Annotated in this window: 178 protein-coding genes, 3 pseudogenes and 1 riboswitch (1 of these 182 running past the window's edge); of the genes and pseudogenes, 72 read left to right on the top strand and 109 right to left on the bottom strand. The window is 72.3% G+C overall.

Annotated features, from left to right (window positions below; translation table 11 throughout):
- Positions 1 to 300: 300 nt before the first annotated feature.
- Entirely contained in the window at positions 301 to 945 is a 645-nt protein-coding gene (locus ACZ46W_RS15230) for a DNA-3-methyladenine glycosylase (RefSeq protein ID WP_468336919.1), read from the bottom strand.
- Positions 946 to 1,047: 102 nt separating this feature from the next.
- Here ACZ46W_RS15230 and ACZ46W_RS15225 point away from each other — a divergent pair, with 102 nt between their 5' ends.
- The 3 genes from ACZ46W_RS15225 (at position 1,048) to ACZ46W_RS15215 (ending at position 3,100) form a co-directional block, all read left to right on the top strand.
- Complete coding sequence (locus ACZ46W_RS15225; protein WP_468336916.1) at positions 1,048 to 1,830, top strand: sporulation protein; 783 nt, start codon at positions 1,048 to 1,050, stop codon at positions 1,828 to 1,830.
- 61 nt (positions 1,831 to 1,891) lie between these two features.
- On the top strand, positions 1,892 to 2,428 hold the full coding sequence (locus ACZ46W_RS15220) for a YbhB/YbcL family Raf kinase inhibitor-like protein (RefSeq protein WP_468337052.1): 537 nt from the start codon (positions 1,892 to 1,894) through the stop codon (positions 2,426 to 2,428).
- A gap of 165 nt (positions 2,429 to 2,593) precedes the next feature.
- Entirely contained in the window at positions 2,594 to 3,100 is a 507-nt protein-coding gene (locus tag ACZ46W_RS15215; RefSeq protein WP_366129927.1) for an HNH endonuclease, read from the top strand.
- Between the two features lie 139 nt (positions 3,101 to 3,239).
- On the opposite strand, the gene ACZ46W_RS15210 is transcribed toward ACZ46W_RS15215, so the two are convergent.
- The 4 genes from ACZ46W_RS15210 to ACZ46W_RS15195 form a co-directional block, all read right to left on the bottom strand.
- The gene (locus tag ACZ46W_RS15210) at positions 3,240 to 4,010 is read right to left on the bottom strand and encodes a sulfite exporter TauE/SafE family protein (RefSeq protein WP_468336913.1); all 771 of its coding nucleotides are present in this window, start codon (positions 4,008 to 4,010) and stop codon (positions 3,240 to 3,242) included.
- An 83-nt stretch (positions 4,011 to 4,093) separates the two neighbouring features.
- Positions 4,094 to 5,044 carry an SPFH domain-containing protein gene (locus tag ACZ46W_RS15205; RefSeq protein ID WP_031072403.1) on the bottom strand — a complete coding sequence of 317 codons (951 nt, stop codon included), beginning with the start codon at positions 5,042 to 5,044 and terminating at the stop codon, positions 4,094 to 4,096.
- Positions 5,045 to 5,188: 144 nt separating this feature from the next.
- On the bottom strand, positions 5,189 to 5,617 hold the full coding sequence (locus tag ACZ46W_RS15200; RefSeq protein ID WP_468336909.1) for an NfeD family protein: 429 nt from the start codon (positions 5,615 to 5,617) through the stop codon (positions 5,189 to 5,191).
- A 66-nt stretch (positions 5,618 to 5,683) separates the two neighbouring features.
- Entirely contained in the window at positions 5,684 to 6,475 is a 792-nt protein-coding gene (locus ACZ46W_RS15195) for an ABC transporter ATP-binding protein (RefSeq protein WP_366129930.1), read from the bottom strand.
- 187 nt (positions 6,476 to 6,662) lie between these two features.
- Here ACZ46W_RS15195 and ACZ46W_RS15190 point away from each other — a divergent pair, with 187 nt between their 5' ends.
- Complete coding sequence (locus tag ACZ46W_RS15190) at positions 6,663 to 7,466, top strand: hypothetical protein (protein WP_468336906.1); 804 nt, start codon at positions 6,663 to 6,665, stop codon at positions 7,464 to 7,466.
- Positions 7,467 to 7,917: 451 nt separating this feature from the next.
- Here ACZ46W_RS15190 and ACZ46W_RS15185 read toward each other — a convergent pair whose 3' ends face one another.
- The 3 genes from ACZ46W_RS15185 to ACZ46W_RS15175 all read right to left on the bottom strand — a co-directional run bounded on the left by ACZ46W_RS15185 (position 7,918) and on the right by ACZ46W_RS15175 (position 10,105).
- Entirely contained in the window at positions 7,918 to 8,163 is a 246-nt protein-coding gene (locus ACZ46W_RS15185; protein ID WP_468336903.1) for a chaplin, read from the bottom strand.
- A gap of 147 nt (positions 8,164 to 8,310) precedes the next feature.
- Entirely contained in the window at positions 8,311 to 8,955 is a 645-nt protein-coding gene (locus tag ACZ46W_RS15180) for a response regulator (RefSeq protein ID WP_468336900.1), read from the bottom strand.
- Positions 8,948 to 10,105, bottom strand: coding sequence for a GAF domain-containing sensor histidine kinase (locus ACZ46W_RS15175; protein WP_468336897.1), 1,158 nt, complete (start codon positions 10,103 to 10,105; stop codon positions 8,948 to 8,950). Before ACZ46W_RS15175 ends, ACZ46W_RS15180 begins: the two co-directional genes overlap by 8 nt.
- Positions 10,106 to 10,278: 173 nt before the next feature.
- Between ACZ46W_RS15175 and ACZ46W_RS15170 the strand changes: the two genes are divergently transcribed.
- The 3 genes from ACZ46W_RS15170 (at position 10,279) to ACZ46W_RS15160 (ending at position 13,093) form a co-directional block, all read left to right on the top strand.
- Positions 10,279 to 10,980: an SDR family NAD(P)-dependent oxidoreductase gene (locus ACZ46W_RS15170; protein WP_468336894.1), complete on the top strand. Its 702-nt coding sequence runs from the start codon at positions 10,279 to 10,281 to the stop codon at positions 10,978 to 10,980.
- Complete coding sequence (locus ACZ46W_RS15165; RefSeq protein ID WP_468336891.1) at positions 10,977 to 12,029, top strand: S-adenosylmethionine:tRNA ribosyltransferase-isomerase; 1,053 nt, start codon at positions 10,977 to 10,979, stop codon at positions 12,027 to 12,029. Before ACZ46W_RS15170 ends, ACZ46W_RS15165 begins: the two co-directional genes overlap by 4 nt.
- 317 nt (positions 12,030 to 12,346) lie before the next feature.
- Positions 12,347 to 13,093 carry a transglycosylase SLT domain-containing protein gene (locus ACZ46W_RS15160; RefSeq protein WP_468336888.1) on the top strand — a complete coding sequence of 249 codons (747 nt, stop codon included), beginning with the start codon at positions 12,347 to 12,349 and terminating at the stop codon, positions 13,091 to 13,093.
- Positions 13,094 to 13,190: 97 nt separating this feature from the next.
- Here ACZ46W_RS15160 and ACZ46W_RS15155 read toward each other — a convergent pair whose 3' ends face one another.
- Complete coding sequence (locus ACZ46W_RS15155) at positions 13,191 to 15,863, bottom strand: ABC transporter ATP-binding protein/permease (protein WP_468336884.1); 2,673 nt, start codon at positions 15,861 to 15,863, stop codon at positions 13,191 to 13,193.
- Between the two features lie 267 nt (positions 15,864 to 16,130).
- Between ACZ46W_RS15155 and ACZ46W_RS15150 the strand changes: the two genes are divergently transcribed.
- Together ACZ46W_RS15150 and serB are read left to right on the top strand one after the other, a co-directional pair.
- Positions 16,131 to 17,714 carry a streptophobe family protein gene (locus ACZ46W_RS15150; RefSeq protein ID WP_468336881.1) on the top strand — a complete coding sequence of 528 codons (1,584 nt, stop codon included), beginning with the start codon at positions 16,131 to 16,133 and terminating at the stop codon, positions 17,712 to 17,714.
- A 91-nt stretch (positions 17,715 to 17,805) separates the two neighbouring features.
- The gene (serB, locus tag ACZ46W_RS15145; RefSeq protein ID WP_468336877.1) at positions 17,806 to 19,011 is read left to right on the top strand and encodes a phosphoserine phosphatase SerB; all 1,206 of its coding nucleotides are present in this window, start codon (positions 17,806 to 17,808) and stop codon (positions 19,009 to 19,011) included.
- A gap of 147 nt (positions 19,012 to 19,158) precedes the next feature.
- Here serB and ACZ46W_RS15140 read toward each other — a convergent pair whose 3' ends face one another.
- From ACZ46W_RS15140 to ACZ46W_RS15125, 4 genes are all read right to left on the bottom strand, one after another.
- Positions 19,159 to 19,677, bottom strand: coding sequence for a SixA phosphatase family protein (locus tag ACZ46W_RS15140; protein WP_366129943.1), 519 nt, complete (start codon positions 19,675 to 19,677; stop codon positions 19,159 to 19,161).
- 58 nt (positions 19,678 to 19,735) lie between these two features.
- Entirely contained in the window at positions 19,736 to 19,948 is a 213-nt protein-coding gene (locus ACZ46W_RS15135; protein ID WP_468336874.1) for a hypothetical protein, read from the bottom strand.
- A gap of 151 nt (positions 19,949 to 20,099) precedes the next feature.
- On the bottom strand, positions 20,100 to 20,219 hold the full coding sequence (locus tag ACZ46W_RS15130; protein WP_468336871.1) for an SGM_5486 family transporter-associated protein: 120 nt from the start codon (positions 20,217 to 20,219) through the stop codon (positions 20,100 to 20,102).
- A 17-nt stretch (positions 20,220 to 20,236) separates the two neighbouring features.
- Positions 20,237 to 21,586 (bottom strand): CynX/NimT family MFS transporter, encoded by a 1,350-nt coding sequence (locus ACZ46W_RS15125; protein WP_468336868.1) that lies wholly within the window; start codon positions 21,584 to 21,586, stop codon positions 20,237 to 20,239.
- A 230-nt stretch (positions 21,587 to 21,816) separates the two neighbouring features.
- Between ACZ46W_RS15125 and ACZ46W_RS15120 the strand changes: the two genes are divergently transcribed.
- Complete coding sequence (locus tag ACZ46W_RS15120; RefSeq protein ID WP_468336866.1) at positions 21,817 to 22,506, top strand: FadR/GntR family transcriptional regulator; 690 nt, start codon at positions 21,817 to 21,819, stop codon at positions 22,504 to 22,506.
- Here ACZ46W_RS15120 and ACZ46W_RS15115 read toward each other — a convergent pair.
- The 3 genes from ACZ46W_RS15115 to fabG all read right to left on the bottom strand — a co-directional run bounded on the left by ACZ46W_RS15115 (position 22,475) and on the right by fabG (position 24,520).
- Positions 22,475 to 22,828 carry a hypothetical protein gene (locus ACZ46W_RS15115; protein ID WP_468336862.1) on the bottom strand — a complete coding sequence of 118 codons (354 nt, stop codon included), beginning with the start codon at positions 22,826 to 22,828 and terminating at the stop codon, positions 22,475 to 22,477. The genes ACZ46W_RS15120 and ACZ46W_RS15115 overlap by 32 nt on opposite strands.
- Positions 22,829 to 23,042: 214 nt before the next feature.
- Positions 23,043 to 23,810 (bottom strand): enoyl-ACP reductase FabI, encoded by a 768-nt coding sequence (gene fabI / locus ACZ46W_RS15110; RefSeq protein WP_468336859.1) that lies wholly within the window; start codon positions 23,808 to 23,810, stop codon positions 23,043 to 23,045.
- A 5-nt stretch (positions 23,811 to 23,815) separates the two neighbouring features.
- Positions 23,816 to 24,520 (bottom strand): 3-oxoacyl-[acyl-carrier-protein] reductase, encoded by a 705-nt coding sequence (fabG, locus tag ACZ46W_RS15105; RefSeq protein WP_468336856.1) that lies wholly within the window; start codon positions 24,518 to 24,520, stop codon positions 23,816 to 23,818.
- Positions 24,521 to 24,717: 197 nt separating this feature from the next.
- Between fabG and ACZ46W_RS15100 the strand changes: the two genes are divergently transcribed.
- The 3 genes from ACZ46W_RS15100 (at position 24,718) to tyrS (ending at position 28,986) form a co-directional block, all read left to right on the top strand.
- Positions 24,718 to 26,241, top strand: coding sequence for a TldD/PmbA family protein (locus ACZ46W_RS15100; protein ID WP_468336853.1), 1,524 nt, complete (start codon positions 24,718 to 24,720; stop codon positions 26,239 to 26,241).
- On the top strand, positions 26,238 to 27,629 hold the full coding sequence (locus tag ACZ46W_RS15095; RefSeq protein WP_468336850.1) for a metallopeptidase TldD-related protein: 1,392 nt from the start codon (positions 26,238 to 26,240) through the stop codon (positions 27,627 to 27,629). The genes ACZ46W_RS15100 and ACZ46W_RS15095 overlap by 4 nt, the downstream gene beginning before the upstream one ends.
- 88 nt (positions 27,630 to 27,717) lie before the next feature.
- Positions 27,718 to 28,986: a tyrosine--tRNA ligase gene (gene tyrS / locus ACZ46W_RS15090; RefSeq protein ID WP_468336847.1), complete on the top strand. Its 1,269-nt coding sequence runs from the start codon at positions 27,718 to 27,720 to the stop codon at positions 28,984 to 28,986.
- Positions 28,987 to 29,248: 262 nt separating this feature from the next.
- Here the strand turns inward: tyrS and ACZ46W_RS15085 are convergent, their stop codons facing one another.
- On the bottom strand, positions 29,249 to 29,524 hold the full coding sequence (locus tag ACZ46W_RS15085; RefSeq protein ID WP_084901306.1) for a GlsB/YeaQ/YmgE family stress response membrane protein: 276 nt from the start codon (positions 29,522 to 29,524) through the stop codon (positions 29,249 to 29,251).
- A gap of 215 nt (positions 29,525 to 29,739) precedes the next feature.
- Between ACZ46W_RS15085 and ACZ46W_RS15080 the strand changes: the two genes are divergently transcribed.
- Both ACZ46W_RS15080 and ACZ46W_RS15075 read left to right on the top strand, forming a co-directional pair.
- A complete protein-coding gene (locus tag ACZ46W_RS15080) occupies positions 29,740 to 30,171 on the top strand; it encodes a DUF3099 domain-containing protein (RefSeq protein WP_468336844.1) in 432 nt (143 codons plus the stop codon).
- Between the two features lie 201 nt (positions 30,172 to 30,372).
- Positions 30,373 to 30,600, top strand: a complete 228-nt coding sequence (locus ACZ46W_RS15075) for a hypothetical protein (RefSeq protein WP_468336841.1) — start codon at positions 30,373 to 30,375, stop codon at positions 30,598 to 30,600.
- Between the two features lie 48 nt (positions 30,601 to 30,648).
- Here ACZ46W_RS15075 and moaA read toward each other — a convergent pair whose 3' ends face one another.
- From moaA to ACZ46W_RS15060, 3 genes are all read right to left on the bottom strand, one after another.
- Positions 30,649 to 31,638, bottom strand: coding sequence for a GTP 3',8-cyclase MoaA (gene moaA / locus ACZ46W_RS15070; RefSeq protein ID WP_468336838.1), 990 nt, complete (start codon positions 31,636 to 31,638; stop codon positions 30,649 to 30,651).
- A gap of 163 nt (positions 31,639 to 31,801) precedes the next feature.
- Positions 31,802 to 33,436 (bottom strand): solute symporter family protein, encoded by a 1,635-nt coding sequence (locus ACZ46W_RS15065; protein WP_468336835.1) that lies wholly within the window; start codon positions 33,434 to 33,436, stop codon positions 31,802 to 31,804.
- Positions 33,433 to 33,798, bottom strand: coding sequence for a DUF485 domain-containing protein (locus ACZ46W_RS15060; RefSeq protein WP_468336832.1), 366 nt, complete (start codon positions 33,796 to 33,798; stop codon positions 33,433 to 33,435). Before ACZ46W_RS15060 ends, ACZ46W_RS15065 begins: the two co-directional genes overlap by 4 nt.
- 273 nt (positions 33,799 to 34,071) lie before the next feature.
- Between ACZ46W_RS15060 and ACZ46W_RS15055 the strand changes: the two genes are divergently transcribed.
- Complete coding sequence (locus tag ACZ46W_RS15055) at positions 34,072 to 35,613, top strand: S8 family peptidase (RefSeq protein WP_468336830.1); 1,542 nt, start codon at positions 34,072 to 34,074, stop codon at positions 35,611 to 35,613.
- A gap of 140 nt (positions 35,614 to 35,753) precedes the next feature.
- Positions 35,754 to 37,181 carry a CoA transferase gene (locus ACZ46W_RS15050; protein WP_468336827.1) on the top strand — a complete coding sequence of 476 codons (1,428 nt, stop codon included), beginning with the start codon at positions 35,754 to 35,756 and terminating at the stop codon, positions 37,179 to 37,181.
- A 3-nt stretch (positions 37,182 to 37,184) separates the two neighbouring features.
- Here the strand turns inward: ACZ46W_RS15050 and ACZ46W_RS15045 are convergent, their stop codons facing one another.
- Genes ACZ46W_RS15045 through ACZ46W_RS15025 form a run of 5 tightly spaced genes read right to left on the bottom strand, consistent with a single transcriptional unit; the run spans position 37,185 to position 42,119 of the window.
- Positions 37,185 to 37,895 (bottom strand): VIT1/CCC1 transporter family protein, encoded by a 711-nt coding sequence (locus ACZ46W_RS15045; RefSeq protein WP_468336824.1) that lies wholly within the window; start codon positions 37,893 to 37,895, stop codon positions 37,185 to 37,187.
- A 24-nt stretch (positions 37,896 to 37,919) separates the two neighbouring features.
- On the bottom strand, positions 37,920 to 39,137 hold the full coding sequence (locus tag ACZ46W_RS15040; protein WP_468336821.1) for an amidohydrolase family protein: 1,218 nt from the start codon (positions 39,135 to 39,137) through the stop codon (positions 37,920 to 37,922).
- Entirely contained in the window at positions 39,130 to 40,419 is a 1,290-nt protein-coding gene (locus ACZ46W_RS15035; protein ID WP_468336818.1) for an amidohydrolase family protein, read from the bottom strand. Before ACZ46W_RS15035 ends, ACZ46W_RS15040 begins: the two co-directional genes overlap by 8 nt.
- Positions 40,420 to 40,431: 12 nt before the next feature.
- On the bottom strand, positions 40,432 to 41,316 hold the full coding sequence (locus ACZ46W_RS15030) for an SDR family NAD(P)-dependent oxidoreductase (protein ID WP_468336815.1): 885 nt from the start codon (positions 41,314 to 41,316) through the stop codon (positions 40,432 to 40,434).
- Positions 41,313 to 42,119: an acetoacetate decarboxylase family protein gene (locus ACZ46W_RS15025; protein WP_468336812.1), complete on the bottom strand. Its 807-nt coding sequence runs from the start codon at positions 42,117 to 42,119 to the stop codon at positions 41,313 to 41,315. Before ACZ46W_RS15025 ends, ACZ46W_RS15030 begins: the two co-directional genes overlap by 4 nt.
- A gap of 108 nt (positions 42,120 to 42,227) precedes the next feature.
- Here ACZ46W_RS15025 and ACZ46W_RS15020 point away from each other — a divergent pair, with 108 nt between their 5' ends.
- The 6 genes from ACZ46W_RS15020 (at position 42,228) to ACZ46W_RS14995 (ending at position 48,045) form a co-directional block, all read left to right on the top strand.
- Positions 42,228 to 42,869 (top strand): TetR/AcrR family transcriptional regulator, encoded by a 642-nt coding sequence (locus ACZ46W_RS15020; RefSeq protein WP_468336809.1) that lies wholly within the window; start codon positions 42,228 to 42,230, stop codon positions 42,867 to 42,869.
- Positions 42,870 to 43,254: 385 nt separating this feature from the next.
- Positions 43,255 to 44,241, top strand: a complete 987-nt coding sequence (locus tag ACZ46W_RS15015; RefSeq protein WP_468336806.1) for a DEDDh family exonuclease — start codon at positions 43,255 to 43,257, stop codon at positions 44,239 to 44,241.
- A gap of 53 nt (positions 44,242 to 44,294) precedes the next feature.
- Entirely contained in the window at positions 44,295 to 44,531 is a 237-nt protein-coding gene (locus ACZ46W_RS15010) for a hypothetical protein (RefSeq protein ID WP_064071372.1), read from the top strand.
- A 71-nt stretch (positions 44,532 to 44,602) separates the two neighbouring features.
- Positions 44,603 to 45,418: an SURF1 family cytochrome oxidase biogenesis protein gene (locus ACZ46W_RS15005; RefSeq protein WP_468336803.1), complete on the top strand. Its 816-nt coding sequence runs from the start codon at positions 44,603 to 44,605 to the stop codon at positions 45,416 to 45,418.
- A 76-nt stretch (positions 45,419 to 45,494) separates the two neighbouring features.
- Positions 45,495 to 47,285, top strand: coding sequence for a glycoside hydrolase family 15 protein (locus ACZ46W_RS15000; RefSeq protein WP_468336800.1), 1,791 nt, complete (start codon positions 45,495 to 45,497; stop codon positions 47,283 to 47,285).
- 4 nt (positions 47,286 to 47,289) lie between these two features.
- A complete protein-coding gene (locus tag ACZ46W_RS14995) occupies positions 47,290 to 48,045 on the top strand; it encodes an SDR family oxidoreductase (protein WP_468336797.1) in 756 nt (251 codons plus the stop codon).
- Positions 48,046 to 48,162: 117 nt separating this feature from the next.
- Here ACZ46W_RS14995 and amaP read toward each other — a convergent pair whose 3' ends face one another.
- Genes amaP through ACZ46W_RS14970 form a run of 5 tightly spaced genes read right to left on the bottom strand, consistent with a single transcriptional unit; the run spans position 48,163 to position 50,442 of the window.
- Positions 48,163 to 48,726, bottom strand: a complete 564-nt coding sequence (gene amaP / locus ACZ46W_RS14990; RefSeq protein WP_468336794.1) for an alkaline shock response membrane anchor protein AmaP — start codon at positions 48,724 to 48,726, stop codon at positions 48,163 to 48,165.
- Between the two features lie 6 nt (positions 48,727 to 48,732).
- Entirely contained in the window at positions 48,733 to 49,347 is a 615-nt protein-coding gene (locus ACZ46W_RS14985; protein WP_468336791.1) for a DUF6286 domain-containing protein, read from the bottom strand.
- A complete protein-coding gene (locus ACZ46W_RS14980; RefSeq protein WP_468336788.1) occupies positions 49,344 to 49,736 on the bottom strand; it encodes a hypothetical protein in 393 nt (130 codons plus the stop codon). The genes ACZ46W_RS14985 and ACZ46W_RS14980 overlap by 4 nt, the downstream gene beginning before the upstream one ends.
- Positions 49,711 to 49,902, bottom strand: coding sequence for a hypothetical protein (locus ACZ46W_RS14975; RefSeq protein ID WP_366129975.1), 192 nt, complete (start codon positions 49,900 to 49,902; stop codon positions 49,711 to 49,713). Before ACZ46W_RS14975 ends, ACZ46W_RS14980 begins: the two co-directional genes overlap by 26 nt.
- A 21-nt stretch (positions 49,903 to 49,923) precedes the next feature.
- The gene (locus ACZ46W_RS14970; protein ID WP_468336785.1) at positions 49,924 to 50,442 is read right to left on the bottom strand and encodes an Asp23/Gls24 family envelope stress response protein; all 519 of its coding nucleotides are present in this window, start codon (positions 50,440 to 50,442) and stop codon (positions 49,924 to 49,926) included.
- 91 nt (positions 50,443 to 50,533) lie between these two features.
- Here ACZ46W_RS14970 and ACZ46W_RS14965 point away from each other — a divergent pair, with 91 nt between their 5' ends.
- Entirely contained in the window at positions 50,534 to 51,325 is a 792-nt protein-coding gene (locus ACZ46W_RS14965) for an Asp23/Gls24 family envelope stress response protein (RefSeq protein WP_468336781.1), read from the top strand.
- Here ACZ46W_RS14965 and ACZ46W_RS14960 read toward each other — a convergent pair.
- The 3 genes from ACZ46W_RS14960 to ACZ46W_RS14950 form a co-directional block, all read right to left on the bottom strand.
- Complete coding sequence (locus ACZ46W_RS14960) at positions 51,283 to 52,083, bottom strand: enoyl-CoA hydratase/isomerase family protein (RefSeq protein WP_468336778.1); 801 nt, start codon at positions 52,081 to 52,083, stop codon at positions 51,283 to 51,285. The two genes, ACZ46W_RS14965 and ACZ46W_RS14960, sit on opposite strands and share 43 nt — an antisense overlap.
- A gap of 146 nt (positions 52,084 to 52,229) precedes the next feature.
- The gene (locus ACZ46W_RS14955) at positions 52,230 to 52,451 is read right to left on the bottom strand and encodes a helix-turn-helix domain-containing protein (protein WP_006123601.1); all 222 of its coding nucleotides are present in this window, start codon (positions 52,449 to 52,451) and stop codon (positions 52,230 to 52,232) included.
- A gap of 337 nt (positions 52,452 to 52,788) precedes the next feature.
- Entirely contained in the window at positions 52,789 to 54,387 is a 1,599-nt protein-coding gene (locus ACZ46W_RS14950; RefSeq protein ID WP_468336775.1) for an ABC-F family ATP-binding cassette domain-containing protein, read from the bottom strand.
- Between the two features lie 537 nt (positions 54,388 to 54,924).
- Here ACZ46W_RS14950 and ACZ46W_RS14945 point away from each other — a divergent pair.
- Positions 54,925 to 55,326 (top strand): VOC family protein, encoded by a 402-nt coding sequence (locus ACZ46W_RS14945; protein ID WP_468336772.1) that lies wholly within the window; start codon positions 54,925 to 54,927, stop codon positions 55,324 to 55,326.
- 6 nt (positions 55,327 to 55,332) lie between these two features.
- Here ACZ46W_RS14945 and ACZ46W_RS14940 read toward each other — a convergent pair whose 3' ends face one another.
- From ACZ46W_RS14940 to ACZ46W_RS14930, 3 genes are all read right to left on the bottom strand, one after another.
- A complete protein-coding gene (locus ACZ46W_RS14940) occupies positions 55,333 to 56,619 on the bottom strand; it encodes a hypothetical protein (protein WP_468336769.1) in 1,287 nt (428 codons plus the stop codon).
- Between the two features lie 223 nt (positions 56,620 to 56,842).
- A complete protein-coding gene (locus ACZ46W_RS14935) occupies positions 56,843 to 57,970 on the bottom strand; it encodes an alpha/beta hydrolase (RefSeq protein WP_468336766.1) in 1,128 nt (375 codons plus the stop codon).
- Between the two features lie 128 nt (positions 57,971 to 58,098).
- Positions 58,099 to 58,749, bottom strand: a complete 651-nt coding sequence (locus ACZ46W_RS14930) for a class II aldolase/adducin family protein (protein ID WP_468336763.1) — start codon at positions 58,747 to 58,749, stop codon at positions 58,099 to 58,101.
- A 365-nt stretch (positions 58,750 to 59,114) separates the two neighbouring features.
- Between ACZ46W_RS14930 and ACZ46W_RS14925 the strand changes: the two genes are divergently transcribed.
- The 8 genes and pseudogenes from ACZ46W_RS14925 to cobC form a co-directional block, all read left to right on the top strand.
- On the top strand, positions 59,115 to 60,371 hold the full coding sequence (locus ACZ46W_RS14925) for an inorganic phosphate transporter (protein WP_468336760.1): 1,257 nt from the start codon (positions 59,115 to 59,117) through the stop codon (positions 60,369 to 60,371).
- A 12-nt stretch (positions 60,372 to 60,383) separates the two neighbouring features.
- Positions 60,384 to 60,605, top strand: coding sequence for a hypothetical protein (locus ACZ46W_RS14920; RefSeq protein WP_468336757.1), 222 nt, complete (start codon positions 60,384 to 60,386; stop codon positions 60,603 to 60,605).
- 159 nt (positions 60,606 to 60,764) lie between these two features.
- Positions 60,765 to 60,844, top strand: a riboswitch (cobalamin riboswitch).
- A 141-nt stretch (positions 60,845 to 60,985) separates the two neighbouring features.
- Complete coding sequence (locus tag ACZ46W_RS14915; RefSeq protein WP_468336754.1) at positions 60,986 to 61,936, top strand: cobalamin biosynthesis protein; 951 nt, start codon at positions 60,986 to 60,988, stop codon at positions 61,934 to 61,936.
- Entirely contained in the window at positions 61,933 to 63,447 is a 1,515-nt protein-coding gene (locus ACZ46W_RS14910; RefSeq protein ID WP_468336751.1) for a cobyric acid synthase, read from the top strand. The genes ACZ46W_RS14915 and ACZ46W_RS14910 overlap by 4 nt, the downstream gene beginning before the upstream one ends.
- Entirely contained in the window at positions 63,444 to 65,462 is a 2,019-nt protein-coding gene (locus ACZ46W_RS14905; RefSeq protein ID WP_468336748.1) for a putative cobaltochelatase, read from the top strand. The genes ACZ46W_RS14910 and ACZ46W_RS14905 overlap by 4 nt, the downstream gene beginning before the upstream one ends.
- Positions 65,462 to 66,070, top strand: coding sequence for a cob(I)yrinic acid a,c-diamide adenosyltransferase (gene cobO / locus ACZ46W_RS14900; protein WP_468336745.1), 609 nt, complete (start codon positions 65,462 to 65,464; stop codon positions 66,068 to 66,070). Before ACZ46W_RS14905 ends, cobO begins: the two co-directional genes overlap by 1 nt.
- A complete protein-coding gene (locus tag ACZ46W_RS14895; protein ID WP_468336742.1) occupies positions 66,064 to 67,401 on the top strand; it encodes a cobyrinate a,c-diamide synthase in 1,338 nt (445 codons plus the stop codon). The genes cobO and ACZ46W_RS14895 overlap by 7 nt, the downstream gene beginning before the upstream one ends.
- Positions 67,389 to 68,969, top strand: a pseudogene (gene cobC / locus ACZ46W_RS14890) (Rv2231c family pyridoxal phosphate-dependent protein CobC); the annotation flags it as partial. The gene ACZ46W_RS14895 and the pseudogene cobC, both read left to right, overlap by 13 nt.
- 21 nt (positions 68,970 to 68,990) lie before the next feature.
- On the opposite strand, the gene ACZ46W_RS14885 reads toward cobC, so the two are convergent.
- From ACZ46W_RS14885 to ACZ46W_RS14875, 3 genes are all read right to left on the bottom strand, one after another.
- Positions 68,991 to 70,841 (bottom strand): caspase family protein, encoded by a 1,851-nt coding sequence (locus ACZ46W_RS14885; protein ID WP_468336739.1) that lies wholly within the window; start codon positions 70,839 to 70,841, stop codon positions 68,991 to 68,993.
- 14 nt (positions 70,842 to 70,855) lie between these two features.
- Positions 70,856 to 71,230 (bottom strand): hypothetical protein, encoded by a 375-nt coding sequence (locus ACZ46W_RS14880; protein ID WP_468336736.1) that lies wholly within the window; start codon positions 71,228 to 71,230, stop codon positions 70,856 to 70,858.
- 148 nt (positions 71,231 to 71,378) lie between these two features.
- Positions 71,379 to 72,350 carry an SCO1860 family LAETG-anchored protein gene (locus tag ACZ46W_RS14875; protein WP_468336733.1) on the bottom strand — a complete coding sequence of 324 codons (972 nt, stop codon included), beginning with the start codon at positions 72,348 to 72,350 and terminating at the stop codon, positions 71,379 to 71,381.
- Between the two features lie 343 nt (positions 72,351 to 72,693).
- Between ACZ46W_RS14875 and ACZ46W_RS14870 the strand changes: the two genes are divergently transcribed.
- Positions 72,694 to 74,751, top strand: a complete 2,058-nt coding sequence (locus tag ACZ46W_RS14870; protein WP_468336730.1) for a penicillin acylase family protein — start codon at positions 72,694 to 72,696, stop codon at positions 74,749 to 74,751.
- Positions 74,752 to 74,762: 11 nt separating this feature from the next.
- Here the strand turns inward: ACZ46W_RS14870 and ACZ46W_RS14865 are convergent, their stop codons facing one another.
- Positions 74,763 to 75,848: an amidohydrolase family protein gene (locus ACZ46W_RS14865; protein WP_468336727.1), complete on the bottom strand. Its 1,086-nt coding sequence runs from the start codon at positions 75,846 to 75,848 to the stop codon at positions 74,763 to 74,765.
- Between the two features lie 75 nt (positions 75,849 to 75,923).
- Between ACZ46W_RS14865 and ACZ46W_RS14860 the strand changes: the two genes are divergently transcribed.
- The gene (locus ACZ46W_RS14860) at positions 75,924 to 77,027 is read left to right on the top strand and encodes a pyridoxal-phosphate-dependent aminotransferase family protein (protein WP_468336724.1); all 1,104 of its coding nucleotides are present in this window, start codon (positions 75,924 to 75,926) and stop codon (positions 77,025 to 77,027) included.
- Between the two features lie 124 nt (positions 77,028 to 77,151).
- On the opposite strand, the gene ACZ46W_RS14855 is transcribed toward ACZ46W_RS14860, so the two are convergent.
- Positions 77,152 to 78,264, bottom strand: a complete 1,113-nt coding sequence (locus tag ACZ46W_RS14855; RefSeq protein ID WP_468336721.1) for a LysR family transcriptional regulator — start codon at positions 78,262 to 78,264, stop codon at positions 77,152 to 77,154.
- Positions 78,265 to 78,740: 476 nt separating this feature from the next.
- On the opposite strand from ACZ46W_RS14855, the gene ectA reads away from it, so the two are divergent.
- Genes ectA through thpD form a run of 4 tightly spaced genes read left to right on the top strand, consistent with a single transcriptional unit; the run spans position 78,741 to position 81,931 of the window.
- Complete coding sequence (ectA, locus tag ACZ46W_RS14850) at positions 78,741 to 79,286, top strand: diaminobutyrate acetyltransferase (RefSeq protein WP_468336718.1); 546 nt, start codon at positions 78,741 to 78,743, stop codon at positions 79,284 to 79,286.
- A 57-nt stretch (positions 79,287 to 79,343) separates the two neighbouring features.
- Positions 79,344 to 80,612 carry a diaminobutyrate--2-oxoglutarate transaminase gene (gene ectB, locus ACZ46W_RS14845; protein WP_468336715.1) on the top strand — a complete coding sequence of 423 codons (1,269 nt, stop codon included), beginning with the start codon at positions 79,344 to 79,346 and terminating at the stop codon, positions 80,610 to 80,612.
- Between the two features lie 32 nt (positions 80,613 to 80,644).
- Positions 80,645 to 81,043, top strand: coding sequence for an ectoine synthase (locus ACZ46W_RS14840; protein WP_468336713.1), 399 nt, complete (start codon positions 80,645 to 80,647; stop codon positions 81,041 to 81,043).
- A gap of 3 nt (positions 81,044 to 81,046) precedes the next feature.
- A complete protein-coding gene (thpD, locus tag ACZ46W_RS14835) occupies positions 81,047 to 81,931 on the top strand; it encodes an ectoine hydroxylase (protein ID WP_468336711.1) in 885 nt (294 codons plus the stop codon).
- Positions 81,932 to 82,005: 74 nt separating this feature from the next.
- Here thpD and ACZ46W_RS14830 read toward each other — a convergent pair whose 3' ends face one another.
- Positions 82,006 to 83,553, bottom strand: coding sequence for a glycoside hydrolase family 53 protein (locus ACZ46W_RS14830; RefSeq protein WP_468336708.1), 1,548 nt, complete (start codon positions 83,551 to 83,553; stop codon positions 82,006 to 82,008).
- 44 nt (positions 83,554 to 83,597) lie between these two features.
- Positions 83,598 to 85,619: a beta-galactosidase gene (locus tag ACZ46W_RS14825; RefSeq protein WP_468336705.1), complete on the bottom strand. Its 2,022-nt coding sequence runs from the start codon at positions 85,617 to 85,619 to the stop codon at positions 83,598 to 83,600.
- A gap of 221 nt (positions 85,620 to 85,840) precedes the next feature.
- Here ACZ46W_RS14825 and ACZ46W_RS14820 point away from each other — a divergent pair, with 221 nt between their 5' ends.
- The 4 genes from ACZ46W_RS14820 to ACZ46W_RS14805 are packed head-to-tail and all read left to right on the top strand — an operon-like array spanning position 85,841 to position 90,054.
- Positions 85,841 to 87,169, top strand: coding sequence for an ABC transporter substrate-binding protein (locus ACZ46W_RS14820; protein WP_468336702.1), 1,329 nt, complete (start codon positions 85,841 to 85,843; stop codon positions 87,167 to 87,169).
- Positions 87,166 to 88,068, top strand: a complete 903-nt coding sequence (locus ACZ46W_RS14815) for a carbohydrate ABC transporter permease (RefSeq protein ID WP_468336699.1) — start codon at positions 87,166 to 87,168, stop codon at positions 88,066 to 88,068. The genes ACZ46W_RS14820 and ACZ46W_RS14815 overlap by 4 nt, the downstream gene beginning before the upstream one ends.
- Positions 88,065 to 89,003, top strand: coding sequence for a carbohydrate ABC transporter permease (locus ACZ46W_RS14810; protein WP_468336696.1), 939 nt, complete (start codon positions 88,065 to 88,067; stop codon positions 89,001 to 89,003). Before ACZ46W_RS14815 ends, ACZ46W_RS14810 begins: the two co-directional genes overlap by 4 nt.
- A gap of 22 nt (positions 89,004 to 89,025) precedes the next feature.
- Positions 89,026 to 90,054 (top strand): LacI family DNA-binding transcriptional regulator, encoded by a 1,029-nt coding sequence (locus tag ACZ46W_RS14805; RefSeq protein ID WP_468336693.1) that lies wholly within the window; start codon positions 89,026 to 89,028, stop codon positions 90,052 to 90,054.
- A 10-nt stretch (positions 90,055 to 90,064) separates the two neighbouring features.
- On the opposite strand, the gene ACZ46W_RS14800 is transcribed toward ACZ46W_RS14805, so the two are convergent.
- Entirely contained in the window at positions 90,065 to 91,144 is a 1,080-nt protein-coding gene (locus tag ACZ46W_RS14800; protein WP_468336690.1) for an alkene reductase, read from the bottom strand.
- Between the two features lie 123 nt (positions 91,145 to 91,267).
- On the opposite strand from ACZ46W_RS14800, the gene ACZ46W_RS14795 reads away from it, so the two are divergent.
- On the top strand, positions 91,268 to 91,876 hold the full coding sequence (locus ACZ46W_RS14795) for a MarR family winged helix-turn-helix transcriptional regulator (RefSeq protein ID WP_468337049.1): 609 nt from the start codon (positions 91,268 to 91,270) through the stop codon (positions 91,874 to 91,876).
- Between the two features lie 192 nt (positions 91,877 to 92,068).
- Here ACZ46W_RS14795 and ACZ46W_RS14790 read toward each other — a convergent pair whose 3' ends face one another.
- Positions 92,069 to 93,112: an aminotransferase class V-fold PLP-dependent enzyme gene (locus ACZ46W_RS14790; protein WP_468336687.1), complete on the bottom strand. Its 1,044-nt coding sequence runs from the start codon at positions 93,110 to 93,112 to the stop codon at positions 92,069 to 92,071.
- Between the two features lie 131 nt (positions 93,113 to 93,243).
- On the opposite strand from ACZ46W_RS14790, the gene ACZ46W_RS14785 reads away from it, so the two are divergent.
- Positions 93,244 to 94,161, top strand: a complete 918-nt coding sequence (locus ACZ46W_RS14785; protein ID WP_468336684.1) for a nuclease — start codon at positions 93,244 to 93,246, stop codon at positions 94,159 to 94,161.
- A gap of 27 nt (positions 94,162 to 94,188) precedes the next feature.
- Here ACZ46W_RS14785 and ACZ46W_RS14780 read toward each other — a convergent pair whose 3' ends face one another.
- From ACZ46W_RS14780 to ACZ46W_RS14770, 3 genes are all read right to left on the bottom strand, one after another.
- Positions 94,189 to 94,752: a dihydrofolate reductase family protein gene (locus ACZ46W_RS14780; protein WP_468336681.1), complete on the bottom strand. Its 564-nt coding sequence runs from the start codon at positions 94,750 to 94,752 to the stop codon at positions 94,189 to 94,191.
- A gap of 3 nt (positions 94,753 to 94,755) precedes the next feature.
- A complete protein-coding gene (locus ACZ46W_RS14775) occupies positions 94,756 to 95,826 on the bottom strand; it encodes a class I SAM-dependent methyltransferase (RefSeq protein ID WP_468336678.1) in 1,071 nt (356 codons plus the stop codon).
- A gap of 120 nt (positions 95,827 to 95,946) precedes the next feature.
- A complete protein-coding gene (locus tag ACZ46W_RS14770; protein ID WP_468336675.1) occupies positions 95,947 to 96,933 on the bottom strand; it encodes a GlxA family transcriptional regulator in 987 nt (328 codons plus the stop codon).
- Between the two features lie 71 nt (positions 96,934 to 97,004).
- Here ACZ46W_RS14770 and ACZ46W_RS14765 point away from each other — a divergent pair, with 71 nt between their 5' ends.
- The gene (locus ACZ46W_RS14765; RefSeq protein ID WP_468336672.1) at positions 97,005 to 98,420 is read left to right on the top strand and encodes an MFS transporter; all 1,416 of its coding nucleotides are present in this window, start codon (positions 97,005 to 97,007) and stop codon (positions 98,418 to 98,420) included.
- Here ACZ46W_RS14765 and ACZ46W_RS14760 read toward each other — a convergent pair.
- Entirely contained in the window at positions 98,371 to 99,285 is a 915-nt protein-coding gene (locus ACZ46W_RS14760) for an AraC family transcriptional regulator (RefSeq protein WP_468336669.1), read from the bottom strand. The two genes, ACZ46W_RS14765 and ACZ46W_RS14760, sit on opposite strands and share 50 nt — an antisense overlap.
- Positions 99,286 to 99,386: 101 nt before the next feature.
- On the opposite strand from ACZ46W_RS14760, the gene ACZ46W_RS14755 reads away from it, so the two are divergent.
- Positions 99,387 to 100,388, top strand: a complete 1,002-nt coding sequence (locus tag ACZ46W_RS14755) for a zinc-dependent alcohol dehydrogenase family protein (RefSeq protein ID WP_468336666.1) — start codon at positions 99,387 to 99,389, stop codon at positions 100,386 to 100,388.
- A gap of 12 nt (positions 100,389 to 100,400) precedes the next feature.
- Here the strand turns inward: ACZ46W_RS14755 and ACZ46W_RS14750 are convergent, their stop codons facing one another.
- On the bottom strand, positions 100,401 to 101,930 hold the full coding sequence (locus ACZ46W_RS14750) for an aldehyde dehydrogenase (NADP(+)) (protein ID WP_468336663.1): 1,530 nt from the start codon (positions 101,928 to 101,930) through the stop codon (positions 100,401 to 100,403).
- Between the two features lie 119 nt (positions 101,931 to 102,049).
- Here ACZ46W_RS14750 and ACZ46W_RS14745 point away from each other — a divergent pair, with 119 nt between their 5' ends.
- From ACZ46W_RS14745 to ACZ46W_RS14715, 7 genes are all read left to right on the top strand, one after another.
- The gene (locus tag ACZ46W_RS14745) at positions 102,050 to 102,820 is read left to right on the top strand and encodes an IclR family transcriptional regulator (RefSeq protein ID WP_468336660.1); all 771 of its coding nucleotides are present in this window, start codon (positions 102,050 to 102,052) and stop codon (positions 102,818 to 102,820) included.
- Entirely contained in the window at positions 102,820 to 103,290 is a 471-nt protein-coding gene (locus ACZ46W_RS14740; RefSeq protein WP_468336657.1) for a GNAT family N-acetyltransferase, read from the top strand. The genes ACZ46W_RS14745 and ACZ46W_RS14740 overlap by 1 nt, the downstream gene beginning before the upstream one ends.
- A gap of 80 nt (positions 103,291 to 103,370) precedes the next feature.
- Positions 103,371 to 104,321 carry a hypothetical protein gene (locus tag ACZ46W_RS14735; RefSeq protein WP_468336654.1) on the top strand — a complete coding sequence of 317 codons (951 nt, stop codon included), beginning with the start codon at positions 103,371 to 103,373 and terminating at the stop codon, positions 104,319 to 104,321.
- The gene (locus ACZ46W_RS14730) at positions 104,318 to 105,568 is read left to right on the top strand and encodes a sensor histidine kinase (RefSeq protein ID WP_468336651.1); all 1,251 of its coding nucleotides are present in this window, start codon (positions 104,318 to 104,320) and stop codon (positions 105,566 to 105,568) included. The genes ACZ46W_RS14735 and ACZ46W_RS14730 overlap by 4 nt, the downstream gene beginning before the upstream one ends.
- Before the next feature lie 29 nt (positions 105,569 to 105,597).
- Positions 105,598 to 106,230: a response regulator gene (locus ACZ46W_RS14725; RefSeq protein ID WP_468337046.1), complete on the top strand. Its 633-nt coding sequence runs from the start codon at positions 105,598 to 105,600 to the stop codon at positions 106,228 to 106,230.
- 77 nt (positions 106,231 to 106,307) lie between these two features.
- A complete protein-coding gene (locus ACZ46W_RS14720; RefSeq protein WP_468336648.1) occupies positions 106,308 to 107,756 on the top strand; it encodes a peptidoglycan D,D-transpeptidase FtsI family protein in 1,449 nt (482 codons plus the stop codon).
- 121 nt (positions 107,757 to 107,877) lie between these two features.
- Positions 107,878 to 108,273 carry a hypothetical protein gene (locus ACZ46W_RS14715; protein ID WP_468337043.1) on the top strand — a complete coding sequence of 132 codons (396 nt, stop codon included), beginning with the start codon at positions 107,878 to 107,880 and terminating at the stop codon, positions 108,271 to 108,273.
- A gap of 6 nt (positions 108,274 to 108,279) precedes the next feature.
- On the opposite strand, the gene ACZ46W_RS14710 is transcribed toward ACZ46W_RS14715, so the two are convergent.
- A complete protein-coding gene (locus tag ACZ46W_RS14710) occupies positions 108,280 to 109,785 on the bottom strand; it encodes an FAD-dependent monooxygenase (protein WP_468336645.1) in 1,506 nt (501 codons plus the stop codon).
- Between the two features lie 275 nt (positions 109,786 to 110,060).
- Between ACZ46W_RS14710 and ACZ46W_RS14705 the strand changes: the two genes are divergently transcribed.
- Entirely contained in the window at positions 110,061 to 110,933 is an 873-nt protein-coding gene (locus ACZ46W_RS14705) for an AraC family transcriptional regulator (RefSeq protein WP_468336642.1), read from the top strand.
- Here the strand turns inward: ACZ46W_RS14705 and ACZ46W_RS14700 are convergent.
- The 14 genes from ACZ46W_RS14700 to ACZ46W_RS14635 form a co-directional block, all read right to left on the bottom strand.
- A complete protein-coding gene (locus tag ACZ46W_RS14700) occupies positions 110,930 to 112,357 on the bottom strand; it encodes an NCS2 family permease (RefSeq protein WP_468336639.1) in 1,428 nt (475 codons plus the stop codon). The two genes, ACZ46W_RS14705 and ACZ46W_RS14700, sit on opposite strands and share 4 nt — an antisense overlap.
- 103 nt (positions 112,358 to 112,460) lie before the next feature.
- Positions 112,461 to 114,590 carry a cellulase family glycosylhydrolase gene (locus ACZ46W_RS14695; RefSeq protein ID WP_468336636.1) on the bottom strand — a complete coding sequence of 710 codons (2,130 nt, stop codon included), beginning with the start codon at positions 114,588 to 114,590 and terminating at the stop codon, positions 112,461 to 112,463.
- Positions 114,591 to 114,691: 101 nt separating this feature from the next.
- Positions 114,692 to 115,960: a pectate lyase family protein gene (locus ACZ46W_RS14690; protein WP_468336633.1), complete on the bottom strand. Its 1,269-nt coding sequence runs from the start codon at positions 115,958 to 115,960 to the stop codon at positions 114,692 to 114,694.
- A gap of 2 nt (positions 115,961 to 115,962) precedes the next feature.
- Positions 115,963 to 116,739 carry a rhamnogalacturonan acetylesterase gene (locus tag ACZ46W_RS14685; RefSeq protein ID WP_468336630.1) on the bottom strand — a complete coding sequence of 259 codons (777 nt, stop codon included), beginning with the start codon at positions 116,737 to 116,739 and terminating at the stop codon, positions 115,963 to 115,965.
- 201 nt (positions 116,740 to 116,940) lie between these two features.
- Positions 116,941 to 118,281 (bottom strand): ABC transporter substrate-binding protein, encoded by a 1,341-nt coding sequence (locus ACZ46W_RS14680; RefSeq protein WP_468336627.1) that lies wholly within the window; start codon positions 118,279 to 118,281, stop codon positions 116,941 to 116,943.
- Positions 118,282 to 118,307: 26 nt separating this feature from the next.
- The gene (locus ACZ46W_RS14675) at positions 118,308 to 120,290 is read right to left on the bottom strand and encodes a pectinesterase family protein (protein ID WP_468336624.1); all 1,983 of its coding nucleotides are present in this window, start codon (positions 120,288 to 120,290) and stop codon (positions 118,308 to 118,310) included.
- 28 nt (positions 120,291 to 120,318) lie between these two features.
- On the bottom strand, positions 120,319 to 121,896 hold the full coding sequence (locus ACZ46W_RS14670) for a glycoside hydrolase family 43 protein (RefSeq protein WP_468336621.1): 1,578 nt from the start codon (positions 121,894 to 121,896) through the stop codon (positions 120,319 to 120,321).
- The gene (locus ACZ46W_RS14665; protein WP_468336618.1) at positions 121,893 to 122,723 is read right to left on the bottom strand and encodes a DUF6807 domain-containing protein; all 831 of its coding nucleotides are present in this window, start codon (positions 122,721 to 122,723) and stop codon (positions 121,893 to 121,895) included. Before ACZ46W_RS14665 ends, ACZ46W_RS14670 begins: the two co-directional genes overlap by 4 nt.
- Entirely contained in the window at positions 122,720 to 123,844 is a 1,125-nt protein-coding gene (locus ACZ46W_RS14660; protein WP_468336615.1) for a Gfo/Idh/MocA family protein, read from the bottom strand. The genes ACZ46W_RS14665 and ACZ46W_RS14660 overlap by 4 nt, the downstream gene beginning before the upstream one ends.
- A gap of 6 nt (positions 123,845 to 123,850) precedes the next feature.
- On the bottom strand, positions 123,851 to 124,765 hold the full coding sequence (locus ACZ46W_RS14655; RefSeq protein WP_468336612.1) for a carbohydrate ABC transporter permease: 915 nt from the start codon (positions 124,763 to 124,765) through the stop codon (positions 123,851 to 123,853).
- Complete coding sequence (locus tag ACZ46W_RS14650) at positions 124,762 to 125,700, bottom strand: carbohydrate ABC transporter permease (protein ID WP_468336609.1); 939 nt, start codon at positions 125,698 to 125,700, stop codon at positions 124,762 to 124,764. Before ACZ46W_RS14650 ends, ACZ46W_RS14655 begins: the two co-directional genes overlap by 4 nt.
- Before the next feature lie 96 nt (positions 125,701 to 125,796).
- A complete protein-coding gene (araD, locus tag ACZ46W_RS14645; RefSeq protein ID WP_468336606.1) occupies positions 125,797 to 127,512 on the bottom strand; it encodes an L-arabinonate dehydratase in 1,716 nt (571 codons plus the stop codon).
- On the bottom strand, positions 127,509 to 128,411 hold the full coding sequence (locus ACZ46W_RS14640) for a dihydrodipicolinate synthase family protein (RefSeq protein WP_468336603.1): 903 nt from the start codon (positions 128,409 to 128,411) through the stop codon (positions 127,509 to 127,511). The genes araD and ACZ46W_RS14640 overlap by 4 nt, the downstream gene beginning before the upstream one ends.
- 20 nt (positions 128,412 to 128,431) lie before the next feature.
- Complete coding sequence (locus ACZ46W_RS14635; protein WP_468336600.1) at positions 128,432 to 129,079, bottom strand: GntR family transcriptional regulator; 648 nt, start codon at positions 129,077 to 129,079, stop codon at positions 128,432 to 128,434.
- A 190-nt stretch (positions 129,080 to 129,269) separates the two neighbouring features.
- On the opposite strand from ACZ46W_RS14635, the gene ACZ46W_RS14630 reads away from it, so the two are divergent.
- On the top strand, positions 129,270 to 130,472 hold the full coding sequence (locus ACZ46W_RS14630; RefSeq protein WP_468336597.1) for an MFS transporter: 1,203 nt from the start codon (positions 129,270 to 129,272) through the stop codon (positions 130,470 to 130,472).
- Here ACZ46W_RS14630 and ACZ46W_RS14625 read toward each other — a convergent pair.
- Complete coding sequence (locus ACZ46W_RS14625; RefSeq protein ID WP_468336594.1) at positions 130,441 to 131,622, bottom strand: hypothetical protein; 1,182 nt, start codon at positions 131,620 to 131,622, stop codon at positions 130,441 to 130,443. The genes ACZ46W_RS14630 and ACZ46W_RS14625 overlap by 32 nt on opposite strands.
- Positions 131,619 to 132,548 (bottom strand): 5-dehydro-4-deoxyglucarate dehydratase, encoded by a 930-nt coding sequence (locus ACZ46W_RS14620; protein WP_468336591.1) that lies wholly within the window; start codon positions 132,546 to 132,548, stop codon positions 131,619 to 131,621. Before ACZ46W_RS14620 ends, ACZ46W_RS14625 begins: the two co-directional genes overlap by 4 nt.
- Before the next feature lie 257 nt (positions 132,549 to 132,805).
- On the opposite strand from ACZ46W_RS14620, the gene ACZ46W_RS14615 reads away from it, so the two are divergent.
- The 3 genes from ACZ46W_RS14615 to ACZ46W_RS14605 all read left to right on the top strand — a co-directional run bounded on the left by ACZ46W_RS14615 (position 132,806) and on the right by ACZ46W_RS14605 (position 135,679).
- The gene (locus ACZ46W_RS14615; protein ID WP_468336588.1) at positions 132,806 to 133,615 is read left to right on the top strand and encodes an NAD-dependent epimerase/dehydratase family protein; all 810 of its coding nucleotides are present in this window, start codon (positions 132,806 to 132,808) and stop codon (positions 133,613 to 133,615) included.
- Between the two features lie 71 nt (positions 133,616 to 133,686).
- Positions 133,687 to 134,901: a TerD family protein gene (locus ACZ46W_RS14610; RefSeq protein WP_468336585.1), complete on the top strand. Its 1,215-nt coding sequence runs from the start codon at positions 133,687 to 133,689 to the stop codon at positions 134,899 to 134,901.
- 10 nt (positions 134,902 to 134,911) lie between these two features.
- Entirely contained in the window at positions 134,912 to 135,679 is a 768-nt protein-coding gene (locus ACZ46W_RS14605) for an SDR family NAD(P)-dependent oxidoreductase (RefSeq protein ID WP_468336582.1), read from the top strand.
- A 212-nt stretch (positions 135,680 to 135,891) separates the two neighbouring features.
- On the opposite strand, the gene ACZ46W_RS14600 is transcribed toward ACZ46W_RS14605, so the two are convergent.
- Positions 135,892 to 137,355: a hypothetical protein gene (locus tag ACZ46W_RS14600; RefSeq protein ID WP_468336579.1), complete on the bottom strand. Its 1,464-nt coding sequence runs from the start codon at positions 137,353 to 137,355 to the stop codon at positions 135,892 to 135,894.
- 195 nt (positions 137,356 to 137,550) lie between these two features.
- Between ACZ46W_RS14600 and ACZ46W_RS14595 the strand changes: the two genes are divergently transcribed.
- Positions 137,551 to 139,446: an endonuclease/exonuclease/phosphatase family protein gene (locus ACZ46W_RS14595; RefSeq protein ID WP_468336576.1), complete on the top strand. Its 1,896-nt coding sequence runs from the start codon at positions 137,551 to 137,553 to the stop codon at positions 139,444 to 139,446.
- Positions 139,447 to 139,455: 9 nt separating this feature from the next.
- Here the strand turns inward: ACZ46W_RS14595 and ACZ46W_RS14590 are convergent, their stop codons facing one another.
- From ACZ46W_RS14590 to ACZ46W_RS14575, 4 genes are all read right to left on the bottom strand, one after another.
- Complete coding sequence (locus ACZ46W_RS14590) at positions 139,456 to 140,169, bottom strand: antibiotic biosynthesis monooxygenase (protein ID WP_468336573.1); 714 nt, start codon at positions 140,167 to 140,169, stop codon at positions 139,456 to 139,458.
- 123 nt (positions 140,170 to 140,292) lie between these two features.
- Positions 140,293 to 140,577 (bottom strand): DUF4235 domain-containing protein, encoded by a 285-nt coding sequence (locus ACZ46W_RS14585; RefSeq protein ID WP_468336571.1) that lies wholly within the window; start codon positions 140,575 to 140,577, stop codon positions 140,293 to 140,295.
- A gap of 9 nt (positions 140,578 to 140,586) precedes the next feature.
- Positions 140,587 to 140,844: a DUF3618 domain-containing protein gene (locus tag ACZ46W_RS14580; RefSeq protein ID WP_468336568.1), complete on the bottom strand. Its 258-nt coding sequence runs from the start codon at positions 140,842 to 140,844 to the stop codon at positions 140,587 to 140,589.
- Positions 140,841 to 141,230 carry a phage holin family protein gene (locus ACZ46W_RS14575; protein ID WP_468336565.1) on the bottom strand — a complete coding sequence of 130 codons (390 nt, stop codon included), beginning with the start codon at positions 141,228 to 141,230 and terminating at the stop codon, positions 140,841 to 140,843. The genes ACZ46W_RS14580 and ACZ46W_RS14575 overlap by 4 nt, the downstream gene beginning before the upstream one ends.
- 144 nt (positions 141,231 to 141,374) lie before the next feature.
- Here ACZ46W_RS14575 and dapA point away from each other — a divergent pair, with 144 nt between their 5' ends.
- Positions 141,375 to 142,301 carry a 4-hydroxy-tetrahydrodipicolinate synthase gene (dapA, locus tag ACZ46W_RS14570; protein WP_468336562.1) on the top strand — a complete coding sequence of 309 codons (927 nt, stop codon included), beginning with the start codon at positions 141,375 to 141,377 and terminating at the stop codon, positions 142,299 to 142,301.
- Here dapA and ACZ46W_RS14565 read toward each other — a convergent pair.
- From ACZ46W_RS14565 to ACZ46W_RS14495, 15 genes are all read right to left on the bottom strand, one after another.
- The gene (locus ACZ46W_RS14565; protein ID WP_468336559.1) at positions 142,277 to 142,483 is read right to left on the bottom strand and encodes a hypothetical protein; all 207 of its coding nucleotides are present in this window, start codon (positions 142,481 to 142,483) and stop codon (positions 142,277 to 142,279) included. The two genes, dapA and ACZ46W_RS14565, sit on opposite strands and share 25 nt — an antisense overlap.
- Before the next feature lie 91 nt (positions 142,484 to 142,574).
- Positions 142,575 to 143,558: a 2,3,4,5-tetrahydropyridine-2,6-dicarboxylate N-succinyltransferase gene (gene dapD / locus ACZ46W_RS14560; RefSeq protein WP_468336556.1), complete on the bottom strand. Its 984-nt coding sequence runs from the start codon at positions 143,556 to 143,558 to the stop codon at positions 142,575 to 142,577.
- A 180-nt stretch (positions 143,559 to 143,738) separates the two neighbouring features.
- On the bottom strand, positions 143,739 to 144,653 hold the full coding sequence (locus ACZ46W_RS14555; protein ID WP_468336554.1) for a hypothetical protein: 915 nt from the start codon (positions 144,651 to 144,653) through the stop codon (positions 143,739 to 143,741).
- Complete coding sequence (locus ACZ46W_RS14550; protein ID WP_468336551.1) at positions 144,646 to 145,245, bottom strand: RNA polymerase sigma factor; 600 nt, start codon at positions 145,243 to 145,245, stop codon at positions 144,646 to 144,648. Before ACZ46W_RS14550 ends, ACZ46W_RS14555 begins: the two co-directional genes overlap by 8 nt.
- A gap of 61 nt (positions 145,246 to 145,306) precedes the next feature.
- Positions 145,307 to 145,855 (bottom strand): TetR/AcrR family transcriptional regulator, encoded by a 549-nt coding sequence (locus ACZ46W_RS14545; RefSeq protein WP_468336548.1) that lies wholly within the window; start codon positions 145,853 to 145,855, stop codon positions 145,307 to 145,309.
- Positions 145,855 to 146,175 (bottom strand): DMT family transporter, encoded by a 321-nt coding sequence (locus ACZ46W_RS14540; RefSeq protein WP_366130056.1) that lies wholly within the window; start codon positions 146,173 to 146,175, stop codon positions 145,855 to 145,857. The genes ACZ46W_RS14545 and ACZ46W_RS14540 overlap by 1 nt, the downstream gene beginning before the upstream one ends.
- 24 nt (positions 146,176 to 146,199) lie before the next feature.
- A complete protein-coding gene (locus ACZ46W_RS14535; protein ID WP_468336545.1) occupies positions 146,200 to 146,565 on the bottom strand; it encodes a VOC family protein in 366 nt (121 codons plus the stop codon).
- A 69-nt stretch (positions 146,566 to 146,634) separates the two neighbouring features.
- Positions 146,635 to 146,949, bottom strand: coding sequence for a metal-sulfur cluster assembly factor (locus tag ACZ46W_RS14530; RefSeq protein WP_366130256.1), 315 nt, complete (start codon positions 146,947 to 146,949; stop codon positions 146,635 to 146,637).
- A 125-nt stretch (positions 146,950 to 147,074) separates the two neighbouring features.
- Positions 147,075 to 147,539, bottom strand: coding sequence for a Fe-S cluster assembly sulfur transfer protein SufU (sufU, locus tag ACZ46W_RS14525; RefSeq protein WP_366130058.1), 465 nt, complete (start codon positions 147,537 to 147,539; stop codon positions 147,075 to 147,077).
- Between the two features lie 8 nt (positions 147,540 to 147,547).
- Positions 147,548 to 148,804, bottom strand: a complete 1,257-nt coding sequence (locus ACZ46W_RS14520; RefSeq protein ID WP_468336541.1) for a cysteine desulfurase — start codon at positions 148,802 to 148,804, stop codon at positions 147,548 to 147,550.
- On the bottom strand, positions 148,801 to 149,565 hold the full coding sequence (sufC, locus tag ACZ46W_RS14515) for a Fe-S cluster assembly ATPase SufC (protein WP_468336538.1): 765 nt from the start codon (positions 149,563 to 149,565) through the stop codon (positions 148,801 to 148,803). Before sufC ends, ACZ46W_RS14520 begins: the two co-directional genes overlap by 4 nt.
- Before the next feature lie 7 nt (positions 149,566 to 149,572).
- Complete coding sequence (locus tag ACZ46W_RS14510; RefSeq protein WP_073752594.1) at positions 149,573 to 149,890, bottom strand: non-heme iron oxygenase ferredoxin subunit; 318 nt, start codon at positions 149,888 to 149,890, stop codon at positions 149,573 to 149,575.
- A complete protein-coding gene (gene sufD, locus ACZ46W_RS14505; protein ID WP_468336534.1) occupies positions 149,890 to 151,071 on the bottom strand; it encodes a Fe-S cluster assembly protein SufD in 1,182 nt (393 codons plus the stop codon). Before sufD ends, ACZ46W_RS14510 begins: the two co-directional genes overlap by 1 nt.
- A 142-nt stretch (positions 151,072 to 151,213) precedes the next feature.
- A complete protein-coding gene (sufB, locus tag ACZ46W_RS14500; protein WP_468336531.1) occupies positions 151,214 to 152,629 on the bottom strand; it encodes a Fe-S cluster assembly protein SufB in 1,416 nt (471 codons plus the stop codon).
- Positions 152,626 to 153,354, bottom strand: a complete 729-nt coding sequence (locus ACZ46W_RS14495; RefSeq protein ID WP_468336528.1) for a helix-turn-helix transcriptional regulator — start codon at positions 153,352 to 153,354, stop codon at positions 152,626 to 152,628. The genes sufB and ACZ46W_RS14495 overlap by 4 nt, the downstream gene beginning before the upstream one ends.
- A gap of 296 nt (positions 153,355 to 153,650) precedes the next feature.
- On the opposite strand from ACZ46W_RS14495, the gene ACZ46W_RS14490 reads away from it, so the two are divergent.
- The 3 genes from ACZ46W_RS14490 to ACZ46W_RS14480 are packed head-to-tail and all read left to right on the top strand — an operon-like array spanning position 153,651 to position 156,386.
- The gene (locus ACZ46W_RS14490) at positions 153,651 to 154,577 is read left to right on the top strand and encodes an ABC transporter ATP-binding protein (protein ID WP_468336525.1); all 927 of its coding nucleotides are present in this window, start codon (positions 153,651 to 153,653) and stop codon (positions 154,575 to 154,577) included.
- Positions 154,574 to 155,359 carry an ABC transporter permease gene (locus tag ACZ46W_RS14485; protein WP_468336522.1) on the top strand — a complete coding sequence of 262 codons (786 nt, stop codon included), beginning with the start codon at positions 154,574 to 154,576 and terminating at the stop codon, positions 155,357 to 155,359. Before ACZ46W_RS14490 ends, ACZ46W_RS14485 begins: the two co-directional genes overlap by 4 nt.
- A gap of 46 nt (positions 155,360 to 155,405) precedes the next feature.
- Positions 155,406 to 156,386, top strand: a complete 981-nt coding sequence (locus ACZ46W_RS14480; protein WP_468336519.1) for a COX15/CtaA family protein — start codon at positions 155,406 to 155,408, stop codon at positions 156,384 to 156,386.
- 86 nt (positions 156,387 to 156,472) lie between these two features.
- On the opposite strand, the gene ACZ46W_RS14475 is transcribed toward ACZ46W_RS14480, so the two are convergent.
- From ACZ46W_RS14475 to ACZ46W_RS14465, 3 genes are all read right to left on the bottom strand, one after another.
- A complete protein-coding gene (locus ACZ46W_RS14475; RefSeq protein WP_468336517.1) occupies positions 156,473 to 157,552 on the bottom strand; it encodes an amidohydrolase family protein in 1,080 nt (359 codons plus the stop codon).
- Between the two features lie 81 nt (positions 157,553 to 157,633).
- Positions 157,634 to 157,969 (bottom strand): hypothetical protein, encoded by a 336-nt coding sequence (locus ACZ46W_RS14470; RefSeq protein WP_468336514.1) that lies wholly within the window; start codon positions 157,967 to 157,969, stop codon positions 157,634 to 157,636.
- Positions 157,970 to 158,026: 57 nt separating this feature from the next.
- Positions 158,027 to 158,968, bottom strand: a complete 942-nt coding sequence (locus ACZ46W_RS14465) for a heme o synthase (RefSeq protein ID WP_468336511.1) — start codon at positions 158,966 to 158,968, stop codon at positions 158,027 to 158,029.
- 357 nt (positions 158,969 to 159,325) lie between these two features.
- On the opposite strand from ACZ46W_RS14465, the gene tkt reads away from it, so the two are divergent.
- From tkt to pgl, 5 genes are read left to right on the top strand one after another with little or no spacing between them, the layout of a single operon-like run.
- Positions 159,326 to 161,428, top strand: coding sequence for a transketolase (gene tkt, locus ACZ46W_RS14460; RefSeq protein WP_468336508.1), 2,103 nt, complete (start codon positions 159,326 to 159,328; stop codon positions 161,426 to 161,428).
- A gap of 35 nt (positions 161,429 to 161,463) precedes the next feature.
- The gene (gene tal, locus ACZ46W_RS14455) at positions 161,464 to 162,582 is read left to right on the top strand and encodes a transaldolase (protein ID WP_468336505.1); all 1,119 of its coding nucleotides are present in this window, start codon (positions 161,464 to 161,466) and stop codon (positions 162,580 to 162,582) included.
- Positions 162,583 to 162,585: 3 nt separating this feature from the next.
- Positions 162,586 to 164,118: a glucose-6-phosphate dehydrogenase gene (gene zwf / locus ACZ46W_RS14450; RefSeq protein WP_468336502.1), complete on the top strand. Its 1,533-nt coding sequence runs from the start codon at positions 162,586 to 162,588 to the stop codon at positions 164,116 to 164,118.
- Positions 164,115 to 165,161: a glucose-6-phosphate dehydrogenase assembly protein OpcA gene (gene opcA, locus ACZ46W_RS14445; RefSeq protein WP_468336498.1), complete on the top strand. Its 1,047-nt coding sequence runs from the start codon at positions 164,115 to 164,117 to the stop codon at positions 165,159 to 165,161. The genes zwf and opcA overlap by 4 nt, the downstream gene beginning before the upstream one ends.
- Entirely contained in the window at positions 165,158 to 165,940 is a 783-nt protein-coding gene (gene pgl, locus ACZ46W_RS14440) for a 6-phosphogluconolactonase (RefSeq protein WP_468336496.1), read from the top strand. The genes opcA and pgl overlap by 4 nt, the downstream gene beginning before the upstream one ends.
- Before the next feature lie 118 nt (positions 165,941 to 166,058).
- Here pgl and ACZ46W_RS14435 read toward each other — a convergent pair whose 3' ends face one another.
- The 17 genes and pseudogenes from ACZ46W_RS14435 to ACZ46W_RS14355 all read right to left on the bottom strand — a co-directional run bounded on the left by ACZ46W_RS14435 (position 166,059) and on the right by ACZ46W_RS14355 (position 186,409).
- Entirely contained in the window at positions 166,059 to 166,907 is an 849-nt protein-coding gene (locus ACZ46W_RS14435; protein WP_468336494.1) for a poly-gamma-glutamate hydrolase family protein, read from the bottom strand.
- 57 nt (positions 166,908 to 166,964) lie between these two features.
- Positions 166,965 to 168,521 carry a PH domain-containing protein gene (locus ACZ46W_RS14430; RefSeq protein ID WP_468336492.1) on the bottom strand — a complete coding sequence of 519 codons (1,557 nt, stop codon included), beginning with the start codon at positions 168,519 to 168,521 and terminating at the stop codon, positions 166,965 to 166,967.
- Positions 168,518 to 169,018, bottom strand: a complete 501-nt coding sequence (locus ACZ46W_RS14425) for a PH domain-containing protein (protein ID WP_468336488.1) — start codon at positions 169,016 to 169,018, stop codon at positions 168,518 to 168,520. The genes ACZ46W_RS14430 and ACZ46W_RS14425 overlap by 4 nt, the downstream gene beginning before the upstream one ends.
- 4 nt (positions 169,019 to 169,022) lie before the next feature.
- A complete protein-coding gene (pgi, locus tag ACZ46W_RS14420) occupies positions 169,023 to 170,675 on the bottom strand; it encodes a glucose-6-phosphate isomerase (RefSeq protein ID WP_468337039.1) in 1,653 nt (550 codons plus the stop codon).
- A gap of 210 nt (positions 170,676 to 170,885) precedes the next feature.
- Positions 170,886 to 171,965, bottom strand: a pseudogene (locus tag ACZ46W_RS14415) (MFS transporter); the annotation flags it as partial.
- A 181-nt stretch (positions 171,966 to 172,146) separates the two neighbouring features.
- Positions 172,147 to 172,482 (bottom strand): RNA polymerase-binding protein RbpA, encoded by a 336-nt coding sequence (locus ACZ46W_RS14410; RefSeq protein WP_003957010.1) that lies wholly within the window; start codon positions 172,480 to 172,482, stop codon positions 172,147 to 172,149.
- Between the two features lie 110 nt (positions 172,483 to 172,592).
- Positions 172,593 to 172,823, bottom strand: coding sequence for a preprotein translocase subunit SecG (gene secG, locus ACZ46W_RS14405; RefSeq protein ID WP_064073089.1), 231 nt, complete (start codon positions 172,821 to 172,823; stop codon positions 172,593 to 172,595).
- 173 nt (positions 172,824 to 172,996) lie between these two features.
- Positions 172,997 to 173,773 carry a triose-phosphate isomerase gene (gene tpiA / locus ACZ46W_RS14400; protein ID WP_468336485.1) on the bottom strand — a complete coding sequence of 259 codons (777 nt, stop codon included), beginning with the start codon at positions 173,771 to 173,773 and terminating at the stop codon, positions 172,997 to 172,999.
- Between the two features lie 6 nt (positions 173,774 to 173,779).
- Positions 173,780 to 174,991, bottom strand: a complete 1,212-nt coding sequence (locus ACZ46W_RS14395; protein ID WP_468336482.1) for a phosphoglycerate kinase — start codon at positions 174,989 to 174,991, stop codon at positions 173,780 to 173,782.
- A gap of 123 nt (positions 174,992 to 175,114) precedes the next feature.
- Positions 175,115 to 176,119, bottom strand: a complete 1,005-nt coding sequence (gap, locus tag ACZ46W_RS14390) for a type I glyceraldehyde-3-phosphate dehydrogenase (protein WP_366130082.1) — start codon at positions 176,117 to 176,119, stop codon at positions 175,115 to 175,117.
- Between the two features lie 271 nt (positions 176,120 to 176,390).
- A complete protein-coding gene (locus tag ACZ46W_RS14385; protein ID WP_468336479.1) occupies positions 176,391 to 179,357 on the bottom strand; it encodes a M14 family metallopeptidase in 2,967 nt (988 codons plus the stop codon).
- Positions 179,358 to 179,777: 420 nt separating this feature from the next.
- Positions 179,778 to 180,767, bottom strand: coding sequence for a DNA-binding protein WhiA (gene whiA / locus ACZ46W_RS14380; protein WP_366130084.1), 990 nt, complete (start codon positions 180,765 to 180,767; stop codon positions 179,778 to 179,780).
- Entirely contained in the window at positions 180,758 to 181,780 is a 1,023-nt protein-coding gene (locus tag ACZ46W_RS14375; protein WP_468336476.1) for a gluconeogenesis factor YvcK family protein, read from the bottom strand. The genes whiA and ACZ46W_RS14375 overlap by 10 nt, the downstream gene beginning before the upstream one ends.
- The gene (gene rapZ / locus ACZ46W_RS14370) at positions 181,777 to 182,745 is read right to left on the bottom strand and encodes an RNase adapter RapZ (protein WP_468336473.1); all 969 of its coding nucleotides are present in this window, start codon (positions 182,743 to 182,745) and stop codon (positions 181,777 to 181,779) included. Before rapZ ends, ACZ46W_RS14375 begins: the two co-directional genes overlap by 4 nt.
- A complete protein-coding gene (gene uvrC / locus ACZ46W_RS14365; protein ID WP_468336470.1) occupies positions 182,738 to 184,735 on the bottom strand; it encodes an excinuclease ABC subunit UvrC in 1,998 nt (665 codons plus the stop codon). The genes rapZ and uvrC overlap by 8 nt, the downstream gene beginning before the upstream one ends.
- Positions 184,736 to 185,003: 268 nt before the next feature.
- Positions 185,004 to 185,792, bottom strand: coding sequence for a hypothetical protein (locus tag ACZ46W_RS14360; protein WP_468336467.1), 789 nt, complete (start codon positions 185,790 to 185,792; stop codon positions 185,004 to 185,006).
- Between the two features lie 5 nt (positions 185,793 to 185,797).
- Complete coding sequence (locus tag ACZ46W_RS14355) at positions 185,798 to 186,409, bottom strand: papain-like cysteine protease family protein (RefSeq protein WP_468336464.1); 612 nt, start codon at positions 186,407 to 186,409, stop codon at positions 185,798 to 185,800.
- Positions 186,410 to 186,633: 224 nt separating this feature from the next.
- Here ACZ46W_RS14355 and ACZ46W_RS14350 point away from each other — a divergent pair, with 224 nt between their 5' ends.
- Positions 186,634 to 187,563, top strand: a complete 930-nt coding sequence (locus tag ACZ46W_RS14350) for a hypothetical protein (protein ID WP_468336461.1) — start codon at positions 186,634 to 186,636, stop codon at positions 187,561 to 187,563.
- Between the two features lie 71 nt (positions 187,564 to 187,634).
- Here ACZ46W_RS14350 and ACZ46W_RS14345 read toward each other — a convergent pair whose 3' ends face one another.
- The gene (locus tag ACZ46W_RS14345; protein ID WP_468336458.1) at positions 187,635 to 188,063 is read right to left on the bottom strand and encodes a Rieske (2Fe-2S) protein; all 429 of its coding nucleotides are present in this window, start codon (positions 188,061 to 188,063) and stop codon (positions 187,635 to 187,637) included.
- A gap of 123 nt (positions 188,064 to 188,186) precedes the next feature.
- On the opposite strand from ACZ46W_RS14345, the pseudogene ACZ46W_RS14340 reads away from it, so the two are divergent.
- Positions 188,187 to 189,074, top strand: a pseudogene (locus ACZ46W_RS14340) (carbohydrate kinase family protein); the annotation flags it as partial.
- Positions 189,075 to 189,458: a DUF4180 domain-containing protein gene (locus ACZ46W_RS14335; RefSeq protein WP_468337035.1), complete on the top strand. Its 384-nt coding sequence runs from the start codon at positions 189,075 to 189,077 to the stop codon at positions 189,456 to 189,458.
- 370 nt (positions 189,459 to 189,828) lie between these two features.
- Here ACZ46W_RS14335 and uvrA read toward each other — a convergent pair whose 3' ends face one another.
- Positions 189,829 to 190,985 carry the 3' end of an excinuclease ABC subunit UvrA gene (uvrA, locus tag ACZ46W_RS14330; RefSeq protein WP_468336455.1) on the bottom strand. The gene runs 1,840 nt beyond the window's last position, so only the last 1,157 of its 2,997 coding nucleotides appear in the window; the start codon falls outside the window, past its right edge; its stop codon occupies positions 189,829 to 189,831.

Here is a 190,985-nt window from a genome sequence, read left to right as displayed (position 1 = left end):
TTTCCTCCGGGCGCTTCCCTTCGTTGTTTCCAACCTTACCAGATTCTTTTTCCGTTCCGTTTCCGGTTCGGATTCAGTTTCCGGTGGCCGTTGGAAGGCCTTTGCCTTTCGGCGCTCCACCACTTTAGACCATTTCCCTGACGACTCATAATCGAGTCGCTGGATTGAATTCCGGACACGCCGGAAGCCGACCCATTCGGGAAGTCGATCTTAGGTGGTGGATGGCTGCTCCGGGGGTGCCTCGAACGGCAGGCCCATCTCTTGCAGCTCGGTAGACGTTAGACGCTTCGGGCCCCTGAGTCAAGTCCTCCTCCGGCGGCGTGGTGTGTGGGCCCGGTACGGGCTCACCGTGGGGTCGCCGTCGATCCAGAAGCGCCAGGGATGGGTGGCCCCGTCGCCGCCCACTCCCGTACGGGGGCCGGTGCGGACCTGGTCGGGGCGGACCGGGGTTCCGTGCAGGACGGAGAGGGGGGACGCCGGGCCGGAGCAGGCGTCGGTGCCGTCGAGAGTGCGGTCGACGTCGAGGGCGGTGGCGAGGCGGGCGGGGCCTTTGGCCAGTTCTTTGTCGTATCGGGCCGAGAGTCGGCGTTTGCGGGCGAGCTCCTGGCCGACCCGGACCTCGCCGGCGCGCAGCAGGACACCGCTCGCGGCGCCCTCGGGGCCGCAGACCAGATTCAGGCAGTGCCACATGCCGTAGGTGAAGTACACGTACGCGTGACCCGGCGGGCCGAACATCACGGCGTTGCGGGCGGTGCGGCCACGGTAGGCGTGCGAGCCCGGGTCGGCCTCGCCCGCGTACGCCTCCACCTCGGTGAGGCGGAGCTCGATGGGGCCGTCGTCCGTCATGCGCACGAGTGTGCGGCCCAGGAGGTCGGGGGCGACCTCCAGTACGGGGCGGTCGAAGAAGGCCCGTGGCAGCGGCGTACGGTCGGAGCTCTCGATCATGTCGTACGAGCGTACTGGGAACCGGCCGCGGGCCTTCCGCGTATGCGCGTATGTAGGGGTCAGGATCAGATCCGGTCCGTGAAGGTCCGTAAAGGAGTGAACATGGGGTTCAAGAAGCTGCTGGCGAGCCTGGGCGCGGGGGGTGCGTCCGTGGAGACGGTGCTCACCGAGGCGAACGTGGTGCCCGGTGGCGTCGTCCAGGGTGAGGTGCGCATCCAGGGCGGCTCGGTGGATCAGCGGATCGAGGGGCTGTCGGTCGGTCTCCAGGCGCGCGTCGAGGTCGAGGGCGGTGACCAGGAGGTCAAGCAGGACATCGAGTTCACGAAGGTGCGGCTCGGTGGGGCCTTCGAGGTGAAGGCGGGGGCGGTGCACGTGGTGCCGTTCGGCCTCGACATTCCGTGGGAGACGCCGGTCACGACCATCGCAGGGCAGCAGCTTCGCGGGATGGACATCGGTGTGTCGACGGAGCTGGAGATCGCGCGGGCCGTGGACTCCAGTGACCTGGACGCGATCAATGTGCATCCGCTGCCGGCCCAGCAGGCGATCCTGGACGCCTTCATCCAGCTCGGCTTCCGCTTCAAGAGCGCGGACATGGAGCGCGGGCACATCCGGGGAACGCGGCAGCGGCTGCCGTTCTACCAGGAGATCGAGTTCCTGCCGCCGCAGCAGTACCGGGGGCTGAACCAGGTCGAGCTCACGTTCGTCGCGGATGAGCACGAGATGGACGTCGTCCTGGAGATGGACAAGAAGCCGGGCCTGTTCAGTGAGGGCAGCGACTCGTACCGGGCCTTCAAGGTGGGGCTGAACGACTTCCAGAACACCGACTGGGCCGCGTACCTCAACCAGTGGCTCGCCGATGTCGGCGGCCGGCGCAACTGGCTCTAGGCTCGTCGAAGCTCATCCCAACCCTGCGAAAGAACAGTGAGACGGAGGTTCTGACGTGACCGTGGCCGAGGAGAAGAGGGCGCCGCTCCCCCACGACTTCCATCCGCAGGTGCCGTCGTTCACCGTGGTGAGCGATGACGTCGCGGCGGGGGCCGTGCTGGCGGACGCTCAGGTCTACGCGAAGGGCAACACCTCGCCGCATCTGCGGTGGGAGGGCTTCCCGGCGGAGACCAAGAGCTTCGCCGTCACGTGCTTCGACCCGGACGCGCCGACCGGGAGCGGGTTCTGGCACTGGGTGCTGTTCGACATCCCGGCGTCGGTCACCGAGTTGCCGGCGGGTGCGGGCAGCGGGAAGTTCGATGGGCTGCCCGAGGGGGCGGTGCACGTCCGCAACGACTACGGGTCGAAGGACTTCGGCGGGGCGGCTCCGCCGGCGGGCGAGGACCACCGTTATGTCTTCACCGTGTACGCGGTGGACACGGAGAAGCTCGGGCCGGACGCGGACGTGTCGCCCGCCGTGGTCGGGTTCAACCTCCGGTTCCACACGCTGGCGCGTGCTCAGCTCATCGGTCATTACGCGGAGCCGGCGGAGAGCTGATCGTTCGCTTTTTGTTTGCCCGTTCCTGGTCTTGGAGAGATCAGGAACGGGCATCTTTCGTTGCGCACGGATATTGCGTTGTCCAACCCGGCGCGCCCGGCCAGAGTTGATCCCAGCCCAAGGCCCGCCGAACAGGGCCGGGCCGGCATACGGGAGGTGGGCAGGATGCGGGACACGCTGGTACTCAACGCGAGCTTCGAGCCGCTGTCGACGGTGACACTGAACCGTGCGGTGGTGCTTGTGCTTCAGGACAAGGCCGTTGTCGAGCAGGAGCATCCGCGTCTGCGTATGCGGGCGGCAGCCGTGGAACTTCCGGTGCCCCGGGTGATCAGGCTCTGCCGGTACGTCAGGGTGCCGTTCCGAAGACAGGCCCCGTGGTCGCGGCGGGGTGTGCTGGTACGGGACCAGCACAGATGCGCGTACTGCGGGAGGCGCGCGACGACCGTGGACCACGTCGTGCCACGGGCGCAGGGTGGCGGGGACGACTGGCTGAACACGGTGGCGTCCTGCGCGGAGGACAACCACCGCAAAGCGGACCGTACGCCGGAGCAGGCGGGGATGCCGCTGCTCCACCAGCCGTTCATCCCGTCGCCGGCCGACGCGATGCTGCTCGCGCTCGGGGTACGGGGCCGGGAGGAACTGCCGGAGTGGCTGTCCTCGGCGGCCGCGTGAACCGCACCGCCCGCGTGAACGGCATCCGGTGAGCTGCGCCGGGTGAGCTGCGCCCGGTGAGCTGTGCCGGGTGAGCGGAAGCCCGTCTCGTTGTCCGACTCGTCGTCGGACCGGGGCGGGCTTCCGGTGTGCTGCGAGGTCAGTCCCTGAGGGTGAGTTGGACGATCGCGAGGACGCCGACCACGATGATCACCGCGCGCAGCACGGCCGGTGGGAGGCGACGGCCGACCTTGGCGCCGATCTGGCCGCCGATGGTGGAACCGACGGCGATCAGCAGCACGGCCGTCCAGTCGAAGTGGGCGACGAAGAGGAAGAAGAGCGCGGCGATGGTGTTGACGACCGCCGCGAGGATGTTCTTCGTCGCGTTGAGGCGCTGCAAGGTGTCGTGGAGCAGCATGCCCATGAGGGAGAGATAGATGATCCCCTGGGCGGCGGTGAAGTAGCCGCCGTAGACGCTGGCGAGGAGGAGGCCGGCGAAGAGGAGCGGGCCGCCGTCGGGGTTGCCGTGGGTGCCTTCGCGGTCGCGGCGGCGCTGGACGGCTCGCGAGATGCGGGGTTGCAGGAGGACCAGCACGAGGGCGAGGCCGACCAGGACCGGGACGATGGTCTCGAAGGCGGTGGCGGGCAGCAGGAGGAGCAGTATGGCTCCGCCGAGCCCTCCGGTGGCGGCGGCGGTGCTCAGGCGCAGGATGCGGCGGCGCTGGCCGGTGAGTTCGGCGCGGTAGCCGATGGCGCCGCTGATGGAGCCGGGGATCAGGCCGAGGGCGTTGGAGACGGTGGCGGTGACCGGTGGGAGGCCGGTGGCGACCAGGACCGGGAAGGTGATGAGCGTTCCCGATCCGACGATGGTGTTGATCGTGCCGGCGCCGATGCCTGCGGCGAAGACGGCGAGCATCTCCCAGATGGTCACGCGGTGCCCTCGCCCTTCGTACAGGATCAGTGCTTGCCGGATCGGTGCTTGATGCACTGATCATGCACGAAGGGGTGGGCGTTTCAGTCGACCGGGGGCTCTTCGCGGCGCTGTTGCGGCGGCTGCTTGGCGGCGCCGCCGGTGTTGAAGCCGGGGGTGCCGTTGCCGATGTTGCCGAAGGCGCCGGAGAGGCCCTTGAGGGCGTCGCCGATCTCGCTGGGGACGATCCAGAGCTTGTTGGCGTCGCCTTCGGCAATCTTCGGGAGCATCTGGAGGTACTGGTACGAGAGGAGCTTCTGGTCGGGGTCGCCGGCGTGGATGGCTTCGAAGACCGTGCGGACGGCCTGGGCCTCGCCCTCGGCGCGGAGGGCGGCGGCCTTGGCCTCGCCTTCGGCGCGGAGGATCGCGGACTGCTTCTCACCCTCGGCGGTGAGGATCTGGGACTGCCGGATGCCCTCGGCGGTGAGGATGGCGGCGCGCTTGTCGCGGTCGGCGCGCATCTGCTTCTCCATCGAGTCCTGGATGGAGGTGGGCGGCTCGATGGCCTTGAGCTCGACGCGGTTGACGCGGATGCCCCACTTGCCGGTGGCTTCGTCGAGGACGCCGCGGAGGGCCGCGTTGATCTCCTCGCGGGAGGTGAGGGTGCGCTCCAGGTCCATGCCGCCGATGATGTTGCGGAGGGTGGTGACGGTGAGCTGCTCGATGGCCTGGATGTAGCTGGCGACTTCGTAGGTCGCGGCGCGGGCGTCGGTCACCTGGTAGTAGATGACGGTGTCGATGTTCACGACCAGGTTGTCCTGGGTGATCACCGGCTGGGGCGGGAAGGGGACGACCTGTTCGCGGAGGTCGATCCGGTTGCGGATCGAGTCGATGAACGGGACGACGATGTTCAGCCCCGCGTTGAGGGTGCGGGTGTAGCGGCCGAAGCGCTCGACGATGGCGGCGCTGGCCTGCGGGATGACCTGGATCGTCTTGATCAGGGCGATGAAGACGAGCACCACCAGGATGACCAGGACGATGATGACTGATGGCATCGTGTGTTCCCCGTGCCCTTCGCTGCCGGTTGTCTGCCGGTTCGTTGCCGGTTGGTTCGATGATCGAGTTTCGCAGACGGCGGGCTCTCGCGTGCGCCGTTCGGCGGGAGTTGACCAGGTTGCGGTAGCTGACCGCAGGTCACATCACATCACTACGGCGGTCGCGCCGTCGATCTCGACCACGTCGACCTGCTGTCCCGGTTCGAATGTCTGGTCGGCGTCGAGGGCGCGGGCGGACCAGACCTCGCCGGCCAGCTTGATGCGGCCGCCGGTGCCGTCGACGCGTTCGAGCACGACGGCTTGCCGGCCTCTCAAGGCGTCGACGTTCGTGGCGAGTTGTGGCCGCCCGTCGCGGTGGCGGGCCGCGATCGGGCGTACCACCGCGATGAGCGCGACGGATACGGCGGCGAAGACGACCACTTGGGCCACGACGCCGAAGCCGAGGCCCGCGGTGACGGCTCCCGCGATCGCTCCCACGGACAGCATTCCGAATTCCGGCATCGCGGTCAGGACGAGCGGGATGCCGAGTCCCACCGCGCCGATCAGCCACCAGACCCATGCGTCGATGTCCACCTGGTCATGGTAGGACCGGGGGTCGGGTCGCGGACAGGGCGCGGTGGAGCACTTACGGGCAGGGCGTCAGGACAGGGGAAGGCCCTGGGCCGTGTAGCGGTCGCCGACGCGCTCGACGACGAGCGGCAGTCCGAAGCAGTGCGAGAGGTTGCGGGAGGTCAGTTCCGTCTCGACCGGCCCGGCGGCGAGCACCTTGCCCTGACGGATCATCAGGACGTGGGTGAAGCCCGGCGGGATCTCCTCGACGTGGTGGGTGACCATGACCATCGAGGGGGCGTACGCGTCGCGGGCGAGGCGGCCGAGGCGGCGCACCAGGTCCTCGCGGCCGCCGAGGTCGAGGCCGGCGGCCGGCTCGTCGAGGAGGAGCAGCTCGGGGTCGGTCATCATCGCGCGGGCGATCAGGGTGCGCTTGCGCTCGCCCTCGGAGAGGGTGCCGAAGGTGCGGTCCAGGAACTCGGTCATGCCGAGGCGGTCGAGGAAGGCGCGGGCGCGGTCCTCGTCGACGGCGTCGTAGTTCTCGTGCCAGGTCGCGGTCATGCCGTACGCGGCGGTGAGGACCGTCTGGAGGACGGTCTGGCGCTTGGGCAGCTTGTCGGCCATGGCGATGCCGGCCATGCCGATGCGCGGGCGCAGCTCGAAGACGTCGACCTTGCCGAGCTGGTCGCCCAGGATGCGGGCGGTGCCGGTGCTCGGGAAGAGGTAGCTGGACGCGACGTTGAGAAGGGTGGTCTTGCCGGCGCCGTTGGGGCCGAGGATGACCCAGCGCTCGCCCTCCTTGACCGACCAGGAGACGTCGTCCACCAGAGCGCGTCCGTCGCGGACCACGGATACGTCCACCAGCTCCAGTACATCGCTCATGAGCGCGTTGTCTCCCCTATGCGGTCGAGTCTCGTCGTCGCTTGCGCCTGTGGGCGAAGCTCCCAGGGGAAAACCTACGCCACCGGTGGCGGGAGCCGGTCGTTAGGTCTCCCCTGTCCGGTTCTCCGCGGTGGGCTCGGGTCCGGTTCGGGGACGGTGTGTCGGTGGCAGTGCCTAGGGTGGGGGGATGCTTTCGGAACCACGTTCAGGACGGTTGGCCGCATGGGGGAACGCCCTGCTGGCCGGGTTGGTGTCGCCGGATGAGGCCGTGCTCGCGATCGTCGGGGACGACGCCGTGCACCGGGTGGAGGGCCTGCCGGGCGAGGAGGGGCCGGTCGGTTTGACGCTGGCGCTGGGGCGGCTGCGGGCGCTGGGCGTCAAGGGATGGCGGGTGGCGCTGCCCGCGCCGGGGCATCCGCTGGGGCTGAGCGGCCCGCCGGAGTTCAACGCGCGGGCGCTGGAGGCCGAGGAGGCGGTCGTCGGGTACGGGGCCGGTTTCGGCCTCGTACCGGAGGTGTACGAGGCGGGGCCGGAGCCGGGGGACCTGCATGTGGAGGTGCTGTGGCACTGCCTGCCCGTGCGGGAGGCGCCGCCGGCCGACGTGCCGTCGCTCGGCGAGGCGGAGCGGGAGCTGGCCGAGGCGCTGCGGGACGCGACGGTGGTGCTGACGCGGCTGGACGTGGCGGCGTCGGGGCCGGTGGCGGAGGCGGCGCTGGACGCGTACCGGGCGCGGGCGGAGGCCGGGCGCGAGGTGCTGGCGCCGGGGTATCCGCCGCGGGCGGTGCGGGTCCTGGAGCTGGCCCAGCGGGTGGGCCTGCTGGTCTCGCTGGCCTATTCGCCGGCCCACGGGTCGGGCGGCGCGCACGGCGGGGCGGTGAGCGCGTCCGAGATGGCGGCCCGGGCGGAGGCCCTGCGCCCGGTGGAGCGCGTGGCCCGGCGCGCCCAGGTGGCGGCGTTCAACGCGTGGGTGGAGGAACGCGAGCGGGGATGAGCGGCGGCGGCCGGGGCGCGCCGGGGGGCGCCCGCGTTCCGGGCGTGGGGGGTAGGCGGGGCGGCGCGCCGCCGGGGCCCGGTGCATGGGGGTGGGGTGCCCGGTGGCGCGGGGTGAGCGGCGTGCACCCCGGGCGGGCGGCGCAGTGCGAGGGCGGTGTGCGCCCGGGGCGGCGCGCCCTTCCGGGCATGGGCGCGGCCCGGGCGGTAGCGGCTCGCTGAGCGAGTGGCGTGGGTGCGGGGGCGGTGGGGGCGCCCCCGCCTTCCGGTGCCCGAACCTGGAGGGCGGGTGACCATGGGTGAGCGGCGCGTGGCGGGCGAGCGGAGCGGGTGGGGCCGCCCCGCCCTGTGGTGCCCGACATGGGGGTGGGGCCGAGTCGGGCCGGGGCCTCTTTGGTGGGTGGGTATGGGTCGGCCCCCAGGCGGGGCTGGGGGCCGGGGGCGTTCGGGCGTCAGTGGTTGACGGCGGTGTTGCCGAAGGCCGGGTTCAGGGCGCCGATCACGTTGACGCTGTTGCCCGTGGCGTTCACCGGGACGTGAACGGGGACCTGCACCAGGTTGCCGGAGCCGACGCCGGGCGAGTGGACGGCGGCGCCGTTCGCGTGCGCACCACCGGTGGCGGACGCGGCGCCCGCGGCGGCGGCCACGAGTCCACCGGCGACCATGGTGACGGCAGCGGCCTTCTTCAGGTTCTTCACTTCGGAAATCCTCCGTTGACTATCGCTGCGGCGATCACCGCAGCACGCCATGGAGAACGCCCACGCGGCGCTCGGGTTGCGCCGAGTGGGTGACATACACCCGACAGTATGAATCTCGTACCGGAGAGGGGCCCCGGATTGACCCGGTCAGCCCGTCAGGCCGTGGCGGACCGCCCAGAGCGCGGCCTGGGTGCGGTCGGCGAGGTCGAGCTTCATCAGGATGTTGGACACGTGCGTCTTGACGGTCTTCTCGGAGAGGACCAGCGCCCGAGCGATCTCGCGGTTGGAGCGGCCGTCGGCGATCAGGCCGAGGACCTCCCGCTCCCGGTCGGTGAGGGTGCCGCCCCGGCCCGTGCCGCCGTTGGTGTCCTCCTGGGAGAGGAGCGCCACGGCCACCTCGGGCTGGAGCAGGACATGACCCGCGTGTACGGAGCGGATGGCGCCGGCCAGCGCGTCCGGGTCGACGTCCTTGTACACGTAACCGGACGCGCCCGCCCGCAGGGCCGGGATGACCGTGCGCTGCTCGGTGAAGCTGGTGACGATCAGCACCTTGGCCGGGTTGCCCAGCTCGCGGAGCTTGCGCAGCGCCTCGATGCCGTCCATGCCGGGCATCTTGACGTCCATGAGGACGATGTCGGGGCGCAGCTCCTCGGCGCGGGCCACGCCCTCGGCGCCGTCGCCCGCCTCCCCCACCACCTCGATGTCGTCCTGGACCTCCAGAAAGGTACGCAGGCCGCGGCGGACCACCTGGTGGTCGTCGACCAGCAGGACGCGGATGGTCTTGTCAGCCACCGGGGACCTCCATCTCGATCGTGGTGCCCTTGCCGGGCGCGGACTGGACGGTGAGCTTCCCGCCGACGCCACCCGCCCGGTCCCGCATGGAGACCAGGCCGAGGTGGCGGCCGGCCCGGCGGACCGAGCGCGGTTCGAAGCCCTTGCCGTTGTCGGTGACGCTGAGGATGGCGCCCTGGCCGCGCCGTACGAGGGAGACGGCCACGTGGTCTGCCCCGGAGTGGCGCAGGGCGTTGTGCAGCGCCTCCTGGGCGACCCGGAGCATGGCCTCCTCCTGGGCGGCGGGCAGGGCCCGTACGCCGGAGCTGTCGAAGGTCACGTGGGCGGTGTGGGCGCGGTCCAGGACCTGTATCTGCGTTCGGAGGGTGTGGACCAGGCCGTCCTCGTCGAGGGCGGCCGGGCGCAGCTCGACGACCGCCGCGCGCAGCTCGTCCGCCGCCTCGGCGGCGAGCACGGCGACCTGCTGGAGCTCGCCCTTGGCGCGGGCCGGGTCGCGGTCGACGAGGGCAGCGGCGGCCTGGGCGGTGAGGCGCAGCGAGAACAGCTTCTGGCTGACCGCGTCGTGCAGCTCGTGGGCGAGGCGCGAGCGCTCCTCGGCGATGGTGAGCTCGCGGCTGCGCTCGTACAGCCGGGCGTTGGTGAGGGCTATCGCGGCGTGCTGGGCGAGGATGCCGAGGAGCTCCTCGTCGTCCTCGGTGAAGCCGCAGCCGCGCTCGGGGGCCGGGCCTTCCGGGCAGCGCTTGTTGGCGAGGAACAGCGCGCCGATCGTCTCGTCGCCGTCCCGGATGGGCAGGCCCAGGAAGTCGGACATGTCGGGGTGGGCGGAGGGCCAGCCCTCGAAGCGGGGGTCCTCGCGGACGTCGGCGAGGCGCTCGGTCTTCGCCTCGTGGAGCATCGCCGCGAGGATGCCGTGCTGGCGGGGCAGGGGGCCGATCGCCTTCCACTGCTCCTCGCTGACGCCGTCCACGACGAACTGGGCGAACCCGCCGTGGTCGTCCGGCACGCCCAGCGCCGCGTACTCGGCGTCGAGCAGCTCACGGGCGGAGGCGACGATCGTCTTGAGGACGTCGCGCACCTCCAGGTGACGGCTCATGGCGAGCAGCGCGGTACTGACGGCGGCGAGGCCGGAGCGGGGCGGTCGATCGGTCATGCGTTCACGTTACCGGCGGGGTGTGACAGTCCGTATCGGACCGAGGACGGCGGCCGATTAGGGCGGAAGGCCTAGGCCGAAGTCCCTTGCGGGTCCGGGTCTCGGGCCCGAGGCGGGCGTCCGGGGGCGGGTTCCAGGCTGAGGGCAATCGACTCGGCAAAGGAATGGGTGTCATGGCTGTCGCGATCATCACGGGTGCGTCCAAGGGGTTGGGGCGGGCGCTGGCCGCCGGGCTCGCCCGGCAGGGATGGGATCTGGTGCTGGACGCCAGGACCGCCTCCGTACTGGAGGAGAGCGCGCGGGAGGCGCGGGCGTACGGGACGCGGGTGGTGGCGCTGCCGGGGGACGTCACGGACGGGTGGCACCGGGCGGCGCTGGTGGCGGCGGCGCGCGAGCTCGGCGGGCTGGACCTGCTGGTCAGCAATGCGAGCGCGCTGGGTGCCGAGCCCCTCGTACGGCTGGACGCGCTGCCGCTGGAGGGGTTGCGGGCGGCGCTGGAGACGAACGTGGTGGCCGCCCTCGGTCTCGTACAGGAGGCCCTTCCGCTGCTGCGGGCGAGCGGGGCCGGCACGGTGATCGCGCTCAGTTCGGACGCGGCGGCGGAGGCGTACGAGACGTGGGGCGGGTACGGGGCGTCGAAGGCCGCGCTGGACCAGCTCGCGGCGGTCCTGGCCGTGGAGGAGCCGGAGCTGCGGGTGTGGGCGGTCGACCCGGGCGACATGCGGACGGACCTGTACCAGGCGGCCGTGCCGCTCGACGACGACTCCGGCCGCCCCAGCCCCGAGTCGGTGGTGCCGGGCTTCCTGCGGCTGCTGGCGGAGCGGCCGGCGAGCGGGCGGTTCGCGGCGCCGGCGCTGCTGGGGGTGGACGCGTGAGCGTGCTGGAGGCGCTGCGGGTGCCGGAGGAGCTGTCCGCGCGGGTGCCGGCCGAGCAGCGGGGCGCGGGGCGGGACGACGTACGGCTGCTGGTGTCGCATGGGGTCGAGGTGTCGCACCATGCGTTCCGGGAGCTGCCGGGGCTGCTGCGGGCCGGGGACGTGCTGGTGGTGAACACGTCACCCACGCTGGCCGCGGCGGTGACCGGGCGGCTCGGCGGGGACGCCGTGGTGGTGCACTTCTCCACGCGCGGGGACGACGGCCGGTGGGCGGTGGAGCTGCGGGACCCGGACGGGCGGGGCACCACGCGGCCCAGGGCCGGGGGGCCGGCGGGCGGGGTGGTGCGGCTGCCCGGTGGGGCGCAGCTCGTGCTGGAGGAGCCGCTGAGCCCGGGGTCGGGGCGGTTGTGGTGGGCTTCCGTCTCGGTGGGTGTGCCGGGGCTGCTGGCCGGGTACGGGCGCCCCATCCGGTACCGGTACACGGAACGGGACCAGCCGGTGGCCGCGTACCAGACCGTCTTCGCGCGGCCCTCCCGGGATGGCGCGGGCTCCGCGGAGATGCCGAGTGCGGCGCGGCCCTTCACGGCGGGGATGGTGGCGGAGCTGGTGAGCCGGGGCGTGCAGTTCGCGCCGGTGAGGCTGCACGCGGGCGTGGCGTCGGCCGAGGCGCACGAGCCGCCGTACCCGGAGCGGTTCGAGGTGCCGGCGGCCACCGCGTGGCTGGTGGGCGCGGCGCGGGCGGGTGGCGGCCGGATCGTGGCCGTGGGGACGACGGCGGTGCGGGCGCTGGAGTCGGCGGCCGGTGACGACGGCGTCGTACGCCCGGCCGGGGGCTGGACGGACCTGGTGGTCACGCCGCGGCGTGGGGTGCGCGCGGTGGACGGGCTGCTGACCGGGCTGCACGAGCCTGAGGCCTCGCATCTGCTGATGCTGGAGGCGATCGCGGGGCGTGCGGCGCTGGGCCGTGCGTACGCCGAGGCGCTGAGGCGGCTCTACCTGTGGCACGAGTTCGGCGACGTCCACCTCATCCTGCCGGACGAGGCCGGATGAGGGGCCTCACGGAGCGCATTGCTCGTGCAACAGATGGTGAGACCGTTACGTGTCCGATGTGAGCCCGCACATAGGACCCAGGTCACTTACGAACCCGGCTAGTGGAGGACATAAGTAGCGGATGAGTGCTGGTGCAGCGGGTGCGCGGCGGGTGCGGAGGCACTCTCCGGCACCCGCTGATCCACTACCCGGCTTCGTACGTCACACCTTTGCCACAGGATTTTGCGGCCGCTAAGAATTGCAGCCGTCGCCCGCCGCAGCAGGCGTAGCGCCGCCCCGGCCAAGCGACGTCCCGCTATTCGAAGAGGTACGACTGCATGTCCGCGTCCAGCACCCGCCCCGGCTTCAGCCGTCTCAAGCAGAACCACAAGCTCTCCCTCGCCGGCATCGCCACGCTGAGCGCCGCCGCGCTCGCGTTCTCCGTCGTTCCGGGCAACGACGCCGCCGCCGAGACCGAGCCGCAGGCTGTCGCCGCCGCCCCCGCTGCCGCTCCGGTCGCGCTGACCAACACGCTGGCCAACACCCAGAGCAAGCCCCTGCACCTCGGCATCACCGAGCAGCAGACCACCATCGAGCTGAAGGCGAAGGCCGACGCCGCCGCCGCGAAGGCGAAGGCCCAGGCCGCCGCTGCCGCCAAGGCCAAGGCCGCCGCTGCCGCGAAGGCGAAGGCCGAGGCCGCCGCGAAGAAGCGTGCCGCCGCCAAGGCCGCCGCGAGCCGCGCCGCCGCCCGCAAGCCGGTGTTCGCCAACAACCTCGACGGCTGGATCCGCGAGGCGCTCTTCATCATGAAGAAGCACAACATCCCGGGTACCTACGAGGGCATCCACCGCAACATCATGCGGGAGTCCAGCGGTAACCCCCGGGCCATCAACAACTGGGACATCAACGCCATCAACGGCGTCCCGTCGAAGGGCCTGCTGCAGGTCATCTACCCGACCTTCAAGGCCTACCACGTGCCGGGCACCAAGTTCGACCAGTACGACCCGGTCGCCAACATCGTCGCCGCCTGCAACTACGCGGCCGACCGCTACGGCTCCATGGACAACGTGAACAGCGCCTACTGAGCCGGTTCACACAGGCCGGTCAGAGATGCCGAAGGGCGGCACCCCGTGCGGGTGCCGCCCTTCGGCGCGTGTGTCCACGCGCGCGTACTACTGCGTACTACTTGCGCATGACCTCGGGCTCGTGGCGGCGCAGCAGGCGTGCCACGATCACGCCGCAGAGGGCGCCGAGCGCCAGGAGCGCGCCCATGTCGACCATCCACTGACCCACCTCGTGGTCCCACAGTGGGTCCGTGTCGGTGGGGTCGTCCTGGTTGGGGAAGAGCTTGTTGAGCTCCACGGTCGTACCGGCGGCGGCGACGGCCCAGCGGGACGGCATCAGGTACGAGAACTCGTTGACGCCGACCTGGCCGTGCAGCGTGAACAGGCAGCCCGTGAAGACGACCTGGATGATCGCGAACATCACCAGCAGCGGCATGGTCTTCTCGGCGGTCTTCACCAGCGAGGAGATGATCAGGCCGAACATCATCGAGGTGAAGCCGAGCGCCATGATCGGCAGGCTCAGTTCCAGGCGCACCAGGGAGGAGCCGAAGAGCAGGCCCTCGTCCGGCACGTCACGCATGCCGAAGCCGATGCCGCCGATGATCGCACCCTGCACGATGGTGATCAGACCGAGGACGATCACCTTCGACATGAGATACGCCGAACGTGACAGGCCGGTGGCCCGTTCCCGTTCGTAGATAACCCGTTCCTTGATCAGTTCTCGTACGGAGTTGGCGGCACCGGCGAAGCAGGCGCCCACCGCGAGGATCAGCAGGATCGTCGCCGCGCTGCCGTTGGGGCCGCGCGGGCTGGGCCGGAGCCCGTAGTTCGAGCTGATGAGCGTGGAGACCACGCCGAGAACGGCCGGCAGGATCACCATCAGGGCCATGAAGCCCTTGTCGGAGGCGATGACCGAGAGGTAGCGGCGGATCAGGGTCCAGAGCTGCGCGCCCCAGCCCTGCGGCTTGGGCGGCCGCATCGCGTGGGCCGACGGCATCTCCACCGACTGCGGGGCGACGGCGTCGAGGTCCGCGGCGTACATCTGGTAGTGCTGCGAGCCCTTCCAGCGGCCCGCCCAGTCGTAGTCGCGGTAGTTCTCGAAGGCGGAGAAGACGTCCGCCCAGGTGTCGTAGCCGAAGAAGTTGAGCGCCTCCTCCGGCGGACCGAAGTAGGCCACCGAACCGCCGGGCGCCATGACCAGCAGCTTGTCGCAGAGCGCGAGCTCGGCGACGGAGTGGGTGACGACGAGGACCGTGCGGCCGTCGTCGGCCAGCCCGCGCAGCAACTGCATGACGTCGCGGTCCATGCCCGGGTCGAGGCCGGAGGTCGGCTCGTCCAGGAAGATCAGCGACGGCTTCGTCAGCAGCTCCAGCGCGACGGAGACGCGCTTGCGCTGGCCACCGGAGAGCGCGGTGATCTTCTTGGTCTTGTGGATGTCGAGCTTGAGCTCGCGCAGGACCTCGTCGATCCGCGCCTCGCGCTCCTGCTCGGTGGTGTCCGCGGGGAAGCGGAGCTTCGCGGCGTACTTGAGCGCGGTCCGGACGGTCAGCTCCTTGTGCAGGATGTCGTCCTGCGGGACCAGACCGATGCGCTGGCGGAGCTCGGCGAACTGCTTGTACAGGTTCCGATTGTCGTAGAGGACGTCACCCTGGTTGGCGGGGCGGTAGCCGGTGAGCGCCTTCAGCAGGGTGGACTTTCCGGAGCCGGACGGGCCGATGACCGCGATCAGCGACTTCTCCGGAACGCCGAAGGAGACGTCCTTCAGGATCTGCTTGCCGCCGTCGACCGTGACGGTGAGGTGGCGGGCCGAGAAGGAGACCTCACCGGTGTCGACGAACTCCTCGAGCCGGTCGCCGACGAGCCGGAACGTCGAGTGACCGACGCCGACGATGTCGTTCGGGCCGATGAGCGCGGAGCCGGACTTGGCGAGCGGCTGACCGTTGACGTACGTGCCGTTGTGCGAGCCGAGGTCGCGGATCTCGAACCGGCCGTCGGGCGTGGCGTGGAACTCGGCGTGGTGGCGCGAGACCTGGAGGTCGGAGACGACCAGCTCGTTCTCGAGCGCACGACCGATGCGCATGACCCGGCCCAGCGCCACCTGGTGGAAGGTGGTCGGGCTGCGCTCGGCGTGGACGGGCGGGACCGCGGCGCCGCCACCGCCCTGGCCCGGCACCTTCTGCGCGAACTGCTCGGCAGGGCCGCCAGGGTGACCGGCGGGGCCGGGCGGCTGGTGCGGGACGTGCGGCTGGGCCTGCGGCTGGCCCTGGGCCGGTGCCTGTGCCGGTACCTGCGCGTGTGCCTGGTGCGGGTACTGAGGCTGCGGCTGCTGCGGCTGTGCCTGCTGGGGCCAGCCCTGCTGCTGGGGCTGCTGGTGCGGGGCGGCGGCCGGGGCTTGGCCCTGGGCCTGCTGCTGCCAGGCCTGCTGCGGCGCGGCCGACTGTGCGTGCGCCTGGGCCTGCGGGGCGGCGGCCTGCGCGCTGTACGCGCCGGCGCCCGCCGCGGCGTCGGTCAGGCTCAGCCGGGGACCGTCGGTCGCGTTGCCGAGGTGCACGGCGGAGCCGGGGCCGATCTCCATCTGGTGGATCCGCTGGCCCTGCACATACGTGCCGTTGGTGGAGCCGTGGTCTTCGATGACCCAACTGCGGCCGTTCCAGCTCACCGTGGCATGCCGCCACGAAACCCTGGCGTCGTCGATCACCAGGTCGCCCTGCGGATCACGTCCGAGGGTGTACGACCTGGACGGATCGAGAGTCCAGGTCCTTCCGTTCAATTCCAGTACGAGTTCCGGCACTCCATGCCCCACTACTTGTCCCCCGAGTTCCCCCCGTGGCAGGGAGTCTAGGGATGGCGAACATCGGGGGGAACTATTTCAGGCCCGGTGCCCGAATCGAAAGTCGGGCGGTGTGAAGACAGCGCGCAGGCGCTGCGGCGCCCCGCATCCGTGTGCCGTTGACTCCGGAAAAATGCGCCCGGAGAGTGGTAAGCACCCATGAGTGCGTACGGATCATGCGCGAATGGGGCAACTCGGTACGGATCGCGGGTCCTTCAGGGGGTCCTGATGCACGAGGACGGCGGTGACGGAGGCATCCGGTGGGGCGATGTGATCCTGGCCTCGATCGCCGCCGTGAGCTGGGCCCTGGTGGGTATGACGGGCGTCGCGGCGCTCGGTCTGCACCTGCTTGGGGCGGATACGGCCGATACGGCGGTTGGGGCGTTTACGACGCATTGGTTGAGGAGTGCGGTGGCCGTCGTCGTGCTGGGGGTGGGCGGTTCGGTGACGCCGTGGGGCGAGGTGTCCGGCTCCGGGCCGGGAGGCGCGGCGGCCGAGGGGGCCATCGACTTCACGCCACTGGGAGTGGGCGTGGTGGGGGCGCTGCTGCTCTCGTACCTCTTCCTGCGGTCGTTGCGGGCCGCGGCGGGGCACGCGTACGTTCCGGTGACTGAACTCGCCGCTCGGGTAGGGGTGTTGGCCGGTCTCTTCGTGGCGGCGGTGGGTGGTCTGGCGTGGGTGGGTCAGGACATGCGCCGGGGTTCGGCTCTGCCGTTGGAGGCGTCGGCCGGCTTCCGGGTGGACACGGCGGACTCGTTGGCGGGTGCGCTCTTCTGGGTGCTGGGTGTGGTGGTGCTCGCCCTGGTCGCGTCGCCCCGCGCGCCGCTGCCGCCCGGATGCGGCTGGGACGCGGTACGGCGCATGGTGCGCCCCGCCGCCTCCGCGCTGGTAACGGTCGCGGTGGTGGCGGTGGCCGCGGGGTGGGCGGCGGCGGGGTACGCGGCGGTCGGCGACGAGCACCCGGGCCGGGTGGTGGGCGCCGCGCTGCTCGGCGCGCCGAACGGGGCGTGGCTCGGGGTCACCGTCGGGCTCTTCGTGCCCTGGGAGGGGCGGGCGTCCGGGGGCTTGGCGGGGGCGTTGCCGGACCCCCTGGGTGAGCTGCTGCGGGTGTCGTCCGGCGAGCACGTGACGGTCGGGCGGCTGGCCGAACTGGACCGGGGCGTGTGGCTGTTGGTGGTCGCGGCGGGGCTGCTGATGCTGGGCGCGGGTGCGCTGACCGCGGTGCGCACGGCGCGGGGCGGGCTCGGGCCGGTGGCCTTCGCGGGGCGGTGCGCGGTGCGGCTGGGGGCGGTGACGGCGGTGGGGCTGCCGCTGGTGGTGTGGCTGGCGGGGGTGTCGGCGAGCGTTTCGGTGTCGGTGTCGGTTTTGGGGGTGGGGGTGGGGGTGGATGGCGTCGGTGGTGCGGCTGGGGTCGGTGGTGTGGCTGGGGTCGGTGGTGTGGCCGGGGTCGGCGGGGCGGGCGGGGGTGTGGAGCTGCGGGGCGACGGGGTCATGGCGCTGGTGCTCGGCGCGGTGTGGGGTGCGGCGGCGGGCGGCGCCGGGGCGCTGCTGGCGCATGGGGCGGGCGTGGCGGGGCGCGGGGCGTGGTTGCCCGCGGCGGCCCGGGCGGTTCCGGTGCCATGGTGGGGCCCCGGGGCTCCCGGCGTTCCGGGGCCGTACACGCCGTCGGTCCCGTACCGGCCGCCGAACCCCGACACGAACCCGTATCTCCGGCTACCGCGACCCGGCGGCCCGCCGGATGGGCCGACGGAGGGCCGCCCGCCGGGGCATGGGCCGGGGCAGGGGCCGGGGCAGGGGTGGCCGGGCGGGTGAGGTCGCGTGGGGCACTTCCCGGCCACCGAGGTGTCCGCTGATCGGGACGGGGCGCGCCCCGGACTCCCGGGGCCGATACGGTGGGGGGACCATGAGCGCATCGCAGACCTCTGACGTTCCCACCCTTCTCGTCAAGATCTTCGGGAAGGACCGCCCCGGGATCACCGCCGGGCTGTTCGACACCCTGGCCGCCTTCTCGGTCGACGTGGTCGACATCGAGCAGGTCGTCACCCGTGGCCGCATCGTCCTGTGCGCGCTCGTCACGGAGCCGACCGTGAGCACCGAGGGTGAGCTGCGGGCGACCGTGCACAGTTGGGCCGAGTCCCTGAAGCTCCAAGCGGAGATAATCTCCGGTACGGGTGACAACCGGCCGCGCGGCTCGGGGCGCTCGCACGTCACCGTGCTGGGGCACCCGCTGACGGCCGAGGACACGGCGGCCATAGCGGCCACGATCACCGGGACGGGCGGCAACATCGACCGTATCTTCCGGCTGGCGAAGTACCCGGTGACGGCCGTGGAGTTCGCGGTGTCGGGTACGGAGACGGAGCCCCTGCGCACCGCGCTGGCCACCCAGGCCCATGAGATCGGCGTGGACGTGGCGGTGGTGTCGGCGGGGCTGCACCGCAGGGCGCAGCGGCTGGTCGTCATGGACGTGGACTCGACGCTGATCCAGGACGAGGTGATCGAGCTCTTCGCGGCGCACGCCGGGTGTGAGGAGCAGGTCGCCGAGGTGACGGCGCGGGCGATGCGCGGCGAGCTGGACTTCGAGCAGTCGCTGCACGCGCGCGTGGCACTGCTCGCCGGGCTGGACGAGTCGGTCGTGGACAAGGTACGGGCCGAGGTCAGGCTGACGTCGGGCGCGCGCACGCTGATCCGGACGCTGAAGCGGCTCGGGTACCAGGTCGGTGTGGTGTCGGGCGGCTTCACCCAGGTCACGGACGACCTGAAGGTCCGGCTGGGGCTGGATTTCGCGTCGGCCAACACGCTGGAGATCGTGGACGGCAAGCTGACGGGCCGGGTGACCGGCGAGGTCGTCGACCGGGCGGGGAAGGCACGGCTGCTGCGCCGGTTCGCCGCCGAGGCCGGCGTACCGCTCGCCCAGACGGTGGCGATCGGCGACGGCGCCAACGACCTGGACATGCTGAACACGGCCGGTCTGGGCGTGGCCTTCAACGCCAAGCCGGTGGTGCGCAAGGCGGCGCACACGGCGGTGAACGTGCCCTTCCTGGACACGGTGCTGTACCTGCTGGGCATCACCCGCGAAGAGGTCGAGGCGGCGGACGCCGGGCAGGTCTAGCGGCCGACAGGCGCCGGCTGACAGTCGCTCCGGACGGGCCGGACGGGCCGCCCGGACTGGACGGACGGTCCGGTCGGCCGGCCGGGAAGACCGGAAAGGCCCGGACGCCCTCTGGCGTCCGGGCCTTCGCCCGTGCACGGGCACAGGTCAGTCGTGCGGCGCCCAGTAGCTCAGCAGCCTGCCCACGCCGTGCTCCACGGACTTCCACGAGCCGCTGAAGCCGACGACGGCGAAGGCGGAGGTCGGGAAGGCGCTCCGGTTCATCCGGGCGAGGGCGTCGCCGTCGGCCTGGCCGGCGAGGGCGTCGGCGACGGCGTGCATGCCGGGGTTGTGGCCGATGACGAGAAGGTCGTTCACATCCTCGGGGGTTTCGTTGAGCAGCGCGAGAATCTCGCCGAGCGAGGCTTCGTAGAGCCGCTCCTCGTACACGGTCTTGGGCCGCTGGGGCAGCTCCTGCACCGCCAGCTTCCATGTCTCGCGGGTCCTGGCCGCGGTCGAGCACAGGGCCAGATCGAAGGTGATGCCGGTCTCGGCCAGACGACGGCCGGCCACGGGGGCGTCCTTGCGGCCTCGCTCGGCGAGGGGCCGCTCGTGGTCGGACACCTGGGGCCAGTCGGCCTTCGCATGCCGGAGTAGCACGATCCTGCGGGGTGTATCGACGCTCATGGTCCCCAGCTTCGCACGAAACACGCCAGGGAGCGGTGGCTGTTGACGAGCTCGCCCCCTACCGCGCGAGCGTGTGCTGGATCTGCTCGACGATCCGGGCGACCGCCGGGTCACCACCCGCCGCGTGCGCCTCAGCACCCCCGGCTATCAGGGCGAAGAGGACGGCGAACGCGAGCACGGGCAGTGCCACGCCCCACCACGGCAGCCGGGTGCCGGCGCCGCCGCTGTCGCTGGTGGCGTGCGTCCATCGCTGGTGCGTACGGGCCGACATGGCCGCCTCCGTGAGTGGTCCGTGATGCCGAGGTCGAGGTGACATCAACGCTACGGATCATGGGTCGCCGGGCCCATCCGGCAAGCCACCCACTTGACCCTGAGCCTGACCCCCTAGGGGATGGTGGGGCCAGCCCCACCATCCCGCCGGCTCACGGCGAGGCGATGCTCGCGATGATGCCGATGACCACGCCGATCGCCAGCATCGTGCCGACCACGATGAGGAGCTTCTTCTGGCCGTTCTGGGGATTCGGGTCGAGCACAGGTCGCATGGGCCCAGTCTCGCATCTCAGGTTTCGTCCTCGATGGTCCGGTCCCGGCCGGCGATGACCCCGACGATCATCTGCGGCACCATCAGCCCCGCCATCAGCGTGAGCGGGGTCTCCCAGCCGCCGGTGTGCTCGTAGAGGGCGCCGATCAGTGTCGGTCCGGGGATGGAGATCAGGTAGCCGACGCTCTGGGCGAAGGCGGAGAGACGTACGACACCGCCGCTGGTCCGCGACCGCATGCCGATCATGGTGAGGGCGAGCGGGAAGGCGCAGTTGGAGACGCCGAGCAGGAGCGCCCAGGCCCACGCCCCGGCAGCGGGGGCGAAGTGGAGGCCGGCGTAACCGCTCAGTCCGCACAGGCCGAGGGCGACGACGATGGGGCCCTGGTTCTTCATGCGGGTGGCCAGCCGGGGGATGACGAAGGCGAGCGGCACGCCCATCACCATGGTCACGGCGAGCAGCACTCCGGCGGTGCCGGCGGAGACCCCGGCGTCGCGGAAGATCTGCGGCATCCAGCCCATGGTGATGTACGCGCCGGTGGCCTGGATCCCGAAGAAGCAGCCGAGCGCCCATGCGGTGCGGCTCCGCGTGATCCGCCGGGCGGGCGCCTCCTGGCCGCCTGTGCCGTCCGTCGCGCCCGTGCCGCCGGTCACGCCCGTGGCGCCCGCGTCCGTCGCACCCACGCCGTCCGTGGCGCGCGCGCCCGTACCGCCCCCGGCGCCCCGCGCCGGAGCCTCCGCCGCGCCCCGGCCCCGGTCGCGGTCGCGGACCAGGGGCAGCCAGGCCGCCACCGCGAGGGCGCCGAGGAGCGCCCAGACGGCCAGGCCGGTGCGCCAACTGCCGCCGAGGGCGTCGGTGACGGGGACGGTCGCGGCGGCCGCGAGGGAGGTGCCGAGGGCGAGGGCCATGGAGTACAGGCCCGTCATGGTGCCGACGCGGTCGGGGAAGTACCGCTTGACGATCACCGGCATGAGGACGTTGCTGACGGCTATGCCCATCAGGGCGAGGGCGCTGGCGGCCAGGAAGGCGGCGGTGCCGTCCGTGAAGGGCCGGATGGCCAGGCCGGCCGTGATGGCGGCCATGCCGGCGAAGACGATGGCGCCGGGGCCGAAGCGGCGGGCGAGCCGGGGCGCGGTGATGCCGAAGACCGCGAAGCAGAGCGGCGGTACGGAGGTGAGGACGCCGGCGACGCCGCCGCTCATGTGGAGCCCTTCGCGTACCTCTTCGAGGAGGGCGCCGAGGCTGGTGATGGCGGGGCGGAGGTTGAGCGCCGCGAGGACCAGGCCGACGATCAGGAGCCGGGTGAGCCAGACCGGCAGCGCGGGCTGTGGCGGGGCCTCGGCGCGGGTAGGTGCGGGAGTGTCGGGCATGAGGGTCCGGGGCTGGGGCCCGGCCCCGGTCCGCGCATGGGTGCCGGCCTGGGTCCGGGCATGGGGCCGGGGCTGGGTTTGGGTCCGGGTCCGTGGCGTGGCCTGAGTCGGGGGCTGCGTCTGGGCATGGGTCTGCGGCTCGTCGGACATGAATCCATCATAGAATCATGGGATGATTGGCTGTCCAATCCTCCTCTTCCGAGGCCTCTTCGAAGGAGCCAGGGAACACCATGGCGCTCAGCTCCCCCCGCCGATCCGCGCTCTCCGACCAGGTGATCGCCGAGCTACGGAACCAGATCACCTCGGGCGAGTGGCCGGTCGGCTCCCGGATCCCCACCGAGCCGGAGCTGGTGGAGCAGTTGGGCGTGGCCCGCAACACGGTTCGTGAGGCGGTCCGGGCGCTCGCCCACAACGGCCTGCTGGACATCCGCCAGGGCTCGGGCACGTACGTCATCGCGACCAGCGAGCTGGCCGGGGTGATGCACCGGCGGTTCGCGTCCGCCGACCCCCGGCACATCGCCGAGCTGCGCTCCACACTGGAGTCGTCGGCCGCCCGGCTGGCCGCCGAGCGGCGTACCGAGCGGGACATGAAGCAGTTGGACGCCCTGCTGGCCCGGCGCGAGGAGGCCTGGGCGGCGGGCGACGCCGAGCGGTTCGTCGCGGCCGACGCGACGTTCCACCTGGCCGTGGTCGCGGCCTCGCACAACGAGGTCATGACCGAGCTCTACGCCGACCTGGGCCATCTGCTGCGGGAGTGGCTGCGCGACGACGTGGGCCAGGAGCTGCGGCCGGAGAACCACATGGACCACGGCCGACTGGTGGAGGCGATCCGGGCCGGGGACGCGGACGCGGCGGCCGCCGAGGCGGCCGGGTACCCGTTCGTGTGCCTCAGCGGCGATCGGGCACCGGCTGGTGGCTGATCCAGGCGTCGTCGACCTCTTTCCAGCAGCGCTGGGTCAGCTCGGCATAGGCCGTGGGCCCGACGGCGACGGGCGCGCTGTCGGAATCGATGTCCCACCACCGGGCGCACTCGACGTGCAGTTGGACGCGGTCCGTGACCGGATAGGGGTTGTGGCAGTACGCGGTGACGCGGGAGCCCTCGACCGACGTACGGCACGAGGCGACGTACGCGTCCCTCTCGGCGGCGTACGCCTGGGCGCCGACGGCGAGGCCCGCCAGCAGGGCCGCGGTGGCGGTCAGGGCCACCGCCCTGTGGTGTTGTGCTCGGCGCTTCGTACGCACAGCCACACCTCCTCCCCGGACAACGGACGTTGATGTCCGTTGTGCACCAGTCTGCCGTGAGATCGGTGACTCTTCGACTTGAGGGGGCTCCGGAGCGTACACGAGTACGAATACCCCAGTACGGATACGCCGCACGGGCACGAACACACACGAAGGCCGCGCACCGCTCCCCCGGAGCGGTGCGCGGCCTTACGGCGTCGGCGCCGGAAAGGGCTCAGGCCCCCATGATGTGCACGCCGCCGTCGACGTGGATGATCTCGCCGGTCGTCTTCGGGAAGAAGTCCGACAGCAGCGCGACGATGCCACGGCCGGCCGGCTCCGGGTCGGACATGTCCCACTGGAGCGGGGAGCGCTCGTCCCACACCTTCGCCAGGTCGGTGAAGCCCGGAATGGACTTGGCGGCCATCGAACCGAGCGGGCCCGCCGAGATCAGGTTGCAGCGGATGTCCTGCTTGCCCAGGTCGCGGGCGAGGTAGCGGCTGGTGGCCTCCAGCGCGGCCTTGGCCGGGCCCATCCAGTCGTACTGCGGCCACGCGTACTGCGCGTCGAAGGTCAGGCCGACGACCGAGCCGCCGTTCTGCATCAGCGGCAGGCAGGCCATCGTCAGCGACTTCAGCGAGAACGCCGAGACGTGCATCGCGGTGGCCACCGACTCGAACGGCGTGTTCAGGAAGTTGCCGCCGAGCGCGTCCTGCGGGGCGAAGCCGATGGAGTGGACGACGCCGTCGAGACCGCCGAGCTCCTCGCGCACCACGTCCTCGACGCGGGCCAGGTGCTCGTCGTTGGTGACGTCCACCTCGATGACCTTGGCGGGCTTGGGCAGCTTCTTGGCGATGCGCTCGGTCAGCGTGGGCCGGGGGAAGGCCGTCAGGATGATCTCGGCGCCCTGCTCCTGGGCCACCTTGGCGGCGTGGAAGGCGATGGAGGACTCCATCAGCACACCGGTGATCAGGACGCGCTTGCCCTCGAGAATTCCGCTCATGTGACTCAGTGACCCATGCCCAATCCGCCGTCAACGGGAATGACGGCTCCAGTGATGTACGAGGCGTCGTCGGACGCCAGGAAGCGGACCGCGGCGGCGATCTCCTCGGGCTGCGCGTAGCGGCCGAGCGGCACCTGCGACACGATGTTCGCGCGCTGCTCGTCGGTCAGCACCTTGGTCATGTCGGTGTCGACGAAACCGGGCGCGACGACGTTGAACGTGATGTTGCGCGAGCCCAGCTCGCGGGCGAGGGAGCGGGCGAAGCCGACCAGCCCGGCCTTGGAGGCGGCGTAGTTCGCCTGGCCCGCGGAACCCAGCAGTCCGACCACGGAGGAGATCAGCACGACGCGGCCCTTCTTGGCGCGCAGCATGCCGCGGTTGGCGCGCTTGACCACCCGGAAGGTGCCGGTGAGGTTGGTGTCGAGGACGGACGTGAAGTCCTCCTCGGACATCCGCATCAGGAGCTGGTCCTTGGTGACGCCGGCGTTGGCCACCAGCACCTCCACCGGACCGTGCTTCTCCTCGATCTCCTTGTAGGCCTGCTCCACCTGCTCGGCGTCGGTGATGTCGCACTTGACGGCGAGGAAGCCCTCCGGCGGTTCGCCGGAGCGGTACGTGATCGCGACCTTGTCGCCGGCGTCGGCGAAAGCGCGGGCGATGGCGAGGCCGATGCCCCGGTTACCTCCGGTGACGAGAACCGAGCGGCTCAACGGATCACCCTTTCCATAGCGGTGTGGTACCTCGGAAACCTATCGGTCCGGCCCCCGCTACGGAGAATCGACCCCTGACAGTGGCGTACGGGTGTCACTGTCGGGTCCCTACAGAAAGCCCTGCGGAAAGCACTGGGCACGGGGCCGTGCGGCGCGACATGATCGGGACGACCGGTCTCATACGACAGGAGACATTCGTGCCTCATTCCATCGACGAAGCCTTCACGGCGCTGCCGCTGCGGGCGCTCGCCGACGCGGCGCTCGCGCGGGCCAGGGCGCTCGGCGCCGAGCACGCCGACTTCCGTTTCGAGCGGGTGCGCAGCGCCTCGTGGCGGCTGCGGGACGCCAAGCCGGCCGGATCGTCGGACACCACCGACCTCGGGTACGCGGTGCGGGTGGTGCACGGCGGGGCGTGGGGGTTCGCCTCCGGGGTGGACCTGTCCATGGACGCGGCCGCCAAGGTGGCCTCGCAGGCCGTGGCCATGGCGCAACTGTCCGCGCAGGTGATCGCGGCGGCCGGGTCGGAAGAGCGCGTCGAGCTCGCCGACGAGCCGGTGCACGCGGACCGGACGTGGGTGTCGTCGTACGAGATCGATCCCTTCACCGTGCCGGACGCCGAGAAGAGCGGGCTGCTGGCGGAGTGGAGCGCGCGGCTGCTGCGCGCCGACGGGGTGGCGCACGTGGACGCGTCGCTGCTGACGGTCCACGAGAACAAGTTCTACGCGGACACGGCCGGGACCGTCACCACGCAGCAGCGCGTACGGCTGCACCCGCAGCTCACGGCGGTCGCGGTGGACGGGACGACGGGCGAGTTCGACTCGATGCGGACGATCGCGCCGCCGGCCGGGCGCGGCTGGGAGTACCTGACGGGCACCGGCTGGGACTGGGACGCGGAGCTGGAGCAGATCCCGGAGCTGCTGGCCGAGAAGATGCGGGCGCCGAGCGTGGAGGCGGGGACGTACGACCTGGTCGTCGACCCGTCGAACCTGTGGCTGACGATCCACGAGTCGATCGGGCACGCGACGGAGCTGGACCGGGCGCTGGGTTACGAGGCGGCGTACGCGGGGACGTCGTTCGCCACCTTCGACCAGCTCGGCAAACTGGTGTACGGCTCGCCGATCATGAACGTGACCGGTGACCGGACGGCCGAGCACGGGCTGGCCACGATCGGGTACGACGACGAGGGCGTCGAGGCGCAGAGCTGGGACCTGGTCAAGGACGGCATGCTGGTCGGCTACCAGCTCGACCGGCGGATCGCGAAGCTGACGGGCCTGGGCCGGTCCAACGGCTGCGCGTACGCGGACTCGCCGGGGCACGTGCCGGTGCAGCGCATGGCGAACGTGTCGTTGCAGCCGGACCCGGGCGGACTGTCGACGGAGGACCTGATCGGCGGGGTGGAGCGCGGCATCTACGTGGTCGGCGACCGGTCGTGGTCGATCGACATGCAGCGGTACAACTTCCAGTTCACCGGTCAGCGGTTCTTCCGGATCGAGAACGGGCGGCTCGCCGGTCAGCTCCGCGACGTCGCGTACCAGGCGACGACGACGGACTTCTGGGGCTCCATGGAGAAGGTCGGCGGCCCGCAGACATACGTCCTGGGCGGCGCCTTCAACTGCGGCAAGGCCCAGCCGGGCCAGGTCGCGGCGGTCTCGCACGGCTGCCCCTCGGCCCTGTTCCGGGGCGTGAACATCCTTAACACCGCGCAGGAGGGTGGCCGATGAGCCCCGTAGCTAAGCCGTACGAGATCGTCGAGCGGGCCCTTGAGCTGTCCCGCGCGGACGGGTGCGTCGTCATCGCGGACGAGGAGTCGTCCGCCAACCTGCGCTGGGCCGGGAACGCCCTCACGACCAACGGCGTGACCCGGGGCCGGACCCTGACCGTGATCGCCACCGTCGACGGGGCGGAGGGCACCGCGTCCGGCGTGGTGTCCCGGTCGGCGGTCACCGCCGAGGAGCTGGAGCCGCTCGTACGGGCGGCCGAGGCCGCCGCACGGGGCGCCGGACCGGCCGAGGACGCCCAGCCGCTGGTGACCGGGGGCGAGGCGTCGCCCGACTTCACGGACGCGCCCGCCGAGACCTCGTCGGCGGTGTTCGCGGACTTCGCGCCCGCGCTGGGCGAGGCGTTCGCCCGGGCCCGTGCGGGCGGCCGGGAGCTGTACGGGTTCGCCAACCACGAGCTGACGTCCACGTACCTGGGCACGTCGACGGGGCTGCGGCTGCGGCACGACCAGCCGTCCGGGACGCTGGAGCTGAACGCCAAGTCGCCGGACCGGACGCGCTCGGCGTGGACCGGCCGCTCGACGCGGGACTTCAAGGACGTCGACCCGACCGCGCTGGACGCGGAGCTGGCGCAGCGCCTGGGCTGGGCGGAGCGCAAGATCGAGCTGCCCGCCGGGCGGTACGAGACGCTGCTGCCGCCCACGGCCGTGGCGGACCTGCTGATCTACCAGCTCTGGTCGTCGGCCGCCCGGGACGCGGCGGAGGGCCGCACCGTCTTCTCCAAGCCGGGCGGCGGCACCCGGATCGGCGAGACGCTGTCCCCGCTGCCGCTCACCTTGCGCAGCGACCCGAACGAGCCGGGCCTGGAGTCGGCGCCCTTCGTGATCGCGCACTCGTCGGGCGACGACTCGTCGGTGTTCGACAACGGGCTCCCGCTGGCGCCGACCGACTGGGTGCGTGAGGGCCGGCTGGAGCGCCTGATCACCACGCGGCACAGCGCCGGGCTCACTCGGTTGCCCGTGACGCCCGGGATCGGCAACCTGGTCCTGGACGGCGGTGGCGAGCGGTCGCTGGAGGACATGGTCGCCGCCACGGAGCGCGGGCTGCTGCTGACGTGCCTGTGGTACATCCGCGAGGTCGACCCGGCGACGCTGCTGCTGACCGGGCTGACCAGGGACGGTGTGTACCTGGTCGAGAACGGCGAGGTCGTCGGCGAGGTGAACAACTTCCGGTTCAACGAGTCGCCGGTGGACCTGCTGTCGCGGGCCACGGAGGCGGGCCGGACGGAACGGACGCTGCCGCGCGAGTGGAGCGACTACTTCACCCGGGCCGCCATGCCGCCGCTGCGGGTGCCGGATTTCAACATGAGTTCGGTCAGCCAGGGCGTGTGACCCCCATAGACTGGCGTTCACGTCGCTGTTCGCATCGCCGCACCGTTGCACAGCGCATCAATGGAATCGTTCAAGGAGACACGACACCGTGACGGACATCGTCGACGAGCTGAAGTGGCGCGGGCTGTTCGCCCAGTCCACCGACGAGGACGCTCTGCGCAAGGCTCTCGCGGACGGTCCGATCACGTTCTATTGCGGCTTCGACCCGACCGCGGCCAGCCTGCACGTCGGGCACCTGGTGCAGGTGCTCACCGTCCGCCGGCTCCAGCAGGCCGGGCACCGGCCGCTGGCGCTGGTGGGCGGGGCGACGGGTCAGATCGGTGACCCGCGCCCGACCGCGGAGCGCACCCTGAACGACCCGGAGACCGTCGCGCAGTGGGTGACGCGGCTGCGCTCGCAGATCGAGCCGTTCCTGTCCTTCGAGGGCGAGAACGCCGCGGTCATGGTCAACAACCTGGACTGGACCGCGGGCATGACCGCGATCGAGTTCCTGCGGGACATCGGCAAGCACTTCCGGGTCAACAAGATGCTCACCAAGGACTCGGTCGCCCGGCGGCTGGAGTCCCAGGAGGGCATCAGCTACACCGAGTTCAGCTACCAACTGCTCCAGGGCATGGACTTCCTGGAGCTGTACCGGCGCTACGGCTGTGTGCTCCAGCAGGGCGGCAGCGACCAGTGGGGCAACCTCACGGCGGGCCTGGACCTGATCCACAAGCTGGAGCCGCACGCCCATGTGCACGCGCTGGCCACCCCGCTGATGACCAAGTCGGACGGCACCAAGTTCGGCAAGACCGAGGGCGGGGCGGTCTGGCTGGACCCGGAGATGACCACGCCGTACGCGTTCTACCAGTTCTGGCTGAACGTGGACGACCGGGACATCTCGACGTACATGCGCATCCTCAGCTTCAAGAGCCGTGAGGAGCTGGAGGAGCTGGAGAAGGTCACCGAGGAGCGCCCGCAGGCCCGCACGGCCCAGCGCGCGCTGGCGGAGGAGCTGACGACGCTGGTGCACGGCGCCGAGCAGTGCGCCGCGGTGATCGCCGCCTCGAAGGCGCTGTTCGGGCAGGGCGAGCTGGCGGAGCTGGACGAGGCGACGCTGGCCGCCGCCCTCGCGGAGCTGCCGCACGCCCGGGTCTCCGAGCCCGGCCCGGTGGCGGACCTCTTCGCGGAGGTCGGCCTGGCGCCGAGCAAGTCGGCGGCGCGCCGCACGATCAAGGAGGGCGGCGCGTACGTGAACAACGCCAAGGTCACCGCCGAGGACGCCGTGGTGTCCACCGACGAGCTGCTGCACGGGCGCTGGCTGGTGCTGCGGCGCGGCAAGAAGAACCTGGCGGCGATCGAGGTCGCCGCGGGCTGACGGGCCCGCCGGACGCGACGAGGCGGCGTCCCGGGTGTGTGGAGCACCCGGGACGCCGCCTCTCGTCGTGTACGCCGGCTCGTGGCGTACACGACGAGAGGCACGCGGCCCGTCGTGGGCGCGGCCGGTCGTGTGCGCCGGCCCGTCGTGTGCGCCGCCCCGTCGTGGGCGCCGGCTCGTGGCGTACGCGGCCGGTCGTGTGCGCCGCCCCGTCGAGGGCGCCGGCTCGTGGCGTACGTCGCCGCCGACGTCGGGCCCGACGTCAGGCGCGTTGTCTGTTGCCGCGCATCGACATGTAGAGCATGTCGCCGAGGCCGACGATGACGACCGCCGCCACGACCTGGAGGGCGTGCCGGCCCCAGTCGATGCCGGGGGTCGCCTCGATGCCGAAGGCCCGGGCGAGGGCGTTACCGACGATGCCGCCGATGATGCCGAAGATGGTGGCCAGCCACAGCGGACTGTGCTGCTTGCCCGGCAGGATCGCCTTGGCCAGCAGGCCCAGCACGAATCCGACGATAATCGCCCACAACCAGCCCATGGCTGCCTCCTCGGTACGGATTGACGTGAGCAGTCCCGACAAGTCTCGGTCCACTCGGCGTACGGCGCATGTCGGACGGCTCCGTACGTGCGACGGCCCGGCGCGACCGCGCAGGTGAGGGGTACCCGGTCTCGTACGCGGCGGAGGGCGGGCGTACCGTGGAAGCAGGCCGGTCCGGGGAGCGATCCGGCGCTGACGTCGGGTGGTGGAATGTGATGCGGAAGCATGGGAGCGACGAGGTCTTCCGGATCACCGGGGCCCGTCAGGGGCTCGCGGACGACGTGCGGGCCCGGCAGCGGCGCTATGTCATCTCGATGTCGGTACGGACGGTCGCGGTGATCGCGGCCGCGTCGCTGTGGAACGTGGAACGGCACGTGGCGATCGTGGCCCTGGTCCTGGGCGCGGTACTGCCGTACATCGCGGTGGTGATCGCCAACGCGGGCCGGGAGACGGCGCCTTCGCCGCCGCAGACGTTCGTGGCGACGCCGGTGATCGAGCGTCCCATGCTGACGCCGGGGCGTCCGGCGGAGGAACCCGGGGCGCGGGCGCACGCGGAACCCGCCGCGGAACCGGCTGCGGAATCGGTGGCGGACGACCGCCGGGACGACCGAACCCCCCGGCAGGAACGCCAGTACGAGCAGAGCTGAGCCGTCACCGGTCTGCAAAGCTCAAGAAAAGCTCAGATCAATCATGTGGTTTCAGTGCACTCCACCCCGGTCCCCGTGACATACTTCGTAGGCGCTCCGCATCCCCCGTCGGAGCGACGGACCGACGCCGGGCAGCTCCCCCCGTGGCTGCCCGGCGTCGCCTTTGTGTCGGGCTAGTTCGGGCTTTTCTTTGGACGTGTTGTGAGCGACGAGACCACCACCCCGATCTGTTCCGCCAAGGGCTGCCGCACCGCGGCGGTGTGGGTGCTGGCGTGGAACAACCCGAAGCTGCACACGCCGGAGCGCCGCAAGACCTGGCTGGCCTGTGACGACCACCGCGAGCACCTCTCCCAATTCCTGGGCGTGCGGGGCTTCCTGAAGGACGTGGTCACGCTCGCCGAGTGGGAGTCCCGCTCGTCCGAGGGGTGACCGGCCGGGCCAACCGCCGGGCCGGACCTAGCGCCGGGCCGGGCCGGGTCAGCCGCCGATCGCCGACATCGGGCGGTCGGGCTGGAGGAAGCTCGGGTCGTCGAGTCCGGAGCCGGCCTTCTTCCCCCACATCGCGAGCCGCCATATGCGGGCGATCTCCTCGTCCGGCGCGTCCGAGCGCAGCGCTGCCCTGAGGTCCGTCTCCTCCTGGGCGAACAGGCACGTGCGCACCTGGCCGTCGGCCGTGAGCCTGGTCCGGTCGCAGGCGCGGCAGAAGGGCCGGGTGACGGAGGCGATGACGCCCACCCGGTGCGGTCCGCCGTCGACGATCCAGCGCTCGGCGGGCGCGGAGCCGCGGGCCTCGTCGGGCTCGGGGTCGAGCGTGAACCGCGTACGCAGCGACTCCAGGATGTCACCGGCGGTGATCATTCCGTCACGCTTCCAGCCGTGCTGGGCGTCCAGCGGCATCTGCTCGATGAAGCGCAGCTCGTAGTCGTTCTCGACGGCCCAGGCCAGCAGGTCGGGCGCCTCGTCGTCGTTGAGCCCCGGCATCAGGACGGAATTGACCTTGACGGGGGTGAGCCCGGCGTCGCGGGCGGCCTGAAGGCCCTCCAGGACGTCCTTGTGGCGGTCGCGGCGCGTCAGGGTCTTGAAGACGTCGGGGCGCAGGGTGTCGAGCGAGACATTGACCCGGTCCAGACCGGCGGCCTTGAGGGCGGTCGCGGTGCGCTTGAGGCCGATGCCGTTGGTGGTCAGCGACATCTTGGGGCGGGGCTCCAGGGCGGCGCAGCGCTCGACGATCCCCACCAGCCCGGGGCGCAGGAGCGGCTCACCGCCGGTGAAGCGGACCTCGGTGACGCCGAGCGTCGTGACGGCGATGTCTATCAGGCGGACGATCTCGTCGTCCGTGAGCAGATCGGGCTTGGCCAGCCACTGGAGGCCCTCTTCGGGCATGCAGTACGTGCACCGCAGGTTGCAGCGGTCGGTGAGCGAGACGCGCAGGTCAGTGGCCACGCGGCCGTAGGTGTCGATGAGCACTGTGGGCGCCTCCCCCGGTTATCAGGTTCCGTCTACCAAGGAGCCTACGTGAGACCTCTGACAACAACACGGGCCATTGTCCACAGCAGCGGAGCGGCCGCGTCGTAGGGATCTACGACGATCCCCACGGCGCGGCCGCGTACGGTGGCACAGGGTGTGCGGGTCAGTGCGCTGCGACACCGGTGAGGGACTTGACCTCCAGTTCCGCGTACTTGCCCTTGTCCGGCTCCTCCTTCGACAGCAGGGAGCCGAGCCAGCCGAGCAGGAAGCCCAGCGGGATGGAGATCAGGCCGGGGTTCTCCAGCGGGAACCAGGCGAAGTCGGCCTCCGGGAACATCGAGCTGGGCTTGCCGGAGACGACCGGCGAGAACAGCACGAGCGCCACGGAGGCGGTCAGGCCGCCGTAGATGGACCACAGGGCGCCCTGGGTGGTGAACCGCTTCCAGAACAGGCTGTAGAGGATCGTCGGCAGGTTGGCGGAGGCCGCCACCGCGAAGGCCAGGGCGACCAGGCCGGCGACGTTGAGGTCGCGGGCCAGCGCGCCGAGGGCGATGGAGACGATGCCGATGAAGACGGTGGCCCAGCGGGCGGCGCGCACCTCCTCCTTCTCGGTGGCCTTCCCCTTGCGGATGACGTTGGCGTAGATGTCGTGCGCGAAGGACGACGACGAGGCGAGGGTGAGGCCGGCGACGACGGCGAGGATGGTGGCGAAGGCGACCGCGGAGATCACGGCGAGCAGGATCGCGCCGCCCGCGGAGTCGCCACCGCCGCCGATCTCCAGGGCGGCCAGCGGGGCCGCCGTGTTGCCCGCCTTGTTGGAGGCGATGATGTCGCCGGGCTTGAGCAGGGCGGCGGCACCGAAGCCGAGCACGATGGTCATCAGGTAGAAGGCGCCGATGATGCCGATGGCCCAGTTGACCGACTTACGGGCGGCCTTGGCCGTGGGCACCGTGTAGAAGCGGATCAGGATGTGCGGCAGGCCGGCGGTGCCAAGCACCAGCGCGATGCCGAGCGAGATGAAGTCCAGCTTCGAGGTCCCGGTGGCGCCGTACTTGAGGCCCGGTTCGAGGAAGGCCCCGCCCTTGCCGCTGTTGGAGGCGGCGGTGCCGAGCAGGTCGGAGAGGTTGAAGTTGAACTTCAGCAGGATCAAGAAGGTGATGAGCAGGGTGCCCGCGATGAGCAGGACGGCCTTGACCATCTGCACCCAGGTGGTGCCCTTCATGCCGCCGATGGTCACGTACACGATCATCAGGATGCCGACGAGGGCGACGATCGCGATCTTGCCGCCGTCGGAGGTGATGCCGAGCAGCAGCGAGACGAGGACGCCCGCGCCCGCCATCTGGGCGAGCAGGTAGAAGATCGAGACGACGATGGTGGAGGTGCCGGCGGCGGTGCGCACGGGACGCTGGCGCATCCGGTAGGCGAGGACGTCGCCCATGGTGTACCGGCCGGAGTTGCGCAGCGGCTCGGCGACCAGGAGCAGGGCGACCAGCCAGGCGACCAGGAATCCGATGGAGTAGAGGAACCCGTCATAACCGAAGAGGGCGATGGCGCCCGCGATGCCGAGGAACGACGCGGCGGACATGTAGTCGCCGGAGATGGCGAGGCCGTTCTGGAAGCCGGTGAACTGGCGGCCGCCGGCGTAGAAGTCGGAGGCGTTCTTGGTCTGGCGGCCGGCCCAGACGGTGATGAAGAGGGTCGCGACGACGAAGGCCGCGAAGAGGGTGATGATCAGCGGCCGGTGCTCCGAGGCGTCGGACGCGGCCGCCAGCAGGACGGTACCGGTGGTGGTGTTCATGCGTCGGCCTCCATGCGTGACTTGATGGCCTCCGCCTTGGGGTCGAGCTTCTCCGCGGCGTGCCGGGAGTAGAACCAGGCGATGAGGAAGGTGGTCAGGAACTGGCCGAGGCCGAGGACCAGTGCCACGTTGATGTTGCCGAACACCTTGGTGCCCATGAAGCCGCCCGCGTAGTTGGACAGCAGGACGTACAGCAGGTACCAGGCGATGAAGGCGATGGTCAGGGGGAAGGCGAAGGAGCGGTACGTGCGGCGCAGTTCGCTGAATTCCGCACTCTCCTGCACCTCGACGAACGACTCCGTCGTGGGCTGGGCGGGACTGGTGTCCGTACCGCCCTCGGGCGGCGGTGCATCGGTAACCACGGAAACTCCTCGCGACGCGGGTGCGCTGGGCATGGACAAGGACCTCAGGGTCGGGGGCTGGTTCTTCGCTCGTACTCCTCCCCTGTCAACGGCACGGAAGCCACGGCGACGCGGTTCACCTGCGGCGTTTTCTTCCTCCAATCTCCCTTCCAGTCATTCGATCCCTCCAAGTCATTGATGGGCCGGGATGATCGGCGATAGCTTCGCTCGTCATGTACCCGCCCATGCGCACCCGGTGTGTGGGCGGACGTTCACGGATGATGTGGAGAACCCATGGCTCATCTGGGATCCGGACGCGGCCGCATACTCGCGCTGCCCGCCGGTCTGGCCCTCACGGCCTCGCTCGGTCTGCTGCCGGTCGGCGCGGCCTCGGCGGCCCCGCTGGAGGGGGCCCCGGCCGCGGCCCCTGCCGTCGCGACGAACGGCCCGAAGCTTTCGTACGTCGTGAATGTGACGGGTGGTCACTCCACCGTGAAGGCGGTGAAGAAGGCGATATCCGAGGCCGGTGGCACCGTGGTGATCGCGTATGACCAGATCGGTGTCATCGTCGTCCACTCGCAGAACCCCGACTTCGCCAAGACCATCCGCGAGGTGCGGGGCGTGAAGTCGGCGGGCGCCACGAGGACCACGCCGCTGGCCGCCCAGTCCACCACCGACATCGGGGCCGAGCAGCCCCTGTCCGCCAAGGAGGCGCGGGCGGCCGCCGACCGGGCGACCGACGACCAGGACCCGTTCGAGCCCCTCCAGTGGGACCTGCCTGCCATCAAGGCCGACAAGGCCCACCAGAAGTCCCTGGGCAGCAAGAAGGTCACCGTCGCCGTGCTGGACACCGGTGTCGACGACACCCACCCGGACCTGGCGCCCAACTTCGACCGCGCCGCCTCCGCGAACTGCGTGACCGGCGCGCCCGACACCACCGAGGGCTCCTGGCGCCCGGGCCCCACGGAGAGCGACCACGGCACGCACGTGGCCGGCACGATCGCCGCCGCGAAGAACGGCGTCGGCATCACCGGTGTCGCCCCGGGCGTGAAGGTCTCCGGCATCAAGGTGTCCAACCCCGACGGCTTCTTCTACACCGAGTCGGTGGTCTGCGGCTTCATCTGGGCCGCCGAGCACGGCGTCGAGGTGACGAACAACAGCTACTACGTCGACCCGTGGCTGTACACGTGCAAGAACGACGCCGACCAGGGCGCCCTGGTGGAGGCGTTGCAGCGGGCCACCCGGTACGCGGAGCGCAAGGGCGCGGTCAATGTCGCCGCGGCGGGCAACTCCCGTACGGACCTGGCGTCGGACGAGGTGGTCGACAAGACCAGCCCGAACGACACCACGCCGGTCGAGCGGGTCGTCGACCCGAGCGAGTGCCCGGACGTCCCGACCATGCTCGACGGTGTGGTCACCGTCTCCGCGACGGGCGCGAAGGGCCTGAAGGCCTCGTACTCGAACTACGGCGACGGGGTGGTGGACATCGCCGCCCCGGGCGGTGACCGGACGGCGTACCAGCCGCCGGAGGCGCCGGCCACCAGCGGGCTGATCCTGTCGACGCTGCCGGGCGGCAAGTACGGCTACAAGGGCGGTACGTCGATGGCGTCGCCGCACGTGGCCGGTGTGGCCGCGCTGATCAAGTCGACGCGCCCGTACGCCTCGCCCGCCGAGGTGAAGGCGCTGCTGTACACGCAGGCCGACGACATGGCGTGCACCAACCCCTACGACATCGACGGCGACGGCAAGGTCGACGCGGTGTGCGAGGGCGGCAAGCGCGACAACGGCTTCTACGGGACGGGCATGACCGACGCCCTGGACGCGGTGCGCTGGTAGCGGCACAGGTTGCTCACTGAGCCCCGGGCGCGGTGTGGGGTGCCGCGCGCGGGGCTCTGCCGTGTAATGCGGGCGCCGGGGTTCCCGTATATGGCACTGAGTGCCATAGTTCCGGTATGGACACTGAACTTCCTGCGGGAATGTCCCGAGCTTGGGCGGCACTCGGTGCCGACCCGGCGCTCTTGGAGCGGGTCTCCTACGGCGGCCCCTCGGACGGCCTGCCCGCGCGGGTGCCCGTGATGGAGCTGGCCCGCGCGACCGTCGCGGTGTGCGCGCTCGCGGCCGCCGAGCTCACCGCCGTACGCACCGGGGGCCGGGTGCCGCGCGTGCGGGTCGACGACGGGGCGGTCGCCACCGCGTTCCTCAGCGACCGGCTGGTCAGGGTGGACGGGCGGGCGTGGACGACGTTCGCACCGCTGTCGCGGTTCTGGCGGGCGGCCGACGGATGGGTGCGTACGCACGCCAACTACCCGCACCACCGGGCCCGGCTGCTCGCCGCGCTCGGTCTGCCGGACGACGCCGGGGCCTCAGGGCCCTCCGGGGCCTCCGCCGTCGACGCGGTCGCCGAGGCGATCGCCGGGCGCCGCGCCGTGGACGTGGAGGACACGGTGTACGCGGCGGGCGGCCTCGCCGTCGCGGTGCGCGGCACGGAGGAATGGGCGGCGCACGAGCAGGGCGCCCTGGTGGCGCGGCAGCCGCTGCTGACGCTGGAGCGGATCGGGGCGGCGGGGGCGGGGGCGGGGCCCATGCGCGCGTGGAGCCGGATTTCCGGTACGCCGCCGCTGCCCTGCGCCGGGCTTCGGGTGCTGGACCTGACGCGGGTGCTGGCCGGCCCGGTCGCCACGCGGACGCTGGCGCTGCTCGGCGCGGACGTCCTGCGGATCGACGCGCCGCACCTGCCGGAGAGCCAGGAGGCCCACAACGACACCGGCATGGGCAAGCGGTCGACGGCCCTGGACCTCGGGCGCGGCACGGACCGCCAGGTGTTCGAGGAACTGCTCGCCGGCGCCGACGTGGTGGTGACCGGCTACCGGCCGGGCGCGCTGGACCGGTTCGGGCTCTCCCCCGAGGCGCTGGCCGAGCGCCGCCCCGGCCTGGTCGTGGCCCAGCTCTCGGCGTGGGGCCGGTACGGGCCCTGGCACGAGCGGCGCGGCTTCGACAGCCTGGTCCAGGCGGCGACGGGCATCGCCCTGCTGGAGGGCTCCGATGAGGAGCCGGGCGCGCTGCCCGCGCAGGCCCTGGACCACGGCACCGGATACCTGCTGGCCGCCGCCGTGCTGCGGGCGCTGACCGAGCGGCACGGCGGGGCCGGCGGCGGGACGTGGCTCGCCCGGCTGGCCCTGACCCAGACCGCGCACTGGCTGGTGCACGACCTCGCCGAGGTCCCGGAGCGGGGCCGGGAGCGCGAGGGCGGCTACGCCCCGGACCGCTGGACGACCGAGACGGACAGCCCGATGGGCCGGCTCCGGCACGCCCTGCCCCCGGTCACCTACGACGGAGGTCCGGCGAACTGGGCGCGCCCGCCGGGCCTGTGGGGCACGGACCGCGCGGAGTGGCTCCGGGCCTGAGCCTCACACGCCCGCCGCGCCCAGCAGCGACCCGGCCCCGTACGTCACGGCCATCGCGAGCGCTCCGCCGCCCACGTTGCGCAGGATGGCCGGGCGGACCGGGGCGTCGCCGAGGCGGGCGCTGGACCAGCCGGTGAGGGTGAGGGCCGCGAGGACGGACAGGACCGTGACGGCGAGGCGGACGGACGGGGGCGGCAGGACGATGGCGAGGAGCGGGAGCAGGGCGCCGATCGTGAAGGCGAGGAAACTGGCGGCCGCCGCGTGCCACGGGTTGGTCAGTTCGTCGGGGTCGATACCCAGCTCCACGCGCGCGTGGGCGCGCAGGGCGTCGCGTTCCGAGAGTTGTTCGGCGGCCTCGCGGGCGACGTCTCGGGTCAGGCCGCGGGCTTCCAGGAGGTCGGTGAGTTCGTCGAGTTCCGCCTCCGGCCGTTCGCGCAGCTCCCGCTTCTCCTGGGCGAGGGCGGCCTTCTCGGAGTCGCGCTGGGTGGAGACGGAGACGTACTCGCCGGCCGCCATGGACATGGAGCCGGCCAGCAGGCCCGCGAGGCCCGCCGTGAGGAGCGTGGCGCGGTCGTCGGTGGCGCCGGCGACGCCGACGACGAGGCCCGCGGTGGAGACGACGCCGTCGTTGGCGCCGAGGACGGCGGCACGCAGCCAGTTGAGGCGTGTGCCGAGCGCGCCGCCGTGTTCCTCTTCATGGGGAGCGTCAGTCACCACGGGAGGGTCTCATCGTCCGGTTCACCAGACCCGTACCGACCCGCCCGGGGCGAACGCCGGGCTGGTGGCGTCCGGCGGGGACTCGGCCAGCGGTTCGGCGATCTCGGCGACCGTGGGGCCGTGGACGGCCGCGATCGGGTCGAGGAGCGCGAGGTCGAAGCCGTACACGCGGGCCGCGTTGCCGCCGGCCATGGCGGCGACCTCGTCGCGCGGCAGGCCCGCGTACGCGATGCGTAGCCCTTCGCGGGAGTACGGGGCCGTGCCCTCGTCGTGCGGGTAGTCGCTGCCCCACATGATCTTGTCGAGGCCGATCCGGTGCCGCAGCGGCACCTCGTGCGGGCGCATGAAGCTCGCGCCGACGAAGCAGTTGTCCCGCCACACCTCGCTCGGCCCCTTGCCCATGGCGGCCGCCAGCCCGGCGCCGAACTTGGACTCGGCCGAGGAGGAGGCCGCGACCAGGCGGGCGTGGTAGTAGTCCAGCATCTCCAGGACGCCGGGGATCCAGCCGGAACCCTGTTCGGTGAGGACGAGCCTCAGCCCCGGGTGGCGCCTGAACGCCCCGCCGAAGACCAGGTGCCACAGGGCGCGGTGCGAGAACCAGGTCGTCTCCACCATGAAGACCGCCCGCGCGGCCGGTTCGTCGCCGAGCGGCGGGGACGCCGAGCCGCCGTGGTGGTTGACGGGCACGTCGAGCTCCTCGCACACGGCCCAGACCGGGTCGTACGCCCGCGAGTACAGCTCGGGGACGCCCGAGCCCGGCGGGGCGCCCGGGAGCAGGATGCCGCCGGTCAGGCCCGCCTCCTTGGTGCGGCGCACCTCGCGGGCCGCCTCCTCCGGGTCGTTCAGCAGGATCTGGGCGACGCCCGCCCGCCGCCCGGGGGCCAGCGAGCAGAAGTCGGCGAGCCACCGGTTGTGGGCGCGCAGGCCCGCCCAGCGCTGCTCGTACTCCTCGCGGGTCGGCGCGGGCGCCATCAGGGACGCGGACGGGAAGAAGGGCGGGATGGTGTTGGGGAAGACGACCTCGGCGACGATGCCGTCCGCCTCCAGTTCGGCGAGGCGCCGCTCGGAGTTCCAGTTGCGGTCGGCGGTGTCGGCGAGGAGGTCCTCGTAGGGGTTGACGTAGGTGGCCGCCCAGGCGTCGAAGTCGTCGTGGTGCTTCTTCTCCAGGTACGGCTTGTAGTCGAGGAGGTCGGCGCCGGCGTGGCAGTCGGCGGAGATGACCGTGTACCGGTCACTCATGGGCCACCCCCAGGGCCGGGAAGTCGTGGTCGGTCAGCCAGTGGCGGCCGACCTCCCGCGAGCGCGCCCAGGACGCCTCCACGGCCGCCTGGTCGTCGCTCTGGCCCAGGTCGGCCGGGGTGGGGCCGATCCGGCGGGCGAGGGGTCGGAGGGCCGCCACGTCGAAGCCGAAGACCTCCGCCGCCGCGAGGCCCAGCATGCGCCGGGTCTCGGCGACCGGGATGTCGTGGAACGTTTTCCGCAGCCACGCGCGCGTGTCGGGCCAGGTGCCCTCGGGGTGGGGGAAGTCGCTGCCCCACAGGATGTTGTCGACGCCGATCTCGTACCGCTGGGCCAGTTCCCGCCGCTTGGTGTTGGTGGCGCAGATGAAGACCTGGCGGTCGAGGTACTCGCTGGGCGGGCGCTTCAGTTCGGCGAAGGGTGAGAGCTTCTTGCCGCCGTGGGCGCCGAGGTAGAGCCGGTCCATGAACCACAGCAGGTTCGGCAGCCACCAGCAGCCCGACTCGGCGACGCCGAACCGCAGCCCGGGGTGGCGTTCGAAGACGCCCGACCAGAGCAGGAACCACAGGGGCCGGGCCGGCCACCAGGTGATCTCGCTGACGTAGATGCCGAGGTGGTCGCCGTACTCGTGGCGCGGGGCCGCGCCCGAGTGGGTGACCACGGGCATGCCGGTCTCGGCGGCGGCGGCCCACACCGGGTCGTAACGGCGGTCGTGGTAGGGCGCCTTGTCGACCCACATGGCGGGGATCATCAGCGCGCCGAGCCCGGACTCCTTGGCCCGGTGGATCTCGGCGACGACGCGGTCCACCTCGCCCGTGACGGGCAGCAGGGCCACGCCGCGGTGCCGCTCGGGGTTCTCGGAGACGAACTCGGCCAGCCAGCGGTTGTGCGCCTGGGCGCCCGCCATGCCCAGCTCGGGGTCCTGGTCGCCGGACAGGCCGAGGCCCACGCCGAAGGGGGCGGCGGTCCGGCTGTCGACGGCGTCCGCGTCGGGGAAGACGACCTCGGCGGCCACCCCGTCGCCGTCGAGCTCCTTGAGCCGCTGGGCGGGCTCCCAGCCGCCCCTGAGCCCCTCCTCGTGGTCGGTGAACCACTTGTCCGCGAACGCCTCGTTGCGTACGCCGAGGCGGGTCATCTCGGCGCGGCGGGCGTCCCGCCCGGCGAGGAAGTCGTCGAAGGCGCGGTGGAAGCGGGAGTCCAGGTAGGGCCGGTACCGCTCGGTCGGCAATCCGGCGTGGCAGTCGGAGGAGATGATCAGATACGGATCGTTCGCGTCGGTCATGGGGCACACCCCTCAGTCGAGTACGAAGCTCTCCAGGTACGCCGGGTCGGCGCGGTCGAGCATGGACCGGGCCCTCGCCCTGATCTGCCGGTCGCTGTGCTCGCTCGGCGGCAGCATCCAGAAGCGGTCCGCCCTGATGCCCTCCACCACGTGCTCGGCGACCTCCTCGACCGGTGTGAAGGCGACCTCGTGGCCGGCCTCCTTCATGGCGGCCTCCCACTGGTCGAGGCTGCGGTAGGGGGTCTTGCGGGGGCGTTGCTTGGCGTACCGGCCGGGCCGGTTGCGGTGCGACTCCCACAGGCCGGTGCGGAGCATGTGGGGGCCGGGGAAGAGCACGGACGCGCCCACGCGCGCGTGCTCCGCCTTGAGGTGGGCGTACAGGGACTCGGTCATGGTGACGACGGCCGCCTTGGTGACGGCGTACACGGAGGCGGTGGGCAGCGGGGCGATGCCGCCGTCCCCGGAGGACGTGTTGACGACATGGCCGGGCTCACCGGACGCGATCATGTGCGGGACGAAGGCCTGGATGCCGTGGAAGACGCCCCAGACGTTGACGGAGAAGGCCCACTTCCAGTCGTTGGGGTTGTGTTCCCACATCCGGCCTTCGGCGCCGGAGCCGACGCCCGCGTTGTTGCACAGCACGTGGACGGCGCCGAAGGTGTCGTACACCGCGTCGGCCAGGGACAGCACGGCCGCGCGGTCGCCGACGTCGACGGTGCGGGCGAGGACTTCCGCGCCCTCCTCGCTCAGTTGCCGGAACGCCCGCTCCAGGGCGGCCTCCTCCACGTCGGCGAGGACGACCTTCAGCCCCTCGGCGGCGAAGCGGCGGGCCATCGCGAGCCCGATGCCGCTCGCGGCGCCCGTGACGACGGCGACCTGGCCCGCCGCCAGCCTCACCGTCCGCCCCCTCGAGGCGGCGGGGCGTCGAGGACCTGCTGCGGATCGTCGTAGCGCTGGTGGATGTACGGGAGGAGGGCCTGGGCGCTGACCCGCTCCACCACCCGGCCGCGCTGGTCGGTGGTCTTCTCCCCGATCGTGATCTCGACGAGGCGGCGTACGCTCAGGTCGGCGACCGGGTCGTACATCGACTCGCGCAGCACCACGTCTCCGGTGACCCGCTCCAGCGTGCGCACCTTCTCCCGGCGTACGCAGTGCACCAGGACGGGGTCGGTGTCGAGTCCCGAGCCGTCCACGGCGGGCAGGAACTTGAAGTAGAAGTCGACTTTCTCGACCGGCTCGGCGGGCAGCGGGAGCGGGCCGTCCACGGCGCCGCGCACCTCGACGAAGGCGATGCCGTGCCGGGCCAGGACCGCCCGTACCACCGGACCGTCCCGCTCGACGGTCACCTCACCCAGCTTCTTCGGCTCCCCGAACACCTCCCGGCCTCCGGTCAGCGCCCGCTCGTGGGTCATCGGCATGACGAGCGGGTACCAGCCGTCCTGGTCGTCGTGGGTGGCGGCGACCGCCACGGACCCGGCCCCCAGGGGGTACCCGGGCAGGTCGACCTTGCTGACGGCGGCCCGCACGAGCGGGCGCGGGGCGGGCTTGAGCGGGGGCGGCAGCACGGCCGCGACCACGTCGGGGTCGGTCTCCCACACGGCGACCACGCCGGTGGACCAGATGTCGGGGAGCCGTGTGCTCGCGGCCCGGGCCGCGGCGATCTCCTGCTCGGTGCGGGCGCCGTACCGTACGCGTGCCATGGCGTACCACCCTTCGTCGGCGGGTGAGGAGCGGGTCTGTAACACTGTTACACCGCCGGCGATGAAGTGGGAACAGTCGTGCGCGTACGTACGGGGGGTCGAGCACCGATGCGGAAGCCGTCACTGACCCGCGCGGAGGTCCTGGACGCCGCCGCCCGCCTGGTGAAGCGGGACGGCCCGGCGGCCCTCACCATGCGCAAACTCGCCGCCGAGCTGGGCACGGCCGTCACATCGATCTACTGGCACGTCGGCAACCGCGAGTCGCTCCTGGACGCCCTCGCCGCCCGCACGGTGGCCGACCTGGGCGCGATCACGCCCCGGGGCACCACGCCGGCCGCGCGGATCGTCTCGGTGGCCCGCACGCTGCGCCGTGAGCTGCTGGACCGCCCGCACCTGGTGGCGATGGTCCACGAACGCGGCCTGACGGAGCGGATGTTCCTGCCCGCGCAACGCGTCCTGGTCCACGAGGTCCACGCGGCGGGCCTGCGCGGCGCCCGCGCGGCCGAGGTGGTGCGGGCGGTGCAGTTCCACGTCGTCGGGTACGTCCTGGTGGAGCGCAACCGCGAGCGGGCACCGGCGCAGTCGCCGGGCGAGCAGGAGCTGTGGGACGCGGAGACCGCCGAGCACGACCAGGCCCTGGCCCGCGCGCTTGCCCGCCCGGTGGACCCCGAGAGGCTGTTCACGGCCTCCGTACGGGCCCTGGTGGACGGCCTGTTGGGCGCAGGGCAGGGCAGGCCCCCGTCCCCGTGACGCCCCGGTCTCCGAGGGCTCGTCACCCTGGAGGCCGGATCGGGCAGCCCGCCGCCGGCCCCGCGCACCCGGGAGGCGTGCACCCCGGCTCCCGGAGGCCGTGCGCCCCGGCATCCGGAGGCCCGGGCGCCTTCGCGGCGGTGCGCGGGCACGATCGGGACGGGACGGCCGGGCGCCCGGCGAGCGGCGCCGGTGGCCGCGCGACGGGACGGCCGGGCGCCCGGCGAGCGGCGCCGGTGGCCGCGCGGGCCCGGCTCGTCGTTCGCGCCCCGCCGACCGGCCCAACTGCCGTGCGGCGCACCCCCTTACGGGCGCGGGGCGTCAACACGGCGTACCGGCGGGGCATGCCCGGCGGCGGCGTTGTCAGTGGCGGCCTCTATTCTCAGTGACCATGCTCGACGACCGTACGACAGCAGCACCGTGGCCGACCGCCTACCCGACACAGGGGTACGCGGTCGTCGACGTGGAGACCACCGGCCTCGCCCGCGACGACCGGATAGTGTCCGCTGCCGTCTACCGGCTGGACGCGCAGGGCGATGTGGAGGACCACTGGTACACGCTGGTCAATCCGGAGCGCGACCCCGGCCCGGTGTGGATCCACGGTCTGACGAGCGACGTGCTGGAGGGGGCGCCGCTCTTCGCGGACATCGCGGCGGAGTTCTCCGCCCGGCTCGACGGCCGGGTGCTGGTGGCGCACAACGCCATGTTCGACTGGTCGATGATCGCCCGCGAGTACGCACGGGCGGAGCGGACCGCGCCGGTGCGGCAACGGCTGTGCACCATCGCGCTCTCCAAGGAGCTGGGGCTGCCGCTGTCCAACTTCAAGCTGGAGACGCTGGCCGCGCACTTCGGCGTCGTGCAGCGGCGCGCGCACAACGCGCTGGACGACGCGCGCGTGCTGGCCGAGGCGTTCCGCCCGAGCCTGCACGCGGCGGCCGAGCGGGGCGTACGGCTGCCGCTGCTGGAGTGCCGTCCGCTCACGGAATGGGCGTCCGCGCCGCTGGGCCGCATCGGGCAGCAGGCGTCGTACCGCTCGGGCGGCTGGCGGCCGTCCCGCAAGCGGCCGGCCTGCCCGTACCCGAACCCCGGGCGGTACGAAGCGGACAAACCACTCAAGCAGGGCATGCGGGTGGCGTTTTCGGGCGATACGTCCATCGACCGCGAGCTGCTGGAGGACCGCGCCGTCGAGGCGGGCCTCCATGTGGCGACGAGCGTCTCGCGACTGACCAGCCTGCTCGTCACCAACGACCCGGACGCCGCCACCTCCAAGACCGTCAAGGCCAAGTCCTTCGGCACGCCGATCGTCGACGAGGCGGCGTTCACCCAGTTGCTGCGTGACGTGGCCCCGGCAGGCGACCAGGCAGACGGGTGACCGCCGGGCGTTTCGCCGCCCCCTGCGGGGCGCCGGACCGCACCCTGTGGCGCATGGCACGTTGTGAGGTCTGCGGAAACGATTACGGCATGTCCTTCGAGGTGCACGCGCAAGGCGCCGTGCACGTCTTCGACTGCTTCGCCTGCGCCATTCACCGCATGGCGCCCATCTGCGAGCACTGCCGGGTCCAGATCATCGGTCAGGGCGTCGAGGCCGATGGCCAGTGGTTCTGCGGGGCGCACTGCGCCCGCGCGGAGAAGGGCCAGGTGGGCATCGTCGACAAAGTGTGACAAGGGCCGGGACGGGAGCCGGAAGGGACCCCCCATCGGGGTCCCAAACCGGAACAGGTACGGTCGAAGCCGTGTACCGCTTCCTGTTGTCCCGGCAGTGGGTGATCCTCACCCTCATCGCCCTCGTCCTCATCCCCGTGATGATCGAGCTGGGCTTCTGGCAGTTCCACCGGCATGAGCACCGGGTCGCGCAGAACCGACTGATCGAGGACAACCTGAAGGCCAAGCCCGTCCCCGTGACGGAGCTCACCTCCCCCGGCCACACCGTCCCCCGCTCCGACTACTGGCGCCGCGTCACCGCCACCGGCACCTTCGACACGGCCCACGAGGTCGTCGTACGCCGCCGGACCAACGCCGACGACAAGGTCGGTGTCCTCGTCCTGACCCCCCTGGTCCTCACCGACGGCCGTACCGTCCTGGTCAACCGGGGCTGGGTACCGGCCGCCGCCGACCAGATGTCCTTCCCCGACGTGCCGCCCGCGCCGAAGGGCACGGTGACCGTCACCGGCCGGCTCAAGGCCGACGAGACGACCGGCGCCAGCGGCATCAAGGACCTCAGCGGCCTGCCGCCCCGCCAGGTGATGCTGATCAACAGCGAGCAGCAGGCCGAGCGCCTCGGCCGCGAGGTCCTCGGCGGCTACCTGGAGCAGACCGAGCCGCGGCCCGCCGGGGACACCCCCGAGCTGATCCCCGATCCGGACCACGACTCCATCGGCGCCCACATGGCGTACGCCGTGCAGTGGTGGCTGTTCGCCGCCGGTGTGCCGGTCGGCTGGGTGGTGCTGGTACGCCGCGAGAAGCGCGACCGCGCGTCGGCGGCCGCCGGCGCGGCGGCCGCCGGTGGAACGCCCGGCGAGGCGGAACCGGCCGCGAACCCCGCCGCGTAGAGCGCCCTACGGCCACCCGCGGCGCACGCCGTACGCTCTTGCTTAGCCGTCCGTCGCCGCGGGAACACGCCAGAGCGTGACACAACGCATCGAGGACTACGCGCTCATCGGCGATCTCCAGACCGCTGCCCTGGTGGGCAGGGACGGTTCGATCGACTGGCTGTGCCTGCCGAGGTTCGACTCGGCGGCCTGTTTCGCCGCGCTGCTCGGTGACGAGGACAACGGCCACTGGCGGCTCGCCCCCAAGGACGCGCGGCGCTGCACCCGGCGCCGTTACGTCGGCGACTCGCTCGTCCTGGAGTCCGTCTGGGAGACCCGCACCGGCACGGTCAAGGTGCTGGACTTCATGCCGCAGCGCGACGAGGCCCCCGATGTCGTACGCATCGTGGAGGGTGTCACCGGCACGGTCGAGATGGCGGCGGTGCTGCGGCTCCGCTTCGACCACGGCCACATCGTGCCGTGGGTGCGCCGGACGGACGGCCACCGGGTGGCGATCGCGGGCCCCGACTCCATATGGCTGCGCAGCGAGCCGGAGGTGAAGACGTGGGGTCAGCAGTTCAGCACCCGCTCGTCGTTCACGGTCGGCGCGGGCGAGAAGGTGGCGTTCGTGCTGACCTGGCACCCCTCGCACCGGCCCCGGCCCCCGCTGATCGACCCCCACGAGGCACTGGAGCACACGCTGGAGGACTGGAAGTCGTGGGCGGCGCAGTGCAGCTACGAAGGGCCGTACCGCGAGGCCGTGCTGCGGTCGCTGATCACCCTCAAGGCGCTGACGTACGCCCCGACGGGCGGTATCGTCGCCGCGCCCACGACGTCGCTGCCCGAGGACATCGGCGGCGTACGCAACTGGGACTACCGCTACTGCTGGCTGCGGGACTCGACGCTCACGCTCGGCGCGCTGCTGTCGGCCGGGTACCTGGACGAGGCGGCGGCGTGGCGGGACTGGCTGCTGCGGGCGGTGGCCGGTGACCCGGCGGACCTCCAGATCATGTACGGGCTCGCGGGCGAGCGCCGGCTGCCGGAGACGGAGCTGCCGTGGCTGCGCGGGTACGCCGGGTCGGCGCCGGTGCGCATCGGCAACGCCGCCGTGCGGCAGTTGCAGCTCGATGTGTACGGGGAGGTCATCGACTCCCTGTACCTGGCGCGCGAGGCGGGGCTGGCCGCGCAGTCGCACGCGTGGAACCTCCAGCTCAGCCTGCTGGGGTTCCTGGAGTCGACGTGGCGGCAGCCCGACGAGGGGCTGTGGGAAGTGCGCGGGCCGCGCCGCCACTTCACGCACTCCAAGGTGATGGCGTGGGTCGCCGCCGACCGCGCGGTGCGCACGCTGGAGGAGGACCCGTCGCTGCGCGGCGACGCGAACCGGTGGCGGGCGATGCGCGACGAGGTGCACCAGGAGGTGTGCGAGAGGGCGTACGACCCGGAGCGGAACACCTTCACGCAGTCGTACGGCTCGCGGGAACTGGACGCGGCGACGCTGCTGATCCCCCGGGTGGGGTTCCTGCCGCCGGACGATCCGCGGGTGATCGGGACGGTGGACGCGGTGCGCGCGGAGCTGAGCCACGAGGGGCTCATCCGGCGGTACAGCACCGAGGGCGTGCCGGTCGACGGGCTGCCGGGCGACGAAGGGACGTTCCTGGTCTGCTCGTTCTGGATGGCGGACGCGCTGCGCATGACGGGCCGGACGAAGGAGGCGCGGGAGCTGTTCGAGCGGTTGCTGTCGCTCCGCAACGACGTGGGGCTGCTGGCCGAGGAGTACGACGCGGCGGCGCGGCGGCAGCTCGGCAACTTCCCGCAGGCGTTCAGCCACATCGGCCTCGTGGGGACGGCCCTCGCGCTGGCGCGGGAGGAGGCCGACGCAGCAGGATAGGGCCATGGATCTTGGACTGAAGGACCGTGTGTACGTCGTGACCGGCGCGTCCCGGGGACTGGGCAACGCCTCGGCGCGGGCCCTGGTGGCGGACGGCGCGAAGGTCGTCGTCTCCTCGCGCGACGAGAAGGCGGTGGCCGAGGCCGCGGCCGAGCTGGGCGCCGGTGCGGTGGGCGTCGCGGCGGACAACGCCGACCCGGCGGCCGCCGACCGGCTGATCGGCGCCGCCCGGTCCCACTTCGGGCGCTTCGACGGCATCCTCATCAGCGTGGGCGGCCCGGCTCCGGGCTGGGCGGCGGACAACACGGACGAGCAGTGGCAGGCGGCGTTCGACGCGGTGTTCCTGGGCGCGGTACGGATGGCCCGGGCGGCGGCGACCGCGCTGCCGGAGGGCGGGGTGATCGGGTTCGTCCTGTCCGGTTCGGTGCACGAGCCGATCCCGGGGCTCACCATCTCCAACGGCCTGCGCCCGGGCCTCGCGGGGTTCGCCAAGTCGCTCGCCAACGACCTGGGCCCGAGCGGCATCCGCGTGATCGGCCTGCTCCCCGGCCGCATCGACACGGACCGCGTCCGCGAGCTCGACGCCCTGTCCGGCGACGCCTCCGCGGCCCGCGCGGCCTCCGAGTCCCGCATCCCGCTCCGCCGCTACGGCACCCCGGAAGAGTTCGGCAAGACCGCGGCGTTCCTCCTCTCCCCGGCGGCCTCCTACCTCACGGGCGTCATGCTCCCCATCGACGGCGGCGCCCGCCGCGGCTTCTGACGGGGAAGGGGCTCCTCTGGACGGGGTTTCTGGGCGCGGGCGGGGGCTGCCGGGCGGGACGAGGGGCTGCCCTCCGGGACGGCGTGCCCCGGACCGGCCGCGTTTTTCGGCGCGCTGTCAGGTGACCCGGCGGGCCGGGTGTCTGGCGGCGCGGAGGTGGGCCTCGGTGGGGAGGCGCGGGAGGCCCGCCGAGTCGCGGGCGTGGCGAAGTGCGCCGTCGCGGAGGCGGGCGAGGGTGTCGGCCGGTGAGGCGTGGGGCTCCAGTAGCAGCGAGACGCGCGCCGAGGGGGCGGTGCGGCGGCCGGTCAGGCGGACGCGGGCGCCCGCCACGCCGTCCAGCGCCTCGGCCTCGGACTCGGCGGCGTCCTCCAGCGCACGGCCGCGCAGCACGGCGCTCTCCCCGTCCCGGCTGTCGACCAGCACCTCCGCCAGCCGGGGCCGCCGCAACTGCGCCAGCAGCCACCACAGCGCCAGGAGGAGCACCACCGCCAGGACCGCGATGACGGCCGCCCACGCCCACGCCCGCCGGGTCGACGCGGCGAGCAGCACGGCGTCCGGGCCCCGCCACGGCCACCACGACGGCACGCCCAGGTCCAGGCCGGCCGCGAGCACCCCGCCGCCCGCGCACACCAGCACGGCCCCGGCGAGGCCCAGCAGCACTCGGTTGACGGTCCGCAGCACGTCCGCTCACCCCTTCCGCGCCGGGCGCGCGACGTGCACGGACACGTCCGGCGGCCGTGCCAGGCCCAGTTCCTCGACCGCGGCCCGCAGGGCGGCGTCCAGGTCGGCGCGTACGTCGTCGAGGTCGCGGAAGTGGGACACGGCCCGCACCACCGCCCTGTGACGCCGCGCCCGGACCCGTACCGACCGCACGCCCGCCACCGCCGTCGCCCGGTCGCGCAGCACGATCTCGACCGCCTCCCGGCCCAGCCCGGCGCGCAGCGGGCCGTCGCCGCGCCGCATCGGCAGGACGGCGCGCAGCCCGGGCGTGCAGGCGAGCACCAGCAGCCACACGCCCAGCCCGATCGCGGCCACCGCTCCGGCGAGCACCGCCACGTTGTCGAGCGGCCGGGTGGCCAGGTCGTCGGCGAGGACGCGGCGCCAGCGCATGCCGGGCCGTCCTGCGCGTACCGCGGCGACGTCGTAGAGCAGCAGGCCCACGCCGGCCAGCACGAGGAGCGCGAGCAGCGCGGCCGGGACGCGCCGCACGGACCAGAAGCGGTGTGCGGCGCCACCCGGCGTGCCCTCCAGCACGGGCACGGGCTCGTCGGCCGCCGGTTCGGCGGGCACGGTCGTGCTCATCGGACCCTCCCGCGGCCCTTGTCGCGCGTGTACGCGGAGTGCAGCCGCTCCACCTGGACCGCCACCTCCGGCACCTCCATGCCCGCGAGCGCCCGCACGCGCCGGATCACCTGGCGGCGTACGGCGCCGCACTGGGCGCCGATGTCGGAGGGGTAGCGGAGCTCCAGGCTGATACGGACGCGCGCGATGTCCCGGTGCACGAGGACCGTCGCGTGCGGCGGCCGGCCGGCCTCCCCGGTGCCCCGCTCGTCCTCCGGTACCTCGTCGAGTGCCTCCCGCGCCGCGCGCGCGGCGATCTTCGCCACGACGCGGTCCGCGATGGTGGTCGCGCCCCGTTCCGCCGCCAGGACCCCCGTCACCGCGTCACCGCCGCCGGTCGTCGCGGTCACGGCTCCGGAACAGGTCGCCGGGCTCCAAATCCCCGTCGAGGAACCGGCCCACCACGAATCCGACCGCTCCCAACGCGGCCACCAGCAAAAACGCCCCGAAGCCGCCGAAGTATCCGGCGAAGCCGAGCGCCATTCCGGCCAACAGGCCGACCATCGCCATGCTCATCGCGCTCTCCTCAGCAGCTCGCTACTGAAGCCGTGTCTCCGGCTCTTCTTCCTCTTCCTCCGGCAGCTTCACATCGCTCACCGCGATGTTGACCTCGACGACCTCCAGGCCGGTCATCCGCTCCACCGCCGAGATCACGTTCTCCCGCACCGCCCGGGCGACGTCGCGGATGGAGACCCCGTACTCGACGACGATCTCCAGGTCGAGCGCCGTCTGCACCTCTCCGACCTCGGCCTTCACGCCACGCGTGACGCTGGGTCTGCCGCCGGGGACCCGGTCGCGCACCGCGCCGAAGGTCCGGGAGATGCCGCTGCCCATCGCGTGGACGCCGACGACGTCGCGGGCCGCGAGCCCGGCGATCTTCTCGACGACCCCGTCGGCGATGGTGGTACGGCCCCGGGACGCCGGGTCGCCGCCGGTACCGCCCCGCTTGGCGACGGACGTCCGCCTGGCCTCCTCTGCCGCCGGTTCCCTCACCCGCGCGGCCTTCGCCGTCTGGGCGGCCTGAGCGGATGGCTCGGACTGCGACGCGTCGGTCATCACCGTGATCCCTTCGGGAGGTTTTCAGCTCCTTTGCTCACATTAAGGGTGGTTTGCTGATCTCGCGCCGGGGATGCGGCAGGCTGGAGCAATGACGACGGCTGACGGATGGGTGACGGCGGTACGGAGCCGGATCGGACTGGGGCGCCTGCTCGCGCTGGGCGGCCCGGCGGACGGCGCCTGGCTCGCGGAGCGCGCCGCCGACGGAGTACTGCGCGCGGTGGCACGGGAGGTGCCGGGGGTGGAGCCCGGCCGGTTGCGGATCGCCCTCGCGGACGCCCAGGCCGCGACCGCTCCGGCCCTTCCCGCTCCCCCGGGCTCGGTGCCGCCCGGCCCGCTGCGGATCGAGGCGGACTTCGCCGCCGGGTACGGCGTACCGCTGCCGGACCTCGCCGAACGGCTGCGCGCCGCGCTGTACACGGCGTCGGAGCGGCGGCTCGGGCTGGCGGTGTCGGAGGTGGACCTCCGGGTGACGGCCCTCCTGGACGCCCCGCCGGGCACCGCCACTCCCCCGATGGACGGAGAGCCCCCGGCCACGGACACCCCGGTCACGGACACACCGGCCAGGGACGCCTCCGCCACGGACACCCCGGCCACGACCGGGGCCGCCACGACCGGGCCCGCCGAGGACCGGGTGGCCGCCGTCGCCGCCGCCGTCCCGGGCGTGGCCCGGCTGACGACGGCCCTGGGCCACTCGGTCCACCGGGCCGCCGACCACCTCCGTATCGAACTGGCGACGGCCCCGGACCACCGTGCACTGGACGTGGCACTGGCGGTACGCGGGGCCGTCGGCGGCGAGCTGCCCGTGACCGTGGTGGTCACCGACATCGCGCCGGCAGGTCAGTCGGCCAGGCCGGCCAAGTCGCGCAGCCGGCGGGCCTGAGCGGCACGCTCGGCCGTCCTCTGCTCCTCGTACGTGCGCTCCCCCGCGCCGCGCAGCAGCGCCTTGGTCTCGATGACCGCGTCGCGCGGCGCCGCCAGCAGCGCGGCCGCCAGGTCGCGGGCCGCGCCGTCGAGGTCGTCGACGGGCACGACGAGGTTGGCCAGCCCGATGCGCTCGGCCTCGGCGGCGTGGACGAACCGGCCCGTGGCGCAGATCTCAAGCGCGCGGGCGTAGCCGACCGCCGAGACGAGGGGGTGCGTCCCGGTCAGGTCGGGGACGAGGCCGAGGCTGGTCTCGCGCATGGCGAACTGCACGTCCTGGCCCACCACCCGCAGGTCGCACGCCAGGGCGAGCTGGAAGCCGGCCCCGATCGCGTGTCCCCGGACGGCAGCGATCGACACGATGTCGTTACGGCGCCACCAGGTGAATGCCTCCTGGTACTCGGCGATGACCGCGTCGAGCTCGGCGTCGGAGCCGCGTGCCAGATCGAGGAACGACGGCTCGCCGTCGAAGCCCTCCGGCGTGAACGCCTGCCGGTCGAGTCCGGCGGAGAAGGACTTGCCCTCACCGCGCAGCACCACGACCCGCACGCTGCCCGGCAGCGACCGTCCGGCTTCCGCCAACGCCCGCCACAGAGCGGGGGACTGGGCGTTGCGCTTGGCCGGATTGGTCAGGGTCACCGTGGCAACGGCGTCCTCGACGGTGAGCCTTACGCCGTCCTTGTCGAGCACTTCGAGGACTGGGTCGAGCGAGGTCATGGGGCGCCTCCGGGTCCGGTGCAGCAGTGCAGCCATCAAGTGACTGCACAGTAACCACCCGGCCGACACTGCGATCGACCGGGTGGCCCTGCCGGAACCGGTGGGGCCGGACGAGCCGCGCTCGAACTGTCAGGTCACTGGGGCCGTCAGGCCGAAGCGGCCTTCTTGCCTCGCGTCGCTCCGCCGCGTCCACGCAGCGTGACTCCGGACTCGCTCAGCATCCGGTGGACGAATCCATAGGATCGGCCGGTCTCCTCGGCCAACGCCCGGATGCTCGCACCGGAGTCGTACTTCTTCTTCAGGTCTGCCGCGAGCTTGTCGCGCGCGGCGCCGGTAACCCGGCTGCCCTTCTTCAGAGTCTCGGCCACCCGTGCCTCCTCATGGGAAGTGCGCTCTGGTCTTCTCATGATCACCCCTCGGGCGCTTCCTGGCCAGCCATTCGACAAGGTCTGTGCCGCAAGGTTTCGCCGCCCGGCGGCGCGATTCCGGGCGGCATTTCCGTGCCAGGAGCACACCTGGGGACGAAACACCAGGTCAGGGAGGTGGGAGGAGGGGAAGCGCGGCGTGTGGCGGGGACGGGAAATCCGCCCGGCGCCACGCCGCAGTATGAGACGTCCTCACTCAGATGATGGATCACGCGTAAGCCGAATGATCCATACGGGGACGATCAGGCCGTGATTGCGGCGGTCCCCCGTGCCCGTGCCGCTACGCCAGCGCCACGAGATCCGCGTAGTCCGCGCCCCACAGGTCCTCCACCCCGTCCGGCAGCAGGATGATCCGCTCCGGCTGGAGGGCGTCGACGGCGCCCTCGTCGTGCGTGACGAGGACGACGGCGCCCTTGTAGGTGCGCAGGGCGCCCAGGATCTCCTCGCGGCTGGCCGGGTCGAGGTTGTTCGTCGGCTCGTCGAGGAGCAGGACGTTGGCCGAGGAGACGACCAGGGTGGCCAGCGCCAGCCGGGTCTTCTCACCGCCGGAGAGCACGCCCGCCGGCTTGTCGACGTCGTCGCCGGAGAAGAGGAAGGAGCCGAGCGTCTTGCGCACCTCGACGAGGTCGAGGTCGGGCGCGGCGGAGCGCATGTTCTCCAGGACGGTGCGGTCCGGGTCGAGGGTCTCGTGCTCCTGGGCGTAGTAGCCGAGCTTGAGGCCGTGGCCCGGCGTCACCTGGCCGGTGTCCGGCTGCTCGACCCCGGCCAGCAGCCGCAGCAGCGTCGTCTTGCCCGCGCCGTTGAGGCCCAGGATGACGACCCGGGAGCCCTTGTCGATGGCGAGGTCCACATCGGTGAAGATCTCCAGGGACCCGTACGACTTGGACAGCCCCTCGGCGGTCAGCGGGGTCTTGCCGCAGGGCGCGGGCTCGGGGAAGCGGAGCTTGGCGACCTTGTCGGAGGCGCGGACCTCCTCCAGGCCGGACAGCAGGCGCTCGGCCCGGCGGGCCATGTTCTGCGCGGCGACGGTCTTGGTGGCCTTGGCGCGCATCTTGTCGGCCTGGGCGTTGAGGGCGGCGGCCTTCTTCTCGGCGTTGGCGCGCTCGCGCTTGCGGCGCTTCTCGTCGGCCTCGCGCTGCTGCTGGTAGAGCTTCCAGCCCATGTTGTAGATGTCGATCGTCGACCGGTTGGCGTCCAGGTAGAAGACCTTGTTGACGACCGTCTCGACCAGGTCGACGTCGTGGGAGATGACGATGAAGCCGCCGCGGTAGGTCTTGAGGTAGTCGCGCAGCCAGACGATGGAGTCGGCGTCGAGGTGGTTGGTCGGCTCGTCGAGGAGCAGGGTGTCGGCGTCCGAGAAGAGGATGCGGGCGAGTTCGACACGGCGGCGCTGACCACCGGAGAGCGTGTGCAGCGGCTGGCCCAGCACCCGGTCGGGCAGGCCGAGGGCGTGGGCGATGGTGGCGGCCTCGGCCTCGGCGGCGTACCCGCCCTTGGTGAGGAACTCGGTCTCCTGGCGCTCGTACTGGCGCAGGGCCTTCTCGCGGGTGGCGCCCTGCCCGTTCGCGATGCGCTCCTCGTTCTGCCGCATCTTGCGGAGCAGGACGTCCAGGCCACGGGCGGAGAGGATGCGGTCGCGGGCCAGGACGTCGAGGTCGCCGGTGCGGGGGTCCTGCGGGAGGTAGCCGACCTCGCCGGAGCGGGCGATCGTGCCGCCGGCGGGGATGCCCTCACCCGCGAGGCACTTGGTGAGCGTGGTCTTGCCGGCGCCGTTGCGGCCGACCAGGCCGATGCGGTCGCCCTTGGCGATGCGGAAGGAAGCGGACTCGATGAGGACGCGGGCGCCGGCGCGCAGCTCGATACCGGAAGCGGTGATCACGGACAGACTCCAGGGCGGTGGGGAAGACGGCGGAAGGACGGCGGGTGCGGTGGCTTCGACGCCGGTCTAATGCACAGGGAGAATGGCCATACGGGCCAGTCTAACGGGCGTGTGCAACTGCTTTTCGGCCATGCTGGAGCGCCGGGATACGCGCGCGGGGGGAATGGCCCACGCGGTTCGACGACACCGGCCCCGGCCCCTCGGAGCCCCGGGACGTGCGCGGCAGCCGTGTCGTGGGCGACAGCCGTGTGGTAGGCCGTCATGGGCGGCCTCGTGGGCGGCTGCGTGGGCGGCTTCACAGGCGGCCTCAGGAGCGGGTGACTCCGGAGAGCCGGACGCACGGCCGGCGGAGCAGCGGCGGCGGTGGTTCCGCGGGGGCCACCGGGCGGGCGGCATGAACCGGTGCAACACCTTCCGGTGAGCCGGATGCCGCTCGGGGCGGGGATGTCAGTGCCGGGTGCCAGACTGAGGAAAAGCTGAGATCCGGATCACAGTCGCAAGGTCGGAAGTCGAGCGCGGAATCGGAGAGTGATCAGCATGGCGAACGTCCCGAGCATCTATCCGACGATCCTGTACGAGGACGCCAAGGCGGCCATCAGAACGCTGAAGGAAGCCTTCGGTTTCACCGAGGTGAGTGTGTACGAGGGCGAGGACGGCCATGTCGTCCACTCCGAGCTGGCCTGCGGCAACGGCATGGTGATGCTGGGCACCAAGGGCGGGGACGGGGTCTTCGCCAAGGCGATGGCGGGCGGCGGCCCGGTGGGGGTGTACGTGGTGGTGGAGGACGTGGACGCGCACCACGCCCGGGCGGTGGAGCACGGGGTGGAGATCCTGATGCCGCCGACGGACCAGGAGTACGGCTCCCGGGACTACATGGCGCGGGACGCCGAGGGCAACGTCTGGAGCTTCGGGACGTACGCCCCCGGCGGCGCGGGGTAGGACCGGTCAGGCCCCGCCGGTGTGGACCTGGAAGGCGGCGCGGCGCATCGCCTTGGCGAGGGCGGGGTCGGGGTGTGCCGCGGCCAGGGCGACCAGGACCTGGACGGTGCGGGGGTGGCCGACCGCCCGGACCTCGTCGAGCAGGGCGGGGACCGTGCCCTGGACGGCGGACTCCAGGTGGCGGACCAGGAGGGCGCTCTCGCCGTGGTCGGCGACGGCCGCCGCGGTGTCCACCCAGAGCCAGGTGGCCTCCTCACGGGTCAGGACGTCGGGGGCCTCGTCCGGGTCGGCGCCTTCGTACTCGGCGAGCCAGAGCAGGGCGTAGGGGCGCAGGCTCACCTCCTCGGCGGCGGCCCGCACCTCGGCCTCGGCGGGCGCGCCGACGACCCGGAGGGCTTCGAAGGCGAGGCCGCGCAGCAGGGCGTCCTCACCGCGGGCGACGGCGAGCAGCTCGGTGACGGCGCTGCCGACCGGGCGGGCGGCGAGCCAGGCGCGGTACTCGACGCGGGCGGGGCCGGGGGTGAGGCGGGCGCAGCCGCGCAGCATGTCCTCGGCGGACTGCTCGATGTGGCCGGCCGGGCTCTGGGCGGCGACGCAGATCTGCTCCAGCTTGACCCACACCGCCCAGTTGCCGAGGGGGGTGAGGGTGGCCTGGCCCTCGCCGAGGGTCAGCGCGCCGACGGCCGCCAGGCCCTCCAGGGCCCAGTCGAGCAGCAGGGAGAGGGAGTCCGGGCCGGGCAGGGGCTGGGGGCGGGGGCCGTCGGGCACTTCGCAGCGCTCCTCGCGGAGTTCGGCGACGCGCTGCTGGAGCAGGTCGAGCAGGGCCGTGACGGGCACGGGACCGGCGGAGAGCTGGAGGAGGGAGAGTACTTGGGGGACGGCTTCCACGACCTCGGCGACGGCGGCGGGGGCGGCGTCGGCGGGCGCCGGGTGGACGAGCGACCAGGCGTCGAAGAGGGCGACCCAACCGCGCAGCACCGCGGAGTCGTCGCGGTCCCAGGCGCGCAGCCGCCAGCCGGGGCGGGCGGTGTCGCCGTGGAGTTCGACGAGTCCGGCGAGCCGGGCGCGGTCCCATCCGGCGCGTACCTGGGCGGGCGTCAGGTCCAGTGCGGCGGCCGCCCGTTGTGTCGCGGAGGTGGCGTCGCGGTCGTGGTCACGGTCGCGCTCGACGGCGGCCCAGCGGGCGATGCGCACGGCATCGGCGAGCACCGCCCTCGCCTGTCGGGCCAGCTCGGCGGGCGGCGGTGTCCCCTCCGGCGGCCGCGGCACCGGCCGGGTGCGCCGGGTCGTCACGGCCCGTCGGGCCGTGGTCAGGGGCCGCGGACGGACGAGTCGGAGTCTGGAGTTGCGCGCCAGTTGCTCATCAGGCTTTCGAGACGTCACGGGGGCAGTCTTCCCGCTGACGCCCCGAAAGCCCAAACGGAATCCGTTTCGCCGGGTTCGCGGCGCGGGAGGAGGCGGTCGGGGGGTTCACCCGAGGGCGGTCCGGAGGTCCACCGGAGGGTGGTCCGGGGGTTCACACGAGGGAGGTCAGGAAGCGGCGCAGGGCCTCTTCGTAACGGTGGGGGTCGGCGTTCCACATGGCGGCGTGGGGGGCGTCCCGGACGGTGTGGAGGGTGACCAGATCGGCGCGGCGGGAGGCGAGCTCGCGGGAGGGCTGCCAGGGGGCGAGGTGGTCGTCGGGGCCGTGGAAGACGAGGGCCGGGACGCGCAGTCCCCGCGGGTCGGCCGCCTCGGCGAGCCGGTCGCCGTGCACTCCGGTGCTGCCCCGGGCGGCGCGGACGGCGAGCGGGAGCAGTGGGGCGGGGACGCGCCGGGCGGTGGCCAGGGCCCGGAGGGTGGCTTCCCAGTCCAGGACGGGTGAGTCGAGGACGAGGCCGCTGATCCGGTCGCGCAGGCCGCAGTTGGCGGCGGCGTGCAGGGCCATGGAGGCGCCGGTGGACCAGCCGTGGAGGATGACCCGTTCGGCGCCGGAGCGGACGGCGTGGCGGATCGCGGCGTCCAGGTCGCGCCACTCGGAGTCGCCGAGGTGGCCGAGCCCGCCGGCGGGCCGGGGCGCGCCGGGGTCGCCGCGGTAGGCGAGGTCGAGCACCGGGAGGCGCATGCGGTGGAGGAAGCCCATGAGGTTCATGGGGTGCTCGCGGGTGGTGCCGATGCCGTGGACGGCGACGACCCAGGTGGAGCGGGCGGCGGGGACGAACCAGGCGGGCAGGACGCCGAGTTCGCCGGGCACCTCGACGTCCTGGTACTCCAGGCCGAGCGCGGCGGCGGGGGTGCCGGTGTGGAGCTGCGGGGTGAGCGTGACGCGGCTGCCGACCTCCAGCCTGCCGCTGACGACGCGTTCGAGGCGGCGTACGACGGTGTCGGCGGAGTGGGGCACGTCGTCCAGGACCGGGCCGACGACCGCGTGGACGCCGGGGCCGGCCAGCCCGTAGGTGCCGGGGCGCCGGGAGGCGAGGCAGCGGGTGAGGGTGACCTGCCCGGCGGCCGTGGCGTGCACGGTGAGCCGGGGCTCGCCGGGCAGGGGCGTGCCGGGGGGCACCTTGAGCGCGGCGCTGCTGGCGTACCGGCCGGCGGCGACCGTGGCCGCGCCGACACCGATCAGGGTGGTGACGGCCGCTGCCGTCGCTGTAGCCGGGCGCACCGTTCCAGTGTCGGCGCGGGCGCGGCCGCCTGCCAGTGGGCGGGTCCGGCGGGGTGGCGGCGCGGTGCGGCCGGTGCGGCCTGTGGTGCAGGTGGTGCGGAGGGGGGCAGTGGGGGTGGTCCGGCGGGTCAGCGGGGCTGGCCGTACCCGCGGAACTTCTCCGCCACCCGGTCCAGTTCGGCGGCCGACAGCAGGCTGGGCGTGTGTCCGGGTACGGAGCTCGCTGTGAGCCAGACGCGGCACATCCATTCGAGCTGGGCCGTGCGGTCGTAGGCCTGGTCCAGGGAGTCCCCGTAGGCGATCGTCCCGTGGTTGCGCAGCAGGCAGCCGGTGCGGCCGTCGAGGGCGCGCAGCATGTGCCCGGCGAGCTCGTCCGTGCCGTACAGCGCGTAGGGGGCGACCCGGACGGGGCCGCCGAGGGCCGCGGCCATGTAGTGGATCAGTGGGAGTTCGGTGACGAGGGTGGAGGCGGCCGTGGCGTGGACGGCGTGGGTGTGGACGACGGCTCGGGCCGTGGTGCGGCGGTAGATCTCCAGGTGCATGGGCAGCTCGCTGGTGGGGGTGAGCCGGCCGCGCACCTGGGTGCCGTCGAGGTCGACGGCGACGGTGTCGGCGGGGGTGAGCCGGTCGTACGGCACACCGCTGGGGGTGACGAGCACGAGGTCCCCCACCCGCACGGAGACGTTGCCCGACGTGCCGACGACCAGCCCGTCCGCCACTGTCCTGCGGGCGGTGTCCACCAGGGCGTCCCATGCCCGCGTGATCGCGTCCTGTGTCATGCACCCGATCTTGTCAGCCGGCCCGGTCGCCGGTGCCGCGTTCGCGTCGGCCCCCGGGGGTGACGAGTATCTCTTCGACTCTCTCCGGCGCTCTTCGGCGGCTCGGCGCAGAGCCTGTCGGGGGCGCTCGCGGAGGGGTGGCCGAGGCGGCGCCGGAGGCCGGAAACGCCCGGATTGCGGGGGCAGCGCCCCTCGGCGGCCCCTCCGGGGCCCCTCCCGGAGCGGGCCGGGCCGGCGCCGGGAAGCGGAAGCGGAATGACCGGACCCCACTCGGGGTCACCATGAAGCCCGACCCAGTTCACCTTCCGTTCACTCAGGTTGCCTACGTTCGGCGAGCCACTGACGTCGAACGATTGCCTGGGTAAATGGAACACATCACGCTGCTGCTCGCCATTGTGGTCGTGACAGCTCTCGTGTTCGATTTCACGAACGGTTTCCATGACACCGCGAACGCGATGGCGACCACCATCTCGACCGGCGCGATGAAGCCCAAGACGGCGGTGGCCATGTCCGCCGTGCTCAACCTGGTCGGCGCCTTCCTCTCCGTCGAGGTCGCCAAGACGATCTCCAGCGGACTGGTCAACGAGGAGGGCATCCAACCCGAAGTGATCTTCGCGGCGCTCGTCGGCGCGATCCTGTGGAACCTGCTGACCTGGCTGGTCGGCCTGCCCTCCAGCTCCTCCCACGCCCTCATGGGCGGCCTCGTCGGCGCCACCATCGCCTCGGTCGGCCTGGGCGGCGTCAACGGCGGCGTCGTCGTCACCAAGGTCCTCATCCCGGCCGTCGCGGCCCCGCTGGTCGCCGGTGTCGCCGCGATGCTCGCCGCCCGCCTGACGTACAAGGCCGGCGCGAACATCGACGAGAAGACCGGCCGCAAGGGCTACCGCGCCGGTCAGATCGCCTCGGCCGGTCTGGTCTCCCTCGCCCACGGCACCAACGACGCCCAGAAGACCATGGGCATCATCACCCTGGCCCTGGTCGCCGCCGGCGCCCTCGCGCCCGGCTCCAACCCGCCGGTCTGGGTGATCGTCTCCGCCGGTGTGGCCATCGCGCTCGGTACCTACCTGGGCGGCTGGCGCATCATCCGCACCATGGGCAAGGGCCTCACCGACCTCCAGCCGCAGCAGGGCTTCGCCGCCCAGACCAGCGCCGCGGCCGTCATCCTGGCCTCGTCCAACCTGGGCTTCTCGCTCTCGACGACGCACTCCTGCTCCGGCGCCGTGATGGGCGCGGGCCTCGGCCGCAAGGGCGGCGTGGTCCGCTGGTCCACGGCCACCCGGATGTTCGTCGCCTGGGGCCTGACCCTGCCGGCCGCCGGTCTGGTCGCCGCCGGCTCCGAGCTCGTCACCCGGCAGGGTGACTGGGGCGTCGCCGCCGTCGTGGTCTTCCTGGTCGCCTCGTGCGCCGCGATCTGGCTGATCTCCCGCCGCCAGGTCGTCGACCACACCAACGTCAACGACGTCGAGTCGGCGGGTGAGCCCGCGGGTGTCGTGACCACCGCGATCGCGGCCGTCACCCCGCCGCCGGCCGGTGCCGTCGCGGCCACCGACTCCGACGACCTCAAGGCCACCATCCCGGCTCCGGCCGGCGAGGCCGCCCCGGCTCCCGCCGCCACGGTGTAAGGAAGAAACAGCATGAAGATCGACTGGGCAGCTCTCGGCTCCGTCTTCGGGGTCAGCCTCCTGGCCACCGTCGCACTGGTGGGCCTGTTCACCCTCGGCATCGTGGGCCTCTCCAAGCAGGAGACGGCCTCGGCGGCCGGAGGGTCCGCCACCCTGGCCCGTTCGGGCGCGTACGCGTGCTTCGCGCTCTGCGCGGCGGCCGTGGCGTACGGGATTTTCCTGATCGTCACCTGATCGGCGAACGCGTGAGGCGCCCCCGGAACGGTTTGTCGTTCCGGGGGCGCCGTCGTGCGCCGGTGTGTGCCTCGGCACAACCTCCCGCCGCAGGTCAACGGCGAGTTGACGGGCGTTCGCAGGGCGTGGTGGACTGCCGGGGCCATTACGGCGGCAGGAGAGGAAGCCGGTGCGAATCCGGCGCGGTCCCGCCACTGTGAGTCCGGTCCGCCCCGCGCGGCCGGATGAGTCAGGAACTCTCGCCGCCGGTCACGTCGAGCCAGGGCGCGGACCCTGAGTGAGGACATTCGCCATGCCCGGCTGCCTTCGCGCTGCTCCGGAAGCGCCCAGCACAGCGCCCAGTGCCGCGCCCAGCACCGCGCCCAGCGCATCGAGAACCCATGCGCGGTGACCGCGTCTTCGCGTACGGCGCGGCCGCCGGGCTCGCCGCCGATCTGCTCCTCGCCGATCCCCGCCGGGGGCACCCCGTGGCCGTCTTCGGGCGGGCGGCGGCCCGCGTAGAGGGCGCGCTGTGGCGTGACCACCGCGCGTGGGGCGCCCTGCACGCCGTGGTGTGCGCCGGCGGCGCGGCCGGGGCGGCCGCGCTCGCGGCCCGGGCGGTACGGAACCGGGGCGTCCTCCCCGTCGCGCTGACCGCCGCATCCGTGTGGGCGGTCGTCGGCGGTACGACGCTGGGGCGGGAGGCCCGCGCCATCGGCGGGGCGCTGGCCGCCGGTGACCTGGAGGTGGCCCGGGAGCGGCTGCCGCACCTGTGCGGGCGCGACCCGCAGGCCCTGGACGGCCCGGGCATGGCCCGCGCGGTCGTCGAGTCGGTCGCCGAGAACACCTCGGACGCCGTGGTCGGCGCCCTCGTGTGGGGCGCGATCGGGGGCGTACCGGGACTGGTCGCCTTCCGGGCGGTGAACACCCTGGACGCGATGGTGGGCCACAAGTCGCCGCGCTACCGCCGCTTCGGCTGGGCGTCCGCACGCCTCGACGACGTGGCCGGCTGGCCCGGCGCCCGCCTGACGGCCGCCCTGGCGACTGTCGCCGGCGGCAACCCGCGCGGCGCACTGCGGGCCTGGCGCGCCGACGCCGCCAAGCACCCGAGCCCGAACGCGGGTCCCGTCGAGGCGTCGTTCGCGGGCGCGCTGGGCGTACGGCTCGGCGGGACGCTCTCGTACGGCGGCCGGGTCGAGCACCGGCCCGTGCTCAACGCAGACGGCCGGGCCGTCGAGGTGGCGGACATCGAACGGGCGGTGCGGTTGTCGCGCCGGGTGAGCGCGCTGACCCTCGCGGTGTGCGCGGGCGGGCGGCTGGCGTACGGGGCGATCAAGCGGAGGCGTACATGAGCAAGGGTGGGGGGCTGCTCGTCGCGGGCACCACGTCCGACGCGGGCAAGAGCGTCGTCACGGCCGGCATCTGCCGCTGGCTGGTACGGCAGGGCGTGAAGGTCGCACCGTTCAAGGGACAGAACATGTCCCTCAACTCGTTCGTCACACGCGAGGGCGCCGAGATCGGCCGGGCGCAGGCCATGCAGGCGCAGGCGGCCCGGGTGGAGCCGACCGCGCTGATGAACCCGGTGCTGCTCAAGCCGGGCAGCGACCGCTCCAGCCAGGTCGTGCTGATGGGCAAGCCGGTCGGCGAGCTGAGCGCACGCGGCTACCACGGCGGCAAACAGCGCGAGCTGCTCGAACCGGTCCTGGCCTGCCTCCAGGAGCTGCGCGAGACGTACGACGCCGTGATCTGCGAGGGCGCCGGCAGCCCGGCGGAGATCAACCTGCGCCGGACCGACATCGTCAACATGGGCATCGCGCGGGCGGCCCGCTTCCCCGTGGTCGTGGTCGGCGACATCGACCGGGGCGGGGTCTTCGCCCAGTTCTTCGGTACGACGGCGCTGCTGGCGCCCGAGGACCAGGAGCTGGTCGCGGGGTACCTGGTCAACAAGTTCCGCGGCGACGTGACGCTCCTGGAGCCGGGCCTGGACATGCTGCTGGGTCTGACGGGGCGCCGGACGTTCGGTGTCCTGCCGTACGCGCACGGGCTCGGCATCGACGAGGAGGACGGGCTGCGGGTGTCCATGCGCGGCGCGGTGCGCGAGTCGGTCGTGGCGCCGCCGCTGGGTGAGGACGTGCTGCGGGTCGCCGTCTGCGCCGTACCGCTGATGTCCAACTTCACGGACGTCGACGCGCTGGCCGCCGAGCCGGGCGTGGTCGTCCGTTTCGTGGACCGGCCCGAGGAGCTCGTCGACGCGGACCTGGTGGTGGTGCCCGGCACGCGCGGGACGGTGAGGGCGCTGGCGTGGCTGCGCGAGCGGGGCCTCGCGGACGCGCTGGTACGGCGCGCCGCCGAGGGGCGCCCGGTGCTGGGCATCTGCGGCGGCTTCCAGGCGCTGGGCGAGCACATCGAGGACGACGTCGAGTCCAAGGCCGGTGAGGTCGAGGGGCTCGGACTGCTGCCGGTACGGGTGCGGTTCGCCCCGGAGAAGACGCTCGCCCGGCCGGTCGGCGAGGCCCTGGGCGAGCCCGTCGAGGGCTACGAGATCCACCACGGTGTCGCGGACGTACGGGGCGGCGAGCCGTTCCTGGACGGGTGCCGCGTCGGGGCCGTGTGGGGCACGCACTGGCACGGCTCGCTGGAGAGCGACGGCTTCCGCCGGGCGTTCCTCACCCAGGTGGCGCGGGCGGCCGGCAGACGTTTCGTCCCGGCGCCCGACACGTCGTTCGGCGCGCTGCGCGAGGAGCAGTTGGACAAGCTCGGCGACCTGATCGAGGAACACGCGGACACGGACGCGCTCTGGAAACTGATCGAGCAGGGCCCGCCCACAGGACTTCCCTTCATCGCACCCGGAGCACCTTCATGAGCGCTGCACCCCACTACCCCTTCACCGCCATCGTCGGACAGGACGACCTGCGGCTCGGGCTGCTGCTGAACGCGGTGTCCCCGGCCGTCGGCGGTGTCCTGGTACGCGGTGAGAAGGGCACCGCCAAGTCGACGGCCGTCCGCGCGCTCGCGGCCCTGATGCCGGACGTGGACGTCGTCGCAGGCTGCCGCTTCTCCTGCCCGCCCGGCTCCCCCGACCCGGCCTGCCCCGACGGGCCGCACACCGTCGCCGAGGCGGTGAGCCGCCCGGCCCGGATGGTCGAGCTTCCCGTCGGCGCATCGGAGGACCGGCTGGTGGGCGCCCTCGACATCGAACGGGCGCTCGCGGACGGGGTGAAGGCCTTCGAGCCGGGCCTGCTGGCGGACGCGCACCGGGGTGTGCTGTACGTCGACGAGGTCAACCTGTTGCACGACCACCTGGTGGACCTACTGCTCGACGCGGCCGCCATGGGTGCCTCGTACGTGGAGCGCGAGGGTGTCTCCGTACGGCATGCCGCCCGCTTCCTGCTGGTGGGCACGATGAACCCCGAAGAGGGCGAGCTGCGGCCGCAGTTGCTGGACCGGTTCGGGCTGACCGTGGAGGTGGCCGCCTCGCGGGAGCCCGAGCAGCGGGTCGAGGTGGTGCGGCGCCGGCTGGCGTTCGACGACGACCCGGCCGGTTTCGCGGCACGGTGGGCCGACGAGGAGGCCGCGCTGCGGGAGCGGATCGTGGCCGCGCGGGCGCTGCTGCCGAAGGTGACGCTCGGCGACGCGGCGCTGCGGCAGATCGCGGCGACGTGCGCGGCGTTCGAGGTGGACGGCATGCGCGCCGACATCGTGATGGCCCGGACGGCGACGGCCCTGGCCGCGTGGGCGGGGCGGACGGACGTCACCTCCGACGACGTACGGCAGGCGGCGCTGCTGGCGCTGCCGCACCGGCGCAGGCGCAACCCGTTCGACGCGCCGGGGCTGGACGAGGACAAGCTGGACCAGACGCTGGAGGAGTTCGGCGGCGGGGACGACGACCCGGACCCGGGGCCCGACGGGCCGGACGGACCGGGTGGTGGCCCCGGCGGCGGTGGCGGGGTGCCCCCGCAGGGGGGTGAGCCGGAGGGCTCGGCCCCCGAGAGCGCCCCGGCACCCGCGCCCGCCCCGGGCAACGGCGGCGGTTCGCCCGAGCAGGCGCCCGTCAAGGCCGCCGAGCCGTTCCGGACCAAGGTGCTGAGCGTGCCGGGCCTGGGCGACGGCGCGGCCGGGCGCCGGTCCCGCGCGCGCACCGAACACGGCAGGACGACCGGGGCGCGGCGCCCGCGGGGGACCCTCACCAAGCTGCACCTGGCGGCGACCGTGCAGGCGGCCGCCCCGCACCAGCGGGCGCGCGGCCGGTCGGGTCCCGGGCTGGTCGTACGCCGTGACGACCTGCGCCAGGCGACGCGCGAGGGGCGTGAGGGGAACCTGGTGCTGTTCGCCGTGGACGCGTCCGGTTCGATGGCTGCCCGGCAGCGGATGGGCGCGGTCAAGGGTGCCGTGCTGTCGCTGCTGCTGGACGCGTACCAGCGGCGCGACAAGGTCGGGCTGGTGACCTTCCGTGGCTCGTCCGCCGACCTGGCCCTGCCCCCCACGTCGTCCGTCGACGCGGCCGCCGCCCGCCTGGAGCAACTGCCGACCGGCGGGCGCACCCCGCTGGCGGCCGGGCTGCTGAAGGCGCATGACGTGCTGCGCGTGGAGCGGCTGCGCGACCCGGCGCGCCGCCCGCTGCTGGTCGTCGTCACGGACGGCCGGGCGACCGGCGGGCCGGAGCCGGTGGCACTGGCCGCCCGCGCGGCCGGACTGCACGCCGCCGAGGGCACCGCGTCGGTGGTCGTGGACTGCGAGACCGGTCCGGTACGGCTGGGCATGGCGGCCGAACTGGCCCGTCACCTCGGCGGCACCGCCGTCACACTGGACGAACTGCGGGCGGACGCCATCGCGGGTCTCGTCAGGGATGTCAGAGCAACTACTGGGAGGGCCGCTTAATGCCGCAGGGACAGCCGACCGTCGTACCGGATGACGGGCTCACCACCCGCCAGCGCCGCAACCGGGCGCTGGTGATGGTGCACACGGGCGTCGGCAAGGGGAAGTCGACGGCCGCGTTCGGGATGGCGCTGCGCGCCTGGAACCAGGGCTGGCCGATCGGGGTCTTCCAGTTCGTCAAGTCCGCCAAGTGGAAGGTCGGCGAGGAGAACGCCCTCAAGGCGCTCGGCGAGACCGGCAAGGGCGGGACGGTGACCTGGAACAAGATGGGCGAGGGCTGGTCCTGGATCCAGCGCGACCCCAAGGACGGCGAGCAGTCGCACGAGGACAAGGCGCGCGAGGGCTGGGAGCAGGTCAAGCGTGACCTCGCCGAGGAGAAGTACAAGTTCTACGTCCTCGACGAGTTCGCGTACCTGCTGCACTGGGGCTGGATCGACACCGCCGAGGTCGTCGAGGTGCTGAAGAACCGGCCCGGTCAGCAGCACGTGGTGATCACCGGCCGCAACGCCCCCGCCGAGCTCTGCGAGTTCGCCGACCTCGTCACCGACATGTCGAAGGTCAAGCACCCGATGGACGCGGGTCAGAAGGGCCAGCGGGGCATCGAGTGGTAGCACGTCTCGTCATCGCGGCGCCCTCGTCGGGCGCGGGCAAGACCACGGTGGCGACCGGCCTGATGGCCGCGTTCGCCGGCCGTGGTCTCGCGGTGTCCCCGCACAAGGTGGGCCCCGACTACATCGACCCGGGCTACCACGCGCTCGCCACCGGCCGCCCGGGCCGCAACCTCGACGCCTACATGTGCGGTACGGAGCTGATCGCGCCGCTCTTCGCACACGGCGCGCGCGGCTGCGACCTGGCGGTCGTCGAGGGCGTCATGGGCCTGTACGACGGTGCCGCCGACCAGGGCGAGCTGGCGTCCACGGCACAGGTCGCCAAGCTGCTGAAGGCTCCGGTCGTCCTGGTGGTGGACGCCTCGTCGCAGTCCCGGTCGGTGGCGGCGCTGGTGCACGGCTTCGCGTCGTGGGACCCGGAGGTGCGCATCGGCGGGGTGATCCTCAACAAGGTGGCCACCGACCGGCACGAGCACCTGCTGCGGGAGGCGCTCGGCGAGTCGGGCGTACCGGTGCTGGGCGTGCTGCGGCGGGCGCCTTCCGTTGCCACGCCGTCGCGGCACCTGGGGCTGGTGCCGGTCGCCGAGCGGCAGGCGGCGGCGGTGGAAGCGGTGGCCGCGCAGGCGGAGCAGGTGCGGGCGGGGTGCGACCTGGAGGGGCTGCTGGCCCTTGCGCGGTCGGCGCCGCCGTTGCCGGACGCGCCCTGGGAGCCGTCCCTGGAGCCGGTCGCGGGCCGGCCCGTCGTCGCCGTCGCGGGCGGAGCCGCGTTCACGTTCTCGTACGCGGAGCACGCCGAGTTGCTGGCGGCCGCCGGGGCGGAGGTCGTGGCGTTCGATCCGCTCCGGGACGGGGCCCTCCCCGAGGGGACGAGCGGGCTGGTGATCGGCGGCGGGTTCCCCGAGATGTACGGGGCCGAGCTGTCCGCCAACGAGCCGCTCCGCAAGGCCGTCGCGGACCTCGCCGCGTCCGGCGCGCCGATCGCCGCCGAGTGCGCGGGGCTGCTGTACCTGGCGCGTTCGCTGGACGGGCAGCCCATGTGCGGTGTCCTGGACGCGGACGCGCGGATGTCGCAGCGGCTGACGCTGGGTTACCGGGACGCGGTGGCGGTGAGCGACAGCCCGCTGGCGGCGGCCGGGACGCGGATGCGGGGGCACGAGTTCCACCGCACGGTGATCGAGCCGGGCGCGGGCGAGGTGCCCGCGTGGGGGCTGCGGCAGCCGGAACGCCGGGTGGAGGGCTTCGTGCGGGGCGGTGTGCACGCGAGTTACGTGCACACGCACTGGGCGGCCGTGCCGGAGGTGGCGCGGCGGTTCGTGGAGCACTGCGCGCGATGACGGTGGTGGTCGGTGTGGGGGCCGGGCGGGGCGTGTCCGCCGACGCGGTGCTCGGGCTGGTCGAGCAGACGCTGCGGGAGGCGGGGCTGGCCGTGTCCGCCGTACGGGAGTTGGCGACGGTCGACTCCAAGGCGGACGAACCCGGGATCGTGGGCGCCGCGCGGCGGTTGGGCGTGCCGTTGCGTACGTACCCCGCGCGGGAGTTGGCTCTGGTCGCCGTACCGCACCCGTCGGAGGCCGTGAGGGCGGCGGCGGGGACGCCGTCGGTGGCGGAAGCGGCGGCGCTGGCGGGCGGGGGCGAACTCCTCGTACCCAAGCGGGTGTCGGGGAAGGCGCGGGTGACATGTGCCGTGGCGCGCGGGCGGTTGTTGAATGTGGGTCACGGGTACACCGGTGGGGAGACACCGGAGTGTTAGACCCTGTTCATGGAGCGCTACCGGGAGCCCGTAGGCCTCCCGTCCCCCACCCCCCACTTCACCCACACGCTGGCGGCCATGTATACCCACACCGACACTCACGATCTGCGGCACCACGGTGACGCGGAGGTCCGCGACGAGAAGCTGACCGATCTCGCGGTCAACGTCCGGACGAACACCCCGCCCGACTGGCTGCGGGAGCGCATCGCGGCCTCACTGACCGGGCTCGCCGCCTATCCGGACGGGCGGGCGGCACGGGCCGCCGTCGCGGCGCGCCACGACCTGCCCGCCGAGCGGGTGCTGCTGACGGCGGGCGCGGCGGAGGCGTTCGTGCTGCTGGCGCGGGCGCTGCCGGTGCGAAGACCAGTGGTGGTGCACCCGCAGTTCACGGAGCCGGAGGCGGCGCTGCGGGACGCCGGGCACGAGGTGCGGCGGGTGCTGCTGCGCGAGGAGGACGGGTTCCGGCTGGACCCGGAGGCGGTTCCGGAGGACGCCGACCTGGTGGTGGTCGGCAACCCGACGAACCCCACGTCCGTGCTGCATCCGGCCGCCCTGCTGGCCGGGCTGGCCCGCCCGGGGCGGACGCTGGTGGTGGACGAGGCGTTCATGGACGCGGTGCCCGGTGAGCGGGAGGCGCTGGCGGGGCGGACCGATGTGCCGGGCCTGGTGGTGCTGCGCAGCCTCACCAAGACGTGGGGCCTGGCCGGGCTGCGGATCGGCTACGTACTGGCCGATCCCGCGACGGTGACGGCCCTGGAGCGGGCGCAGCCGCTGTGGCCGGTCTCGTCGCCGGCGCTGGCGGCCGCCGAGGCGTGCATGTCGCGGGCGGCGCTGGCGGAGGCGGAGGACGCCGCGCGCCGAATAGCGGTGGAGCGCGCGCATCTGCTGGCGGGGCTCGCGGAGTTCGACGAGGTGCGGGCGGTGACGGCGGCGGAGGGCCCGTTCGTGCTGGTCCGCATGGAGGGCGCGGACGTGGTGCGGGACCGGCTGCGGTCGCTGGGCTTCGCGGCCCGGCGGGGCGATACGTTCCCGGGCCTGGGCCCGCAGTGGCTGCGGCTGGCGGTCCGCGACCGGGTGACGACGAACCGGTTCCTCCAGGCCTTGGACCAGGCGCTGGTGATGGCGGGATCGGGGTGCGGGAAGAGCCGCTGACGCGTCGGTCGGCCGGTCGCGTCAGTTGATGTTGGACGCGATCAGGATGGCGATGACGCCGAGCAGCGCCAGGACGAACACCGGCAGGGCGAGGACCTTCGCGGACCAGTCGAGCAGGCTGGTGGCGGCCGCTCGCGGTTTGCTGTAGAGCCCGGGCGAGGAGCGGAGGTCATAGCGCGCCACGCTGACGAGGATGAGCGCGACGAGCGCCATGACCAGGGAGATCACCAGGTCACGCGTCGACGCCCGGGCGAGGTGGGCCTGGATGTTGACCCAGGTCTCCCCCGCCTGCTGGAGCCGGGCGGCTTCCACGGCCGCCTTGATGCCCATGGCCAGCGAGGCGACGGCCGTTCCCAGGGCGGCCGCGGCGAGCGCCGGCGCGCGGAAGGTCTTGATGCCGCTCGGTTGTGCCGGAGGGGAGGGCTGGGGCCGCGGTTGGGGCGGAGGTGGCTGAGGCGGCCGTGGCGAGGGCGGCGGCTTGGGCTTGGGCTGGGGCGAGGGCTCGGGCTGGAGTCCGGGCGGCCCGGGCGTGGGCGGCGGCGTCGGCGGCCCGGGGGGCGGCGGCTCGGGCGCCGGGGGCTCGGGCGCGGGCGGGGGGATGTCCTTGGGCACCGTCTTGGGCTCCCGTACCTCCGCCTCGACGTGGAGCACGGCTTCGCCCACGAAGCCCTTCAGCACGATGTCGTCGCTCACTCGCCCCGGGGTGGCCGTGTCGACGGTGACGTCCAGCCCGTCCCCCGCCGGGACCGCGTGGAGCCGGTCGTCCTTGGGGCGCGGTGTGCAACTGCGGGCGAGCGGCGGGCCGAGCAGGCGCACGTGCCGGGTGGGCGGGACAGCGTGCTGGTCCACCGGGTCGAAGCGGACCGTCGCCGGCTCGGGGGTGATCCGCACTTCGGCGAGGGCGGTGCTCGCCTGCTCCGCCACGGCGCGGATGTCGTTGCGGGCGACCTGCTCCAGGGCCTGGCGGGCGCCCGCGGCGACGGGCAGGTCGGTGTGTCTCATCCAGTTGCCCAGTTCGGTGACGGCCCCGAGCCGGGTGAACATCTCCTCGCTGGTCAGCGCGGCCCGCAGCCGCTCCGGCAGAGGGGCCGGCACGATCCGCCGCCGGTCGCTGCGCGCGAGGTACAGGTCGCCCTGCAAGTCGGACTTGCAACTCGGGGTCTGGTTCCGGTTCTCCCGGCGTACCCGGTCGCAGACGTAGTCGTACAGCTCCCTGAGGGCCACCATGCCGTCCTCGTCCTTGTCCGCCTCTCCGGAGGAGAGTCCGGACACCACGGCATTGGTGAAGACGGACGGCTTCGGGTTCGCCTCGTCGGCGAGCCGGGCGCCCTCGAAGGCGTACTGCATGGCGTTGGAAGCGGTGATGACCGCCCACCCACGTCCGCCGCCGCCGAGCTTGTCGCCGGCGAAGTTCTCCAGGACATGGGCGTCGCCGGCCGCACGGGCGACCGCGCCCGGGGAGAAGGCTCCGCCGTAGCAGCAGTCCAGGAACAGGACGGTGGTGCGCGCGCGGGTGTCGGCCATGCAGTCCTGGACGAATTCGGCGGCGATCCCGGTGGCCTTGAGGCGTTTGGGCCGGGTGTCGGGGGCCGCGAAATACAACTCCCCCGATTCGCTCTTCAGGCCGTGGCAGGAAAAATGCAGCAGCAACGTGTCGTCGCGCTTGCGGTCCGCGAAGAATTCCTCGATGCGCATGCGGATTTCATGTGACGGCTGATTCCGGACGACCTGCACTTCGAAGCCGCCGATGCGCGGATTCCCCAGCACTTCGGCGAGCGCCTCGGCGTCCGCGGCGGGTGACGAGAGCCTTTGCAGGCCGCCCTCCTGATAGTCGTCGTTGGCGATGATCAGGGCGTGCCGGGAGTCGTCCATGACGGTGCCTCGGGCTATGCCTCAACGGGGGTGTGCTTCTTGATGAAGACGCCGAGGGCCTCCGCGACCTGGTCCGGTGAGGCTTCGGAGAGTTCCAGTACGTCGCCGTCCATCGTGAGGCGCAGGGACGGCCGTGATTCCTGGAACCGGGACCACCAACCGTGGAGGACGCCGGCGACCTGGCGCAGGGCGGTGGCGGACTGGCCCAGGGTGACCAGCAGCGCACCGATTTCCATTACACCGAAGGCGCGTGCGCCGGACGGTACTTCCTCGGCCGGGACGGCCTCCACGTTGTCGACGTCGAGTTCGAGGAGTTCACGGCGGAGGTAGCCGGTCATCCGGTCGATCCGTTCGGGATCGGTCCCTTCCTCGAAAAGGTGAATCTGCAACTGGTTTTCCACGGGAAGCCCCCTTCTTCCTGTCAGGGGCGGGTGTCCCTCGAATCCAGTGTGTGCGTTTCTCGGCAGCGCCGCAAGAATCGCGGAAATGGCGCACGGCGTCCCCCCTCTCCCCCCGGGAACGCCGTGCACCGCCGCGTCAGCCGCGTGGCCGGGCCGCGCGGGCGCGGCGTGTGAAGGTCAGGGCACCGGCACCGGCGGCGAGGAGGGCGAGGGAGCCGCCCGCGAGGTAGGACGTGAGCGAACTCCCGCCGGTCTCGGCGAGGTTGGCCTCTCTCGGCTCGGCGGCCGTCTGGGGCCGTACGCCGGCGGGCCCGGCATCGGCGGGCTTGGCGTCCGCCGGCCGGGGGGCCGTCTTCGGCGGTGCCTCGGGCGACTCGCAGGTGGCCCCGGCGAGGGTGATTGTGCCGGTGACGTCCGCGACGTTCGCCTTGAGCGGGTTCACCGACACCGTGAGGGTCAGGGCGGTGGCGGCGGCGGTACGGGAGGTGGTGTGCGTCTTCGACAGGCCGAGCGTCACCTCGCCGACGCCGGGCACGTCGACCTTCGTCGGGCCGCCCGCCGTGAGCGTGACCCGCTTGCCGAGGACGGTGACGCGGCCCAGCAGGTTCGCCTCGGCGACGGGCCGCTCGCCGGCCTCGCAGACCGCGCGGGAGGTGACCTTCTCGACCTCGATCAGCGACAGCAGCGGCAGCCCGGGGACGTGCAGTTGCGCGTGGGCGAGCTCGGTGTGCCCCTCCGCACGGCGCGCGTCGGCGGTCGCCCGCGCGGTGGCGACGTCGGCCCGGAGGACGCTGACCGGCCTGCCCTGCTCGACGCCGTCCAGGGTGACGGTGAGCGCGGTCTTCGCGGCGCTCTCGGGCGCCTGGACCTCGTTGAGCGTGGCCTTGAGCGGCACGTGCACGGACTTGTTCAGCAGGGACACGTCCAGGTCGGTGCGCAGGACGACGGCGCTCGCGCGCCCGGCTTCCCCGCTCGCGGCCTCTCCTCCGGTGGCGTGCGCCGCGGGCGCGGCGGCCAGGAGCGCGGGTCCGGCGGCGAGCGCCACCGCGGCCGCCGCGGCGGTGAGGGGGAGGCGGCGGGCGGGCGGGCGCGAGGTGGTGCTGTTCAAGATGTGGAACCCCCACAGGGAGACATGGCGTCGCCGGCCCCGGCCCATGGGGAACGCATGAGCGGCGGCGACGTGGGACACCGGAATCTTTACGCACGGAGAGTGAACGGGCGGCCGCCTCACGTGAGTTCACCCCAAAGTGGGGTTTCCGTTCCCATATTCGAATCTTTCGGCACGGGCGTTCGCTCACATCCCACCCATTGCATGAAGTGAAGAAAAGTGGATAACGACAAGCGGCAGCGGGTCGTCACGGGTTGTCAACGGGCGTCAACAGGATGCGGATTGCTTATCGCGCGACCGTGAGCTTTAGTTAGGGCAGCCTAACTAAAAGATCGGGACAAGAGTGAGCATCGAGGTCTACCGGGACATCTGGGGCATCCCGCATCTCCGCGCCGCCGACGCGCTGGAACTCGTCCACGCGCAGGGACGCACCACCGCCCTGGACCGGGCCTGGCAGTTGGAGGTCGAACGGCACCGCGCCCAGGGCACCACGGCCGCCTTCCTGGGCACCGAGGCCGTCGAGTGGGACGTCTTCGCCCGCCGTGCCCAACTGGCCGACACCGCCCGCCGCTGCTTCGACGCGCTCGACGAGCCCACCCGTATCTGGGTGCGCGCGTACGCGGACGGGGTCAACGCCGGGCTCGCGGCCGGCGCCCGCCGCGCGCCCGAGTTCGCCGCCACCGGACTGGCCCCCGGGCGGTGGGAGCCGTGGACGCCGCTGGCCGTGTGGCTGTCGAGGCACATCCTGTTCGCCGGTTTCCCCAGCAAGCTGTGGCGCGACCACGTCGCCCGCCGGCTCGGCGAGGAGTACGCCGAGCTGTTCGCCACCGACGGCCCCGCCGCCTCCGGCAGCAACGGCTGGCTGGTGACCGGCGACCGCACCGCCACCGGGGCGGCGCTCATCGCGGGCGACCCGCACCGGATCATCGAGGCGCCCGGCGTCTACCAGCAGATCCGGCTGGCCTGCCCCGACTACGACGTCGTCGGGCTCGCCGTCCCGGGCGTACCCGGCCTGGCGCACTTCGGGCACACCGGCACGGTCGCCTGGGCGATCACCAACGCCATGGCCGACTACCAGGACCTGTACCGGGAGCGGCTGCGGCGCACCGGGGACGGCGAGGTGACGGCGCTTGGCCCGGACGGCTGGGCGCCCGCCCACGTCCACACCGAGACCGTCGAGGTCAAGGGCGCCGACCCGGTCGAGATCGAGGTGGTCGAGACCGAGCGCGGACCGGTGATCATCGACGGGCCGGACGAGGTGATCAGCCTCCGTTACCCGCCGCGCGTGACCGGCGAACTGGGCTTCGCCGCCCTGCCCGCGCTGCTCGCCGCCCGCACCGTCGCCGACGTGGACCGCGCGTTCGACCGCTGGGTGGAGCCCGTCAACGTCGTCCAGGCCGCCGATACCGAGGGCGGCACCCTCCACCGGGTCGCCGGGCACGTCCCGCGGCGCGGGCGCGCCAACCGGCTGCGCACCGTCCCGGCCTGGGAGCCCGGCCACGAGTGGCACGGCGCCCATGACCCGATGCCCCGCGAACCGGTCGACGGCGTCGCGGTGATGGCGAACGCGCGCGGACTCGCCACCCCGCTCGGCGTCGAGTTCGCGGCACCGCACCGGGCGCAGCGGATCGCCAGGCTGCTGGACGCCTCCAAGAGCTGGACCGCGCCGGAGATGGCCGCCATCCACACGGACACCCACCTGGCCTCGGCCCGCCCGCTGCTCTCGCTGCTCGCCGCCCTGCCCGACCTGGGGCTGGAGGCGCGGGAGGTGCGCGACCGGCTGCTGTGCTGGAACCGCCGCATGGCGGCCGGGAGCACGGACGCGGCGCTCTTCGCGGCCGTACGCGGGGCGGTCGTGCGCCGCCTCGCCGAGCACCCGGCGCTCGCCGTGCTGGCCGAACCGCCCGCGTACCCCGCGCTCTTCCAGCCGTGGCTGGCCCTGGTCCCGCGCGTCGCGTACGCCCTGGGGACCCTGCTGGCGGGCGGACCGGTGCCCGAGGCCGACCGGCTGGCGGCGGTCCGCGCCGCCCTGGAGGAGGTGGCCGCCGCTCCCCCCACCGAGCCATGGGGCGCCACGCACCGGCTCGCGCCCTGGGCCGCGCTGCCCGCGCTGACCGACGGCACCGACGAGTGGCCCGGTCTGGACGGCGACCACGACTGCGTCCTGTCCACCTCCAGCGTCCCGGGCCTCACCGACCACAGCGCGCGCGGCCCGGCCGCCCGTTACGTCTGGGACCTGGCCCGGCGCGAGGACAGCCTCTGGGTGGTGCCCTTGGGCGCCTCGGGCGTCCCCGGCGACCCGCACGCGCGCGACCAACTGCCGCTGTGGCTACGGGGCGACCTCGCGCCCGTCGTCACCGACTGGGACCGGCTCATCGAGGAGCGGCACGACCACCGCTGACCGATGACGCGTCAGTCGACGACCCGGCCGTTGAGGATCACCCGCCGCGGCGCCGCCAGCGCGCGGACGTCCGCGCGCGGGTCCTCGTCGTAGACGACCAGGTCGGCCGGGGCGCCCTCGTCCAGGGCGGGGCGACCGAGCCACGCGCGGGCGCCCCAGGTCGTGGCCGACAGGGCCTCCAGCGGCGGGATGCCGGCCGTGACGAGCTCGGCGACCTCGGCGGCGACCAGGCCGTGCGCCAGGGAGCCGCCCGCGTCGGTGCCGACGAAGACGGGGACGCCCGCGTCGTACGCGGCGCGCACGGTGTCGTACCGGCGCTCGTGGAGCCGCCGCATGTGGTCGGCCCAGCGCGGGAACTTGGCCTCTCCCCCGGCGGCGAGCCGCGGGAACGTGGCGATGTTGACGAGCGTCGGCACGATGGCGACGCCGCGCTCGGCGAACAGCGGGATGGTCTCCTCGGTGAGGCCCGTGGCGTGCTCGACGCAGTCGATGCCCGCCTCGACCAGGTCGCGCAGCGACTCCTCGGCGAAGCAGTGGGCGGTGACGCGCGCGCCGAGCCGGTGCGCCTCCGCGATGGCCGCCTCGACCTCGGCACGCGGCCAGCAGGCGCCCAGGTCGCCGGTCCCCCGGTCGAGCCAGTCGCCGACCAGCTTGACCCAGCCGTCGCCGCGCCGGGCCTCCCGGGCGACGTACGCGACGAGGTCGGCGGGCTCGATCTCGTGGGCGTAGTTGCGGATGTAGCGGCGGGTGCGCGCGATGTGCCGGCCCGCGCGGATGATCTTCGGCAGGTCGTCCCGGTCATCGATCCAGCGGGTGTCCGCCGGGGATCCGGCGTCCCGGATCAGCAGCGTGCCCGCGTCCCGGTCGGTGACCGCCTGCTTCTCGCTGGTGGCCTCGTCCACGGCCCCGTGGGCGTCGAGCCCCACGTGGCAGTGCGCGTCGACCAGGCCGGGCAGCGCCCAGCCCGAGACCGTCCTGACGTCGCGCGCGGCGGACGGCCGGTCGTAGGTGATCCGCCCGTCGACCACCCACAGTTCGTCGCGTACGTCCTCCGGGCCGGCCAGCACCCGCCCCGTCACATGCAGCACCACGCTCATGTCCAGCACTCTACGGGGGCGGAAGTACGCTCGGCGTAGCAGTCCCGTACGTGAACACAGTGGAAGCGAGCTCCCGTGACGCACCCCCTCCTCGACCTGCCCCCGCTGACCGCCGACCGCTTCGCGGCCATCGAGCGGCGCGTGGCCGCGCTGCTGGCCACCGAGCAGGACGTGCTGATCACGCAGGGAGAGGCGTTGCTGCCGCTGGAGGGCTGCATCCGCAGCGGGGCCCGGCCCGGGTCGACCGCGCTGAACGTGATCACCGGGCCGTACGGGCAGACCTTCGGCGACTGGCTGCGGGACTGCGGCGCGACGGTGGTGGACCTGGAGGTGCCGTTCCACACGGCGGTGACGGCCGACGAGATCGCCGAGGCGCTGGAGCGGACCCCGGAGATCGACTTCGTGTCCCTGGTACACGCCGAGGCGGCGACCGGGAACACCAACCCGGTCGCGGAGATCGGTGAGGTGGTACGGGCGCACGGCGCGCTGTTCTACCTGGACGCGGTGGCCTCGGTCGGCGCCGAGCCGGTGCTGCCCGACGCCTGGGGCGTCGACCTGTGCATCATCGGCGCGCAGAAGGCGATGGGCGGCCCGGCGGGTGTTTCGGCGGTGTCGGTCAGCACGCGCGCGTGGGAGCGGTTCGCCGCCAACCCGGCGGCGCCGCGCCGCTCGTACCTGTCCCTGCTGGACTGGAAGGAGCGCTGGATCGACCGGGGGCGTACGGCCCTGCCGCACGCGCCCGCGCAGTTGGAGATGCTGGCGCTGGAGGCGTGCCTGGAGCGCATCGAGGCGGAGGGCCTGGACGCGCTGATGGGCCGCCACGCCTCGGCCGCCGCGGCCACCCGCGCGGGCGCGCTCGCCCTCGGTGGCGGTCTGGAGCCGTACGTGCACGAGGCGAAGGACGCCGCCCCGGTCGCGACGACGCTGCGCACCCCGCCCGGCGTGGACGCCGCCGAGCTGGTGGCCGGGGCCCTGGCGGCGGACCCCGCCCTCCCGCTGGCGGCGGGCGGCGGGGCGCTGGCCAAGGAGATGGTCCGGGTGAACCACTACGGGCCGGGCGCCACCCAGGACGTGGTCGCCTCCTCCCTGGCCGCCCTCGGCACCGCCCTGGGCGCGCTGACCGGCACGACCCCGAACCTGGACGCCGCACGCCGTGCGGTCACCGCGGCCTGGAGCTGACGGCCCGGACGGCCCGCTCACGAGGCCGGGTGGGCCGCACCCCGCGCGGTCACCGCAGCGTGGACGCCACCGGCGGTAACCGCCCCGGCGGCCCCGCTCACGACCCCGCGACGGCCCCTGACCGTCACCGCAGCGTGGACGTCACCGGCGCGGCGGCCCCGGCGGCCGGGCCGCCCGCTGTCCCGGCGGTCTGGTCGCCGATCGTCCCCGTGGCCGGGCCGCCGATCGTCCCCGTGGCCGGTCCGCCGGCCGTGCGTGGTGCCGCGCCGCCCGCTGGGACGGCCGGGCCGCCGGCCGTGCGTGGTGCCGTGGCGCTCGTCGTCGCCAGGGCTTCCAGCAGGGCCTGGACCGGTGGGCTGAGCGGTCGTTCCGCCGGGACGGCGAGGGAGACCGGGGCCGTGAGGGCCGGTAGGGGGCGGAAGGCGATCCGGGGTGTCGGCGGCAGGGGGCCCACCGGGTGGAACAGCGTCCAGGACGGCTCGGGGTGCGCGGCGAGCTCGGTGAGCGTGTCCTGGAGCGTGGTGAACGGCGGACCGGCCGTCCAGTCCGGCAGGGCGGCCGTGACCAGGTCGTGGAAGGCCGGGTCGGCGGCGCGCGGGACGAGCCGCAGCGGCAGGCGGGCGAGCCGGTCGAGGCTCGGCGACTCGCCGTCCGCGAGGCCGAGGGCGAGCGCGTGGGAGGCGGGCAGCGCGGCGATCAGCGGCTCGTCCCACAGCCGGTGCAGGGCCACGCCGTCGGCCCGCCGCACGGTGCGTACGAGGGCGGCGTCGAACGTTCCGGAGCGCACGGCCGCGAGGCGGGCCTCCTGGGGCGCCCGCTCCAGCCGTACGCGCAGCCCGGGGCGGCGGGCGGCCAGCGCGTCGAGGGCGCGGTACACACGGTCGGCGAAGGCCCGGCTGGTGCCGAGCCGTACGAGTCCCTCCGTCCCGGCGGTGATCCCGGCGGCGGTGTCCCGGACCCGCGCGGCCGCGGCGAGCGCGGCGCGGGCCTCGGGCAGCAGCCGCTCACCGGCCGCGGTGAGGCGCACGCCGTGCGTGGGCGAGCGGTCGAACAGGCGCAGCCCCAGCTCCCCTTCCAGCCGGGCGATGCGCCGGCTCACCGACGCCGGGACGGTGCGCAGCCGCTCGGCGGCCCGTACGAAGCCCAGTTCCTCGGCGACCGCGACGAAGTTCTCCAGCTCACGCAGCTCCACTCCTGGCCCCCACCCATCGCCGTTGATGATCTCTGTGCCGGTCAACCGCTTCCCTGTCCCGTCTTCTTCCCGCTTCTTCGCGTCGCGCGTACGCACCGATACGTGCGGGGGGTGCGGACGGCTCAACGGCGGGGCCGAGCCGAGGACGGCGGTGGCGGCGGTGGCGGCGGTGGCGGCGACGGCGGATTGTCACCGGAATGGCATCGGGTGAATACTTCGGGGAATTCCTGGCACTACATTGTCGCGGACAGTTGCCCGCATTCTTCTGCCCGGTTTCCCCGACCCTAAACGCAAAGATTTCATAAGGACTCGACGGGCAATTCGGGCACATGTCAAGCCCGTTACTCCGGTGTGACGGACTCCACATCGCGCCCGTTTTGCCGGGAAATATACGGGCAAAAAGCGGCGATCGGCGAGCGACCGGCCCTTGAGCTCGCGCCCGCGCGATAACACAGGTCAGACGCTCACCCAACCCCTCACCCCGATGCAATTTCAGAAATTGCTGGGTAAGTTCAATCCGCATGACCGCCGCACAAGCAGACCTTGCACGTGCCCGAAACGAATTCCCCCGACCGGCCGCACCGGCCATCGGTATCGACACCCCCCGAGTGGAGGACGGAGCCGCGATCTGGCGCATTGCCCGCGACTCCGAGGTCCTGGACCTCAACTCCTCGTACAGCTATTTGCTGTGGTGCCGCGACTTCGCCGCCACCTCCCTGGTGGCGCGCGGCGCCGACGGCGAGCCGATCGCCTTCGTCACGGGGTACATCAGGCCGCAGCGCCCGCAGACCCTCGTGGTCTGGCAGGTCGCCGTGGACCGCGCGCACCGGGGCCAGGGCCTGGCCGGTGTGCTGCTGGACGCGCTGACCGCGCGCGTGGCCGGACAGGGCGTCCACACCGTGGAGACCACCATCACCCCGGACAACACGGCGTCCGACCGGCTCTTCACCTCGTACGCGGAGCGCCGTGGGGCGTCCCTGGAGCGTGAGGTCCTCTTCGACGGGGGGCTCTTCCCCGAGGGGACGCACGAGCCCGAGGTGCTCTACCGGATCAGCCCGATCGCCTGAAACCCCCGGACGTCGCCCGAGACGCCTGAGACACCCCCACCGAGGAGACGAACCGCTGTGACCATCACCCCGCCCGCCCTGAGTGTCTTCGAGACCCTGGAGTCGGAGGTGCGCAGCTACTGCCGCGGTTGGCCCGCGGTGTTCGACCGCGCCCAGGGCGCACGCCTCACCGACGAGGACGGACACTCCTACCTCGACTTCTTCGCCGGCGCCGGCTCGCTCAACTACGGCCACAACAACCCGGTACTGAAACGCGCCCTGCTCGACTACATCGAGCGTGACGGCATCACCCACGGCCTCGACATGGCCACGACCGCCAAGCGCGCGTTCCTGGAGTCCTTCCAGAACGTGATCCTCCGGCCGCGCGACCTCCCGTACAAGGTGATGTTCCCCGGCCCGACCGGCACCAACGCCGTGGAGGCGGCGCTGAAGCTGGCCCGCAAGGTGAAGGGGCGCGAGTCGATCGTGTCGTTCACCAACGCCTTCCACGGCATGTCGCTCGGCTCGCTCGCCGTCACCGGCAACGCGTTCAAGCGCGCCGGGGCCGGTATCCCGCTGGTGCACGGCACGCCGATGCCGTTCGACAACTACCTCGACGGCCAGGTCCCGGACTTCCTGTGGTTCGAGCGGCTGCTGGAGGACCAGGGCTCCGGCCTCAACAAGCCGGCCGCCGTGATCGTGGAGACGGTGCAGGGCGAGGGCGGCATCAACGTCGCCCGGCCCGAGTGGCTGCGCGCGCTGCGCGAGCTGTGCGACCGCCAGGACATGCTGCTGATCGTCGACGACATCCAGATGGGCTGTGGCCGCACCGGTGCCTTCTTCTCCTTCGAGGAGGCGGGCATCACCCCGGACATCGTCACCCTGTCGAAGTCCATCAGCGGGTACGGCCTGCCGATGTCGCTGTGCCTGTTCACGCCGGAGCTCGACGTCTGGGGCCCGGGTGAGCACAACGGCACCTTCCGCGGCAACAACCCGGCCTTCGTCACCGCCACCGCCGCGCTGGACACCTACTGGGCCGACGGCCAGATGGAGAAGCAGACCATCGCGCGCGGCGAGCAGGTCGAGCAGGCGCTGCTGGCGATCTGCGACGAGAACTCCGCCTACGGCGCCCACTTCCGTGGCCGCGGCCTGGTGTGGGGCATGGAGTTCACCGACAAGTCCCGCGCCGCGGCGGTGTGTGCGCGCGCCTTCGAGCTGGGGCTGCTGCTGGAGACCTCGGGCCCGCAGAGCGAGGTCGTCAAGCTGCTGCCGCCGCTGACCGTCACGCCCGACGAGCTGGACGAGGGACTGCGGACGCTGGCCCGCGCGGTCCGCGAAACGGCCTGAATCCCTCCCGTACGAAAGGAAGTTGCACCACCGTGATCGTCCGATCGTTGAAGGACATCGAGAACACCGAGCGCCATGTCAAGGCGGCCTCCGGCACCTGGGAGTCCAAGCGCATCGTGCTCGCCAAGGAGAAGGTCGGCTTCTCCCTGCACGAGACCGTGCTGTACGCGGGCACCGAGACGTCGATGTGGTACGCCAACCACGTCGAGGCCGTGCTGTGCGTCGAGGGCGAGGCCGAGCTGACCGACGACGAGACGGGCGAGACGCACTGGATCGAGCCGGGCACGATGTACCTGCTCGACGGCCATGAGCGCCACACCCTGCGCCCGAAGACGGACTTCCGGTGCGTGTGCGTCTTCAACCCTCCCGTGACCGGACGGGAGGACCACGACGAGAACGGTGTCTACCCGCTGCTGACCGAGGAGGGCTGAACCATGACGACGACCACGACCACCGCTGTGCAGGACCTGTACCCCACCCGAGGCGCCTCCGAGGTCGTCACTCCCCGCCAGGACCCGGTCGTCTGGGGGCCGGTGTCGTCGCCGGAGCTGGAGTCCTTCGAGCGTGACGGCTTCCTCGCCGTCGACCGGCTGATCACGGAGGACGAGGTCGCGGTCTACCGCGCCGAGCTCGACCGGCTGGTCAGCGACCCGGTGATCCGTGCCGACGAGCGCTCGATCGTCGAGCCGAAGTCCCAGGACGTACGGTCGGTCTTCGAGGTCCACAAGATCAGCGAGGTGTTCGCGCGGCTGGTCCGCGACGAGCGCGTGGTGGGCCGGGCGCGCGAGATCCTCGGCTCGGACGTGTACGTCCACCAGTCGCGGATCAACGTGAAGCCGGGCTTCGGTGCCTCGGGCTTCTACTGGCACTCGGACTTCGAGACCTGGCACGCGGAGGACGGGCTGCCGCGGATGCGGACGGTGTCCGTGTCGATCGCCCTCACGGAGAACCTGGACACCAACGGCGGCCTGATGATCATGCCGGGGTCGCACCGGACGTTCCTGGGCTGCGCGGGCGAGACGCCGAAGGACAACTACAAGAAGTCGCTCCAGATGCAGGACGCGGGCACGCCGTCGGACGAGGCGCTGACGAAGTTCGCCGACGCGCACGGCATCCGGCTGTTCACCGGCAAGGCGGGCTCGGCGACCTGGTTCGACTGCAACGCCATGCACGGCTCGGGCGACAACATCACCCCGTACCCGCGCAGCAATGTCTTCATCGTGTTCAACAGCGTGGAGAACGCCGCGGTGGAGCCGTTCGCGGCCCCGGTCCGGCGGCCGGAGTTCATCGGGGCGCGGGACTTCACGCCCGTGCGGTAAGGCCACCGCGGGCAGGGGCGTACACGCGGAGGGGCGGGACCGGGGTGCGGTCCCGCCCCTCCGTTCCGGTGCCGTCAGCGGTGCCGGAACCAGTTCGCCGCCGGCAGCAGCCTGCCGTCGTAGTCGAACAGGGCCTGGTTCTCCCAGGCGTTGCCGGACGCCGGGTCGGCCGGGTCCCAGCCGCTGCCGGTGACGGCCGTCCAGGCGGGCTCCCAGTAGACGACGCCCAGGCCACGGCCGTTCGGCACGGCCTCGACGACGTTCATCACGTCCCGCAGGTTCGCGGCCTGGCCCGCCGGGGTCGCCGGGTAGCCCGGGGCGAGGCTGCCGGCGGTGGCGACGTTGTTCTCCAGGAAGTCGTCATTGGCGAGCGTGTGCGCGTACGCCGTCTCCGCGACCAGCACCGGCTTGCCGTACCGGGCGGCGACGTCGTCCAGGTTGGCCTGGAGTCCGGAGAGCGGACCGTGCCAGTAGCCGTAGTACGACAGGGCGATGACGTCGAAGGGCACCTTGTACGCGACGGCCTGGTCGAACCACCAGCGGGTGCCCGCGTTGTCGCCGCCCTTCGCCAGGTGCAGGGCGACCCGGGTGGCCGGTGACACGGCCTTGGCCGCGTTCGCGCCGGACGTCAGCAGCCCGGCGAGCTGCGCCCAGTGGGAGGTGCGGCCCTCCTCCCAGAGCATGCCGCCGTTCAGCTCGTTGCCGATCTGGACCATGTCGGCCGTCGTGCCCTGCGCCTTGAGCGCGCCGAGGACGTCGTACGTGTGGTCGTACACGTCCTTCCTCAACTGCTCGTACGTGTGCGAGGACCAGGCCGCGGGCTTGTACTGCTTGCCCGGGTCGGCCCAGGTGTCCGAGTAGTGGAAGTCCACCAGGACCTTCATGCCCTGGGCCTTGGCGCGCTTGGCCATGGCGAGGACCTTCGCCTTGTTGTTGTAGCCGTCGGCGGGGTTCACCCACACCTTCAGGCGGACGTGGTTCATGCCGGCGGACTTGAGGACGGTCATCGCGTCGCCGCTCGTCCCGTTCGCGTACCGGTAGCCGGCTCCGTGGGCCTCGTTCTTGGGGAGCGTCGACAGGTCGCCGCCCTTGATGGCGAGGCCGGTGGTGCCGGGCGTGAGGGTGACGTCGTCGAAGTTGGCCCACTCCCCCGCGTGGGCGTCGGAGTTGAAGCTGACCGTGCACTGTCCGCCGGTCACCTTCACGGAGGTGACGATCCTGATCCAGGCGCCGTTCGCGGTGGGCGGCAGGTCGGTGCGCTGTTCCGCGCTGCCGCAGTTGCGCAGCGCGATGTACGCGGCGTTCTGTCCGCCGCTGGAGCGGACGCGGGCGCTCAGCGTGTACGTCCCGTCGGCGAGGCCGGACAGGTACTGGTAGGTCTCCACCTTGTAGGCGCCGGACGCCCAGTGGGAGAGCCGGGTGCCGCCGCTCGCCCCGCCGGCCTCGGTGAACGAGGCGCTGTGGTGGCCGGTGGCCGAGTAGGTGGACCAGCCTGCGGTCCCGCTCTCGAAACCCGGGTTGGTGAGCGTGGCCGCCGCCGTGGCCGTGGTCGCGGGCAGCCCCGCGAGGAGCAGCCCGGCGGCGGTGACGGCGGCCGCGGCCACTGTGTTGGTGCCGTACATGTCGTGTCCCTTCGACGATGTGCGTGCGGTGCCTTGCGGGTGGGTCACGCGAGCCGGACGACGCGGACGGCACCCGCCGGGACGGCGAGGTGCCCGGCGACGGGCTCGCCGCTGAGGAGTTCGGTGCCGGGGGCATCCAGCGGCACCTTGGCGTCGAGCGCCGTGTGGTTGAGGACGAACAGGTAGCTGCCGCTCTCGCCGGTGCGGCGCACCACCTCGACGTCCCGGGGCAGTCCGGTGCGCGGCGCGATGCCGGCGTCCTCGCAGGCCGCGCCGATGACCGCGTCCAGGGCGGGCGGGGCGAGGCGGGTGGAGACGTACCAGGCGGTGCCCTCGCCCAGGCGGTGGCGGGTGACGGCGGGGCGGCCGGCGGCGGGGCCGTCGGCGTACGTCCACACGGTCTCGGCGCCGCGCGGGACCACGAACTCGGTCCACACGTCGCCGGTCAGCGTCCCCTCCCCGGCCCGCTCGGTGATCCGTACCGTCTCGCCCTCGCCCAGTGGCGACCACTCCTCGACGGTGAGGCCGAGGACGTCCCGCAGCACGCCGGGGTGGGGGCCGGGGTGGACGGCGTCGTGCTCGTCGACGATGCCGGAGAAGTACGACACGACGAGGGTGCCGCCGTTCTCGACGTAGGCGTGGAGGTTGCGTCCCGCCGCCTCGGTGGCGAGGTAGAGGGCGGGCACGACGACCAGGGGGTGGGCGGACAGGTCGGCCTCGGGGTGGACGAAGTCGACGGTCAGGTGCCGGTCGTAGAGCGTCTCGTAGCAACTGTCGGCGCGTTCGCGGGCGTCGTGGTCCACGCTGGGGCGGTACTCCAGGCTCTGCGCCCACCAGGAGTGCCAGTCCCACACCATGGCGGCGTCGGCGACCGTGCGCGTACCGCGCAGTTGGGCGAGGGAGCCGAGGTCGGCGCCGAGTGCGACGACCTCGCGCCAGACGCGTGAGTCGGTTCCGGCGTGCGGCACCATCGCGGAGTGGAACTTCTCGGCGCCGCGCCGGGACTGGCGCCACTGGAAGAACATGGCGCCCTCGGAGCCGCGTGCGACGTGGGCGAGGGAGTTGCGGGCCATCTCGCCGGGGCGCTTGGCGGGGTTGCGGGGCTGCCAGTTGACGCCGCTGGTGGAGTGCTCCAGCAGCAGCCAAGGGGCGCCGCCGGCGACGGAGCGGGTGAGGTCGGCGGCCATGGCGAGGTTGACGTGGGTGCGGCGGCCGTCGGTGATCAGGTAGTGGTCGTTGGTGACGAGGTCGACCTCGCGGCCCCAGGCCCAGTAGTCGACGCTGTCGCACTGGCTGAGCGCGGTCATGAAGTTGGTGGTGACCGGCACGCCGGGCGCGAGGCGGTGCAGGATGTCCCGCTCCATCCGGAAGTTCTCGCGCATGGTGGCGTCGGCGAAGCGGCGGTGGTCGAGGGCCTGGGCCGGGTTGACCACGCCGGGCGTGGCGCGGGGCGGGTCGATCTGGTCGTACGAGGTGTAGTGCTGGCCCCAGAAGGCGGTCCCCCAGGCCTCGTTGACCGCGTCGACGGAGCCGTACCGGGCGTCGAGCCAGCGGCGGAAGTGAGCGGCGCACGTATCGCAGTAGCAGGCGCTGACGGGGACGCCGTACTCGTTGTGGACGTGCCACAGGGCGAGGGCGGGGTGTGTGCCGTAGCGGCGGGCGAGCTGTTCGGTGATGTTCGCGGCGGCGGCGCGGTACGCGGCTGAGCTGTGGCAGATGGCGCCGCGCGAGCCGAAGGAGTACCGCATCCCCTCGCGGGTGACGGGCAGCGCCTCGGGGTGGGCGCGGTAGAACCAGGCGGGCGGGACGACGGTGGGGGTGCCGAGGTCGGCGCGGATGCCGTGCTCGTGCAGCAGGTCGAGGAGCCGGTCGAGCCAGCCGAAGTCATAGGCGCCCGGCTCGGGTTCGAGCCGGGCCCAGGAGAAGATGCCGACGCTGACCATGGTGACGCCGGCCTCGCGCATCAGCCGTACGTCCTCCTGCCAGACGCTTTCCGGCCACTGTTCGGGGTTGTAGTCCCCGCCGTAGGCGAGCCGGTCCAGGCCTCTGGGAGTGGTCTCCGGCATGGGGGTTTCTCCTGATTCCTCGGGCTTCCTCGGGACGGGCCCACAGCGTTTCGATCAAGTGGGAACGTTCACACACATGGGCGCCGCTGGAACGCAACATAACCGCACAGCAACAACCATTGACAAGTGTCTGGGAAGTTTCTCTACTGTGAACGCTCACAGAAGCATGGCAGGCCTCCCACGACGAGGGAGGCCGCCCCCTCGGTCAGGGAGAAGCCCCCATGCCGCACGCGCCGCACGCGCCTCGCCGCCGCCTTTCCGCCATCGCCGCCGTCCTCGCCGCGACCGCCCTCACCGGGTGCGGGTCCTCCGGCGAGGGCGAGCGCGACGACGCCGCCTCCGGCCCCGTCTCGCTCACCTACTGGGCGTGGGCACCGGGCATGGACAAGGTGGCCGCCCTGTGGAACGAGAAGCACGGCAAAGAAGCAGGCATCACCGTCACCGTGAAGAAGCAGGCGTCCGGCGACGACCTGGTCACGAAGATCATCACCGCGGCCAAGGCACACCAGGCGCCCGACCTCGTCCAGGCCGAGTACCAGGCGCTGCCGACCCTGGTCAGCAATGACGCGCTCGCCGACATCTCCGAGGAGGCCGGCGACGCCGAGAAGGCGTTCGCCCCCGGCGTCTGGCAGCAGGTCACGCTCGGCACCGACGCGGTCTACGCGCTGCCCCAGGACTCCGGGCCGATGATGTTCTACTACCGGGCCGACCTGTTCCGGAGTTACGGGCTGAAGGTCCCCACCACGTGGGACGAGTTCGCCGCCACCGCCCGCGCGCTGAAGAAGAAGGCCCCGGACAGGGCGCTGACGACCTTCTCCGCCAACGACTCCGGGCTGTTCGCCGGGCTCGCCCAGCAGGCCGGCGCCACGTGGTGGACCACCGAGGGCGACAAGTGGAAGGTCGGCATCGACGACGCTCCCACCCGGAAGGTCGCCGGCTTCTGGGGCGACCTGGTCGCGGAGGGCGTCATCGACAACCAGCCGATGTACACCCCGGCCTGGAACAAGGCGCTCAACACCGGCAAGCAGATCGCCTGGGTCAGCGCGGTCTGGGCGCCCGGCACACTCACCACCGCCGCGCCCGACACCAGGGGCAAGTGGGCCATGGCCCCGCTCCCCCAGTGGACCAAGGGCGCGAACGCCACCGGGAGCTGGGGCGGTTCCACCACCGCCGTCACCACCGACTCCCGGCACAAGGCGGCCGCGGTGAAGTTCGCCACCTGGCTGAACACCGACCCCGAGGCGCTGGCCGCGCTGGTGAAGGAGAGCGGCGTCTACCCGGCCGCCACCGCCGCCCAGACCGGCGGCGCGCTCGCCTCCCCGCCCGCGTTCTTCGCCAACCAGCCGGACTTCTACACCCGGGCCGCCGAGATAGCCAGGACCACCGCGCCCGCCGCCTGGGGCCCGAACGTCAACGTCGCCTACACCGCGTTCAAGGACGAGTTCGGCAAGGCCGCCAAGGCCAAGTCGGGCTTCGGCACGGCCCTCACCGCGATGCGGGACGCCACGGTCGCCGACCTGGAGAAGCAGGGCTTCGAGGTGGCCCCGTGAGACGCAAGCACGTACGCGGCGCCCCCTACGTCTTCCTCCTCCCGGCCACCGTCCTCTTCGGCCTGTTCTTCGCCCTGCCCATCGGCTACGCGATCTGGCTGAGCCTGCACCGGATCGAGGTCCAGGGCCTCGGTCTCGGCAAGGGCGCCCGTGAGGAGGTCTGGGCCGGCCTGGCGAACTACACGGCCGCGCTCACCGACTCCGAGCTGGGCCGGGGCGCGCTGCGCATCCTCGGGTACGGCGCGATCGTCGTGCCCGTGATGCTGGGCCTGGCGCTGCTGTTCGCGCTGCTGCTGGACACCGAGCGGGTGCGCGCGAAGGCCTTCTCACGGCTCGCGATCTTCCTCCCGTACGCCGTCCCCGGTGTCGTCGCCGCGATGCTGTGGGGCTTCCTGTACCTGCCGGACGTCAGCCCGTTCCATTACGCGCTCGACGCGCTCGGGCTGCCCCGGCCCGATCTGCTGGACGGCGGGCCGCTGTTCCTGGCGCTGTCGAACATCGCCGTGTGGGGCGGGACCGGCTTCAACATGATCGTGATCTACACGTCGCTGCGGTCCATCCCGGCCGAGGTGTACGAGGCCGCGAGGCTGGACGGCGCCACCCCGCTCCAGATCGCGCTGCGGATCAAGGTCCCGATGGTGGCGCCGTCGCTCGTGCTGACCTTCTTCTTCTCGGTCATCGCGACGCTCCAGGTCTTCAGCGAGCCGACCACCCTGCGCCCGCTGACCAACGGCATCCCGACCACCTGGAGCCCGCTGATGAAGGTCTACAACGACGCCTTCGTGGGCGGGAACGTGTACGCGGCCTCGGCTACCGCCGTCGTCCTCGCGGTGGCGACGTATCTGCTGTCGTTCGGCCTGCTGAGGGCCGCCGGAAGGAAGCGGGGAGCCACCCGATGACCGACCTCACCGCTGCCCGGGCGCGTCCCGGGACGCGCAAGGCCGCCCCGGCCGCCGGCACCACCCCGGGCACCGCCCAGGGGCCGCCCGTCGGGCCCCGCGGTCCGCGCCGGATCGCCCTGCTGCCCACGGCGGCCCTGCTGCTCGGCGCGCTGTACTGCCTGCTGCCGGTCGCCTGGGTGCTGGTGGCCTCCACCAAGTCCGGTACCGAGCTGTTCTCCACGTTCACGTTCCTGCCGGGCAGCGGCCTCACCGACAACGTGGCCGGCCTCGGCGCGTACCGTGACGGGATCTACTGGCGGTGGATGGCCAACTCGGCGTTCTACGCCGGGGGCGGCGCCGTGCTGTCCACGGCCGTGTCGGCGGTCTCGGGCTACGCGCTTGCGGTCTACCGGTTCCGGGGCCGCGAGGCCGTGTTCAACGTCCTGCTCGCGGGTGTGCTGATGCCGCCGGTGATCCTCGCCGTCCCGCAGTACCTGCTGCTGGCGAAGGCCGGCATGGCGGACACGTACCTGTCGGTGCTGCTGCCGCTGGTCCTGTCCCCGTACGGCGTCTACCTCGGCCGGATATACGCCGAGGCCGCCATCCCCATGGAGCTGGTCGAGGCGGGCCGGATGGACGGGGCGGGCGAGTGGCGGATCTTCCTGCGGATCGCGGTCCCGATGATGTCGCCGGGACTCGTCACGATCTTCCTCTTCCAGTTCGTGGCGATCTGGAACAACTTCCTGCTGCCCTACATCATGCTCGGCGACGACGAGAAGTTCCCGATGACGGTGGGGCTCTACACCCTGCTCGCGCAGGGCTCCGCGACCCCGGCGCTCTACACGCTGGTGATCACCGGTGCCATGCTGGCGGTCGTCCCGCTCATCGCCCTCTTCCTGGTCATCCAGCGGTTCTGGAGCCTGGACCTGCTGTCCGGGGCCGTAAAGTCCTGACCGTACGAGGGGAACAGGAAGCATGAGCCGCAGCACGGAGGGCCGTCGCCGGCCGCCGACCATCCATGACGTGGCCCGGGAGGCAGGGGTCTCCCGGGGCACGGTCTCGCGTGTCCTCAACGGCGGGCACTACGTCAGCCCCGCCGCCCAGGACGCGGTCAACGCGGCGATCCGCAAGACGGGTTACGTCGTGAACCGGCACGCCCGCTCGCTGATCACCGGCAAGTCGGACTCGGTGGCGTTCCTGCTGACCGAGCCGCAGGAGCGGTTCTTCGAGGACCCGAACTTCAACGTGCTGCTGCGCGGCTGCACCCAGGCGCTGGCCGACCGGGACATCCCGCTGCTGCTGATGATCGCGGGCACCGCCGCCGAGCGGCGGCGCAACCTGCGGTACATCGAGGCGGGCCACGTCGACGGGGTGTTGCTGGTTTCCAGCCGCTCCGGGGACCCGGTGGTGGAGCGGTTGCGCCGGGCGGGCGTTCCGCTGGTGGCGTGCGGCAAGCCGCTGGGCCAGACGTCGAAGGTCAGTTACGTGGCGGCGGACGACCGGGAGGGCGCGCGGGAGATGGTGCGCTACCTGTACGCGTCGGGGCGCCGCCGCATCGCCACGGTGACCGGCCCGGAGGACACCCCGGGCGGGGTGGAGCGGCTCGCGGGGTACCGGGAGACGCTGGCGGAGTGCGGGCTGCCGGCCGACGAGTCGCTGATCGTGCCGGGCGACTACGGCCGGGCGAGCGGCGAGGCGGCGGGCACGCTGCTGCTGGAGCGGGCGCCGGACGTGGACGCGGTGTTCGTGGCGTCGGACCTGATGGCGCAGGGCGTGCTCGACGCGCTGGCGCGGGGCGGGCGGCGGGTGCCGGAGGACGTGGCGGTGGGCGGCTTCGACGACTCGTCGGCCGCGCTCCAGGCCCGGCCCCCGCTCACCACGATCCGCCAGCCGTGGGACCGCATCAGCGCCGAGATGGTGCGGATGCTGCTGGCCCGCATAGGCGGGGAGGAGGCCGCCGCGGTCATCCTCCCCACCGAGCTGGTACGCCGCGAGTCGGCGTGAGGCTTCCGGCTCAGCCGACCAGGGCCGGGTAGTCCGTGTAGCCGCGGTGGTCGCCGCCGTAGAAGGTGGCGGTGTCCGGGGTGTTGTACGGGCCGTTGGCCTTGAGGCGGGCCGGCAGGTCGGGGTTGGCGAGGAACAGGGCGCCGAACGCCACGATGTCGGCGGTGCCGTTCTCGACCAGCGCCAGTTCCTCGGCGCTGGTCGGGCCCTCGGTGGCCGGGTTGAGCACCAGGGTGCCGGAGAACCGCTTACGCAGCTCCAGGGTGAACTCGCGGGAGGCCGGGCCGCTCTCCAGGACGTGCAGGTAGGCGATCCCGAGCGGTTCGAGGGCGGCCACGAGGGCGGTGTACGTCTCCTCCGGCTCGGGCTCGTCGATGTCGTTGAACGGGTTCCCGGGCGAGATCCTGAGGCCGGTGCGCTCCGGGCCGATCTCGGCGGCGACCGCCTTGACGACCTCGGCGGCGAAGCGGGCGCGGCCCTCGGCGGAGCCGCCCCAGGCGTCGGTGCGCCGGTTGGTGTTCGGGGCCAGGAACTGGTGGATCAGGTAGCCGTTGGCGCCGTGCAGCTCGACGCCGTCGAATCCGGCGGCCACGGCGTTGCGGGCGGCGGCCACGAAGTCGGCGATCGTCTCGCGTACCTCGGCGTCGGTGAGCTCGTGCGGGGTGACGAAGTCCTTGGGGCCCTCGGCGGTGTAGACCTGCCCCTTGGCGGCGACGGCCGAGGGGGCCACCGGGCGCAGCTCGCCGGGCTGGTCGGCCAGCAGGTCGGGGTGGCCGATGCGGCCGGAGTGCATGATCTGGGCGAAGATCCTGCCGCCCTTGGCGTGCACCGCGTCGGTGACCTTGCGCCAGGCGGCGGTCTGCTCGTCGCTGTGCAGGCCGGGGGTGTCGGGGTAGCCCTGGCCGACCGGGGAGGGCTGGATGCCCTCGGTGATGATCAGGCCGGCCGAGGCGCGCTGGGCGTAGTACTCGGCCGTGAGGTCGGTCGGCACCCGGCCGGCGCCGGCCCTGCTGCGGGTCATCGGGGCCATGGCGATGCGGTTGGCGAGCTGCGTGCCGGACAGGTCGATGGGGTCGAAAGCTGTGGTCATCGGAGGCTCCCAGAGCGTTATGTGGTCGGCCAAGGATTTCTGCCTGACGCCACTGTAGCGCATTCATTGGCCGACCAAGGTAAAATCGTGAGCATCGTCCGGACACCCCACGAGGAGACCCCGATGTCCGCCCCCCACCACTCCTCGGCGGGCGCCGAGCCCGCCTCCGCCTGTGCCGACGCGCTGCCCTCGGCGGCACGCGGCGGACCCCTCAGCCACACCCTGGCGCGGGTGGCCCGGCTGCACCGCATCGCCGCGGGCAAGTTCCTCAAGGCCGCCGGGATCTACCCGGGCCAGGAGTTCGTGATGATGTACCTGTGGGACACCGGGCCGGTGCGCCAGTCCGAGCTGATCAAGGCCGTCGACCTCGACCCCTCCACGGTCACCAAGATGCTCCAGCGCCTGGAGCAGACCGGCCACGTACGCCGCTCCCCCGACCCCGCCGACCGGAGGGCGGTCCTCGTCGAGGCCACCGGCGCGAGCTGCTCGCTGCTCACCGAGGTGAAGGCCGCCTGGTGCGACCTGGAGGAGCACACCCTCGCCGGTCTCGACGCGCACGAGCGCGCCGAGCTGGCCCGGCTCCTGGGCAAGGTCGAGGCGAACCTGTGCGGCGAGACCGCCGGCTGCCCCGGAATGCCCGGCACGGAACCCCCGACTGCCGCGGCCACCGGAGCTTCGGCGGACGCGGCGGCGCCGGACCCGGCGGACGCGGCTCGGGCGCGGCCCGCGTAGGCGGACGCGGCTCGGGCGCGGCCCGCGTAGGCGGCCCGGCTCGGGCGCGGCCCGGCGCAGGCGCGCCCGGCCGACGCGGGCATCAGAGCTTCGGCGGACGCGGCGCCGGGCCCGGCGGACGGCTCGGCCGTGGCCCGCCTAGGCGCGCCCGGCTCGGGTGGTCTCAGGGGGCCGCGGCCGTCCGGGGGGCGGTCAGGACAGGGCGTTCAGTGCGCGGTCCACGTCGGCGGCCGAGTTGTAGAGGTGGAAGGCGGCCCGGAGGTTGCCGGCGCGGGCGGAGACGACGACGCCCGCCGCCGCCAGCTCCGCGTGCCGGGCCCCCAGGCCCGGGACGGCGACGATGGCCGAGTCGCCGGGCACCGGCCGGTGGCCCAGCCCGGCCAGGCCCTCCCGGAAGCGGGCGGCGAGCCCCGTGGCGTGGGCGTGCACCGCGTCGACGCCGATCTCGCCGAGCAGCGCGAGGGACTGCTCGGCCCCGTGGTACGAGAGGAAGGCGGGCGGCTCGTCGTACCGGCGGGCGGAGCCGGCGAGCCGGGCGGCCGGGCCGTACGGGTCGTCCAGGTCCTCGGCGGCGAACCAGCCCGCGTGGATGGGCGCCAGCGACTCCTGCGCCTCCTCCGTGACGGTGAGGAACGACGCGCCCCGGGGGCACATCAGGAACTTGAACCCACCCGTCACGGTGTAGTCGTACGCCCCCGCGTCCAGCGGCAGCCACCCCGCCGACTGGGTCGTGTCGACGAGCGTACGCGCCCCGTGCGCGGCCGCCGCCTCCCGTACCGCGGCCAGGTCGGCCACCCTCCCGTCCGCCGACTGGACGGACGAGAACGCCACGAGCGCCGTCCCGGGCCGTACCGCGTCCGCCAGGTCCTCCAGCGCCACGAACCGCGCCTTGAGGTCCCCGCGCACCGTGAACGGCGTGATCAGCGAGCCGAAGTCGCCGTCCACGAACAGCACTTCCGCCCCGGCGGGCAGCGAGTTCGCCACCAGCCCCACGTGGACGGCGACCGAACTGCCCACGGCGACCCGCTCCGGAGGCACCCCCGCCACCCGCGCGAAGCCGCTCCGCGCGCCGTCCACGGCCTCGAAACTCCCCGACCCGCCCGCCGTCCCCGCGGCGAGCCCCTCCGCCAGCGCGGTCACGGCCGCCACGGTCCGGCGGGGCAGCAGCCCGCAGCGGGAGGTGTTCAGGTACGTCAGCGCGGGCGCGAACTCGGCGCCACCAAGAGGGGTTTCCATGCCCCTACCCTGTGCCGCGGGCCACACCCGGTCAATCGCGTTCCGTGCGGTTGCCGGGGTTCGGCGCGCGCGTGATGCTGGAAGTGGAGCTCCGCGCAGCCAACCGCATCCACCGGGCGGGAGTCCCCATCATGATCGATCCCATACAGGTCCTGTGGTCGCCGGCCGGTGTGACCCTTGAGTCGCTCGGATCGCAGCCGTGGGTCGATACGCCCACGAACGACGGCGACACCCCGAAAATCAGGATGCCGGTCCGCATGCTCTCCGTCGACACCCCGGAAGTGACCGCCAGGTCCGAAAAGGGCGCGGCGAGGGTCGACAAGGAGTTTCAGCAGTTGGCCGAGTGGATCCGCAAGGGCATCGCGCCCATCTCCCACGGCCTCGGCGAGTTCATGCTCCCGAAGCTGGAGACCGGCAAAGCGGGCACCCTCCAGTACCGGCAGGGCAAGGCCGCGTCCGACTTCAGCCGCGAGAACATGACCGCCCGGCTCGCAAGGCCCGGCAAGGCCGACCGCCACCTCTTCATCCGCGTCGCCGACACCCCGTTCGCCCCCGACGACCGCCTGCTGGCGTACCTCGCCCCCGCCTACGAGAAGGACGAACTCGCCACCCTCACCCGGGAGCAGCGGGCGACGTTCAACCTGGATCTCGTCGCGGCCGGCTGGTCACCGACGTTCATCCTCTACCCCTCCATCCCGGGCGAGCTCGACCTGCCGATCCTGCTGTCCGCCGCCGAGAAGGCGATGACGGAGCAGCGCGGCATCTGGGAGGAACCCGCCACCCTGCTGGGATACGAGTACCGGGCGATGGAGGACCTCTTCGACGTCACGAAGCGGAAGGTCGACAAGGACGAGAAACTGCGGCCGGCCGACCTCCGCTCCTGGCGGGAGCGGTACTGCGTGGACATGCGCACCCGGCTGCTCCACGGGCAGGAGGACTGGTTCCGCGTCGACCCGGTCTACCGGCTGTGGATCTGGCCCCAGGACGTCCCCGAGGCCGTGGCGCGGCTGAACCTGACGCCGTCTCCGAGACTCGTCGGCGCCGACTAGGACCTGTCCGGTCCTCTCGTACAGGCTCTAGCGCGCCCGCTCGTACCGCAGAAGCACGACCCCGTTGCCGAAGGCCCGCGTCTCGGCGAGCCGCAGCGCGGTCCTGGTGTCCGAGTCCCGGAACAGGGGCTTGCCGCGACCGATGATGACGGGGTGGACGTAGAGGCGGTACTCGTCGACCAGGTCGTGCCGCCTGAACGCCTCGGCCAGGTCGGCACCGCTGAGCGCCAGGCCGCCCGGGTACTGCTTCTTGAGCGCCGCGATGTCCTCGGGGTCGACGTCCCGGACGACGGTGGTGTTCCAGCCGGCCTCCTGAAGGGTGCTGGAGAACACGTACTTGGGCTTCTCCCGCCAGATGCCCGCGAACTCCCGCATGGGACCGGTGATGGCGGGGTCGGAGTCGGCCGTCGGCCAGAACCCGGCCATCAGCTCGTGGGTGACGCGCCCGGAGAGGAAGGCCCCCAGCCTGGCGAGTTCGTCGTTGAAGTGGCTGTGCAGCTCGTCGTCGACCTGGTGCCAGCCGATGTCGCGGTCCGGCCCCTCCATGAAGCCGTCCACGGACACGGACATGAACAGGGTGATCTTTCCCATCGGTTACCTCGCCTCTGCGGTCGTCGCCACGTAGTAGACGTCCAGCGGGTTCCCCTCGATCGAGCGGACCCGGACGTCGGTGAAGCCCGCCTCCTCCAGCATGCGGCGGGCGGTCTGTTCGCCCCAGACCGTGCCGAGTCCGGCGCCTCCGGTGCTCAGGGAGGTGGTCATGCAGTAGAAGACCGAGAAGCCGAAGAGCGAGGGTCCGAAGGGGTGGCCGATGTTCTCCTCCAGGTTGCTGGAAGCGGCGATGTCGCCCATCAGGAAGGTGCCGCCGTCACGGAGGGACGCGGCGACGGCGTCGAGGGTCTCCTGCGGGCGGGCCAGGTCGTGGATGACGTCGAAGGCGGTGATCAGGTCGTACCGGCCGGTGATGTCCGTGGAGTCGGCGACCGTGTAGCGGAGGTTGTCCAGGGACAGCCGCTCGGCCTCCCGGCGGGCCGCCGCGATGCCGTCCTCCGACCGGTCGAGGCCGTGGAATCGGCTGCGGGGGAAGGCCTGGGCCAGGACGAGCGGTGCGTGGCCCTGGCCGGTGCCGACGTCCAGGACGTCGATGCCGTCGCGCAGCCGCTCGGTGAGGCCCGGGACCAGCGGGATGATCGTGTCGACGAGGGCCGTGTCGTACACGCGGGCCGTCTCCTGGGCCTGGAGGGCCTGGAAGCGCGGGTACGCCGAGTACGGGACGCCGCCGCCGTTCCGGAAGGCGGCGACGACCCGCTGCTCGACCTCGCCCATCAGGGCGATGTAGGGCATCATCCCGGCGAGGTTGTCGGGGCCGGCGGCCGTGGTGAGCGAGGCCGCGTGTTCCGGCGGCAGCCGGTAGGTGGCGCCCTCCGGCTCGTACTCGACGATGCCGCCCACCACCATGCCGCCGAGCCACTCGCGTACGTACCGCTCGTCGAGGTCCGCCGCCTCGGCGATCCCGGCGCTCGTGGCGGGCGGCAGGGCGCTCATGGTGTCGAACAGGCCGGTCTGGTGGCCGACGCTGGTGAGGAGGGCCAGCGCGCCCTTGTTGAGCACGTCGACCATCAGCTCGGCGAACGCCTCTTGCCGGGCGGGGTCCGGGGTGGTCATGGCCGCTCCTCACCTCGTGCGGTTTCCTCCTGTTCGTCACGTTACGCCGTGATCACGCCCCGGGGCCTTACGGAGTGGTGACGGCGAGCCGCAGCACCTCCCGGCGGGTGGCGTATCGGCTCATGAAGGGGACGACGACCGGGGCCGGGTGGCGGTCGCGAGGCGGCTGAAGGCGGCGCGGTAGGCGCTCGGGGTCAGGCCGGTGCGGCGCACGACGTGGGCGCGCAGCGAGTCGGCGGTGCCCAGTCCGCAGGCCCGCGCGACCTGGTCCATGGGGAGTTCGGTGGTCTCCAGCAGCTCCCTGGCCCGCTCGACGCGCTGGTGCAGCAGCCACTGGAGGGGGCTCATGCCGCTCTCGGCGTGGAAGCGGCGCGTGAGGGTGCGGACGCTGACGCCGGCGTGCCGAGCCAGGTCGGTCAGGGTGAGCGGCCGGTCGAGGTGGCGCATGGCCCAGCCACGGGTGTCGGCGCAGGCGACGCCGCGCTCGGGCGGCAGCGGGGTGTGCGTGAACTGGGTCTGGCCGCCGGGCCGTACGGGTGCGACGAGCGCCTGCCGGGCGACCTCGTTGGCGACGGCGGCGCCGTAGTCGGTGCGGACGAGGTGCAGGCACAGGTCGATGCCGGCCGCGTATCCCGACGACGTCAGAATGTCGCCCCCGTCGACGAACAGCACCTCCTGGCGCAGGTCGACGGCTGGGTACCGCTCGGCCAGTTCCCGCGTGTACTGCCAGTAGGTGGTCGCACTCCGCCCGTCCAGCAGGCCGGCCGCCGCGAGCACGAACGCGCCGGTGCAGATGGACGCGAGCCGCTTGCCGTCGTCGGCGGCGCGCCGCAGCGCCTCGACGACCCGCCGGTCGGGGTTCTCGCGGCATCCGGTGCCCGTGACGACCACGGTGCCGGCCGTCTCCAGGGCGTCCAGGCCGTGCGGGACGTGGATGTCCAGGCCTCCGGTGGTGGTGACGGGGCCGGGGTCGGGGGCGCAGATCACCGTCTCGTACCCCGGCCTCCCGTCGACCTCCACCTTCGCGAACAGCATCTCGGGGATGGCGAGGTTGAACATCGACACGGGCGGAGCCGCGATCACCGCGACCCGATGGGGAGTTCCCATGGCCAGATCCTCCGGACGTATGGCATTCGGGCCACTACTGTACGGGCGCCGAGATCGCGAAGGTGGACGGCATGCACACGGAAACGCTTGTCGTCGGCACACCGCCCCCCGCTCCGGCCGCCCGTACCGGGGCCGCCCTGGGCGCCGCGCTGCTCGGCTTCGCCCTGATCACCCTGGACACGTCCGTCGTCAATGTCGCCCTGCCGGCCATGGGCGGCGACCTGGGCGGCGGGATGACGGGGCTTCAGTGGGTGGTGGACGCCTACACCCTGGCGTTCGCGGCACTGTTGCTGTCCACCGGCGCGCTCGCCGACCGGGTGGGCGCGAGCCGGGCGTACGCCGCCGGGGTCGTCGTCTTCACGCTCGCCTCGGCGGCCTGCGGTCTGGCGCCCGGCCTGCCCGCGCTGATCGCCGCGCGGGTCGTGCAGGGCCTGGCCGCGGCCGTGATGCTGCCCGCGTCGCTGGCGCTGGTGCGCGAGGCGTACGGCGACCCGGTGCGGCGGGCCCGCGCCGTGTCGCTGTGGGCGGCGGGGGGCACGGTCGCGGTGGCGCTGGGGCCGGTCGCGGGCGGGGCCCTGACCAGCGCCTGGAGCTGGCGCTGGATCTTCTTCATCAACCTGCCGCTGGGGCTGCTCGCCCTCGCGCTGATGGTCCGGGTGGCGCGCTCACGGCCGCGCCCGGCGCCGCTGGACATACCCGGTCAGCTCACCGCGACGCTCGCGCTGGGCGCGCTGACGTTCGCGGCGATCGAAGGCGGGCGGGAGGGCTGGTGGGCCCTGGGGGTGGCCCTGGTGGCGTTCGCCGCGTTCTTCGCGGTCGAGGCGCGGCACCCGCATCCGGTGGTGCCGCTGGGGCTGTTCCGGTCCACGACGGTGGCGGTGTCGGTGGCGGCCGGGTCGGCGGCGAGCGTGGCCTTCTACGGCATGGTGTTCGTCTTCAGCCTCTTCTTCCAGCAGGTGCGGGGGCTTTCCCCGCTGGGCGCCGGACTGATGTTCCTGCCGATGACGGGGCTGCTGGCGGCGGTGAACGTCCTGTCCGCGAAGATCGCCGCCCGGCACGGCGCCCGGCTGCCGATCGTGGCGGGACAGGTCGTCGCGATCGTGGGGATGCTGCTCCTGCTGTACGTGGACGGCGGCACGCACCTCGCGCTGGTGGCCGTGGCGCTGGTGCCCCTCGCGCTGGGGTGCGGGCTGGCCCTGCCGCCGCTGATCGCCGCGATGATGGAGGCCGTACCGGCCGAGCGGGCGGGCACGGCGGCCGGCCTGCTGAACGCGGTGCGGCAGACGGCGGGCGGCCTCAGCATCGCGGTGTTCGGGTCGCTGGTGGCGGGAGCGGGTGAACCGGGCGGTGGCGCGGGCGGATTCGTCCACGGCATGCGCGTCAGCCTCGTCCTGGGCATCGTGCTGATGACGGTCACCGCGCTCGGGGCCACCCGGCTCAGGTCGCCTTCCGGTACTGGCCGGGCGCCATCCCGTACTCGCGCTTGAACGCCTTGGCGAAGGCGAACTCCGAGGTGTAGCCGGACCGTTCGGCGACCGAGCGCAGCGGGGCGTCGTCCTCGCGCAACAGCTTCCCGGCCGTCGTCATCCGCCACCAGGTGAGGTACGCCAGGGGCGGCCGGCCCGTCAGGGCGGTGAAGCGGCGGGCGAAGGCCGCCCGGGACAGGCCCGCCTCCGCGCCGAGTTCCTCCACCGTCCAGGGGTGGGCCGGGTCCCGGTGGATGGCCTGGAGGGCGGCGTTGACGGCCGGGTCGCTCAGGGCACCGGCCCAGCCGCTGGGCTCGTCCGCCCTCTCCTGGAGCCACCAGGTGCGCAGCAGGTAGACCAGGAGCGTGTCGAGGAGCGCGGGCACGATCGCGTCGGAACCGGGCCCGGGACGGGCGAGTTCGGCGCCGAGCAGGTCGACGGCGGCGCGGACGGAGGCGTACTCGCCGACCCTGGCCGGCAGGTGGATCACGTCGGGCAGGTCGGTCAGCAGGGGGTGGGCCCGCGCCTTGCTCAACTGGTAGGCCCCGCACAGCAGGAGGTTCTCGGGCCGCCCGTCGGCGGGGCCGGGATCGGGGATGGGCGGCCAGGTGCCGTCGGGCCGGACCGCGAACTCCCGCAGTGGGGTGGCCGGGTCGTCGGCGAGGCCGTGCCCGTAGCCGTGGGCGAGGAAGACCACGTCCCCGGGCCCGAGCCGCCGGGGCGGGGCGTCGTCCGTCAGCAGCCAGGCGGAGCCCTGGAGCACCACGTGGAAGCCCGCCCCCTTGCTGGCCGGGAAACGCACGCCCCAGGGCGCGTACCGGACCGACCGCGACGAGTGGGGGCGCCCCGTGCGCATGGCGGCGATGGCGTCGCTCAGCACATCCATGGCCGCACCGTACCGTGCCCCGCCCTCTCGAAGACGATCAGACATGGACAAGAGTCTTTGAGACATGGTTCGTCTCGCGCGCCCCGCATAGCGTCGTCGCCATGACATCAACCACCGATACCACCAAGGCAGTTGTCTTCCACGAGCTCGGCGGTCCGGAGGTCCTCCGGGTCGAGGACGTCGAGCTGCGCGGGCCGGGGCCGGGCGAAGTCCGGTTCCGCGTCGAGGCGATCGGCCTCAACCGCGCCGAGGCACTCTTCCGCGAGGGCACCTACTACTACCCGGCCACGCTCCCCGGCTCACGCCTCGGCTACGAGGCGGCAGGGGTGGTGGAGGCGGTCGGCGCGGGCGTGACCGCATTCGCGCCCGGCGACCCGGTGATGGCCGCGGCCAACTTCGACTTCGGCGTCCACGGCGTGTACGCGCACACGGTCGTGCTCCCGGTCGAGTCGGTGGTCCGCCGCCCCTCGGGCGTGGACGCCGTGACGTCGGCGGCGGTGTGGCTCACATACTCCACCGCGTACGGCGGCCTGCTGGAGACCGGCGGGCTCAAGGCGGGCGACCACGTGGTGATCACGGGTGCGTCCAGCGGCGTGGGGACGACGGCCATCCAGATCGCGAACCGGGTCGGGGCCGTCCCGATCGCCACCACCCGCTCCAAGGACAAGCGGCAGCGGCTGCTCGACCTGGGCGCGGCCCATGTGATCACCACGGACGACGCGGACCTGGTGAAGGAGGTCCACGCCGCCACCGGCGGGCGCGGCGCCGCGCTGGCCTTCGACGCGATCGGCGGCCCCGCCTTCCGCACCCTGGGCGACGCCCTGGTGACGGGCGGGACGATGGTGCTGTACGGGTGGCTGGACCCGCGCCCGGTCGAGCTGTCGATGAACTGGCCGCAGACCGTGCACACCTACGCCAACGGCGCGTTGATGCGCACGGAGACCGGCCGCCGCCGCGCCGCCGGGTTCATCGGTTCCGGACTGCGCGACGGCTCGCTGGCGCCGGTGATCGCCGAGACGTTCGACGGGCTGGAGCGGATCGTCGACGCCCACCGGCTGATGGAGTCCAACACCCACACCGGCAAGATCGTCGTCAGGGTGTGAGCGTGGCCCCGCTCAGCGCTCCGTCCGCCCGTCCACGCGGCGCGGCAGGCCCAGCGGATTGTCGTCGCGCAGCTCCGGCGGGAGCAGCGCCTCGGGCGTGGACTGGTAGGTGACCGGGCGCAGCCAGCGTTCGACGGCGGTGGAACCCACGGACGTGGAGGTGGAGGTGGTGGCCGGGTAGGGGCCGCCGTGGTGCTGGGCGGGGGCGACGGCGACGCCGGTGGGCCAGCCGTTGACGAGCACGCGGCCGGCGAGCGGCGTGAGTTCGGCCAGGATGTCCGCGCCCCGGCCCTTGCCGGACGCCTCCTCCGAGGAGAGGTGGACGGTGGCGGTGAGGTTGCCGGGGAGCCGTGACAGGACGGCGCTGACCTCGTCGGGGCTGTCGTACCGGGCGACGACGGTGACCGGCCCGAAGCACTCCTCCAGCAGCACGTCGTGCGCGCCCTCGGTGGCCAGCCTCGCGGCCGGTACGGTCAGGAAGCCGGGGCTGACGGTGTGCTCGTCCCCGGCGCCGGGGGTGACGGGGGCCTCGACGTCCGGGAGCGCGGCCCGCTCGGCGACGCCCGCGACGAAGTTGTCCCGCATGCGGTGGTCGAGGAGCACGCCCTCGCCGGTGCCCTTGACCGCGCCGGCGAGGGAGGTGACCAGTTCGTCGCCGTCCGCCCCGGTGGGCGCCAGCACCAGGCCGGGCTTGACGCAGAACTGGCCGGTTCCCAGGGTCATCGACCCGGCGAGCCCGGTCCCGATCTCCCCGGCGCGCTCGGCGGCGGCCGCCTCGGTGACCACGACCGGGTTGAGGGAGCCCAGTTCGCCGTGGAAGGGGATGGGTACGGGGCGGGCGGCCGCCGCGTCGAAGAGCGCCCGTCCGCCGCGTACCGAGCCGGTGAACCCGGCGGCGACGACCAGCGGGTGCTTGACCAGCTCGACGCCCGCCTCGAAGCCGTGGACGAGGCCCACGACGGCCTGCGGGATGTCGTGCTGCGCGGCGGCCTGGCCGAGGACGGCGGCGACCAGCTCGGAGGTGGCCGGGTGGTCGGGGTGGGCCTTGACGACGACGGGGCAGCCGGCGGCGAGCGCGCTGGCGGTGTCGCCGCCGGGCACGGAGAAGGCGAAGGGGAAGTTGGAGGCGGCGTAGACGGCGACGACGCCGAGCGGCACCTTGTAGCGGCGCAGGTCCGGGACGGGGGGCGTGGCGGTGTCGTCGGGGTGGTCGATGATGACGTCGAGGAAGGCGCCCTCGTCGACGATGCCGGCGAACGCCCGCAGTTGGTAGCAGGTGCGGGCCAGTTCGCCGGTCAGGCGGGCGGGGCCGAGGGCGGTCTCGGCGTCGGCCGCCGCCACCAGCCGGTCCCCGGCCTCGTCGAGGAGGCCGGCGGCGGTCCGCAGGAACGCGGCACGCACCGCGCGGTCGGCGAGCGCGCCACGGGCGGAGTGCGCGGCGCGTACGGCGCGGTCGACGTCCTCGGCCGTCGCTTCGACGGCAACCTGTTCCCGCCGCTTCCCGGTTCGGGGGTCGACACTCCAGACTTGTGCTGCTGACACCGCTACGTCCTTCCAGCCCTGCGTGGTTGTTCGGTATTCTGAACAGCGTTCCTGATGATGAATGGGACTCTGGGACTCTATTAACCGGGCGCGGCGTGTCACAAGAGGGGCGAGGTCGAATGTCAGCTACCGATTCCGGCGGGGCGCAGGTCAAGTCCGCCGTCCGCACGGTGGAACTCCTCGAGTACTTCGCGGGCAGCCCCGGCATGCACTCCCTGGCCGCCGTCCAGGAGGCCGTCGGCTACCCCAAGTCCAGCCTGTACATGCTGCTGCGCACCCTGGTGGAGCTCGGCTGGGTGGAGACGGACGCGACGGGCACGCGGTACGGGATCGGCGTGCGCGCCCTGCTGGTGGGCACGTCCTACATCGACGGCGACGAGGTCGTCGCCGCCGCCCGCCCCACGCTGGACCGGCTCTCCGACGACACCACCGAGACCATCCACCTGGCCCGGCTCGACGGCACCAACGTCGTCTACCTCGCCACCCGCCAGTCCCAGCACTACCTGCGCCCCTTCACCCGCGTCGGGCGCCGGCTGCCCGCCCACTCCACCTCGCTCGGCAAGGCGCTGCTGGCCACGTACAGCGACGAGCACGTCCGCAAGATGCTCCCGGAGACGCTCCCGGCGCTCACCGAGCACACCATCACCGACCGCGAGAAGCTCATCGAGGAGCTCCACGCCATCCGCGACCAGGGCTACGCCGTTGACCGCGAGGAGAACACCCTCGGCCTCCGCTGCTTCGGCGTCGCGATCCCCTACCGCACCCCCGCACGGGACGCCATCAGTTGCTCGGTACCGGTCGCCCGGCTCACCCCGGCGCACGAGCAGATGATCAAGGACGCCCTCTTCGACGCCCGCGACCGGCTGACCCTGGCGACGCGGCGGCTGTGATGGACGTGACCCTGCGCGACGTAAGGGACAGCGACCTGGCGGTCTTCTTCGACCATGCGCAGGACCCCGAGGCCAGGTGGATGGCCGCCTTCACCGCCGAGGGCCCGGTCGACCGGGCGCGGTCCGACGCCCATTGGCGGCGCGTGCTCGCCTCCGACGCCGTCGTACGGACGGTGCTCGCCGACGGGGAGGTCGTCGGCCACACGGCGGTGTACGGGCCGCCGGACAGGCGGGAGGTGACGTACACCGTCGCCCGCGCCCACTGGGGGCGGGGCATCGCGACCGCCGCCCTGCGCGCGCTGCTGGACGCCGTACCGGCACGGCCGCTGCACGCCCGGGCCGCCGCCGACAACAAGGGCTCGGTCCGGGTCCTGGAGAAGTGCGGCTTCGTCGTCGTCGGCCACGACCGGGGCTTCGCACACGCGCGCGGGGAGGAGACCGACGAGGTGGTGCTCCTCCTCGACGGCTGAACCGTCTCCGCCGCGCGGCGGAGGGGGTTCACCGGCAGGCAGGACGCGCGGGGGCGGGGGTGGGCGGCAGCGTGGGGGGCATGACAACGACAACGTCGTCCCCGCGGCCCGGCCCGGCCCGCCGGGTGCTGCGCGCCCTCGCCATCGCCTCGTGCGTCCCGTACCTGACGCTCAAGATCGCCTGGGTGTCCGGCAGCCACGTCGGCATCCCCGACGGGAGCCCGCTGCTGGACGACCCGGGGCTGATGGTCGTCCTCAACCTGGTGACCGTGGCGATGGACGCGGCCGTGATCGTCCTGGCGCTGCTGTTCACCCAGCGGTGGGGAACCAGGGTGCGGGCGTGGCTGCTGGTGTTCCCCATGTGGGTGGCGACCGGGCTGCTGGCGCCGATCATGGTGGGATTCCCCGCCCAGCTCCTGGTCCGCGAGGGCCCGGCAGCGCCCGCTGAGCCCTTTCTCGACGAGTGGGTCTTCTCCGTCGTCTACGGCGGTTTCATCGTCCAGGGCCTGACCCTCGGCACGTTGTTCGTGCTGTACGCGCGGGGCCGCTGGAGCCAGGTGTGGCGGGGCCGGGTGCGCGATGTGTCCCCCGCGCTGCTGCCCGCCGCTGTCCGGGCGACCGCCGTGGCCGCTTCGGCGCTCCTGCTGGTGCCGTCCGCGCTGCACGTGCTGTGGATCTCGGGCTCCGCCCGTGGGCTGTCGGCGACCCGGGCCGCCGAGCGCACCAGCGATTTCTACGTTCTGGAGGGCGGGCGCCTGCTCTTCGCGGCCGCCGCCGTCACCGGCGTACTGATGCTGGTGTTCCGCCTCGGGCGTGCCCTGCCGGTGAAGGTCCCGCTGGCTCTCGCCTGGGTCGGGTCGGGCGGGGTGGGCTGCTGGGGCGGCTGGCTGCTGCTGTCGGTGCTGATGCCGCAGACGGATCCGGCCGACGAGGCGACGGCGCCGATGGCGCTGGCCTACGCTGGCGAAATGATCACGGGGGTTCTGCTGGGCTGCTGCGTGGCCGTCTTCCTGCGGCGGCGCGCGGCATGAGGAGACCGGTCACGGCGCTGTTCGGGCGGCGCGCACGGCTGCGGTGGGTCCATCTGATCCTGGGCGGCGCGCTGTTGATGCCGTACTGGCTGCTGGGCACCCTGGTCGTCGGGCCGTTCGTGAACGAGGCGGGGATGTTCTCCAATTCCCTGGCGGTGCAGTTCGGGGCGTACGGCGTCGCCCTGCCGCTGGCCGCCGTGACGGCGCTGTTCCCGCTGGCCAGGCCCATGTCGGTGGCGGTGGCGCGCACGCTGTGCGGGGTCGCGGCGGACCGGTTCGCGGACGGGCCGGCCAGGTCACGGGCGGCGCGGGTGCGCACCGCCGGGTGGTTCACCCTGCACGTGGGGCTGGGCGGGCTGATCAGCGGGGCGTCGCTGGCACTGCCGCCGTTCGCGGTGACGGTCATGGTCCTGCCCTTCTCGCCCGGCCTGCGGGAGGCCGCGGCCGTGGAGTTCTGGTCGCTGGACCAGCGGTGGCTGGTGTACGGCGGGGTGCCCGCGGGCCTCGCGATGCTGGTCGCCCTCGCGGCGGCGGCCGCCGGGGCCGGGGCGCTGCTGGCCCGGCAGGCGCCGTTGCTGCTGGGGCCGACGCCCGCCGACCGGCTGGCGGCGGCCGAGCGGCGCGCCGCCGAACTGGCCGTACGCAACCGCCTCGCCCGGGAGCTGCACGACTCGGTGGGCCACGCGCTGAGCGCCGTCACGCTCCAGGCGGGCGCGGCGCGCAGGGTGCTGGACAGCGATCCCGGGTTCGTCCGCGAGGCGCTGGCGGCCATCGAGGAGACCACGCGCCGCACGGTCGGCGAACTGGACGCCGTGCTCGGCCTGTTGCGGCAGGGCGAGGACGACGGGGAGCTGCCGGGCCGGCCGGGCCTTGAGGCGCTGGACGCGCTGCTGGCCGCGACCGGGCGGCACGTGTCGCTGACGGTGCGGGGCGGTGACGTGTCCGGCGTACCGGAGCCGGTGTCCCGTGAGGCGTACCGGATCGTCCAGGAGGGCCTGGCCAACGCGGCCCGGCACGCGGCCGGCGAGCCCGTGACGGTGACCATCGAGCGGTACGAGGACGAGTTGGAGATCACCATGGACAACCCCCTGCCCGCCCGGCCCCCGGTGGCCCGCCCCGGCGGCGGCCGCGGCCTCAGGGGCGTCGGCGAACGGGCGCGCCTGCTGGGCGGCACCGCCGGGGCCCGCCCGGTGGACGGCGTGTGGCGGCTGTCGGCCCGCCTGCCGCTGGCGGGAGGTGCCCGGTGATCCGGATCGTCCTGGCGGACGACGAGCGGATGGTGCGCACCGCGCTGCGGGTCATCCTGGACGCCGAGCCCGGTCTGGAGGTGGTGGGCGAGGCGTCGACCGGCGCGGAGGCGGTGTCCGTGGTGCGCGAGCAGCGGCCGGACGTGGTCCTGATGGACGTACGGATGCCGCAGATCGACGGCATCCGCGCCACCGAGCAGATCCTGGCGTCGGCGCCGGAGCCGGGGCCGCGCGTCCTGGTGGTGACGACGTTCGAGAACGACAGTTACGTGTACGAGGCGCTGCGCGCCGGGGCGGCCGGGTTCCTGCTGAAGCGGGCGGCGGCGGAGGACCTGGTGGCGGCGGTCCGGCTGGTGGCGCGCAGCGACTCGCTGCTGTACCCGGCGGCGCTGCGGGGCCTGGCGGCCGAGTACGCGCGGCGGCGCCCGGCGCCCGCCCCGCCGTGGGTGGCGAGGCTGACGGAGCGGGAGGCGGAGGTGCTGCGGCTGATGGCGACGGGGCTGACGAACGCGGAGATCGCCCGGCGGATGGGCGTCGGCCCGGCGACGGCGAAGACGCACGTGGCGGCGGTGCTGGCCAAGACGGGCGCGCGGGACCGCACCCAGGCGGTGATCGCGGCGTACGAGTCGGGCTTCATCACCCCGTCCGATCCGCGCGGGTGAACGCCTGGATGAACGTTTCCTGAGAAAACCGGCATCCCGGAACCCGCCGTTCCCTCGTGTTCGTCCTTGTGTACGGGATGAACAAGACGATCAGAAGAAGCGCCGTCTTCACCCTGCTGCTGGTGTTCGCCCTGCTGCTCCGGGCGACCTGGGTTCAGGCGTACGAAGCCAGGGCGCTCGCGGACGACAAGCACAACCGGCGGAACGTCATCGCGCAGTACGCCCATCCGCTCGGGGACATCATCGTGGCCGGTTCGCCGGTCACCGGCTCGAAGGAGACCAGGAGCGGGGACCTCCACTACAAGCGCACCTACAAGGACGGCGAGCTGTACGCGGCCGTGACCGGCTACAGCTCGCAGGCGTACGGGTCGAACCAGTTGGAGGGCATCTACTCCAAGGTGCTGGACGGCACCGACCCCCGGCTGAAGAACCCGATCGGCGCGCTCACCGGCGAGCGGACCGAGCCGGGTGATGTGCTCACGACGATCGACCCGGCGGTGCAGAAGGCCGGGTTCGAGGCGCTGGGCGACGTCAAGGGCGCGGCCGTGGCGATCGACCCGAAGACCGGGCGCGTCCTGGGCATGGTCAGCACCCCGTCGTACGACCCGTCGGCCATCGCCGGCTCGACGGACGGCGAGGCCTGGAAGCGACTGACCACCGACGAGGACAAGCCGCTGGTGAACCGGGCGATCCGGCAGCCGGTGGCGCCCGGCTCCACGTTCAAGCTGGTCGTCGCGGCGGCGGCACTGGAGAACGGCCTGTACGGGTCGGTCGACGAGCGCACCAAGAGCCCCAACCCGTACCGCATGCCGGGCACCGTCACCGACCTGGAGAACGAGAACCCCTCCGCCCCGTGCGAGAACGCCTCCATCCGCGTGGCGCTCCAGTACTCCTGCAACAACGTCTTCGGCAAGCTCGCCGTCGACCTGGGCAAGGACAAGGTGCGGGCGATGGCCGAGAAGTTCGGCTTCAACGACGACGAGCAGGACGTGCCGGTGCGCGCGTACCCGAGCGTCTACCCCTCCGAGATGGACAAGGCGCAGACGGCGCTGTCGGGCATCGGGCAGTTCGATGTGACGGCCACGCCGCTGCAGATCGCCATGGTGTCGGCCGCCATCGCCAACGACGGCCTGCTGGCGGCGCCCCACATGGTGTCCAAGGTCGTGGACGCGGACGACGACACCCTGAACGCGTACGAGGACGGGGAGGCGCGGCGGATCGTCTCCTCCGCCACCGCCGAGCAGTTGCGCAGCGCGATGGTCACGGTCGTCGAGGACGGCACCGGCTCCAACGCCAAGGTCGACGGCGCGGAGGTGGGCGGCAAGACGGGCACGGCGCAGCGCGGTGTGGAGAACAGCAAGAAGCCGTACGCCTGGTTCACCTCGTACGCCAAGGACGCGGAGACCGGCAAGGAGGTCGCGGTCGCGGTGCTGATCGAGGACTCCAACGCCCGGCGCGCGGAGGTCAGCGGCAACGGTCTGGCGGCTCCGGTGGCGCAGAAGATGATGGCGGCGGCGCTGAAGTAGCCCCCGGTGGGTGGCGGTTGGCGGCCGCACGGTATGCAGGCCCTTCGTACCCCCGTGCGTAGGAGGACCCGCCGTGCGACCGCTGCCCCGTCTTCTCCCCCGTTCCCCGTCCGGCTGGACCATGGCGGTCTTCGGGCTGCTCGCCACGGCTCTCGGCGCGGTCGGGCTGATCGCCCCGGACACGCTGCTGACGGTCATGGGCTTCACGCCCATACCGGACGCCCGGCGCGCGGACGGCGACCACACCCTGGTGTTCCTGACCGCCTCGTCGATGGCGGCGGTCAACATGGGCGTGTACTACATGCTCGCCGCGTCGGCCGACTGGAAGGCCTTCTTCCGCTGGACGGTTCCCTTCCGCCTCCTCACCTGCGCGGTGTTCGTCCTCGCGGTCGTCTCCGGCCGCGCCCCGGCCGGGTTCCTGGGCGTGGGGCTCTGGGAGGGCCTGGGCGCGGCGGCGACGGGGGTGGCGCTGCGGTACGAGCGCCGGCCGGCCGGGCCCCGCCCTCCCCGGACGTGACCGGCCTCAGCCGGCCGCGGCGCCGAACCACGTGGGCAGCGCGCCGAGCAGCTCCCGCTGGTCGTCACCGACCCACGCCACGTGACCGTCCGGCCGCAACAGGACGGCCGGCACGTCCAGTTCCTCGCTGACGTCGACGACGTGGTCGACCCGGTCCGCCCAGCCCGCCACCGACAGCCGGCCGGTCTGGTCGAGCAGCAGCCCGCGGCCGCCGTGCGTCAGCTCGTAGAGGCGCCCCCGCTTCAGCGTCACGTCCCGCAGCCGCCGGCCGAGCAGTTCATGCCCGTCGCCGACGTCGTAGCGGACCGCGATGGCGGTGATCTTCTCGATGAGGTACCGGTTCACGTCCTCGAACTCGATCAGCTCCGCCATCAGCCGGCGCACCGCCCGGGCGCCCGGCTCGGAGGACAGCAGCTCCGTCTGCGCCCGGGTGTTGTCCAGTACGTCGGCCGCCACCGGGCGCCGCTCGCTCTGGTAGGTGTCCAGCAGTCCCTCCGGTGCCCGGCCGGCCACCTCGGCGGCCAGTTTCCAGCCGAGGTTGAACGCGTCCTGGATGCCGAGGTTGAGCCCCTGCCCGCCGGTCGGCGGGTGGATGTGCGCCGCGTCGCCCGCCAGCAGCACCCGGCCGACGCGGTAGCGCTCGGCCAGCCGGGTGGCGTCGCCGAACCGGGACAGCCAGCGGGGCGAGTGCACGCCGAAGTCGGTGCCGGCGAAGTCCCGCAGCCGCCGCTTGAACTCCTCCAGGGTCGGCGGGACCGTGCGGTCCTCGGCCACCCCGTCGGCGGGCACGATGACCCGGTACGTCCCGCCTTCCAGGGGCATGGTGCCGAACCGCCACTCGGTCTTGCGGACCTCCGCCACCACGGCCGCCAGCTCCTCCGGCGGCACGGCCACCTCCATCTCCCCCAGCAGCGTCTCCACCCTGGCCGGCTCGCCGGGGAAGCCCACGCCGAGGAGCTTGCGCACGGTGCTGCGGCCCCCGTCGCAGCCGACGAGGTAACGGGCCCGCAGCCGCGTGGCTCCGGCTCCCCCGGCGGGGGTGCCCCCATTGCCGGCGGCAGCCCCATTGGCCGCGCCCTCATCGGCGGGGGTGCCCCCACCGGCCAGCTCGACGGTCACCCCGTCGTCGTCCTGGCTCAGCCCCACCAGCTCGCAGCCGCGCCGGATGTCGGCGCCCAGCTCGATGGCGCGCTCGGTCAGCAGACGTTCCGTGGTGCTCTGCGGGATGCCCAGGACGTACGAATGCGCGGTGTCCAGGCTCGCGGGCCAGGACGTGCCGAGACCGGCGAAGAACCCGCCCGTCTCGTACTTCTGGCCGAGCGGCAGGAACCGCTCCAGCAGGCCGCGCTGGTCCATCACCTCGATGCTGCGCACATGGAGGCCGAGCGCGCGGGCCTGCCTGGTCGGCTCCGCCAGCCTCTCCAGCACCACCACGCGCACACCGTGCAGCCGCAGCTCGCAGGCCAGCATCAGGCCGGTCGGTCCTCCACCGGCCACGATCACGTCGATCATCCGGACCCCCCATACGACAAGGCGCACATACCGCGCGAATCACTGATTTCTGCCAATTCTGGCTTCGGCCGGATATTCTCCAGCAGGACGGGGGCCTTGCCGCAAGGCCCCCTGTGCGCTATACGTTGAGAGTGGCAAGGAGTGGGTCGACCTCCTTGCCTTTGTCTTTGAGGCCCCCTCCTTCCTGGCACCCGACCGCATCCGGCACAGAATGTCGGGTCCGGCCGTATGCGCGCCGCCTAGCGTGGTGACCGCCAAGAGGAAGGAGGCCGGGGGTGCTGGAGCGGCTCAACCAGGCCATGGAGCACATCGAGGACCGGCTCGACCGGTCGATCGACGTGGTCGAACTGGCGCGCGTCGCCGCCACCTCGGAGTACCACCTGCGCCGCATGTTCTCCGCGCTCGCGGGCATGCCGCTGTCGGAGTACATCCGGCGCCGGCGGCTCACCGTCGCGGGCGCCGAGGTGCTCGCCAAACGTGACTCGCTGCTGGAGATCGCGGTGCGTTACGGCTACGGCTCGGGCGAGGCGTTCGCCCGGGCGTTCCGTGCCGTGCACGGGGTCGGGCCGGGCGAGGCCCGCCGCGACGGTGCCGCGCTCGTCTCCCAGCCCCGGCTGACCTTCCGCCTGACCATCGAAGGAAGCAGCAGCATGCGGTACCGCGTAACGGACCGGCCGGACTTCACCGTCGTCGGCTTCAAAGCCCGGGTGCCGCTGGTCCACACGGGGCCGAACAAGGCGATCACCGATTTCGTGCGCGGAATCGAGCCGCGGGCCCTGGAGCGTCTGGAGCGCCTGTCGGACCAGGAGCCGGACGGCATCGTCTCGGTCTGCGACGACCTGGACCCGAGCCGCGCCGAGGGCACCGAGCTCGACTACTACCACGCGGTGATCACGTCCTCCGCCGCCCCCGAGGGCACGGCCCGCCTGGCCGTCCCGGCCGGCACCTGGGCGGTCTTCACCACCTCCGGGCGGGCGCCGGACGCCATCCAGGCGCTGTGGCGGGACGTCTTCACCGAGTGGTTCCCGTCCAACCCGTACCGCGGCCGCCCCGGCCCGGAGATCCTGCGCACCCGGCTGTCGGCGGACGGGACCGAGGCCGACGCCGAGCTGTGGCTTCCGGTGGAGCGGGAGCAGGACTCGGCCTAGCTTCCGGCGCCCACCCACTGCTCGATCGGGTCGATGGCGAAGTACACCGCGAACAGCGCCGCCGCTCCCCACAGCAGCGGGTGGACCTCACGGGCCTTTCCCAGGACCGTCTTGATGACGACGTAGGCGAGGAAGCCGGCCCCGATGCCGTTGGTGATGGAGTACGTGAACGGCATGACCGCGACCGTCAGGAACGCCGGGATGGCGATCTCGTACCGCTCCCAGTCGATGTGACGCACCTGTGCCATCAGCAGGAAGCCGACCGCGACCAGCGCGGGGGCGGCGGCCTGGGCGGGCACGACCGTGGCGAGCGGGGTGAGGAAGAGCGCCACGGCGAACAGGCCGCCGGTGACCAGCGAGGCGAAGCCGGTGCGGGCGCCCTCCCCGACGCCGGCGGCCGATTCGATGTACGAGGTGTTGGAGGACGAGGAGGCGGCGCCGCCCGCGACCGCCGCGGCGCCGTCGATGAGCAGGATGCGGCCGATGCCCGGGACCTTGCCGTTCTCGTCGAGGAGGCCCGCCTCGCTGGAGACGCCGACGACCGTGCCCATGGTGTCGAAGAAGTCGCTCAGCAGGAGGGTGAACACCAGCAGCACCAGGGTGACGGCCCCGACCTGCTCGAACGCGCCGAAGAGGCTGAAGGAGCCGACGAGGCCGAAGTCGGGGGCGGCGACGATGTCGTCGGGCACGGTCGGCACGGTCAGGCCCCAGGCGAGCGGCTCGATGTCGGCCAGCTCGTTGATGACGATGGCGACGACGGTCATGACGACGATGGAGACCAGGATCGCGCCGCGCGTCTTGCGCGCCATGAGCGCGATGGTCAGCAGCACGCCGAGGCAGAAGACCAGGACCGGCCAGCCGCCGAGCTGCCCGGTGGCGCCGAGCTGGACCGGGACGGTACCGGTGTCGCCGGGGATGCGGGTGACGAAGCCCGCGTCGATGAAGCCGATGAACGCGATGAACAGGCCGATGCCGACGCTGATGGCCTGCTTCAACTGCTGCGGGATGGCGTCCATGACCGCCTCGCGCAGCCCGGTGACGACCAGGACGCAGATGAGGATGCCTTCGAGGACGACCAGCCCCATCGCGTCGGCCCAGCTCATCAGCGGGGCGAGCTGGAAGGCGACGACGGCGTTGAGGCCCAGCCCGGCGGCGACGGCGAGCGGGAGGTTGCCGCCGAGCCCCATGACGGCGGTCATCACGGCGGCCACCAGGGCGGTGACGGTGACGAGTTGGGCCCCGGACAACTGCGTACCGAACTTGTCCTCGACACCGCCCAGGATGATCGGGTTGAGGACCAGGATGTACGCCATCGTGAAGAAGGTGGCGAACCCGCCGCGGACCTCGCGTGCGAAGCTCGATCCACGTGCGCTGATGCGGAAGTGGCGGTCGACGGCCCGTGCCGCCGCCTGTGCTGCCGTCATGGGACTCCTCGTCGGACGGGGGTGCACCGATTGTCGCCGCGCGGGGCGCCGTTCCGGGTTTACGGCGTGTAACACCTCGCGCGACGACCATCCCCCCGCCGGCTCAGGCGCCGGGCGGCGGCGTCCCCCAGGCCAGGGCGGTGCCGGTGTACGCCGGGACCGCCGGGGCGTCGGTGTACGCGGTCGACGCCGAACGGCTGTAGTCGTCGGCCTCGTTGAAGGCGGACCAGTCGGACTTGCTCATCCGCACCTGGATGTCCCCGGTGTCACGCCCGGCCGCCAGGGACCCGGCGGCGAACGTCACCTCCAGATAGGCGTCCGCCCCCGCCACCGGCGTCGCCGTCGGGACCACCCTGAGCCTCACCTGGGCGCAGCCAACGGCCGCGTAGTCGCACCAGGCGCTGACCGAGGGCGAGCCGCCGTCCCGGGTGAAGTAGTAGCGCAGGGACACGGTGCTCAGGTCGAGCGCGGCCGAGCCGGTGTTGACCACTTGGAGCCCGGGCCGGATGGCGTTGTCCGTCGCCGACGAGTCGTTGTTCCGGTACCGGACCTTCACCGCGCCCGGCGGGCTGCCGCCCGGCGCGGTGGTGACGCTCACGGGCGCGGACGGCGGCGACACGTTGCCGGCCGCGTCCCGGGCGCGTACCGCGTAGGTGTACGCGGTGGAGGGCGTGAGCCCGGTGTCGGTGTACGCGGTGCCGGTCACCGGCGCCGCGTTCACCCTGGCCGCGCCCCGGTACACGTCGTAGCCGGTCACCCCCACGTTGTCGGTCGCCGCCGTCCACGACAGCGAGACGCTGGTCGCCGTGGCGGCCGTGCCGACCAGGCCGGCCGGGGCGGTGGGCGCGGTGGTGTCCGCCGGGTCGCCGGGGCCGCCGCCCCCGTACACCTGGCCGAGGCTGATGCCCGTGGTGCTGCCCGTGCCGCCGAGCGGCACCTCGTGGTCGAGGCTGACGAACTTGCCGCCGTGCTGCCACAGGGCGGGCTTCAGCAGGGCGTACTTCCGCTCGTCCCACGACTTCCAGTCGTCGAGCAGCAGCCCGCCGGTGTCGCCGGAGTTGGGGTTGACGCACCAGAAGGTCTGGTGGATGCGGTGCTCCGCGATGAGGTCGCGCAGCGCCTTCATCCACTTCTCGTTCGGTCCGCCGTCGAGGAAGCCGCCCCACTCTCCGATGAGCAGCGGGGCCCGGTTCTCCTTGTGCAGGTACAGCCAGTTGGGGTCCCAGACGTCCCGTTCGAGGGTGGTGCGGTTCCAGTCACCGTTGAACCAGGGCTGGGCGTACACCAGTGGCCCGTAGTCGTGCGGCGAATACACCAACTGGTCGTTGCCGGCCCCCAGGTCCACGGGGTGGTCGCGGACGCCGCGCAGATTGCCGCCCCACCAGGTGGAGTGGTAGTCGGCCGGGTTGGTGGAGGTCCAGCTCACGCCCGCCTTGGGGTACACCTCGATGCCCTCGCACAGCACCAGCAGGTCGGGGTTGACCGCCAGGATGCGCTTGCCCGCCGTCTGGCAGGCGTACTTGAAGTTGTCCTGGTCGGCCGAGCCGTCCCACTTGGCGCGCGGAGTCTCGTTCGCCTTGCCGTGCGGCTCGTTCTTGACGTCCATGGCGACGAGGGTGTCGTCGTACCTGTACCGCGCGGTCACCCACTCCCACGCGCTGTAGAACTGCTCGGGCGTGATGGCGCCCTTCCACCACACCGGGTACACGTGGCCGGAGTTGTCGGCCTCCGCGCTGTGCACGTCGAGCATCACCTTGATGCCGTACTGCTTGCACAGGGCGAGCCAGTGGTCGAAGACCTCCAGCGAGGTCTTGCCGGCCAGCTCGGGGTTGGCGTGGGTGTTGACGTTCGGGACGGTGGCCTGGCCGTTCTTCCACTCCAGCAGGAGCTGGGTGGAGATCGGCACGCGGACGATGTTGATGCCCCGGTCGGCCATCGACCTGGTGATGCCGGTGATGTTGCCGGACCACAGGCCGTGGAAGACGCGCTCGGTGGTGTTGAAGCCGAACCAGTTGGCACCGGTCAGCCAGACCTCGTTGCCGTTCGCGTCGACGATCTTGTTGCCGCGGGTGTGCAGCCAGTCGTCCCCGGGAGCGGCGACGGCCGCCGCCCCCGGGTCACCGGCCCGGCCGGCGCTCGCCGGGGCGGCGGCCACCAGTAACCCGGCGGTCAGCACCGCGGCGATTAGCGCCCGGACGCGGCGGAGCCTGCTCGCTGTTCGTGACAGTCCCACTGTGTGTGCCCTTCTTCCGATGGGTGTGGGAGCGCTCCCAAGTCGCGCTGTTCATCAAGCCAGGCACCACAGAAGCTGTCAACCTCCCCGACAGGACAGCCTCAGCAGACCTTCCCGGCCCCCGCCCGCCGGCCCACGAGCCCCGGCACCGCCCGCGCGTCGTCCACCCTGGTACGCAGTGTGGGCGTCCAGCCGGCGCCGGACCGCAGCGGGTCCTCCGGGTTCAGCGCGTTGTGCGCGGCGACGAGGTCGACCGCCCGGCCGTTGACGCGGTTGCCCACGGCGGTGAGCGGCGCGTCCTTCCACTTCTTCAGGATCTTCCCGGCGGCGACCCCTTCGGGCAGCGTGAAGGCGTTCTTCTCGGCGTACAGCCGCGACTCGAACCCGACGCCGAAGCTGTACGCGTACCCGCCCTTCACCACGTAGTGGTTGTTGTACGCGTCGACCTGCCCGAAGCGGACGCGCGGTGCGCGCTCGACGACGCCCGTGAAGAGGTTGTGGTGCAGGGTGACCTTCAGCTTGCCCGCGTCGGTCGCGGCCGCGCTGTCACTGTTGCCGATCATCAGGGTCTTGTCGTGGTCGGCGAAGACGTTCCAGGAAGCCGTGACGTGGTTCGCGCCGCGCACGATGTCCAGCTCCCCGTCGTGCTGCTGGTAGACCTCCCCGAAGTAACGGGGCAGCGAGCTGTCGGGATACCGGCCGTCCGTAAAGGTGTTGTGGTCGATCCACACGTGCGTGGAGCCGTACACGACCATCGAGTCGTACTCGGAGTTCCAGGCCCCGGTCGCACCGTCCGTGGGGTCCCACTGCGGGAAGCAGTCGAGCGGGCTCTCCATGGTGAGGTTGCGGACGATGACGTTGTCCACGTCCCGGATCTGGAGGCTGCCCCCAACGATCCCCGCGTCCTTGCCCACACCGACGATCGTGGTGTTGGCGGGGACGTACGCCTTGATGGCCCGGCCCTGAAGGGCGGCCGAAGCACTCCGCAGGTCCTCCTGGGGACCGCTGACGGGCGTGTCGTACCCCCACACCGCCGGGTCGTAGTCGGCGAGGTACCTGGCGAAGTCGTAGCCGTCGGCCTCGAACGCCTCACAGCCGCCTTCCGTGGCGTTCAGGGTGCCCACCACACGGATGATCTTCGGTGCGCTGCCGCCGGCCGCCAGCGCGGTCTTGAACTCGGCCCAGGTCCGGACCGTATGGGTGTGCGCGGCGGCGGCACCTCCGGTGGTGCCCGCGCCCTCGGACGCCCAGCCGTCACCGGCGGGAAGCGTCTGACGGCCGGGGTCGGCCGCATGAGCGGGACCGGCTGTGAGGCACAAGAGGACCGCGGTACAGCCGGCCGCCGAGGCTGCTACGAGTCTGGTACGCATTCCTACTCCTTGTCAGTGGGCCAGGTGATCCAGGCGGCGGGTACGGGCTCCTCCAGCCGCCGTACGTCGCGGGCGGCCAGCACCCCGCGTTCCCGGAGGCCCGCCGCCGCCAGCCGCGCCACTTCGATGGCGCCACGCGGCGTGAAATGGGTGTTGTCCGTGAAGTACGCCTTCGACGGCTCGGGCCCGAGCTTCCGCCACTCGGCGAGTGACGCCGCCTGTACGTCCACGAGCGGTACGTCCTCCTCGGCGGCGAGCGTCCGCATGGCGGCCGGGTACTCCCCGTGCGTGGGCACGGCGTCGCCCCCGGCGTCGAACCTGCGCCGCTCGACGGGCGTCAGCAGCACGGGCCGCGCCCCCCGCGCCCGCGCCCCGGCCACGTACCGGAGCAGGTGCTCGCGGTAGGTCGTCCACGGCTCGGTGTACCGGGCGGGATCGGCGGCCTTCTGGTCGTTGTGCCCGAACTGCACGAGCAGCAGGTCACCGGAGCGAACGCCCGCGAGAAGCACGTCGAGGCGCCCCTCATCCAGGAAGCTCTTCGAACTGCGCCCGTTCACCGCGTGGTTGGCCACGACCAGACCCCGGCCGAGGAAGAAGGGCAGGGCCATGCCCCACCCGGTCTCGGGCGCGGCGTCGGCGTACTTCTGGGCGGCGGTGGAGTCACCGGCGATCCACACCGTACCGGCGCGCGGCCGCGCCTCGGCGGTGCCCGCACTCGCGTGCACGAGCGGAAGACCGGCGGCAAGAGCGGCCACAGTGCGCCTCCGACTCAAAGACATGATGGGAAACCTCTCGTACGAAGGGAAAGCCGGCCGACGGCCGGGGTGGGGCCGTGCAGGCTCGCCCCCACCCACCGGCAGCGCCCGCACGGCAGGGTCCACCCGCCCCGGCACCCGGGCCGGACGGGACGGGGCGGGACGGGGCGGGACCCGGGAGGGACGGGGCGGGACGGGGCGGGACCCCGGAAACGGAACGGCGGGTCAGGACTTGTTCCGCTCGTTCCACTCCGCCTGCGCCGCGTTGAGCTGCTCGGCGAGCGTGTCGGCGAACTCCTTCGCCGACATCGAGCCGAGCAGCACCTTCTGGAAGTTCGGCTCGTTGTCGGCCTTACTGATCTTGTTCCAGTCGGGCAGGTAGTACGGCAGCTCCACGATCTTGGTGGAGCCGTCCGTGAGCGCCTTCGCGCCCAGGCGGGTGGCCTCGGCCTCGCTCATCCACGGATCGGCCGCCGCCTCCGTGTTCGCCGGTATGGCGCCCGCCGACTCGTTCCACTTGCTGTTGGACTCGTGCGAGACGGCGAACTCGATGAACTTCCACGCCGCGGCCTTGTTCTTGCTGCTCTTGAACAGCCCGAGCCCGTCCACCGGGTTGGAGACCTGCACCCGCGTGCCCCCGTCCCCCACCGGATTGGGGATGCCGGCGAACTTGTCCTTGCCGAGGGCCTTCACGTGGTCGGTGTACGAGCCGAGGTTGTGGCTCAGCATGCCGATGGTGCCGGTGTCGAACTGGGCGACCATCTTCTTGAAGTCGTTGTTGACGTCCGCCTCGGGCGTGGTCGTCTTGTACAGCTTGACGTACTTCTCCAGCGCCGCCACGTTCTTCGGGTCGTTGACGGTGGTCTTGTCACCGTCCCAGAAGGACGTGATGCCCGACTGCCCGTACATCGCGTCCAGCGCCTGCGCGATGGAACCCGCGCCGCCCCTGATCGTGTACCCGAAGCGGTTCTTCTTGACGTCGGTCAGCTTCGCGGCAGCCTCGTAGAACTTCGCCCAGGTCGTCGGCGCCTCCAGGCCCGCCGCCCCGAACAGGTCCGTGCGGTAGTACAGCGTGCCGTTGCTGGCCGACGTGGGCACCGAGTACATCTCGTCGCCCCGCCCGCCGGCCGATTTGACCGACGCGACCATGCTGGGGACGAGCTTGCCCTTGAGGGACGAGTCCTCGATCCGGTCGCCGACGGGCTCCAGGGCGTCCTGGGCGACGATGTTGGCGAGGTACGCGGCGCCGACGCCGCCGACGTCCGGCAGCCCGCCGCCCGCGATGGCGGTGTCGTACTTGGACTGCACGTCCTCGCTGGGTATGGGGACGTACGTGACCTTGATGCCGGGGTTCTTGGCCTCGAAGTTCTTGATGATCTGCTGCCAGACGGCGGTGCGCACACCGCCGTTGTTGTCCCAGAAGACAATGGTTCCCTTGCCGGAACCCTCCTCACCGGCGGCGGTGGTGCCGTCGTCACCGCACGCGGTGGCGGTCAGGGCGAGGACGGCGGCCAGCGACACACCCACCGCGGCCGTACGACGTCCGGGGTTCTGCGAACGGTTCATGACCAGCTCTCTCTTCTGTACGTGCTTCACTGCGTGCGGGAGTGGTGCGGGGCCCAGCCGTCCCGGCCTTCGAGGTAGTCGGCGACCTCGTGGCGGGCGGCGTCGGCGTCGGACATCTGCGGGCGGTCGGCGGTGACGACGGCGCCGGGGCCGTACGTCCGGTACTCGCTGAACCGGGCGTCCTTCCACGAGAAGCCGCCCATGTCGGTCCACGGCGACGCCTTGATCGCGGCGGGCAGCTCCGTCTCCCGGATCAGCACCTGGCCGATCGCGTCCGGGTTGCCGCCCGGGTGCCAGGGCCGGCCGAGGTGGAAGGAGCCGGCCGGGGCGTCGCTGACGATCCGGGACCGGGTGATCAGGAAGCCGTACGGGTTGTCCTTCCAGGTGCTGGGGGCGGTGACGTACCCGTTGTTGGTGGCCGAGCCACGGCTGAGCGCCCGGATCAACGACCCCTCGATGACCGTCGTGGCGCGCCCGTAGACGAAGTCGACGTCGCCCTCGATGTACGAGTCGCGGATGTAGACCCGGCTGATGGCGTCCAGCCGGGGGCTGTCGGTCATCAGGGTGTCCTGGTTGCCCTTGAAGGCGGTGTTCTCGAAGACGATCCGGTCGCCCGTCGTCTTCATCGCCAGCGCCTGCTCGGCGTTCAGCTCGACCGCCGCCTCGTCGAAGTCGTTGACGAAGGTGAGGTTGCGGGCGGTGACCTCGGAGGCGGCGATCAGGACGGTGGCGCTGGCGCTGGACCCTCCGTACGCGTTCGGCGTGTCGTACACGATCACGGTGTCGTCCCGGTCCGCGCCCGTGCCGACCAGAGCCAGCCTCGGCTTGTCGGCGGGCACCCGGACCTTCTCGCGGTACGTCCCCGGCGCGATCCGCACCGTCACGAGCGTCTCGTTGCCCGCCGGGACGGCGTCCACGGCGGACTGCACGGTGGGGTACGCGGCGGGCACGTCCAGCACGGTGTTGACGCCGATCGTCTTCTGCGGCCCGGCGAACCGCTTCACCAGGGCGGGCACGGCGGCGGCCGGGTCGAGCCGGTACGCGTAGAAGTCACGCGGCTCGAAGGCGGCGCCCCACTCGTCGTGCCGGCCCGTGGTGCCCCGCAGAATGGATCCGCGCTCCACCAGCTCCGCCGTCGCGTCGGCCTGGTACGGGTGCTGGACGCCGTCGTAGTAGCTGTTCTCGATGACCATCCGGGTCCGGCCGCGCGCCCAGTTCCCGTACGACCAGACGGGGTCGCCGTCGGCGACCTGCGCGGAGAGGTAGTTGTTGTAGAGGTGGGCGTAGGCGCAGTTGTCGGCGGACGGGTTGCGCTGCTTGGTGCCGTTGAACCAGTTGTGGTCGATGGTGACCTGGGTGGTGACGTTCTGCGTCCAGCCGATGCCGAACGCCTTGTTGTGGTTGTCGAAGCGGTTGTACGAGACGGTGACGTACTGGCTGTCCTTGCGGACATCGAGCAGTCCGTCGCCCATGTGCGTGAAGCGGTTGTGGTCGATCCAGACGTGGTGGACGGAGTCCATCTGGATGGCGTCGAAGTCGTTGGTCTTGCCGTCCCAGTCGCCCTCGACGTAGGAGTCCCTGATGGTGAGGTTGCGGATGATGACGTTGTGGGTGCCGGGTTTGAGGTTGAGCTCGCCGTGGAGGATCTCGCCGCTGGTGCCGACGCCGACGATGGTCTTGTCGGAGGCGACGGTGATCGAGGACCCGAAGGGTTCGACGGCGATCGCGCCGGCGACCCGGATGACGTAGGGCTCGGCGGCGCCCGCGTACGTGGCGAGGTCGGCCTGGGTGCGGACGGTGACGACCTTGCCGCCCCGGCCGCCGGTGGTACCGCCGGCGAGGGAGGCGAAGCCGTGGGGCTCGTCCGCCCACGCCTGGTGGCTGCGCGAGGGCACGGGTACGGGCGCCGCCTCGGCGGCCGGGGCCACCGCGCCCAGACCCAGGACGGCGACGAGGGCGGTGACGGCCGCCAGGGCTCTGCCTGGCAAGCGCTTGCTACTTAGGTGCATGGCGGCTCCAATCCGCGTGGAAAGCAGGTCAGTTGACGTGGAACTCGGTGAACGTGGCCGTCCCGGCACTCCCCTGTCCCTCGGGCGCCACCGCGAACAGACCGAGCAGTGCCCCGACCCAGCGCCAGGGCGTGGCGGCGAAGACCGGGCCCGAGGGCCGCCATCCCTCCCCGTCCCCCGTGTCGGCGGAGAACCGGCAGCGCGCGCCCGGCGACACCTCGACGCGCAGCCGCACCTGCCCGCCCCCGGCCCCGTCCCCGCCGCCGTCCCCGTTCCGGGAATCCGCGACCACGCGCGCGTGCGCCGCGTCCCGCTCGCGTTCGGCGACCGCCTCGGCGAACCGGTGGACCAGCCGCACCTCACCGCCCGCGCCCCGCTCCAGTCCGATCCACGAGAAGGCGTCGCCCAGGACGGCGAGCCCCGCGCGGGCGCCCGGTTCGGTGGACCCCAGCGTCAAGGAGACCTCGGCGGTGAACGTCTCGGCGGGCAGCCGCTGGGTGAGGACGTTCGGCAGGAGGCGGAGGTCGTGGGCGTGGGCGTCGGCGGTCCGGACGCAGGCCAGCCGCAGCCCGTCACCGCCGTGCTCGACGGTCCACCCGGCACGCCGGTTCGCCGTCCACTGCCACTGCCGCCCGTACCGCCCGCCCGGGAAGGCGTCATCCGTCGCGGGCGCCTCGACGGGCTGCGGCGGGGCGGCCGGTTTGCGGTGGACGCGTACGGGCTCGCCGCCGTCGCCGAGCACGGGCCAGCCGTCCGCGTCCCACGCCATCGGCTGGAGGTGCACGACCCTCCCGTACGCGCCGCGTGCCTGGAAGTGCAGGAACCAGTCCTCGCCCGCCCGGGTGCGCACCCAGCCGCCCTGGTGGGGGCCGTTGACGTCGGTGGAGCCCTGCGCGAGGACAGCCCTCTCCTCGTACGGTCCGAAGAAGTCCCGCGACCGGAAGGCGCCCTGCCAGCCGGTCTCCACTCCCCCGGCCGGGGCGAATATCCAGAACCAGCCGCCGTGCCGGTACAGCTTGGGGCCCTCCAGGGTGAACCAGCCGGGGACGCGGTCGCCGTCGACGATGACCTTGCCCTCGTCGAGGAGGGTGCGGCCGTCCCGGCTCATCCGGTGGCCGGTGAGCCGGTTCTTCACGCCCGACCGGGACTTGGCCCAGGCGTGCACGAGGTACGCCTCGCCGGTCTCGTCGTCCCACAGGGGGCAGGCGTCGATGAGGCCCTTGCCCGCCTTGAGCAGGTACGGCTCGCTCCACGGGCCCCGGATGTGCTCGGCGTGCACCTGGTGGATGCCGTGGTCGGGATCCCCCCAGAAGATCCAGAAGCGGCCGTCGGCGTGGCGCAGGGACGGTGCCCACACGCCCCGGTCGTGGCGGGGCGCGGCGAAGTCCGCGGCCGGCTCCAGCCGGTCCAGGGCGTGCCCGATGAGCGACCAGTTGACGAGGTCGCGGGAGTGCAGGAGGGGCAGTCCGGGGGCGCGGCCGAAGCTGGAGGCGGTGAGGTAGAAGTCGTCCCCGACGGCGATGACGTCCGGGTCGGACCAGTCGGCGTTCAGGACGGGGTTGCGGTAGGTGCCGTCGCCGAGGTCGGCGGTCCACACCGGTGTCATGACAGGGCCTTTCGTACGAGGGCGGCGGCTTCGCCCCGGCTCAGGGCGCCGTCGGCGACGACGGTCACCACGCGGCGTACGACGGTGGCCCCGGTCGCGATGGGCAGGCGCTCGCCCCAGGCGAGGGAGGAGCCGACGCCGGGGTACTCCCCGGTGCGGACGAACCAGGGGTCCTTGCGGGTCTCCTCGGTGGCGCCGGCGAAGACGAGCGTCCAGTCGGGGCCGGTGAGGGCGAGCCAATCGGCGGCACGCCCGTGAACCGAGCTTTCACCCTCCACGTCGGCGGTGAACACGCCCGGCGCGGCGGCCTGTTGGGGGGCGCGCCAGAAGAAGCCGCCGTAGCCGGCGCCTTGGCGGCCGTTTGTGGCGGGGGACCCCATGGAGAGGTTTTCGGGGCCGGGGTTGGTGAGCGAGAAGGTGAAGTCCAGCGCCCAGGCGGTGGCGGTCAGTCCGGTGGCGGCGACGGTCCGGCGCTCGCGCAGCAGCTCGCAGCCTTCGGCGCGCCAGGACAGGTCCTCGACGAACCCGTCCGGGTCGCGCAGCTTCCAGTCCTCGTGGTACTGGACGCCGTGGTTGTCGAGGTCGGTGGGCCCCCGGTCGCGCACGTAGGTGCGGCCGCCCCAGAAGTTGTGGCCCGACAGGTCGGGGACGGCGACCGAGACGCCCAGGTGGTGGAGGTGGTCCTCGGGCCGTTCCTCGGTGACAAGGGTGCCGCCCAGGGTGGTGACCGGGTGCAGGTAGGGGCGGGGCGAGAGGCGGAGGGCGAGGTCGGGCCGGTGGAGGTAGCGGGCGACGGGGCGGCCCGCACAGCGCAGAAGAACGTTCACGGGGAGCTCTCCAGTTCGGCGAAGAGGGAGAGGGTGTCGGCGCTCGCGTGGACGAGCCCGTCGATGCCCTTGACCACGCGGCGGTTCCCGTCCGCGTACCAGGACCCCTCGGGGAGCGGGCGCGGGTCGGGGGCGGTGCGGACGGCTTCGACGAGCCGCATGAAGGCGCCGGTGCGGTGCGGCGGTACGAGCAGGTCGTCGCCGCCGCGCAGGTGGGCGATCAGGTTCTCCAGCAGGTCCGTGCGGCCGTGGACGCGCTCCACGGGGCCGTGCCCGGCGCGCTGCACCAGGACCCGGTCCTGCTTGTACCAGAACGTGATGCGGCCGTGGCTGCCGTGGACGATGACGTACGGCTCGCCGGGCCGCTCGGCGCAGAGCGTCACGGCGACGGTGACGGGGGTGCCGCGTGCCGTGGTGACGCGTACGCAGGAGGTGTCGTCGGCCTCGATGTCGTTGGCCCGTGCGAGGTCGAGTTCGATGCCGGTGACGTCGTCGGAGTGCGGGCTGCCGTCGAGGGCGAGGGCGGTGGCCACGGCATGGGCGAGGGGGTTGGTGAGGACCCCGTCGACCACGTCCGTGCCGTCGTCCAGGCGCCGTTTCCCGGCCCACGGGGCGCGCCGGAAGTACGCCTCGTCGCGGGCCCACGCCCCGGCGGCCCCGATGCCCCTGACGTCCCCGATGGCGCCGTCCGCGACGAGTTCGGCGATGGCCGGCAGGGCGTGCGAGCCGAGCGACTGGAAGCCGATCTGGCAGGCGGTGCCGGCCTGGCGTACCCCGTCGGCCATGCGCCGGAACTCGGCCCAGGAGGGCGCGGGGGGCTTCTCCAGCAGGACGTGCGCGCCGTGCCGGGCGGCGGTGAGGGCGAGCGGGGTATGGGTGTCGATGGGCGTGCAGATCACGGCGATACGGGCATCCGTGGCCTCCAGGAGGGCCGCGAGGTCGGCGGACTGTGCCACGTCTCCTGCGCCGTCCAGTTCGGCCGCGTCGAGGGGCCGCAGCTCGCAGACGCCCGCGAGGCGCACCGAGCCCGCCCGCTGAAGGCGAAGGATGTTGTCCAGGTGCCAGCGCCCGTGGCCTCGGGCGCCCGCCAGGACGACCGGTATCGGGGTCGTGAGGTCCATGAGGTCTCAGCCCTTCACCGCGCCGGCGCTGAAGCCGGTGATGAGCCACTTCTGGATGAACGCGAAGACGATCACCACGGGTACGGCGGCGACGACACCGCCCGCCGCCAGCGCGCCGAGGTCCACGCTGTCGGAGCCGATGAGGGTGTTGAGCCCCACGGGGATGGTCTGCTTGTCCTGCCGGCTCAGGAACATCAGGGCGAACAGGAAGTGGTTCCAACTGTGGACGAAGGCGAAGGAGCCGACCGCGATCAGCCCGGGCCGCAGCAGTGGCAGGACGACGGCGCGGAAGGCGCGGAAGCGGGAGCAGCCGTCCACCCAGGCGGCCTCTTCCAGCGAGACCGGTACGTTCTTGATGAACCCGCTGATCAGGATGATGGACAGGGGCAGTTGGAAGACCGTTTCGGCGACGATGACACTGCCCAGCGAGTTGATCATCCGCAGCTCGCGGAAGATCTCGAAGAGCGGTACCAGCATCAGCGCGCCCGGGATGAACTGGGAGCACAGCAGCGCCAGCATGAAGCCGTTCTTGATCCGGAAGTCGAAGCGGGCGAGCGCGTAACCGCCGGAGAGGGCTATGAGCGTCGTGGTCACCAGTGTGGCGACGCCGACGAGCATGCTGTTCTGGAAGAAGATCCCGAAGCTGCGCTCGTTCCAGACCTTGTCGAAGTGTTCGAAGGTCAGCGGCCAGGGCACCAGTGACGTCGAACCGGCCGGCCGCAGGGCGAACAGCAGCATCCAGTAGAACGGGACGAGCGTGAAGAGCAGGTACAGCCCGAGCGGGACGTAGATCTGCCAGCGCGGTACGTCGTCGAAGGCGCGCTCCCGCTTGGGCGTGCGTCGTGTCCCGGACGGGGGCTGCGGTGGCTGGGGCGCGGGCACGCGCGCGTGGGTGCCCTTTTCCGCGAGTTGGGCGGTCATGAGCGGTCGCCTCCGAACTTGCTCAGGCGCAGATAGAGGATCGAGCAGAAGAGGAGGATCACGAACGCGACGGTGGTGAGCGCGGAGGCGTAACCGAAGTCGTGGCCCTCGATACCGGTGTTGGCGATCATCAGGGGCAGCGTGGTGGTGACCCCGGCGGGGCCGCCGCCGGTGAGGGTGTAGAGCAGGTCGACGTTGTTGAACTCCCAGACGCCGCGCAGCAGCGTGGAGAGGATGATGGCGTCCTTGAGGTGCGGCAGCGTGATGTGGAAGAACTGCCGCAGCCGGCCCGCTCCGTCCACGGACGCCGCCTCGTACAGGTCCCTGGGGATGGACTGGAGGTCGGCGAGGATGAGGATGGCGAAGAAGGGGACGCCGCGCCACAGTTCGGCGACGACGGCCGCCCAGAAGACGGTTCCCGTGTCGGAGAGCACGGAGGTGCCGTACGAGCCGATGCCGACGTCCGCGAGGTAACGGCTGACGCCCGTGGAGGGGTTGTAGAGCAGCATCCAGATGGTGGTGGTCAGCACGCCGGAGACGGCCCACGGCGAGAAGACCAGGGCGCGGGCGACGGCCCGGCCGACGAAGGTCTGGTTGACCAGCAGGGCCAGTACGAGCCCGAGGGCGAGTTGCAGGCCGACCTGGACGACGACCCACTTGGCGCTGAAGCCGAGCGTGGACCAGAAGAGCGGGTCCTCGGTGAAGGCGCGGGTGAAGTTGTCCAGGCCCGCGTAGCCGTTCTTCCACGGCTTGGTGACGTTGTAGTGCTGGAGGCTGTAGTAGAAGACGCTCAGTACCGGATAGGCGATGAAGCCCAGCATCAGCAGGCCGGCGGGCGCGATCAGCAGGTACGGCAGGCGGCGTGGTTCGGCTCCGGTCCCCGTGCGGCGGCGGCCGGCCCGGGGGCGTTCCGCCACGGCTGCGGCTTGGGCCATGACATGTCTCCGTTCGTCATTGCATGGGGTGAAGCGCTTTCCGGATCACGTTCGAGATCCCGGACGCACGGGATTCCCGCATCGGTACCGGGCGCTTCAGCCTGCGTAGGGGTCCGGGACCTCGCCGGCCCTGGCCAGGAACGCGAAGTCGCAGCCGGTGTCGGCCTGGGTGATGTGCTCGCTGTAGAGCGCCCCGTAGCCGCGCCCGTACCGGGCGGGCGGCGGGGTCCAGGCGTCACGGCGCCGCTGGAGCTCCTCCTCGTCCACCTCCAGGTGGAGCGTGCGCGCCTCGACGTCGAGGGTGATGAGGTCGCCGGTACGCACCAGGGCGAGGGGGCCGCCGACGTACGACTCGGGCGCGACGTGCAGTACGCACGTGCCGTAACTGGTGCCGCTCATCCGGGCGTCGGAGATCCGCACCATGTCCCGCACGCCCTGCTTGAGCAGGTGGTCGGGGATGGGGAGCATCCCGTACTCGGGCATCCCGGGGCCGCCCTTGGGGCCGGCGTTGCGCAGCACCAGGACGTGGTCGGCGGTGATGCCGAGGGCCGGGTCGTTGACGGTGCGCTGCATGGTCCGGTAGTCGTCGAAGACGACGGCGGGGCCGGTGTGCTTGAGCAGGTGCGGTTCGGCGGCGATGTGCTTGATGACCGCGCCGTCGGGGCAGAGGTTGCCGCGCAGGACGGCGACGCCGCCCTCACGCGCGAGCGGGTTGTCGCGGGTGCGGATCACGTCGTCGTCGTGCACCAGGGCGCCGTCGAGCTGTTCGCGCAGGGTGGCGTGGGCGACGGTCGGCCGGTCCAGGTGGAGCAGGTCGGTGATCCGGGAGAGGAAGCCGGGCAGCCCGCCGGCGAAGTGGAAGTCCTCCATCAGGTACCGGCCGCCGGGGCGGAGGTTCGCGAGGACCGGCACGGTGCGGGCGATCCGGTCGAAGTCGTCGAGCGTGAGGGTGACCCCGGAGCGGCCCGCCATGGCGATGAGGTGGATCACGGCGTTGGTGGAGCCGCCCAGCCCGAGGACGGTCGTCACGGCGTCCTCGTACGCCTCCCGGGTCAGGATCGCCGACAGCTTCAGGTCCTGGCGTACGAGTTCGACGATCCGCATCCCGGAGGCGGCGGCCATCCGGTCGTGGCCGGAGTCGACGGCCGGGATCGAGGAGGCGCCCGGCATGGTGACGCCCAGCGCCTCGGCGGCGGCCGTGAGGGTGGAGGCGGTGCCCATGGTCATGCAGTGGCCGGGCGAGCGGGCGAGGCCACTTTCCAGCTCGGCCATCTCGCAGTCGCCGATGAGCCCGGCCCGCTTGTCGTCCCAGTACTTCCACATGTCCGTGCCGGAGCCGAGGACTTCGCCCCGCCAGTGGCCCGGCAGCATCGGCCCGGCCGGTACGAAGACGGCGGGCAGGCCGGCGGAGGCGGCGCCCATCAGCAGCGCGGGCGTCGACTTGTCGCAGCCGCCCATCAGCACGGCGCCGTCGACGGGGTACGAGCGCAGCAGCTCCTCGGTCTCCATGGCGAGGAGGTTGCGGTAGAGCATGGGCGTGGGCTTCTGGAAGGTCTCGGAGAGCGTGGAGACCGGGAATTCGAGCGGGAAGCCCCCGGCCTGCCACACACCCCGCTTGACGGCCTGGGCGCGGTCGCGGAGGTGGACGTGGCAGGGGTTGATGTCGGACCAGGTGTTGAGGATCGCGATGACCGGTTTGCCGAGGTGCTCCTCGGGGAGGTAGCCGAGCTGGCGGGTGCGGGCGCGGTGGGAGAACGAGCGCAGCCCGTCCGTCCCGTACCACTGGTGGCTGCGGAGCTCGTCGGGTCTCATATCGACCAGCCCCCGACCATTTCGGCGACCTGGGCACGGCGGCCCTCGGGCAGGAGCCGGCTCGGCGGGCGCACGTCGCGGCGGCACAGGCCGAGGGCCTCCAGGGCCTCCTTGACCACGGTGACGTTGTCGGCGGACTGGTCGGCGGCACGCAGCTCCTCGAAGGGGCGGATCTGCTCCCACACCTTCGAGGCGGCCTGCTGGTCCCCGGCGCGCAGGGCCGCCAGCATGGCGAGCGAGACGGCCGGGGCCACGTTGACCAGCCCGGAGGTGAAGCCGGTGGCGCCCATGGCCCAGTAGGCGGGCGCGTACAGCTCGGCGAGGCCGGCGATCCACACGAACCGGTCGAGACCGGCGTCCCGGGCGACGGCGCCGAAGCGGGCGGCGTCGGGCACCGCGTACTTGACGCCGATGACGTTGGGGCAGAGCTCGCCGAGACGCGCGATGGTGGCGCCGTCGAGGAGCGGGTTGCGCACGTACGGCACGACGCCGAGCTCGGGGACGGCGTCGGCGATCTCGCGGTGGTACTCGATCCAGCCGTCGCGCGAGACGTAGGGGTGCACGGGCTGGTGGACCATGACCATGCCGGCGCCGCACGCGCGCGCGTGCCGGGCGGCGGCGGTCGCGGTCGGCAGGTCGTGTCCGACACCGACGACAACGGCGGCGCGGTCTCCGGTCTCCTCGACGGTCAACTCGGTGACCAGAACCCGCTCTTCTGGGGTGAGGGCGTAGAACTCGCCGGTGTTGCCGTTGGGGGTGACGGCCCGTACGCCGCCGTCGAGCAGCCTGCGCACCAAGGCGCGGTGGGTGGCGCGTTCGACGCGGCCGTCGGCGCCGAACGGGGTCACCGGGATCGCGACGACGTCCGCGAGCGCCGACCTCAGTGATGCGTGGTCCATGCGGCTTTCCTCTTCCGTGATCACTGGGTGTCCTCCGGGAAGGCGCGCTCGACGAACGAGGCGATGTGCACGCGCAGGGCGCGGGCGGCGCCCTCGGCGTCCCCGGCCCGTGCCAGGCTCAGGATCTCCCGGTGCTCGTCGGCCTCCTGGCGCCAGGAGGGCTGGGCGCTCCAGGCGACGGTCGACACCAGCGCGGCCTGGTCGCGCACCTCGTCGAGCATCCTGGCGAGCAGCGGGTTGCCGCACGGCAGGTACAGGGCGCGGTGGAACTCGCGGTTCGCGAGGGACCGTTCGGCCCGGTCGGCGGCCGCGTCGGCGTCGGCGAGCGCCTGGTGGGCGGCGTCGAGGGAGGCCCGGCGGGTGATGGTGCGGCGCAGCGCCTCGGGTTCGAGGAGCAGCCGCACGTCGTAGACCTCGCGCGCCATGGCGGCGTCGACGGTGCGGACGGTGGCGCCCTTGTACTGGCTCATGACGACGAGCCCGGTCCCGGCGAGGGTCTTGAGGGCCTCTCGTACGGGCGTCTTGGACACCCCGTACTGGGCCGCCAGTTCCGTCTCCACCAGTGGCTTTCCGGGGGGCAACTGCCCGGTGAGGATCGCGTGCTTGATCGCCTCCAGGACGTACTGGGTGCGGGAGGGGATGGGGCTGGGGGCGGCGGCGAAGGCCATAGGGACGGCTGCTCTCATATCTCGCGTATCGCGTCTCATATATGACGTACGAAGTACGACGCGATGAAGTTAGGGCGGTGGCAGGTATTCGTCAACGCCTATGACAAAACCCGTGCGTTGAGATTCCCGGCTCGGGAGTTGGGGAAGGTGCCCGATCCGGTCGCCGGTCCTTAGTCCGCACGCTGGCGGCATGGCGAACGGATCGACGGGACGGGTCCTCGCGGACCGCAACGCGCGGCTGTATCTGTCCGGGGTCGTGGTCTCCGGCTTCGGCTCGGCCGGGATGTGGCTGGTGGCGGGCATCTGGGTCAAGTCCCTGACCGGCTCGGACGGTCTGGCCGCGCTGACGGTGTTCGCGATGTGGGCGCCGGCCCTGGCGGGCCCCGTGCTGGGCACGCTCGCCGACCGGACGCGCCGCCGGCCGCTGCTGGTGCGGGTGAACCTCGGCATGGCCGTGCTGCTGCCGGTGCTGCTGCTGGTGGACTCGGACCGGCGCGTGTGGCTGCTGTTCGCGGTGCTGTTCGTCTACGGGACGGCCGGCGCCGTGCAGGACGCGGCCGAGGCGGCGCTGGTGCCGAGGGCGGTCGGCAAGGAGTTGCTCGGCGACCTCAACGGGCTGCGGATGACCGCCAACGAGGGCATGAAACTGATCGCGCCGCTGACGGGCGCGGCGCTGTTCGCGCGGTTCGGCGGGGCGCCGGTGGTGGTCCTGGACGCGGTGACGTTCGCGCTGGCGGCCGGGGTCTTCGCGCTGCTGCGGGTCCGGGAGGAGGAGCCGCCGGAGCGGACCGGCGGGGTGGGCCTTGCCGGGACGTGGGAGGGGGCGCGGTACGTGTGGCGGTCGGCGGCGCTGCGGCCGCTGGTGCTGGCGGGCGCGGCCGCCATGTGGCTGGCCGGGCTGAACGGGGCGGTGATCTACGCGGTCGTCGACGACGTCCTGGGGCGTCCGCCCGAGTTCGTGGGGGTGCTGTACGCGGTCCAGGGTGCCGGTTCGGTGGTCGCCGGGGTGGCGGCGGGGCCGCTGCTGCGGCGGCTGGGCGAGCGGGGGTTCATGGCGGCGGGCATCGCGCTGTTCGCCGTCGCGGTGGGCGGGCGGGCGCTGCCTTACGACGCGACGGCGCTGGTGTGCGCCGGGCTCATCGGCGTGGGCCTGCCGTGCGTGCTGGTCGGCGCGCTGACGGCGGTGCAGCACCGGACCCCGGACGCGGTCCTGGGCCGCACCGCCGCCACCGCCAACACGCTCCTGTTCGTCCCGAACGCGCTGGCCCTGGCGCTGGGCGCGGCCCTGGTCGCCGTCGTGGACGTACGTGTCCTGCTGCCGCTGCTGGCGGCGGCGGGCCTGGTGCTCGCCCTGGCGCTGCTCAGGCGGCCGGGCGGGTCAGGGCGGCCCTGACGGCGTCCAGGTCCGGGCCGGAGGCCAGGCCCGCGTGGTAGAGGCGCAGTTCGGTGGCGCCCAGCTCGCGGGCCCGGGCGGCGTCGGCGGCGAGCGTGGACGGGGACCCTCCCATGCCGGTCACCACCGTGAAGTTGGCCGCCAGGACGGTGTCCACGCGCGCGTGGGCGGCGAACGGCGGCAGTACCGTCTCCGCGCCGCCGCCCGTGCAGGGCAGGACGACGCCGTCCGCGACGGTCAGGATGTGCGCGGGGTCCACGCCGGCGTTGGCGCCCGTGCGGTACGGGGCGGGGTCGGCGTGCAGCAGGACCTGGAAGGCCGGGTGCGCGGCCGCCCGTACCGCGGCGACGGCCGCCTCCTGGAGGGCGCGGGCGGCGTGGGTGCGCCAGGCGAGCGTGGCCGGGGCGAGGCCGGCGCCCAGCAGTCGCTCGACGGCGGGCCACCCCGCGTCGGGTGATCCTCCCGAGGCCCAGACGGGGTCCAGGGCGCGGCGCACGGCTGCGGACAGTTGCTCCGGGTCCAGGCCCTGTTCCTCGTAACCGGCGTGGCAGGCGGCGCAGAAGCACAGGGACATCAGGTACTGCGCGGCGTCCCCGAGGGCGACGCCCGCGATCTTGTCGTGGGCGTGCAGGTGGGCCATCCCGTACCAGCCGCACGACTCCAGTTCGGTGCCGCGCGCCCCTGGCCGTACGGCCGCCTCGGCGGCCAGCTCGACGAGGTGGTCCCGCACGGCGGGCTGCGCGATGCAGGGCGCCCACGGGTAGCGGTCGCCGTAGGCGTTGACCACGGAGGTTTCGGGGTGCTCGGCGCCGAGGCGGGAGCTGTGCGCGAGGACCACCCAACTGTGGACGTCCAGCCCCGCGGCCTCCAGGGCCCCGGCCGCCTCCCCGTACGCGTCGCCGGGCGCCCAGTCCCCCGCCCGGTACGGCCGCAGTCCGTGCCGCGCCCAGCGGGAGGGGTCCGGCGGGTAGAGGACGGCGGCGTACTCGGCGGTGACCAGGCGGTGGGCCGGGTGCCGTGGCGTCAGGGCGCGGGTGGAGTGGTACGCGGAGGCGAGGGTGACCTGCTGGACCCCGAGGTCCACGAGGCGCGCGGCGGCGTCCGGGTCGCCGATGACGTCCCAGGGGTAGACGAAGGCGGAGGCCCTCATCGCCGGTCCCCCAGCAGGGCGCGGCCCCGCTCGATGATCTCGGCGAGCTCCTTGACGTGGCCGGGCGCGGGCTCGCTGAGCGGCGGCCGGACCTCGCCGACGTCCAGACCGCCCAGCCGTACGCCCGCCTTGACCAGCGAGACGGCGTATCCCCGCCCCTTGGCCCGCAGTTCGACCAGGGGCCGGTAGAAGCCGTCGATGAGCCGGTCGACCGTCTCGTCGTCGCCGCTGTTCAGTGCCCGGTGGAAGGCGAGGGCGATGTCGGGGGCGAAGCAGAAGACGGCGGAGGAGTAGAGCGTGACGCCGATGCCCCGGTACGCGAGGCCGGTGAGTTCGGCGGTGGGCAGGCCGTTGAAGTACAGCAGGTCCAGCCCTTCGGCACGTACGGCGCTGACGATGCGCTGCATCAGATCCAGGTCGCCGTGCCCGTCCTTGAGCCCGATGACGCCGTCGACCCGTGCCAGTTCCACCACGGTCTCCGGAGCGAGCACGGCGTTGTCGCGCTGGTAGACGATGACGTCGAGGCCGGTGGCCCCGGCCAGGGCGGTGTAGTGGCGCAGCAGCCCTCGCTGGTCGGCGACGACGAGGTAGGGCGGCATGGCGAGCAGCCCGTCGGCGCCCGCCTCCTCGGCGAGCCCGGCGTACCGGATCGCGAGGGCGGTGCCGTATCCGGCACCGGCCACGACCGGCACCCGTCCGGCGGTCTCCTCGACGGCGGCGGCCACGCAGGCGCGGTACTCCTCGGGCGTGAGGGCGTGGAACTCGCCCGTGCCACAGCACGCGAAGACCGCGCCGGCGCCGGCCTCGACCCCGGCGCGCACGTGCGCGCGGAACGCGTCGAGGTCGAGCGCGCCGTCGGGCCCGTACGCGGTGACGGGGAAGAAGAGCAGGCCGTCGAGTCGGCCGGCGAGCGGGGCTGAGGACACGGGCGCTCCCTGAATAGGCGTCCACAAAAGGCGTCGTGCACAATTATGATCGGCGTCCACGTTTCTGAACGACGCCACGCTAGACCCGCCCCTTTGGGCCGGTCAAGGCGGTGGATTGCCGTAAATCCGCAACTCAAGGGCGGAGTTGACCGCTCGCCGCCACACTTGACGGTGTTCGGAGCCGCTCTCTAGCGTGTCTACGCATGTGAATGCCGCTCACGTACGTAAGCATGCCGCCCTACCAAGGAGATCCGCCCATGCCCGTTCCCCGCACGGTCCTGCTCACCGGAGCCGCCGGCGGCCTCGGCACCCTGATGCGAGGGCTGCTGCCGGCGTACGGCTACGAGCTGCGTCTCTTCGACGTCACCCCCATCGAGGGCGAACCAGCCGCCATCACCGCCGACCTCGCCGACAAGGAGGCGCTGCGCGAGGCCGTCCGGGGCGTCGACGCCGTCATCCACCTGGCGGGCATCTCCCTGGAGGCGTCCTTCGACAAGATCCTGCGCGCCAACATCGAAGGGACGTACAACCTCTACGAGGCGGCCCGCCGGGAGGGCGTGAGCCGGGTCCTGTTCGCCTCCAGCAACCACGCGGTGGGCTTCACCCCGCGCCCGCGCGGGGCTGACCCCCTCATCCCGGTCGACACCCCGCACCGCCCCGACACGTACTACGGCCTGTCGAAGTGCTTCGGCGAGGACCTGGCGCAGCTCTACTGGGACCTGCACGGCATCGAAACCGTCTCCGTACGGATCGGCTCCTGCTTCATGGAGCCCACCTCCGTACGGATGCTGTCGGTCTGGCTGAGCCCCGGCGACTGCGCCCGCCTCTTCCACGCCGCCCTCACCGCCGAGGGCGTGGGACACACCGTCGTTCACGGCTCGTCCGCCAACACCCGCCTGTGGTGGGACCTCTCGACGGCCCGGGCGCTGGGCTACGAGCCCCAGGACGACTCCGAGCAGTACGCCGAGAAGCTCATCGCCGAGCACGGCGAACTGGACGACGCCAACCCCGACCACGCCCACCTGGGCGGCCACTTCTGCACCCACCCGCCCCAGTGGCCCCACTGACAACCGGGTGACGGTAACCGGAGTGGCCCAAGGTAAGGGAACGGCAAAGCGGCCTCGCTCGTTACCCCGGCATGACAGCTATGACCCCCGGCTCGAACATCCCCCTTCCCGCCACCCGCGTGGCGGTGGACGTCGCCGCGCCCGTGCGCCTCGACGTATCGGGCCTGCTGCTCACCGCCGACGGCAAGGTGCGCTCCGACGACGACTTCATCTTCTACAACCAGCCGTCCGGACCGGGCGTGACCTACCGGTCCGGCGGCGGCACGACACCCGACGCGATCATCGTGGACACGGCCGCCATCCCGCCCGGCATCGAGAAGATCGTCGTCACCGCGAGCCCGGACGCCCCGGGGCAGACCTTCCAGGGCATCGAACCCACCGCGACCATCCGCAACGCCGACGACGGCAGCGTGCTCGCCACCTTCACCCCGCCACGGCTCGGCACGGAGACCGCGCTGATCGTGGTCGAGGTCTACCTCCGGGGCGGCGCCTGGAAGGCCCGCGCCGTCGGCCAGGGGTACGCCAACGGGCTGGCCGGCATCGCCACCGACTTCGGCGTCTCGGTCGACGAGGAGCCGGCACAGGCCGCCCCCGCGCCCGCCCCCGCCCCTGCCCCTGCCCCTGCCCCTGCCCAGGCGCCCCCGCCGGTGACCCGGGCCACCCCGCCCGCGCCCCCGGCGCCGCCCGCCGCTCCGGCGCCCGGCACCGGGAAGATCAACCTCGACAAGGGCCGGGTCAGCCTCCAGAAGAACCAGACCGTCTCCCTCGTCAAGGGCGGCCGCCCGCTGCTCTCCCAGGTCAAGATGGGCCTCGGCTGGGAACCCGCGTTCCGGGGCAAGGACATCGACCTCGACGCCTCCGTCATCGCGTACGGCCCCCAGCGCAACCACCTCGACAGTTGCTACTTCGGCAAGCTGAGCATCCTCAACGGCGCCATCAAGCACTCCGGCGACAACCTCACCGGCGAGGGCGCCGGCGACGACGAGGTGATCGTGGTCGACCTCGGCCGGCTCCCCGCGGACGCCACGGGCCTGGTCTTCACGGTCAACTCCTTCTCCGGCCAGAAGTTCACCGAGGTCGCCAAGGCGTACTGCCGGCTGATGGACGCGGCGACCGGCGAGGAGCTGGTGCGCTTCGACCTCACCTCGGCCGAGCCGCAGACCGGCGTCATGATGGCCAAGCTCATCAAGCAGTTCTCGGGTGAGTGGGAGATGACCGCCATGGGCGAGTTCGTGAAGTCGCGGACCGTACGGGGCATGGTCAAGCCTGCCGCCCAGGCTCTGTGAGGGGACGTCCATGCCCCTCCCCGACACCGGCCGCCGTGTCCTCGTCAGCGGTGCATCCCGGGGCCTCGGGCGCGCGGTTGCCCAGGCCTTCGCCGCGAACGGCGACCGGGTCGCGGTGCACTACTCGTCGCGCGCCGACGAGGCCCGTACGACCCTCGACTCCCTTCCGGGCACGGGCCACGTCCTGACGGGCGGCGACCTCACCGACCCGGCGGAGGCGGCCCGCGTCACGGACGCCGCCGCCTCCGCGCTCGGCGGCCTGGACGTCCTCGTCAACAACGCGGCGGTGAACACCCGTCACCCGCTGCCCGAGACGCCGTACGAGGAGTGGGTGACGGCCTGGCAGCAGCACGTCGCGGTCAACCTCCTCGCCACGGCGAGCCTCAGCCACCTGGCCGCGCGCCGCATGATCGACCAGGGCACGGGCGGACGCATCGTCAACATCGGCTCCCGGGGCGCCTTCCGGGGCGAACCGGACCACCCCGCCTACGGCGCCACCAAAGCGGCCGTCCACGCCCTGGGCCAGTCCCTGGCGGTCTCGCTCGCGCCGTACGGCATCGCCGTCGCCTCGGTCGCGCCCGGCTTCTTCGCCACGGAACGCGTCGCGCCCCGCCTGACCGGCCCGGAAGGCGACGCGATCCGCGCCCAGAGCCCCTTCGGGCGGGTGGCCGCACCCGAGGAGATCGCGGCGGCGGTGCTCTGGCTCGCCTCCCCGGCGGCCGAATGGTCCTCGGGCACGATCCTGGACCTCAACGGAGCGTCCCACCTCCGCACTTGATCCCCCCGGTCCGCACCCGGCGTCCGGCCTGGGCGGGGCCGTGCAGGGTCGCCCCCGCAGAGGCCGGCGGCAAAGGGTGGGCTCCCAAGCCCGTAACCCAAGGCCGCCGGCCTCGAGGAGGTGAGCCCGGAGGGGCCACGCCCCCACCCACCGGCGGCGGCCGCCGCCCACCGGGCCGCACCCGGGGTCACCGGGAAAGGGCACCGTCCCCGTCAGCCGCCCGCTCGTGAGCGGGCCTTGAACGCGGCTTTGCGGGCTTCCTTGGCCACTCGCTTGTCGCGGTGCAGGCGGCCCATGGCCTCCAGGACTTCCGGCGTGGCCGGGTGCTCCACCCGCCACGCCGCGTCGAAGAAGCCGCTGTGCTGGCTGGTCAGCCCCTCGACGAGTTCCTGGAGTTCGTCCAGGTCGCCGCCGCCCGCCGCGTCGAGCTGGGCGGCGATCGTGTCGATGGCCAGCCAGAAGATCATGGGCTCCGGCGGGGGCGGCACGTTGGCCGCGCCGCGCTCCGCGAGCCAGACCCGCGCGAGTCCGCCGAGTTCGGGGTCGCCCAGGACCTCCCGTACCGCCTCTTCCGCCTCCGCGCCCACCAGGGACAGGGCCTGCTGGCAGCGGAGCCGGCGCAGGGGCGAGCCGGCGTCCGCGCCCTTCGCCGCCGCGAGCAGCTCGCGCGCCGCCGGCAGCGGCTCGCGGCGGGCCAGCCACGTCTGCGTCTCGGCCCGCGCCGACGCCTCCGGGTAGTGGGCCACCCCGTCGAGCAGCACGTCCGCGCCCTTGTCGGCCAGGTCGCCCACGGCAGGCGCGTCCATGCCCGCCTCCAGCATCCGGGCGCGGACGCCGTACAGCCCGAGCGGGGTCAGCTTCACCATCCCGTACCGCGACACGTCCTCGTCGTCACCCACCGACGCGGGCGGCTCCTCGTCCTCCTCCGCCATCAGCGCCTCGTCGACCGGCTGGTACTCGACGAGTCCGACCGGCTCCAGCACCCGGAACTGGTCGTCCAGCCGCATCATGGCCTCCGACACCTGTTCCAGGATGTCGTCGGTCGGTTCGCCCATGTCGTCGGGCACGATCATCGACGCGGCGAGCGCGGGCAGCGGCACCGGCGCGTCCCCGGCGCCGCCCTCCGTGACGGTCAGGAGGTACAGGTTGGCGAGGACGCCGTCGAGGAACTCGGCCTCGCGCTGCGGGTCCCAGTCCAGCGCGTCCAGATCGAGGTCGCCGTCCTCGCCGAAGGCGTCCGCGAGGTCGTCGAGCAGCGGCGCGGTCGCGTCGGCGAGCGCCGTCTCCAGGGCGTCCAGCCACAGCGCCAGAACGTCCTGGGGTGCCCCGCCGGTGACCAGCGCGAGCTGCCCGCCCGCCTCGACGGCACCGCCGTCGCCGCCGTGTTCGTCCTCCTGCGGGTCGTCGACCACCACGAGCCCGGTGTCGACGGCGACCCGCCACGCCTCGCTGGCGTACGCCGCGCCGTCGTCGTCCGGGGTGAGCCCGAGCGCCTCGGCGGCGGCCGGCAACTGCTCCTCGACGAGCTCACCGCCGGCGCCGACCCTGGTCTCGGGCCCCGCCCAGCGGGCGAGCCGGACGGCCCGGGCCAGCAGCGGGGCGACGAGCGCGTCCCGCGCGAGCTCCGCGTCCGAGGGCAGCCGCACCGGCGGCAGGGTGGGGCGATCCGACGACATCAGCGGTCTCTCCTCGGGACGTACGTGGGGATCGGGCGGCCCCCAGCGTAGACGCATTCGCGCACCCACCCAGCCGTTCATGTACCGGTCAAGACCCGGCCACCCGCGAACCCTTGACAAGTACAGGCCCCAGCCAAGAGATTGACGCGCGTAGAGCTACCGCTCAGTACCTCCCACGACCACCGGAGTCCTGTGATGTCTTCCTCCCTCCCGAGATCCGCGCCGAGATCCGCGCCGCGCACCTCGCCGCGGACCTCGTCGCGAACCGCCGCCGTCTCGGCCGTCGTCGCCACCGCCCTCGCCGCTGGCCTGATCGCCGCCGGATCGGCGACCGCGGCCGACCCGGCGGGCACCACCGCCGACGCGATACGCGTCCACGACATCCAGGGCACCACCCGGATATCCCCGCTGGCCGGGAAGCAGGTCACCGCCGTCCCCGGCATCGTCACCGGCGTACGCGCGTACGGCTCGCGCGGCTTCTGGCTCCAGGACCCGCAGGGCGACGACAACCCGGCCACCAGCGAGGGCGTCTTCGTCTACACCGGCTCCGCCCCGACCGTCGCCGTGGGCGACGCGGTCACCGTCTCCGGCACGGTCACCGAGTACGTCCCGGGCGGCAACTCGTCCGGCAACCAGTCGCTCACCCAGATCACCAAGCCCACCGTCACCGTCGTCTCCTCCGGCAACGCGCTCCCCGCGCCGACCACCGTCACGGCCCGTTCCGTCCCCGCCGCGTACGCGCCCGAGGGCGACCCGGCGGCCGGCGGGTCCATCAACGGCCGGACCCTTGAGCCCGGCACGTACGCCCTGGACTACTACGAGTCCCTGGAGGGCACCAACGTCCGCATCGGCTCCTCCCGGATCGTCAACGCCACGAACGAGCACGCCGAGCTGTGGGTGACGGTGAAGCCGCACGAGAACGACAACCGGCGCGGCGGCACGGTCTACGGCTCGTACACCTCCCAGAACACCGGCCGCCTCAAGGTCCAGTCGCTGGTTCCGCTCTCGCAGCAGCCGTTCCCGAAGGCGAACGTGGGCGACTGGCTGACCGGCACGACCGAGGGCCCGCTGGACTTCAACCAGTTCGGCGGCTACACCCTCACCGCCCGCACCCTCGGCACGGTGGCGGACCGCGGCCTGGAGCGCGAGACGACCGAGAAGCAGCACCGCAGCGAGCTCGCGGTGGCGACGTACAACGTCGAGAACCTCGACCCGTCCGACCCGCAGGAGAAGTTCGACGCCCTCGCGAAGGCGGTCGTGGAGAACCTGGCGTCGCCCGACATCGTCGCCCTGGAGGAGATCCAGGACAACAACGGCGCCAAGAACGACGGCACGGTCGCCGCCGACCAGACGCTGAAGAAGTTCACGGACGCGATCACCGTGGCCGGTGGCCCGGCGTACGAGTGGCGCAGCATCGACCCCGCCAACAACAAGGACGGCGGCGAGCCGGGCGGCAACATCCGCCAGGTCTTCCTCTTCAACCCCGAGCGCGTGTCGTTCACGGACCGCGCGGGCGGCGACGCGGCGACGGCGACGGGTGTCGTACGGGAGAAGGGGCGGGCGGCCCTGACCCACTCCCCCGGCCGGATCGACCCGGCGAACACGGCGTGGGACAACAGCCGCAAGCCGCTGGCGGGCGAGTTCACCTTCCGGGGCCGTACGGTCTTCGTGATCGCCAACCACTTCGGCTCGAAGGGCGGCGACGAGTCGCTGGTCTCGCACCGCCAGCCGCCGAACCGTTCCTCCGAGGTCAAGCGCATCCAGCAGGCCAAGGCCGTCAACACCTTCGTCAAGGACATCCTCGACGTCCAGCGCACCGCCGACGTCGTCGTGCTCGGCGACATCAACGACTTCGAGTTCTCCGAGACGACGAAGGCGCTGACGGACGGCGGCGCGCTGTACGCGGCCGTCACGTCGCTGCCGCGCAGCGAGCGCTACTCGTACGTGTTCCAGGGCAACAGCCAGGTGCTGGACCAGATCCTGACCAGCCCGTCGATCCGCCACTTCGAGTACGACAGCGTGCACATCAACGCCGAGTTCGCCGAGCAGAACAGCGACCACGACCCGCAGGTGCTGCGCTTCCGCCCGTGACCCGGTGAGCTACGCGCCCGCGCTGAGGCTCAGCGCGGGCGTGTACCGCTTCACGCCGCCGCCAACGACCCCGGGGTAGGTCCGCACCCTGCGCCACTGCGGCGTGTCCGACCCCACCCCGTCGCCGGGCGCCGCCAGCGCCTCCTGGTGGGCCTCGGCGCTCTCCCACTCGGCGTAGTTGAGCACCCGGGTCCCGTCGAGGCTGACGTGGAAGTGCCCGGAGATCCCGCCCGGATGCGGGTTCGGGTCGGTCTCCAGCGCCTCGAACACCCCGTCCACCCAGTCGCGTTGGCGCTCGGCGTCCGGACCGTCGAACTCGACGTCCACGATCACCACGCAGCCGGGTACGCGGGTGTCGTCGGGGTTCAGCGCACCGCTGCGGTAGCGCTCGTAGGAGTACAGCCGGACCCGCTCGATGCCGGGCACGGCGGCGTCGATCTCCGCGTTCCTGCCGTCCCGGTGGGTCCGGGAGAACTCCTGGTAGGCCTCCTCGTCCGTCCACTGCGAGTAGTGCAGCAGCGTGTCCCCGTCCTCGCCGATGTGGACGCTGTACGAGAGCAGCCCCACGTCCGGCCAGTCCCGCTTCCGCCACGTCGCCTCGATGGCGTCGACGGTGGCCCGCTGCCGTTCCGGCGTGCCGACGCGCCAGGTGCTGACCTTGACGACACCGACGCCGGGGCGGCGCAGGTCCGGGCGGGCGTGGGGCTCGCTGATCACGGTCATGTCGTGTCCTCTCGGGGATGGGACACCGCGCCACCCGTGTGGCGCGGCTCGCATGACCATGCTCGGAAGTGAAGTGCGGTTGAGGTCAAGGGCGTACGTACGCCCGTCAGCCCCGCCCCGGGCTCAGCCCGGCCAGGTGCCCGTCAGGCGCCGGACCCCGACCGCGCCGGAGCGGTCCACCGCGGCCTTGACCACCGCGAAGATGGCGCCCTCCAGGGCGGCGGCCAGCAGGATCTCCTTCCACTGCCGTTCCTCGTCCATGGCGTCCGGGGCGTCGCCGCTCCCGATCGCCGCCCACGCGCGGGAGAACAGGGCGCTGGCCACCGCACCGCTCGCCATGCCGAGGAGGATGCCGACGGGCCGGTAGAGCAGCTTCTGCTTGCGCTTCTTCTTGGGCTGCTTCGCCATTTCCCGCGCTCACCCCCACTTCCCGGTGCGCCGGAGCTGCCAGAGCACGACACCCGCGGCCACGACCACGGCGACCGCCGCGAGGAGCCGGCGCGGATGTTCGCGTACCGGTTCCGGGGTCTTGTCGTGCACCAGGTGGGCGGCGCGCGCCTTCACGTCCGTCTTGGCCATCAACTGGTCGATGGTCTCGCCCAGTTCCTGCCGTTTGCGTGCCGCCTGGAGGCGGAGTTCGTCAGGTCCCGGGCTCCGGTGGGTGTCCCGTGTCATCGGTGGACCCTCTCCTTGATCTCGTGGACGTCCGAACGCACACCGTCGATGGCCCGCTCCGGTTTGGGCGGCACCGCGCGCTTGAGCTGTGCGCGGCCCAGCAGGGCGAGCACACCGGCCAGCGCCAGGAACAGTGCCGTCGCGATGAGGACGGCCAGCCATACGTCGAGCGGTATCGCCAGCGCCGCGGCCACGGTGGCCCACACGCCGATGAGCCCGACATAGCCGACCGCTGCCGCGGCGCCCAGCATCCCGCCGCCCTTGCCCGCGCGTTTGCCCTTCTGCATCATCTCGGCCTGCGCGGTGCGCATCTCGGTCTTCACCAGGTCGGAGAGCTGTTCCGACGCCTGCTTCACCAGCTCGCCGACCGACGGTTCTCCGGCCACGCGGATCGCCTCCCATCTCGTACGGGAAGCTTCGGGTACCCCGCCGGGCGGGCCCGGAACCAGCCGATCCTTCAGCAACACTTCCCCTTAGCCCGAAGAAGATCTAAGTAGACCTACACCGTCGTGCCACCGCAGACTGCGATCATGACCCTCATCGCCTCACCTTCCGGGCCGCCCCCTCGTCCCTTCGGCCGCGCCCTGTGCGCGATGGTCACGCCCTTCACCGCCTCCGGGGAGCTGGACCTGGACCGGGCGCAGCGGCTCGCCGCCGACCTGGTGGCCGGGGGCTGCGACGGTCTGGTGCTGAACGGCACCACCGGCGAGTCCCCGACCACGACGGACGCCGAGAAGGCCGCGCTGGTACGGGCGGTGCGGGACGCGCTGGGCCCGGGCGTCGCCCTCGTGGCGGGCGTCGGCACGGCGGACACCGCGCACACGGTGGAGCTGGCCCGCCAGGCGGAGCGGGCGGGCGTGGACGGCCTGCTGGTGATCCCCCCGTACTACAGCCGCCCGCCCCAGGCGGCCGTCGAGGCCCACTTCCGGCGGGTGGCGGACGCGACCGGTCTGCCCCTGGCGCTGTACGACATCCCCGGCCGCACCGGCACGCGCATCGAGCCGGAGACGGTGCTGCGGCTGGCCGAGCACCCGCGGATCGTGGCCGTCAAGGACTGCGCGTACGACCTGCTCGGCACGACCAAGGTGCTGGCCCGCACGTCACTGGCGTACTACTCGGGCTGCGAGGAGATGAACCTCCCGCTGTACGCGATCGGCGGCGCGGGTTTCATCAGTACGGTCGCCAATGTGGCACCCGGCCGGATGCGGGCGGTGCTGGACGCGTTCGACGCGGGCGACACCGCGCTGGCGGCCCGGCTGAACCAGCTCACGATCGGGCTGGCGGAGCTGATGATGTCGTCCGGCCTGCCGGGCACGGTGACGGTGAAGGCGCTGCTGGACGCGGGCCCGGTCCGCGAACCGCTTCAGCCCGCCGACCGGGAGGCGGTCGACGGGCTGAGGGCGGCGTACGAGGGGCTGAGGGATCAAGCGGCTCAGGAGCCGACGACCTTGTTGTGACCGAGGATGGCGACGTGCTCCAGCACGTCCTCCATCGGGTCGTCGATCTGGCCGATCGACAGCAGCGTCACCCGGTGACCGTTGTCGGACCCGCTGTGGGCCTCGTCGGCGTGGGCGACGCCCGGCGAGACGAGGGCCGCCAGCGCGAACACACCCGGTACGACCAGCCTGCTGATCCTCATATGAACCGTCCCTCGCCTTGCCGAATCGTGTGACCGTGCGCAACCTGCTTATCCACCCGAGTGGCGGAAAGGTCACGCACCATCACACGAATCAGTCGTTGCTGTGGAGGATGTCGTTCAGACCGCCCCACACCGCGTTGTTCGGGCGGGCCTCGACGGTGCCGGTGACCGAGTTGCGGCGGAAGAGGATGTTGGAGGCGCCGGAGAGCTCACGGGCCTTGACGATCTGGCCGTCGGGCATCGTGACGCGCGTACCGGCGGTGATGTAGAGACCGGCCTCGACGACGCACTCGTCGCCCAGGGCGATGCCGACGCCCGCCTCGGCGCCGATCAGGCAGCGCTCGCCGACGGAGATGACGACGTTGCCGCCGCCGGAGAGGGTGCCCATGGTGGAGGCGCCGCCGCCGATGTCGCTGCCGTCCCCGATGACGACGCCCGCGGAGATGCGGCCCTCGACCATCGAGGTGCCGAGCGTGCCGGCGTTGAAGTTGACGAAGCCCTCGTGCATGACGGTGGTCCCGGCGGCGAGGTGCGCGCCGAGCCGCACGCGGTCGGCGTCGGCGATGCGGACGCCCTTGGGCGCGACGTAGTCGGTCATGCGCGGGAACTTGTCGACGCTGGTGACCTGGAGGTGCAGGCCCTCGGCGCGGGCGTTGAGCCGGACCTTCTCCAGGTCGTCGACGGCGACGGGGCCGAGGGAGGTCCACGCCACGTTGGCGAGCAGCCCGAAGATCCCGTCCAGGCTCTGGCCGTGCGGCTTGACGAGCCGGTGGCTGAGCAGGTGCAGACGGAGGTAGACGTCGTGCGTGTCGAGCGGCTTGTCGTCCAGGGAGGCGATGACGGTGCGTACGGCGACGACCTCGACGCCGCGGCGGGCGTCGACGCCGACGGCCTTGGCGGCGCCTTCGCCGAGGAGGTTCACGGCCTGGTCGGAGGTGAGCCGCTCGGTCCCCGCGGGCCCGGGCTCGGCGACGAGCTCGGGGGCCGGGAACCAGGTGTCGAGAACGGTGCCGTCACCGGCGATGGTGGCAAGGCCGGCGGCGACGGCGCCGGTGGTGCGAGGTGCAGAAGTCATGCCAGAAACCTAACCGGCGCCCCACCACCCGGGCGAACCGGTCTCACGTCCCGGTCGCCCACCGGCCCGTAACCCCGGCCCGTCGCCCCGGCCCGTCACTTCGGCGGGCCCAGCCCGTCGCCCCGGCCGCCGCGCCCCCCCCGGACCCCCGTGCCGGGGCGGGCGGTCGGCCGGGAGCGGTCAGGGACGCTTGCCGGGCGCGTTCACGGCGCCGGGCCGCTCGACGGCCGACACCTGGATGATGGTCTCCTTCGTCGTCACCTTGGAGTCGATCATGCCGCCGGACAGCAGCACCGTGCGCTCGCCCCGGTACTCGTAGGTCTCGGGGTCGAGGAGCAGTTCCTGCCGGCGGTGCGTCTCCTCGGTGAACGGGTTGTCGTCCGAGACGTGGACCGCCACGGCCGGCCGGCCCAGCGCGTCCTCGACGCGATCCTCCCGGACCACGACTCCGGGGATCGACGTCAGCGCGCGGAAGAGGGACAGCCGGGATTCGGGCGGGATGGTGTCCACCCGGGTGTAGGTGAAGTGGATCCGCTGGTAGTCGCCCCCGGCGGAGTCGATGGCGGTAAGGGCCTTCAGCACCTGCTTCGGGTCGTCGGGAAGATCCGCCACCTTGCGGCGCAGGCTCTTGGGCGGTTCGGACGACTGGATCACGGAGTCCAGGTTGCCGCCCGGCAGCGTGGTGCGCCGTTTGCCGCTGCCGTACTGCGTCCAGGTCTCCACCGTGAACTCGCCGTAGGGCGGGGCGCCCTTCTCCGTGACGGGATTGAGGTCGTCGCGGAAGTTGAGCGTCGACTGGCGGGTGAGGGTCTTCTCGTAGAGCCACTGCCCGTCGGTGGGCACGGCGGTCGAGGCCGCGCGGTCGGCCTTCACCCGGGGCGCGTCCGCCGGGGGCAGGACCTGGGTGACGAGGACCGCCGCGACGGCCACGCCCGCCGCCGCGCCGACGACCGCGAGCCACCGGCCGGGACGGGCGCCCCACCGCCGCGGGCGGGCGGCTTCGTCGAGGAGGCGTTGGCGGCCGGGGGCGAGGCGGGCGCGGTCCGGGGTGGGGGCGTCCGCGCGGAAGTCCTGGAGCGTCCGCATCTCATCCATGGGTGACCTCCGTGGCGAAGTCGTGTACGAGGGTGGGGTCGCAGTCGCCGAGCGCCGCCCGTACCTTCTTGCGCGCCCGGTTGAGCCGTGAGCGGACCGTGCCGACCGGGATGGCGAGCGCCTCGGCGACCTCCTGGTACGTCAGGTCCGCCCAGGCGACCAGCAGCAGGACGTGCCGGTCGCCGCCGGACAGGGCCGCGAGCGCTCCGGCCAGGGGACCCTGGGCGGCCTGGGCGGTGACGCGGTCGTCGGCGTGGTCCACCCAGGACTCGGCGACCGGGTCGTGCCCGGTGCGGGCCAGTGCGTTCAGGGCGCGGACCTCGGTACGGCGCTGCTTGCCGATCAGGTTGGCGGCGATGCCGTACAGCCAGGGGCGGGCGTTCGCGCGGCCCAGGTCGTAGCGCGCGCGGGCCCGGAACGCGGCGAGGAACGTGTCCGCGGTGATGTCGTCGGCGGCCGCGTCGCCCAGCCGCCGGGCGGCGTAGCGGTGGATGTCGGCGGCGTACCGGCTGTACAGCTCGGCGAAGACCTCCGGCCGCTCCAGGGAGGTGGCTATGACGGTCGCGTCGTCGCTGCCCGGTGGGCCGGTCACGGGGTCTCCGTCTGTTACGGGTGTGGTCACACCCTCTGTTCCCCGCGGCCCCGGATCGGGTTCACGCGAGCAGTCGCCCCAGCATCCCAGCGGCGTACTCCTCGTCGTACGCCGTGTCCGTCAGCAGCACCTGGAGGCAGATGCCGTCCATGAGGGCGGCGAGCGCGCGGGCGGTGGCCGGGTCCGTCCGGGTGGCCAGGACGGTGACCAGGTCGCCCGTCCACTCGGCGGCGACGGGCCGCAGCGCGGGGCGCCGGAGGGCGGCGAGGTACAGCTCGTACTCCAGCTCCACGCCCGTGCGCTCGCCGCCGAGCCACCGCCCCATCAGCCGGGCGAGCTCCGCCGCGAGGTCCGCCCCGGGGTCGGTGAGCGCGCCGCTGTCGCGGACGGCCGCGGCGAAGCCCTCGCCGGCCCGGCGCAGCGCGGCGACCAGCAGTTCGTCGAGGGAGGCGAAGTGGTACGTGGTCGAGCCGAGCGGCACGTCCGCCTCCGCCGCCACCGTGCGGTGGCTCAGCCCCGCGATGCCGGCGCGCCCGACGACCCGGATCGCCGCGTCGATGATGCGGGTGCGCCGGTCGGGGTCGTACCGGCGCGGCGCGCGGGCCGCCATCAGTGGGCCCCGCCGAGGTTGAGGACGACCACACCGGCGATGACCAGGGCGATACCGGTGACCTTGACGAGGCTGGTGGACTCGTTCAGGAAGAGCATCCCGATCGCGGCGACGGCCGCGGTGCCCACTCCGGCCCAGATCGCGTACGCGGTGCCCACGGACAGCGTCTTGAGGGTCTGCGCGAGCAGGCCGAAGGCGAGCAGGTAGCCCGCGACGGTGATCAGCGAGGGCCACAGCCGGGTGAAGCCCTCGCTGTACTTCATGGCCGTCGTGCCGGCCACCTCCGCCGCGATGGCGGCGGCGAGCATTCCGTATCCCATGTGTACGAGCGTACACACGGGCGCTCACGCCACGAGCGACTTCTTCGGCCGCAGCACGCAGAACTCGTTGCCCTCGGGGTCCGCGAGGACCACCCAGGTCACGTCGTCGCCCTGCCCGACGTCCACCCGGCGCGCCCCGAGGCCGATGATCCGGTCCACCTCGGCGGCCTGGTCGTCCGGCGCCAGGTCCAGGTGGAGCCGGTTCTTGACGGTCTTCCCCTCCGGGACGGTGAGGAAGACGATGCCCGGCATCGCGGTCTCGTCAGCGCCGATGACGATCTCCTCCGGGTCCTCGTAGAGGACCTTCCAGTCCAGGACCTCGGTCCAGAACCGGGCGAGCGCCGGGGCGTCATGGGTGTCGATCGCGATCTGGTACAGAGAAACGGCCATGCCCGCCAGTGTGCCTGGCAGGCATGGCCGTCGCAGCCGAAAAGGCCGAAGGCGCGGACGCCGAAGACGTCAGACGTTGAAGCCGAGCGCGCGGAGCTGCTCCCGGCCGTCGTCCGTGATCTTGTCCGGACCCCACGGCGGCATCCAGACCCAGTTGATCTTCAGCTCGTTGACGATGCCGTCGGTCGCGGCCTTCGCCTGGTCCTCGATCACGTCGGTCAGCGGGCAGGCCGCCGACGTCAGCGTCATGTCCAGGGTCGCGATGTTGGAGTCGTCGATGTGGATGCCGTAGATGAGGCCGAGGTTGACCACGTCGATGCCCAGCTCGGGGTCGACCACGTCGTACAGCGCCTCGCGGATCTCCTCCTCGGACGCCGGCTTCATCTGTGCCGTGCCGCCTCCGGTCGCGGGCGTGGCCGCGACCGCCTCGGCCGTGTCGCCGCCGGTCGCCTGCTGCGTCCCGGCCGTCTCGCCGCCGGCCGCGAGCTTCCCGGCCGTGTCGTTCTCAGTCATGCGGTGTTCCTCTCCGCGCCGTCACCCATCACCTGGGCGGTCGCGTCCTTCCAGGCCATCCAGCTCAGCAGGGCGCACTTCACCCGGGCCGGGTACTTGGAGACGCCGGCGAACGCGACCGCGTCCTCCAGCACCTCCTCCATCGCGTCGTCGGGTTCGATCCTGCCCTTGGACTGCATCAGCTCCAGGAAGGTGGCCTGGATCTTCTGCGCCTCGGCGAGTTCCTTGCCGACGAGGAGTTCATTCAGGACCGAGGCGGATGCCTGGCTGATGGAGCAGCCCTGGCCCTCGTACGACACGTCCGCGATCCGCGACCCGTCGTACTTCACGCGCAGCGTGATCTCGTCGCCGCACGTCGGGTTGACGTGGTGCACCTCGGCGTCGCCGTCCCGCAAGCCCCGCCCGTGCGGGTTCTTGTAGTGGTCCAGGATGACGTCCTGGTACATCGAATCCAGCTTCACACCCGCTCCTAGCCGAAGAAGTTCCGGACGTGCTCCAGGCCTTCGACCAGGGCGTCGACCTCGGCCGGCGTGGAGTACAGATAGAACGACGCCCGCGTGGTCGCAGGAATTCCGTACCGGAGGCAGACCGGCCGCGCGCAGTGGTGGCCGACCCGGACGGCGATGCCCTGCTCGTCGAGGACCTGGCCCACGTCGTGCGGGTGGATGTCACCGAGGACGAAGGAGATCGCGGCGCCGCGGTCCTCGGCCGTCACCGGGCCGATGATCCGCAGGTCGGGGACCTCCTGGAGGCGGCGGACCGCGTACTCGGTGATCACGTGCTCGTGGCGCGCGATGTTGTCCATGCCGATCGAGGTGAGGTAGTCCACGGCCGCGCCGAGGCCGACGGCCTGGGCGATCGGGGGCGTACCCGCCTCGAACTTGTGCGGCGCCGGGGCGTACGTCGACGAGCTCATCGACACGGTCTCGATCATCTCGCCGCCGCCGAGGAACGGCGGGAGGTCCTCCAGCAGCTCCTGGCGGCCCCACAGCACACCGATGCCGGTCGGGCCGCACATCTTGTGGCCGGTGAACGCGACGAAGTCGGCCTGGAGCGCCTGTACGTCCAGCACCATGTGCGGGGCGGCCTGCGACGCGTCGATCAGCACCAGCGCGCCGACCTCCTGGGCCCGGCGGACTATCGCCTCGACCGGGTTGAGCGTGCCCAGGATGTTGGAGACCAGCACGAAGGAGACGATCTTCGTCTTCTCGGTGATGACCTGGTCGATGTTGGACAGGTCGAGACGGCCGTCGTCGGTCAGGCCGAACCACTTCAGCTTCGCGCCGGTGCGCTGCGAGAGCAGTTGCCACGGAACGATGTTGGAGTGGTGCTCCATCTCCGTGATGACGATCTCGGTCTCGTGGTCGACCCGGTAGGGCTCGTCGGCCCAGCCCAGCATGTTGGCGACGAGGTTGAGCGACTCCGAGGCGTTCTTGGTGAAGATCACCTCGTCGCGGCTCGGCGCGTTGATGAAGGCGGCGACCTTGTCGCGCGCACCCTCGTACAGCGCCGTGGCCTCCTCGGCCAGCACATGCACGCCGCGGTGCACGTTGGCGTTGTGCTGTTCGTAGTACTCACTCAGCACGTCGAGGACCTGGCGCGGCGTCTGCGAGGTCGCCGCGTTGTCCAGGTACACGAGCTTCTTGCCGTCGTGGAGCACCCGGTCGAGGATCGGGAAGTCCTTGCGGATCGCCTCGGTGTCGAGAAGGCCCGGCAGCTGTGTCACGCGGATGCGCCACCCTTCGTGTACGACTCGTAGCCCTCGTTCTCCAGCTTGTCGGCGAGCTCGGGGCCGCCCGACTCGACGATCCGGCCGGCGGAGAAGACGTGGACGAAGTCCGGCTTGATGTAGCGGAGGATGCGCGTGTAGTGCGTGATCAGCATGGTGCCGACCTCGCCGCTCTCGCGGACGCGGTTGACGCCCTCGGAGACGATGCGCAGCGCGTCGACGTCCAGGCCGGAGTCGGTCTCGTCGAGGATCGCGACCTTCGGCTTGAGGAGCTCGAGCTGGAGGATCTCGTGGCGCTTCTTCTCACCGCCGGAGAAGCCCTCGTTGACGTTGCGCTCGGCGAAGGACGGGTCCATGCTGAGGCGCTCCATGGCCTCCTTGACCTCCTTCACCCAGGTGCGCAGCTTGGGGGCCTCGCCGCGGACGGCGGTGGCGGAGGTGCGCAGGAAGTTGCTCACCGAGACGCCCGGGACCTCGACCGGGTACTGCATGGCGAGGAAGAGCCCCGCGCGGGCGCGCTCGTCGACGGACATCTCCAGGACGTCCTCGCCGTCGAGGGTGACGGTGCCGCTGGTGATCGTGTACTTGGGGTGACCCGCGAGCGAGTACGCGAGCGTCGACTTGCCGGAGCCGTTGGGGCCCATGATGGCGTGGGTCTCGCCCTGCTTCACGGTCAGGTCGACGCCCTTGAGGATCTCCTTCGTGGCGTTGTCGGCCTCGACGGAGACGTGCAGGTCGCGGATTTCAAGCGTTGCCATGGGTGACTCAGGACTCCTGGGTGACGGAGACGAGCACATCGTCCCCTTCGATCTTTACGGGGTATACGGGGACGGGGCGCGTCGCGGGAAGGCCGGACGGCTTGCCGGTGCGGAGGTCGAAGGCGGACCCGTGCAGCCAGCACTCGATCTGGCAGTCCTCGACCTCGCCCTCCGACAGCGAGACGTTCGCGTGCGAGCAGATGTCGTGGATCGCGAACACCTCGCCCTCGGTCTGGACGATGGAGATGGGCGTGCCGTCGAGTTCCACCCGCTTCGGGGTGTCCTCCTCCAGCTCGCTCAGCCCACAGGCTCGGACGAAGGGCATCAGAGGGACGCCTCCAGCTCGGCCTCGATCTTGGCGATCAGGCGCTCCTCGACGTCCGGCAGGCCGATCTGCTGGACGAGCTCGGCGAAGAAGCCACGGACGACGAGGCGGCGGGCCTCGGTCTCCGGGATGCCGCGAGCCATCAGGTAGAAGAGCTGCTCGTCGTCGAAGCGGCCGGTGGCCGAGGCGTGACCGGCACCGGCGATCTCACCGGTCTCGATCTCCAGGTTCGGCACGGAGTCGACGCGGGCGCCGTCGGTCAGAACCAGGTTGCGGTTCATCTCGTAGGTGTCAGTGCCCTCGGCCGCGGCCTGGATGAGGACGTCACCGATCCACACCGCGTGCGCCTCGTCGCCCTGGAGCGCGCCCTTGTAGGCGACGTTCGACTTGCAGTGCGGGGTGTTGTGGTCGACGAGGAGGCGGTGCTCCTGGTGCTGGCCCTTGTCGGTGAAGTACAGGCCGAACAGCTCGGCCTCGCCGCCGGTCGCGGCGTACTTCACGCGGGGGTGCAGGCGCACGACGTCACCGCCGAAGGTGACGACGACCGACTTGAAGGACGCGTCGCGGCCGACCAGCGCGTTGTGCTGGGCGACGTGGACGGCCTTCTCGTCCCAGTCCTGGATGGAGACGACGGTGAGCTTGGCGCCGTCGCCGATGAGGTAGTCGACGTTGGCGGCGAGGACCGCGTCACCGGTGTGGTCGATGACCACGACGGCCTCGGCGAACGCGCCGAGCTCGATCACCTGGTGGCCGAAGGCGGTGCCGCCCTCGCCGTGCACGGAGATCCGGATCGGCTCGCTGAGCACGGTCTCCTTGGGCACGGTGACGACCGAGGCCTTCTCGAAGCCGGAGTACGCCTGGGCGGCGATCCGGTCCACCGGCGTGCCGGCCTTGCCGAGCCGCGCGTCCTCGCGGCCGACGGTCTCGACGGTGACGCCCTCGGGGGCCGCCACCTCGACGCGGACGCCGTCGCCGGTGGCGATCGCGGTGCCGTCGTGCAGACCGCGCAGCCGCTCCAGCGGCGTGAACCGCCACTCCTCCTCGCGGCCGTGCGGGACGGGGAAGTCCGCGACGTCGAAGGACGGGGGCGCGCTCATGCGCGTGGCGACGGTGGACTCGGCGGCCACCGCGATGGAGCCGGCGGTGGTGGAGCCCACCGGGATGTTCTGAGCCTCAGCCATGGCTGTCGGTCTGCTCGCTTTCTGCGTTCGGTGCGTTCGCTGCCCGCGGGGCGGGGCCGGCCGGGGCCGGGTCGCCCTGCGGGCGGCTCACTGGACTCACGGCGGGTGAGCCCGGGGACGTGATCGATACGGCCGGGGCGCGCTAGCCCACCGCGCCTTCCATCTGCAGCTCGATCAGCCGGTTGAGCTCGAGCGCGTACTCCATGGGCAGCTCCTTGGCGATCGGCTCGACGAAGCCGCGCACGATCATGGCCATGGCCTCGTCCTCGGACAGGCCGCGGCTCATCAGGTAGAAGAGCTGGTCCTCGGAGACCTTGGAGACGGTCGCCTCGTGGCCCATGGACACGTCGTCCTCGCGGACGTCCACGTACGGGTACGTGTCCGAGCGGGAGATCGTGTCGACGAGCAGCGCGTCGCACAGCACGTTGGACTTGGCGCCCGGGGCACCCTCGCCGATCTCGATGAGACCGCGGTAGGAGGTGCGGCCGCCGCCTCGCGCCACCGACTTGGAGACGATGTTGGAGGAGGTGTTCGGGGCCATGTGGACCATCTTGGCGCCGGCGTCCTGGTGCTGGCCCTCGCCCGCGAAGGCGATGGACAGGGTCTCGCCCTTGGCGTGCTCGCCCATCAGGTAGACGGCCGGGTACTTCATCGTCACCTTGGAGCCGATGTTGCCGTCGACCCACTCCATGGTCGCGCCCTCGTAGGCCACGGCGCGCTTGGTGACCAGGTTGTAGACGTTGTTCGACCAGTTCTGGATCGTCGTGTAGCGGCAGCGGCCGCCCTTCTTGACGATGATCTCGACGACGGCGCTGTGCAGCGAGTCCGAGGAGTAGATCGGGGCGGTGCAGCCCTCGACGTAGTGGACGTAGGCGTCCTCGTCGACGATGATCAGCGTCCGCTCGAACTGGCCCATGTTCTCCGTGTTGATGCGGAAGTAGGCCTGGAGCGGGATGTCGACGTGCACGCCCTTCGGCACGTAGATGAAGGAGCCGCCGGACCACACCGCGGTGTTCAGCGACGCGAACTTGTTGTCGCCGACCGGGATGACCGTGCCGAAGTACTCCTGGAAGAGCTCCGGGTGCTCCTTGAGCGCGGTGTCCGTGTCGAGGAAGATCACGCCCTGCGACTCCAGGTCCTCGCGGATCTGGTGGTACACGACCTCGGACTCGTACTGGGCCGCGACACCGGCGACGAGGCGCTGCTTCTCCGCCTCGGGGATGCCGAGCTTGTCGTACGTGTTCTTGATGTCCTCGGGCAGGTCCTCCCAGGAAGCGGCCTGCTTCTCGGTGGACCGGACGAAGTACTTGATGTTGTCGAAGTCGATGCCCGACAGGTCGGAGCCCCAGTTCGGCATGGGCTTCTTGTCGAAGAGGCGCAGACCCTTCAGCCGCAGCTTCAGCATCCACTCCGGCTCGTTCTTCTTCGCGGAGATGTCGCGGACGACCTCTTCGGAGAGACCGCGCTTGGCGGTGGCTCCGGCCGCGTCCGGGTCGGCCCAGCCATATTCGTACCGACCCAGGCCCTCGAGCTCGGGGTGGCTGATCTCGGTGGTCATGCGGGGTTCCTCCCGGCCGTGCTTGCAGATGCAGGTGCTGATGATGTGGTGTGCGGGATGTACGTCGTGCAGACCCCGTCGCCGTGGGCGATGGTCGCCAGTCGCTGCACGTGGGTTCCGAGCAGACGGCTGAAGATCTCCGTCTCGGCCTCGCAGAGCTGCGGGTACCGCTCGGCGACGTGGGCGACCGGGCAGTGGTGCTGGCAGAGCTGCTGTCCGACCGGCGCGTTGCGCGCCGTCGCAGCGTACCCGTCCGCGCTCAGGGCCTTGGCGAGGGCCTCGGCGCGCTCCTCGGGCGCCGCCGCCTCGACCGCCTCGCGGTACGCCTCCGCCTGGGCCTCGATCCGGTCCCGGGCGAACGCGGCGACGGCGGCTTCGCCGCCCGCGTTCTGCTCGATCCAGCGCAGGGCGTCGACGGCCAGCGAGTCGTACGACTGGTCGAAGGCGTCCCGGCCGCAGTCCGTCAGGGCGAACACCTTGGCGGGGCGGCCCCGGGTGCGGGCGCCGTAGACGCGCTGCTCGCGCGGGGCGACGACGTCGTCGGCGACCAGGGCGTCGAGGTGCCGGCGCACGGCGGCCTGAGTGAGGCCGAGCCGCTTCGCGAGCTCGGCCACGGTGGACGGGCCGTGATCCAGGATGGACCGCGCGACCCGGTTGCGCGTGGAGCGCTCCCCGGTCGCGAGTTCCTCCGCTGGAGCCGCGGGAGCCTCACCGACGTTTTTCACAACGCCATTGTTGCGTAATTCCTCAGAGCCTGACAAGCGACGTCCTGAGGGGTGGACGGTGCCGTACATCACTAAGGGAAACCTAACATGACCTGCGGAAACGATCAGCGCCGGCGGTGCTCGCGGCCCCCCGCACCCACGCCTGACCTGCCCGTTTTGCCCGATCGCCGGTGGAGCCCCCCTCCTTCCCTGCGCCCCTCGGGCAGCCCCGCCGACCCGGGTCCGGGCACGCCGTTTCCCGTCGGGCGGCACCCGCCGAACGGGGCGCCCCGTCGCGCTCTCTAGACTTCCTTGCCATGCGATACGAGTCCGTCGTCCAGGTCCGTGGCCTGGTCAAGCGGTACGGGACCAAGACCGCGGTGGACGGCCTCGACCTCGACGTCCGGGCGGGCACCGTCACCGCCGTCCTGGGCCCCAACGGGGCCGGCAAGACCACCACCGTCGAGACCTGCGAGGGCTACCGCCGCCCCGACGCCGGCACCGTCCGCGTCCTCGGGCTCGACCCGGTCGCCGACGCCGCCGCGCTGCGCCCCCGCATCGGCGTGATGCTCCAGTCCGGCGGCGTCTACTCCGGCGCCCGCGCCGACGAGATGCTCCGCCACATGGCGAAACTGCACGCCAGCCCCCTCGACGTGGACGCGCTGATCGAGCGCCTCGGGCTCGGCTCCTGCGGCCGCACGACCTACCGGCGGCTCTCCGGCGGCCAGCAGCAGCGCCTGGCGCTCGCCATGGCCGTCGTCGGCCGCCCCGAACTGGTCTTCCTGGACGAGCCGACGGCCGGCCTCGACCCGCAGGCCCGCCGGGCCACCTGGCAGCTCATCCGCGAGCTGCGCGCCGACGGCGTCACCACCGTCCTGACGACGCACTTCATGGACGAGGCGGAGGAGCTGGCCGACGACGTCGCGATCATCGACGCGGGCCGGGTCGCCGCCCAGGGCAGCCCCGAGGAGCTGTGCCGGGGCGGCGCCGAGAACACCCTCCGCTTCACCGGCCGCCCGGGCCTGGACCTCGGCTCCCTGCTGAAGGCCCTCCCGGACGGCACCGCCGCCGCCGAGCTGACCCCGGGCGCGTACCGCATCAGCGGCACGGTCGACCCGCAGCTCCTCGCCACGGTCACCACCTGGTGCGCCCAGCACGGGGTGATGCCGGACAGCATCGCGGTCGAGCGGCACACCCTCGAAGACGTATTCCTGGAGCTCACGGGTAAGGAGCTGCTTTCATGAGTGCCGGGACCTACACGCCCGGGCCGGGCGCGGCGCCGGTCGGGCGCATGATCGCCGCGCAGGCCGCGTTCGAGACGAAGATGCTGCTGCGCAACGGCGAGCAACTGCTGCTCACCGTGATCATCCCCTCGCTCCTCCTCGTCCTCTTCTCCACCGTCGACATCGTCACCGTGCCCGTGGAGAACACGGGGGGCGGCGGCAAGGCCGTGGACTTCCTCGCCCCCGGTGTCCTCGCGCTCGCCGTGATGTCGACCGCGTTCACCGGGCAGGCCATCGCGACCGGCTTCGAGCGGCGGTACGGGGTGCTCAAGCGCCTCGGGGCCTCACCGCTCCCCCGCTGGGCGCTGATGACGGCCAAGACGGCGTCGGTCCTGGTCACCGAGGTGCTCCAGGTCGCGCTGCTGACCGTGATCGCGCTGACGCTCGGCTGGTCCCCGCAGGGCGGGGTCCTGTCCGTACTCCTGCTCCTCCTGCTCGGCACGGCGGCCTTCTCCGGGCTCGGCCTGCTGATGGCCGGCACGCTGAAGGCCGAGGCGACGCTCGCCGCCGCGAACCTGGTGTTCCTGCTGCTGCTCGTGGGCGGCGGGGTGATCGTGCCGCTGGACAGGTTCCCGGACGCGGTCCGCGCGGTACTGGAGCTGCTGCCGATCTCCGCCCTCTCGGACGGGCTGCGGGACGTGCTCCAGGGCGGGGCGCCGATGCCGTGGGGCGCGGCCGGGGTGCTGGCGGTGTGGGCGGTGGCCGGACTGGGCGCCGCGGCACGGTTCTTCCGCTGGGAGTGACCCCGAGGGGGACCCTCGTGAAATCATGCACAAGCAGGCGCCTACGATGGAGTCCGTGTTGACCCCCCTCGCCTTTATTGCCCAGCGCTGGACCCCCTCCCCCAAGACGGTCCGGCGCGCCGCGCTCTCCGCCATGATCATGACGGTCGTCATCATCGTGACGGGCGGCGCCGTCCGGCTGACCGGTTCCGGGCTGGGCTGCGACACCTGGCCCAAGTGCACGGACGACAGCCTCTTCACCACCGCCGAGCAGGGCATCCACGGTGCCATCGAGTTCGGCAACCGGATGCTGACGTACGTGGTCTCGGCGGCCGTGGGCTGGTTCATCATCGCGGCGCGCTGCGCCAAGCCGTGGCGGCGGGAGCTGAGCCGCCTGGGCTGGCTCCAGTTCTGGATCGTGGCGCTCAACGCGGTGATCGGCGGCATCACGGTACGGCTGGAGCTCAACCCGTGGACGGTGGCCGTCCACTTCCTCGCCGCCAACGCGCTGCTGACGGTGACCACCGTCTCCTGGGTGCGCGCCGGCGAGGGGGACGGCGCGGCACGCCCGCGCGTGCCGGGGCCGGTACGGAAGCTCGGCTGGACGCTGGTGGTCGTCGCCGGTCTGCTCGTCGCGGCGGGCACGACGGTGACGGGCTCGGGCGAGCACGCGGGCGACAGCAGCGACGTACCGCGCATGCCGTTCGACTACACCTCCGTGGCCCAGATCCACGCCCTGTTCGCCTGGGCGGTGTGCGCCCTGGCGCTCGCCGTGTTCTTCGTGCTGCGCGTGGTCGACGCCCCCGACGACACCCGGGCGCGCGCCCGTGACCTGCTGCTGGTGCTGCTGGCGCAGGGCGGGATCGGGTACGTGCAGTACTTCACGGGTGTGCCGGAGATCCTGGTCGGCCTGCACATGCTGGGCTCGTCCCTGATGTGGATCGCGGTGCTGCGCCTCGCGTTCAGTCTGCGCGAGCGGCCGGCCGAGGCGACGAGCGCGGGCATCCCGGCCCAGCAGCCGGACGCCGCCCTGAGCCCGACGGCCTGACGACCGGGCCGACCACCGGACCGGCCCGACCGCCTGACCGGGCTGACTGGTACGACCGGGCCGACCGGGTCGACCGGGTCGACCGCCTAACCGAGCCCGTACACCCGCCGGGCGTTCCCCGCCGCGATCATGTCGGCGACGCGTTGCGCGTCCGTCCGGGACCAGGCGCCGTCGCAGACCCAGTCGGCCAGCACCCGGCCGAGCGCCTCGCGGAACACCCGCGCCCCGACCACGTGGAGCTCGGGCAGCCCTCGCGCGCCGCTGGAGAACAGCAGCTTGCCGAACGGCGCGAGCTCCAGGGTCTCGGCCAGCACGGCCGCCGCCCTGGCGCCCGTCCGCGCGAGCGCGGGGCCCAGGTCGGCGTACACGTGCGGGAACACGCTCGTCAGGTGGGCGGCCTGCCGGTGGTACGGGTAGCCGTGCAGCAACACCAGATCCGTGCCGAGTCCCACGGTGGCCGCCGCGAAGTCCCCGAGCGTCGTGGGGTCGTCCACGCCCACGTGGAGCTGGAGCGGCCGCCCGGACGCAACGGCGATCCACAGCAGGTGCCGCAGCAGTACGGGGTCGGTGAGCGCCCCGCCGACCTGGCGGCGGGCCAGCCAGCGCCCTGCCGCGCCCCGTACCTCACCGGGTCCGGGCGGCGCGGGCGCCAGGGCGAGCCCGTGGCGTACCGCCGCGACGGAGGTGAACGCGACGGCGGAGACGGCCGCTCCGTGGACGGCCTCGGCGAGGTTGGCCAGCAGGGCGTCGACGGTGCCGGAGGTGTCGGCCACCTGCTCGGCGAGCAGTTCCAGGCGGACGATCTCGTGGGCCTGGGCATCGCCCGCGGCGGCGATCTCGACCGGTCCGGTGAGGTCGCCGGGCAGTCCGGTCTCCACCAGGTAGGTGGAGATCCCGGTGGAGCGGAGCAGCCGGCGGCCCGACTCCAGGACGCCGAGCTCGCGGCGGCGGGCCAGGTAGCGGGCGGGCGGGCAGTGCGGTTCGAGGCCGAGCAGGGGCGGGCACCAGCGCCGTACGGCGAAACCGGTCTGGGTGTCGAAGAACGTCGTACCGGCCGCCGGTGGCCTTTCCGCCCTGCCGAGCAGGGTCTCGAAGGTGCCCAGGCCCAGCTCCGTACGGAGCACCCCGTGGCAGTACTGGTCCACCAGCGTCGGGGTGTCGATCATTGCGGGGGCTCCCTGCGATGGCTGAACCGTCACAGGTCCTAACGGGTGAACCCCGCCCAAGGTGTTGCCTCGGGTCGCGTCTCAGTCGTTCGACGGGCCGCCGACCTGGATGCCGGCCATGCGGGTCCACTCGTACCGGCCGGTGCGGACCTTCGCCGCGAGGTCGCCGTCGAAGGACTCGTGGAGCGTGAGGCCCGCCTTCTCCGCGGCGCTCTTCGCGACCTCGTGGGTGGGCGCGACGAGGTCGCCCCAGCCGCCGTCCTCGCCGACGAGCACGATGCGGGTGCCCATCTGGCCGAGGTAGGCGAGCTGGCCCTCGGCGCCGCCGTGCTGCTTGGAGAACGCCTGGATCTGCTTGGCGAGCTTGGAGGCCCTGGCCTCGGCCCGCTTGGTGTCGCCCTGCTTGGTGTCTGCCATGGACAGAATGCTACCCACCGGTAGTTAAACCCGCCAGGGTCAGCCTCGCGCCCGCGACTACCGCAGGAACGGGTCGACCGCGACCGCCACGAACAGCAGCGACACATAGGTGATCGACCAGTGGAACAGTCGCATCTCCTTGAGCTTGCCGCCCGTTTCGCCCGCCTTCGCGCGGTTCTGGAGGGCGTGCGCCTCCCACAGCCACCAGCCGCCCGTCGCCAGGGCCACCGCCGTGTAGAACCAGCCGGTGTAGCCGAGCGGCGTCAGCAGCAGGGAGACGGCGACCATCACCCAGCTGTAGAGGACGATCTGGCGGGCCACCACCTTGTTGGAGGCGATGACGGGGAGCATGGGCACGCCCACGCGCGCGTAGTCCTCCTTCACCTTCATCGACAGCGGCCAGTAGTGCGGCGGCGTCCAGAAGAAGATGACCAGGAAGAGGACGACGGCGGCCCAGGACATCGAATCGGTCACGGACGACCAGCCGATGAGGACCGGCATGCAGCCGGCGATGCCGCCCCACACGATGTTCTGCGAGGTGCGCCGCTTGAGGATCATCGTGTAGACGACGACGTAGAAGAGGAGCGCGCCGAGCGACAGCCAGGCGGACAGCCAGTTGACGAGCAGTCCGAACCAGAGCGTGGAGACCACGGCGAGGGTGAGGCCGAAGACCAGCCCCTCGCGCGGCGAGACCATGCCGGTCACCAGCGGGCGCTGCGAGGTGCGCTCCATGAGGGCGTCGATGTCGCGGTCGATGTACATGTTCAGGGCGTTGGCGCCGCCGGCCGACAGGTAGCCGCCGAGGCAGGTGGCGAGCACCAGCCAGAGGTCGGGCACGCCCTGTTCGGCGAGGAACATGACGGGGACCGTGGTGATGAGCAGCAGCTCGATGATCCGCGGCTTGGTCAGGGCCACGAAGCCCTTGACGCGGGCCCCGAATGGCCGCTTCCCCGTGCTCCTGTCGAGCACACCCGCCGGACGGGATTCGACGGCCGTCACGCACACCCCTGACAGAGACATCCCAGCGAGTCGTCCTCCGGGCGTGAAGGCCCGGTAAAGACTCGCGCGTACCACGCCACTCTAGACGTTGCCCATACCTCGCCCTTCGCGGGGGTGGGTCGTGTTGGAGAGGGCACCGCAAAGGGTGGATCGCACGCTCGGATGAGCGATCGGATGAGCGCCTCCGTATTCACTTGCTGAAGGCCGTGGAGCCCAGTCAGGAGGCGGATCCCGACCGATCCCGGCACTCTGGAATGACTCGAAAAAATGGACGTTCTCGCGGGGGTAGGCTCAACAGCGGCCGGTGGGATCTGAAGCCGCCGGCATTCGACATGTGGAGAGGAGCCCTGACCCAGGGTGAGCACCAAGCCGACCACCACAGACCTCGAGTGGACCGAGTTGGACCAGCGGGCCGTCGACACCGCCCGCATCCTGGCCGCCGATGCCGTACAGAAGGTCGGCAACGGCCATCCCGGTACGGCGATGAGCCTGGCCCCGGCCGCGTACACCCTCTTCCAGAAGGTGATGCGGCACGACCCGGCGGACGCCGACTGGACCGGGCGCGACCGTTTCGTGCTGTCCGCCGGACACTCGTCCCTGACGCTCTACATCCAGCTCTACCTGGCCGGGTTCGGCCTGGAGCTGGACGACCTCAAGGCCTTCCGTACCTGGGGTTCCAAGACCCCGGGCCACCCCGAGTACGGCCACACGGTCGGCGTCGAGACGACGACCGGTCCGCTGGGCCAGGGTGTCGCCAACGCCGTGGGCATGGCCATGGCCGCCCGCTACGAGCGCGGCCTGTTCGACCCGGAGGCGGCGCCCGGCACCTCGCCGTTCGACCACTTCGTCTACTGCATCGCCGGTGACGGCTGCCTCCAGGAGGGCATCTCCGCGGAGGCGTCCTCGATGGCCGGGCACCAGAAGCTCGGCAACCTGGTCCTGCTGTGGGACGACAACCACATCTCGATCGAGGGCGACACCGAGACCGCCATCTCCGAAGACACGATGAAGCGGTACGAGTCCTACGGCTGGCACGTCCAGCGCGTGGAGCCCAAGGAGAACGGCGACCTCGACCCCGAGGCCCTCTTCCGTGCCCTCCAGGCCGCCAAGGCCGAGACGACCCGCCCGTCGTTCATCGCGATGCGCTCGATCATCGCCTGGCCGGCGCCCAACGCGCAGAACACCGAGGCCGCCCACGGCTCGGCGCTCGGCGACGAGGAGGTCGCGGCCACCAAGCGCGTCCTGGGCTTCGACCCCGAAAAGTCCTTCGAGGTTTCGGACGAGGTCATCGGCCACACCCGCCAGGCCCTCGACCGCGGCCGCGAGGCCCGCGCGGAGTGGGAGAAGCAGTTCCAGGAGTGGCGTTCCGCCAACCCGGAGCGCGCCGCCGAGTTCGACCGCATCGCCGCGGGCGAGCTGCCCACCGGCTGGGAGGAGAAGCTCCCGGTCTTCGAGACCGGCAAGGGCGTCGCCACCCGTGCCGCCTCCGGCAAGGTGCTCCAGGCGCTCGGCGCGGTCATCCCCGAGCTGTGGGGCGGCTCCGCCGACCTGGCCGGCTCGAACAACACGACGATCGACAAGACGTCGTCGTTCCTCCCCGAGGGCAACCCGCTGCCGGAGGCCGACCCCTACGGCCGCACCATCCACTTCGGCATCCGCGAGCACGCCATGGCCGCGGAGATGAACGGCATCGCGCTGCACGGCAACACCCGTGTCTTCGGCGGCACCTTCCTGGTGTTCTCCGACTACATGCGCAACGCCGTCCGCCTCTCCGCGCTGATGCACCTGCCGGTGACGTACGTGTGGACGCACGACTCCATCGGCCTCGGCGAGGACGGCCCGACGCACCAGCCGGTCGAGCACCTGGCCTCGCTGCGCGCCATCCCGGGTCTGAACATCGTCCGCCCGGCCGACGCCAACGAGACGTCGATCGCCTGGCGCGAGATCCTCCGCCGCTGGACCAAGGAGTTCGGCAAGGGCGCCCCGCACGGTCTGGCGCTCACCCGCCAGGGCGTGCCGACGTACGAGTGGAACGACGACGCCGCCCGCGGTGGGTACGTCCTCTTCGACGCCGAAGGGTCCGACGGGCAGGACGCGGCGCCTCAGGTCGTGCTGATCGGTACGGGCTCCGAGGTGCACCTGGCCGTCCAGGCCCGCGAGGAGCTCCAGGCCGCCGGCATCCCGACCCGTGTCGTGTCGATGCCGTCCGTCGAGTGGTTCGAGGAGCAGGACCAGGGGTACCGGGATGCGGTGCTGCCGCCGTCGGTGAAGGCGCGTGTCGCGGTCGAGGCCGGGGTCGGCCTGACCTGGCACCGGTACGTCGGTGACGCGGGCCGGGTCGTCTCGCTGGAGCACTTCGGTGCTTCGGCCGACGGCAAGGTGCTGTTCCGCGAGTTCGGCTTCACTGCCGAGGCGGTCGCCGCCGCGGCCAGGGAATCGATCGAAGCCGCCGCGCGCTGACGCCGGTATACGAACTAGTAGGAGATGCAATTCTCATGACAGACGCACTCAAGCGCCTCTCCGACGAAGGCGTCGCGATCTGGCTGGACGACCTGTCCCGCAAGCGGATCACCTCCGGCAACCTGGCCGAGCTGATCGACCAGCAGCACGTGGTGGGCGTGACCACCAACCCGTCGATCTTCCAGAAGGCGATCTCCGAGGGCCACGGCTACGACCAGCAGCTCTCGGACCTCGCCGCGCGTGAGGTGACCGTCGAGGAAGCCATCCGCATGATCACGACGGCGGACGTGCGGGACGCCGCCGACATCCTGCGGCCGGTCTTCGACGCCACGCAGGGCCAGGACGGCCGGGTGTCGATCGAGGTCGACCCGCGCCTGGCGCACAACACCAAGGCGACGGTCGCCGAGGCGAAGCAGTTGGCGTGGCTGGTGGACCGGCCGAACACGCTGATCAAGATCCCGGCCACCAAGGCGGGTCTCCCGGCGATCACCGAGGTCATCGGCCTCGGCATCAGCGTCAACGTCACGCTGATCTTCTCGCTGGAGCGCTACCGCGCGGTCATGGACGCCTACCTGGCCGGTCTGGAGAAGGCCAAGGAGCGCGGCCTGGACCTGTCGAAGATCCACTCGGTGGCGTCCTTCTTCGTGTCCCGCGTGGACACCGAGATCGACAAGCGGCTGGACTCCATCGGCACCGACGAGGCCAAGGCGCTGCGCGGCAAGGCCGCCCTCGCCAACGCCCGGCTGGCGTACGAGGCGTACGAGGAGGTCTTCTCCTCCGACCGCTGGGCCGCGCTGGACAAGGCGCAGGCCAACAAGCAGCGTCCGCTGTGGGCCTCGACGGGAGTCAAGGACCCGGCGTACAAGGACACCCTGTACGTCGACGAGCTGGTCGCGCCGGGCACGGTGAACACCATGCCGGAGGCCACCCTGGAGGCCACCGCCGACCACGGTTCGATCACCGGCAACACGATCTCGGGTACGTACGACCAGGCGCGTGCCGACCTCGCGGCCCTGGAGAAGCTCGGCATCGGCTACGACGACGTCGTGCAGCTCCTGGAGGACGAGGGCGTCGACAAGTTCGAGGCGTCCTGGAACGACCTGCTCAAGTCGACCGAGGCGGAGCTCAAGCGCCTCGCCCCTTCGGAGGCGTAAACCTTGAACGCAGTTCATGGAGCGAATCCGCTCCGTGACGCCGCAGACCGACGGCTCCCGCGCATCGCGGGGCCGTCGGGCCTGGTGATCTTTGGCGTCACGGGCGATTTGTCCCGGAAAAAGCTGATGCCTGCGGTGTACGACCTCGCCAACCGGGGCCTGCTCCCGCCGGGTTTCTCGCTGATCGGGTTCGCCCGCCGCGAGTGGGCGGACGAGGACTTCGCGGACGAGGTCTACCAGGCGGTCAAGCAGCACGCGCGGACGCCCTTCCGTGAGGAGGTGTGGCAGCAGCTCAGCCAGGGCATGCGGTTCGTCCAGGGCAACTTCGACGACAACGAGGCGTTCGAGACCCTGAAGAAGACGATGGAGGAGCTGGACCAGGCCCAGGGCACCGGCGGCAACTTCGCGTTCTACCTCTCCGTACCGCCCAAGTTCTTCCCCGTCGTCGTCCAGCAGCTCAAGAAGCACGGGCTGGCCGACGAGAAGGGCGGGGCCTGGCGGCGCGCGGTCATCGAGAAGCCGTTCGGGCACGACCTGGCCTCCGCCAAGGAGCTCAACGAGATCGTCCACGAGGTCTTCTCGCCCGACCAGGTCTTCCGCATCGACCACTACCTGGGCAAGGAGACCGTCCAGAACATCCTGGCGCTCCGGTTCGCCAACACGCTCTTCGAGCCGATCTGGAACCGGTCGTACGTCGACCACGTGCAGATCACCATGGCCGAGGACATCGGCATCGGCGGCCGCGCCGGGTACTACGACGGCATCGGCGCCGCCCGTGACGTCATCCAGAACCACCTCCTCCAGCTCCTGGCGCTGACCGCGATGGAGGAGCCGGCCTCCTTCGACGCGGACGCGCTCGCGGCCGAGAAGACCAAGGTGCTGGGCGCGGTGCGGCTGCCCAAGGACCTCGGCAAGTCGACGGTGCGCGCCCAGTACGCCGCCGGGTGGCAGGGCGGCGCGAGGGCCGTCGGCTACCTGGAGGAGGAGGGCATCGACCCGCAGTCGAAGACCGACACCTACGCCGCCATCAAGCTGGGGATCGACAACCGCCGCTGGGCGGGCGTCCCCTTCTACCTGCGCACCGGCAAGCGGCTCGGCCGCCGGGTCACCGAGATCGCGGTCGTCTTCCAGCGCGCCCCGCACTCCCCCTTCGACCACACGGCGACGGAGGAGCTGGGGCAGAACGCCCTGGTCATCCGCGTCCAGCCGGACGAGGGCGTGACCATGCGGTTCGGCTCGAAGGTGCCGGGCACCTCGATGGAGGTCCGGGACGTCTCGATGGACTTCGCGTACGGCGAGTCCTTCACGGAGTCCAGCCCCGAGGCGTACGAGCGGCTGATCCTCGACGTCCTGCTCGGTGACGCCAACCTCTTCCCGCGCACGGAGGAGGTCGAGCTGTCCTGGAAGATCCTGGACCCGATCGAGCAGTACTGGGACCGGCACGGCAAGCCCGCGCAGTACCCAGCCGGGACCTGGGGTCCGGTCGAGGCGGACGAAATGCTCGCACGAGACGGACGGAGCTGGCGCCGGCCATGAAGATCGACCTCACGGACACCACGTCCAGCAAGATCAACAAGGCGCTGGTGCAGGGGCGGCGGGCGATCGGCACGCCGGCCGTCGGCATGGTGCTCACCCTGGTCATCGTCACGGACGAGGAGAACGCGTACGACGCGCTCAAGGCCGCCAACGAGGCGTCCCGCGAGCACCCGTCGCGCACCCTGGTCGTCATCAAGCGCGTCTCGCGCTCGCCGCGGGACCGCTCCAAGGCGCGCCTGGACGCCGAGGTGCGGGTGGGCGCGGACGCGGGCACCGGCGAGACGGTGGTGCTCCGGCTGTACGGCGAGGTCATCGACCACGCCCAGTCGGTGGTGCTGCCGCTGCTGCTGCCGGACGCCCCGGTGGTGGTCTGGTGGCCGGTGGGCGCGCCGACCGACCCGGCCAACGACCCGCTGGGCTCCCTCGGGCAGCGGCGTGTGACCGACTCGTACGCCTCCGAGCACCCGGTGCGTGAGCTGGCCGCGCGCGCCGCCGCCTACACGCCGGGCGACACGGACCTGTCCTGGACCCGGATCACGCCGTGGCGTTCGATGCTGGCGGCGGCCCTGGACCAGGTCACGTGCGAGGTCACGTCGGCCGAGGTGGAGGGCGAGGAGTTCAACCCGAGCGTGGAGCTGCTGGCCATGTGGCTGGCGGACCGGCTGAAGATCCGCGTGAAGCGCTCGGCGTCCTCGGGACCCGGTCTGACCGCGGTACGGATGGAGACCACCTGCGGCCCCATCGTGCTGCACCGGCCGGACGCCTCGCTCGCCACGCTGTGCATCCAGGGTCAGCCGGACCGCGCGGTGGCGCTCAAGCGCCGTGAGACGTCCGAGCTGATCGCCGAGGAGCTGCGGCGCCTCGACCCGGACGACACGTACGCCTCGGTGCTGCGGTACGGGGTGGACCGGCTGGACCAGGCGGCGCGGGCGGAGGGGTCCGCCGGGGCCGCCGAGCCCTCGGAGTCCGAGGACGCCGCCGGGAAGCCCGCCGCGAAGAAGGCCGCGGCCAAGTCGCCGGCCAAGAAGGCGGCGGCCAAGTGAGCGCTCCGCAGCTCGTCGTCCACCGCGACAAGGAGCTGATGGCCCAGGCCGCCGCGGCCCGGCTGATCACGAAGATCGTGGACGCCCAGGCCGCCCGCGGCTCCGCCTCGGTGGTCCTGACGGGTGGCCGCAACGGCAACGGCCTGCTGGCCGCGCTGCGTTCGTCCCCCGCCCGGGACGCGATCGACTGGTCGCGCCTGGACCTGTGGTGGGGCGACGAGCGGTTCCTCCCGGAGGGCGACCCCGACCGGAACGACACCCAGGCCCGCGAGGCGCTGCTCGACAGCGTCCCGCTGGACCCCGCGCGGGTGCACACCATGCCGGTGGCGGGTGGCGCCCACGGGGTGGACGTGGACGCCGCGGCCGCCGCGTACGCGGACGAACTGGCCGCCGCGGCCGGGCCGGAGGACCACGGCCCGGTGCCGACGTTCGACGTCCTGATGCTGGGCGTCGGGCCCGACACGCACGTCGCCTCCCTCTTCCCGGAGCTTCCGGCGGTGCGGGAGACGGAACGCACGGTGGTGGGCGTGCACGGCGCGCCCAAGCCGCCGCCGACCCGGATATCCCTGACGCTCCCGGCGATCCGGGCGGCGCGCGAGGTGTGGCTGCTCGCGGCGGGCGAGGACAAGGCGCAGGCGGCGGCCATCGCGCTGTCGGGCGCCGGCGAGATCCAGGCCCCGGCCGCCGGCGCGTACGGCAGGTCGCGGACGCTGTGGCTGCTGGACCAGGCGGCGGCCGCGCGGCTACCGCGCGCCCTGTACCCGCCGGCGATCCCCTGACGGGGGCTCAGCCCGCCTGTGACGAGGCCCGGTTCACCCGTGGTGGGTGGACCGGGCCTCGCCGCAGGTCGGGTTCAGGCTCGGGCGGCGGACCCGGCGGGATCAGGACCCGGCGGGATCAGAGGATGACCTGGTCCGCGTCCTTCTCCAGCGTGGCGATCGCGGCACGGCAGGCCCGGACGAACCGGTCGTAGACCTCCGTCGTGCTGCCGGCCCGTCCCGCACGGGTGTTGACGGAGAACATCGCCGCCCGCAGCTCCGTGGTGAGTTCGAGCTGGCCGCCCTTGCCGAGCATGGTGCGGTTGCAGGGGTTGTCCGGGTTGATGCCGGCCAGGTCGCGGACCTCGGGGTCGTTGCCGTCGCGCCAGGCGATCCCGGCCTTGCCGAACTCCGCCTTCAGCAGCGTCTTGAACCGCTCGTTCAGCCCGCCGACGACCACCGCCCGCGGGTCGGCGGTCCCCGCCTGCGCCGCCGTGCAGCCGTGCAGGCTCAGGACGTTGAGGCTCCCGGCGGCCATGGAGAGGGCAACGCGGTCGTCGTTGTTCTTCGCCGTGACGTGCAGCTCACGGTTGTTGGACGAGCGCAGGCCCTCGAACATCCAGTAGTCGTGGGTCCCGTAGCCGTCCTGGAGCGGCGCGAGGGTGGCGGGGTGGTAGCCGGCGATGCCGAGGCACAGCTCGGAGGTGCCCGTCTCGATGCCGCCACCGTGCATGGCCATGATCGTGGTGCGGTTGTACGGGTATCTCTCGCCGAGGCTGCTGTCCAGGTACTCGTGCCGCTTGTAGCGGCGGGCGAAGTCGGTGCCCTCCTTGCCGGCCAGTTGGGTGTAGAGGTCGGTGTTGGAGGTGTAGAGGTCGAACTCGTCGGTCGCGTACGCCGGGGCGGCGGCCACACCGCCCAGCAGCGGGCCGCTGACGGCGGCGGTGGCGAGGGCGGCGAGGACCGTACGACGGCTGGTCTGTGTCATGCCCATCATGATCACGGCACCGGCCCGGCCCTGGGGCCGTCGACGCTGTGCGGTACGTCACCGGCCCTCTGGTACGCCCCGCTCCAGGAACGGCTCCAGCAGGCCGGGGACGGCCGTGGAGGCGAAGCCGAGACCTTCGCTCGCGTCCGCGTCGTTCACGTCGTACGCGCCCGACCCCGCCGCCGTCGTCGCGGTCAGCGTGATGAGGCCGGCGCGGCGCTGGAAGTACGACTGCCTGACGGTCCAGCCGATGACGCCGCCCCGTTGGAGGGCGACGGTGGCGCGGCGCGCGGTGCCGGAGCGGGTCACCAGGTAGTCGCCGGCGAGCCCGTGGCCCAGACCCCGGTACGCGTCGAGGGCGAGGAGCACCGCGAGCGGCAGCAGCACCACGGCGCACGCCCCGGCGACGTAGAGCAGCGCGCTGGTGAGCAGGGCTCCGAGGAGGGCGAGGACCACGACGGGCAGCAGCGCCGCCGCCAGGGCCCAGCGCAGCCGCCGGGCGCGGGCCGCGCGGGGGTGGGCGGTGAGCGGCGCGCCGGTGGGGGCGGCGGCCTCGCGGAGCACCCGCGCTGCCACGTCGTCCGCCACGGCGCGGGGCACGGCGGGCAGCAGCGTCTTGTGGTCGGCGTGCTGATCGTCCTCCGCCTCGGCGAGGCCGGTGGCGACCGCGTCGAGCCGGGCGGCGCCGCACAGCCGGGCACCCAGCGGCTCGACCAGCTCCACCCCGCGCAGGCGCCGCTCCTCGATGGAGATCGAGCGGGTGGTGAGCAGGCCGCGCCGCACCCGGAGCGTGCCGCCCGGCTCCCGCTCCAGCCGGTAGTTCCACCACATCTCGACCCACAGGCCGAGCGCGCCGACGGAGCCCGCGAGCAGGGCGACGACGGTGAGGGTGAGGACGATCCAGACGACGGGCGTGTCCCGGAACCGGTCGCCCACCCAGTCGATGACCTCGTCCTGGGCCCCGAACCACTCGCTGACCTGCATCACGGCACCCGCCGCCGCGCCACCGAGCAGCGGGGCGACGAAAGATATGGGGGCGTACCGGATCCAGCGGGCGTCCAGGGCCGCCAGCCGGCCGTCACGGTGACCGCCCTCGGCCGGCTCCGTGGCGCGGCCCAGCAGTTCGCGGCGGAGCCGTTCGCCCTCCGCCCTGCTGACCGGGTGCAGTTCCAGCGTGGACTCACCGCCACCGGTGTGCTCGCCGGTGCCTATCCGCACCTTCACCAGGCCGAGGACGCGCAGCAGCGGACTGGCCGTCAGGTCGACGCTGCGGATCCGCTCGCGGGCCAGGGACCGGCGCTTGACCAGCAGCAGCCCGGTGTGGAGCTCGGCGCGCTCGGGCCCGATGCGGTAACGCGTGCGGGTCCAGCGCACGTACTCCACGGCCGCCCCGGCCGCCACGAGCAGCACGCCACCGGCGAGCAGCAGCAGGGTGCCCAGGCCCCGGCGTGGCCCGTCGCCGAACCAGGCGCCACCGCTCAGGCCGAACAGGACCGGCAGGCAGACACCGCAGGCGACCCCGGCCATGACCAGCGCGGTCACCAGCACGGCCCGCCGGTCGAGCCGCAGCCAGCCGTCGGTGGCGTCCGTGCCGTCCACACCGGGGCGGGTCATGTCGCGTCCCCGGGCGTGGCCTGGGTGATCCGGGTGAGCCGCTCGGCCAGCTCGGCGGCCAGCTCGTGGTCGAGCCCCTCGATCCGGATGGCGCCCTTGGCGGAGGCGGTGGTCACGGTGACCGTGGCGAGGCGGAACGCCTGCTCCAGCGGTCCGCGTACGGTGTCGACCGTCTGGATCCGGGACATCGGCGCGATCCGCCACTCCTGCCAGAAGGCGCCGGTCCGGACGTAGACGGCGTCGTCCGTGACCTCCCAGCGGTGGACGCGGAACCACCAGCGGGGGAAGAACGCGGTGCAGGCGAGCCCGGTCACGGCCAGGGCCCCGGCGGGCAGCAACAGCCAGAACCGGGCCGGCTCGATCAGCGCGCCGAGCACGGCCAGCACCAGCACGGGCACCCCGGTCAGCAGCAGCCACTGGGTCCGCCACCAACCGACGGCCCGCTCGTTCAGCGTGTTGTTCGGCGGCCGCAGCCGCACCGCGTCCTCCCCCCGCATCGGCTCACCGCCCCCGCAGCGTCCGGTACCGGCCGGCCAGCGCGGCGGTGGAGCTGTCGAGCTGCTCGCCGCCCTCGCCCCCGGTCAGGACGGGCTCGATCTTCTTGGCCAGCACCTTGCCGAGCTCGACGCCCCACTGGTCGAAGGAGTCGATGTTCCAGACGGCGCCCTGGACGAACACCTTGTGCTCGTACAGCGCGATGAGCTGACCGAGCACGGACGGCGTGAGCTCGTCGGCGAGGATCGTGGTGGTGGGGTGGTTGCCGCGGAAGGTCTTGTGCGGCACCAGGTCCTCCGCCACGCCCTCGGCACGCACCTCGTCGGGCGTCTTGCCGAAGGCGAGCGCCTGGGTCTGGGCGAAGAAGTTGGCCATCAGCAGGTCGTGCTGGGGCACCAGGCCGGGCTCCAGGTCGGCGACCGGCCTGGCGAAGCCGATGAAGTCGGCCGGGATCATCTTGGTGCCCTGGTGGATCAACTGGTAGTAGGCGTGCTGCCCGTTGGTGCCCGGCGTGCCCCAGACGACCGGTCCGGTCTGCCAGTCGACCGGGTTGCCGTCACGGTCCACGGACTTGCCGTTGGACTCCATGTCGAGCTGCTGGAGGTACGCCGTGAACTTCGACAGGTAGTGGCTGTAGGGCAGGACCGCGTGGGACTGGGCGTCGAAGAACGCCCCGTACCAGACGCCCAGCAGGCCGAGCAGCAGTGGCGCGTTCTCCTCGGGCGGGGCGGTGCGGAAGTGCTCGTCGACGAGGTGGAACCCGTCGAGCATCTCCCGGAACCGGTCCGGACCGATGGCGATCATCAGGGAGAGCCCGATGGCGGAGTCGTACGAGTACCGGCCGCCGACCCAGTCCCAGAACTCGAACATGTTGGCCGTGTCGATGCCGAACTCCTCGACCTTCCCGGCATTGGTCGACAGGGCCACGAAGTGCTTCGCCACGGCCTCCTGACCGGCCCTCAGCCCGGTGAGGAGCCAGTCACGGGCGGAGGTGGCGTTGGTGATGGTCTCGATGGTGGTGAACGTCTTCGAGGCGACGATGAAGAGCGTCTCGGCCGGGTCGAGGTCCCGGACCGCCTCGTGCAGGTCGGCGCCGTCCACGTTGGAGACGAAACGGAACGTCAGGTCCCGGCGGGTGTAGGAGCGCAGCACCTCGTACGCCATCGCCGGGCCGAGGTCGGAGCCGCCGATGCCGATGTTGACGACGTTCTTGATGGGCTTGCCGGTGTGGCCGGTCCACTCGCCGGAGCGGATGCGCTGCGAGAAGGCGGCCATCCGGTCGAGCACCGCGTGCACGCCAGGCACCACGTTCTCGCCGTCGACCTCGATCACGGCCTCGCGCGGGGCGCGCAGCGCCGTGTGCAGGACCGCGCGGTCCTCCGTGGTGTTGATCTTGTCGCCACGGAACATGGCGTCCCGCAGCTCCGCCACCCCGGTCGCGGCGGCCAGCTCGCGCAGCAGCCGCAGCGTCTCGTCGGTGACCAGGTGCTTGGAGTAGTCCAGATACAGGTCGCCGACCCGCAGCGTGTATGCGGTGCCGCGCGCCGGGTCGGCGGCGAACAGTTCGCGCAGATGCGTCTGCCCCAACTGCTCACGGTGCTTGCCGAGGGCCGTCCACTCGGGCATCCGGTTGAGCCTCGTGCGGCTTTCTGCATTCATCTCGGACATCAGCCCACTTCTTCTCGTACCTGCCTGCTTGCCCCGCTGCCCCTCCAACCTAATTGATCTGCCGCACCGACGAGGCCGCCAGGGAGGCGACGGCGAGTGCGAACAGCCCGGCAGCCAGCAGGGCGGGGGTGTTCGCGCCCCACGTGCCACCGCTCCCCCCAGCAGCGCGCCGAGGGGGGCGCCACCGATCGCGAGGGTGCGGAACGCGGCGCTGATCCGGCCGAGCATCCCGGCCGGGCTGCGCTCCTGCATCAGCGTCACCTGGTGGACGTTCCACACCATGCCCATCAGCCCGAACACCGCCATCGCCGCCATCGCCACCCACAGCTCACGTACCGCTCCCAGGGCGACCAGGGCGCCGGTCTGGACGAGCCCGGCGATCAGCACCGCCCGTATCCGCCGGCCGGTCCGGCCGGAGAACCGGGCGGCCACCGCCCCGCCCGCCACGCTGCCCACGCCGTACGCGGTGAGGACCGCGGCATAGCCGCCGCTGCCCGCCCCCAGCCAGTCGGTGACGTGCAGGACCAGGGTGGCGATGAGGGCGCCCACGCCGATGTTCATCAGGGTCGTGGCCACGCACAGCGCCCGCTGTGTCCGGTCCCGCCACAGCACGCGCAGCCCTTCGGCGATCTCGGCGCGCAGGGTGGAGCCGCCCTCGCGGGGCGCCCGCTCGGGCGCCGGTATCCGCAGCGACGCCACGAGCAGCGCGGCGAGCAGGTAGGTGGCCGCGTCCGCCGCGTACGGCACGGCGGCGCCCGTGAGCAGCAGCGCCGGCACGAGCGGGGCCGCCAGGAAGGCTCCCGCGACCTGCTGTCCGGCCAGCAGCCGGGCGTTCGCCCCGGCGAGCGCGTCGGCGGGCACCAGGGACGGCAGCAGGGACGTCGCCGCGTTGTCGAACAGGGTCTGGAGGGTCGTGAGCACGAAGGCGAGCGCGATCAGCAGGGCGATGGAGGCGTGCCCCAGCGCGACCGCGACCGCGAAGGCGGCCATCAGCCCGCCCCGCACGAGATCGACGGCCCACATGGCGCGCCGCTGGTCGACCCGGTCGGCGACGGCCCCGCCGACCAGCCCGAACAGCAGCCACGGCAGGTGCCCGCACGCCGTCACCGCGGCGATCAGCAGGGGCTCGCGCGTCAGCGAGACGGCGAGCAGCGGCATCGCCGCCGTACGCAGCGAGTCGCCGAACTTCGACACGACCGCGGCCGCCCACAGCCGCCCGAAACCGCCCCGCCACGCCGGCGCCCGCCGGACGCCCACCGCCTCGGCCGTCGTCACAGCCATCCACCCCCCGTAGGTCGCATGATCTGCTCACCAACGACGGTAGAGGGCGCCACTGACAACGCCGGGAAGAACGGGGGCGGGGACGGCGGCAGGGACGGTAACGGGGGCGGGGACGGGAACGGAGGCGGAAGGAACGAAACGGGCCCTGTCGGTGGAATCCACCCACAGGGCCCTCAACTGCTCAGATCTCGCCTCGGAGTTTGGCCAGCGCCTCGGCCAGGATCGCCTCACCATCCGCGTCGCTCCGGCGCTCCCGCACGTACGCGAGGTGCGTCTTGTACGGTTCGGTGCGCGGCGGGTCCGGCGGATTGTCCCGGTCCTGGCCGGCCGGGAACCCGCACCGCGGGCAGTCCCAGGTGTCGGGGACCTGCGCGTCACTCGCGAAGCTCGGCTGCGTCTCGTGCCCGTTCGAGCACCAGAAGGAGATGCGGAGTCGCGGCGCGGACTCGCCCCGCTCGGCCTCCCCCATCGGCCCCGCGCCGACCCGGCTTCCCCGGATCGCGTTGCCACTTGCCACGGTTGTAACTCCCTGCGTGATGGTGCTCGAAGATGCCCCAGTCTACGTAAGGCCCAACGCGCGTCCAGTGATTGGAGTTACACCCCTCCCCGGGACGCGGAACCGAGACGTCAGTTGTCCAGCTTGATCAGAAGAGCAAGTACGACAATGCACGCGAACCACAGCAGACCGACGACCACGGTGATGCGGTCCAGGTTGCGCTCGGCGACCGACGAGCCGCCGACGGACGACTGCATGCCGCCACCGAACATGTCGGAGAGGCCGCCGCCCTTCCCCTTGTGCATCAGCACCAGCAGCATCAGCAGCGCGCTGAAGACGATGAGGGCGATCGAGAACCCCATAACCACGGCTGGACCCTACTTCCTGGCAATTCTCGGATTACACGGACTATCGGACGTCTACGGACGACGGGGGCCCAGGCTCCCACGAAAAGAGCCTCGGCCCCCGCAAGGGTACGACGATTCCGCCCTACCGCATACTCACCGGTCGCGGAACCGGACGCACCGGAACCGGCTCACTGGTCCCGGAACCGGACGATCTTGACGAACTCGTCGGCGTCCAGTGCCGCGCCGCCGACCAGGGCACCGTCCACGTCGGGCTGCGCCATGATCGCGGCGACGTTGGAGGACTTCACGGAGCCGCCGTACTGGATGCGGACCTTGTCGGCCAGCTCCTTGGAGTACAGCTCGGCGAGCCGTCCGCGGATCGCCCCGCAGACCTCCTGCGCGTCCTCGGGGGTGGCGACCTCGCCGGTGCCGATGGCCCACACCGGCTCGTACGCGATCACGATCGTCTCGGCCTGCTCGGCCGGGATGTCCTTCAGGCCGCCGTCGAGCTGCGCGAGCGTGTAGGAGACCTGGTCACCGGCCTTGCGGATGTCCAGGCCCTCGCCGACGCACAGGATCGGGACCAGGCCGTTGCGGAAGGCAGCCTTCACCTTGGCGTTGCACAGCTCGTCGCTCTCGCCGTGGTACTGGCGACGCTCGGAGTGGCCGACGGCGACGTAGGTGCACTTCAGTTTGGACAGCATCACGCCGGAGATCTCACCGGTGTACGCACCGGAGTCGTGCGCCGAGATGTCCTGGGCGCCGTACTTGATCTTCAGCTTGTCGCCGTCGACCAGGGTCTGCACGGACCGCAGGTCGGTGAAGGGCGCGAGGACGGCGACCTCGACGGCCTCGTAGTCCTTGTCGTTCAGGGCGAAGGCGAGCTTCTGGACGTGGGCGATGGCCTCGAGGTGGTTGAGGTTCATCTTCCAGTTGCCCGCCATCAGCGGGGTACGGGCGGTCATTGAGGGTCAGTCCTCCAGTGCGGCGAGGCCGGGAAGCGTCTTGCCTTCGAGGTATTCGAGGCTCGCGCCGCCGCCGGTCGAGATGTGGCCGAATGCGTCCTCGTCGAATCCCAGGATCCGGACGGCCGCGGCGGAGTCGCCACCGCCGACGACCGTGAAGGCCGGGGAGTCGACGAGCGCCTGGGCGACGGCCTTGGTGCCCTCGGCGTAGTCGGGGTGCTCGAAGACGCCCATGGGGCCGTTCCAGAAGACGGTGGCCGCGTCGGCGAGCTTCGATGCGTACAGCTTGCGGGTCTCGGGACCGATGTCCAGACCCTCCTGGTCGGCCGGGATGGCGGTCGAGGCGACCAGGGTCGGGTTGGCCGGGGCCTTGGTCTTCAGGTCCGGGAAGTCGGCCGAGACCAGCACGTCGACGGGGAGCACGAACTCCACGCCCTTCTTCTCGGCCCTGGCCAGGTACTCCAGGCAGGCCGGGATCTGGTCCTCCTGGAGCAGCGAGATGCCGACCTCGTGGCCCTTGGCCTTGAGGAAGGTGTACGCCATGCCGCCGCCGATGAGGATGCGGTCGGCCTTCTCCAGCAGGTGGTCGATGACGCCCAGCTTGTCGGAGACCTTGGCGCCGCCCAGCACGACGACATAGGGGCGCTTGACGTCGTCGGAGAGCTTCTTGAGGACGCCGACCTCGGTGGCGATCAGGTAGCCGGCGTACTTCGGCATCAGGCGCGGCAGCTCGAACACGGAGGCGTGCTGGCGGTGCACGGCACCGAAGCCGTCGCCCACGTACACGTCCGCGAAGGCGGCGAGGCGGGCGGCCAGCTCGGCGCGCTCGGCGGGGTCCTTGGAGGTCTCGCCGGGGTGGAAGCGGAGGTTCTCCAGGACGGCGACCTGGCCGTTCTCCAGCCCCGCGACGGCGGCGTGGGCCTCGGAGCCGATGGTGTCGCCGGCGAAGGCGACGGGCCGGCCGAGCAGCTCGCCGAGCCGGGAGGCGGCGAACCGCAGCGTGTACGCGGGGTCCGGCTCGCCCTTGGGGCGGCCGAGGTGCGAGGCCACGACGACCTTGGCACCGGCTTCGGTCAGCGCCTTGACGGTCGGCAGGACGGCGCGGATGCGGCCGTCGTCGGTGATGGTCGTGCCGTCCTGCGGCACGTTGAGGTCCGCGCGGACGAATACGCGCTTGCCTTCGACCCCTTGACGGAGGAGTTCGTCGATCGTCTTCATCTGTCCTGTTGCTCCTTGGAAGAACCGACGCAAGCGACAGGGCTCGTACAGCGCGGCGTTGCGCTGCCCGAGCCCTGTGCTCACATCGAGGTGCCTACCCTTGTGCCCTCGCCGCCCAACTGCTTAGAGCTGGCCGCCGACGAACACGGTGAGGTCCACGAGGCGGTTGGAGTAGCCCCACTCATTGTCGTACCAGCCGACGACCTTGACCTGCTTGCCCTGGACCATCGTGAGCTTCGAGTCGAAGGTGCAGGAGGCCGGCCAGTTGACGATGTCCGAGGAGACGATCGGGTCCTCGGTGTACTCCAGGATGCCCTTGAGCTGCCCCTCGGCGGCCTTCTGGAACGCGGTGTTGATCTCGTCCTTGGTGACCTCGCGGTCCAGCTCCAGGACGAGGTCGGTGACCGAGCCGGTGGGGACCGGGACGCGCATGGCGATGCCGTCCAGCTTGCCCTTGAGCTGCGGGAGGACCAGAGCCGTGGCCTTGGCGGCACCCGTCGACGTCGGAATGATGTTCTCCGCGGCGGCGCGGGCGCGGCGCAGGTCCTTGTGCGGGAAGTCCAGGATGCGCTGGTCGTTGGTGTAGGCGTGGACCGTCGTCATCATGCCCTTGACGATGCCGAAGTTCTCGTCGAGGACCTTGGCCATCGGCGCCACGCAGTTGGTGGTGCAGGAGGCGTTGGAGATGACGTGGTGGTTGGCCGCGTCGTACTTGTCCTGGTTGACACCCATGACGATGGTGATGTCCTCGTCGGTGGCCGGAGCCGAGATGAGGACCTTCTTCGCGCCACCGGCGATGTGCTTCTCGGCGTCGGCCTTCTTGGTGAAGATGCCGGTCGACTCGATGACGATGTCGACGCCCAGCTCGCCCCACGGGATGTCGGCCGGGTTGCGCTCGGAGAGCACCTTGATGGTGTGGCCGTCGACCGTGATGGTGTCGGCGGTGTGGCTGACCTCGGCCTTGAGACGGCCCAGAATCGTGTCGTACTTCAGGAGGTGTGCCGTGGTCGCGGTGTCGCCCAGGTCGTTGACAGCCACGATCTCGATGTCTGCACCCTGCTCCAGCAGCGCGCGGAAGTAGTTACGACCGATGCGGCCAAAGCCGTTGATGCCTACGCGGATCGTCACGAACCGATCTCCTCGTTAGGTACGCCGGGTTTCGACGCCGGCGAGATGTATTGGGATGTCCCCGACCGCTTACGACCCTACCTCCCTCCAGGCGGCGGAGTGACATCTAGCGCACCCGGACGAGCCCGGTGAACCGGAACCCCTGTCCTACTGGACAGTACGGTCCACCGGGGCGTTCGTCCGGCTACCGAGCGTCAGCGGGGAGCGCTCGTCGGTGCACGGGTGCGCTCGTCAGCGACGGAATGCGCTCGTCAGCGACACAGTGCGTTCGTCAGCGACGGAGTGCTCCGAGCGCCGTGCCGAGCAGCCGCTTGCGCTGAACGGAATCGGGTACGTGCTCCAGGCCGAACCCGAGGAGCACGGTGTCGCGGGTGGTGACGGCGGCCCGGGAGTGGTATAGGGCGGGCGACCGCGACCAGTCGGTGGCGTTGCCCGGGCTGCCGGCCGGCGGGCCGGCCACGCTCCAGGCGCCGAGTGAGGTCTCGAAGCCCTCGCTGTCCCGTGCCGTGCCGCCGACGACCAGTTGCGTCTCGTCGACGAAGACGCCCGTCTCCCCCACCCCGGAGTCGGAGATGTAGGAGATGGACAGCTCGACCCGCTTGCCCGCGTACGCGCTCAGGTCGACCGCGACGGGCTGCCAGCCGCCCGAGGTGCCGGTGAAGGCGTGCCACGCACCGGTGGTGCCGGTGGCGGTGCAGCCGCCCTCGCCGTCGGTGAGGTAGTGCGCCAGGAAGGGGTGCCCACCGATGTAGAAGCCCTCGGCGCAGTCGGTCGGAACCTCGCTGGAGGAGCGGCCGTGGGCGTCGGGCAGGGTCGTCCAGTCGTCCTGGCCCACGGTGTGCGCCTCGACCACCACGTTGTCGTAGCCGGGCTCGATGTCGTGGCTGAGCCGGAACCGGAGGGTGGGCTTCGCCGAGGGGTCCGTGCCGGTCAGGTCGACGGTCCTGGTGAGCCGCATCCAGGCGTTGTCGACGTGCCGGGCGGCGGCGAAGGACTCGCCCTCGTACGGTTCGAAGGGCGTGCGTACGCCGGGGTAGTCGCCCGCGGCGGCGCTGCGGAACTGCGGGAACGCCTTGGGGTCGAGGGTGTCGGAGGTGACGGTGTAGGCGCCGGCGCTGTCGAGCGGGTTGCCGGCCGCGTCGCCGAGGGACGCCCCCGCACCGGCGAAGCGGCCCGTGCCCGCGAAGGAGCCGGGCGACGCCATCCCGGTGCGGCGGTGGGCGCCGAGGTAGTACTGGGCGAAGTCGTCGGAGTCGGCACGGCCGATGTCGACGAGCCCGCCGGAGTGCTCACCGGCGTTGATCAGCTTGCCGCCCTCGTTGAGGTACTCCCGTACGGCGAGCGTGGTGGGCCCGGAGGGCCGGTCGGCGCCGGTGTACCAGACGACGGTGCCGAAGTGGCCGAGCACGCCGAGCGGATGCGGTGCGCCCTGGGTGGCGACGTCCCAGACGGCGGCCTTGCGCCCGTTGTCCTTCAGCGCCTTGGTGTACGCGGCGGTGTGCCGCGCCGGTGTGGTGCCGCCCTCCTCGGCGAGGACGAGCGTGTCGCCTCGCGGACGTTCCGCGATCGTGTAGGTGAAGGGGGTCGAGGACACGCGCTTGCCGTCGCGGGTGCGGCCGGTGAACCAGACTTCGACGGTGTCGCCGGGTTCGCCGTCCTGGACCTCGGCGCGGTACTCGTCGTAGTAGAGGTTGTCCTCGCCGCCGTAGGTCTCGCCGCCCTCCCACGCCTTCAGGCGCTGGTCGTGCGTCCGGCCGCCGTTGACGCGGTACCTCAGCTCCTTGTCGCGCAGCGACTTGCGGGCGGTGACGGCGACTTCCTGGTCGTCCCCGTCGTACGCGTACGACGTGGCGAAGGCGTCGGGGACGAAGGCGGGGGCGTCGGCGCCGACCGGGGAGACGGGGTCGTCGGGGCGGGCGGCGGACTCGGCGACGGCGAGCGCGAACGGGACGTTCTTGGCGAACTCCTGCTGGATCAGCTTCTCGTCGTCGGGGAAGGTGAAGATGGATGCGCAGTCGGCCGGTTCCCAGGCGTCGTTCGGATCGACGCGGGAAGCGGTGGCACAGGTCGACATCTCCGGGGTGAACATCTGCATGCCGTTGACGTTGGCCGCGTGTCCGTCGGCTTCGCCGTTGGTGGTGTAGAGCTCCGAGGAGACCTGCGGGCGGTAGCCGGGGACCGCGGACTTGGCCGGGGTCCCGGCCAGCGCCTTGAGCGGGACGTCGTCGGGGGTGTCGGTGGCGACCTGCCAGCCGACGCCGTAGAGGATGAGCTGGGCGGCGGAGTGGTAGTTGATGCCGTACTGGAATCCGATCCGCTTCTGGAACGCGTCCAGCGCCTTCGTCTCGGGCTCGGACATCGGGCCGGTGCCGCGGTAGGTCTCGTCGGCGGGGTCGGGGGACGAGCCCTCGTTGTCGTAGCCCCACTTGTAGGAGAAGTTGCGGTTGAGGTCGACGCCGTCGCCGGGGGCGATCTTCCCGTCACCGTTGTTGTCGCGCAGGTTCTTGCGCCACTGGCGGTTGGCGGGGGCGGCGTGGGTGTGGTCGTAGCCGTCGGGGTTGGCGGAGAGCACGAACCACAGCTCGGTGGTGTCGACGATCTTCGTGATACGCGGGTCCTTGCCGTACCCGGCGAGGTAGTGGTGGAGCAGCCGCCGGTTCATCTCGGGCGTGATCCACTCGCGGGCGTGCTGGTTGGACAGGTACAGGGTGGCGGGCTTGGTGCCGTCCCTGTACTTCTTGGCGCCCTTGGAGAGCTTGAGGGCGAGGATGTCCTGGCCCTTGATCGTCTTACCGATGCTGACGACCTTGGTGAGGGCCGGGTTGGCCCGGGCGGTCGCCAGGATCTCCTCCTTGAGCCCGCCCTTGCCGCCGTACGGCCGGAACACGCCGTCACCGGCGGCGGCGACACGCTTCTCGGCGGCCTGGGTGAGGTCGTGCTCGGTGACGGCGACTCCCCTGTCCCGCAGCGCCTCCGCCTGCCGCTGGGTGAGGTACAACTCGACGGTGGCGGTGCCCTTTTCGGGAATCCGCTCGCTCAGCTCATGGCCGTCGGTACCGGCGTCGAGCAGGAGCGGGATCTGCTCCTTGCCGACCTTCGCGTGCCATACGGAGAGGCTGTCGCCGCCGCCCCCGGTGCCCTGCCCGTCCTTCTGCTCCGCCCCGGCGACGGGTGCCGCCGCCAGTCCGGCCATCAGCAGTGAAGCCGCGGCGAGGATCGATCTCGCTCTACGTCTCATGTGCCCCCCTTGCTGTTGTCTGCCACGGAAGTGGACAGGCGCCAGGCTTGTGACACCTCATGATCATGTCAATACCGCGTCGCCGGCCGTGGCCGGGGTGCTGCGGGGTGGGCGGGGCGGTTCCAGGCCGCGGGCGGTGCGGTTCCCGGTTGGGGGCGGGCGCGGTCCCGTGCCGCTGGCGGGGCCGGTGCGGGTGCGGTCCTGTGCCGGGCCGGAGGCAGGGGCGGGGTGCGGTGCCGGGGCCGGAAGGCGGGTGCGGGCCCGTGCCGCGTGCGGGTGCGGTCCCGGGCCGGGCCGGGCCGGGAGCAGGGGCGGGGGTGCGGTGCCGGGCCGTGCGGGCCGGTGCCGGGGCGGGTGCGGGCCGCGTGGGGACGCAGCCGCCGCCCGGGTGGGGCGGCGGCGTGCACGTGGGGCGGGGGGTCAGCCGACGAGGCCGTCGGCCATCTCCTCCGTGAGGTTGGACTCCGTACCGGGGATGCCCAGGTCCTGGGCCCGCTTGTCGGCCATGGCCAGCAGGCGGCGGATGCGGCCGGCGACCGCGTCCTTGGTCAGCGGCGGGTCGGCGAGGGCGCCGAGCTCCTCCAGGGAGGCCTGCTTGTGCTCCATGCGCAGCCGGCCGGCCGCCGCCAGGTGCTCGGGGACCTCCTCGCCGAGGATTTCCAGGGCGCGCTGCACCCGGGCGCCGGCCGCGACCGCGGCGCGCGCCGAGCGGCGGAGGTTGGCGTCGTCGAAGTTGGCCAGCCGGTTCGCCGTGGCGCGGACCTCGCGGCGCATCCGCCGCTCCTCCCAGGCCAGCACCGACTCGTGCGCCCCCAGCCGGGTCAGCAGCGCGCCGATCGCGTCACCGTCCCGTACCACCACCCGGTCCACGCCCCGCACCTCGCGGGCCTTGGCGGCGATGGACAGCCGCCGTGCGGCACCGACCAGCGCGAGGGCGGCCTCCGGGCCCGGGCAGGTGACCTCCAGGGAGGAGGAGCGGCCCGGCTCGGTCAGCGAACCGTGCGCCAGGAAGGCCCCGCGCCAGGCGGCCTCGGCGTCACAGGTGGCCCCGGAGACCACCTGCGGCGGCAGGCCCCGGATCGGCCGGCCCCGGCCGTCGACCAGCCCGGTCTGGCGGGCCAACTGGTCGCCGCCCGCCACCACGCGGACGACGAAGCGCGAGCCGCGCCGCAGCCCGCCCGGCGCCATCACGATCAGTTCGGAGTTGTGCCCGAAGATCTCCGCGATGTCCCGCTTCAGGCGGCGCGCCGCCATCGCGGTGTCCAGCTCCGCCTCGATCACGATCCGCCCGCTGACCAGGTGCAGCCCGCCGGCGAACCGCAGGATCGACGAGACCTCCGCCTTTCTGCAGCAGGTCCGGGTGACGGGGAGCCGGGAGATCTCGTCCTTCACCGCTGCCGTCATCGCCATGGGCCGATCCTTCCATGCATCCGAAAAATACGGTCGTACGCGGCGGCCAGCAGCTCCGGGTCGTGCTTCGGCGAGCCGTCCTTCCTGGCCACCGGGGCCAGCTCGACCGCGGCACCGAGCCGCTTGGCGGCGTCTGCGAGGGACTCGCGGTCGGGCACGGCGGCCTCGTCGGCCAGCACCACGTCCAGGGCGAGTTTAGGGGCGTGTCGCCCCAAAACCTCCAAATGACGCTGCGGGGAGAAGCCCTCGGTTTCTCCCGGCTGCGGCGCGAGGTTCAGCGACAGGACCCGGCGCGCCTTGGTCTCGACGAGGGCCTCCAGCAGCTCGGGCACCAGCAGGTGCGGGATGACCGAGGAGAACCAGGAGCCGGGGCCGAGCACCACCCAGTCGGCGTCCAGCACGGCCGCGACCGCCTCGGGCACGGCCGGCGGGTCGTTCGGCACGAGGTGCACGGACTGCACCTCGCCGGGCGTGAGCGCCACGGTCGCCTGGCCACGCACGGTGTCCACGTCGTCCGGGCGCTCGGGGTCATGGCCCTTGACCAGGGCCTGGAGCTCCAGCGGCACGGCCGACATGGGCAGCACCCGGCCGTGCGCGCCCAGCAGCCTGCCGACCAGGTCCAGCGCCTGGACGTGGTCGCCGAGCTGCTCCCACAGGGCGACGATCAGCAGGTTGCCGACCGCGTGCTCGTGCAGGTCGCCCTTGGACTGGAACCGGTGCTGGATGACGCGGGCCCACGTCTGGCCCCAGTCGTCGTCGCCGCACAGCGCCGCCAGGGCCTTGCGCAGGTCCCCGGGCGGCAGCACGCCGAGCTCCTCGCGGAGGCGGCCGCTGGACCCGCCGTCGTCGGCGACCGTGACCACGGCGGTCAGGTCGCCGGTGATGCGGCGCAGCGCGGCGAGGGACGCGGACAGGCCCATGCCGCCGCCGAGGGCGACGACCTTGGGCTGGGCGCCGCGTCTGCGGAGCGTACGGACGGACAGCGACCGCGTACGCCGACGGTACTGCCTCACTCGCGCCCCATGTCCCGGTGGACGACGACGGTCTCGACCCCTTCCGAGGCGAGCCGGGCGGCGAGCTTCTCCGACATGGCCACGGAGCGGTGCTTGCCGCCCGTGCAGCCGACGGCGATGGTCACGTACCGCTTGCCCTCGCGGCGGTAGCCGGTGGAGATGAGCTGGAGCAGCTCGGTGTACCGGTCGAGGAACTCCTTGGCGCCCGGCTGGTTGAAGACGTAGCCCGACACCTCCTCGTTGAGGCCGGTGAACGGGCGCAGCTCCGGCACCCAGTGCGGGTTGGGCAGGAAGCGGCAGTCCACCACCAGGTCGGCGTCGACGGGCAGGCCGTACTTGTACCCGAACGACATGACGGTGGCGCGCAGCTCCGGCTCCTCGTCCCCGGCGAACTGGGCGTCCATCTTGGCCCGCAGCTCGTGGACGTTGAGGCTGGAGGTGTCGATCACCAGGTCGGCGTCGCCGCGCAGCTCGCGCAGCAGGTCGCGCTCGGCGGCGATGCCGTCGACGATCCGGCCGTCGCCCTGGAGGGGGTGCGGGCGGCGCACCGACTCGAAGCGGCGGACCAGCGCCTCGTCGGACGACTCCAGGAAGACGATCCGGCGGGTGACCTGCTTGGCGTCGAGGACCGCGAGCGACTCGCGGAGGCTCTCGAAGAACTGGCGGCCGCGCACGTCGACGACGACGGCGATGCGCGCCACATTGCCCTGGGAACGGGCGCCGAGCTCCACCATGGTGGGGATCAGCGCGGGCGGCAGGTTGTCGACGACGAACCAGCCGAGGTCCTCCAGGCACTTGGCGGCGGTGCTGCGACCGGCGCCGGACATGCCGGAGATGATCACCAGCTCGGGGATGGCCGCCTCGGCGGCCTCTCCCGCCTCGATCGTCGTGCCCGTACTCACGTGTGCTGCTCCGTCTTCTCGCGCTGTCGGCTCTGGTTCCGCCGTCGGGTGGTGCTCAGTCATTTCCGGTTCCCCCGTCGTCGTCTTCCATGATCTCTCCTGTCGCCGTGTTCACGGCGGGAGCGGCCGGAGCCGCCTGGGCGAGGGCCACGGCCACGGCTTCGGCGGTCTTCCGGCCGAACCCCGGCACCTCGCAGATCTGCTCGATTGTCGCCTGCCGCAGCCGCTTCACCGAGCCGAAGTGTTTGATCAAGGCCTGCTTGCGGGTGTCGCCCAGGCCCGGGACCGCGTCCAGCGGGCTGGTCCGTATCCGCTTGTGGCGCTTGGTGCGCTGGTAACGGATGGCGAAGTCGTGAGCCGTGTCACGGACCCGCTGGAGGAGGTACAGCCCCTCGCTGGAGCGGGGCAGGACGACGGGGTCGTCGTCGCCGGGCAGCCAGACCTCCTCCAGGCGCTTGGCGAGGCCGCAGACGGCGATGTCGTCGATCCCCAGCTCGTCCAGGGCCCGCCGGGCGGCGGCGACCTGCGGCTGTCCGCCGTCGACCACGACGAGCTGCGGCGGGTACGCGAACTTCTTCGGCCGGCCGTCGTCCTCCGTCGTTTGGGCCGGGACCTCGCCGTCGGTCTCCTCCAGGGCCCACTCGCCGGTCTTCTCCTTCTCGGCGAGGTACCGCTTGAAGCGGCGGCTGATCACCTCGTGCATGGAGCGGACGTCGTCCTGACCCTCGAAGCCCTTGATCTGGAAGCGGCGGTACTCGCTCTTGCGGGGCAGCCCGTCCTCGAAGACGACCATGGAGGCGACGACGTCCTCACCCTGGAGGTGGGAGATGTCGAAGCACTCGATGCGCAGCGGCGCCGTCTCCAGGTCCAGGGCCTCGGCGATCTCCTCCAGCGCGCGCGAGCGGGTGGTCAGGTCGCTGGCGCGCTTGGTCTTGTGCAGCACCAGGGCCTGCTGGGCGTTGCGGCCCACGGTCTCCATCAGCGCCTTCTTGTCACCGCGCTGCGGGATGCGCAGGGAGACGTTCGACCCGCGCCGGGTGCTGAGCCACTGCGTGATGGCGTCCAGGTCCTCGGGGAGCGCCGGGACGAGGACCTCCTTGGGGACGGCGTCGCCGCTCTCCTCCCCGTACAACTGCTGGAGCGCGTGCTCGACGAGGCCCGCCGTGTCGACGGCCTCCACCTTGTCGGTGACCCAGCCGCGCTGCCCGCGCACCCGGCCGCCGCGGACGTGGAAGATCTGCACGGCGGCTTCCAGCTCGTCCTCGGCGACGGCGATCAGGTCGGCGTCGGTGGCGTCGGCGAGGACGACGGCGCTCTTCTCCATGGCCCGCTTGAGGGCCTCTATGTCGTCCCGGAGCCGGGCCGCCTTCTCGTACTCCATGTCCTCGGCCGCCAGCATCATGTCCTTCTCCAGGCGGCGGATGTACGTGCCGGTGCGGCCGGCCATGAAGTCGCAGAACTCCTCGGCCAGTTCCCGGTGCTCCTCCGGGTCCACCCGGCCCACGCACGGCGCCGAGCACTTGCCGATGTACCCGAGCAGGCAGGGGCGGCCGGTGCGCTCGGCGTTCTTGAACACCCCGGCCGAGCACGTGCGCACGGGGAAGACTCGCAGCAGCAGGTCGACCGTGTCGCGAATGGCCCAGGCGTGGCTGTACGGCCCGAAGTACCGCACGCCCTTCTTCTTCTGGCCGCGCATGACCTGCACGCGCGGGAAGTCCTCATTGAGGGTGACGGCCAGGTACGGATAGCTCTTGTCGTCGCGGTACTTGACGTTGAACCGCGGGTCGAACTCCTTGATCCACGAGTACTCCAACTGGAGCGCCTCGACCTCGGTGGAGACCACGGTCCACTCGACGGAGGCGGCCGTGGTGACCATCGTGCGCGTGCGCGGGTGCAGGCCCGCCAGGTCCTGGAAGTAGTTGGCGAGCCGCTGGCGCAGGGACTTCGCCTTCCCGACGTAGATCACCCGGCGGTGCTCGTCACGGAATTTGTAGACCCCCGGCGAGTCGGGGATCTGTCCCGGCTTGGGGCGGTAGCTGGAGGGGTCTGCCATGTCTCACACCCTACTGGCGTCCACTGACACCACGGGTGTCGCCGAGGCGTCCCCGGAACGTCCGTGGAGCGCCTCCGGTGGGGACGGAAGCGCTCCACGACGCCCGCCGGGCCCGGGCGGTGCCCGGGGCGGGCCCGGGCGGTACCCGGGGGCCCGGGCGGTACCCGGCCCGGGGTACCGGGCCGGGGTGCGGGCGGTACCGCGGCCGGGGTGCGGGACGCCCGGTGCGGGGCGGCATCCCGGCGGCCGGCGCCCCGGGGTGGGGCGGTCAGGTACGGCGGCGGCGCGTACGGGCGGTGGCCAAGCCCGCCAGGGCGAGGCCGGCGAGTGCGGCTGCCGCCACGGGGGCGACGGGAACGGCCGGCCCCGCGGAGGCGGAGGCGGAGGCGGGGGCGGAGGCGGGGGCGGTGGAGGCGGGAGCGGTGGAGGCGGGGACTCCGTATCCGCCGGCGGCGCCCTTGCGGGCGTACGCCATGCCGGGGAGCTTGTCCCCGTACGCCGCCGCGACCCGGTCCTGGTAGGCGGCGAGCGTGGTGCCGTTCGCGCCCACCGCGCGCGTGGCGTCCTCGTCCAGCGGGAGCACCTTGGTGCCCTTGTGGACGTACCAGGCGTCGATCTGGGGTTCGCGGAAGACCGTCCCGCCGGGCAGCCTACGGGCGCCCTCGCGCGCGTACCGGATCTCGTCGTCGCCGGTCGCGATGTTCACGACCTGCCATCCCTTGGCGCCCTGGCGGGCGGTCCACACGGACGCCTTCTGTCCGTCCGAGGAGACCGCTCCGGCGGCGTGGAACTCGACCCTCGCCACCGCCGCCCCCGGCCTGCCCGCCACGAAGTCGGGCGACAGGACGCGTACGGGAACGGTGGAACCCTCGACACGGGGCTGCGCGGCGGACCGCGCCACGGCACCGTCGCGGGCGAAGAACCGCGACAGCGTGTCGAGCGTGGCGGGGGCGGTCACCGCCGCGCCGGGGGTGTCGGCGGCGGTGGCGGTGGGGGCGGCGAGGAGCAGCAGTGCGGGGGCGAGTGCGGCGGCTGCCGTGACACGACCTCGGGTCATCGGTCTCACGCCCCTATCCGGTAGAGCGAGTGGGTCCACGAGAAGGAGTGGTTGTCGACGTACCAGGCGTGCGACGCCCAGTTGTAGCGGTCGCTGGAGGGCCATGGATCGCCCCAGTACACCCAGTTGTTGGCGTCGTCGTACCCGTAGATCACATGCATGTGGCCACCGCCGCTCGACCACTGGATGCGGGTCTCGACGGGGCGGTTGGCGTTGACCTCGGTCTGCACGGTCGAGTAGCGCAGCCAGCCGTCGACGTACGAGCCCGGGTTGATGCCGGCCCAGCGCAGCCCGGTCTGTACGTTGCCGAGCGTGGCCTGCCAGTTGGGGCAGTCGGTGCCCTGCTGCCGGTTGAAGGCGGCGTTGCAGAACTGGTTCTGTGAGTACGAACGGCCGAACCAGGCGGCGATGGTGTTGCCGCCGGCGGCCCAGCACCAGTTGGTCTTCGCTTGTGCCTGCATGGTGATGTTCAGGCGCTTGGCGGCGAGCGCCGTCGCGGGGTTCTCCTGAGCGGTGGCGGCGGTCACCGGGAGGGAGAGGACGGTGGTGGTGGCGGCAAGGAGCGCCGCCAGGACGAACTGTCTTGCCTTTCCTGGGGGGTTGTTCGGGTTGCGCATCGCGTTCCTCCGGCTGGGGATGTGGGGAGGGAGGATCGCGTCCGGACGCTGCTGGGAGCATCGATCGTTGTCGAGGGCAGGTCAACACGCTTCAATGCGGGGTGACACCGCGCTGTGAACGCCACTGGTTGACGAGTGAACGGATCCCCGCCCCCACCAGCCCGCCCGTCACCACCGGCCCGGAGTCGCACCGCCCCGTCGTGAACGTTCACTGAGGACTCCCCATGGCACACACCGAGACCGATCTGGCGCAGATCCTGCACACCGGCCCCTTCCACCTGGCACTGCGCGCGGCCCTGGCGGTGCGCGGGCTGCCGCTCCAGCGGGTCCAGCACCATCTGGCCCACCGCGGCATCAAAGTCGGGGTCACCAGCCTCTGCTACTGGCAGCAGGGCGCCCGCCGGCCGCAGCGGCCGGAGTCGCTCAAGGCGGTGCGAGCCCTGGAGGAGCTGCTCCAGCTCCCCGGCGAGTCCCTGATCCGGCTGCTCGGCGACCCGGTCGCGGAGGGAACGGCGACGACCCGGCCCGCGGGGCGTTCCTACCGGTCGCTGGTGGAGGCGTCCGGCGTGGTGGAGCAGTTGATCGCGGAGCTGGAGGCGCCGGCGGACGGCGGGCTGCACACGGTGGGGCACCAGGAACGGGTACGGATAGGGGCGGTGCGGGAGCTGGTCGGCCGGGACTCGCAGCAGGTCGTTCGGGCCCACCGGGACGGCGTCGACCGCTACCTCGCCATCCACCACGGGGACCCCGGCTGCGACCCGGAGCGGGTGGTCGTACGAGCGGGCGAGAACTGCCGTACGGGGCGCGTACGGCGGCACGCCGAGACCGGGGTGGTGGTCGCGGAGCTGCTGTTCGACGCACGGCTGCGGGCGGGCGAGACGTACTTCTTCGGATACGGCTTCGAGGACGGCACCGGCGGGGTGAGCGGCGAGTACGTCCGCGGCTTCAGCTTCGCGGGCGGGCAGTACGTCCTTCAGGTGCGGTTCCACGAGAACGCCCTGCCGGTACGGTGCCGGCGCTTCGCCCAGACGTCGGCGGGCGCGCCGCGCGGTGCCCGCAGCGACCTCACGCTGAGCGGGCGGCACCGCACGGTCCACTTCGTGGAGCAGGGGGTCCGGCCAGGGATCCTGGGGATCGACTGGGACTGGGAGTGATCCCTTTACGCCGTTTTACGCGCCGGGTTCGCGCCGTTTTACGCGGCTTTACGCGCCGGGTTCACGCCGTCCTACGCGTCGGGGCCCGCGACGAGCTTGCCGTCGGTGACCTTGACCGGGACCTCGGGCAGGGCGGCCGTCGCCGGGCCCTTGAGCGGCTGGCCGGTCGTGACGTCGAAACGGCTGCCGTGGCAGGGGCAGTTGCCCTCGGTGCCCTCGACCTTGTCGAAGACGCACCCCGCGTGCGTGCACTGGGCGCTGAACGCCTTGTACTGGCCCTTGGCGGGGCAGCTCACCACCAGGCGCTGCTCGCGGTAGAGCTTGGCGCCGCCGACCGGCACCGCGTCCGCCGCGCCCAGGTCCACGGGGGCGGTCGGGGTGGGGGTCTTGGCGTGGCCGAGCTTCGACTCGGTGGAGCAGGCGGCCGCGCCGAGGCCGGCGGCACCGGCGAGGGCGGCGCCTTTCAGCACGGTACGGCGGGCGGTCGGCTGGCCGGGCATGGGGGCTCCACGGTGGACTGGGGGTAGCGGGCGACGGAACCGACGATACCGGGGTAGATCGGTGGCCCTTCGCCCGGGTTCGGGGGCTGTCGTGGGCGGAGGCGATGGGTTACGTTCGGGCTCATGATCGTCGCCGCGGGAGAGTCCCTGATCGACCTCGTTCCCGACGCTCCGCCGGGCAGCGGGCCACTGTCGGCCCTGGTGCCGCGACGGGGCGGCGGCCCGTACAACACGGCGGTGGCGCTGGGCCGGCTCGGCGCCGAGGCCGCCTTCTGCTCGCGGGTCTCCACGGACGCGTTCGGCGAGGCGCTGCTCGCGGGACTGCGGGCCGCGGACGTCGCGACCGGCCTCGTGCAGCGCGGTCCCGAGCCGACGACGCTGGCGGTGGCGTCGGTCGGGGCGGACGGTTCGGCGGGCTACTCCTTCTACGCGGAGGGCACGGCCGACCGGCTCTTCGAGCTGCCCGGGCACCTGCCGGAGGCGGTACGGGCCATCGCCTTCGGGACGTGCTCGCTGGTCCTGGAACCGGGCGCGAGCGCGTACGAGGCGCTGCTGCGGCGGGAGGCGGAGCGCGGGGTGCTCACGCTGCTGGACCCGAACGTCCGGCCGGGCCTGATCCCGGACGCGGATGCCTACCGGGCGCGTTTCGCGGGCTGGCTGCCGTACGTTTCGCTGCTGAAGCTGTCCAAGGAGGACGCGCGGTGGCTGGGCGGTTCGCCGGAGGAGTGGCTGGCGAAGGGGCCGTCGGCGGTGGTGCTGACCCGGGGCGGGGACGGGCTGACGGTCTTCACGGGCGACCTGACCGTCTCGGTGCCCGGGGCCCCGGTGGCGGTCGCCGACACCATCGGGGCGGGCGACACGGTGAACGCGGCGCTGCTGCACGGCCTGGGCGACCGGCCGCTCTCCGCGCTGGACGCCCCGGCCTGGGCGGACCTGCTGACCTTCGCCGCCCGCGCGGCGGCGATCACCTGCTCCCGCCCGGGCGCGGAGCCCCCGTACGCCGCGGAGCTCGTGACGGCCGACACCGTGGTGCCGCTGCACGGCGTACCCGCGCTGGTCTGCGCACCGGACGGCCCGCCGCTGGCGACCCGGCAGGCCGCCCTCGACCTGATCGACGAGGCGATGGGCCAGGGCGCGGAGCTGGTCGTCGTACCGGTGGGTCGGCTCGGCGAGGACTTCTTCTCGCTCCGCACCGGCCTGGCCGGCGAGGTGGTCCGGAAGTTCGCCGACTACCGGACGCGGCTGGCGATCGTCGGTGACGTCTCCCACCACGTCGCGGGCTGCACGTCACTGCGCGACTTCGTCCGCGAAGCCAACCGGGGTACCCAGCTCTGGTTCGCCGACACGATCCCCGCGCTCGCGTCCCGCCTGAACCCCCGGCTCCCCCAGGACTGAGCCGGTGCCTGGCACGGAACGGCTCACCCGGGGCCGCCACTGAGGGCCGCCCGAGCCCGTACCGGCTGTTCGCCGGGACGCACCCGCCGAACAGCCGGGCCGAGCCCCCGGTGTCCGTACCGCGCCGGGGCGCCCGGCCCGTACCGCGCCGCGTCCGCCCGGCCGCGTACCCGAGCCGTGGCCGGGACGTCCCGGCGAGGGCGCCCCGGTCCACGGCCGTCCCGGCCCACGGCGCCCCGGTTCACGGCCGCCCGGTCCACGGCGTCCCGACCAGGCCGTCCCGGCCGGGATGTCCCGATCAGGACGCCCCCGCCCGACCAGGCTGTCCGGGCTGGACGTCCCGGCGAGGGCGCCCCGGCCAGGACGTCCGTCAGGACGTGGTGGACCTGGCCGTACGCTTCTTCGGCTTGGTCGTCTTCACCGTGGCCGTCTTGCGCGGCACCCCGTCCGCCGCCGAGACCGTCTTCCTCGTGGCCGTCCGCTTCCGCGCCGCCGGTACCGCCGGTGCGGCGTCGCTGACGCGGTCCGCGCCGAGGATGTCCCGGAGGAACTTGCCGGTGTGGCTGGCAGGGACGCCCGCGACCTGCTCGGGCGTGCCCTCGGCGACGACCAGGCCGCCGCCGCTGCCGCCCTCGGGGCCCATGTCGACGACCCAGTCGGCCGTCTTGATGACGTCCAGGTTGTGCTCGATGACGATCACCGAGTTGCCCTTGTCGACGAGGTTGGACAGGACGTTGATCAGCTTCGAGATGTCCTCGAAGTGCAGACCAGTGGTCGGCTCGTCCAGGACGTACACCGTGCGGCCCGTCGACCGCTTCTGGAGCTCGGACGCCAGCTTCACGCGCTGCGCCTCGCCACCGGAGAGCGTCGGGGCGGGCTGGCCGAGCCGGACGTACCCAAGGCCGACCTCGGTCAGGGTGCGCAGGTGGCGCGCGATCGTCGGAACGGCCTCGAAGAACTCCAGGGCCTCCTCGATCGGCATGTCCAGCACCTCGGCGATGGACTTGCCCTTGTAGTGGACGTCCAGGGTCTCCCGGTTGTAGCGCGCCCCGTGGCAGACCTCGCACGGGACGTACACGTCCGGCAGGAAGTTCATCTCGATCTTGATGGTGCCGTCACCGGCGCAGTTCTCGCAGCGGCCGCCCTTGACGTTGAAGGAGAACCGGCCCGGCAGGTAGCCGCGGACCTTCGCCTCCATCGTCTCGGCGAACAGCTTGCGGACGTGGTCGAAGACACCGGTGTACGTCGCCGGGTTGGAGCGCGGCGTGCGGCCGATGGGCGACTGGTCGACGTGGACGACCTTGTCGACGAGGTCGTCGCCGTCCACGCGCGTGTGCCGCCCGGGCACGGACTTGGCGCCGTTGAGCTCGCGCGCCAGGTGCGTGTAGAGGATGTCGTTGACCAGCGTCGACTTGCCGGAGCCGGACACCCCGGTGACCGCCGTGAGGACGCCGAGCGGGAAGGAGACGTCGATGTCCCGCAGGTTGTTCTCCCGGGCGCCGTGCACGGTCAGCCGCCGTGCCGGGT

The sequence above is a fragment of the Streptomyces sp. NPDC031064 genome, assembly GCF_055570965.1.
This window is presented reverse-complemented; position numbering and strand designations above follow the sequence as displayed.

What these genes read in the sequence shown, in the direction of transcription:
- ACZ46W_RS15230 (WP_468336919.1), bottom strand. Translation starts at nt 945, where the DNA reads ATGATCGAGAGCTCCGACCGTACGCCGCTGCCACGGGCCTTCTTCGAC.
- ACZ46W_RS15225 (WP_468336916.1), top strand. Translation starts at nt 1,048, where the DNA reads ATGGGGTTCAAGAAGCTGCTGGCGAGCCTGGGCGCGGGGGGTGCGTCC.
- ACZ46W_RS15215 (WP_366129927.1), top strand. Translation starts at nt 2,594, where the DNA reads ATGCGGGACACGCTGGTACTCAACGCGAGCTTCGAGCCGCTGTCGACG.
- ACZ46W_RS15205 (WP_031072403.1), bottom strand. Translation starts at nt 5,044, where the DNA reads ATGCCATCAGTCATCATCGTCCTGGTCATCCTGGTGGTGCTCGTCTTC.
- ACZ46W_RS15195 (WP_366129930.1), bottom strand. Translation starts at nt 6,475, where the DNA reads ATGAGCGATGTACTGGAGCTGGTGGACGTATCCGTGGTCCGCGACGGA.
- ACZ46W_RS15190 (WP_468336906.1), top strand. Translation starts at nt 6,663, where the DNA reads ATGCTTTCGGAACCACGTTCAGGACGGTTGGCCGCATGGGGGAACGCC.
- ACZ46W_RS15175 (WP_468336897.1), bottom strand. Translation starts at nt 10,105, where the DNA reads ATGACCGATCGACCGCCCCGCTCCGGCCTCGCCGCCGTCAGTACCGCG.
- ACZ46W_RS15170 (WP_468336894.1), top strand. Translation starts at nt 10,279, where the DNA reads ATGGCTGTCGCGATCATCACGGGTGCGTCCAAGGGGTTGGGGCGGGCG.
- ACZ46W_RS15160 (WP_468336888.1), top strand. Translation starts at nt 12,347, where the DNA reads ATGTCCGCGTCCAGCACCCGCCCCGGCTTCAGCCGTCTCAAGCAGAAC.
- ACZ46W_RS15150 (WP_468336881.1), top strand. Translation starts at nt 16,131, where the DNA reads ATGCACGAGGACGGCGGTGACGGAGGCATCCGGTGGGGCGATGTGATC.
- serB (WP_468336877.1), top strand. Translation starts at nt 17,806, where the DNA reads ATGAGCGCATCGCAGACCTCTGACGTTCCCACCCTTCTCGTCAAGATC.
- ACZ46W_RS15140 (WP_366129943.1), bottom strand. Translation starts at nt 19,677, where the DNA reads ATGAGCGTCGATACACCCCGCAGGATCGTGCTACTCCGGCATGCGAAG.
- ACZ46W_RS15135 (WP_468336874.1), bottom strand. Translation starts at nt 19,948, where the DNA reads ATGTCGGCCCGTACGCACCAGCGATGGACGCACGCCACCAGCGACAGC.
- ACZ46W_RS15130 (WP_468336871.1), bottom strand. Translation starts at nt 20,219, where the DNA reads ATGCGACCTGTGCTCGACCCGAATCCCCAGAACGGCCAGAAGAAGCTC.
- ACZ46W_RS15125 (WP_468336868.1), bottom strand. Translation starts at nt 21,586, where the DNA reads ATGCCCGACACTCCCGCACCTACCCGCGCCGAGGCCCCGCCACAGCCC.
- ACZ46W_RS15120 (WP_468336866.1), top strand. Translation starts at nt 21,817, where the DNA reads ATGGCGCTCAGCTCCCCCCGCCGATCCGCGCTCTCCGACCAGGTGATC.
- fabI (WP_468336859.1), bottom strand. Translation starts at nt 23,810, where the DNA reads ATGAGCGGAATTCTCGAGGGCAAGCGCGTCCTGATCACCGGTGTGCTG.
- ACZ46W_RS15095 (WP_468336850.1), top strand. Translation starts at nt 26,238, where the DNA reads ATGAGCCCCGTAGCTAAGCCGTACGAGATCGTCGAGCGGGCCCTTGAG.
- ACZ46W_RS15085 (WP_084901306.1), bottom strand. Translation starts at nt 29,524, where the DNA reads ATGGGCTGGTTGTGGGCGATTATCGTCGGATTCGTGCTGGGCCTGCTG.
- ACZ46W_RS15080 (WP_468336844.1), top strand. Translation starts at nt 29,740, where the DNA reads ATGCGGAAGCATGGGAGCGACGAGGTCTTCCGGATCACCGGGGCCCGT.
- ACZ46W_RS15065 (WP_468336835.1), bottom strand. Translation starts at nt 33,436, where the DNA reads ATGAACACCACCACCGGTACCGTCCTGCTGGCGGCCGCGTCCGACGCC.
- ACZ46W_RS15055 (WP_468336830.1), top strand. Translation starts at nt 34,072, where the DNA reads ATGGCTCATCTGGGATCCGGACGCGGCCGCATACTCGCGCTGCCCGCC.
- ACZ46W_RS15050 (WP_468336827.1), top strand. Translation starts at nt 35,754, where the DNA reads ATGTCCCGAGCTTGGGCGGCACTCGGTGCCGACCCGGCGCTCTTGGAG.
- ACZ46W_RS15040 (WP_468336821.1), bottom strand. Translation starts at nt 39,137, where the DNA reads ATGAGTGACCGGTACACGGTCATCTCCGCCGACTGCCACGCCGGCGCC.
- ACZ46W_RS15035 (WP_468336818.1), bottom strand. Translation starts at nt 40,419, where the DNA reads ATGACCGACGCGAACGATCCGTATCTGATCATCTCCTCCGACTGCCAC.
- ACZ46W_RS15025 (WP_468336812.1), bottom strand. Translation starts at nt 42,119, where the DNA reads ATGGCACGCGTACGGTACGGCGCCCGCACCGAGCAGGAGATCGCCGCG.
- ACZ46W_RS15020 (WP_468336809.1), top strand. Translation starts at nt 42,228, where the DNA reads ATGCGGAAGCCGTCACTGACCCGCGCGGAGGTCCTGGACGCCGCCGCC.
- ACZ46W_RS15010 (WP_064071372.1), top strand. Translation starts at nt 44,295, where the DNA reads ATGGCACGTTGTGAGGTCTGCGGAAACGATTACGGCATGTCCTTCGAG.
- ACZ46W_RS14995 (WP_468336797.1), top strand. Translation starts at nt 47,290, where the DNA reads ATGGATCTTGGACTGAAGGACCGTGTGTACGTCGTGACCGGCGCGTCC.
- ACZ46W_RS14985 (WP_468336791.1), bottom strand. Translation starts at nt 49,347, where the DNA reads ATGAGCACGACCGTGCCCGCCGAACCGGCGGCCGACGAGCCCGTGCCC.
- ACZ46W_RS14975 (WP_366129975.1), bottom strand. Translation starts at nt 49,902, where the DNA reads ATGAGCATGGCGATGGTCGGCCTGTTGGCCGGAATGGCGCTCGGCTTC.
- ACZ46W_RS14970 (WP_468336785.1), bottom strand. Translation starts at nt 50,442, where the DNA reads ATGACCGACGCGTCGCAGTCCGAGCCATCCGCTCAGGCCGCCCAGACG.
- ACZ46W_RS14965 (WP_468336781.1), top strand. Translation starts at nt 50,534, where the DNA reads ATGACGACGGCTGACGGATGGGTGACGGCGGTACGGAGCCGGATCGGA.
- ACZ46W_RS14960 (WP_468336778.1), bottom strand. Translation starts at nt 52,083, where the DNA reads ATGACCTCGCTCGACCCAGTCCTCGAAGTGCTCGACAAGGACGGCGTA.
- ACZ46W_RS14945 (WP_468336772.1), top strand. Translation starts at nt 54,925, where the DNA reads ATGGCGAACGTCCCGAGCATCTATCCGACGATCCTGTACGAGGACGCC.
- ACZ46W_RS14930 (WP_468336763.1), bottom strand. Translation starts at nt 58,749, where the DNA reads ATGACACAGGACGCGATCACGCGGGCATGGGACGCCCTGGTGGACACC.
- ACZ46W_RS14925 (WP_468336760.1), top strand. Translation starts at nt 59,115, where the DNA reads ATGGAACACATCACGCTGCTGCTCGCCATTGTGGTCGTGACAGCTCTC.
- ACZ46W_RS14920 (WP_468336757.1), top strand. Translation starts at nt 60,384, where the DNA reads ATGAAGATCGACTGGGCAGCTCTCGGCTCCGTCTTCGGGGTCAGCCTC.
- ACZ46W_RS14915 (WP_468336754.1), top strand. Translation starts at nt 60,986, where the DNA reads ATGCGCGGTGACCGCGTCTTCGCGTACGGCGCGGCCGCCGGGCTCGCC.
- ACZ46W_RS14910 (WP_468336751.1), top strand. Translation starts at nt 61,933, where the DNA reads ATGAGCAAGGGTGGGGGGCTGCTCGTCGCGGGCACCACGTCCGACGCG.
- ACZ46W_RS14905 (WP_468336748.1), top strand. Translation starts at nt 63,444, where the DNA reads ATGAGCGCTGCACCCCACTACCCCTTCACCGCCATCGTCGGACAGGAC.
- cobO (WP_468336745.1), top strand. Translation starts at nt 65,462, where the DNA reads ATGCCGCAGGGACAGCCGACCGTCGTACCGGATGACGGGCTCACCACC.
- ACZ46W_RS14885 (WP_468336739.1), bottom strand. Translation starts at nt 70,841, where the DNA reads ATGGACGACTCCCGGCACGCCCTGATCATCGCCAACGACGACTATCAG.
- ACZ46W_RS14865 (WP_468336727.1), bottom strand. Translation starts at nt 75,848, where the DNA reads ATGAGCGTGGTGCTGCATGTGACGGGGCGGGTGCTGGCCGGCCCGGAG.
- ectA (WP_468336718.1), top strand. Translation starts at nt 78,741, where the DNA reads ATGACCGCCGCACAAGCAGACCTTGCACGTGCCCGAAACGAATTCCCC.
- thpD (WP_468336711.1), top strand. Translation starts at nt 81,047, where the DNA reads ATGACGACGACCACGACCACCGCTGTGCAGGACCTGTACCCCACCCGA.
- ACZ46W_RS14830 (WP_468336708.1), bottom strand. Translation starts at nt 83,553, where the DNA reads ATGTACGGCACCAACACAGTGGCCGCGGCCGCCGTCACCGCCGCCGGG.
- ACZ46W_RS14825 (WP_468336705.1), bottom strand. Translation starts at nt 85,619, where the DNA reads ATGCCGGAGACCACTCCCAGAGGCCTGGACCGGCTCGCCTACGGCGGG.
- ACZ46W_RS14820 (WP_468336702.1), top strand. Translation starts at nt 85,841, where the DNA reads ATGCCGCACGCGCCGCACGCGCCTCGCCGCCGCCTTTCCGCCATCGCC.
- ACZ46W_RS14810 (WP_468336696.1), top strand. Translation starts at nt 88,065, where the DNA reads ATGACCGACCTCACCGCTGCCCGGGCGCGTCCCGGGACGCGCAAGGCC.
- ACZ46W_RS14805 (WP_468336693.1), top strand. Translation starts at nt 89,026, where the DNA reads ATGAGCCGCAGCACGGAGGGCCGTCGCCGGCCGCCGACCATCCATGAC.
- ACZ46W_RS14800 (WP_468336690.1), bottom strand. Translation starts at nt 91,144, where the DNA reads ATGACCACAGCTTTCGACCCCATCGACCTGTCCGGCACGCAGCTCGCC.
- ACZ46W_RS14795 (WP_468337049.1), top strand. Translation starts at nt 91,268, where the DNA reads ATGTCCGCCCCCCACCACTCCTCGGCGGGCGCCGAGCCCGCCTCCGCC.
- ACZ46W_RS14790 (WP_468336687.1), bottom strand. Translation starts at nt 93,112, where the DNA reads ATGGAAACCCCTCTTGGTGGCGCCGAGTTCGCGCCCGCGCTGACGTAC.
- ACZ46W_RS14785 (WP_468336684.1), top strand. Translation starts at nt 93,244, where the DNA reads ATGATCGATCCCATACAGGTCCTGTGGTCGCCGGCCGGTGTGACCCTT.
- ACZ46W_RS14780 (WP_468336681.1), bottom strand. Translation starts at nt 94,752, where the DNA reads ATGGGAAAGATCACCCTGTTCATGTCCGTGTCCGTGGACGGCTTCATG.
- ACZ46W_RS14775 (WP_468336678.1), bottom strand. Translation starts at nt 95,826, where the DNA reads ATGACCACCCCGGACCCCGCCCGGCAAGAGGCGTTCGCCGAGCTGATG.
- ACZ46W_RS14770 (WP_468336675.1), bottom strand. Translation starts at nt 96,933, where the DNA reads ATGGGAACTCCCCATCGGGTCGCGGTGATCGCGGCTCCGCCCGTGTCG.
- ACZ46W_RS14765 (WP_468336672.1), top strand. Translation starts at nt 97,005, where the DNA reads ATGCACACGGAAACGCTTGTCGTCGGCACACCGCCCCCCGCTCCGGCC.
- ACZ46W_RS14760 (WP_468336669.1), bottom strand. Translation starts at nt 99,285, where the DNA reads ATGGATGTGCTGAGCGACGCCATCGCCGCCATGCGCACGGGGCGCCCC.
- ACZ46W_RS14755 (WP_468336666.1), top strand. Translation starts at nt 99,387, where the DNA reads ATGACATCAACCACCGATACCACCAAGGCAGTTGTCTTCCACGAGCTC.
- ACZ46W_RS14745 (WP_468336660.1), top strand. Translation starts at nt 102,050, where the DNA reads ATGTCAGCTACCGATTCCGGCGGGGCGCAGGTCAAGTCCGCCGTCCGC.
- ACZ46W_RS14740 (WP_468336657.1), top strand. Translation starts at nt 102,820, where the DNA reads ATGGACGTGACCCTGCGCGACGTAAGGGACAGCGACCTGGCGGTCTTC.
- ACZ46W_RS14735 (WP_468336654.1), top strand. Translation starts at nt 103,371, where the DNA reads ATGACAACGACAACGTCGTCCCCGCGGCCCGGCCCGGCCCGCCGGGTG.
- ACZ46W_RS14730 (WP_468336651.1), top strand. Translation starts at nt 104,318, where the DNA reads ATGAGGAGACCGGTCACGGCGCTGTTCGGGCGGCGCGCACGGCTGCGG.
- ACZ46W_RS14725 (WP_468337046.1), top strand. Translation starts at nt 105,598, where the DNA reads ATGGTGCGCACCGCGCTGCGGGTCATCCTGGACGCCGAGCCCGGTCTG.
- ACZ46W_RS14720 (WP_468336648.1), top strand. Translation starts at nt 106,308, where the DNA reads ATGAACAAGACGATCAGAAGAAGCGCCGTCTTCACCCTGCTGCTGGTG.
- ACZ46W_RS14715 (WP_468337043.1), top strand. Translation starts at nt 107,878, where the DNA reads ATGGCGGTCTTCGGGCTGCTCGCCACGGCTCTCGGCGCGGTCGGGCTG.
- ACZ46W_RS14710 (WP_468336645.1), bottom strand. Translation starts at nt 109,785, where the DNA reads ATGATCGACGTGATCGTGGCCGGTGGAGGACCGACCGGCCTGATGCTG.
- ACZ46W_RS14700 (WP_468336639.1), bottom strand. Translation starts at nt 112,357, where the DNA reads ATGACGGCAGCACAGGCGGCGGCACGGGCCGTCGACCGCCACTTCCGC.
- ACZ46W_RS14690 (WP_468336633.1), bottom strand. Translation starts at nt 115,960, where the DNA reads ATGCGTACCAGACTCGTAGCAGCCTCGGCGGCCGGCTGTACCGCGGTC.
- ACZ46W_RS14685 (WP_468336630.1), bottom strand. Translation starts at nt 116,739, where the DNA reads ATGTCTTTGAGTCGGAGGCGCACTGTGGCCGCTCTTGCCGCCGGTCTT.
- ACZ46W_RS14680 (WP_468336627.1), bottom strand. Translation starts at nt 118,281, where the DNA reads ATGAACCGTTCGCAGAACCCCGGACGTCGTACGGCCGCGGTGGGTGTG.
- ACZ46W_RS14675 (WP_468336624.1), bottom strand. Translation starts at nt 120,290, where the DNA reads ATGCACCTAAGTAGCAAGCGCTTGCCAGGCAGAGCCCTGGCGGCCGTC.
- ACZ46W_RS14670 (WP_468336621.1), bottom strand. Translation starts at nt 121,896, where the DNA reads ATGACACCGGTGTGGACCGCCGACCTCGGCGACGGCACCTACCGCAAC.
- ACZ46W_RS14660 (WP_468336615.1), bottom strand. Translation starts at nt 123,844, where the DNA reads ATGGACCTCACGACCCCGATACCGGTCGTCCTGGCGGGCGCCCGAGGC.
- ACZ46W_RS14655 (WP_468336612.1), bottom strand. Translation starts at nt 124,765, where the DNA reads ATGACCGCCCAACTCGCGGAAAAGGGCACCCACGCGCGCGTGCCCGCG.
- ACZ46W_RS14650 (WP_468336609.1), bottom strand. Translation starts at nt 125,700, where the DNA reads ATGGCCCAAGCCGCAGCCGTGGCGGAACGCCCCCGGGCCGGCCGCCGC.
- araD (WP_468336606.1), bottom strand. Translation starts at nt 127,512, where the DNA reads ATGAGACCCGACGAGCTCCGCAGCCACCAGTGGTACGGGACGGACGGG.
- ACZ46W_RS14640 (WP_468336603.1), bottom strand. Translation starts at nt 128,411, where the DNA reads ATGGACCACGCATCACTGAGGTCGGCGCTCGCGGACGTCGTCGCGATC.
- ACZ46W_RS14635 (WP_468336600.1), bottom strand. Translation starts at nt 129,079, where the DNA reads ATGGCCTTCGCCGCCGCCCCCAGCCCCATCCCCTCCCGCACCCAGTAC.
- ACZ46W_RS14630 (WP_468336597.1), top strand. Translation starts at nt 129,270, where the DNA reads ATGGCGAACGGATCGACGGGACGGGTCCTCGCGGACCGCAACGCGCGG.
- ACZ46W_RS14625 (WP_468336594.1), bottom strand. Translation starts at nt 131,622, where the DNA reads ATGAGGGCCTCCGCCTTCGTCTACCCCTGGGACGTCATCGGCGACCCG.
- ACZ46W_RS14615 (WP_468336588.1), top strand. Translation starts at nt 132,806, where the DNA reads ATGCCCGTTCCCCGCACGGTCCTGCTCACCGGAGCCGCCGGCGGCCTC.
- ACZ46W_RS14610 (WP_468336585.1), top strand. Translation starts at nt 133,687, where the DNA reads ATGACAGCTATGACCCCCGGCTCGAACATCCCCCTTCCCGCCACCCGC.
- ACZ46W_RS14605 (WP_468336582.1), top strand. Translation starts at nt 134,912, where the DNA reads ATGCCCCTCCCCGACACCGGCCGCCGTGTCCTCGTCAGCGGTGCATCC.
- ACZ46W_RS14600 (WP_468336579.1), bottom strand. Translation starts at nt 137,355, where the DNA reads ATGTCGTCGGATCGCCCCACCCTGCCGCCGGTGCGGCTGCCCTCGGAC.
- ACZ46W_RS14595 (WP_468336576.1), top strand. Translation starts at nt 137,551, where the DNA reads ATGTCTTCCTCCCTCCCGAGATCCGCGCCGAGATCCGCGCCGCGCACC.
- ACZ46W_RS14590 (WP_468336573.1), bottom strand. Translation starts at nt 140,169, where the DNA reads ATGACCGTGATCAGCGAGCCCCACGCCCGCCCGGACCTGCGCCGCCCC.
- ACZ46W_RS14585 (WP_468336571.1), bottom strand. Translation starts at nt 140,577, where the DNA reads ATGGCGAAGCAGCCCAAGAAGAAGCGCAAGCAGAAGCTGCTCTACCGG.
- ACZ46W_RS14580 (WP_468336568.1), bottom strand. Translation starts at nt 140,844, where the DNA reads ATGACACGGGACACCCACCGGAGCCCGGGACCTGACGAACTCCGCCTC.
- dapA (WP_468336562.1), top strand. Translation starts at nt 141,375, where the DNA reads ATGACCCTCATCGCCTCACCTTCCGGGCCGCCCCCTCGTCCCTTCGGC.
- ACZ46W_RS14565 (WP_468336559.1), bottom strand. Translation starts at nt 142,483, where the DNA reads ATGAGGATCAGCAGGCTGGTCGTACCGGGTGTGTTCGCGCTGGCGGCC.
- dapD (WP_468336556.1), bottom strand. Translation starts at nt 143,558, where the DNA reads ATGACTTCTGCACCTCGCACCACCGGCGCCGTCGCCGCCGGCCTTGCC.
- ACZ46W_RS14555 (WP_468336554.1), bottom strand. Translation starts at nt 144,653, where the DNA reads ATGGATGAGATGCGGACGCTCCAGGACTTCCGCGCGGACGCCCCCACC.
- ACZ46W_RS14545 (WP_468336548.1), bottom strand. Translation starts at nt 145,855, where the DNA reads ATGGCGGCCCGCGCGCCGCGCCGGTACGACCCCGACCGGCGCACCCGC.
- ACZ46W_RS14540 (WP_366130056.1), bottom strand. Translation starts at nt 146,175, where the DNA reads ATGGGATACGGAATGCTCGCCGCCGCCATCGCGGCGGAGGTGGCCGGC.
- ACZ46W_RS14535 (WP_468336545.1), bottom strand. Translation starts at nt 146,565, where the DNA reads ATGGCCGTTTCTCTGTACCAGATCGCGATCGACACCCATGACGCCCCG.
- ACZ46W_RS14530 (WP_366130256.1), bottom strand. Translation starts at nt 146,949, where the DNA reads ATGAAGCCGGCGTCCGAGGAGGAGATCCGCGAGGCGCTGTACGACGTG.
- sufC (WP_468336538.1), bottom strand. Translation starts at nt 149,565, where the DNA reads ATGGCAACGCTTGAAATCCGCGACCTGCACGTCTCCGTCGAGGCCGAC.
- ACZ46W_RS14510 (WP_073752594.1), bottom strand. Translation starts at nt 149,890, where the DNA reads ATGCCCTTCGTCCGAGCCTGTGGGCTGAGCGAGCTGGAGGAGGACACC.
- sufD (WP_468336534.1), bottom strand. Translation starts at nt 151,071, where the DNA reads ATGGCTGAGGCTCAGAACATCCCGGTGGGCTCCACCACCGCCGGCTCC.
- sufB (WP_468336531.1), bottom strand. Translation starts at nt 152,629, where the DNA reads ATGACCACCGAGATCAGCCACCCCGAGCTCGAGGGCCTGGGTCGGTAC.
- ACZ46W_RS14490 (WP_468336525.1), top strand. Translation starts at nt 153,651, where the DNA reads ATGCGATACGAGTCCGTCGTCCAGGTCCGTGGCCTGGTCAAGCGGTAC.
- ACZ46W_RS14485 (WP_468336522.1), top strand. Translation starts at nt 154,574, where the DNA reads ATGAGTGCCGGGACCTACACGCCCGGGCCGGGCGCGGCGCCGGTCGGG.
- ACZ46W_RS14480 (WP_468336519.1), top strand. Translation starts at nt 155,406, where the DNA reads ATGGAGTCCGTGTTGACCCCCCTCGCCTTTATTGCCCAGCGCTGGACC.
- ACZ46W_RS14475 (WP_468336517.1), bottom strand. Translation starts at nt 157,552, where the DNA reads ATGATCGACACCCCGACGCTGGTGGACCAGTACTGCCACGGGGTGCTC.
- ACZ46W_RS14470 (WP_468336514.1), bottom strand. Translation starts at nt 157,969, where the DNA reads ATGGCAGACACCAAGCAGGGCGACACCAAGCGGGCCGAGGCCAGGGCC.
- tal (WP_468336505.1), top strand. Translation starts at nt 161,464, where the DNA reads ATGACAGACGCACTCAAGCGCCTCTCCGACGAAGGCGTCGCGATCTGG.
- opcA (WP_468336498.1), top strand. Translation starts at nt 164,115, where the DNA reads ATGAAGATCGACCTCACGGACACCACGTCCAGCAAGATCAACAAGGCG.
- ACZ46W_RS14435 (WP_468336494.1), bottom strand. Translation starts at nt 166,907, where the DNA reads ATGACACAGACCAGCCGTCGTACGGTCCTCGCCGCCCTCGCCACCGCC.
- ACZ46W_RS14430 (WP_468336492.1), bottom strand. Translation starts at nt 168,521, where the DNA reads ATGACCCGCCCCGGTGTGGACGGCACGGACGCCACCGACGGCTGGCTG.
- ACZ46W_RS14425 (WP_468336488.1), bottom strand. Translation starts at nt 169,018, where the DNA reads ATGCGGGGGGAGGACGCGGTGCGGCTGCGGCCGCCGAACAACACGCTG.
- pgi (WP_468337039.1), bottom strand. Translation starts at nt 170,675, where the DNA reads ATGAATGCAGAAAGCCGCACGAGGCTCAACCGGATGCCCGAGTGGACG.
- secG (WP_064073089.1), bottom strand. Translation starts at nt 172,823, where the DNA reads ATGGGGTTCTCGATCGCCCTCATCGTCTTCAGCGCGCTGCTGATGCTG.
- tpiA (WP_468336485.1), bottom strand. Translation starts at nt 173,773, where the DNA reads ATGACCGCCCGTACCCCGCTGATGGCGGGCAACTGGAAGATGAACCTC.
- ACZ46W_RS14395 (WP_468336482.1), bottom strand. Translation starts at nt 174,991, where the DNA reads ATGAAGACGATCGACGAACTCCTCCGTCAAGGGGTCGAAGGCAAGCGC.
- ACZ46W_RS14385 (WP_468336479.1), bottom strand. Translation starts at nt 179,357, where the DNA reads ATGAGACGTAGAGCGAGATCGATCCTCGCCGCGGCTTCACTGCTGATG.
- whiA (WP_366130084.1), bottom strand. Translation starts at nt 180,767, where the DNA reads ATGGCGATGACGGCAGCGGTGAAGGACGAGATCTCCCGGCTCCCCGTC.
- rapZ (WP_468336473.1), bottom strand. Translation starts at nt 182,745, where the DNA reads ATGACTGAGCACCACCCGACGGCGGAACCAGAGCCGACAGCGCGAGAA.
- uvrC (WP_468336470.1), bottom strand. Translation starts at nt 184,735, where the DNA reads ATGGCAGACCCCTCCAGCTACCGCCCCAAGCCGGGACAGATCCCCGAC.
- ACZ46W_RS14360 (WP_468336467.1), bottom strand. Translation starts at nt 185,792, where the DNA reads ATGACCCGAGGTCGTGTCACGGCAGCCGCCGCACTCGCCCCCGCACTG.
- ACZ46W_RS14355 (WP_468336464.1), bottom strand. Translation starts at nt 186,409, where the DNA reads ATGCGCAACCCGAACAACCCCCCAGGAAAGGCAAGACAGTTCGTCCTG.
- ACZ46W_RS14350 (WP_468336461.1), top strand. Translation starts at nt 186,634, where the DNA reads ATGGCACACACCGAGACCGATCTGGCGCAGATCCTGCACACCGGCCCC.
- ACZ46W_RS14345 (WP_468336458.1), bottom strand. Translation starts at nt 188,063, where the DNA reads ATGCCCGGCCAGCCGACCGCCCGCCGTACCGTGCTGAAAGGCGCCGCC.